Origin of the sequence: Lacinutrix himadriensis, from assembly GCF_001418105.1 — a bacterium.
GTDB classification, from domain to species: Bacteria; Bacteroidota; Bacteroidia; order Flavobacteriales; family Flavobacteriaceae; genus Oceanihabitans; species Oceanihabitans himadriense.
In genome coordinates this window covers 115,344-278,520 of record NZ_LIQI01000012.1, presented here as the reverse complement: position 1 = coordinate 278,520, position 163,177 = coordinate 115,344, and the positions used below count along the sequence as shown (strand labels likewise).

At 32.6% G+C, this 163,177-nt stretch carries 163 protein-coding genes and 2 tRNA genes (1 of these 165 running past the window's edge); 98 read left to right on the top strand and 67 right to left on the bottom strand.

The window, feature by feature from the left end; translation table 11 throughout:
* Positions 1-640 (top strand): PorP/SprF family type IX secretion system membrane protein (locus tag AMD28_RS03495; protein WP_055442770.1); only part of this gene is annotated, 640 nt, incomplete at its 5' end.
* 19 nt (positions 641-659) lie between these two features.
* Positions 660-2,573: an OmpA family protein gene (locus AMD28_RS03490; RefSeq protein WP_055442769.1), complete on the top strand. Its 1,914-nt coding sequence runs from the start codon at positions 660-662 to the stop codon at positions 2,571-2,573.
* A 152-nt stretch (positions 2,574-2,725) separates the two neighbouring features.
* Here AMD28_RS03490 and AMD28_RS03485 read toward each other — a convergent pair whose 3' ends face one another.
* Positions 2,726-4,270, bottom strand: coding sequence for an Rne/Rng family ribonuclease (locus AMD28_RS03485; protein WP_055442768.1), 1,545 nt, complete (start codon positions 4,268-4,270; stop codon positions 2,726-2,728).
* Between the two features lie 443 nt (positions 4,271-4,713).
* Entirely contained in the window at positions 4,714-5,004 is a 291-nt protein-coding gene (locus AMD28_RS03480; RefSeq protein ID WP_055442767.1) for an HU family DNA-binding protein, read from the bottom strand.
* A 135-nt stretch (positions 5,005-5,139) separates the two neighbouring features.
* Here AMD28_RS03480 and mutY point away from each other — a divergent pair, with 135 nt between their 5' ends.
* From mutY to gldD, 4 genes are all read left to right on the top strand, one after another.
* Complete coding sequence (gene mutY / locus AMD28_RS03475; protein WP_055442766.1) at positions 5,140-6,180, top strand: A/G-specific adenine glycosylase; 1,041 nt, start codon at positions 5,140-5,142, stop codon at positions 6,178-6,180.
* 225 nt (positions 6,181-6,405) lie between these two features.
* Entirely contained in the window at positions 6,406-6,870 is a 465-nt protein-coding gene (locus AMD28_RS03470; RefSeq protein WP_055442765.1) for a single-stranded DNA-binding protein, read from the top strand.
* Between the two features lie 22 nt (positions 6,871-6,892).
* Entirely contained in the window at positions 6,893-8,197 is a 1,305-nt protein-coding gene (locus AMD28_RS03465; protein WP_055442764.1) for a gliding motility-associated protein GldE, read from the top strand.
* 153 nt (positions 8,198-8,350) lie between these two features.
* Positions 8,351-8,926 carry a gliding motility lipoprotein GldD gene (gldD, locus tag AMD28_RS03460; protein WP_055442763.1) on the top strand — a complete coding sequence of 192 codons (576 nt, stop codon included), beginning with the start codon at positions 8,351-8,353 and terminating at the stop codon, positions 8,924-8,926.
* Between the two features lie 46 nt (positions 8,927-8,972).
* Here the strand turns inward: gldD and AMD28_RS03455 are convergent, their stop codons facing one another.
* Positions 8,973-9,503 (bottom strand): cation transporter, encoded by a 531-nt coding sequence (locus AMD28_RS03455; protein ID WP_055442762.1) that lies wholly within the window; start codon positions 9,501-9,503, stop codon positions 8,973-8,975.
* A gap of 98 nt (positions 9,504-9,601) precedes the next feature.
* Between AMD28_RS03455 and AMD28_RS03450 the strand changes: the two genes are divergently transcribed.
* Entirely contained in the window at positions 9,602-10,498 is an 897-nt protein-coding gene (locus AMD28_RS03450) for a DMT family transporter (RefSeq protein ID WP_055442761.1), read from the top strand.
* A gap of 136 nt (positions 10,499-10,634) precedes the next feature.
* Here the strand turns inward: AMD28_RS03450 and AMD28_RS03445 are convergent, their stop codons facing one another.
* Positions 10,635-12,698, bottom strand: a complete 2,064-nt coding sequence (locus AMD28_RS03445; RefSeq protein WP_055442760.1) for a M16 family metallopeptidase — start codon at positions 12,696-12,698, stop codon at positions 10,635-10,637.
* A 19-nt stretch (positions 12,699-12,717) separates the two neighbouring features.
* Positions 12,718-14,037 (bottom strand): M16 family metallopeptidase, encoded by a 1,320-nt coding sequence (locus tag AMD28_RS03440; RefSeq protein ID WP_055442759.1) that lies wholly within the window; start codon positions 14,035-14,037, stop codon positions 12,718-12,720.
* 184 nt (positions 14,038-14,221) lie between these two features.
* On the opposite strand from AMD28_RS03440, the gene AMD28_RS03435 reads away from it, so the two are divergent.
* The 10 genes from AMD28_RS03435 to AMD28_RS03390 all read left to right on the top strand — a co-directional run bounded on the left by AMD28_RS03435 (position 14,222) and on the right by AMD28_RS03390 (position 25,600).
* Positions 14,222-14,677: a DUF4199 domain-containing protein gene (locus AMD28_RS03435; RefSeq protein WP_055442758.1), complete on the top strand. Its 456-nt coding sequence runs from the start codon at positions 14,222-14,224 to the stop codon at positions 14,675-14,677.
* Positions 14,678-14,774: 97 nt separating this feature from the next.
* Complete coding sequence (gene rplU / locus AMD28_RS03430) at positions 14,775-15,413, top strand: 50S ribosomal protein L21 (RefSeq protein ID WP_055442757.1); 639 nt, start codon at positions 14,775-14,777, stop codon at positions 15,411-15,413.
* Positions 15,414-15,454: 41 nt separating this feature from the next.
* On the top strand, positions 15,455-15,715 hold the full coding sequence (gene rpmA, locus AMD28_RS03425; protein ID WP_055442756.1) for a 50S ribosomal protein L27: 261 nt from the start codon (positions 15,455-15,457) through the stop codon (positions 15,713-15,715).
* 281 nt (positions 15,716-15,996) lie between these two features.
* Positions 15,997-17,508 carry a sodium/pantothenate symporter gene (locus tag AMD28_RS03420; protein ID WP_055442755.1) on the top strand — a complete coding sequence of 504 codons (1,512 nt, stop codon included), beginning with the start codon at positions 15,997-15,999 and terminating at the stop codon, positions 17,506-17,508.
* Entirely contained in the window at positions 17,483-18,988 is a 1,506-nt protein-coding gene (locus AMD28_RS03415; protein ID WP_083478226.1) for a class I adenylate-forming enzyme family protein, read from the top strand. The genes AMD28_RS03420 and AMD28_RS03415 overlap by 26 nt, the downstream gene beginning before the upstream one ends.
* Before the next feature lie 71 nt (positions 18,989-19,059).
* Positions 19,060-19,929, top strand: coding sequence for an alpha/beta fold hydrolase (locus AMD28_RS03410; RefSeq protein ID WP_161804614.1), 870 nt, complete (start codon positions 19,060-19,062; stop codon positions 19,927-19,929).
* A gap of 43 nt (positions 19,930-19,972) precedes the next feature.
* Complete coding sequence (locus AMD28_RS03405; RefSeq protein ID WP_055442752.1) at positions 19,973-21,388, top strand: hypothetical protein; 1,416 nt, start codon at positions 19,973-19,975, stop codon at positions 21,386-21,388.
* Positions 21,389-21,547: 159 nt separating this feature from the next.
* Positions 21,548-24,043, top strand: a complete 2,496-nt coding sequence (locus AMD28_RS03400; protein ID WP_055442751.1) for a TonB-dependent receptor — start codon at positions 21,548-21,550, stop codon at positions 24,041-24,043.
* An 11-nt stretch (positions 24,044-24,054) separates the two neighbouring features.
* Positions 24,055-24,837 (top strand): alpha/beta fold hydrolase, encoded by a 783-nt coding sequence (locus AMD28_RS03395; RefSeq protein WP_055442750.1) that lies wholly within the window; start codon positions 24,055-24,057, stop codon positions 24,835-24,837.
* The gene (locus AMD28_RS03390) at positions 24,830-25,600 is read left to right on the top strand and encodes a 3-hydroxybutyrate dehydrogenase (RefSeq protein WP_055442749.1); all 771 of its coding nucleotides are present in this window, start codon (positions 24,830-24,832) and stop codon (positions 25,598-25,600) included. The genes AMD28_RS03395 and AMD28_RS03390 overlap by 8 nt, the downstream gene beginning before the upstream one ends.
* 177 nt (positions 25,601-25,777) lie before the next feature.
* Here AMD28_RS03390 and AMD28_RS03385 read toward each other — a convergent pair whose 3' ends face one another.
* Positions 25,778-26,242 (bottom strand): DUF1569 domain-containing protein, encoded by a 465-nt coding sequence (locus AMD28_RS03385; protein WP_055442748.1) that lies wholly within the window; start codon positions 26,240-26,242, stop codon positions 25,778-25,780.
* A gap of 485 nt (positions 26,243-26,727) precedes the next feature.
* Complete coding sequence (gene ahcY / locus AMD28_RS03380) at positions 26,728-28,044, bottom strand: adenosylhomocysteinase (RefSeq protein ID WP_055442747.1); 1,317 nt, start codon at positions 28,042-28,044, stop codon at positions 26,728-26,730.
* Between the two features lie 133 nt (positions 28,045-28,177).
* On the opposite strand from ahcY, the gene AMD28_RS03375 reads away from it, so the two are divergent.
* The 10 genes from AMD28_RS03375 (at position 28,178) to AMD28_RS03330 (ending at position 36,905) form a co-directional block, all read left to right on the top strand.
* Positions 28,178-28,807 (top strand): 4'-phosphopantetheinyl transferase family protein, encoded by a 630-nt coding sequence (locus AMD28_RS03375; RefSeq protein ID WP_055442746.1) that lies wholly within the window; start codon positions 28,178-28,180, stop codon positions 28,805-28,807.
* 86 nt (positions 28,808-28,893) lie between these two features.
* Entirely contained in the window at positions 28,894-29,619 is a 726-nt protein-coding gene (locus AMD28_RS03370) for a phosphoglycerol geranylgeranyltransferase (RefSeq protein ID WP_055442745.1), read from the top strand.
* Positions 29,620-29,703: 84 nt separating this feature from the next.
* The gene (locus AMD28_RS03365) at positions 29,704-29,964 is read left to right on the top strand and encodes a hypothetical protein (protein ID WP_055442744.1); all 261 of its coding nucleotides are present in this window, start codon (positions 29,704-29,706) and stop codon (positions 29,962-29,964) included.
* Positions 29,948-30,580, top strand: coding sequence for a nicotinamide riboside transporter PnuC (pnuC, locus tag AMD28_RS03360; protein ID WP_055442743.1), 633 nt, complete (start codon positions 29,948-29,950; stop codon positions 30,578-30,580). Before AMD28_RS03365 ends, pnuC begins: the two co-directional genes overlap by 17 nt.
* The gene (locus AMD28_RS03355) at positions 30,541-31,131 is read left to right on the top strand and encodes an AAA family ATPase (RefSeq protein WP_055442742.1); all 591 of its coding nucleotides are present in this window, start codon (positions 30,541-30,543) and stop codon (positions 31,129-31,131) included. The genes pnuC and AMD28_RS03355 overlap by 40 nt, the downstream gene beginning before the upstream one ends.
* Complete coding sequence (locus AMD28_RS03350) at positions 31,107-32,663, top strand: DUF4301 family protein (protein WP_055442741.1); 1,557 nt, start codon at positions 31,107-31,109, stop codon at positions 32,661-32,663. Before AMD28_RS03355 ends, AMD28_RS03350 begins: the two co-directional genes overlap by 25 nt.
* Positions 32,663-33,070, top strand: coding sequence for an alternative ribosome rescue aminoacyl-tRNA hydrolase ArfB (arfB, locus tag AMD28_RS03345; RefSeq protein WP_055442740.1), 408 nt, complete (start codon positions 32,663-32,665; stop codon positions 33,068-33,070). Before AMD28_RS03350 ends, arfB begins: the two co-directional genes overlap by 1 nt.
* A gap of 282 nt (positions 33,071-33,352) precedes the next feature.
* The gene (locus AMD28_RS03340) at positions 33,353-35,536 is read left to right on the top strand and encodes a TonB-dependent receptor (RefSeq protein ID WP_055442739.1); all 2,184 of its coding nucleotides are present in this window, start codon (positions 33,353-33,355) and stop codon (positions 35,534-35,536) included.
* Between the two features lie 533 nt (positions 35,537-36,069).
* Complete coding sequence (locus tag AMD28_RS03335) at positions 36,070-36,492, top strand: hypothetical protein (RefSeq protein ID WP_055442738.1); 423 nt, start codon at positions 36,070-36,072, stop codon at positions 36,490-36,492.
* Positions 36,493-36,500: 8 nt separating this feature from the next.
* The gene (locus AMD28_RS03330) at positions 36,501-36,905 is read left to right on the top strand and encodes an RDD family protein (protein ID WP_055442737.1); all 405 of its coding nucleotides are present in this window, start codon (positions 36,501-36,503) and stop codon (positions 36,903-36,905) included.
* Between the two features lie 146 nt (positions 36,906-37,051).
* On the opposite strand, the gene AMD28_RS03325 is transcribed toward AMD28_RS03330, so the two are convergent.
* A complete protein-coding gene (locus AMD28_RS03325; RefSeq protein ID WP_055442736.1) occupies positions 37,052-37,486 on the bottom strand; it encodes a Rieske (2Fe-2S) protein in 435 nt (144 codons plus the stop codon).
* Positions 37,487-37,744: 258 nt separating this feature from the next.
* Between AMD28_RS03325 and greA the strand changes: the two genes are divergently transcribed.
* Both greA and AMD28_RS03315 read left to right on the top strand, forming a co-directional pair.
* Positions 37,745-38,218, top strand: coding sequence for a transcription elongation factor GreA (gene greA / locus AMD28_RS03320; RefSeq protein WP_055442735.1), 474 nt, complete (start codon positions 37,745-37,747; stop codon positions 38,216-38,218).
* 198 nt (positions 38,219-38,416) lie between these two features.
* Positions 38,417-38,806 (top strand): HIT family protein, encoded by a 390-nt coding sequence (locus AMD28_RS03315; protein ID WP_055442734.1) that lies wholly within the window; start codon positions 38,417-38,419, stop codon positions 38,804-38,806.
* Positions 38,807-38,866: 60 nt separating this feature from the next.
* Here the strand turns inward: AMD28_RS03315 and AMD28_RS03310 are convergent, their stop codons facing one another.
* Positions 38,867-39,229, bottom strand: coding sequence for a hypothetical protein (locus tag AMD28_RS03310; RefSeq protein WP_055442733.1), 363 nt, complete (start codon positions 39,227-39,229; stop codon positions 38,867-38,869).
* A gap of 2 nt (positions 39,230-39,231) precedes the next feature.
* Entirely contained in the window at positions 39,232-40,407 is a 1,176-nt protein-coding gene (locus AMD28_RS03305) for a sensor histidine kinase (protein WP_055442732.1), read from the bottom strand.
* Between the two features lie 159 nt (positions 40,408-40,566).
* Here AMD28_RS03305 and AMD28_RS03300 point away from each other — a divergent pair, with 159 nt between their 5' ends.
* From AMD28_RS03300 to ppk2 (AMD28_RS03280), 5 genes are all read left to right on the top strand, one after another.
* The gene (locus AMD28_RS03300) at positions 40,567-41,421 is read left to right on the top strand and encodes a flavin reductase family protein (protein WP_055442731.1); all 855 of its coding nucleotides are present in this window, start codon (positions 40,567-40,569) and stop codon (positions 41,419-41,421) included.
* A 45-nt stretch (positions 41,422-41,466) separates the two neighbouring features.
* Positions 41,467-41,844 (top strand): DUF3127 domain-containing protein, encoded by a 378-nt coding sequence (locus AMD28_RS03295; RefSeq protein WP_055442730.1) that lies wholly within the window; start codon positions 41,467-41,469, stop codon positions 41,842-41,844.
* A 99-nt stretch (positions 41,845-41,943) separates the two neighbouring features.
* Positions 41,944-42,570: a leucyl/phenylalanyl-tRNA--protein transferase gene (gene aat, locus AMD28_RS03290; protein ID WP_055442729.1), complete on the top strand. Its 627-nt coding sequence runs from the start codon at positions 41,944-41,946 to the stop codon at positions 42,568-42,570.
* A gap of 56 nt (positions 42,571-42,626) precedes the next feature.
* Positions 42,627-43,475, top strand: coding sequence for a polyphosphate kinase 2 (ppk2, locus tag AMD28_RS03285; protein ID WP_055442728.1), 849 nt, complete (start codon positions 42,627-42,629; stop codon positions 43,473-43,475).
* A gap of 1 nt (position 43,476) precedes the next feature.
* The gene (ppk2, locus tag AMD28_RS03280) at positions 43,477-44,259 is read left to right on the top strand and encodes a polyphosphate kinase 2 (RefSeq protein WP_055442727.1); all 783 of its coding nucleotides are present in this window, start codon (positions 43,477-43,479) and stop codon (positions 44,257-44,259) included.
* An 88-nt stretch (positions 44,260-44,347) separates the two neighbouring features.
* Here ppk2 (AMD28_RS03280) and AMD28_RS03275 read toward each other — a convergent pair whose 3' ends face one another.
* The gene (locus tag AMD28_RS03275; RefSeq protein ID WP_055442726.1) at positions 44,348-44,911 is read right to left on the bottom strand and encodes a DNA-3-methyladenine glycosylase I; all 564 of its coding nucleotides are present in this window, start codon (positions 44,909-44,911) and stop codon (positions 44,348-44,350) included.
* Between the two features lie 184 nt (positions 44,912-45,095).
* On the opposite strand from AMD28_RS03275, the gene AMD28_RS03270 reads away from it, so the two are divergent.
* On the top strand, positions 45,096-45,692 hold the full coding sequence (locus tag AMD28_RS03270) for a thioredoxin family protein (RefSeq protein WP_055442725.1): 597 nt from the start codon (positions 45,096-45,098) through the stop codon (positions 45,690-45,692).
* A 132-nt stretch (positions 45,693-45,824) separates the two neighbouring features.
* Here AMD28_RS03270 and AMD28_RS03265 read toward each other — a convergent pair whose 3' ends face one another.
* The 6 genes from AMD28_RS03265 to AMD28_RS03240 form a co-directional block, all read right to left on the bottom strand.
* The gene (locus AMD28_RS03265) at positions 45,825-46,523 is read right to left on the bottom strand and encodes a hypothetical protein (protein WP_241492429.1); all 699 of its coding nucleotides are present in this window, start codon (positions 46,521-46,523) and stop codon (positions 45,825-45,827) included.
* Positions 46,524-46,592: 69 nt separating this feature from the next.
* Positions 46,593-47,285 carry a tRNA pseudouridine(55) synthase TruB gene (truB, locus tag AMD28_RS03260; protein WP_055442723.1) on the bottom strand — a complete coding sequence of 231 codons (693 nt, stop codon included), beginning with the start codon at positions 47,283-47,285 and terminating at the stop codon, positions 46,593-46,595.
* A gap of 1 nt (position 47,286) precedes the next feature.
* Positions 47,287-48,081: an undecaprenyl-diphosphate phosphatase gene (locus tag AMD28_RS03255; RefSeq protein ID WP_055442722.1), complete on the bottom strand. Its 795-nt coding sequence runs from the start codon at positions 48,079-48,081 to the stop codon at positions 47,287-47,289.
* A 59-nt stretch (positions 48,082-48,140) separates the two neighbouring features.
* The gene (locus tag AMD28_RS03250; protein WP_055442721.1) at positions 48,141-48,410 is read right to left on the bottom strand and encodes a DUF3098 domain-containing protein; all 270 of its coding nucleotides are present in this window, start codon (positions 48,408-48,410) and stop codon (positions 48,141-48,143) included.
* Between the two features lies 1 nt (position 48,411).
* A complete protein-coding gene (locus AMD28_RS03245; RefSeq protein ID WP_152975532.1) occupies positions 48,412-48,744 on the bottom strand; it encodes a hypothetical protein in 333 nt (110 codons plus the stop codon).
* Between the two features lie 57 nt (positions 48,745-48,801).
* The gene (locus tag AMD28_RS03240) at positions 48,802-49,677 is read right to left on the bottom strand and encodes a cell division protein FtsX (RefSeq protein WP_055442719.1); all 876 of its coding nucleotides are present in this window, start codon (positions 49,675-49,677) and stop codon (positions 48,802-48,804) included.
* Between the two features lie 240 nt (positions 49,678-49,917).
* Here AMD28_RS03240 and leuS point away from each other — a divergent pair, with 240 nt between their 5' ends.
* The 4 genes from leuS (at position 49,918) to AMD28_RS03220 (ending at position 55,103) form a co-directional block, all read left to right on the top strand.
* Entirely contained in the window at positions 49,918-52,770 is a 2,853-nt protein-coding gene (gene leuS, locus AMD28_RS03235; protein WP_055442718.1) for a leucine--tRNA ligase, read from the top strand.
* Between the two features lie 304 nt (positions 52,771-53,074).
* Positions 53,075-53,434 (top strand): hypothetical protein, encoded by a 360-nt coding sequence (locus tag AMD28_RS03230; RefSeq protein WP_152975531.1) that lies wholly within the window; start codon positions 53,075-53,077, stop codon positions 53,432-53,434.
* A 161-nt stretch (positions 53,435-53,595) separates the two neighbouring features.
* A complete protein-coding gene (locus AMD28_RS03225) occupies positions 53,596-54,291 on the top strand; it encodes a zinc metallopeptidase (RefSeq protein ID WP_055442716.1) in 696 nt (231 codons plus the stop codon).
* A gap of 86 nt (positions 54,292-54,377) precedes the next feature.
* Positions 54,378-55,103: a Bax inhibitor-1/YccA family protein gene (locus tag AMD28_RS03220; protein WP_055442715.1), complete on the top strand. Its 726-nt coding sequence runs from the start codon at positions 54,378-54,380 to the stop codon at positions 55,101-55,103.
* Positions 55,104-55,152: 49 nt separating this feature from the next.
* Here the strand turns inward: AMD28_RS03220 and AMD28_RS03215 are convergent, their stop codons facing one another.
* Genes AMD28_RS03215 through AMD28_RS03200 form a run of 4 tightly spaced genes read right to left on the bottom strand, consistent with a single transcriptional unit; the run spans position 55,153 to position 57,716 of the window.
* Entirely contained in the window at positions 55,153-55,830 is a 678-nt protein-coding gene (locus AMD28_RS03215; protein WP_055442714.1) for a response regulator transcription factor, read from the bottom strand.
* On the bottom strand, positions 55,823-56,611 hold the full coding sequence (locus AMD28_RS03210; protein ID WP_055442789.1) for a sensor histidine kinase: 789 nt from the start codon (positions 56,609-56,611) through the stop codon (positions 55,823-55,825). Before AMD28_RS03210 ends, AMD28_RS03215 begins: the two co-directional genes overlap by 8 nt.
* A complete protein-coding gene (locus AMD28_RS03205) occupies positions 56,593-57,249 on the bottom strand; it encodes a hypothetical protein (protein ID WP_055442713.1) in 657 nt (218 codons plus the stop codon). The genes AMD28_RS03210 and AMD28_RS03205 overlap by 19 nt, the downstream gene beginning before the upstream one ends.
* Before the next feature lie 8 nt (positions 57,250-57,257).
* Positions 57,258-57,716, bottom strand: a complete 459-nt coding sequence (locus AMD28_RS03200) for a hypothetical protein (RefSeq protein WP_055442712.1) — start codon at positions 57,714-57,716, stop codon at positions 57,258-57,260.
* A gap of 176 nt (positions 57,717-57,892) precedes the next feature.
* Between AMD28_RS03200 and AMD28_RS03195 the strand changes: the two genes are divergently transcribed.
* Both AMD28_RS03195 and AMD28_RS03190 read left to right on the top strand, forming a co-directional pair.
* The gene (locus AMD28_RS03195) at positions 57,893-58,420 is read left to right on the top strand and encodes a phage tail protein (protein ID WP_055442711.1); all 528 of its coding nucleotides are present in this window, start codon (positions 57,893-57,895) and stop codon (positions 58,418-58,420) included.
* An 83-nt stretch (positions 58,421-58,503) separates the two neighbouring features.
* Positions 58,504-62,355: a T9SS type A sorting domain-containing protein gene (locus AMD28_RS03190; RefSeq protein WP_055442710.1), complete on the top strand. Its 3,852-nt coding sequence runs from the start codon at positions 58,504-58,506 to the stop codon at positions 62,353-62,355.
* A gap of 55 nt (positions 62,356-62,410) precedes the next feature.
* Here AMD28_RS03190 and AMD28_RS03185 read toward each other — a convergent pair whose 3' ends face one another.
* Both AMD28_RS03185 and AMD28_RS03180 read right to left on the bottom strand, forming a co-directional pair.
* Complete coding sequence (locus AMD28_RS03185; RefSeq protein ID WP_055442709.1) at positions 62,411-62,881, bottom strand: Lrp/AsnC ligand binding domain-containing protein; 471 nt, start codon at positions 62,879-62,881, stop codon at positions 62,411-62,413.
* 181 nt (positions 62,882-63,062) lie between these two features.
* Positions 63,063-64,427: a saccharopine dehydrogenase family protein gene (locus AMD28_RS03180; protein ID WP_055442708.1), complete on the bottom strand. Its 1,365-nt coding sequence runs from the start codon at positions 64,425-64,427 to the stop codon at positions 63,063-63,065.
* A gap of 77 nt (positions 64,428-64,504) precedes the next feature.
* On the opposite strand from AMD28_RS03180, the gene AMD28_RS03175 reads away from it, so the two are divergent.
* The 3 genes from AMD28_RS03175 to AMD28_RS03165 all read left to right on the top strand — a co-directional run bounded on the left by AMD28_RS03175 (position 64,505) and on the right by AMD28_RS03165 (position 67,559).
* On the top strand, positions 64,505-64,897 hold the full coding sequence (locus tag AMD28_RS03175; protein ID WP_055442788.1) for a DUF423 domain-containing protein: 393 nt from the start codon (positions 64,505-64,507) through the stop codon (positions 64,895-64,897).
* Positions 64,898-64,960: 63 nt separating this feature from the next.
* Positions 64,961-66,574 carry a phosphoenolpyruvate carboxykinase (ATP) gene (pckA, locus tag AMD28_RS03170; protein WP_055442707.1) on the top strand — a complete coding sequence of 538 codons (1,614 nt, stop codon included), beginning with the start codon at positions 64,961-64,963 and terminating at the stop codon, positions 66,572-66,574.
* Positions 66,575-66,665: 91 nt separating this feature from the next.
* Positions 66,666-67,559, top strand: coding sequence for a T9SS type A sorting domain-containing protein (locus tag AMD28_RS03165; RefSeq protein ID WP_055442706.1), 894 nt, complete (start codon positions 66,666-66,668; stop codon positions 67,557-67,559).
* 72 nt (positions 67,560-67,631) lie between these two features.
* Here AMD28_RS03165 and AMD28_RS03160 read toward each other — a convergent pair whose 3' ends face one another.
* Entirely contained in the window at positions 67,632-68,381 is a 750-nt protein-coding gene (locus AMD28_RS03160) for a uroporphyrinogen-III synthase (protein WP_055442705.1), read from the bottom strand.
* Between the two features lie 21 nt (positions 68,382-68,402).
* Positions 68,403-69,053 carry a DUF4271 domain-containing protein gene (locus AMD28_RS18305; RefSeq protein WP_083478225.1) on the bottom strand — a complete coding sequence of 217 codons (651 nt, stop codon included), beginning with the start codon at positions 69,051-69,053 and terminating at the stop codon, positions 68,403-68,405.
* A gap of 107 nt (positions 69,054-69,160) precedes the next feature.
* On the opposite strand from AMD28_RS18305, the gene AMD28_RS03150 reads away from it, so the two are divergent.
* From AMD28_RS03150 to AMD28_RS03140, 3 genes are read left to right on the top strand one after another with little or no spacing between them, the layout of a single operon-like run.
* Positions 69,161-69,889: a polyprenol monophosphomannose synthase gene (locus tag AMD28_RS03150; protein WP_055442787.1), complete on the top strand. Its 729-nt coding sequence runs from the start codon at positions 69,161-69,163 to the stop codon at positions 69,887-69,889.
* Positions 69,890-69,893: 4 nt separating this feature from the next.
* Positions 69,894-71,240 (top strand): dihydroorotase, encoded by a 1,347-nt coding sequence (locus AMD28_RS03145; protein ID WP_055442703.1) that lies wholly within the window; start codon positions 69,894-69,896, stop codon positions 71,238-71,240.
* On the top strand, positions 71,240-71,710 hold the full coding sequence (locus AMD28_RS03140; RefSeq protein ID WP_055442702.1) for a DUF4296 domain-containing protein: 471 nt from the start codon (positions 71,240-71,242) through the stop codon (positions 71,708-71,710). Before AMD28_RS03145 ends, AMD28_RS03140 begins: the two co-directional genes overlap by 1 nt.
* 11 nt (positions 71,711-71,721) lie before the next feature.
* Here AMD28_RS03140 and AMD28_RS03135 read toward each other — a convergent pair whose 3' ends face one another.
* Positions 71,722-72,729, bottom strand: coding sequence for an NAD-dependent epimerase/dehydratase family protein (locus AMD28_RS03135; RefSeq protein WP_055442701.1), 1,008 nt, complete (start codon positions 72,727-72,729; stop codon positions 71,722-71,724).
* Positions 72,730-72,815: 86 nt separating this feature from the next.
* Between AMD28_RS03135 and tyrS the strand changes: the two genes are divergently transcribed.
* A complete protein-coding gene (gene tyrS / locus AMD28_RS03130) occupies positions 72,816-74,123 on the top strand; it encodes a tyrosine--tRNA ligase (RefSeq protein WP_055442700.1) in 1,308 nt (435 codons plus the stop codon).
* 209 nt (positions 74,124-74,332) lie between these two features.
* Here the strand turns inward: tyrS and AMD28_RS03125 are convergent, their stop codons facing one another.
* The 5 genes from AMD28_RS03125 to AMD28_RS03105 all read right to left on the bottom strand — a co-directional run bounded on the left by AMD28_RS03125 (position 74,333) and on the right by AMD28_RS03105 (position 80,666).
* On the bottom strand, positions 74,333-74,773 hold the full coding sequence (locus AMD28_RS03125; protein WP_055442699.1) for a YHS domain-containing (seleno)protein: 441 nt from the start codon (positions 74,771-74,773) through the stop codon (positions 74,333-74,335).
* 51 nt (positions 74,774-74,824) lie between these two features.
* Complete coding sequence (locus tag AMD28_RS03120; protein WP_055442698.1) at positions 74,825-75,805, bottom strand: LuxE/PaaK family acyltransferase; 981 nt, start codon at positions 75,803-75,805, stop codon at positions 74,825-74,827.
* Positions 75,806-75,889: 84 nt separating this feature from the next.
* Positions 75,890-76,786, bottom strand: coding sequence for a T9SS type A sorting domain-containing protein (locus AMD28_RS03115; RefSeq protein WP_055442697.1), 897 nt, complete (start codon positions 76,784-76,786; stop codon positions 75,890-75,892).
* Positions 76,787-76,942: 156 nt separating this feature from the next.
* Positions 76,943-78,736, bottom strand: a complete 1,794-nt coding sequence (locus tag AMD28_RS03110; RefSeq protein ID WP_055442696.1) for a T9SS type A sorting domain-containing protein — start codon at positions 78,734-78,736, stop codon at positions 76,943-76,945.
* 145 nt (positions 78,737-78,881) lie between these two features.
* Positions 78,882-80,666 carry a T9SS type A sorting domain-containing protein gene (locus AMD28_RS03105; RefSeq protein ID WP_055442695.1) on the bottom strand — a complete coding sequence of 595 codons (1,785 nt, stop codon included), beginning with the start codon at positions 80,664-80,666 and terminating at the stop codon, positions 78,882-78,884.
* 251 nt (positions 80,667-80,917) lie between these two features.
* Between AMD28_RS03105 and AMD28_RS03100 the strand changes: the two genes are divergently transcribed.
* Positions 80,918-81,601 (top strand): response regulator transcription factor, encoded by a 684-nt coding sequence (locus tag AMD28_RS03100; RefSeq protein ID WP_055442694.1) that lies wholly within the window; start codon positions 80,918-80,920, stop codon positions 81,599-81,601.
* 67 nt (positions 81,602-81,668) lie between these two features.
* A complete protein-coding gene (locus AMD28_RS03095; RefSeq protein ID WP_055442693.1) occupies positions 81,669-82,712 on the top strand; it encodes a sensor histidine kinase in 1,044 nt (347 codons plus the stop codon).
* Here the strand turns inward: AMD28_RS03095 and AMD28_RS03090 are convergent.
* The gene (locus AMD28_RS03090) at positions 82,695-83,747 is read right to left on the bottom strand and encodes a glycosyltransferase (RefSeq protein WP_055442692.1); all 1,053 of its coding nucleotides are present in this window, start codon (positions 83,745-83,747) and stop codon (positions 82,695-82,697) included. The genes AMD28_RS03095 and AMD28_RS03090 overlap by 18 nt on opposite strands.
* Before the next feature lie 68 nt (positions 83,748-83,815).
* On the opposite strand from AMD28_RS03090, the gene trmB reads away from it, so the two are divergent.
* The 7 genes from trmB to AMD28_RS03055 all read left to right on the top strand — a co-directional run bounded on the left by trmB (position 83,816) and on the right by AMD28_RS03055 (position 88,850).
* On the top strand, positions 83,816-84,490 hold the full coding sequence (trmB, locus tag AMD28_RS03085; RefSeq protein ID WP_055442691.1) for a tRNA (guanosine(46)-N7)-methyltransferase TrmB: 675 nt from the start codon (positions 83,816-83,818) through the stop codon (positions 84,488-84,490).
* 1 nt (position 84,491) lies between these two features.
* Positions 84,492-85,121 (top strand): LysE family transporter, encoded by a 630-nt coding sequence (locus AMD28_RS03080; RefSeq protein WP_055442690.1) that lies wholly within the window; start codon positions 84,492-84,494, stop codon positions 85,119-85,121.
* Entirely contained in the window at positions 85,121-85,456 is a 336-nt protein-coding gene (locus AMD28_RS03075) for an MGMT family protein (protein WP_055442689.1), read from the top strand. The genes AMD28_RS03080 and AMD28_RS03075 overlap by 1 nt, the downstream gene beginning before the upstream one ends.
* 236 nt (positions 85,457-85,692) lie before the next feature.
* The gene (locus AMD28_RS03070; protein ID WP_055442688.1) at positions 85,693-86,829 is read left to right on the top strand and encodes an Mrp/NBP35 family ATP-binding protein; all 1,137 of its coding nucleotides are present in this window, start codon (positions 85,693-85,695) and stop codon (positions 86,827-86,829) included.
* 3 nt (positions 86,830-86,832) lie between these two features.
* Positions 86,833-87,075, top strand: coding sequence for a NifU family protein (locus tag AMD28_RS03065; RefSeq protein WP_055442687.1), 243 nt, complete (start codon positions 86,833-86,835; stop codon positions 87,073-87,075).
* Between the two features lie 263 nt (positions 87,076-87,338).
* Positions 87,339-88,400 (top strand): NAD(P)/FAD-dependent oxidoreductase, encoded by a 1,062-nt coding sequence (locus tag AMD28_RS03060; RefSeq protein WP_055442686.1) that lies wholly within the window; start codon positions 87,339-87,341, stop codon positions 88,398-88,400.
* Between the two features lie 117 nt (positions 88,401-88,517).
* Positions 88,518-88,850 carry a 2Fe-2S iron-sulfur cluster-binding family protein gene (locus AMD28_RS03055; RefSeq protein ID WP_055442685.1) on the top strand — a complete coding sequence of 111 codons (333 nt, stop codon included), beginning with the start codon at positions 88,518-88,520 and terminating at the stop codon, positions 88,848-88,850.
* A 140-nt stretch (positions 88,851-88,990) separates the two neighbouring features.
* Here the strand turns inward: AMD28_RS03055 and AMD28_RS03050 are convergent, their stop codons facing one another.
* The 5 genes from AMD28_RS03050 to AMD28_RS03030 form a co-directional block, all read right to left on the bottom strand.
* Positions 88,991-89,890, bottom strand: a complete 900-nt coding sequence (locus AMD28_RS03050; RefSeq protein WP_055442684.1) for a metallophosphoesterase family protein — start codon at positions 89,888-89,890, stop codon at positions 88,991-88,993.
* Positions 89,891-90,140: 250 nt separating this feature from the next.
* Positions 90,141-91,319: an acyl-CoA dehydrogenase family protein gene (locus tag AMD28_RS03045; RefSeq protein WP_055442683.1), complete on the bottom strand. Its 1,179-nt coding sequence runs from the start codon at positions 91,317-91,319 to the stop codon at positions 90,141-90,143.
* Positions 91,320-91,431: 112 nt separating this feature from the next.
* Positions 91,432-92,145, bottom strand: coding sequence for a tRNA1(Val) (adenine(37)-N6)-methyltransferase (locus AMD28_RS03040; RefSeq protein WP_055442682.1), 714 nt, complete (start codon positions 92,143-92,145; stop codon positions 91,432-91,434).
* A gap of 79 nt (positions 92,146-92,224) precedes the next feature.
* Complete coding sequence (gene rimM, locus AMD28_RS03035) at positions 92,225-92,755, bottom strand: ribosome maturation factor RimM (RefSeq protein WP_055442681.1); 531 nt, start codon at positions 92,753-92,755, stop codon at positions 92,225-92,227.
* Positions 92,756-92,908: 153 nt separating this feature from the next.
* Complete coding sequence (locus tag AMD28_RS03030; RefSeq protein WP_055442680.1) at positions 92,909-93,406, bottom strand: 30S ribosomal protein S16; 498 nt, start codon at positions 93,404-93,406, stop codon at positions 92,909-92,911.
* 135 nt (positions 93,407-93,541) lie between these two features.
* Between AMD28_RS03030 and AMD28_RS03025 the strand changes: the two genes are divergently transcribed.
* The 5 genes from AMD28_RS03025 to AMD28_RS03005 all read left to right on the top strand — a co-directional run bounded on the left by AMD28_RS03025 (position 93,542) and on the right by AMD28_RS03005 (position 100,987).
* On the top strand, positions 93,542-94,597 hold the full coding sequence (locus tag AMD28_RS03025) for a DUF6252 domain-containing protein (protein WP_152975530.1): 1,056 nt from the start codon (positions 93,542-93,544) through the stop codon (positions 94,595-94,597).
* 138 nt (positions 94,598-94,735) lie between these two features.
* Positions 94,736-99,121 (top strand): DNA polymerase III subunit alpha, encoded by a 4,386-nt coding sequence (dnaE, locus tag AMD28_RS03020; protein ID WP_055442678.1) that lies wholly within the window; start codon positions 94,736-94,738, stop codon positions 99,119-99,121.
* A 217-nt stretch (positions 99,122-99,338) separates the two neighbouring features.
* Complete coding sequence (gene trxA, locus AMD28_RS03015; protein ID WP_055442677.1) at positions 99,339-99,656, top strand: thioredoxin; 318 nt, start codon at positions 99,339-99,341, stop codon at positions 99,654-99,656.
* Positions 99,657-99,902: 246 nt separating this feature from the next.
* Positions 99,903-100,832 carry a DUF58 domain-containing protein gene (locus tag AMD28_RS03010; RefSeq protein ID WP_055442676.1) on the top strand — a complete coding sequence of 310 codons (930 nt, stop codon included), beginning with the start codon at positions 99,903-99,905 and terminating at the stop codon, positions 100,830-100,832.
* A gap of 81 nt (positions 100,833-100,913) precedes the next feature.
* Positions 100,914-100,987, top strand: a tRNA-Asp gene (locus tag AMD28_RS03005).
* Between the two features lie 167 nt (positions 100,988-101,154).
* On the opposite strand, the gene AMD28_RS03000 is transcribed toward AMD28_RS03005, so the two are convergent.
* Both AMD28_RS03000 and AMD28_RS18570 read right to left on the bottom strand, forming a co-directional pair.
* On the bottom strand, positions 101,155-101,442 hold the full coding sequence (locus AMD28_RS03000; RefSeq protein ID WP_055442675.1) for a T9SS type A sorting domain-containing protein: 288 nt from the start codon (positions 101,440-101,442) through the stop codon (positions 101,155-101,157).
* 252 nt (positions 101,443-101,694) lie between these two features.
* Positions 101,695-101,865 (bottom strand): hypothetical protein, encoded by a 171-nt coding sequence (locus tag AMD28_RS18570; RefSeq protein ID WP_161804613.1) that lies wholly within the window; start codon positions 101,863-101,865, stop codon positions 101,695-101,697.
* Positions 101,866-102,420: 555 nt separating this feature from the next.
* On the opposite strand from AMD28_RS18570, the gene AMD28_RS18565 reads away from it, so the two are divergent.
* The 3 genes from AMD28_RS18565 to AMD28_RS02985 all read left to right on the top strand — a co-directional run bounded on the left by AMD28_RS18565 (position 102,421) and on the right by AMD28_RS02985 (position 105,421).
* Entirely contained in the window at positions 102,421-102,588 is a 168-nt protein-coding gene (locus tag AMD28_RS18565; RefSeq protein ID WP_161804612.1) for a hypothetical protein, read from the top strand.
* A gap of 130 nt (positions 102,589-102,718) precedes the next feature.
* Positions 102,719-104,728: an ATP-binding protein gene (locus AMD28_RS02990; protein ID WP_241492428.1), complete on the top strand. Its 2,010-nt coding sequence runs from the start codon at positions 102,719-102,721 to the stop codon at positions 104,726-104,728.
* An 18-nt stretch (positions 104,729-104,746) separates the two neighbouring features.
* Positions 104,747-105,421 carry a helix-turn-helix domain-containing protein gene (locus AMD28_RS02985; protein ID WP_055442673.1) on the top strand — a complete coding sequence of 225 codons (675 nt, stop codon included), beginning with the start codon at positions 104,747-104,749 and terminating at the stop codon, positions 105,419-105,421.
* Between the two features lie 286 nt (positions 105,422-105,707).
* On the opposite strand, the gene AMD28_RS02980 is transcribed toward AMD28_RS02985, so the two are convergent.
* Complete coding sequence (locus AMD28_RS02980) at positions 105,708-106,217, bottom strand: DUF456 domain-containing protein (protein ID WP_055442672.1); 510 nt, start codon at positions 106,215-106,217, stop codon at positions 105,708-105,710.
* Between the two features lie 121 nt (positions 106,218-106,338).
* Here AMD28_RS02980 and AMD28_RS02975 point away from each other — a divergent pair, with 121 nt between their 5' ends.
* The 3 genes from AMD28_RS02975 to AMD28_RS02965 all read left to right on the top strand — a co-directional run bounded on the left by AMD28_RS02975 (position 106,339) and on the right by AMD28_RS02965 (position 108,776).
* Positions 106,339-106,698, top strand: a complete 360-nt coding sequence (locus AMD28_RS02975; RefSeq protein ID WP_055442671.1) for a BlaI/MecI/CopY family transcriptional regulator — start codon at positions 106,339-106,341, stop codon at positions 106,696-106,698.
* A gap of 2 nt (positions 106,699-106,700) precedes the next feature.
* Entirely contained in the window at positions 106,701-108,140 is a 1,440-nt protein-coding gene (locus tag AMD28_RS02970; RefSeq protein WP_055442670.1) for a M56 family metallopeptidase, read from the top strand.
* 219 nt (positions 108,141-108,359) lie between these two features.
* Positions 108,360-108,776 carry an energy transducer TonB gene (locus tag AMD28_RS02965; protein WP_241492426.1) on the top strand — a complete coding sequence of 139 codons (417 nt, stop codon included), beginning with the start codon at positions 108,360-108,362 and terminating at the stop codon, positions 108,774-108,776.
* Here the strand turns inward: AMD28_RS02965 and AMD28_RS02960 are convergent.
* Genes AMD28_RS02960 through AMD28_RS02950 form a run of 3 tightly spaced genes read right to left on the bottom strand, consistent with a single transcriptional unit; the run spans position 108,773 to position 111,672 of the window.
* Positions 108,773-109,504: a Bax inhibitor-1/YccA family protein gene (locus AMD28_RS02960; protein ID WP_055442669.1), complete on the bottom strand. Its 732-nt coding sequence runs from the start codon at positions 109,502-109,504 to the stop codon at positions 108,773-108,775. The two genes, AMD28_RS02965 and AMD28_RS02960, sit on opposite strands and share 4 nt — an antisense overlap.
* A gap of 51 nt (positions 109,505-109,555) precedes the next feature.
* Positions 109,556-110,704: a glycosyltransferase family 2 protein gene (locus AMD28_RS02955; RefSeq protein WP_055442668.1), complete on the bottom strand. Its 1,149-nt coding sequence runs from the start codon at positions 110,702-110,704 to the stop codon at positions 109,556-109,558.
* Positions 110,701-111,672 carry a lysylphosphatidylglycerol synthase domain-containing protein gene (locus tag AMD28_RS02950; protein WP_055442667.1) on the bottom strand — a complete coding sequence of 324 codons (972 nt, stop codon included), beginning with the start codon at positions 111,670-111,672 and terminating at the stop codon, positions 110,701-110,703. The genes AMD28_RS02955 and AMD28_RS02950 overlap by 4 nt, the downstream gene beginning before the upstream one ends.
* A gap of 38 nt (positions 111,673-111,710) precedes the next feature.
* Between AMD28_RS02950 and AMD28_RS02945 the strand changes: the two genes are divergently transcribed.
* From AMD28_RS02945 to AMD28_RS02890, 12 genes are all read left to right on the top strand, one after another.
* A complete protein-coding gene (locus tag AMD28_RS02945; RefSeq protein ID WP_055442784.1) occupies positions 111,711-112,346 on the top strand; it encodes an outer membrane beta-barrel protein in 636 nt (211 codons plus the stop codon).
* Positions 112,346-112,900 (top strand): crossover junction endodeoxyribonuclease RuvC, encoded by a 555-nt coding sequence (gene ruvC, locus AMD28_RS02940; RefSeq protein WP_055442666.1) that lies wholly within the window; start codon positions 112,346-112,348, stop codon positions 112,898-112,900. Before AMD28_RS02945 ends, ruvC begins: the two co-directional genes overlap by 1 nt.
* A 193-nt stretch (positions 112,901-113,093) precedes the next feature.
* Complete coding sequence (hemW, locus tag AMD28_RS02935; RefSeq protein WP_083478223.1) at positions 113,094-114,242, top strand: radical SAM family heme chaperone HemW; 1,149 nt, start codon at positions 113,094-113,096, stop codon at positions 114,240-114,242.
* Positions 114,243-114,253: 11 nt separating this feature from the next.
* Positions 114,254-115,006, top strand: a complete 753-nt coding sequence (locus AMD28_RS02930; protein WP_055442664.1) for a cyclase family protein — start codon at positions 114,254-114,256, stop codon at positions 115,004-115,006.
* Positions 115,007-115,053: 47 nt separating this feature from the next.
* Positions 115,054-115,665, top strand: a complete 612-nt coding sequence (locus AMD28_RS02925) for a DUF4230 domain-containing protein (protein WP_055442663.1) — start codon at positions 115,054-115,056, stop codon at positions 115,663-115,665.
* An 8-nt stretch (positions 115,666-115,673) separates the two neighbouring features.
* On the top strand, positions 115,674-116,036 hold the full coding sequence (locus AMD28_RS02920; RefSeq protein ID WP_055442662.1) for an MmcQ/YjbR family DNA-binding protein: 363 nt from the start codon (positions 115,674-115,676) through the stop codon (positions 116,034-116,036).
* A gap of 140 nt (positions 116,037-116,176) precedes the next feature.
* Complete coding sequence (locus AMD28_RS02915) at positions 116,177-116,455, top strand: STAS domain-containing protein (protein ID WP_055442661.1); 279 nt, start codon at positions 116,177-116,179, stop codon at positions 116,453-116,455.
* Positions 116,456-116,511: 56 nt separating this feature from the next.
* Positions 116,512-116,790, top strand: coding sequence for an STAS domain-containing protein (locus AMD28_RS02910; RefSeq protein ID WP_055442660.1), 279 nt, complete (start codon positions 116,512-116,514; stop codon positions 116,788-116,790).
* 63 nt (positions 116,791-116,853) lie between these two features.
* Positions 116,854-117,432, top strand: coding sequence for a PhnA domain-containing protein (locus AMD28_RS02905; protein WP_055442659.1), 579 nt, complete (start codon positions 116,854-116,856; stop codon positions 117,430-117,432).
* Between the two features lie 210 nt (positions 117,433-117,642).
* Positions 117,643-117,906, top strand: a complete 264-nt coding sequence (locus AMD28_RS02900; RefSeq protein ID WP_055442658.1) for a DUF1272 domain-containing protein — start codon at positions 117,643-117,645, stop codon at positions 117,904-117,906.
* 100 nt (positions 117,907-118,006) lie between these two features.
* Positions 118,007-119,305, top strand: coding sequence for an aminopeptidase P family protein (locus AMD28_RS02895; RefSeq protein WP_055442657.1), 1,299 nt, complete (start codon positions 118,007-118,009; stop codon positions 119,303-119,305).
* Between the two features lies 1 nt (position 119,306).
* Positions 119,307-120,515 carry a M24 family metallopeptidase gene (locus tag AMD28_RS02890; RefSeq protein ID WP_055442783.1) on the top strand — a complete coding sequence of 403 codons (1,209 nt, stop codon included), beginning with the start codon at positions 119,307-119,309 and terminating at the stop codon, positions 120,513-120,515.
* A 39-nt stretch (positions 120,516-120,554) separates the two neighbouring features.
* Here the strand turns inward: AMD28_RS02890 and AMD28_RS02885 are convergent, their stop codons facing one another.
* From AMD28_RS02885 to AMD28_RS02860, 6 genes are all read right to left on the bottom strand, one after another.
* Positions 120,555-121,880 (bottom strand): S28 family serine protease, encoded by a 1,326-nt coding sequence (locus AMD28_RS02885; protein ID WP_055442656.1) that lies wholly within the window; start codon positions 121,878-121,880, stop codon positions 120,555-120,557.
* A 29-nt stretch (positions 121,881-121,909) separates the two neighbouring features.
* Positions 121,910-122,341 (bottom strand): YybH family protein, encoded by a 432-nt coding sequence (locus tag AMD28_RS02880; protein ID WP_055442655.1) that lies wholly within the window; start codon positions 122,339-122,341, stop codon positions 121,910-121,912.
* Positions 122,342-122,380: 39 nt separating this feature from the next.
* A complete protein-coding gene (gene lhpI, locus AMD28_RS02875) occupies positions 122,381-123,337 on the bottom strand; it encodes a bifunctional Delta(1)-pyrroline-2-carboxylate/Delta(1)-piperideine-2-carboxylate reductase (RefSeq protein ID WP_055442654.1) in 957 nt (318 codons plus the stop codon).
* 97 nt (positions 123,338-123,434) lie between these two features.
* Entirely contained in the window at positions 123,435-124,535 is a 1,101-nt protein-coding gene (locus AMD28_RS02870) for a DUF4407 domain-containing protein (RefSeq protein WP_055442653.1), read from the bottom strand.
* Between the two features lie 296 nt (positions 124,536-124,831).
* Complete coding sequence (locus AMD28_RS02865; protein WP_083478222.1) at positions 124,832-127,195, bottom strand: M56 family metallopeptidase; 2,364 nt, start codon at positions 127,193-127,195, stop codon at positions 124,832-124,834.
* Positions 127,196-127,197: 2 nt separating this feature from the next.
* A complete protein-coding gene (locus AMD28_RS02860) occupies positions 127,198-127,563 on the bottom strand; it encodes a BlaI/MecI/CopY family transcriptional regulator (protein ID WP_055442651.1) in 366 nt (121 codons plus the stop codon).
* Between the two features lie 120 nt (positions 127,564-127,683).
* Here AMD28_RS02860 and AMD28_RS02855 point away from each other — a divergent pair, with 120 nt between their 5' ends.
* Positions 127,684-129,057 (top strand): M28 family peptidase, encoded by a 1,374-nt coding sequence (locus AMD28_RS02855; protein ID WP_055442650.1) that lies wholly within the window; start codon positions 127,684-127,686, stop codon positions 129,055-129,057.
* Here AMD28_RS02855 and AMD28_RS02850 read toward each other — a convergent pair.
* The gene (locus AMD28_RS02850; protein ID WP_055442649.1) at positions 129,054-129,923 is read right to left on the bottom strand and encodes a DMT family transporter; all 870 of its coding nucleotides are present in this window, start codon (positions 129,921-129,923) and stop codon (positions 129,054-129,056) included. The genes AMD28_RS02855 and AMD28_RS02850 overlap by 4 nt on opposite strands.
* 207 nt (positions 129,924-130,130) lie before the next feature.
* Positions 130,131-131,519 (bottom strand): dipeptidase, encoded by a 1,389-nt coding sequence (locus AMD28_RS02845; protein WP_055442648.1) that lies wholly within the window; start codon positions 131,517-131,519, stop codon positions 130,131-130,133.
* Between the two features lie 115 nt (positions 131,520-131,634).
* Here AMD28_RS02845 and AMD28_RS02840 point away from each other — a divergent pair.
* Together AMD28_RS02840 and AMD28_RS02835 are read left to right on the top strand one after the other, a co-directional pair.
* Positions 131,635-131,716: transfer RNA gene (locus AMD28_RS02840), tRNA-Leu, on the top strand.
* A 176-nt stretch (positions 131,717-131,892) separates the two neighbouring features.
* Positions 131,893-132,885 (top strand): LacI family DNA-binding transcriptional regulator, encoded by a 993-nt coding sequence (locus AMD28_RS02835; RefSeq protein ID WP_055442647.1) that lies wholly within the window; start codon positions 131,893-131,895, stop codon positions 132,883-132,885.
* 15 nt (positions 132,886-132,900) lie between these two features.
* Here AMD28_RS02835 and AMD28_RS02830 read toward each other — a convergent pair whose 3' ends face one another.
* Positions 132,901-134,493 (bottom strand): T9SS type A sorting domain-containing protein, encoded by a 1,593-nt coding sequence (locus AMD28_RS02830; RefSeq protein ID WP_055442646.1) that lies wholly within the window; start codon positions 134,491-134,493, stop codon positions 132,901-132,903.
* Positions 134,494-134,691: 198 nt separating this feature from the next.
* On the opposite strand from AMD28_RS02830, the gene AMD28_RS02825 reads away from it, so the two are divergent.
* Entirely contained in the window at positions 134,692-137,064 is a 2,373-nt protein-coding gene (locus AMD28_RS02825; protein WP_055442645.1) for a hypothetical protein, read from the top strand.
* A gap of 2 nt (positions 137,065-137,066) precedes the next feature.
* Here the strand turns inward: AMD28_RS02825 and AMD28_RS02820 are convergent, their stop codons facing one another.
* Entirely contained in the window at positions 137,067-138,263 is a 1,197-nt protein-coding gene (locus AMD28_RS02820; protein ID WP_055442644.1) for a Pycsar system effector family protein, read from the bottom strand.
* A 92-nt stretch (positions 138,264-138,355) separates the two neighbouring features.
* Positions 138,356-139,198: a hypothetical protein gene (locus AMD28_RS02815; protein ID WP_241492425.1), complete on the bottom strand. Its 843-nt coding sequence runs from the start codon at positions 139,196-139,198 to the stop codon at positions 138,356-138,358.
* 139 nt (positions 139,199-139,337) lie between these two features.
* Between AMD28_RS02815 and AMD28_RS02810 the strand changes: the two genes are divergently transcribed.
* Positions 139,338-140,549 carry a BaiN/RdsA family NAD(P)/FAD-dependent oxidoreductase gene (locus AMD28_RS02810; RefSeq protein ID WP_055442781.1) on the top strand — a complete coding sequence of 404 codons (1,212 nt, stop codon included), beginning with the start codon at positions 139,338-139,340 and terminating at the stop codon, positions 140,547-140,549.
* A 2-nt stretch (positions 140,550-140,551) separates the two neighbouring features.
* The gene (locus AMD28_RS02805; RefSeq protein ID WP_055442643.1) at positions 140,552-141,082 is read left to right on the top strand and encodes a DUF1697 domain-containing protein; all 531 of its coding nucleotides are present in this window, start codon (positions 140,552-140,554) and stop codon (positions 141,080-141,082) included.
* Here AMD28_RS02805 and AMD28_RS02800 read toward each other — a convergent pair.
* Positions 141,071-141,649, bottom strand: coding sequence for a TetR/AcrR family transcriptional regulator (locus AMD28_RS02800; protein WP_055442642.1), 579 nt, complete (start codon positions 141,647-141,649; stop codon positions 141,071-141,073). The two genes, AMD28_RS02805 and AMD28_RS02800, sit on opposite strands and share 12 nt — an antisense overlap.
* A 3-nt stretch (positions 141,650-141,652) precedes the next feature.
* Positions 141,653-142,186 (bottom strand): TetR/AcrR family transcriptional regulator, encoded by a 534-nt coding sequence (locus tag AMD28_RS02795; RefSeq protein WP_055442641.1) that lies wholly within the window; start codon positions 142,184-142,186, stop codon positions 141,653-141,655.
* Positions 142,187-142,386: 200 nt separating this feature from the next.
* Between AMD28_RS02795 and mvaD the strand changes: the two genes are divergently transcribed.
* The 5 genes from mvaD (at position 142,387) to AMD28_RS02770 (ending at position 146,897) form a co-directional block, all read left to right on the top strand.
* A complete protein-coding gene (gene mvaD / locus AMD28_RS02790) occupies positions 142,387-143,472 on the top strand; it encodes a diphosphomevalonate decarboxylase (protein WP_055442640.1) in 1,086 nt (361 codons plus the stop codon).
* Between the two features lie 49 nt (positions 143,473-143,521).
* Entirely contained in the window at positions 143,522-143,869 is a 348-nt protein-coding gene (locus AMD28_RS02785; protein ID WP_055442639.1) for a four helix bundle protein, read from the top strand.
* A gap of 37 nt (positions 143,870-143,906) precedes the next feature.
* Positions 143,907-144,836: a mevalonate kinase family protein gene (locus AMD28_RS02780; protein ID WP_055442638.1), complete on the top strand. Its 930-nt coding sequence runs from the start codon at positions 143,907-143,909 to the stop codon at positions 144,834-144,836.
* Positions 144,837-144,910: 74 nt separating this feature from the next.
* The gene (locus AMD28_RS02775; protein ID WP_055442637.1) at positions 144,911-145,822 is read left to right on the top strand and encodes a geranylgeranylglycerol-phosphate geranylgeranyltransferase; all 912 of its coding nucleotides are present in this window, start codon (positions 144,911-144,913) and stop codon (positions 145,820-145,822) included.
* A gap of 199 nt (positions 145,823-146,021) precedes the next feature.
* A complete protein-coding gene (locus AMD28_RS02770) occupies positions 146,022-146,897 on the top strand; it encodes a pseudouridine synthase (RefSeq protein ID WP_055442636.1) in 876 nt (291 codons plus the stop codon).
* Between the two features lie 91 nt (positions 146,898-146,988).
* On the opposite strand, the gene AMD28_RS02765 is transcribed toward AMD28_RS02770, so the two are convergent.
* From AMD28_RS02765 to AMD28_RS02755, 3 genes are read right to left on the bottom strand one after another with little or no spacing between them, the layout of a single operon-like run.
* Positions 146,989-148,755 (bottom strand): autotransporter outer membrane beta-barrel domain-containing protein, encoded by a 1,767-nt coding sequence (locus AMD28_RS02765; protein WP_152975529.1) that lies wholly within the window; start codon positions 148,753-148,755, stop codon positions 146,989-146,991.
* A gap of 11 nt (positions 148,756-148,766) precedes the next feature.
* Positions 148,767-150,563: a hypothetical protein gene (locus tag AMD28_RS02760; protein WP_055442634.1), complete on the bottom strand. Its 1,797-nt coding sequence runs from the start codon at positions 150,561-150,563 to the stop codon at positions 148,767-148,769.
* Between the two features lie 13 nt (positions 150,564-150,576).
* Positions 150,577-151,059 (bottom strand): T9SS type A sorting domain-containing protein, encoded by a 483-nt coding sequence (locus tag AMD28_RS02755; protein ID WP_055442633.1) that lies wholly within the window; start codon positions 151,057-151,059, stop codon positions 150,577-150,579.
* A 561-nt stretch (positions 151,060-151,620) separates the two neighbouring features.
* Here AMD28_RS02755 and AMD28_RS02750 point away from each other — a divergent pair.
* The 7 genes from AMD28_RS02750 (at position 151,621) to AMD28_RS02720 (ending at position 158,084) form a co-directional block, all read left to right on the top strand.
* Positions 151,621-153,018, top strand: coding sequence for an arginine decarboxylase (locus tag AMD28_RS02750; protein ID WP_055442632.1), 1,398 nt, complete (start codon positions 151,621-151,623; stop codon positions 153,016-153,018).
* Positions 153,008-153,949 (top strand): agmatinase, encoded by a 942-nt coding sequence (gene speB, locus AMD28_RS02745; RefSeq protein ID WP_055442631.1) that lies wholly within the window; start codon positions 153,008-153,010, stop codon positions 153,947-153,949. The genes AMD28_RS02750 and speB overlap by 11 nt, the downstream gene beginning before the upstream one ends.
* A complete protein-coding gene (locus AMD28_RS02740) occupies positions 153,939-154,913 on the top strand; it encodes a deoxyhypusine synthase family protein (protein ID WP_055442780.1) in 975 nt (324 codons plus the stop codon). The genes speB and AMD28_RS02740 overlap by 11 nt, the downstream gene beginning before the upstream one ends.
* The gene (locus AMD28_RS02735) at positions 154,913-156,448 is read left to right on the top strand and encodes a bifunctional GNAT family N-acetyltransferase/carbon-nitrogen hydrolase family protein (RefSeq protein ID WP_055442630.1); all 1,536 of its coding nucleotides are present in this window, start codon (positions 154,913-154,915) and stop codon (positions 156,446-156,448) included. The genes AMD28_RS02740 and AMD28_RS02735 overlap by 1 nt, the downstream gene beginning before the upstream one ends.
* A 71-nt stretch (positions 156,449-156,519) precedes the next feature.
* The gene (locus AMD28_RS02730) at positions 156,520-156,834 is read left to right on the top strand and encodes a hypothetical protein (protein WP_055442629.1); all 315 of its coding nucleotides are present in this window, start codon (positions 156,520-156,522) and stop codon (positions 156,832-156,834) included.
* 57 nt (positions 156,835-156,891) lie between these two features.
* On the top strand, positions 156,892-157,305 hold the full coding sequence (locus tag AMD28_RS02725) for a VOC family protein (RefSeq protein WP_055442628.1): 414 nt from the start codon (positions 156,892-156,894) through the stop codon (positions 157,303-157,305).
* Positions 157,305-158,084: an RMD1 family protein gene (locus tag AMD28_RS02720; protein ID WP_055442627.1), complete on the top strand. Its 780-nt coding sequence runs from the start codon at positions 157,305-157,307 to the stop codon at positions 158,082-158,084. Before AMD28_RS02725 ends, AMD28_RS02720 begins: the two co-directional genes overlap by 1 nt.
* A gap of 117 nt (positions 158,085-158,201) precedes the next feature.
* Here the strand turns inward: AMD28_RS02720 and AMD28_RS02715 are convergent, their stop codons facing one another.
* The 8 genes from AMD28_RS02715 to AMD28_RS18665 form a co-directional block, all read right to left on the bottom strand.
* Positions 158,202-158,534 carry a hypothetical protein gene (locus AMD28_RS02715; RefSeq protein ID WP_055442626.1) on the bottom strand — a complete coding sequence of 111 codons (333 nt, stop codon included), beginning with the start codon at positions 158,532-158,534 and terminating at the stop codon, positions 158,202-158,204.
* 137 nt (positions 158,535-158,671) lie between these two features.
* Complete coding sequence (locus tag AMD28_RS02710) at positions 158,672-158,998, bottom strand: DMT family transporter (RefSeq protein WP_055442625.1); 327 nt, start codon at positions 158,996-158,998, stop codon at positions 158,672-158,674.
* Positions 158,999-159,013: 15 nt separating this feature from the next.
* The gene (locus AMD28_RS02705) at positions 159,014-159,406 is read right to left on the bottom strand and encodes an ACT domain-containing protein (protein WP_055442624.1); all 393 of its coding nucleotides are present in this window, start codon (positions 159,404-159,406) and stop codon (positions 159,014-159,016) included.
* Positions 159,407-160,240: a type 1 glutamine amidotransferase domain-containing protein gene (locus tag AMD28_RS02700; protein WP_241492424.1), complete on the bottom strand. Its 834-nt coding sequence runs from the start codon at positions 160,238-160,240 to the stop codon at positions 159,407-159,409.
* A 148-nt stretch (positions 160,241-160,388) separates the two neighbouring features.
* Positions 160,389-160,952 (bottom strand): Crp/Fnr family transcriptional regulator, encoded by a 564-nt coding sequence (locus tag AMD28_RS02695; protein WP_055442623.1) that lies wholly within the window; start codon positions 160,950-160,952, stop codon positions 160,389-160,391.
* Positions 160,953-161,157: 205 nt separating this feature from the next.
* A complete protein-coding gene (locus tag AMD28_RS02690) occupies positions 161,158-161,820 on the bottom strand; it encodes a CPBP family intramembrane glutamic endopeptidase (protein ID WP_055442622.1) in 663 nt (220 codons plus the stop codon).
* Between the two features lie 125 nt (positions 161,821-161,945).
* Entirely contained in the window at positions 161,946-162,782 is an 837-nt protein-coding gene (locus tag AMD28_RS02685; RefSeq protein WP_055442621.1) for a LytR/AlgR family response regulator transcription factor, read from the bottom strand.
* A 196-nt stretch (positions 162,783-162,978) separates the two neighbouring features.
* A protein-coding gene (locus AMD28_RS18665) for a DUF6090 family protein (protein WP_055442620.1) crosses the window boundary here: on the bottom strand, positions 162,979-163,177 show its 3' end. The gene runs 566 nt beyond the window's last position; only the last 199 of its 765 coding nucleotides appear in the window; its start codon lies beyond the right edge, outside the window; the stop codon is at positions 162,979-162,981.

Genomic DNA, 163,177 nt, shown 5'->3' with positions numbered 1-163,177 from the left:
GACAGTAAGAGAAACAAATGCTTATGCAGATTTCTCATATACTTTACCAATGGGAGCTGATAATAAATTAGCCTTTGGTTTAAAAGCAGGAGCTACATTTCATGATATTGGATTAAGTGAGTTAGTGTTAACAGATGCTGATGATGATCTTTTTCAAGATATCAATGAAGTAACACCTAATATTGGAGCGGGAGTTTATTTTTATAAACCAAACAAATATTATATCTCTGCTTCTATGCCAAATATTTTAAATGCAACACATTTAGATGCTAATGGTTTAAATATAGGGTCAGAAACACAACACTTATTTGCTGCTGCCGGTTATGTATTTAATTTATCTGAAAACTTTAAATTAAAACCACACGCTTTACTAAAAACAGCATTTGATGCTCCTTCAAGTTTCGATGTAAATGCAAATGTATTTATGTATGATATCGTTGAAGTAGGAGTAGGATATCGTTTAGAAGATTCTTTTAGTGGTATGATCAACTTTATGGTAACACCTCGTTTAAGAATTGGATATGCTTATGATGCTATTCAATCCGACTTGAACTACACAACTAGTTCATCACATGAGGTATTTATTAATTTCGACATTGCGTTTCCAAAACGTGTATCTCGTTCACCTCGTTACTTCTAATCCCTTAAGCTAAAGAATTATGAAAAACTTTAAAATATATATTACATTACTATTATTGAGTAGCTTAAGTTTAACTGCTCAAAATAAATCTACTAGTACTGCAGACAAGCACTTTTCTAGATTCGATTTCAATAAAGCTATTGAGTCTTATCAAAAATTAGTGGAAAAAGGAAATGCAGACGAGTATGTTTACAAGCGATTGGCAGAATCAAACTTCAATATTTTTAATACGGTTGAAGCTGAAAAATGGTACGCAAAAGCATTGGAGACTTCTCAAGATCCAGAAACAATGATTAACTACGTACAAATGCTTAAGGCAAATGGTAAGTATGATAAATCAAACCAATGGATGACTAAATTTGCTAGTATGAGACCAGCAGATGTTAGAGCTATCGCTTTTAACGAGAACCCAGATTATCTTCCTAAAATATTAGAAAAAGGAAAGAAATTCAATGTACAGAATTTAGAAATTAATTCAAAAGTTTCTGATTTTGGAGGAACGCTTAAAAACGGAAAACTGTATATTACTTCAGCAAGAAATAATGCAAGAAGAGAATATGGTTGGAACGAACAACCTTTTTTAGATCTATATGAATTTACTGTGGAAGATGACGGTACCTACCAAAACGAAAGTTTATTAGGTAATGATATAAACACAAAATATCATGAAGGCGTTGTTGCTTTTAGCCCTGATGGAAATACCATGTATTTTTCTAGAGAGAGTTTTTATGAAAAACAATATCAAAAAGATTCTTTATCTAACACAAGATTTAGTGTATTAAATTTATTTAAAGCTACTAAATCTGGAAGCGATTGGTCAAACGTGCAACCATTACCTTTTAATAGTAATAACTACAATACAGATCATCCTTCTGTAAGTGCAGATGGTAAAACACTTTACTTTACTTCAGATATGCCTGGAGGATTTGGTCAAGGAGATATTTATAAAACAACTATTAATAGTGATGGTAGTTTTGGTGAAGCAAAAAACCTTGGACAAAAAATCAATACAGAAGGTCGTGAAATGTTTCCATTTATAAGTGATAATGGAACCTTGTACTTATCTTCAGATGGACATTTAGGTCTTGGTGGTTTAGATGTTTTCTATACCAAAGAAATAGATGGTAAAATGTCTAAAATACGTAACGTAGGGCTTCCAGTAAATAGTAATGCAGACGATTTTGCTTTTAGTATTAACGAAGAGTCTGGCGACGGATTTATTTCTTCTAACAGAGAAGGAGGAAAAGGAAGTGATGATATTTACGGAATTAAAAAATTACAACCTTTATGTGATGTTGAAATTACTGCTGCGGTAACAGATAATAAAACAGGCGAAATTTTAGTTGGCGCGATGGCAACTTTATATGATGCTAAAGGAAATAAAATAGCTTCTAAGCCTACAAACGCTGAAGGTATTGCAGAATTCATTATAGAGTGTGATACAGAGACAGAGTTAGAAGTAACTATGGATGAATACGAAAGTAATAGATTAAGCATTAAAGGTACCGATGAAGAAGAATTAGCAGTTGCTATAGCTTTAGATCCTATTGAAAAACTAATTGTTGCAGATCGTGTAGAGTTAGATCCTATTTATTTTGACTTTGACAAATCTAACATTACAGCAAGAGCTGCTTTTGAGTTGGATAAACTAGTACAAATAATGAACAAATACCCAGACATGGTTATTAATGCTAAATCGCATACAGATAGTAGAGGTCCTAGTTCTTATAACGAAAGATTATCTAACAGAAGAGCACAAACTACAGTGCAATATGTAATATCTAAAGGTATTGATGCTGCACGAATTTCTGGAGCAGGTAAAGGAGAAAGCGAACCAGCAGTTAATTGTGGTACAGGTTGTACAGAAGAAGATCACCAATTAAATAGACGTAGTGAGTTTATTATTGTAAGTGGTGGACCAAACAACCAATAGTATAAAATAAGTAATAAAATAAGCTTAAAAACCACCTCTATTGAGGTGGTTTTTTTATGGTCTAATTTTAAATATTGTAGCCCTTTTTATTATTTAATAAAAAGGTATAAAAACAAAAAAGCCTTACTTTTTATAAAGTAAGGCTTTTTTAATTATTTAATTTGTTTATCATCTTTATCAAAAAAATGATATTCTAAATACGTGTAAGCATCTCTTGGTAAAATTTTCACCCATTTTTTATGTTCAAAAAACCATTTTGAACGTATAGATGGAAAACCTTTTGTTAAAAAGGCTGCTATAAAAGGATGTGTGTTTAAGGTCACCTTGGTATAGTCTTTTTTAAATAGTTGTTCCATATCATGTTTGATCTTTGGAACAATATTTATTGGAGCTTCAACTTCAACGCCATTTATACCATCAGGATTATCCTCTCTGGTTTTAATGTTCATTTCTGGTCTTACTCTTTGTCTGGTTATTTGTATCAATCCAAATTTGCTTGGAGGTAATATTTTATGTTTAGCTCTATCATCTTTCATTTCATCACGTAGATGATTGAAAAGCTTTTTTCTGTGTTCAGCAGTATTTAGGTCAATAAAATCAACAACAATAATTCCGCCCATATCACGTAAACGCAATTGTCTGGCCATTTCTGTTGCTGCAATTAAATTAACTTCAAGTGCTGTGTCCTCTTGGGAATTTGCTTTATTAGAGCGATTTCCACTATTTACATCTACAACATGAAGCGCTTCGGTATGTTCTATTACCAAATATGCTCCTTTTGCCATGGAAACAGTTTTTCCAAAAGAGGTTTTAATTTGTCTTTCTACTCCAAATTTTTCAAATATTGGAACGTTTGACTGATACAATTTAACTATCGATTCTTTTTTTGGTGCAATTAGTTGCACATAATCTTTAATCTGCATATAAAGCGCTTCATCATCCACATGAATGCCCGTAAAGGAGTCATTAAATATGTCTCGTAAAATAGAGGAAGCTTTATTCATCTCTCCTAATACTTTACTTGGATGTTGTGCTTTATGTAGCTTTTTACACATTGCGGTCCAACGACCAATCAAATTTTGTAAATCTTTGTCTAGTTCAGCTACTTTTTTGCCTTCTGCTACTGTACGTATTATTACACCAAAACCTTTTGGAGTAATACTTTTAACCAGGCGTTTTAGTCTTTCCTTCTCTTCTTTACTTTCTATTTTTTGAGAAATAGAAATACGATCAGAAAAAGGTACTAAAACAATATATCTACCAGCAATAGAAAGCTCAGAGCTTATTCTAGGGCCTTTTGTAGATATTGGTTCTTTTACAATTTGTACGAGTAACGATTGATTTGACTTTATAACGTTAGCAATGCTTCCGTTTTTGTCAATATCTTTTTCAAATGGGAAATTCTTTAATGAAAAATCATTTAGTTTACCTGTGCTTACACTTTTTGTGAATTTTAAAAGGGAAGGTAGTTTTGGTCCTAAATCATGATAATGCAGAAATGCATCTTTCTCATAACCTACATTAACAAATGCAGCATTTAAACCAGGAACGGCTTTTCTTGTTTTGGCAATAAACACATCACCAACAGAAAAATCGTTACTATCTTCATCTTTTTGTAATTCAATAAGTTTTCCATCTTTTAATAAGGCAAAATCAACGTGGTTGGAACTAGATCTAATGATCAATTCTTTATCCATTTTGTTAATTTTTATCCATACGCTTTAGTTAATAGTTAAGATTTTTAAGTTAGAAGTTGAAAATCTTTTCAGAATAACAACCAGCAACAAAAAACCAATAACTAACAACCAAATTATACAGATGGATTATACATTATTTATTCTAATCATAGTTAAAATTAACTATGCTAAATCTAACTATGATTAGAAATCACAGGATTTTTTTAAATCCGTGGAGTCCAAACTACGCAAGGTAATACGTGTTTTTATAGAACTCATTTCAAAGAACGTTTGCTATAAACTAAAAAAGTAGCTATTAACTACTTTTTTAATCTATTTCTTCTTTTTGTGTCGATTAGCGCGTCTTCTTTTTTTACGCTTATGCGTAGCAACCTTGTGTCTTTTGCGTTTTTTACCACTTGGCATAAGTTTGATTTTTTTTAAATTAGTATTATTTTAGCGTCTTACTTAACGTCTACATTTGTTTTCACTCCTTCTACAAATACTTTAGCAGGTTTAAATGCTGGAATATTATGAGCAGGTATTTTTATAGTTGTATTCTTAGAAATATTTCTACCAGTTTTTTCAGCTCTTGTCTTAATGATGAAGCTTCCAAATCCTCTTAGGTATACATTATCTCCACCTTCTAAAGAAGTTTTTACTTCTTCCATAAAAGTTTCAACTGTTGCTTGAACATCTCCTTTTTCAATTCCTAATTTCTCAGAAATTTTTGCTACTAAATCAGCCTTAGTCATTCTCTATTATTTTTAATTATTGTAATCAGTTATTAAGGGATGCAAATATAGGAATTAAAATTTCAATATTTCAAACCTAATTGACTTAAATTTAACCTAATAAACGTTTATTTTTGCAGATACTATATATAATAAATGACTATAAATAAAACTTTAACACATTGGTACTCAGTAAATAAGAGGGATTTACCATGGCGAAGAACTACCAATCCGTACTTTATATGGTTGTCTGAAATCATTTTACAACAAACAAAAGTAGAGCAAGGATTACCTTATTATGAAGCTTTTGTTACTAATTTTCCAACAATTTTTGATCTTGCAAGTGCAAATGAGAGCGATGTTTTGAAATTATGGCAAGGTTTGGGCTATTATTCTAGAGCTAGAAACTTGCATGCAACGGCAAAACATATTGTAGAAGAACTGGATGGTGCGTTCCCTAATAATTATAAAGATTTATTAAAACTGAAAGGAGTTGGCGATTATACCGCTAGTGCCATTGCTTCTATTTGCTTTAATGAGGTTTGTGCTGTTGTAGATGGTAATGTATATAGATCCTTTTCTAGATATTTTGGAATTGCTACTCCTATTAATAGTTCTCAAGGTCAAAAGGAGTTTAAAGCTTTAGCGCAAAAATTAATTGACAAAGATGATCCTGCCGAGTTTAACCAGGCTATTATGGAATTTGGAGCAAGACAATGCAAACCAAAAAATCCGGATTGTACTATTTGTCCGTTACAAAATAGTTGTGTTGCTTTACAAAAGAACCTAATTACCGAGTTGCCTGTTAAGAAAAAGAGCTTAAAACCTAAAAAGAAGCATTTTAATTTTTTAGTGCTCGTTTCAGCAGATGGAAAAACCATTTTAGAAAAAAGAGAAGGAAAAGGTATTTGGCAAAACCTATATCAGTTTCCTTTAATAGAGAGTAATGAGGTAATGGATTTTAATGCGATGTCTTTGCAGTTAAAAAAGCACGATATAATAAATGGTGCTTCCTATAAGTTGTCCTTATATAATGAAGAGGCAATTATTCATAAATTATCCCATCAGCATTTGCATACTAAGTTTTGGGTTATAGAAATGGATACGCTTGCTATTAATGGGGTTTTAGTTAGTAAATTAAAAGATTATCCTGTTCCTGTATTACTTTCCAACTTTATGGAAAATTTTAATTTTTAAAGGTTTAGACTATAACCTGTGTCTTTATTGTTTGTTTTTTATTGGTCACATGGTGCTTCCATATTAATCATTCCTTTAGGTATTTTAAGCATGTTATGGAAGTTTCATATTTTTTTATTAATTTTAAGTTTATCAATTGCAAAAGCGTAATTTTGTAGATTAAATTCCTCTAGATTTTGTTTTAAAAAACGAATAGGAATTTCTTAATTATAAAAATTAGATATTATGTCAGGTACATTAAATAAAGTAATGCTAATTGGGCATTTAGGAGATGAAGTAAAAATGCATTATTTTGAAGGTGGAGGTTGCGTTGGTCGTTTTCCTATTGCTACAAATGAAACCTATACTAATAAGCAAACCAATGAACGTGTTACTAATACCGAATGGCATAATGTTGTGGTACGTAATAAAGGTGCCGAAATTTGCGAAAAATATCTAAGCAAAGGAGATAAAGTATATATAGAAGGTAGAATTAAAACTAGAAAATGGCAAGACGAAAGTGGTAACGATCGTTTTTCTACTGAAATACAATGTAACGACTTTACTTTTTTAACTACAAAAAATGATAGTGGTGCTGCAAATAGTGGTCAGCCACAACAACAACAACAACAACAACAAAAGCCGCAAGTAGCACAACCGAGTGCTAACCAGCCAAAGGTAGAAGAAGGTAATGATGATCTACCCTTTTAACGTTTAACTAAAATTATAATCCTTGGACCTTGAACCCACGAGTTTTTTATTAATAAATTTAGCCATTGATTTTTCAATTGTAAGTGGTTTTGTGCTCTTATTTGTACTCTTGCTTTGTTCTGCATTAATCTCTGGAGCAGAAGTTGCTTTTTTTTCCTTAACAGATTCGGATATAGAAGAAGGTTTAGAGCAAAACCTGAAACCAATCAAGATCATTTCCTATTTATTAGAAAAACCAAAAAAATTATTAGCAACCATACTTGTCGCTAATAATTTTATAAATATTGCAATCGTAATTTTGTTTGCTTATTTGGGGAACTTTATGTTTGAAAGTATAGAGTCTTCGGCTTTAAAATTTATTTTAGAAGTTGTTTTAGTTACCTTTTTAATATTGCTATTTGGTGAAATCTTACCTAAGGTATATGCGATTAGGAACAAATTGAAGTTTGCTACACTTATGGCATATCCGTTACGTTTTTTAGATGTTGTTTTTTCGCCAATAAGTTTGCCTATGCGAAGTGTTACGTTAGCAATAAACAATAAGTTTGCTAAACAAAAATCGAATCTAAGTGTAGATCAACTTTCACAAGCTTTAGAGCTAGCAAGCGATGAAGATACCACCAAAGATGAACAAAAAATACTACAAGGTATTGTCTCTTTTGGAAATACAGATACCAAGCAGGTAATGCGACCAAGAATAGATATTTTCGCATTAAATGTAGAGCAAAAATATGCAGACATCATTCCGGAGATCATTAAAAATGGCTATTCTAGAATTCCTGTATATCAAGATAATATTGATACTGTTGTTGGCGTTTTATACGTTAAGGACTTGTTGCCTTTTATAGATAGAAAGCAATTAGATTGGAAAACCTTATTACGCGAACCATTCTTTGTGCCAGAAAATAAAAAGCTGGATGATTTAATGGCAGAATTTCAAGAAAAGAAAGTACATTTAGCGGTGGTTGTAGATGAATATGGCGGAACTTCTGGGCTTATTTCTTTAGAAGATATTATTGAAGAAATTGTTGGAGATATTAGTGATGAGTTTGATGATGAAGGATTGGTTTACTCAAAATTGGATGATAAAAACTATGTTTTTGAAGGCAAAACAGCATTAAAAGATTTTTATAAAGTTATTCGGTTGGATGAATATGTTTTTTTTGAAAATAATAAAGGTGAAGCGGAAACTGTTGCTGGCTTTGTTTTAGAAATATCTAGAAGTTTCCCAAAAGTAAATAGTAAAATACTTTTTGAAGATTACATTTTTACAATTGAAGCATTAGATAAAAAAAGAATTACAAGAGTTAAAGTAACCCTTCCTTAATAATTAAAAAGCGTCCATTTGCAAGTCTCTTTTTTAAATGAGAATATTAGGCAAAACGAGATTAATAATATATATAACTCATTCTTGATACGGAAGAGGAAGGATTGAATGGGTGTACAATGTCATCAATAAAGAACAATAGATAATAAACACATGAAACAGTTTTTAGTTTTACTTATCGTACTTATATGTTTTTCCTGCGGAAAGGATGCAACTCCAAAACCAGAAGCAAAACTGCGTTTAGAATATCCAGCAGCTAGTTATACCGAAACTAATTTCAAGATGCCTTTTACTTTCGAAAAAAACGCATTAGCAACCAATGTGAAAACAAGAAAATTAAGTGGTAGCGATAGTTATGGTATAGATTTAGAGTATCCAGCTTTAAAAGGAACCATTTACTTAACGTATAAGTCTATAAATAAAAGTGAAGAGAAATTAATTTCTTATTTGCGTGATGCACAGAATTTCACACAAGAACACACACAAAAAGCAGATGAAATTTTTAGTGATTTGTTTGAGAATCCTAAAAACAAAGTGTACGGAATGTTTTACGAAGTAGGAGGTAACGCAGCATCACAATCGCAATTTTATGTGACAGATAGCACCGATCATTTTTTAACAGGCTCTTTGTATTTTTATACAAAACCTAATTTCGATTCTATTCTTCCTGCGGCAAGCTATTTAAAAAAGGATATTAAACATATCATGGAAACGATTACTTGGAAATAAAAAAAGCTTCTCTATGAGAAGCTTTTTTTATTTTAATTGGGTATGATTACGCTTTAGCCTTATCAGCACAACACGCTTTCTTGCAATCTTTAGAGCAAGCTGCCTTTTCTGCATCTGTTTTGTTTGCGCAACATGCTTTCTTGCAATCTGCTGCACAAGCTGTTTTCTTATCTGTAGATACTTCTGCTTTTTTTCCTGTAAAAGACTCTACCGTTTTCATTTCTTTAACCGTATAAGTTTCACCAACTTTAGTTACTGTTTCTTCTAAAGAAGTAGTAGTAACTTTAGCGTTGTCGTATTCTACCATTGCTAATTTTTTGTCGTAATCTACTTTTGCAGATTTTACACCTTCCATTTTAGCTAATTTCTTTTCAATCGTTCTTGCACAACCAATAGCGCAAGTCATACCTTCTATAGTAAACTCTGCTTTTGCATACGTTGCATTTGGATCTAATTCTGCTTTTGCGGTTTCTACAGCAGTCTCTACAGTAACTACTTCTGCTTTTGTTTCGTTTTTACAACTAAATGCTGCTAAGGCAATTACAGCTATTGCTGCTATTTTTTTTATTTGTTTCATCGTATAAGTTTTTATTATTCAACTGTTTGCAAATCTAATAATTATTTGCTGTTAATTGTGTTAAAAAGTAGCACTTTTGTAGTACTAAAAAAGGAAGTATGTTTCAGGAAAATAAAAAATGGATCTATCTTATTGTTTTATCGCTAATTTGGGGAACTTCATTTATACTTATTAAAAAGGCGCTTATAGGTTTAGATCCTTATCAATTAGGTGCTTTAAGAACAATAATTACTGGCTTATTTTTATTTGCTGCAGGTTATAAAACTATAAAAACAATTAAAAAAGAGGATTGGAAATGGATTGCTATTTCAGGTTTTTTCGGATCGTTTATTCCAGCTTTTTTCTTCGCTATAGCAGAAACAGAAATTGATAGTGCCGTGGTGTCTGTGTTAAATTCTTTAGTGCCTTTAAACACTATATTACTAGGTTTTGCTGTTTTTAAAATAGCTTCTACAAAAAGACAGGTTTTAGGAGTTATTGTTGGTTTTATAGGTACTGCCATATTGATTTTAAAAGGAGCTGCTTTAAATCCGGAACAAAACTATATGTATGCTGGTTTTATAGTTTTTTCTACTTTTATGTATGCGGTAAATGTGAATATTATAAAAAGGTATTTACAAGATGTTAAACCTTTGGCAATTGCAACAGGGAACTATGTTGTTATTTTTATTCCAGCCATTATTGTTTTATTGTTTACTGGTTTTTTTAGCGAAGCGACGTTTAGTAAGCCTGAGTTAGGAATGTCTGTGTTTTATGTTACGCTATTGTCCTTTTTTGGTACTGCTTTGGCTAAAGTGCTTTTTAATACATTGGTTCAAATTTCCACTCCCGTTTTTGCTTCTTCTGTTACCTATGTTATGCCAATTGTAGCTTTAGTTTGGGGTGTTTTGGATGGCGAAGGTTTTAGTTTACTACAAGCTTTTGCTTCTGGTATAATACTAATAGGTGTTTATTTATCACAAAAAAAAGCTGGTGGTAAATCCGTTTCAAAATAATGCGCATAAAAAAACCGAAGCAGTTAAGCTTCGGTTTTAATTTTTTATAGGATGTCATTTTGAATGTAGTAGAAAAATCTAATTGGTAAATGATGAATAGATTTCTCCACTTTGGTTGCAATGACAATTGTTTTAATTAGTTAAAATCGGCATCGGTAACCCCTTCGTTTACTTTGATTTCTTTTACAATGAAATCAAATTTACGTGGTCCATTTGTTTGTCCGATTTTAAACGGGAATTTTATACCAGATATTTCTTGGTATTCTGTTAAGTAGGTTGAAGCAGAACCCATTGGAGATGTTTTTTCAACTTTTATTTTTAATCCAGTTTCTACACTGTAAAAGTTTGTTTGCGTATCAGAAATTTTAATTCTGTAAGCTTTTTCTCCGTCAATATCTTCAATTTTTTCTAAAGTAACTCCGCTCTTTAAGTAGTTTACTTCTGGAAATGGAGAACCTTCTTCTTGTGTGGTCTTCACTTCTTCCGGGCTCATTTCAGAACGTTGTCCTTGTTGTACTTTGTAACCAGCTTCACCGTCAACAACTGTTTTCATCATAGATTGTCCCATAGCAAAAATTTCTGTTGCAAATTGGTCTTTAGATGTTTTCTTCATTTCTAGAAGCATCATCATACCTGGTTGTAATTCCGCTTCAGCAGTCATAAAAACAGAGTTTACTTTGTCTAAATTAGTTTTTCCACCAATAGCATCAATATACTTGTTAAGCACCGAGTTTGCATCTACATCACTTGGCATCTCTATATTGTAGTTCGGTTTTTCAACTTGATTCGCATATGCATCATAATATTTGATTGGCACATTGCTTCCGTTAAAGGTTACTTTTTCTAAATTTTCTAGCACTTCGCTACCTTTTCCAATGACAACAATTCTAGCGCTTTCTGTACCAAAGTATTTGTTTGCTACTCTTTGTACATCTTCTATAGTAACTGCTTTTATCTTTTCTAAATAGGTAGTATAAAAGTCTTTTGGTAAATCGTTTAGTTTTATGTTTAACGCATAACGAGCAATATTTTGAGGATTCTCTAAAGCTAATACAAAGTCACCAAGATATTTTGCTTTTGCATTTTCTAAAGCTTGTGTAGAAACAGGTTCTTCTTTTATACGTTTAATTTCTTTTAAAGTTTCAACAACAGCACTGTCTGTTACTGCATTACGAACTGCTGCTCCAGCTTTAAAACGAGATACGTATTTATCTGAACCTACACTAGAACGCGCACCATAAGTATACCCATGAGCTTCACGAAGATTCATATTTAAGTAACTGTTAAAACCACCACCTAATATTTTATTAGCGATTAAAACAGCATGGTAATCTGGATCGTTCATTTTTAAATCTACATTACTCGTTAAAGAAATGTTAGACTGTACCGCATTTGGCATATCCACAAAATTGATTTGTGTGTATTTTACATTTGGCATTGCTTCTGGCACTGTAGAAACCACTTTTAGATTGCTTTCCCAAGTAGAAAAGTAGTTTCTAATTTGTCTTTCAATAGTGGTGTAATCTACATCACCAACTACTACTAAATATGCATTGGAAGGTGCGTAGTATCTTTCGTAAAAAGTTTTAACATCTTTTAAAGTTATTTTACCAATAGTTTCTTCGGTTACAAACTCTCCGTAAGGATGATGTGTACCATAAGCTAAAGCGCTACCAACACGGCTAGCAACAGCATCTACACTTTTTTTGTTTGATTTTAAACCTTCAATAGCTTTCTCTTTTTCTTTTTGAAATTCTTCTTCTGTTAATAAAGGATTTTTAACAGCATCTGACATTAGATTTAGAATTCTATCTGAATATTTAGATAGTGAACTTGCGTAACCACCATTAGATCTAAAGCTCATTCTAGCTCCTAAAAAGTCTATTTCTTCATTGAAGGCATCTTTAGTAATGGTTGTTGTTCCGTTTCCTAACATACTTCCTAATATTCCAGATACACCAGCGATGTCTCCTTCTTTAATGGGTTTATTGTCTATGGATAAGCTGTAAGAAACACGAGGTAATTTATGGTTTTCTACAACAAGTACTTTTAAACCGTTTGGTAATTCAAATTCTCCAGGTACTTCTAATGCGATTTTTGGAGCTGGTCCTGCTTTTGGTTGTTTTGATCTATCTATTTGCGCTTGTAGGCCAATTGACATTAAAAACAATGATAATATGGTAAATATTTTTGTTTTCATTTTATATGAATTTAATTTTTTATTGCTCTTTTTCTTCTGGTAAATATTCCATTTCTAATCGTTGATTAGCGTTTAGGTATTTTTTTGCTACCGCTTGAATATCTTCTCTAGTAATAGATCTATAGATTTCAATTTCTTTATTAATTAAAGCGGTGTCACCATATAACATGTAATATGTTGCTAGGGATCCTGCAATACCTTCTACGCCAGAATTGGAGTTTACAAACTGGTTTTCCGATTTGTTTTGAAGTTTTTGGTAGTCTCTTTCTGAAATCAATTCATTTTGAACTTTCACAATTTCTTCATCTATTTCTTTAAGTAAATCTTCAAGTTTAACATCACCTAAAGGCATTCCGTATAAAATATAAGTTCCATAATCTTCTTGACTGTTATTAAATGCTCCAACTTGTAGTGCCATTTTTTTCTCGTCCACTAATTTTTTATATAATATAGAACTCTTTCCACTACTTAAATAAGTAGACAACATATCTAACGCATAAGCGTCTTTATCTTTCATTGAAGGTGTTCTGTACGCAGCTACAATTGCAGGTATTTGAATGTTGCTATCGTAAGCAGTTGCTTTAATAGGAGTTGTAATTGGGTCTTCTTTAGGGAAGTTTCTAGTGATTTCTTCTCCTCTAGGAATTGGTCCAAAATAATCTTGAATCATTTTTTTCACAGCAGGAACATCTATATCTCCAGCAACCACTAAAACAGCGTTGTTTGGTACATAGAATTTCTTATTGAATGCTTGAAACTCTTCTAAAGTAGCAGCGTCTAAATGTGACATTTCTCCAATAGTTGTCCATCTGTAAGGGTGTTTTTTAAACATGTTTTTCTTTACATTTTCAAAAAACTTACCATATGGAGAGTTGTCTACACGTAAACGTTTTTCTTCTTTAACAACTTCGTTTTGTGTGTCGACACCAACTTGATTAATAATAGGATGCATTAATCTTTCCGATTCCATCCATAAACCAAGTTCTACACTGTTAGAAGGAAATACTTCGTAGTAATACGTTCTGTCGTCTGTGGTGTTGGCATTGTTGCTTCCTCCATTAGAGGTAACTATGTTAAACCAATCTCCTCTTTTAATGTTTTCTGTACCTTCGAATAAAAGGTGTTCAAAAAAGTGAGCAAAACCAGTACGTTCTGGGTTTTCATCTTTTGCACCTACATGATACATTACAGAGGTTGTTACTACAGGAGCAGAGTTGTCTTTATGTAAGATAACGTGCATGCCGTTATCTAAATCGTACTCTTCATACTTAACTTCTTGAGCAGTTGCTGTTAAGCCAGCGAAACATAAAGAAGCTAAAGCTAAAATGTGTTTTTTCATTGTGTCTTTGGTTTATATAATTTTAATGATTTGTCCTTAACTATTAGGAATAGTTACAGAATTTCAAAAGTAATATTTATAAATATTTTTAACGTTAACAATATCAAAAAGTTAGTATTAAATTATATTAATTGAAAATTTTTCACGAAATTTAAAAGAGTATAACCCTTAAAGCTTTATTGATATGAATTCTTCTTCATCTGTAGCTGTTAAATATGGCGTTTTTACAACTATAGCGCTTATAGCATATTTTTTAATTATTAAATTGTTAGGACTGCATACCAATCCCTGGTTTAGAATGGTAAACGGATTATTTATGGCCTACGGAATTTATGTTGCTATTAAAAGGTATAAATCCATATCTGGGGGAGATTTTAATTATACAAACGGTTTTAAAGTTGGATTAATTACTGGTTTTATTGCAACCTTCCTTTTTGCCTTATTTATGGGGGTTTACATGTTTCATATAGATGTAGATTTTATGAATACCTTATTAAAAGATTGGTTTCATAATAGTGATTATGGCGGCGGAATTTTAATCTTTGTAATTCTGGTAGAGGGTTTAGCATCTTCAACAATTTTAACACTGACTTTCATGCAGGTTTTAAAAAACAGCACAAAAGTTGTTCAAAAGCAATAAAACGTTTGTAGTTTAATTAATTAGCAGTATATTTGCATCCGTTTTCTAAGGAAAATGAGATTATTTTATATAAATTAATTAATAAAAACGTTACGCTATGTACGCAATTGTAGAGATAGCAGGGCATCAATTCAAAGTTGAAAAAGACCAAAAAGTTTTTGTTAACCGTTTAGCATCAGAAGAAGGAAAGACAATGTCTTTCGATAATGTTCTTTTAATTGCAGATGGTAGCAATGTAACTGTAGGCGCCCCAGCTATAGATGGAGCACAAGTAAGTGTGAAAATCTTAAAGCACCTTCAAGGTGATAAAGTTATTGTTTTCAAAAAGAAAAGAAGAAAAGGTTACCGTGTAAAGAATGGACACAGACAAGCCTTAACTGAAATCGTGATTGAGAGCATTGTAGCTTCAGGAGCTAAAAAAGCTGCTCCAGCTAAAAAAGCTGCCGCTCCAAAGGCAGAAGCAAAACCAGCTGCTAAAAAAGCAACAGGTAAAGCAGATGATTTAAAGAAAGTTGAAGGTATTGGACCTAAAATTGCTGAAACATTAGTAGAAGCTGGAATCGCGACTTTCGCAGATTTAGCTAAAACAGATGCAGCAAAAATTTCTGAAATCATTGCAGGTGTTCGTGGTAGTCACGTAACAGATACTTGGCCAGCACAAGCTAAATTAGCTGCTGATGGTAAGTGGGACGAGCTTAAAAAATGGCAAGACGAATTAGATGGTGGTAAAGCTTAATTGCGAAACTACTGAAGTATAACAAATAAAACCTTAAGACAATGGCTCATAAAAAAGGAGTTGGTAGTTCGAAGAATGGTAGAGAATCAGAATCAAAACGTTTAGGCGTGAAGATATTTGGTGGACAAGCTGCTATTGCTGGAAATATCATATTAAGACAAAGAGGTAATACGCATCACCCAGCGGAGAACGTATACCAAGGAAAAGATCATACTTTACACGCTAGAGTAGATGGTCTTGTAAAATTCACTAAAAAAAGAAACAATAGATCTTATGTATCTATTGAGCCTTTCGAAGTTTAAGAATTTTATAAATCCTTAAAAATTTAAAACACCTTTACTTATCTAATAAGTAAAGGTGTTTTTTTATGCGCTATATTTAAAAAAGATAAAATGGAATACTAATAATATTCCTGTAATAATAGTTGTTGTTATAAAAGTCACATAATCTATTTTTGTATATAATACAATGTGTTTGGTTATTTCTGTGTTTTAATTTATAAAAGTCATACCTTTATTAAGATGAATATTTGAAATCAAAATAATATAAAGTTTGTTATTTGTTTTTAAAGACAAAAATAGAAATGATAGCATCAGACAAGTTAGTGACTTATATGTGGATTTTATTAGCAGTGTATGCTGCAGTAATATTATTTTTCGTCATACGTGGCGCTCGAAAAAACACAAGCATAAAAGATTATGCCGTTGGTAATATAGGTTTCCCTTCTTGGGTAGTTGGTTTGTCTTTGGCAGCTTCCATGACAAGTGCTGCAACCTTTATTATTAATCCCGGATTTATAGCGCTATACGGAATTTCTGGAGTAATCTCTTTCGCAGTTGTATTACCTATTGCTGCATTTCTATCGCTAATTGTTTTTACCAAAGGTTTTGTAAAGCAAGGGAATTCTGTGAAAGCCACAACCATGGCGCAATGGATAGGGAAACGGTATAAAAGTAAAAGCTATGCGTTTTTCTTCGGTATTATAGCGCTCTTACTCATTACTTTTATCGTACTAATTAATGTAGGATTAACACAGGTTATTTCTAAATCCCTAAATGCAGATCCTTTTTATGTACTTATGGGAATTACCGTATTTGTATTTGGTTATATGATGTTTGGTGGCGCAAACTCTATGGTGTATACCAATACTATTCAGGCGATTATTATGTTTGTTGTAGCTATTATTTTAATTAGTTCTGGATCTGAATATTTTACAGATGGTATTTCTGGTTTCTTCGATAAATTAAATGCCATAGACCCTAATCTTACCAAACCTACAAACCCATCAAGCTTTCTTTTTCGTGATTATTTTGAAATTATTTTCACCCAAATAGTAATTGGTGTTGCCATTGTTTGTCAGCCACACATTATTACAAAATCCTTATTATTAAAAGATTCTTCAAAAATAAACACCTATTTGTTTAGCGGGATTGCTTTTATGATTGTTTTCTTTTTAGTCGTGATTGTTGGTTTGTATGCTCGAATTAGTTTTCCTGACTTTATGGTCAATGGTGAAAAATTACGAATGGATGAAATTATACCAACCTACGTAGTTACTAAGTTTTCTGTTGGTATTGGATTAGTAATTGTTGTGGGTTTAATTTCTGCAGGATTATCCACTTTAGAAAGCTTAATACAATCGTTGTCTATTACCATTACTTCAGATATCATCAATCCTTTGTTTAAGGATAGGTTTACCGAAAAAACAATTTCAATCAATAAAGCAGTTATTGTTGTCCTTGGCGTTGTGAGCTTTTTATTAAGTTGGCAACAAATTAAAAACCCAGACGTTAGTGTGGCTATTTTTGCTCAAAACGGAGTCTATGCTTACTTTGCGGCTGCTTTTGTTCCTGTTTTGTTTGGAACATTTTTAGATAATGTTTCTTTAAGGGCTGTTTTTATAGCAAGTATTACGGCAATAGTAGTACATTTTGGTATTTACTACGGAAGAATAACACCGTACATGCAAGAACCGGTTAATAATCCAGGGGTTTCTGCGGCAATAGGAATAATAACATCCCTAGTAATTGGTTACATTATATATAAAATAGATTTTAATAAAGAAGCAAGTGGACGCACTAGATTGGACAGCTAAATGGGCAGATTATACGCCCGATAAAATTGCATTAACATCGTATGACACTAATATCAGTTATACGTATAACGACTTGCATGTCTATGCCAATCGGTTAATCCATAAATTCACCGAGCTTCATTTGGAAGAAGGCGATAGAATCGCTGTTTTGGCAGAGCATAGCCTAGAATATATGGTGCTCTTTGTGGCTTGCCAGCGTATGGGTTTGGTAATGGTTCCTTTAAATTATCGCTTGCCGGTAAATGAAATAGCAAAACTTCTTGTAGACTGTACGCCTTGTTTATTTATATATAATAAAAACCATCAGGATAAATTAGGGCAATTACCACTAGAAAAGATACAGACAATCTCTGTGGACAAACTAGAACACTTTTTTCAAAATGAAGAAAATCATGCAGTAAAAACCTATTCTATTAAAGAGGATAATGCCTTATTTATATTTTATACTTCGGGAACTACAGGTGCGCCAAAAGGTGTTATTTATACCAATAAAATGTTATTTTGGAATAGCTTAAATACATCGATGCAGTTGGGGATTACCTTTCGAGATTCCACAATAAATACCTTGCCGCCGTATCATACATCTGGATGGAATGTTTTTATAACGCCACTTTTGCATAAAGGAGCACATATTGGTATGTTAGAAAAGTTTGATGCCGAAAACATATTATGCCTTTTAGAACGCAACAAAACGACTTTGTTTATGGCTTTGCCAACCATGCTATTAATGATGCAAAAAACGGATGTTTTTAAAAATGTCAACCTAGAAAAAATGCGTTACATTATTTCTGGTGGAGAAAAAGTGCCATCCGAACTTGTTTCTTTCTGGAAAACTGAAAAAAATATTTACATAAGACCAGGCTATGGTTTAACCGAAGCTGGACCAAGTATTACTTCTTTACATCATAAAATGGCAGTGCTTAAACCAAATTCTATAGGAAAGCCTAATTTTTATTTAGATCTAAAAATTGTGAATGCAAAAGGAGAGGCCGTTAAAACAAATGAAGTTGGCGAACTCTGTATTAAAGGAAATATTGTAACTCCAGGTTATTGGAATAATTCCGTTAAAACCAGCAGCAAAATAAAAAAAGGATGGCTGTTTACTGGCGACTTTGCATATAGTGATGAAGAAGGGTTTTTGTATATGAAAGGCCGTAAAAACGACATGTATATTTCTGGTGGAGAAAATATTTATCCGCAAGAAATTGAGGTGCAGTTGGAATTAATAAATGGAATAAAAAAAGCAGTAGTTTTAAGTGTGAAGGATGAAAAATGGGGAGAATGCGGCATAGCGTTTGTAACCACAGAAAACGAAGATCTTTCCGTAATTGCAATTCGGGAAGTTTTAAAAAAGAATCTGGTAGCTTTTAAGCATCCAAAACATCTGTTTGTTTTAGATGAAATTCCGCTAACCAGTTTGGGTAAAGTTTCTAGAAAGAAATTATATAATTATTTTAATACTATTAAATCAGAACAATGAAAAGACTTACGCTATTATTTATTTTCACTTTAATTAGCACCATTATGTTTTCGCAAAAACCGGATAGACTTATGAAAGAAATAATTTCTCAATATGATTTTAAATCGCATGCTGTACTGATTGACAGTTCAGAAATAAGCTATATTAAAGAAGGGATTGGTGAAAAAACGTTGTTGTTTGTACATGGATTAAGTAGTAATTCGGATGCATGGTCTGAAAATATAAAGGATTTAAAAGAACACTACACCTGCGTTGCTTTGGATTTACCAGGATACGGAAGATCCTCTAAACCTGAAGTAGATTATACGCCAACGTACTTCGCTGAAATTTTACATAAATTCATTGCGGAATTAGAATTGAAAAACGTGGTTCTTGTTGGACATTCTATGGGCGGACAAGCAAGTATTAAACTAGCGACTTCTTATGCAACAGATATTGAAAAACTAATTTTGATTGCTCCAGCAGGTTTAGAACAGTTTTCTGAAGCTGGCGCTAATATGCTAAAAAGTTTTTTCACTGTCGATATGGTGAAAAACACAACAGACGAACAAATTGAAAAAAACTATGCCTTAAACTTTTACCAGTTGCCAGAAGAAACTTCAAGAATGATTGCGGATAGAAAACAAATTAAATTTGCTACAGATTTTGATGCACATTGTACCGCTATTGTCAATAGTATTTCAGGAATGCTAAACGATCCGGTGTATGCAGATTTAGAAAGTATTACAAAAAAGACATTAGTTGTTTTTGGTAATAAAGACATGCTTATTCCTAATCGTTATTTAAATCCCACCTTAACTATTGAAGATGTTGGTGAAATAGCTTCCCAAAAAATAAAGGAAGTAAAAGTCGCGTATGTAGAGGATGCTGGTCATTTTGTGCAATTTGAAAAACCGATAGAAGTTAATCAGCTTATTCAACAATTTGTGGATGCTAATTAATACAAAATAGATCTAATAATTATTTAATTTCATTTGGTGTTTAATGAAAACAAAGCTTAAAAAATTTACAGAATTTAGTAAAACCATACTGCCAAATGAAGCCAAATATCTGCAAACTAGATATCAGTTTACGGATGTAGAAAAACTTCAAATTATGGAGTTGATCATCTCTAATGCTTTATCTCAAAAGGCATTTGTAGATTTTGATACCACCATTAACAAACGTAAATATTCCTATATTAAAGATTGGATTGAAAAAAAATTAGCCAATATTGATGTAGATGCAACCATTGGTTGGTTAATGGCTTTAAAGCAAAAAATACTTACCGATGCCATTGCGTCTAGTGAAGAAAAAGAATTTCTACATTACATTGCAGGATACAAAAACATTGAATTTAATTTTCAGAATTTATACGACTTAGCTAAAGAATATAAGTCTTATTTGTTGGTTAGAATGCGCTATAAAGACCATCAAATAATAGCAGATTTCATTGAAACCTATAAAGAGAATTATGCAGAGGTTAAAGAAATTAACGAAAAACTCTACACAGCAACTACAGAAATCACCAATCAATATACGCTAAATAATAACGAGACAAAGCACTTGGAAACTTGGTTGCTCGCTGTTTTTAATGATAAAAATATAGATGGAAAAAACAGGTATCAAGCATTTGTTTTACTCGCTTTTATCTACACCAATTATAATGAAAATGATAAATTAAAAGTCATTTTCGACCAAATTGACTATTATTTTAGTCAAGGCGAAATGTATTCCAGACGTTTGCTTTCTAATTATTATGCAAGTCGTGTGTTGTTACATTCTAAACAAGACGAATTTGAAGAAGCAGAATTTTATGGGTATTTGTCTATCCGACAAAACAATAATGATACCCTGATGTATTTGAATAATTTGGTCGCTATTTTATTGCGAAATAACAGTCCGGAAAAAGCTTTTACATTATTAGATGCGTATCAAGAATGGTATAAAGAAACACATAATTATCATCAAAAAATAGGGTATTGTTCCTACCAAATTCGTGTATTATCCGAACTTCAAAAAAACGATCTTGCCGAAGCTACAGCGAAAACATTTTTAATAAAATATAAAAAAGAAGTGCTGAAACATCGTTGGCATCACTTTTTCACATCGTATATAAATGTTCTAGTAATACAAGAAAAGTACGAAGAAGTACTTAAGCTTGCTGCAAAATTCAATTTGATAGAAAAGGAAAGTGAACGACAAAAGCAAAGTAATTACGTGCCTAATATTTCTTGGAGTATATCGCTTTCAAGATATATGGAAGGAAAAATAAATTCTACGCGTTTGTTAGAGGAAATTAAAGCTCCAATTAAAGGGGTGCAGCCTACAAAAAATCAGAAACAATTGATGATAAAGGTGATAGATACGCTTTCAAATAATTTACCGGAAGCGTTTTTTAAACTAAAGTCATACATTTAAAATTTTGCTCTAAAACTCCCTTGTCTATGGGTTTTTTGGATGTATTTTTTTATTTTTTAATCCAAAGTCATACTTCTCATTGCTAATTTTTAGTACTGTTTATTTTCTTTTTCACAATAGATTGCCATCATAATCTAACTTAAAACATCATTTCTAATTATGAAAAAACTACTATTCTTATTAACCTTGATTAGCTCTCTGGTTATTAATGCGCAAGATTCAGGAAGCGTAAAAGGAACAATTACGGAAGCAAGTGGTATGCCGTTAGCTGGAGCAGCAGTATATATTAAAAGTTTGGACAAAGGAGGTGTTACCGATTTTGATGGTAATTTTACCATTGAAGATGTTGCAGAAGGTACACATACAGTATCTATATCTTATATTGGTTTTGAAACGCTAGAACAAAGTGTTTCGGTAACTGCTGGAAAAACAACACAATTAAACTCCCAATTAAAAGAATCTAATAGTGTTTTAGATGAAGTGGTTATAACCGCAGGAAAAAAACCGCAAAAAATTACAGATGTACCAGCTACAGTAAATGTAATTACCGCTAGAGATATTGAAGAGTTTCCTAGTTTTAATATTGGGGAATTAGCAGCAAGACAAAAAGGTGTTGATTTTGTTCGTAGTGGTGTTTTAGGAACTGGAATTAATATTAGAGGATTTAATTCTGCTTTTAATTCTAAAAATTTACAAGTAACAGATGATAGGCTATCTACATTAATTGCTACAGGATTACCAATGGGTTCTTTTTCTACGGTAACTAAAGATGATATCTCTAGAGTGGAAATATTATTAGGCCCAAACGGAACACTGTACGGACCAAATGCACACAACGGATTAGTAAGTACGATTACTAAAAACCCTAGACAGTCGGAAGGAACAACATTTGCAGTAGGAGCTGGAAACCAAAACGTGGTAACAGCAAGATTAAGACATGCACAAGTACTGAATGATAAATTTGCTTATAAATTTCATTTTGAAAGATCGCAAGGAACAGAATTTGATTACGCAGATAGTGTGTATGTTGGAACAACAGCATATAAAGAATTAGATCTTGATCGTGATTTTGACTCGCAAAAATATGGTGCTTCTTTATTTTATAAGCCAACAAAAAGTTCGGAAATATCTGGATATTACGGACATAGTAATAGCAATAATATAGGTATTACAAGTGCAGGGCGTAACCAAATAAAAGATTGGAGTATCGATGTTGCTCAAGTAAAGTTTGTTTCTAAAAACTTTTTCGCAAATACATATTATACCTGGAGTAAGACCGATAAAACCTACGCTATGAATCAGCGTACACAAAATTATGTGTCGTTTGTAGAAAATGGTTTTTCAGAAGAAGAAGCTCGTGAGCGTTCTTATGCTGAGCAATGGTTACAAACAGGTGCTAATTTTGGTGATGGTTTTGCTTTGCAACGTGGTGCGCTTTTTAAAGATGCTTCCAAACGTTTTAATGCCGAAGCACAATACAATAATAACTGGAATAAATTCTATTTAACTTTAGGTGCGCAATATCAATTAGATATGGCAGATTCTGAAGGTACGTATCTTTTAGATGAAGGCGGAATTGATTTAGATCAAACAGGAGTGTACACACAAATGGAATATAAATTACCAGATTCTGGTTGGGGATTTTTGTTAGGAGGAAGAATAGATAATCACGAATTATACGGTTCTAACTTTATTCCAAAAGCAGCTATTACTAAAAAAGTAAAAAGCGGAACTTTCAGAATAACGTATGGTAAAGGTATTGCTGTTCCTTCTATTTTAAATCTTAAAGGAAACCTATTTGGTGGACTAGTTTTAGGAAATGGAGAAGGGTTTACGTTAACCGATGGTACAAAAATCGAAAAGTTAGATGTAGAGACTATTAATTCTTATGAAATAGGGTACAAAGGAAAACTTACCGAAAAATTATTTATAGATACTAATGCGTATTACAACCAATCGGATAACTTTATTAGTCCGTTGCGTAATATTGCAGATGCAGCAAATGGTAATAATGTAACTCATGTTGGTGACCAACCAATTGGTGATGTTGTAGATGGTTCTACAGGAGCTTTTGTATTGACGTACTTAAATTTTGGTCATGTAGATACCTACGGACTAGATGTAGGGTTAAACTATTACTTTAATGATAATTTTAGAACCTCTGTAAACTATTCTTATTTTGATAGAGATCTAGATAAAAATGATTTGGATAATGATGGGAATTTAGACGGACAAGTTTTAGAAAGTGAATTGCCAATTAATACACCTAACCACAAGTTTAGTGTTGGTCTTCATTACGGAAAAGGTAAATTCTATGGTGCGCTCTTCGGGAGATATGTGCAGAAATATGATTTCTTCTCCGGTATTAATGTAGCAGCAGAAACACAAGATCAAGATGGAGATGGTATCAATGAAATTGTTGAAAACGCTCAGGTAGGAAGAACTTGGAACTACGGACAATTAGGTGGTTTCTCAGTAGATGCAAATGCAGGATATAACTTTAATGATAACCTATCACTTGGTTTAAGTATTACCAACTTATTTAATGCTAAAAATAGAGAGTTTGTAGCTTCTCCAATTATTGAAACATTAGTTTCTTTCGAGTTGAAGTACAAGGTGAACTTCTTTAAAAAGAAACCAGCAACTATTAACTAAGCTTCCAAATCATGCCAAAAATACAAGTTAATGATATAGAACTTGATTATGAAGATTATGGAAAAGGAGATGTACTTCTGTTACTTCATGGTTTAGGATCCACAAAAAAAGATTGGGACGGTCAAGTCCCTTTCTTTTCTAAAAAATATCGAGTTATTGCCTTAGATTTTAGAGGTCACGGAGATTCTACAAAACCATTAGATGCTTATGGTGTAGAATTAATGACCGAAGATGTAAAGCAGTTATTAGATAAACTAGCGATTAAAAAAGCAACTTTTGTTGGTTTTTCTATGGGTGGCGCTGTAGCTTTTGAAATGGCTGCAAGACATCCAGAATACTTAGATAATCTAGTGATTGTAAATAGTGGTCCCGATTTTAACGATATGGGAAAAACGGGTGAAGACTTATTAAAGAGTCGAACAGCATTTTTAAAAACAAAAGGTGTAGAACCATTAGCCAAAGAAATTTCATTTAATATGTTTCCAGAAGCACATCAAATAGATATGCGAAACCAATTTGAAGCACGTTGCAAAAAGAATGATTACAATGCGTACTTCAAATCATTTGTAACCTTAATGGATTGGGGATTAGGAGATAGAATAAAAGACATAAATACAAGAACTTTAGTGGTAGCATCCGATATGGATTATACGCCAGTTGCCTTTAAGCAAGCTTATGTAGATACATTACAAAACGCTTCCTTGGTGGTTATTGAAAATTCTAGACATGGTGTTGTTATCGATCAGCCAGAAGCTTTTAATGTCGCACTTGAAAAATTTTTAGAAGATGAATAAAATCGTTCTTATTACAGGGAGTACCAGTGGAATTGGTTTAGGAATAGCAAATCAATTTGCGAAAGAAGGATATGCTATTATGTTTCATGGTTTAGAAAAAAATGGCGCAGAAATCGCAAAGGAAGTTGGTGAGAAATATAAGGTGAAAGTGGCTTTTTCTAATGCAAATTTATTGCAAGCGGAAGCTATTGAAGGTTTAGTAGAGGAAACTATAAAGACCTTTGGAGCGTTGCATGTATTAGTCAATAATGCCGGAATTCAATTTGTTTCGCCTATAGAAGATTTTCCAAATAGTACATACGAAAATATTATAGCCATAAATATGAATGCTGTTTTTTACGCTTCTAAAGCGGTTTGGAAACAGATGAAAAAACAAAAGTTTGGTAGAATAATAAATGTCTCTTCGGTGCATGGCATTCGAGCATCTGAGTTTAAATCGGCTTATGTCACCGCAAAACATGGTGTTATTGGTATGACCAAAGTCTTGGCTTTAGAAGGCGCACCTTTTAATATTACCTGTAACGCTATTTGTCCGGGTTATGTAAAAACACCTTTGGTGATCGGACAAATAAAAGATCAAGCCAAAGCACATAATATGACCGAAGAGGAGGTTGTAGAAAAAGTGATGCTTAAAAAGCAAGCGGTAAAACAATTTGTACCTCTAGAAGCAATTGCGAATATGGCAATATTGCTGGCAAAAGATAGCTCCACAACCATAACAGGTTCCTCCTTTGTTTTAGATGGAGGTTGGAGTGCACAATAATTTTTGATTAGTTGGTGAAAATGCTTTTCTGGAAACAGAAAGGCATTTTTTTTTGTTTCTGAAAAGCTTATCGTAAAGAGCTCCTTCCTTTAGCTAAAGGAAGGTGGGTTTTTGTGAAATAAAAACTCGGAAGGTTTGTCATAAAATAGCGAAGCGCATTTTAGGATACATTAGCTTCTATTTCTTCATAATATCCTCCATAATTTTCAAGTGATGTGTCGTGTGAAGCACCAAAAAGGTATAGATTCTTTTTTTGTTTACATGTCCGAATAAAGGATGTTTAAAATAAGCGTTCTTGTCTAAGGCAGCTATACTATTGATATTTGTTTTTGCCTCTTGTAATTGGCTTATAAGGTCTTCTTTTAAAACCACTTCAGGTGGCGTAACATACTTTGGTGCTTTTGCTTTTCCTCTAGGAAAAAAACCAAGTGTGAAGAATAGTTTTCCTAAAAAACTAAAATTGTTTTTAAAAGTATTTGGATCTGATTTTTGAGTAGAAATAACAACGGCATTAATTATTTTGAGACTGTGATCTATATGCCAAGCGATATCACCTTTGGATATTTTAGGATTAGAAATACTATGGTTTTCTATATGCGATTCTAATCTGTTAAGTGCTAGGCTTGCCTTTTCTAAACTCATGGTTTTTATATTTAAAAAGGAAAGGTACTTATTTAAAAACGAAAAGAGTAAAACTATTTGTTTGCGTATTTTGTTTTTTTGGTAACCGGTTAGTGTTTAACTAGCTCCTTCCTTTAGCTAAAGGAAGGTGGGGTTTTAGGAATTAAAAACTCGGAAGGTTTGTCTAAAAATAAACGAAGTGCATTTTGCTTTCATTTACCAAAGGAGCGATTGCTTCGTTTCTAGCAATGACCGTAAATGGCTAGCCCGCAATAGCAATTGATGCGGCATCCTTTTTTTGAGGCACGAAAAAAAAGATATAGCGGAAAGTGCGGTTGGTTTTGGTTTTTTCTACCAAAAACAAATTGCCCAACTTCTCGATACATCCCGATAAAAATCGGGACACTCGAAGTGACAATAAAAAAAAATCCCAAACACGAATGCTTGGGATTTTAGTATAATTTAGTTTCAATTAATGAGATTCCCACTTTCGTGGGAATGACAGATTAATATCTGTAGTGTTCTGGCTTGTATGGACCTTCTACCGTTACACCAATGTATTCTGCTTGGTAAGGTTTAAGTTCTGTAAGCTCTACACCAATTTTAGCTAAGTGTAATTTTGCTACTTTTTCGTCTAAAACTTTTGGTAACATGTATACATCGTTTCCGTATGCTTCTTTGTTTGTCCAAAGTTCAATTTGTGCTAAAGTTTGGTTTGTAAAGGAGTTACTCATTACAAAACTTGGGTGACCTGTTGCACAACCTAAGTTTACTAAACGACCTTCGGCAAGTAAAATAATGTCTTTTCCGTCAATAACGTATTTGTCTACTTGAGGTTTGATTGTATCTTTAGTATGACCATGCTTTTCGTTTAACCATCCTACTTGGATTTCGTTATCAAAGTGACCAATATTTGCAACAATAACTTTGTCTTTCATTGCTTCAAAATGCTCCGCACGTACAATATCTTTATTTCCTGTAGTGGTGATAATAATATCTGAATTACCAACAACCGTTTCTAATTTCTTTACTTCAAAACCATCCATTGCAGCTTGTAAAGCACAAATTGGATCGATTTCAGTAACGGTTACAATACTTCCTGCACCTTTAAAAGAAGCAGCAGTACCTTTACCAACATCACCATAACCACAAACAGTTACACGTTTTCCAGCTAGCATGATATCTGTTGCACGACGAATTGCATCTACTGCAGATTCTTTACAACCGTATTTATTATCAAATTTAGATTTAGTAACAGAATCGTTAACGTTAATTGCCGGCATTGGTAATGTACCGTTTTTAACACGCTCGTATAATCTGTGAACTCCAGTTGTAGTCTCTTCAGATAAACCGTTAATTCCTGCAGCTAATTCTGGGTATTTGTCTAAAACCATGTTGGTTAAATCACCACCATCATCTAAAATCATGTTTAATGGCTTTCTGTCTTCACCAAAAAATAAGGTTTGTTCAATACACCAATCAAATTCTTCTTCTGTCATATCTTTCCAAGCGTACACAGCAGTTCCAGCTTCTGCAACAGCAGCGGCAGCTTGATCTTGTGTAGAGAAAATGTTACAAGAACTCCAAGTAACTTCTGCTCCAAGAGCTTGTAAAGTTTCAATTAAAACAGCAGTTTGAATAGTCATGTGTAAACATCCTGCAATACGTGCTCCTTTTAATGGTTGCGTGTTTTTGTACTCTTCACGTAAACTCATTAGTCCAGGCATTTCTGCTTCAGCTAAATCCATTTCTTTTCTTCCCCAAGCCGCAAGCGACATATCTTTTACCTTATTAGGTACGTAAGCAACAGTTTTTGTACTCATATTATTTTTTATCTTGTTTTAAAATTGCACTTGCCTTTGGCTTTATGGCTTAAATAACTAAATTCGCTATATAAAAATTTGCCGAATCCGCCTTAGACGATGCAAAGATAATCAATAACTTTTAGAATATTAAATGCCTATTTATAAAACTCTTACACCAAACTCACAAACTACTGTTAAAATCTGGAAGATTACAGAGTCTTATGAAGATTTACTAGCGCCAATTACCTTGAATCCAGAAAGCATGAAACGTGTTTTAGGGATGAAAAGTGAATTGCACAGACGTGGCTTTTTAAGTGTGCGTCATTTACTTGCGGCTTTTGGTTATACCGATGCCGATTTAGTTTATGACCAGAACGGAAAACCACATTTAAAAGATGGTAAACATATTTCTATTACGCATTCGTTTACGTTCTCGGCAGTGGTAGTTAGTGATACGGTTGTTGGTATTGATGTAGAAAAACAACGCGAAAAGATTGGTGTGATTGCGCATAAATTTTTAGATTATGAAAATGTGTATTTAGATAAGGAGGCAACAGATTATATCCAGAAACTAACCGTTATTTGGTGTATTAAGGAATCTTTATATAAATTGTTTGCTACTCCAGGATTGAGTTTTTTACAGCATACATTGGTCATTCCGTTTAGCATTGAAGAAGGTGCTACTATAGCTTGGATTGATTACGAAGAAAAAAAACATAGATACCAAACTACATTTTTTGAGTTTGAAGGATTTACTTGTGCTTATGCTTTACCAGCTTAATATTTTTTAGAGCAAAGAAAATAGACTAAAGATAAGATGACCTATTAAGAGAAATAAAAAGAAAAACATTTGTGTATTCCTAGGTGATGAAAAGTATTTATAAAAACATATTACAGTCTATTGAAAAAGGGGAAAAGCTTTTAGCAGTTTTAATAGATCCGGATAAAACAAAACCAGAAGGTTTAGACGGTTTTATGCAAAAATTAAACAGCTCGGTTGCTACACATATTTTTGTTGGTGGAAGTACTGTAGAAGCATTTGCAACAGAAAACCTTGTTTTAGCATTAAAAAAACATACCAACTTACCAATCATATTATTTCCAGGAGATGTATCGCAAATTACCAATCATGCAAACGCTATATTGTATTTGTCTTTGTTGTCCGGTAGAAATCCGGAATATTTAATAGGAAAACACGTAGCCTCGGTTTCTAAATTAAGAAATAGTAGTTTAGAAGTGATTCCAACGGGTTATTTGCTAATCGAAAACGGAAAAGAAACAGCGGTACAACGCGTAACGCAAACAATGCCAATGCCAATTAATAAGGTACAAGCTATTGTAGATACCGCAAAAGCAGGAGAGTTACTTGGTATGCAACTTATCTATTTAGAAGCGGGAAGTGGCGCAGAAAAAGCAATTCCTTCGTCTATTATTTGTGCCGTAAAAGAGGAGTTAAAAATCCCTGTTATTGTTGGTGGCGGCATACGAAGTAAAGAACAATTAGATACAGCGTACCAAGCTGGAGCAGATTTGGTAGTTATTGGTACTGCTTTTGAAGAGGATGAAACATTCTTTAAAGAGTTGAAAAAATAAAAAATAGTTCCCGACAGCGTGAAATAGAAGTCGGTATAAAATTAATGTTTAATAAAAAAACGCCCATTATTATGGGAAATAAATATGGAAATATCTGTAGACTTAACGCTTTCTCCTTTACAGGATGATTATGAAAAACATGTTATTAATTTTATAAAAGCATTACGAAACTCCCCATTTAAGGTTTTAGAGAATCCGTTAAGCACCCAAATATTTGGAGATTATGATACGTTGATGCCTTTTTTAAATAAAGAAATAAAACGTTCTTTTGAAGAGGTAGGTATTTCTGTACTAACAATGAAAGTGGTTAAAACAAATAGAAGCGACTATGAACCTCATTTTTGATTTTTTATTCGGTCAATATTCAGACTACCAAACACTAGATGTTGTATTAGAGATTGTTGCCGTTATTTTTGGGTTTCTTTCGGTATGGTTTTCTAGAAAAAACAATATTTTAGTTTTTCCAACAGGAATGATAAGTACCTGCATTTTTGTGTATTTATTGTTAAAATGGGGACTTTTAGGAGATATGATGATTAACGCTTATTACTTTATTATGAGTGTTTATGGTTGGTATATTTGGACACGTAAAGTGGACGCGAGTCATGTAACACAAATTTCTAGAACGACCAAAAAGGAAAAAAAAATAAGCGTAGCCATCTTTTTAGCAACACTAGTTTTTGTTTTTAGTATTTATAAAACATTTGATAAATGGAACGGCTGGGTTGCTTATGTAGATACCATAACTACAGCGATATTTTTTGTTGGTATGTGGCTTATGGCTAAGCGTAAAATAGAAAACTGGATTTACTGGATTATTGGTGATATCATTTCTATTCCTTTGTATTTTTATAAAGGATTTACCTTTACCAGTTTTCAGTATTTAGGATTTACATTTATAGCAATTTTAGGATATTTAGCATGGAAGAAAAGCTTAGACAACAACCAAGTGACTGTGTAAAAGTAGTGCTTTTTGGTCCTGAATCTACAGGAAAAACAACCTTGTCAAAAGAATTGGCGCGTCATTATAATTCGGTTTGGACACCAGAATTCGCTAGAGAATACCTGCAAGATAAATGGAATGAAGAACGTAAGACTTGTGAGCCAAAAGACTTGTTGCCAATTGCTATAGGACAAATGAAATTAGAGAATGATTTGGCTAAAAAAACCAATTCTGTTTTAATTTGTGATACCGATTTATTAGAAACCAAAGTGTATTCAGAAACGTATTATTCAGGGGTTTGTGATCCTTATCTTGAAAAATATGCGTTAGAAAATAAATATGATGTATACTTTTTAACGTATATTGACACGCCTTGGGAAGCAGATGATTTACGAGATAAACCAGAAGAACGTTTAAGTATGTTTCAAGCTTTTCAAGAGACTTTAATAAAGTATAATAGACCTTATGTTTTGCTCAAAGGAGATAAGAAAACGCGTTTGGAGATAGCTGTAAAACATATAGATGAATTGTTAAAAAGAAAGAAGTGGAATTTACAGAAAAAGATATAAAACAAATAGCATCTAAAAACTTAACTGTTGATAAAGTTAATGCGCAAATACAACTTTTTAAAACAGGAGTTCCGTTTGTGAATTTAAAAGATGCTGCAAATATTGGCAATGGTATTTTAAAGTTTTCTGAAACAGAAAAAAACCAAGCCATTAAGTTTTTTGAAAATAAAAGAAACGAAAAAGCAATCCTAAAGTTTGTTCCAGCTTCTGGAGCAGCCACAAGAATGTTTAAATTTTTGTTTCAATTTATACAAGAATATGATGCCAATCACGAAAGTGTAAATTCATATATCAATAGAAATAAAGCTTCCGAGTTGTCTTTGTTTTTAGTAGGTGTTGAAAAACTTCCTTTTTATGATCAAGCGCTTTCTAAAGTAAATGAGTTAATTCCGAATTTTAATTCCCTTTCTCAGGATGAAAAAAAATTAGAATTTATTAAAATCATTTTAGAAACAGATAAGCTTAATTATGGTTTCTACCCAAAAGGACTGCTTCCTTTTCATCAATATAAAGATCATGTTTCCACAGCTTTTGAAGAGCATTTGTTTGAAGCAGCACTTTATGCATCTTCTAATAATGAAGCCGAATTACACTTTACTATTTCAGAAAAACACAAAAATATTTTTGATGCGGAATTTAAACGTATTGAAGAAATTGTGGAGGCAAAAACGAAGACTAAATTCAATATTTCATTTTCTTACCAATGCCAATCTACAGATACCATTGCAGTAACACCAAAAAATGAAGCTTTTAGAGAAGATAATGGTAAATTACTGTTTAGACCTTCTGGTCATGGCGCACTTTTAAATAATCTAAATCAATTAGATGCCGATGTTATTTTTATTAAAAACATAGATAATGTTGTAGTTTCTAAATACGAAAATGAAGTTGCAGAATCTAAGAAAATGTTGGGTGGTTTGTTAATTGAATTGCAAGAAAAAGCGTTTGCTTATTTACATAAACTGGAAGAAAATGACCTTTCGGAAAAAGAACTCATAACCATTGCCGAATTTTTAAAAACCAAGTTGCATGTTGTTATTAATATAGAATTTGAAAAATATTCAAAAACCTATCAAATAGAATATTTAAGAGAAAAATTAAATAGACCAATTCGCGTTTGCGGGATGGTGAAAAATGAAGGAGAACCAGGAGGAGGGCCATTTTGGATTAAAGGCGAAAGCGGAAACATTTCATTGCAAATTGTAGAGTCTGCTCAAATTGATAAAAAGAATAAATCACAAAAAAGAATATTAAAAAATGCAACACATTTTAATCCTGTAGATCTTGTTTGCGGTATTAAAAATTATAAAGGAGAAAAGTTTGATCTTAATAAATATGTTGATCCAAAAACAGCATTTATTACCATGAAAACAAAAACAGGAAAAGACTTAAAAGCTTTAGAGCTTCCTGGACTTTGGAATGGATCTATGGCGCATTGGAACACCATTTTTGTAGAAGTTCCATTAATTACTTTTAATCCTGTGAAAACGGTTACAGACTTATTAAAAGCGACACATCAAATTAACGAGTAATGTTTAGTGAAAAGCAGTTAATTAGCGAGTTAAATTATAAAGCAATACGAAGTTCTGGAGCAGGAGGGCAACATGTAAATAAAGTGTCTTCAAAAATAGAATTAACCTTTAATTTAGAAGCTTCTCAGGCTTTTAACGAAGAACAAAAAGAGCGTTTAAAAAGCAAATTGCATTCCAGGCTTACCAAAGAAAATGTTCTCCTTCTACAATGTGGCGAAAGTAGAAGTCAGCATAAGAATAAACAAATAGCTATAAAAAGATTTCTTCAAATGATCGCGGAAGGTTTGATCGTGCCTAAAAAGCGAAAACCAACTAAAATTCCTAGAGCAGTAAAAATAAAACGCTTAAAATCAAAACGTTCTAATTCGGAAAAGAAAGCCAATAGAAAAAAACCAAACATCGATTAAAAAATTATGGATTATTGCTTGTTAATTATTCATTCTTAATTACATTTGCAGCGTTCTCAAAAAAGGGGTGCTTTTTAGAGTTAGTAATCATTTCGATTTTTAACTTATAACGGCTGAGATCATACCCATTGAACCTAGAACAGGTAATGCTGTTTAGGAAAATCGTAACACAAATTTGTGTTACTGTGTCATGCTGAGCTTGTCGAAGCATCTCACAAAATAAATCAATTAATAACTAAAGAATAATTACCTCTTTTTATTCGATTATAAAACATAATCGTAATGAAAAACCTATTTCTTTTTTTAACACTTTTAGTGTTAACCGTCTGTGCAAACGCACAAGAAAAACCACAAGACTCTACAAAACTAGAACAACTAGATGAAGTCTTAATTAAAGCCGTTCGCGTAAACGCAACTTCACCAATTACCCACACCAACGTAAGTAAAGAAGATCTTGAAAAGCGAAATTTAGGACAAGACATTCCTGTTTTGTTAAACTTCTTACCGTCTGTAGTTACAACCACAGATGCTGGAGCAGGAGTTGGTTATACTTACATTCGTGTTCGTGGAATTAATGCACAATCTACCAATATTACGCTAAATGGTATTCCGTATAACGATTCCGAATCGTTGGGAACTTTTTGGGTAAACCTTGGTGATTTCGCTTCCTCTGTAGAAAGTCTGCAGTTGCAACGTGGTGTTGGTACATCTACCAATGGTTCTGGTGCTTTTGGAGCAAGTATTAATGTGCTTACAGATGCAGTTTCAGAAGTTGCAAATGGCGAAATTTCTAATTCCTTCGGAAGCTATAATACTAGAAAGCACAACGTGAAGTTTAGTACAGGAAAACTAAATAATCATTTTGAAATCGCTGGGCGTTTATCGCAAATAAAATCCGATGGTTATATCGATAGAGCAAGCTCTGATTTAAAATCGTATTTCTTACAAGGTGCTTATGTAGATGATAATCGTTTAATAAAAGCAATCACGTTTAGTGGTCACGAAGTTACCTATCAATCTTGGAATGGTTTGGAAGATTTAGATCTTTTAAAAGACGATAGAACGTTTAACACTGCAGGAATGTATACTGACGAAGCTGGTAATACGCGTTTTCATAAAAATGAAGAAGACAACTACCAACAAGATCATTACCAATTGCATTATACAGAAAGAATAAACAATAATTGGTCTACTAATTTAAGTTTAAACTATACGCATGGTAATGGTTATTTTGAGCAATACAAAGAAGATCAAGATTTTGAAGATTATGATTTAGAGGAAATAACTGTTGGTAGTGAAACTATTAATTCTACAGATTTAATAAGAAGACGTTGGTTAGACAATGATTTCTATGTGGTAAATGCGAATGCTAATTTTAAGAAAAATAAACTAGATATGATCTTTGGAGGATCGTATAGTAGTTATGATGGAGATCATTTTGGTGAAATCATTTGGGCAAGAAATGCAAGTTCTAGCGAAATAAATGATACGTATTATGATGGAAACGGAAAGAAAGAAGACCTAAGTTTCTTTACAAAAGCAACCGTTAAATTAAATGATAAGCTTAGTCTTTTTGGAGATTTACAAATGCGCTTAGTGGATTACAAAACTACAGGATTAACATCAGATAGAGTTGCTTTAAGAGTAGATGAGAGTTATAGTTTTTTCAATCCGAAAGCAGGAATTACTTATGAGTTAAATACCAATAACAACATTTATTTTTCTTATGCTAGAGCAAATAGAGAACCAAACAGAGATGATTTTGAAAACAACGAAACCGTTAAGCCAGAACAGTTAAATGATTTTGAATTGGGTTTCAGACACCAATCAGAAGTGTTTAGTATCAACACCAACTTGTATTATATGCTGTACAATGAACAGTTAATTTTAACAGGAGATAGAGATAATGTTGGTAACCCAATACGTACCAATAGTGGGGAAAGTTATCGATTAGGTTTAGAAATTGAAGCTGCAGTAAAGCCTTTAGAATGGTTAACTATTCAGCCTGCAATAACAGTGAGTTCTAATAAAAATAAAAGCACGGTGGTTTCAAGAGATGGTGGTTTAACCGATTTAGGAAAAACAAACATTTCCTTTTCTCCAGAAGTAGTGCTGTCTAATGCATTAATGTTTAACCCAGTAAACAATCTTAATTTTTCTTTGTTAACGAAGTATGTTGGTGAGCAATTTATGGGAAACACAGATAGTGCGGCATCTAAATTAGATAGTTATTTTGTAAATGATTTTAATGTGTCTTATAAAATAGATACCAAAGCATTTGTGAAATCCATTACTTTTTCTGCTTTAGTGAATAATATTTTTAATGAAAAATATATATCTAACGGTTATTATTATACCTATGATGATACTTGGTCTGCTCCGGATGTAACGACAACAATAGAAGGAACAGGATATTATCCGCAAGCAACTAGAAATTTTTTAGTAGGTGCTACGCTGAAATTTTAAAACCTAAGATTATAAATTGTTATTCTGAATTGTTTCAGAAACTATAAAAAAAAACTCTCCAACATACATGTTGGAGATTTTTTTAGTTATACCTATTCATTTAAAAGTTATGTAATAAAAAACGGATGGTTTATTCTAGGCAAAAAAAAGCCATTCTAATTAAAGAATGGCTTTCCAATTAATCAACACTTATAATCAATTAATTTATTCCCAAGTCTAAGATACAAAATATATAGAATATTTTCTATATAAAATTAGTTTTTTTATTTTTTTATTATTAGGTTTGATCAGTCAATGCTATAAAAGAGTTGTTTAGAAGTCACTCTTGAAAAATATTGACCTAAGTTCGAACAATAATGACTTGCGCAAGTTTTATTATTATCTAAGAATTAATTATTCTAAAAAGACTTCTAATTAAAAGGCTTCTAAAATTTAAGACTTCTAAAAAAAAATGTTTAATCAACCAGTTATACTATAAAAAAACTGGTTTAAAATTTTAGAATTATGAAAAATATTAATAAACCATTTGTTCTTTGTATATTAACTTTATTTTTTTTAATATAAGTTATGGGCAAGAAGAATTAGATAATAAAAAAGCATTTAGCACAACAGATTTATCATTTCTTGCAGCTGATAAAAATCAAGATTCAAAAATTGCAATTTGGCCATGGAATGGATGCAAGGAGTTTAGTATCACATTAACAACTGGTGTTGGAATTGAAATTGAATTCTCTATAATTAATTGTTGTGTTCGAGGAGTGTGTATTTATGCAGGGAAACAAAATCCTTTGAAGAATGTACTTGGAAAAGAGCTGCCAAAGCAGATACAAATTAAGAATTCTTCAGAAGTGCTGCATGAAAACTATGTCATAAAAGTAAAAGATGGGTTATACAATATAGATGTGAAAACTGGAGAAATTCTAGATTTAGAGTATATTGTTTTACCTAAATTATAATCAGAACTATGAAGGATATTTATTTAAAGAGATTTTTGGCATTTTTGATTGATTTTGTTATTGTAAGTTTTATTTATAAAATACTTGATGATATGCTTTCGCTATCATTTGAAATAACGGAATTAACTTTATTTGAAACCAAAATAAAGCTGAGTTTTAGTTTTATGATTTTATCGTTTTATTTTTATATGATATTGTTTGATGTTTTTAATAAAGGGATAACGTTTGGGAAAATGATTTTTAATTTATCTATAGATAATACTACTGATACTAATCTTCAAGTAGTAGATTTATTAAAAAGATCATTGTTAAAAATAATCAGCATAATTATTTTGCCAATATCTATTCTTTTGTATCTATTTAAAAATAAGTATCTCTTACAAGATAAATACTCTCCTTTAAAAGTTGTTTAAATAGAAAAGTACTAAATGAATAATTTAGTACTTTTTGCTTAAAAAAGGATTATGCAATTGTTGAAGTTCTTTGTAATTTGTTGGTTGAAATAAATGAATGGACTAGTTTATATAAGAGAAGCTTTTTTCAAGCTTTAAAACTTTCCCTAATTATTATAGATTCTCAGGACGTCCCCATTTTTTTCAACAAAATATGGTTTTAAAGTACAGCCTAAATTTTCTGTTAAAGGTAATCCAGTATTAAGATCGTATTTGTTTTCATCTTCACAATTACAGGTCACAGTAGTTCCTTGTAATGTCATAATAGAACAGGATTGTAATTGGTGACTAGGATCTGCATTGTCCCAAGCAACATAGTTGTTTCCTATAGTTTTCATAACAACAACACCACCATTACCAACACCTTCTGCATCTATTAGAACTGGAAATTGTGTTTGGTTAAGATTCGGTTGAAAACTTAAATAGACAAGATAATTTACATTTACATCAATTAAAAAATTACAATTGGAATTATCGTTATCACTTTTACTACAAGCAAGTAGTAAAAAGCTTGTTGCTACTGTTAAAATCAGCTTTTTCATCAGGTGTTTTTTTTTGTTTAGCAAGGTACAAAAAATGTACTTTGAATTAAATATTTTGTATCTTTCCTCAAGGCATTTTAATTTTTAAAATACTTGTCAGAGGTAAAGTTCTTTTAAGTACAATTTTCAATATGTAATTAAAAATTTTGTACTTTTGTAGTACAATCTCGTGTATGCGAGATTTTTTTATGCTGAACTCTTAAACAGCGCATTGTCTAAGATTATTTCAGCATCTTTTATTTAATAAACGAAGAAGTTATGAGTAAAGTATCTTATTATACAGCAGAAGGATTAAAAAGATTAAGAGCAGAGCTTAAACAACTTAAAGATGTTGAGCGCGTAAAGGCTTCTAGAGCAATTGCTGAAGCTCGAGATAAAGGAGATTTAAGTGAGAATGCAGAATATGATGCAGCAAAAGAAGCACAGGGTATGCTAGAAATGCGTATTTCTAAATTAGAAGATCAGCTTGCTGGTGCTCGTGTTATTGATGAGTCTCAAATGGATAATTCTAAAATCTTGGTGCTTTCTAAAGTGAAAATAAAAAACCAAACCAATGGTATGGAAATGCTATATACTTTGGTTGCAGATGGTGAAGCAGATTTAGCTTCAGGTAAAATATCTGTGAACTCACCAATTGGTAAAGGCTTGTTAGGTAAAGCTGTTGGTGATGTTGCCGAAATACAAGTGCCTAGTGGTATTATGAAGTTTGATATTATTGAAATTTCTAGATAAATCATCGTGTGAAATTTGTCTAAGAAATAATGTCATTTCGACCAAAGTGGAGAAGTCTATATTCTTAATTTACTAGATTTTTTGACTACGCTCAAAATGACAGTAAGGCATAACAAAACATGAAGATTCCTATTTAAAACTGAAAAACGATTCGGTTTTAAATAGGAATTTTTATATTTACAGATATAACCTTTTTTTATGGCTTCTATATTTACAAAAATTGTTCAAGGCGAAATACCTTGTTATAAGGTTGCGGAAACCGAAGATTTTTTAGCGTTTTTAGATGTAAATCCCAATGCTAAAGGACATACACTTTGTATTCCTAAAAAGGAAGTCGACAAAATCTTTGATTTGGATGAAGAAACCTACACGGCTTTAATGCAATTTTCGCGTAAAGTAGCTATTGCTTTAGAGAAAGCGGTAGCTTGTAAACGCGTTGGTGTTTCTGTAATTGGTTTAGAAGTGCCTCATGTACATGTGCATTTAATTCCTTTAAATACTATGGAAGACGCACGATTTATGCAAAAAGAAAAATTATCTACCCAAGAGTTTCAGGATATAGCAAAAGCAATTCAGTCTTACTTGTAACACCAATTTAATTGGCATTATTTTTTTGTTCAGATAAAATAGAAAATCAAAGTATATGCGTTATTTTACAGGTAAATAGGTGTAGTATACTGCTAGTAAAATTCCCGAAATAACAAACACACTACAAAGTGCAATAAGTAACCAGGCTTTATTCTTTAGTTTGGTAGAAGCTTTTTTAGGTACAAATGCTTTTTGTTGATACGCAAAAACACGCTCAATATCTTCGGTCCACATCACAGGAAAAATATCGGTATCACAGGTTTTACAATATATTGCTTGTGCCGTTTGGTTGGTAATAGATTTATAAAGTGATGTTTCGGTAAATTTTTGCTTAAAGGTTAATTCTAAACCATTGGTATTGTAGCATTCCGGACAATTATTAATTAAGTCGACTTCTTTTATTGTAATCCATTTTTCGTCCATATTTAAATGCTCTTTAATGCAATTTGCATGGTTGTTCCTTTTCCTATTTCCGATTGTAGCACTTTAATTTTACCATCATGAAATTCTTCAATAATACGCTTTGCTAGAGAAAGACCTAAACCCCAACCTCTTTTTTTTGTAGTGTAACCAGGTTCAAAAACATCTTTAAATTGATTTTTTGCTAATCCTTTTCCAGAATCTGTAATATTTATACTGATGTTGTTTTCTAATTGTAAAATTTCAATTTTAAGTTTTCCTTTTCCTTTCATCGCATCAATACCATTTTTTACTAGGTTCTCAATAGTCCAACTATATAACTGTTTGTTTAAATTTACGAAAATTTTGTTTTCTGGCACAATTATCTCAAAATCAATTAGTTTAGAGAGTCTGGTTTTTAAATAATCTGTAGTTGCTAAGGTTTCGGCAACAATATCTGTTCTCTCTAATTTTGGTAAAGAACCTATTTTGCTAAAACGCTCTGTGATGGTTTGTAACCTGCTAATATCTTTTTCAATTTCTTTAATATATTCTGGATTAACCTTTTCTATTTTTAAAATTTCGGCCCAACCAATTAGCGAAGATAACGGTGTGCCAATTTGATGCGCTGTTTCTTTAGCCATTCCTGACCATAATTTATTTTCGATTGCTGTTTTATTACTTCGGTAAAAAAAGTAAACTACTGCAGCAAATAAAATAATTATTAATAATAAAGCTAAAGGGTAATATTTTAGTTTGTTTAATAATGGCGAGTTTCCGTAGTAAAGAATTTGACCTTCATAATTTACATCTACAGGTACATTTTCAGCACTAAATTGTGTGATTAAATTTTTTACATTTTTTATAACAAAAAGGGAATCCGATTTTTTCCCTTGTCCGATATTATTAAAAGTAACGATAGCAGAATCTTTATCCACAACAATCATTGGTGTTGTGTTATTGCTACTTAAAATTTTCAGTGTTAAGTCTAAATTAGAGGACGCATTTTCGTCTGTTGAAAGTTCGCTCACTACTTTTAAAAATTCATTTTGAGCAAAAGACCAGTTTTCCATTTTAACACGTTCTTCTGCTTTAAATTTCTGGAAGAAAACATACGTGTTCCATAAAATAAGGGAAATAATAGCAAAAGACGCAATTATAATAACCCATCGGATAAGATTTCTGTTTTTTGGAAAAACCATAGTGTAGTTTGAAAATATTTTAAATAGTCTACCCGAAGTTGTTTCAGGATCTAAATTTTAAATATAATGCAATTCTGTTAATATTATTGTGTAGTTGTTAGTAAATAGGTTTTTTGTTGCGCGTCAAAAGGCTTATTTTTGTATAAATTATACTATATCATGTTATCATTTAAACCAAAAGAGCTTACAACAGGAAAACTGCATGGGTATTTATTAAGTGCCGTTGCACCAAGACCTATTGCTTTTGCTAGTACTATAGATGCAGCTGGTAATCCTAATTTATCGCCTTTTAGTTTTTTTAATGTGTTTAGTGCAAATCCGCCAATATTAATATTTTCGCCAGCACGAAGAGTGCGAGACAATACTATAAAGCATACGCTTAAAAATGCCGAAGCTACAAAAGAAGTAGTCATTAATGTAGTGAATTATGATTTAGTTCAGCAAATGTCTTTAAGTAGTACAGATTATCCTGAAGGAGTAAATGAGTTTGAAAAATCAGGATTAACCATGTTGCCATCAGATATTGTAAAACCGTTTCGTGTAGCAGAATCTCCAATACAATTGGAATGTAAAGTAAATGAAATTGTAAAATTAGGAACCGAAGGTGGCGCTGGAAACTTAGTGATTTGCGAAGTAGTAAAACTACATATCTCTGAAGCTGTTTTAAACGAAGACCAATCTATTAATCAAGAACTTTTAGATTTGGTAGCAAGAGCAGGAGGAAGCTATTATAGTCGTGCAAAAACTGGTTTTTTCGAAATTCCTAAACCGCTTTCTACCTTAGGAATAGGTGTAGATAATTTACCGGATGCAATTAAAAATAGTACCATATTAACAGGGAACGATTTAGGTATGTTGGGAAATGTTGAAAACTTACCCGAAGAAAAAAGCGTTCAGGCTTTTAAAAGCGAACATAATTTAAGTTCTTTATCAACTGAAATAAAACACCAAAAAGCAAAAAACTTTTTAAGTTTTAATGATGTAGAAAGTGCATGGAAAATGTTATTATCGTAACTTAGCGATATCAAATTAGACGAATATTTAATAATTATATAGAAGATGGAAGTACAAGGAAAAGTAAAAATGATTGGAGAAACTCAAACTTTTGGAAGTAATGGGTTTAGAAAAAGAGAATTAGTAGTAACAACAGATGAGCAATATCCGCAACATATATTAGTTGAGTTTGTGCAAGATAAAACAGATCTTTTAAACAACTACCAAGCAGGTCAAGCTGTTAAAGTAAACATTAATTTAAGAGGAAGAGAATGGGTTAATCCACAAGGAGAAACTAAATATTTCAACTCTATTCAAGGTTGGAGAATTGAAGCAGCACAAGCAGCAAGTGCTTCTGGTGAAATGCCTCCAGTACCACCAGCAGATGCTTTTGAACCAGCAGCAAATGTAAACGAAGAAGATCACGACGATTTACCTTTTTAATCCGTGAAAAATTGTCACAATGAGCACTATTAAAGTGTTCTTGTTGAAATAAACAGAACCTCAATGGCAAATGTCATTGAGGTTTTTTATTTTTATCCCATGTACGTATTAGATCAAAATATAATATTTCCAAAGGTTGAGGAAGCAGATGATGAAGGCTTGCTAGCTATTGGTGGTGATTTAAGTGTAGAACGACTTTTATTAGCGTATAAAACTGGCATATTCCCTTGGTTTAATGAAGGTGATCCAGTTTTATGGTGGTCTCCAGATCCTAGATTTGTATTGTTTCCTAAAAAATTGAAAGTTTCTAAAAGCATGAAACAAGTGCTTAAAAAATCAGATTTTACGGTTACTGTAAATCAGGATTTTATGGGTGTTATTAAAGCTTGTTCTCTTGCAAAACGCGATGGGCAATCGGGAACATGGATAACAGATGCTATGGTGCAAGCCTATATTAAACTACACGAATTAGGATACGCGAAATCGGTGGAGGTTTGGCAAGAAGAAGAACTCGTTGCCGGATTGTATGGTTTAGATTTAAACAATGGTGTTTTTTGCGGAGAAAGCATGTTTACCAATGTTAGTAATGCAAGTAAAGTGGCTTTTATAACCTTCATACAAAACACCAATTATAAATTGATAGATTGCCAAGTATATACCAGTCACCTAGAAAGCCTTGGTGCAGAAGATATTTCTAGAGACGATTTCTTGTCGTTCTTAAAATGATAATAATCATTTTTTATTCAAACTAATTTTATGAACTTAGATGTTTAATTAATAATATGATAACACAAGAAGATTTTCAAAAAAGTAATAATAAAGAAGAATTTAAGGCATTGCTTCGTAATAAATTATCTGACGAAGCATATAAAAGTTTAATAGATTCTGTTGCTTACGAAAATCAATTACTTCAACTGCAAGCTGAGTTGGTAGATTTACAACAATGGGTTGCAAAATATAACAAACGTGTTTGTATTCTTTTTGAAGGTAGAGATGCCGCAGGAAAAGGTGGAACAATACGAAGGTTTACAGAACATCTAAATCCGCGTTCTATGCGCGTTGTAGCACTGGCTAAACCAACAGATGTAGAACGTGGTCAATGGTATTTTAGAAGGTATATTAAAGAGTTGCCTAATCCTGGTGAACTGGTTTTCTTTGATAGAAGTTGGTATAATCGTGCTGTTGTAGAACCCGTAATGGGATTTTGTTCTGAAGAAGAATACAACAAGTTTATGGTGCAAGTTACAGAGTTTGAACATATGCTTTATGAAGACGGAGTTGTGGTTATAAAATTTTGGTTTTCTCTCTCTAAAGATGAGCAAGAAAGAAGATTTGAATCTAGGTTGAAAAATCCTTTAAAACAATGGAAGTTTAGTGAAGTGGATAAAGAAGGACAAAAACTTTGGAATAAATATACGCACTACAAAGAGCAAATGTTTGGTAAAACACATACTTCCTTTAGTCCTTGGATAATATTAAAAACAAATAATAAAAAGGAAGCCCGATTAGAGAGTATTCGTTACGTGTTATCCAGATTTGACTATGATGGAAAAGGTAACTCTGGAACCACCACACTACCAGATCCAAACATTGTACAACGCTATCATAGAATGATTAAACAAATTGACTAATATGACAAAAATATCAGATAAAAGCTTAAAAGGATTAAATACCAAAAAAGGCTTGAAGTATTTTTTATTAGAGGAGAATATGACAGCTATAAAAGCAGTTAGATTATTGAACTATGAAAGTAGGCTTAAAAAGTTACAAGTAGAGCTCAGAAAACTTCAAGAATGGGTTGAAAATAGCGGGGAAAAAGTAGTTGTTATTTTTGAGGGACGAGATGCAGCAGGAAAAGGAGGAGCAATAAGACGTATTACAGAACATTTAAATCCTCGTGAATTTAAAGTGGTTGCATTGCCAAAGCCAACGGAAGAAGAACAAGGAGAATGGTATTTTCAACGGTATATAAACAAGCTTCCTAGAAAAGGGAAAATGGTGTTTTTTGATAGAAGTTGGTATAATCGTGCTGTTGTAGAACCGGTAAATGGCTTTTGTACTGAAAAAGAATATGATATTTTTATGAACCAGGTTAATGATTTTGAGCGTATGCTGATTGAGTCGGGAACTAGAGTTATAAAATTTTATTTTTCCATTTCAAAAAGTGAACAAGCAAAGCGTTTTGCAGATATAAAATCTAGTCCAATAAAAAAATGGAAATTTAGTAAGGTAGATCAAAAGGCATTAGAGCTTTGGGATTCTTATACAGATTATAAAAACATCATGTTTGAAAAAACAAATACAGAAATCTCCCCTTGGATTATTATAAAAGCGAATAGAAAAAGTCAGGCTAGAATTGAAGCGATGCAGAAAGTATTAGAATTAATTCCATACAAGGCTAAACAAAAAGCATAATAATAGGAGTAGTCTTTTAAATTCCCAAAGCTCAAATTTAGATGTCGGCTTTCGGAGTTATTTTATTTAAATTTTACCGGTTTCTGCGCTATACCTCATCATACCTAAAACAATTGGCTTCATGGTCATTAACCATACCTACAGCTTGCATAAAGGCATACATAATTGTAGAACCCACAAACTTAAAACCACGTTTCTTTAAATCTTTACTCAACGCATCGCTAATTGCCGTATTTGCAGGCGCATCTTTGTACTTTTTAACTTTGTTTTTTATAGGTTTTCCATCCACAAAAGCCCAAACATAGGTGCTGAAACTTCCAAACTCTTTTTGGATGTCCATAAACAATTTAGCATTTGTTATTGCACTTCTTACTTTTAATTTATTTCTAATTATTCCAGCATTTTCAAGTAGTTCCTGTACTTTGTCTTCTTTGTAATTCGCTATTTTTTTGTAATCAAATTGATCAAAAGCATCAAAAAAGTGGTTCCGTTTACGTAAAATAGTAATCCAACTTAAACCCGCTTGAAAGGTCTCTAAAATTAAAAATTCAAAAAGTGTTGCATCATCATAAACAGGGCTTCCCCATTCGTGATCGTGATATGCTTCGTATAAATCATCTCCAACACACCAACCACATCTATGTTTTTCCATTACATTTCCTTTTTAGAATTCGACTTAAGTAAGTAACATTATAACGTTAATAACAAAAAAAATCATTTGTTAAATGTCCATTACGGACTTGTAAGTTTTTGATATAAAGATAGACATAGATTATGATAAAAGTCATAATTTATAAATAGTTAAGTAACTATTTTTACTAGAAGAAATAAAGAAGATGAACACTATAATTAAAGACAGTTTACAAAAAAGTATTACATACACAGAATATGCCGACTTAATTAAAAATTTGGCTGAAAATGAAGATACTACTGGAAGTGAGAAGGCCGAAAACCTTATCGAGTATACAAAACTTAATGCTAGACGAATGAAACGTTGGGATAAAACGTTGAAGGTTAATCAAGCTGTTAAAGAAAGAGTTGAAAAAATAGATAAAAAAATAACTTGGTTAGTGCTTACCGAAAGCTGGTGTGGTGATGCTGCTCATGTAGTTCCTGTTATGCAAAAAGTGGCAGAATTAAATCCTAATATTAATGTGAAAGTGGTATTGCGTGATGAGAATGAAGCGTTAATGAATAACTTTCTAACAAATGGAGGGAAATCGATACCTAAATTAATTATGATTGATGATATTTCTGGTGAAGTGATAAATACTTTTGGACCAAGACCAAGTGGAGCAACACAATTAGTTAACGATTATAAAGCGAAACATGGGATGCTAACTCCAGAGTTTAAAGAAGATTTACAACGTTGGTACAATCAAGATAAAGGACAAAATGCGGCTAATGATTTGGTAGAATTATTAAGTGTTTAATTAAAAATCGCTTTGCTCTTTTACTTCAAACCTTCCGAATTTTGCTTGCACAAAATACACCTTCCTTTAGCTAAAGGAAGGAGTGCATACGAGAGGGTTTTTAATAAAACTACTCCTTAATTTATATAGGAATTACTCTTTACCTTCAAAATAAAAAGTAATTGTTCCAATTTGTGCACCTTCTGAAGAATTACGAGTAAATCTTGCTTTTTCAGCATATTCTAAAGCATGTTTAATAAGACAGTTGTTGGATGAGTTGGAAGCATTATTGTAAGAGGTTCCGGTAACTTTTCCGGAAGTATCTACGGTAATGTTTACTACTATTTTACCACTAGCTTCGCATAAATAAATAGGTGTTGGCAAATATCTGTGCTTTCGGTTTACTAAAGAATAACTAACAGAACTTTTTGCATTATTGTTTTCTTCTAGTTGCTTTTTAAGCACATCATTTACTTTGCTAAAAGAGTTTAATTCGTCTTTTTCTACACTGGATTCTTTTTTTGAGATATCCTTTTTCTTAGAAATTCCATAATCCGAATGACTTAAATCAGGTCTTACATAATCCTCTGGAGGCGCAATTCTTCTTTGAGAATATGCATGGCTTTTGCTTTTCTGGTTTTGATTGTAAGCTTGATTGGTTTCGGCCTTAGCCGTTTTTTCCTGTTCTTCTAATTCGGTTTCTGTGATTTCCTTTTCAGGCTCTATTTCGTAGAAGGTTTCTGCAACTTCTTCCGTATGTTTTAAAATATGAAAATTAAACATACCCAAAATTATCGTTCCTGAGATAAGAAACGTAATAGACATCGCTTTATGTTTATTGCTAAATTGCATGTAGGTTAATAACGTATTTTATTAAGTGGTGGCACTTAAAGATACGTTAAAAATGAAAAAATAGATTTTTTAAGAATCCAATTCTTCTATAAAAGCTTCGATGCTAACGGCGTTATCTACATTGTAATCGCCAATTTTGGTTCTTCTTAAAACCGAAAGATGTCCTCCAGAATGTAACGCTTTTCCAAAATCGTGTGCTAAAGATCGAATGTACGTTCCTTTACTACAAATCACTCTAAAATCGACTTCATTGTTTTCAAAACGTGTAATTTCAAAAGTCTCGATAGTAATTTTTCTAGATGGTATTTCTACTTCTTCACCAGCTCTTGCATATTCGTATAAACGTTTTCCGTCTTTTTTTAATGCGGAAAAAATTGGTGGAAATTGATCAATCTCCCCAGTAAATTGTTTTGTAGTTTCTTCTACTAAATCTTTTGTAATATGATCAATAGGAAAGGTTTCGTTTATTTCGGATTCTAAATCGTAAGAAGGCGTTGTGCTTCCTAAAACAATAGTTCCTGTATATTCTTTAATCTGACCTTGAAAAGTATCTATTTGCTTGGTCATTTTCCCTGTACAAATAATAAGTAAACCAGTAGCCAAAGGATCTAAAGTTCCTGCATGACCAACTTTAATTTTTTTGATATTATAGGTTTGTCTAATCTTCCAACGTAGCTTGTTTACCACTTGAAAAGAGGTCCAATTTAAAGGCTTATCGATTAATAAAACCTGTCCGGATTTGTAGTCTTCTTCAGTTAACATATTAGTTTAAAACGGAATAAATGATAGCAATAACACCAACAATTGCACAATAGTAAGCAAAATACGAAAGCTTACTTTTCTTTACCAATGAAATCATCCAAGTACAAGCAAATAATCCTGCAATAAATGCAGCAATAAATCCTGCGGAAAGTGATGTTAAGTTATGGGTTTCATTAATTAAATCACCACTTAAAAGGTCTTTAGCGATTTTTCCGAAAATTAAAGGAACAACCATTAAAAACGAAAAACGTGCTGCTTTCGTTTTATCGTTTCCTAAAAGAACAGAAGTAGAAATAGTTGCGCCAGAACGAGAAATTCCTGGTAACATGGCAATTGCTTGCGAAATACCAATCACAAATGCATTTTTAAAACTTACTTTTTTATCGGTGTCTTTTGCTTTGTCGGCTAAAAAGAGTAGCGCTGCTGTTACTATTAGCATACATCCTACAAGCATAATATTACCTCCAAATAGTGCTTCTAATTGTTTTTCAAAAAACAAGCCTACTACAACCGCGGGAATCATAGAAAGTGCAATTTTTGATACAAATTGTAAATCTTCGTTCCATTCGAATTTTAAAACACCTTTAAGTAAACTAAGGATGTCTTTTCTAAAAACAACAATGGTGCTTAAGGCAGTTGCAAAGTGCAATACTACGGTAAATAGTAGGCTTTCTTCTGGAACCGAATTATCGCCTAGTATGGCTTTACCAATTTCTAAATGGCCACTTGATGATACAGGAAGAAACTCTGTTAATCCTTGTATAATTCCTAAAATAATGGAGTCTATAACATTCATGTTGGCAAAAGTATTAAAATACTATTACCAATTGTTATTTTGTACTTGTAAATTAATAGTTAAGAATTAGAATCTTTACTTTTATTCGGATTTAACAAAATAGCGTAAACCTGAATTCCAAAACCAATAAGTACTAAAGTTGGTGCTAATCGTATACGTCTCCAGCTAAAGATATCTGGACTAAAAACATTTGGATCATCGCTACCACCACCAGACATTAAAATAAAACCTAGCGCAATACAAGCTAAACCAATAAACATGAATTTATAGTTTTTTCTACCAAAAATAAATTCGCTTTTCGTTTCTTCTTTACGTTTTTGTTCTCCCATTTTATTTAAATTCTGTGTAAATAATTTCGTCACCTAGCGTTAATTGGGCAATGTGCTCTGAAGTAGCGCCGCCAATTAATTTTGCTAGATGCAAAGTAACGGTTTTATTTAAAACTTTAGCGTTAAGAGAATCTAAATTTAATCCGTTTTCTAACCCACGATTTATATAGTAGAAGTCCGAACCGCTATCATGAAAAACAATGTCCTTAACACCTCCTTCTGTAATTTTAGTAACTATAATGTTTTGTTTTACAGTATTTTTTAATGAGTTATTCTTAACCATACAAGAGGTCAATAGAAAGAATAAAAAGAGAGTAGGAATTAGTTTACGCATAATTCTTAAAGGTTGGTTGTGATAAAACCAACGTGTAAATACATGATTTATTGCAAATTAATACAACTGATCGGTTTTTAAATTTAAGAAACGTTGTGTTGCGAAAAAAGTAGAAAACCAAGTGATTATTATACCTAAAAGAAAAACACCAGCAAATAGAGCGCCAATTAATATAGGGTTACGCATTAGGTCTAGTTCTGGGAAAGTCAGGTTTAAGTAATATAAAACCACTGCCATTCCTAACATGGCTATAATTGCTCCAATGATTCCTAATTGCACACTTTTCCAAACAAAAGGTCTGCGAATAAAACGTTTTGTAGCACCAACCATTTGCATGGTTTTGATGGTAAATCGTTTTGCATAAACCGCCAAACGAATAGAACTGTTAATTAATAGTACAGCAATTAAGGTGAAAATACCACTTAGGATTAAAACCCAAAAGCTTATTTTTTTAACGTTGTTATTCATTAAAGTGACTAAGTCATTATCATAACGGACTTCATCAACAAAGTTTTTATTTAATGCTTCTTTAGATATATCTTCTAAATGTTCTGAGGTTACATAATCTGCTTTTAAATGCACATCAATAGAATTTTGTAAAGGATTGTATCCCAAAAACTCCATGAAATCTTCGCCATTTTCGGCTTTCATAGATGCAGCAGCTTGTTCTTTGGTTACATAATCTGTCGATTTTACGTAATCTGCTAAAGCCAAACTCTTTTCCAATTGCTTTGTCTCTACCTCTTTTGCACTATCTTTTAAGTAAATAGTTACCACCACTTGCTCTTTAAAATGATCAGAAACCTTTTTAGCATTAAGAATTAGCATACCTAATAGTCCTAATAAAAATAAGACTAAAGCAATACTTAATACCACCGAAAAGTAAGATGAAATAAGTTTACGTTTCTGGTATTTTTCAAAAGATGCGCTCATAAAAAGGATTTGTTAATGATGTAAAAATAATAAAGAAAATGAAAAGAAACTTTAAAAGATGCAAGTCTTTTGAATTCAAATAAAATGTCTTTCCTGAGAAATCGGGAATCTTTTTATTAGAAACTTAATTTACGTAACTAATTAAGTAGTTTTAATTCGTTTATTATTATAACGTTTAAACTTTTAATAGTGTTGTAATAAGTTTAAATTTGTGCCTTCATTAAGCGATAAAACACAAAAATGCAATACCATTTTAATACTATTGAAGCCAAATGGCAAAAATATTGGGCAGAAAACCAAACGTTTAAAGCCTCAAATACTAGCGAGAAACCAAAATATTATGTTTTAGATATGTTTCCTTATCCGTCTGGAGCAGGATTGCATGTTGGTCACCCATTAGGGTATATCGCAAGTGATATTTATGCGCGTTACAAACGTCATAAAGGATTTAATGTATTGCATCCACAAGGTTATGATAGTTTTGGTTTGCCTGCAGAACAATATGCTATTCAAACCGGTCAGCATCCTGCAGTTACTACAGAAACGAATATAAAAACATACAGACGACAGTTAGATCAAATTGGTTTTTCTTTCGATTGGTCTCGTGAAGTGCGTACTTCTAGTCCGGAATATTACAAATGGACACAATGGATTTTTATTCAGCTTTTTGAGTCTTGGTATAATAATGAAAGTAATAAAGCGGAAGAGATTTCAAGTTTAATTGCTGTTTTTGCTTCCGAAGGAAACGCAAATGTGAACGCCGTTTGCGATGATAATATCGAAGTATTTACAGCGGAAGCATGGAATAATTTCAACCAAAAAGAACAAGAAGAAATTCTTCTTAAATATAGATTAACCTATTTAGCAGAAACCGAAGTAAACTGGTGTCCTGCTTTAGGAACCGTTTTAGCAAATGATGAAATAGTAAATGGTGTTTCCGAACGTGGAGGACATCCTGTACTACGTAAAAAAATGACGCAATGGTCGATGCGAATTTCGGCATATGCAGAACGTTTATTGCAAGGTTTAGATACTATTGATTGGACAGATTCATTGAAAGAAAGCCAACGTAACTGGATTGGTAAATCGGTTGGAGCATCTGTTACTTTCAACGTGAATAATCATGAGGAAGTTATTGAAGTTTTCACAACAAGACCAGATACTATTTTCGGAGTAAGTTTTATGACTTTAGCTCCAGAGCACGAATTAGTATCTCAAATCACAACTCCAGAGCAAAAAGCAGAAGTAGATGCGTATATTCTAGCAACTGCAAAACGTAGCGAACGCGATAGAATGGCAGATGTAAAAACCATTTCTGGTGCATTTACAGGAGCCTATGCAGAACATCCTTTTAGTAAAGAACCAATTCCAATTTGGATTGGAGATTACGTTTTAGCGGGTTACGGAACAGGAGCAGTAATGTCTGTACCTTGTGGTGATCAAAGGGATTACGACTTTGCAAAACATTTTAATATTGCGATACCTAATATTTTTGAAGGTGTAGATATTTCTGAAGAAGCGTATGCTGCTAAAGACAATGTGAAGATTGCAAATAGTGATTTCCTTAACGGAATGAACTACAAAAAAGCGTCTAAACGTGCTATTTACGATTTAGAGCAATTGGGTCAAGGAGAAGGAAAAACAAACTACAGATTACGTGATGCTGTATTTTCTAGACAACGTTATTGGGGAGAACCATTTCCAGTATACTATGTAAATGGAATGCCGCAAATGATTGATAAAGCACATTTGCCAATCACATTACCAGAAGTAGAAAAATATTTACCAACCGAAACAGGCGAGCCACCTTTAGGTCGTGCAGATGTTTGGGCTTGGGATACTGTAAATAATAAAGTGGTCTCTAATGATCTTGTCATGTCGAGCGAAGTCGAGACATCTCAACACAATGGCGTATTCCCATTAGAACTAAACACCATGCCAGGTTGGGCAGGAAGCTCTTGGTATTTCTTTAGTTATATGGAAGAAAAAGCCAAAAGAGGAGAAGACTTTGCTAGCGAAGACGCACTTAACTATTGGGAAAATGTAGATTTATATATTGGTGGAAGCGAACACGCAACCGGACATTTATTATACTCTCGTTTTTGGACGAAGTTTTTAAAAGATAGAGCATTTGTTGGTGTAGAGGAACCTTTTAAAAAGCTTATTAACCAAGGAATGATTCTTGGGACTAGTGCTTTTATTTATCGTGAAGATGGAACGAATACATACCTTTCTCAAGGTTTAATTAAAGATAAAAAAGTAGCTCCAATCCACGTAAAAGTACAATACGTGAATGCATCGGATGAATTAGATATTGAAAGTTTAAAAAATGATGCGGAGTTTGGCGCAGATTATAAAGACGCAGAATTCCTTTTAGAAAATGGTGTTTATAAAGTAGGTCGTGAAGTCGAAAAAATGTCGAAGTCCAAATACAACGTTGTTAGTCCAGATGCGATTTGCGAACAGTATGGTGCAGACAGTCTTCGTTTATACGAAATGTTTTTAGGTCCGTTAGAGCAAGCGAAACCTTGGAATACTGCCGGAATTACAGGTGTTCACGGTTTCCTTAAAAAACTATGGAAATTGTATGTTGGTGAAAACGGATTAAACGTTACGGATGTCGCTGCAACAAAAGACAACTTAAAAACATTACATAAAACCATAAAGAAAGTAGAAGAAGATATCGAGAATTTCTCTTTTAATACTTCGGTTTCTACCTTTATGATTGCGGTTAATGAACTTACTGCACAAAAATGTACCAGCAAAGAAGTGCTAGAACCTTTATTGGCTTTAGTTTCTCCGTATGCACCACATATTGCTGAAGAATTATATAGTCAGTTAGGTAATGAAGGATCGATAGCTACGGTAGCTTTTCCTAAATTTGATGCAAGTCATTTAGTAGAAAGTAGCAAGAATTACCCGATTTCGTTTAATGGTAAAATGCGTTTCACTATCGAATTACCAATGGATTTGAGTAAAGATGAAATTGAAAAAGCAGTAATGTCTAACGAAAAAACCATCGCGCAATTAGAAGGTAGAACACCTAAAAAAGTAATTGTAGTTCCTGGTAAAATTGTAAATATTGTAGGATAATAAATCTGAAGTATTATATCTTTAATGGATTCTTTCGAAAGAGGGAATCCATTTTTTTTTATTTTAGAGTAAAATACTAATTATGAAAGGACTTCCATTTCTCATCGTTTTACTTCTTTGTTTTTCCGCGAAAGCGCAAGATAAAATGATTTTTAGATAGTGTTTTTTGTAAAAATATTAAAGGAAAAGTGGAGGCGTGCGTGAAGAAATTCCTGAGGTTATTAATTATCCAGTAACTGTAACACAAAAGGCAACACGTATCAAGGAATAGATTGACACTAAACTAAATGTACAGAATAAAAATATGTGGTTAAAACTTAAGCGGAATGATAAAATCGGATTGTTTTTCTTTGTGGCTTTTGTGCTTAGCACCACATTAATAGGACTTTTTGAAGAACGGTTTAATGAACAGCAATGGAGAAGCGAACGTACTACACGATATAAGTTGGCAGAAGATATTCTGGAAAGTAAATTACTGATTGGGAAAACCAAAAAGGAGGTTATTGCATTATTAGGACCGGCATCCCCTTCTACACTTACTGGAAGCGATCACTTGCTGTATTATTTAGGAAAACCACCAAGTTTTTTTGAGTCCAAAAGAGAAAATCTTATTGTTATTTTTGAAAATAGTTATGTAATAGAGGTTATTCATTTGCAAGAATAATTTTTCTTTTTGTTTTAAGAGAGAAGAATTCCGTTTTCGGGAAAGAAATAAAAAACAAGTAGTTACATTTATTTTCCTTAAAAACTGACAAAATTTCTTAACGAATGTTTGGCTTATTTTTTGCTATACAAATAGTATATTTAAACACTAAAAAAAAATAAATGATTGGATATTATATATTAATAGGAGCAATAGCGCTTGTAAGTTGGTTGGTAAGTAACCAATTAAAGAAAAAATTTAAGAAATACTCACAAGTACATTTACGCAACGGATTAACCGGTAGAGAGATTGCCGAAAAAATGCTTGCAGATCATGGTATTACAGATGTGGAAGTTATTTCTACTCCGGGACAATTAACAGATCATTACAACCCAAAAAATAAAACAGTGAATTTAAGTGAAGTGGTTTACAATCACGCCAATGCAGCAGCAGCAGCAGTTGCAGCACATGAATGTGGTCATGCAGTACAACATGCACAGGCTTATAGTGCTTTAGGTATGCGATCTGCCTTAGTACCAATAGTTAGTGTAACTTCTGGTATGTCACAATGGTTGGTTATTGGTGGATTAATTCTTGGTGGAGCTGCAGGAATGGGTATGGGTTACTGGGTTGCCGTTGCTGGTCTAGTATTTATGGGCTTTGCTACTTTGTTTAGCTTTATTACTTTACCTGTGGAATATGATGCAAGTAACAGAGCTTTGGCTTGGTTGAAAAATAAGAATATGCTTTCACAAGAAGAGTATGCAGGATCTGAAGATGCGCTTAAATGGGCTGCTAGAACGTATTTAGTTGCTGCAATTGGTGCTTTAGCTTCTTTATTATATTGGGCACTTAAAGTATTTGGAGGAAGAGATTAATTAAAACATATCGTGTAATAAAAAAGAGACATTAATTTATTTTGATGTCTCTTTTTTTATTACTTTTCAAATTAAAATAAACATTTATGGAAAATCAAAATATAAACCCTTTTCAAGAGGAACAACCCAAAGTACGTGTTGCAGCATTAGAACAAGTAGATCGTGTTGCTTTTTATAAACAAACCTATGCGCATGTTGCTGGTGGTGTTTTAGTATTTATTCTTTTTGAATATTTATTATTGCAAAGCGAGACTATTGTAAATTTTGCATTATCCATGACCGATGGGTTTAAATGGCTAATTATGCTAGGAGGTTTTATGTTTATTACTAATTATGCGGAAAAAATGGCTTTAAAGACGCCAGATAAAAACAAGCAATATTTAGCCTATGCATTATACATTTTAGCCGAAGCATTTATCTTTGTGCCAATGATTTATATGGCAGCTTTTTATATGGATTCTGGTCCAGAAATATTACAGCAAGCAGCAATTGTAACCTTATCTTTATTTAGTGGTTTAACCGCTGTCGTTTTTGTAACTAAAAAAGATTTTTCGTTTTTAAAAACAGGTTTAACAATTGGCTTTTTTATTGCAATAGGTTTAATTATAGCAGGAACACTTTTTGGGTTTAACCTAGGATTATGGTTTTCTGTTGGAATGTGTTTGTTGGCTGGTGGTTCTATTTTATACCAAACATCTAACCTTATCAATAAATATACAGTAGATCAATATATTCCTGCTTCGTTAGGTCTATTTGCATCTTTAATGCTATTATTTTGGTATGTGTTACAGATTTTTATGTCTAGAGATTAAGACTTGAAAAATATTAATAAAAAGCTCCTCTTGTAGGAGCTTTTTATTTTTAAAAGCTATTGTTATCTAGGGAAACAAGCTTGTTTTTTAAGGCATAAATAACTAAGCCAGCTACATTTTTAGCTTCGGTTTTTAGTAATAAATTATTACGATGGCCTTCCACTGTTCTCGGACTAATAAAAAGTGTCTCGCCAATATCATTAGTGGTGTATTGTTTGCAAATAAGTTCTAGTACTTCAATTTCTCGTTTGGTGAAGTAATTAGTGTCAAATGTAGATTTTGTGTTTTTGTCTTTCGGATTGGTAATACTTTCATGAACGTATTGCATCACTTTTCCGTCGTAATAAAAACCTTTATCATAAACCTCTTCAATGGTTTTAATCATTAATGCTGGTGTGCTATTTTTTGCTAAATAGGCAACCGCTCCAATAGAAATCATGTTTAATATAAAAGGTTTGCTAAAATAACTAGTCAGCGCAATTACTTTTATGTCTGGAAATTCTTTGTGAATAATTTTAGTGACTTCCACGCCATTTAAATTAGGCATTTTAAGATCTGTTACAACAATTTCAGGTAGGGTTTTTGCTTCGCGTAACTGTTTAACCAAGTCCTCTCCGTCTTGAGCGGTAAAAAGAATATTAATGTTTTCTTCGTTACCTAAAATTGCTTTTAATCCTTGTAAGAATAAAAGCTCATCATCTGCTAATGCTATATTTATTTTATCCATGGTATGTACATTGTATTATAAAAAGGCTGCCATTGTTTTTGGTGCTTTCCATTTTAAGAAACCCGTTTAAAATTTTAACACGACTATTTATGTTTTGTAAACCAATGCCACTTTTTTTACTAATTTCTTTCACATTAAAACCAACACCATTATCTTGATAACGTATTTTAAAACCTGTTGGGTTTTGTTCCATATATATCGCTAATTCATTTGCTTTTCCATGTCTAATAGAATTATTCATTAGTTCTTGAATAATTCGAAATACATGCAATTGATTGTTTCTAGATAATTTACTTAAATTTTCAATATTATGCTCTATTTCTAATGTTGTATTTGCCGAAAAATCATCGAATAATTCTTCTAAAGCAACCTTAAGTCCGAACTCATCTAAAATTGGAGGCATTAAATCATGCGCAATCTTTCTAGAACTCTCTAAGGTAGTAGAGGTTATTTCAAGGATTTGATTTAATGAAGCTCTCTGTTTATCACTAATAGACTTGTCTGTTAGAAGCACATTGGTAGACAAGCTAATAATGTTGAGTTTAGAACTAATGGCATCGTGTAAATCTTGCGCAATACGTTTGCGTTCTATTTCTTGAATAGCAATAGACGTTTGTAATATTTTTTGTTGATTTTCAAGCTTTAATGCAGCTTTTTCAAGTTCCTTTTGCACTATTTTTTGTCTGGAATAATGAAAAAACAGAATTAACCCAGTAGTTATTAAAACCAAAAAGATGATTCCGTAAACCAATGCTTGAATAATTAATTTTTCATTTTCCATAAACTCTTTTTCCATTCTATTAAAATTAGTATTAAATAACCTACATAAAACACTCTATTTAAAAACCAAGCATCTGAAGCTATTTCTCTATCTATTACACTCAAGTAATCCCCCAAAATAAATATTAAAGTACTAGTTGCTATGTAAATTAATACACCAGCATTTATATACATAAATTTACCAGGTTTGCTTAGTGAATTATATAGGTGAAAAATGGAATATAAAACTAAGGGGAATGATGTAATTAATATTTCTAATAAATTAAACTTAGAAAATAAATTAGCCTTTACAGTGTATTGAATTATTAATACTAAAAAAACCAAAACACTAATAACATTTAGATATTTTTTCTGGTTTTTATTAAATAATTGGCGATAAAAGAGCGACAGAAAAATAAACTGAAAAATAAAATAAAAATGAGATAAGTATAAGTTATTTAATTCAAAATTATATTTTCGTTGAACCTGTATAAGTAAATTACTACCTATTAAAACACAAAAAATAAGTGTTAAATAGATAGTAAAATACTTGATTTCCTTGCTTTTTTTGCCTTTTAAATAACTATATGTATATAATGTTGCATTAATAAAAAGTAATATTTTCCCAAGCTGTTGAATGGCGTCATCAAATTCCTTCATTCCAATTTTTAAGGATTATATAATGGGCTTTTTGGATCACATGTATTTGGACAAGGATCTGTAAAATCAAAAATACCAGTACCAATTAATTTGTAAGGAGGCGGGTTTTTAATAGCATATCCTTCTATAATATCTCTGTGTATGGTTTTAGTACCATCTTCTTCTTTTGTTGTAGCAACAAGTACTAATTTTTCGGTTTTGGCACTTGGTATGGTGTCTGATAATGGTCTGTCAATTCCCATATACGCTCTAATACCTGCAGTATCTACCAGACTGGTGTTAACACAAGAAAGGTCTTTTAATATTTCCATTTCTATTAAGCAATCAATAAGATCTCTAGCAGGTATAAGAAAGGCTTTTGCGTGTTTTAATTCGCCATTTTTATTTAGACCACTGTTTTCTGATTGCCATTTTTCCACATAGTTTTTTGCTTCTAAAATTGGTATGGATTTCGTTTTATTGCTCATGATTTAACATTTATTGGTTAATAGACTTTAAAGCTACAAGATATTTTTATTAAAACATATAAAAATAAAAAATCAGGTATTTCTACTCGGTTTTTATATCAAGTAAATTTGCTCACGCCTAACACTCTAATAATCAGTATCTTTGGTTTGTTATTAACCAATTAAATAAATATATTATGGATCCATTTTTGGCACAAATTATTTTGTTCGGAGGGACTTTTGCTCCACGAGGTTGGGCATATTGCGACGGACAACTATTAGCTATTTCTTCTAACACAGCTTTGTTTTCTTTATTAGGAACGACTTATGGAGGAGATGGTAGAACAACTTTTGCTTTACCCGATTTAAGAGGTAGAGTACCTGTACACCAAGGGACAGGTCCTGGATTATCACCTATGCGATTAGGACAACAAGGAGGTGAGTCAGTTGTAACGCTTAAGGCTAATGAAATGCCTGCGCATAGTCATACTGCTGTTACTAACGCTGTAAGTCCAATTCCTAGAGGAGGTGCTGCAGTAAACAACCCAGCAAATGCTTACAATGCTGAAGGTGGGGTTTTTGCAACAGGAGCAAATGCACAAATGGCTGCAGATGCTACAGTTGTTGGGCAAACTGGAGGGAGTCAATCGCATAATAATATGCAACCTTTTACATGTCTAAGTTATATTATAGCTCTACAAGGAATTTTTCCATCTAGAAGCTAAAAATATAATTAAACTAAATTAAAAGGATACCGCCAATTTTTTTTTGACGGTATCCTTATGGTATTAACATAAATATATTAATTATGAAAACAAACTACAATTTTAAAAAAGCAATCCTCAAAAGCATTCGTGTTTTTTGTGTTTTATTGCTATTTAGTTATTCTGCCATTGCTCAGAATATAAATTTTACGATTAATACTGCTGTAGATAATGGTACTAGTATTACGGAGACCATTTCTGTAGGAGGTGTTAACTATATTCTAACCATTGATCACGCTATAAATGTGGAGAGTTTGGACGACCTTGGAGGTGGTGATTTAATTTTTTATTTAGGAGGTAGCCGAAGTCCACTACCTTTTGTACTGACCATTACTAGAGATGGTGTTCTTGCTAATTTTGATCTAATTGGTATTGATTATGATACGCTTGCATTGGGTAATGTAGGTTTAACAAATCAAGATGATGCTGTAATTACTTCGTTAGCTGCTTATACAGCGGGAAGTGGTGCGTTACCAATAACGAATACAGCTAATGCTTTGGACATTTCGCAACTAAAAATTATTACAGGAGATCCAGGTGATTTCAATAACTTTGGTTTCCATAATGTTAATGTGAATATGGTGGCAGCTTGTGTTCCTCCTGCAGGAACAGCAACTTTTGTAAGTCAAGATTGTGGAGCAGGAACATTTCTTGCGCAAGTAAATGTAACGGATTTAGGAGGTGGTACACCATCTATTTTTGACGGTACAACTACTACCGCAGTTACTGCAACTGGGGTTTATAATTTTGGGCCTTACCCAACAGGAACGCCAATAAATTTCACCTTACAGCATGGAACGGATACTACTTGTAATGTAAATTTAGGTGCGGTCGCAGATACTTGTCCGCCACCTTGTTTACCTCCAGTAGGTACAGCAATTTTGAATTCACAAGATTGTGTAGCAGGGACATTTTTGATAGATGTTAACGTTACGGATTTAGGAAGTGGAAGTCCAGCAATATACGATGGTACTGCATCTACCCCTATAACAGCAACAGGTATTACAACACTTGGGCCTTATACAGCAGGAACCATTATACCAATAACCTTACTACATGGTAGCGATGGTACATGTAATGTAGATTTAGGTATTGTAAAAGATACCTGTAATGAAATAATTTTTACTATTGATACCGCAGTGGATGATGGTACAAATATTACAGAAACTATTGTTGTTGGTGCAGATACGTTTGTGTTAACTGTAGATCATTCTGGTAGTGAGGCACTTCTTGGAGTAGTTGGTGATCCATCCGATTTATTCTTTTATCATAGTACCATAAATCCGCTTGATCCATTTGTTTTATCGGTAACTAGAAATGGCTTTCCAGCAAACTTTACTTTAAATGGCATAGATTATGACGCAGCGGGAACAGGAAGTATATACGTGCGAAACCAGGATGATCAAGATATTTCTGCATATACATCGTATGATGCTGGGTCGTCTGGAGCTTTAAATTTTACTAATGTTCTAAACGGTGTAAATATTTCAAGTTTTAAAATTGGTACAAATAATCCTGATGATTTAAATCTATTTGGATTCCATAATATTAGCATAGATATTGAAGAAGGTTGTGTGCCACCAGCAGGAACAGCAACTTTTGTGAGTCAAGATTGTGAAGCAGGAACCTTTCTTGCACAAGTAAATGTGACCGATTTAGGAGGTGGTACACCATCTATTTTTGATGGTGCAACTACTACGCCAGTTACTGCTATAGGGGTTTACGATTTTGGACCATATCCAACAGGAACACCAGTCAATTTTACTTTACAACATGGAGCGGATATTACCTGTAATGTCGATTTAGGAGCTGTGACAGATACTTGTCCGCCACCTTGTTCCCCGCCAGCGGGAACCGCGCAATTAGATACGCCATTTCAAGATTGTGATGCAGGTACTTTTTATGCGGTTATTAATATTACCGATTTAGGTAGTGGAGGAAGTCCTATTTTATTTGATGGAACAAATTCTATACCTGTAACCGCTACAGGGTCGTTTGGTATTGGAACCTATCCTATAGGAACACCAGTAACCTTTACTTTGCAACATGGGGTAGACCCTACCTGTGATGTGGTAATAGGAACTGTTTCCAATACCTGTGATGAGGTGATTTTTACTATAGATACAGCTGTCGATGACGATACATTAAATATTATTACAGAAACGATAGTTAAAGATGGAGATACCTACGTATTAACTGTTGCACATTCTGGGGATGAAGATCTAGAAGAATTACCTGGTCTACCAGGAGATTATGCTTTTTTCCATAGTTTTGGAGACCCGCTTAGTCCTCATGTTTTGTCCATAACTAGAAATGGGTTTCCAACCAACTTTACTTTAAAAGGTTTGGATTATGACACTTTAAATGCGGGTACTATATTAGTTACCAATCAGGATGACCTTGAAATATCTAGTCCTACATCTTATCCTGTAGGTGCTGGAGCTATACCTATTACTAGTGCGGTAAATGCAACTAATATTTCGAGTTTTAATATTTCAGCACCAGTTAGTGGTGAATTAAATAGCTTTGGATTTCATAATATTAAAGTAGATATTATTGATACCTGTGCAGCAGGAGCTGCAACAGCAACTCTAGGAACTCTAGATTGCGCAAATAGTGATTTTTATGTGGACGTAAATGTTACCGATTTAGGTAATGGAAGTCCAGTAATATTTGATGGTGTTACTTCTACAGTTGTTACTACAACTGGTAACTATGAACTTGGGCCTTATGCCTCAGGGACATCTATAAACTTTACATTGCAACAAGGAAGTGATGTTGCCTGCGATGTAGATTTAGGAGCTGTAACATATACATGTCCAGCACCTGCTAATGATTTGTGTGGAGGTGCTATTGCTATAGCATGTGGAGAGACTGTTATAGGTTCAACAACTAATGCAACAGATACGGGGAACAATCCTTCTAATGATGTGTATTACTCTTTCATGAGTGCTACTTTAACCGATGTAAACTTGTCATTGTGCGGTTCGGATTACGATACTGCTTTTCGAGTTTTTGATGATTGTTTGCAAAGTAATCTTATTGCATTTAACGATGATTCCGAAGCATGTTCTGGGAATCAATCTGTACTTACTTTTACTGCGCAACCAAACATAACGTACTTTATTATGATAGAAGGTTATGATGATGATTCTGGCGATTATGAAATGGTTGTGGATTGTATTACAAGTGTTCCATCACCAGGAAATGATTTATGTGCTAATCCAACATCTCTTAACTTAGGTGTTACGTTAACGGGTCAAACCACGGCAGGAGCAACAGATAGTACTGTTGGAGAAGATGATGATACAGAATGTGATTCGTATACATTCAAAGCAGATGTGTGGTATACCTTTCAAGGTCCAGCTTCTGGGCAAGCTACTATAGCAACAGTTATTACGGATACGTCTGATGAAGCCAATGTTGCTGTCTATTCGTCTTTAGATTGTTCACAATTAGATGTTGATATTATAGCATGTTCTGCATACAATGGAGGGGAAACAGTAGCTTTAACAGGACTAGTGCCTGCTGCTACCTATTATGTTAGAGTTTGGAGTGATGGTGTTGCTGGACCTCCTGTTCCTCCGATAACTTCAGGAAGATTTGAAGGAGGCTTTAGTATTACTGTTACCGATTCTACCTTATCCATTCCAGGAATTGAAGACGAACAATTGTTTAGCTATTACCCGAATCCAGTAAAAGGATTGTTAAACATAACAGCTAAAAAAGAAATGTCTAAGATTACCGTATTTAATATGCTTGGACAAACTGTTTTAACAGAAATACCAAATACAACAACAAGAAGTTTAGACATGTCTAACTTACAAATTGGTGCTTATTTTGTTAAAGTAACTATAGGTAATGTAACCAAAACCATACGTGTTATTAAAGAATAGTTAATTCATAATACCTTTAAAAGTAAAAGCTCCTAAAGAAATTTAGGAGCTTTTTTTATATCTTAATTTGTCGGTCAATCTGTTGATCTAAAGAAATGAAGGTTTCTGTTCTAGAGACACCAGAAATAGATTGAATGTCTTTATTTAAAACCTGCATAAGATGTTCATTGTCTTTACAAAGAATTTTAATAAAAATACTCCAATTTCCTGTGGTGTAATGGCATTCTAAAACCTCGGGGATTTTTTTAAGTTGTTTTACTGCTTCGGGATTACTCATTGCTTTGTCTAGATACACCCCAATATATGCCATGGTGGTATAGCCTAATACTTTTGGATTTATTACAAATTTGGATCCTGCAATTAAACCAGATTTTTCTAGTTTTCGTAGTCGTTGGTGTATGGCTGCACCAGAAATACCAACACCTCTTGCTATTTCAAGAATAGGTGTTCTTGCGTCTTCCATTAAAGCGCGTAGTATTTTCTTGTCTATACCATCTATTTGAATGTTGTTATTTGTTGTTTTCACAGGATATAGTTTCAGTTAAAAACATAAATGTACAGAATTGATTTGAAATTGAAAGTAGATTTCGCGTTAAGGATGGGAATGGCATCCTTTTTTTGCTGCCATATATGGCAAAAAAAGATATAATGTACAGCCTGACGCTACTTAGCTTAAGAAAGCTAAGTAGGGAAACGCTATAAAAATTTTAAACGTGTAATGGGTTGTAACCTAAGTAAGGCACTTCTTTTTCTTTAAATATAATTCCGTAATCTTCTAATTCTTTTAAAATAGGAGTGTACACTTCTTTGGTAATTGGTATTTGTACCCCTGGCGTTGTGATCTTTTCGTTAAGGATTGCGAGTGTTGCAATTGCTACTGGTAATCCAACGGTTTTTGCCATTGCGGTATAGGTTTGGTCTTCACCAAGTGTTACCATGGTTGCGTCTATTTGGTATGTTTTTCCGTTTAGTGCATAGCCAAATTTATGATACATAACAATCATGTCTTTGTCTTCTGGGTCTAGTGTCCAGCTATCCATTAAAATCTTTTGTAAAATTTGTGCTGGCGTTGCTTTTTTAAGTTCCACCATTTTTGTTCTACTAAAAAGATCTAACTCTAAGTATTTATCCCAAACTACATCATCTTGGTCTATTTTTAAGGCATGTCTAAATTTAAGCTCCACAGAATCTGTAGGGCTGTATGGTAAAAAGGCGTTTACAAAATCGCGATAGCTCATATTTTCGCTATCGTCTATCGTGTAACTATCGTCTGTCATACCAAGTTGTACAAAAACGTTCCAAGCACGAGAGAATCCAACGCGACGCATGGTACCTCTATATAATGTTTTAATGCTGTCTAGTCCGTAAACACTTTGGTATTTAAGGGAGTCTCTGTTTGCATAACCTTCAAATCGGCCATATCCTTCTATTTCTAAAAATTCGGTACGTCTAAAGAGTCTGTTGTATGGTATGTATTTATAGGTGCTTTCTTGTAAAAATTTTCCAGCGCCACCTTGTCCTGCTAGGACTACGTTTCTTGGGTTCCAAGTAAATTTGTAGTTCCACAGATTGTTGTCGCTTTCTGGAGCAACTAGTCCGCCGGTAAAAGATTCGAATAAAATCATTTCGCCACCTTTTTCTCTAATTTTATCAATGACTTGCATGGCGCTCATGTGATCTATTCCTGGATCGACGCCAATTTCATTCATAAAAACAAGCCCTTTGTCTTTTGCCGCTTTATCTAATGCTTGCATTTCTGGACTTATATAAGAAGCGGTTACCATATTCTTATTAAAAGTAATACAGTCTTTAGCAACTTCTATATGAAATCTAGCAGGTAGCATAGACACTACAATATCTGCGTTTTGTATGGCCTCTTGACGAGAATGTTTATCAAAAACATCTAATAAAATAGCTTGGGCATTTTCATGATCGCCAATTAATTTTTTAGCGTGAGTAAAGTTTATATCGCCAACTATAATTAGTAAATCTTCGGTAATTGATTTTTCTAATAAATATTTAATAAGGTAAGAGGATGATTTTCCAGAACCAATGACTAAAATCTTTCGCATAATGAGAATTGTTGAGTAATTTTGTGTTTACGAATGTAATAAATACTGTGGGTAAATTAAACGAAATACATAATTATATGAACAAAAAATTATTAATTTCCGGAGCTGTTTTGGGGATCTTAGGAATTATACTAGGTGCATTTGCTGCACATGGCTTAAAAGAATTAATTTCGGAAGCTTCTTTACAGTCTTTTGAAACTGGTGTGCGTTATCAAATGTATCATGCTTTTTTACTGTTAATTTTAGGAAGTATGCATAGCATCCCAAAGAAGTCTAAAAAAAGCATTTATATCTTGACTGTAGTTGGTGTTTTGTTTTTTTCGGGATCTATTTATGGTTTGTCCACAAATGCATTGACTCCTGTGAATTTTAATAAAATTGCATTAGTTACCCCTTTGGGAGGCCTTTTGTTAATTGGGTCTTGGGTGATATTGTTGATAAACTTTTTAAAACTAAAAGCGGATAATTAGGGTTTTAGATGGCTACTTTAAAATAAAGTTTTAATTTTGCATCTTAAACAACACAATTAAAATATGGTTAATCATAGTCAAGTAACGAAAACGATTTCGTTAGAACAATATGGAATCAAAAATGCAAAAGTTAATTATCAACTTTCACCAGGACAACTTCATGATATTACTGTTGAAAAAAAGCAAGGAGTTACGTCTTCGTCTGGAGCACTTGCTGTTAATACAGGAGAATTTACTGGTAGGTCGCCAAAGGATAGGTTTATAGTTAAAGATGATGTCACTAAAGACAGAGTTTGGTGGGGAAATATTAATATTCCTTTTGATTCTGATAAATTTGAAAAGCTATACAATAAAGTGGTAGACTATTTGTCTAACAAAGAAGTTTATGTAAGAGATAGTTACGCTTGCGCGGATAAAGATTACAAATTAAATATTAGAGTAATAACCGAGACTCCTTGGAGTAACATGTTTGCTTATAATATGTTTTTACGTCCAACGGAAGAAGAATTAAAAGACTTTTCTCCAGAATGGACTATTGTAAACGCACCAAGTTTTATGGCAGATCCAGAAGTAGATGGAACACGTCAACATAACTTTGCTATTTTAGATTTTACTAGAAAAATTGCTTTAATAGGAGGAACTGGTTATACTGGGGAAATTAAAAAAGGAATTTTTTCTGCATTAAACTTTATACTTCCAGTATTTAAAAACACACTACCAATGCACTGTAGTGCAAACGTAGGTAAAGATGGAGATACCTCTATTTTCTTTGGTCTTTCTGGTACCGGAAAAACAACATTGTCTACAGATCCAGATAGAAGTTTAATTGGAGATGATGAACATGGTTGGACTGCCGAAGATTCGGTATTCAATTTTGAAGGTGGTTGTTACGCGAAAGTAATTAACCTATCTCAAGAGCAAGAGCCTGAAATTTATGCTGCCATTAAAAAAGGAGCTATTTTAGAAAATGTTATAATGAATGATAAAGGAGAAGTAGATTTTTCAGATACTTCTATTACTCAAAATACTAGAGTGAGTTACCCTATTTATCATATTGAAAATATACAAAAACCTTCTATAGGTAAAAACCCTAAAAACATATTCTTTTTAACAGCGGATGCTTTTGGTGTTTTACCTCCAATCTCTAAGTTGACTCCAGGTCAAGCTGCATACCATTTTATTTCTGGTTACACGGCTAAAGTTGCTGGAACAGAAGCTGGAATAGATGAACCATTACCAAGTTTTTCTGCTTGTTTTGGAGCGCCATTTATGCCGTTACATCCAACAAAATATGCGGAGATGTTAAGTCAGAAAATGAAAGATGCTGGCGTAAATGTTTGGTTGGTGAATACCGGTTGGACTGGTGGACCTTACGGTGTTGGTTCTAGAATGAAATTAAAATATACTAGAGCAATGATTACTGCTGCGATGGACGGAAGTTTAGAAGCGGCTAATAAAGATAATTACCATATTCATTCTGTGTTTGGTTTAAACCAACCAAGAACGTGTCCTAATGTACCAACCGAAGTGTTAAGTCCGAGATCTACTTGGAATAATGATGAAGGGTATTACAAAACAGCATATAAATTGTCAGACTCTTTTAGAGCTAACTTTAAACAGTTTGAAGCGAATGCAAATCAAGAAATTCTTGATGGTGCACCAAATGTACAGGAATAAATAGGTGAACTACGGTAATATTTGTTGAAAGGGCTTGTAAGTTTTTTTTTATAACCTAACTTTATGACTATAAATTATAAAGCTATTAATTATGAAAAAAACACTACTTTTTGTGGCTATTGTTGTAGCCATGCAATTACAAATTCAGGCACAGTCCACTGCTGTGCCGAATGCCGATTTTGAACAATTTCTAATCACCTTTACTTCTATTAATGGACCATTAGATGGTTTTATACTAGACAGTGAAGCGGCTGCTGTGACAGGAACGTTGAATTTAAGTAACGTAGCACCTTATAATGCTATTGATGATTTTACAGGTATTGAAGCCTTAACAGGTATTACAGGTCTAGGTATTACGTATAATACCGCAGTAACTAGTTTAGATGTTTCTGCAAATACTAATTTAACCTTTATTGATACAGAGTTTAGTACATCGTTAACTAATTTGGTAATTGGAGCGAATACCAATTTAAGTGAATTGCGTATTCCTGCTTCTCCTGTTGGTGATTTAGATTTATCAGCAAATACAGGTTTAACTGTAGTAGATGTAAGAGGTTCTGGATCTGTTGTTATAGATATACGTAATGGGAATAATGTTAATATAACATCTTTTCAGTCAACTTCTAACCCTAGTCTTAGTTGTATTATTGTGGATGATAAAGACGCCGCATATTTAGGTGCTTGGTCAACAGGAACTGGTACTTTTGCTAATGATGAAACAGGTTGTCCTACCCTTTCTGTAGCTAATGAAACAGAATTGACTTTTGATGTCTATCCTAATCCTGCTAAAAACAGAATCTATGTTACTTCTAGTTTACAAGAATCACAGATTCAAGTATATGATATCACAGGGAAGTTAGTATTGGCAAAAGATATTCAATTTGGTAAAAACGCTTTAGACATTAGTGCAATGGCTTCAGGAGTTTATTTAGCTAGAATGTTATCAGGTGGTAAATCACAAACTAAAAAATTAATAATTCAGTAAATGAATTAAATTATTAACCAAAAAAAATCGCAACATATACATGTTGCGATTTTTTTTTGGAATAGTTTGAAACTATTTTCCTTTGTTTATTTTGTTGATGTACTTTTCTAAAGCCATCGTCATAGAAGGTGTTTCTGGCGTTGGAGCAGATATGTCTACACGTAATCCGTGTGCTTCTACCGCTTTAATAGTTGTATTGCCAAAAACAGCTATTCTTGTATCGTTTTGTTTGAAGTCTGGAAAATTCTTGAATAAAGAATCTATTCCAGAAGGGCTAAAAAATACTAAGATGTCATAAAATACATCTTCTAAATCGGATAAGTCACTGATAACCGTTTTGTAAAAAACAGCCTGTTTCCAATTTACAGCTAAACCGTCTAGTATTTCTGGAACTTCTGGTTTTAGTTTGTCTGTAGTTGGTAGTAAGAACTTTTCGTCTTTATATTTTTTGATAGTAGGTGACAACTCAGAAAAAGTTCGCTTACCAACATAAATTTTACGCTTTCTATATACAACATACTTTTGCAAGTAGTAAGCAACAGCTTCCGACTGGCAGAAATATTTCATACTGTCTGGCACTTTAAATCGCATTTCATCTGCAACTCTAAAAAAGTGGTCTACAGCATTTCTACTTGTTAAAATAATTGCAGTATAATTGCTTAAATCTATTTTTTGAAGTCTTATTTCCTTTGCTGGAACACCTTCTACGTGAATAAAAGGCCTGAAGTCTATCTTCACTTTTTGCTTTTCTTGCAAATCAAAATAAGGCGAATTTTCTATTTTAGGTTCTGGTTGAGATACTAAAATGGTTTTGACTTTCATATAATAGCTAGCTTTTAAACCTTAACTGTAATCTATAAATAACTTATATAATACCAGATAAGGCGAAATTTCAAGAGTGCAAAGATACAAAATAAAATAAAACAAATTCGATTTTATTAAACTTTGATACGTCTTATAAGATACTATGATGCTTATGCAATTTATTAAGATAAAAACAATTACAAGCATCTGCAATATAATAGGGGAAGGTGTCACACTAAATAGTAATATAAAATTGATAGGGATTAGTAATACACCAAAAAATATTTTATAACTCGTTTTTTGAAACACATAAAAATCCATAATACTTTCGATGTTGAATAGGCTTCCTAATAAACGCTCTATAGATGTTTTTGTTAAAATGAGTATTGTAATTCCTATAAAGACTTTAATTAAGAATGTAGCGATGTCTTCAATTTCAGAAACAAAATTTTTGTATAAAAAAACACTAAAAATGGAGGAGGAAATTAACAAGTTTATAAAAAGTATTGCATCAAAACCATCAATAATTTTGGAGTCTCTGGAGTATACTTTTAAATATCTGAAATTACCTAAAACATAGGTAAAATCATGAAAGCGTTTTGTATATAGTACTTTTGCAGTGGCAACTAAAACCAGACAAAGCACTAGTAATACAGTAAAAATTTCATTAGATATAATTTCGCGAAGCATAATGTAAAATTATTATAAATAATCGTATTCTTCTTCCATTTTTTAAGGAAAATTTAAAAAAAAGTAATTTTTAAATAGCGTACATTTGCTAAAATTAAATGCTTTTTATGCAAGACGCTATTGTCATCATACCAACATACAACGAAATAGAAAATATTGAGGCTATTATTAAGGCGGTATTTTCTCTTGAAAAAGCATTTGATGTTTTAGTAGTGGATGATAATTCTCCAGATTTAACAGCGCTAAAAGTGAAAGAACTGCAAGCGCAATTTCCGGGGCGTTTACATCTAGAGGTAAGAAAAGAAAAATCTGGATTAGGTACTGCATATATTCATGGTTTTAAATGGAGTTTGGCAAGAACGTATGATTATATTTTTGAAATGGATGCCGATTTTTCGCATAATCCAAAAGATTTAATTCGCTTATACCATACCTGTCAAATTGATGGAGCAGATTTAGCGATTGGTTCTCGCTATGTAAAAGGTGTAAATGTGGTAAACTGGCCAATGAGTAGGGTTTTACTATCTTATTTAGCTTCCAAATACGTGCGTTTTATTACACGAATGAAAATTCATGATACTACCGCAGGATTTATTTGCTACAAAAGAGAAGTGTTAGAAGCATTTGATTTAAATAAAATAAAATTTACAGGATATGCGTTTCAAATAGAAATGAAATTTAAAGCATATTGTAAAAAGTTTAAAATAAAAGAAATACCAGTTATTTTTACAGATAGAGCAAAAGGGGAATCTAAATTAAGTTCAGGTATTATTTCTGAAGCTATTTTTGGTGTCATCTCGATGAAGTTTAAAAGTCTATTTAAAAAGGAAAATTAAGTACATGCAACACAAACAAACACTTATTAAGAACGCGAAAATTGTAAATGAGGGTAGTATCTTTGAAGGAGATATTCTTATTGAAGGCGAATATATTAAAGAGATAAGTGAGTCTATAAGCGCAAAATCTTCAGATGTTCACATATTTGATGCCGAAGGTAATTACTTACTTCCAGGTGTTATAGATGATCAAGTACATTTTAGAGAACCAGGATTAACTCAAAAGGCAAATATAGAAACAGAGTCTAAAGCTGCCATTGCTGGCGGAATTACTTCTTTTATTGAAATGCCAAACACTAATCCGCAAACAACAACCATAGAAAAGCTTAACGAAAAATTTGAGATAGCTTCCAAAACATCGTCGGCTAATTATTCTTTTATGTTTGGTGGTACTAACGATAATTTAGACGAAATATTAAAAGTAGATCCGAAACAAGTTGCAGCATTAAAATTGTTTTTGGGTTCGTCTACAGGAAATATGTTGGTAGACAATCCGGAAGTTTTGGAAAAAATATTTTCTAGTACTAAACTTCTTATTGCCGTACACTGTGAAGATGAAGGAACTATTAAAAGCAATCTAGCAAAATATACAGAAGAGTTTGGTGATGATATACCAATTAAGCATCATCCAGACATTCGAAGTGAGGAGGCATGTTATATCTCTTCATCAAAAGCAATTGAACTTGCTAAAAAAACTGGTGCTAGACTACATGTTTTTCATCTTTCTACAGCGAAGGAAACGAGTTTATTTACCAATAAAATTCCGTTAAAAGATAAAAAAATAACGGCTGAGGTTTGTGTACATCACTTGTGGTTTACAGACGAAGATTATGATGCAAAAGGAACCTTTATAAAATGGAACCCTGCAGTAAAATCTCAAAAAGATAAAGATGGTTTATGGAAAGCCTTGTTAGATGACAGAATAGATGTTATTGCAACAGATCATGCGCCACATACTTTAGAAGAAAAAACAAATGTATATACCAAAGCGCCTTCTGGAGGGCCTCTAGTGCAACATGCGCTTCCTGCCATGTTAGAAATGCATCATAAAGGCAAAATTACGCTAGAGAAGTTGGTGGAAAAAATGTGTCATAATCCTGCTATATTATTTCAGGTAGAAAAACGTGGGTATATAAAAGAAGGCTATTTTGCAGATTTAGTATTAGTCGATTTAAATAATCCTTGGACCGTTAAAAAAGATAATATTTTATATAAATGTGGTTGGTCTCCTTTTGAAGGTACTACCTTTAAATCTAGAATTACACACACCTTTGTAAATGGAAGTTTAGCCTATAAAAATTTTAAGTTTTATGATGTTAAAGCAGCTAAACAATTAACTTTTAATAGATAATGAGAAATTTTTTATATACCATCTGTGTATTGTTATTAGTCTCTTGTTATAGCCAGCACAAACCAAAGAAACCGAAGAATCTTCTTTCTGAGGGCCAGATGGTTAGTATATTAATAGATATGTCTGTATATAACTCTGCAAAGGGAGTTAATAAAAAGGTGCTTGAGAAAAATGGTGTTAAACTACAGGAACATATTTACGCAAAGCATAAAATAGATAGTGCTCAGTTTGCAGATAGTAATTATTATTATACGTATCATCCAGAAGCATATGAAGATATTTATAAAAAAGTTAAGGATAGCCTGATAAAACTAAAGGAAAGCTATACCGCAATAGACAAAGAGGAAAGTAAAATAAAAAGAAAAGGTGATTCCGTTAAACGCGGTATGTTAAAGTCGATGCCTCGGGTGGAAATTTTAAAAGAACCATTAAAGAATTCTATACTTCAAACAAATAAAAAAGGTAAATAAACAAACTTAGTTTATTGCTCTTTTAAAAATAATGTAGCAACCGTTTCTATACTCTTTTCTATTGGTGTAAAATGAAAGTCTAAAGCTTCACTAATTTTTTGGTTGCTATAATCTGTAACAGACAAAGCGGTAATTGCATTTTGTTTTGTTAAGCTTCTAGGACTTCCCGTTAAAAAACTTTTTAACCAATCTGCTCGCCAAGCGATTTCAAGCATTAATGAAGAAGCTCTTTTTTGTGGCGCTTTTACTTTTAAATATTTAGCGGCTACTTCTGTAAAATGTTTAAAGCTTAAATTTTTAGCCACTATAATAAAACGTTGGTTTACAATATTGCTTTGCATGAGCTGTAACATAATGGTTACAACATCTTTAACGTCTACATACCCAGTAGTTCCAGTAACGTAATACCGGAGTTTGTTATGCACCTTTTTAAAGAGTAATCCGCTACCAGATTCCCAAAAACCAGCACCTATAATAATTCCAGGATTTACAATTACCGCATCTAATCCTTCTTGGGTACCGCGCCAAACTTCCATTTCTGCGCCATATTTTGTAATGCCATACACATTATTTTCCCCTTCCGGATTCCAAAACGTTTCTTCGTCAATTAGACTATTATCTTCATGGTTTCCTAGAGTAGCAATAGAGCTTACGTAGCAGAGTTTTTCAATAGTATTAGAAATACATAAGTTTACAATGTTTGCAGTGCCTTCAATATTTGTTTTTCTAAGTTTATGGTACTCTTTTGGGTCGAAAGAAATAAGCGCAGCACAATGGTAGACATGTGTAATGTCTTGAAAAGCTTCTGTTAAAATAGGAATATCTAATATGTCGGCTTTAATCCATTCTATCGTATTAAAAAGCGTAGTTGCTTCTTCCGTAAAATAAGAAAATACTTTTTTTACCGTCTGTAGTTTTTCTTCATTTCTATAAATAGCGCGAACCTTTTGGTTGTTTTTAACCAATTCATAAAGCAAATGTGCCCCTACCAAACCTGTTCCTCCTGTAACTAAAATCATAAAGCTAAAATACTAATTTTGTAATTAGCTTTCCTCTTTTCAAGGATAAACATATCTTTGCTAGACTTTAGAATAATATACAAGAAATGAACTATAATATAGTAGAAGAATTAACGTGGAGAGGAATGGTACATGATATCATGCCCGGAACAGAAGAGCAATTAAATAAAGAAATGACAACGGCTTATATTGGTTTTGATCCAACATCAGATTCGTTGCATATTGGTAGTTTGGTTCCTATTATTTTATTAATGCACTTAGAAAAAGCAGGGCATAAGCCAATTGCATTGGTTGGTGGAGCAACAGGAATGATTGGGGATCCTTCAGGTAAAAGCGATGAGCGTAATTTACTAGACGAAGCTACCTTAAACCATAATGTTGCAGGAATTAAAAGTGTACTATCTCGTTTTCTTAACTTTTCTTCGGAAGAAAAAAATGCACCAATTTTAGTGAATAACTACGATTGGATGAAAACCTTTAGCTTTATTGATTTTGCACGTGATGTTGGTAAACGAATTACCGTGAACTACATGATGGCAAAAGATTCTGTAAAGAAACGTTTGTCTGGTGAAGAAGGTAACGTTGGTATGTCTTTTACAGAGTTTACCTACCAATTAATTCAAGGATATGATTTTTACCATTTATACAAGCAACACAATTGTTTGTTACAAATGGGAGGAAGTGATCAATGGGGAAACATTACTACAGGTACAGAGTTAGTAAGACGTATGAATGTTGGCCAAGAAGCGAAAGCATACGCCATGACATGCCCTTTAATAACAAAAGCTGATGGTTCTAAATTTGGTAAAAGTGAAGGCGGAAACGTTTGGTTAGATACCGATAAAACTTCGGTATATAAGTTTTACCAATTTTGGTTAAACACAAGCGATGAAGATGCCGAAAAGTATATTAAAATCTTTACCTTTTTAGATAAAGATACTATCGATGCTTTAGTTGTAGAGCATAAAGAAATGCCTCATGTGCGTTTATTACAAAAACGATTAGCAGAAGAAGTAACTACATTAGTACATTCTAAATCTGATTTTGAAAATGCGGAAAAAGCTTCTAATATTTTATTTAGTAAGTCTTTTAAAGAAGATATAAATACCTTGGATGAAAATACTTTTTTAGATGTTTTTGAAGGTGTACCTCTAGCTGAAGTTTCTAAACAAGAAATTGAAGAAGGTTTAGATATGATTGCTGCACTAGCTGCACAAACAAACTTTTTAGCCTCGAATGGAGAAGCACGAAGAGCTTTAAAAGAAAACTCGGTTGCGGTTAACAAAGAAAAGGTTAAAGAAGATTATAAGATTACTAGTGACGACTTAATTAATGGTACGTATGTAGTTATTAATAAAGGAAAACGTAATACCTATATTATAAAAGCGGTTTAAGTTTTTATAACTATTATTTTAAATGCTTCTTCTTTTTTTACTAAAGGAAGAGGCATTTTTCTTTTAGATTAAAACTCGAAAGTTTGGAAAAAAAAGAAGCCTGACTATTTTCATAATCAGGCTTTAAAAACTAACCAATTTACTAAAAAACTAATTTTTCTTTTTCTTAGCACTTATATAGTCGGTATTCTTTTTAATTACTTACAGAATTACTGTTTTATTTTTTCCCAATTATTGTCGGCTTTTGTTTTTAATTCGTTTGGATGCTCTTCGTTCCATAGCTCTAAGGTGTTGGTTCCCCATGAATTATAGAAAAGGTATAATTTGCCATCTCGAATTTCAAAAGTTTCTGGATCTATAGATACTTTTTTTGATTTTACTGCTACCGCATAGGCGCAATAACCACCATATTGAGGGATATAATTTTTAGGATTTTCAAGAAAAATGTTTCGATTTTTTTCGGAAGAAAATAAATAGGTTACACCATCGTATTGTGTGGTGTGTTTTTTGTTTCCTTCTACTGCTTCGTTGTTAAAGTATGCAACTACATCATAACCTGCTACAGCAACGCCGTTTTTTGTGTTGTAATCTATTTGTTGTGCTTGGATTGTTCCTGTTGCGATAAAAAATAAAAAAATAAGTGTTCTCATAAGTTGTTTTTTTATGAGTCGTTTTAATCTAATACTAATTACATAAGAGAATTATAATACCATCAGGTTACAGCCTCTAATATCGCTATTATCGAATCTTCCTAGTATTTCAAAAGTACCATCTTTGCTTAGTTTTGCTAAATCTTGTGTTGCTATAAAAGAGCAGGAATTAATATTAGCTAAATCGATAACGTTTAGCCCACCAGTTTTCCCTGGTGTTTGTATAGATAAAGGATCTTCGGTGTCTCGAGTTAGAACGCGCATCCAGTTAGGGCATTTAAAAACGCCGTTTCCAACAGAATATGCTTGGCTTAATAATTCGGTCATACCATATTCGCTATGAATGTTTTGAACACCAAAACCTTGTTTTAAAATTTCGTGTAATTCTTCGCGTATTAATTCTTTTCGTCTTCCTTTCATACCACCAGTTTCCATGATGATGGTGTTTTTTAATTGAAATGTATGACTTTCCACTAGATCTAATAGTGCAAAAGAAACACCAATAAGTAATACTTTTTCGCCTTGGTTATCTAGGTTTTCTAATTTGCTTTTTAAAGCAGAAAGGTTATTTAAATAAAATCCACTTTCTGGTTTGTTAGATTTTTCAATTAAATCATTAACCATATAGACTAATGAAGAGCCTTCACGTTCTAGGTAATTAGGTAACAACGCAAGAATGGTATATTCCTCAATGTTTCCATAAAAGTGTTTAAAGCCTTTTAAAAAGCTTTCTTCATAAATAGAAACATTAGTAACTTGATGTTTACTGGTAATACTACCTGTGGTACCACTACTTGTAAATGTTTCCTGAATTTCTTCCGAGGTACTTAAAATAGTATGGGTTTTAAAAAAGGAAATTGGTAAGAATGGAATATCGGTGATACGTTTTACATCACTTGGATGTATGTATAATAAATCGCAAAAAGAACGATATACGGCATTGTTTTCAAACTGAAATTTAAAAATGTCTAATGCTACATTTTCAAATTCTGTTTGGTTTTGTATGCTAAATATATCTTCGGTGTTTATCATGAGTTTTGTATCGAGAACAAAAGTAGTTAAAATAAAAAAGCGTCACTCTATGAGCAACGCTTTTTATATAATGTAAAATAGAAATTAGTTAATCACTAATTTTTTAGTAGTGCTATTTCCGTTTTGAGATAATTTTAAAATGTAAACTCCAGCGTTTAAGTTAGAAACATTTAAAGTTTGGTTAGTAACGTTTTTTGCTAATACTTGTTTTCCTAAAACATCAAAAATAGAAACGTTTACCGCTTCGTTGTTGCTTGTTTTAATGTTAACCGTACCATTTGTCACAGGGTTTGGGTATACATAGAATGCTGCAACTTTATTTTGGTTTACAGAAAGAGTAGCTGTAAAGTTACAAGTAGGTAGCGTTAATCCGCTATTGTTATCTGTAGTCCAGTTACTAGTGTCATTTATTGCAGCTCTTAAAGTAGCTGTATTTCCAGTTGTTGTAGAACAATCATAAACAGCATTATCTACTTCAGGGCTTAAAGCAATTGAAAAACCTACTAAAGAAGCTGGTTGTGATGAAGTGTTCGAGCTTGAGGCGTCTGTATCCCAACTACTATTCATGTTTATTCCGGCATAGAAACCAGAATCATCACTAGCGTCAGGTATATTATTAGGGTCATAAGCTAAAACCTGATCTCCAGATCCAGAAAGATTAATACCAGAGTTGACAAATGTACCGAAGTTAGCTGTTCCTCCTATATCTGTTATTAAAATCTCTGTTCCTGCAACTATTGTAATGGCAGGTGAAGTCCATGTGGCAGTTCCTTCATTTGATCTAAAACCTCCAGCGGCTTTCCATCCATTATCCGTGAATATAATTACAGTATTGGCAGGGATTTCAACAAAAGTTACAAACGAAAAACTATCTGTACCATCTGAATTATAGCCAGTGAAAGCAATGTCACCACTTTGTAGTTGTGCATTAGTAGTAAGTATACATGATAATGTAAATAATAAAAAGTAGATTTTTTTCATAATAAATAATTGTTTTTTTTTTGTTTTGTTAAGGCAATTATATTGCCATTTAAAGATTAATATTAAGCAATTTTAAAAATTATTTTGACAAATATATTACAAAAAAAAAGACTGGTAAATGAATACCAGCCTTTTAACAATAACTTAATATTGGTGTTATTTAATTACTAATTTCTTAGTAGAAACGCTTCCATTTTGTGATGCTTTTAAAATGTAAACACCACTTGTTAAAGAAGCAACGTTTAAAACGTTGTTGTTTACTGTTTGGTTGATTACTTGTTTACCAAGAATATCAAAAACACTAACAGTAATAGCTTCGTCTGTTTTACTTATAATGTTTACTAAACCGTTTGTAACAGGGTTAGGATAAATAGCAAAACCAGTAGTTTCAAATTCATTATTAGATAATGTAGTTGGAGTAACATCACTCCATGATGTACCTATACGTAGTTCATCAAATGACATAAAAGGTGTTTCTCCAGTAGAATCTTGTCTTAAATAGAAATAGCTAATTGGGTCTGCTGTGTCTGTAGTAGCTTCTGTTATTGTAGGAGATCCAGGACTACTAGATTGAAGTTCTGCTTCGCTAGGGTTTACCCATGTTTTTACTACATTATTATCAATATCATAACTCACTACAATAAAAACATTATCTCCAACATTATACGTTGTACTTGTTACAGGAGGACTTGATGGAGAATGACCTGCGCCAATATCATAAGTAGTTCCAGAAGCATCTGGATTTGCTCTTACCCATAATCTTGCATCAAACTCACCTAAAATAGCAAAATAACCACCATCATTAAAATCGGTTAAAGCGGAAAGATCTGTTACGTTAATAATAAAAGAGGTGTATACTGTACCACTAGCTACAGGAGTAAATTCAATAATTGTTTCTTTACCATCTCCATCAAACATAATATGGTTACCAATAGAATTATCTAAACTTGGATACGATAGACTTCCTGTTCCAATTAAAATTTCATCATCATCATTTGCTACTTGATTTACCCAATTTGTTTGGTCTCCTAGGTTTTCATTTACTACGTAATCAAACGGCTCGTAAAAAGGAAGCGTTTGAACTATGTCATTATAAATAAAGTTTACCGTAGATTCGATACCTAATGTGTTTTCATTATTGTCTACTAACTGAGTAAATAAAGTATGAGGTCCTTGTGTTAAGTTAGTAAAGGTAATAGGCTCATTGTCAAATTTGTTAATTAAAGCACCAGAGTCTATGGAATACTGAATAATACCATCTTCTGTATTGTCACTATGACCAGATCCATCGTTACCAGAAATAGCGAAAAGATATAATTCTGTGGTAGCATCAAATCCGTCTAAACCAGCATTAACTGTTTCTCCTTCTGTAGGATATGTAATGGTAATGTTAGAATTGGTGTCTGCACCAGATTCTAATTTAATAGAATCAAAACCAGCATAGTCTGTAGCTCCATTTTGTGTTGCGATTAGATTAAACCTAACATTGTTAGTGCCATCCGGAATTACTTTAGAGTACCCTGTCCAAACATCGGTGTTTTTTTCTAAGGGTGTTATATCTTGGCCTACATCATCAAAAAAAAATTCAACACTAAGCTCGTCTGTTGAGTCAAATCCATCAGAGTAATATTTAAAAGATAGAACTATATTGTTTTCACCAGTTACAGGAATGTTAGAAAACTCAAGATAGTGTTTCATAGCACCTCCTCCATTATTATTTTCAATATCTCTAATTCCCCAAAAATTAGCTCCAGTATCTGCAGTTGTAATACTCCCAACGTTAGTTACTATTGCCCAAACATCATTACTAATATTATATGTTTCTGGAGTTGTGTTATAAGACCAAGTGTCGTCTGTGCTTTCTTCAAAGCCTTGAGAGGCTAATGTGGTTTGTGCGTTTGTTGAAATAGCAAGTAAAATAGCTAGAACAAATAAGTAATTTTTTTTCATAATATATTTAATTAGTTATAGGTTTAATAAATCAATTATTGTGTTATTTAGGAATAATTTTATATAACTGATTCGATAAATATATTACAAAAAAAAAGGACTGGTAAATCTTACCAGTCCTTTTAATAATAACGAATTTTAGGTGTTATCTAATTACTAATTTCTTAGTTATAGTGTTCTTATTTTGTGATATTTTTAAAATATAAACTCCACTTGTTAAAGTAGCAACGTTTAAAACGTTGTTGTTTACTGTTTGGTTGATTACTTGTTTACCAAGAATATCAAAAACAGTGACAGTAATTGCTTCGTTAGATGTACTAGAGATATTTACAAAACCATTTGTAGCAGGGTTAGGGTATACTGCAAATGTGTTTTTGTTAAAGTTTTGTGTAGATAACGTAGTTTCAGCAAAGTTTTGAGAAATCACTAAATTATCAACAAGAACAGTTTCATTTGTAGATGAATCTGATTGTCTAAGTGAAAATGCTTCCATTGAACTTCCTGGATCTGCATCATCTCCACCTAATATAGATGTGTCTCCAATAGCAGTAGCATCTATCCATAATTGCGCTAAATTAGCATCTTGATCATACATTACTATTGCACGATAAGTAGTTCCGAATGAAAGATCTGCAGTCCAAGTAGCTTCAGCAGTGCTTGTTCCTGTAGAAATACCAACAGTATAATCACCACCAGAAGTAGCTTCTACGATATCAAGACGAGCTTTAAAACCAAACCCAGAGTCTTTAAAATGTGCAAAGTATTCAAAATCACTACCAGTAATTGGTGCACCTGGATCAACTACAGAAAAGTCTAATCCATAATAAATTTTTCCAGAAACTGGTGTAAAAGGTATAATTACATCTTCACTAGGTGCTCCATGTTCAACCACAGCTTGTCCAGAAGCAACTAAGAAATCACCAGGAGTACCACCATTGGTTAACCAAAGCCCGTTTGGAATAAGACTACCATCTGCATAGGTAAAGTCATCTGTTATAGGTAGTGTATTTGAAGGTACACATGTTGCAGCAGTTATTGTACTCATTACATTACAAAGATTAGTGTCATTGGCAGTTATTATAACGTCAACTCCTTCGGTAAGTCCTGTAATAGTAATTGTACCTGTTGCATCTGTAGCAGGATCTCCACCACTTAAATCAACAGAACCAGCATCAGCAACTACTGTAAAAGCAGGGTTTCCTCCACCAGTAAAATCAATAGTAGCAGTATAAGTATCGACACCAGCAGTAATTGCGTCACATGTTGCAGAAGGATTAGTAAAACTAAAGCTACATGTTGGTGTTCCCCATGCACCTGGATCAAAATCACCAGGAGCTGTTCTTGGTGCATTTACATGAGATGTACAACCGGTTACATCCGAATCAGCCCAAACATTCCATTCTGCTTCATTAAATGTTGTTGCACCCATTGTTACAGAAGTAAGTCTTTCTGCTCTACCATCTTCATATTCTGAACAAGTACCAGTGTTATCTGTGTTTGTACCAGTCATACTATCATACACTCCCCAGAAATCAACTATAGTATCAGTTCCATCAATTAAAACTAAATCATCATCACCATTACTTCCAGCAACACCGTTACTTACAGCATCTAGTTGGTTAGCAGTCATTCCGTATACAGAAGCAAAAGTTCCAGAGGTGTTATCATATGCTATAATATAGAAACCACCAGGAGAAATAGATCCTGTTAAGTCTAAAGAAACGGAAACAGCATCACTTGCATTGGTGTATTTGTCAATTTGCCACCCGTTACCTTCAGTAAAGTCTACTGCAGTAGTACCTAAGTTATGTAATTCAATATAACGTGCATCCGCATTGTTATTCGGGTCAGCAATTTCCGTGATAATAACCTGTGCAAAAGAGACAGAAGTCATTAATACGGATAATAATAAAAAGTAAATTTTTTTCATAATTATGTTGTTTATAGTTAAGAATACAAATATAGGTAGAAATATGATTTTATCTATGATGAAAATTAAATATTCATGGTAATATAACATTCGCTATCTGCTTATGTGCTAGATTTATAAAATAATTTATCTATTTTAAAGGTTCTAAGTTGGTTATAGTGTTCCCTATGTTACTATATTGTTATTAGTATGTAAACTAGCATAGATTTTTACTATTAATTTTATCTTTACATTATCTTAACTTTAAATAAATGAAGAAGAAAGACATTAAAATATTACTAGTAGATGATGAACCAGACATTCTTGAAATTGTTGGTTATAATCTAACTACGGAAGGATATCAAGTTATTACAGCGGAAAACGGTTTACAAGCAGTAAAAAAAGCCAAAAAGGAAAAGCCACAACTTATTATTTTAGACGTAATGATGCCAGAAATGGATGGTATTGAAGCTTGCGAACAAATACGAAAAATAGATAGTCTAAATAATACGATTATTACTTTTTTAACGGCAAGAGGAGAAGATTACTCGCAAGTAGCCGGTTTTGATGCAGGAGCAGATGATTATATAACAAAACCTATAAAACCAAAAGTTTTGGTTAGTAAAGTAAAGGCATTGTTGCGCCGCTTTAAAGAAGTGGATGGAAATGAAAACATCCTAAAAATAGGAAGCCTTGTTATTAATAGGGAAGAATATAAAATAGAACTTAAAGGGAAGGAAATCATCTTACCAAGAAAAGAATTTGAATTATTATCTTTACTAGCGTCTAAACCTGGAAAAGTTTTTAAACGCGAAGATATTTTAGATAAGGTTTGGGGGAATGAAGTCGTTGTTGGTGGAAGAACCATAGATGTACACATTAGAAAACTTAGAGAAAAAATTGGCGATGACTATTTTAAAACCGTAAAAGGAGTTGGTTATAAATTTGTAGATTAATATCCGTTTACCCCATATTTATAAACAATTTAAGTTTTATGCATCCTTTTATAATGAAGTTGATATCATGCAAAGAAAATTAAAAAGAACGTACAAGTTTGCTTTTAAAACAGCCTCGTACATCACTATTTTTTTAACGCTCTTAATGAGTGTTTTTTTGTATATCTTTTATGTTCTAGATTGGATTCAAATTGTATTCATCGCTTTAACATGCTTTGTTTCTTCCTTTGTTATTATTCAGTATCGTGTAGAACAATTTATCTACAAACGCGTTAAAAAAGTATATGATGATCTTACTCTTTTAGAGTCTTCCACTTTAAAAAAAGAAAGAATTACCACAGATATGGCAACGCTTACTAAGGAAATAGATAAGTATGCCAAAGACCGTAAGCTAGAAATTGAAATGCTTAAAGTGCGTGAAGAATACCGAAAAGAATTTCTTGGTAATGTTTCCCACGAACTAAAAACGCCCTTATTTACTGTACAAGGTTATCTTTTAACCTTACTAGATGGTGCCGTAAAAGATGAAAACGTCCGCGATAAATATTTAAGTAATGCCAATAAAGGGGTAGACCGACTTATTTATATTGTAAAAGATTTAGATATGATTACTAAATTAGAAATAGGTGATCTAAGACTAAATATAGAGACTTTTGATATTGTAGAATTGATAGAAAGTGTTTTCGAACTCTTTGAAATGAAAGCCTCCAAAAAGAATATCACTTTAGCTTTTGATATCGATTATACAGAACCAATTCTAGTGAATGCCGATAAAGAACGAATAGAACAGGTGCTTACTAATCTTATTGTAAATTCTATAAAATACGGAAGCAAGCAAGGTACCACCGAAGTGAGTATTGAAAACCTTATTAAAAATAAAGTGATTGTTCGTATCACAGATAATGGAGAAGGTATTGAGAAAAAACACATCCCAAGATTATTTGAACGTTTCTACAGAGTAGATAAAAGTGGTTCGCGTAAAGAAGGCGGTTCCGGATTAGGTTTAGCGATAGTAAAACATATTATTGAAGCGCACGACGAAAAAATTTACATAGAAAGTGAATTTGAAGTCGGAAGTGAGTTCTCTTTCACGCTAGAAAAGGTCGAATAGCCTTTTGTAATTCACATCATAATCAAAATGCTTTAAACCAGAACTCGCAGCTACTGCTTCTAGTTTGCTAATGGTGAAATCTTCCTGTTTACAACTAGGCACCATTCCCAAAGCATCTAACCTTTTAGCTAAATATTCTTGTTCAAACTGTCCAGGAGTTGGTATAAAAAAAGCTTTCTTTTCTAATTTTGCTAAATCCATTATGGTCGTATATCCAGAACGAGATAACACCAATGCACTTTCATTTAATGTTTGCTCTAACAAATCACTAGTCATAAAGTTATAAATAGTCATATGGTCTTTTTGTGATTTGGTTTGGACTTCTTCAATAATACCTTTTACAAAAACAATACTTCCTTTAAACGCTTTTAATTCTTCTAATAACTTTACTTCTAGGAATGTTCGTTGTGGTTCTGGTCCAGAAAGTATCACTAATAAATCGGTAGTAATTTCTGTATCTTTTTTATGAAATCTACTTAAAGGTCCAAGATATTTTGTTGGTAATTCAGGCACGTCCACATGACCAAGCTTTCCGCTTAAATTAGGTTCGTCTAAATTATCAGGTACCCAACAAACATCAAACTGTTGCATTATTTTTTGATGCATTTTAGTACTCAACCAAGTGGTGCTTCCGCTTAAAACCTGCAGTTGGTGGCTTATAAAAACACAAGGTACTTTTTTAGTATGCAAACCAAGCCTATTGTCGCTAATGATTCCATCAATATGATGGGTTTCAATAATCACTTTAATTGCTTTTTTTTCCGCTTTTATCGCTTTTAAAACTTTTGGGGAATCTTTTAATAATTTCCACTTAAAGAGTTTCGCGTTTTTAGCATATGCAATATGGTAAGACGGCAGTTCTAGCGCTTCCAAATCTGGAAATTCCTTTTTTAGTAATTGCAAAGCAATGCCATCGCTAGCCAAAACAACTTCAAAATCATGTGCTAATAACGCGCGAATAATTGGTATGCAACGTGTAGCATGTCCAAGTCCCCAATTTAGAGGTGCAACTAGTATTCGTTTTTTACCTTTCATAAAAAACAAAGATAAGCATAAACAAGGCTCATAATATTTCCTTAATTTTGCCAAAACATTAAATAATTGTGGGAAGTAAAAATAAACTGAAACGTTTTAAAGAAAATGAAACTTTTAAAAACGTATTTGAGCCAACAAGAGAAGAGCTAGTAGATGCACAATACCAATTAAAAGGAAACTGGTGTGCTACCTTTTTTGAAAATGATAACCCTTTAGTTTTAGAACTTGGTTGTGGTAAAGGGGAATATAGCGTGGCTTTAGCTGAAAAATATCCAAATAAAAACTTTATTGGTATCGATATTAAAGGAGCGCGTTTTTGGAGAGGAGCTAAAACAGCAATCGAAGAAAATATACCAAACGTAGCTTTTATTCGTACGCAAATAGAATTAGTAGAACATGTTTTTGCTGAAAATGAAGTAGATGAAATCTGGATTACTTTTCCAGATCCACAAATAAAATACAAGCGTACCAAGCATAGAATGACGAATTCTGAATTTTTAAAAAGGTATAAAACCATTTTAAAACCAGACGGAATCATGAATCTTAAAACAGATAGTGAGTTTATGCATGGCTATACTTTAGGATTGTTACATGGTGGAGGTCACGAGGTGTTATACGCAAACCATAATGTGTATAAGCAAGAAGGAAGTCCAGAAGAGGTAACCAGTATTCAAACCTTTTATGAAAGCCAATATCTTAAAGAAGACAAAGCAATTACGTATATTCGTTTTAAAATAAAATAGTTTGACTATAACCATTACTTTTTTTTTAGGATTACTTGTAGCTTTAGTTGGTGTAACTCCTCCAGGATTACTCAACATGACGGCAGCAAAAATTAGCCTAAAAGATGGGTATTCTAGAGGGATTACTTTCTCTATTGGAGCCTGTGTTATCATTATAATTCAAACCTATATCGGGGTGCTTTTTGCGCGCTATTTGAGTAGTCATCAGGATGTTGTGGATGTTCTGCAACGCGTGGCATTTATTTTATTTGTACTGATAACAATCTATTTTTTATTAATCGCTAAAACCGAAGATAAGCCCAAAGCAGAACTCAAAGTAAAAAGTAAAAAAAGTAGATTTTTTCAAGGTATGCTGCTTTCTGCTTTAAATGTTTTTCCTATTCCGTATCAGGCATATATGAGTATAACACTAGCTTCCTTTGGCTGGATGAGTTTCGAAAAAACAAGTATCTTTTCTTACGTTGCTGGGGCTGCAACAGGTAGCTTTGTAATCTTTTATATCTATATTTTCTTTTTCGATAAAATAAAAAGCAAGACACTTACTACCCAAAAAAGCATGAACTATCTTATAGGTGCTGTTACAGGAATAATTTCTATTATTACCTTGTTTCATATTATTAAAGATCTGTAATGCAACAAAAGACATTAAATTTTTTCGAAAAAGTATATGAAGTTGCTCGCTTAATACCAGATGGTCGCGTTACCAGTTATGGTGCGATTGCCAAATATTTAGGAGCAGCAAAAAGTGCTAGAATGGTTGGTTATGCCATGAATGGATCGCATAATAAAGAAGATATTCCTGCACACCGAGTAGTAAACAGAAAAGGCTTACTTACTGGTAAGTTTCATTTTGACGGAACAAACCTCATGCAGCAACTTTTAGAGAACGAAGGTGTTGTGGTTGTTGAAAATCAAATTCAAAACTTTGAAGACTTATTTTGGGACCCCGCAAAGGAGTTGATCTAGTATTCAAAATACATCCTATTGATTTTTTTTAGCCATTATTTCCTATTTTGTATAGAATTCACAAAGAATAGCAAATCCTTGATTAATAGCTTCTTCTAATAATATCACAAAAAACTTACAGCTTCAATCTTCCGTCTTACGGCATTATTAATTATATTTGCTGTTTAGAATAAATCTTAATAGAATTTGAAAGTTTTGTCTATAATATTAGACTCAATTTTCAATAGATATAAAATATGAAAATCAACAAACAAGACATATTAAAAGCATTAGAAACCATTTCTGCTCCTGGTGAAGGACAAAACATGGTAGAAAGTGGTGCAGTTACTAACGTAATAACTTTTGGCGATGAGGTTGTTGTAGATATTACAATAGCAAACCCTAGCTTACAAGCAAAGAAGAAAACCGAAGTAGAAATTCTACAAACCATTCATAGATTAGTTTATGAAAAAGCAAAGATAAAAGTCAATATCAAAGTAGAAGCACCAACAAAATCAGCTCCTAATGTAATTAAGGGAAAATCGATTCCTGGAATTCAAAACATAGTAGCAGTAGCTTCCGGAAAAGGAGGTGTTGGTAAATCAACAGTTACCGCAAACCTTGCCGTTACTTTGGCTAAAATGGGATTTAAAGTAGGAATCTTAGATGCTGATATTTATGGGCCTTCTATTCCAATTATGTTTGATGTAGTTAACGAAAAACCATTAGCTGTAAACGTAGACGGTAAGTCTAAAATGAAACCTGTAGAAAATTACGGTGTTAAAATTCTATCTATCGGCTTTTTTACAAAACCAGATCAAGCAGTTGTTTGGCGTGGACCAATGGCAGCAAAAGCATTAAACCAAATGATTTTTGATGCCGCTTGGGGAGAATTAGATTTCTTACTTTTAGATTTACCTCCAGGAACAGGAGATATTCATTTAAGTATCATGCAATCGTTACCAATAACAGGAGCCGTTATAGTAAGTACACCACAAAACGTAGCTTTAGCAGATGCTAAAAAAGGAGTAGCAATGTTTCAACAAGAAAGTATTAACGTTCCCGTTTTAGGAATCATAGAAAATATGGCGTATTTTACTCCGGCAGAACTGCCAGAAAATAAATACCATATCTTTGGTAAAGAAGGTGCAAAAAACCTTGCCGAAGATTTACAAGTGCCATTTTTAGGAGAGTTACCTTTAGTACAAAGTATTCGCGAAGCAGGTGACATTGGTCATCCAGCAGCATTACAAACCGCAACAGCATTAGAGCAAGCATTCGAGAAAATAACACAAAATGTAGTGCAAGAAGTAGTGCGAAGAAATGATGATTTGCCACCAACCGAAGCGGTTAAAATAACAACAATGGCTGGCTGTTCAGCAGTAAAAAAATAATAAATGACTACAGAAGAACTAAGATTAAATATAGAAAAAGCCTTAGATGAAATTCGCCCTTTTTTACAAAGTGATGGTGGCGATATTTCATTGTTATCTATAGAAGATGATAAGCTAGTAAAAGTACAATTACAAGGTGCTTGCGTTGGTTGTAGCGTAAATCAAATGACACTAAAATCTGGTGTAGAAATGACCATTAAAAAATATGCGCCACAAATAGAACAAGTAATTAATATAGAAGCTTAGGGCGTGACCACAAGGGTCAGGCTTTCACTACTCGCTCTCAGCGAGGAGCTCAAACAAGCCGTTCAATCCTTCACGCAAACTGATAAATGTCATAAAAAAACAAAGTTAAAAATTAGAACTTTGTATGCATAAAGTAAAAACCTACAAGGTCTTTTTAGCCTTGTAGGTTTTATAATAAAAAAAAATGAAGGTAGCAATTATCAGATTCCTGCCTTAAAAAGATAAAGTTAAATTAAAAGATACCCACTTTCGTGGGCATTTATATGATTAAAACAGATATACTTATAATAGGAGCAGGACCAACAGGATTGTTCGCAGTTTTTGAAGCAGGATTATTAAAATTAAAATGCCATCTAATAGATGCATTACCGCAACAAGGCGGACAATGCTCAGAGCTATATCCAAAAAAACCTATTTATGATATTCCTGCATATCCAGAAATTCTTGCTGGAGATTTAACCCATAAATTAATGGAACAATGCAAGCAATTCGAACCAGGATTTACACTTGGTGAGCGTGCAGAAACCATAGAAAAACAAGAAGATGGTAGCTTTATTGTTACCACAAATAAAGGAACAAAACACCAAGCTCCAGTAGTAGCAATTGCTGGCGGATTAGGAAGTTTTGAACCTAGAAAACCTTTAATACATAACATTGCAGCCTTTGAAGATAAAGGTGTGGAGTATATGATTAAAGAACCAGAATTTTACAGAAATAAAAAAGTGATCATTGCTGGTGGAGGAGATTCTGCACTAGATTGGAGTATCTTTTTAAGTGATATTGCAAGTTCCGTAACTTTAATTCATAGAAGAAATGAGTTTCGCGGACATCTAGATTCTGTAGAGAAAGTACAGGAACTTAAAAATGAAGGAAAGATAAATTTAATTACTCCAGCAGAAGTCGTTGGTATTTTAGGAGATAAAAAACTAAAAGGAATAGTAGTTAAAAAAGCCGAACATATAGAAAAAGAGATAGAGTTAGAATGTGATCATTTTATTCCGCTTTTCGGACTTTCACCAAAATTAGGCCCCATTGCAAATTGGGGATTAGAGATTGAAAAAAATGCCATTAAAGTAAATAATGCATTAGATTACCAAACCAACATACCGGGAATCTACGCTATTGGTGATGTAAATACCTATCCAGGGAAATTGAAATTAATTCTTTGTGGTTTTCATGAAGCAACATTAATGTGTCAATCTGCATACCAGATAATCAATCCGGGAAAAAGATATGTGTTAAAATACACGACCGTTGCTGGAGTAGATGGGTTTGATGGAACGCGTAAAGAATCGCCAAAAGCAGTAGTGAAGAAAATAGAGTAAGTTAGTTTTATCCTGCAAGGTTTTAAAAACCTTGTAGGTATATTGCAGAAATAAAAATATGAAAACTAGAGACCTACAAGGTTCTTAAAACCTTGCAGGTATAAAAACAGCAAGCAATTGGAGCAAGACATAAACATAAAAATAACAGATAGAGATGGTGTAACACATGAAGTGCTAGCGCCAACAGACATGGCTATGAATCTTATGGAAGTAGTGCGTTCTTACGAGCTTGCTCCAGAAGGAACTATTGGTATTTGTGGTGGAATGGCTATGTGTGCTTCTTGCCAGTGTTATGTTTTAAGTGAAACCGAATTACCAGAAATGCAAGATGATGAAGAAGCTATGTTAAGCGAAGCGTTTAACGTGAAAGATAACTCTCGTTTAGGTTGTCAAATTCAAATGACACCAGCAATGGAAGGCTTAGAGGTAGAGCTTGCTCCGGAATCTTAAATAAATTCCTGCGTAGGCAGGAATCTCATAAACGAACTGCTTAGTTTTTATTGGACTTTTAAACTACTCTAAAGTTTTACCACTGTAGTTTTTTTATCTAACGATTTTCTCTTCCTAAGATTCCTGCCTTCGCAGGAACGCTATTCCGTTTTATAATCTGCCAATTTTCTAGGACCTTCTAATAGTACACGTACAATTTTTAAAGTACCATCATCACTTGTGGCAATCTGCCATTTAATCAGTGAAATTGCGCCTTTTTCTATTTCAATTCCTGTGATGCTTCTTGGATGCACACAACTACCATCATTAAAAAAAGCAATATCTCCAGGCTCTGGAAAGCGTGGTCTATGTGTATGACCAACCACAGTAATTAAATTGTTGTTTTCTGTGATCCATTTTTTAGTTCTTCGTTCTACTTTAATAAGCTCTTTGTAGTTTTTTGCTGGTGTTGTAGGATCTGCAATTCCCATGACGTTTAGAGGTTTCCATAAAACACGGACTAAAAATCGACTCCATTTCCAAAAGGTGTAATTCCACCAATCTGCTTGATGCCCATGTGTTAAAAAGATTTCTTGCTGTGTTTCGGTATGTTTTAATATAATACCTTCATGATATTTAATGCCGCAAAATAATGCCACATCTTCTCCAATTTTAGGATCGAAATAAGTTGATAGATTTTTTTCTACATACTTCGGATCGCGATATACCATATCATGATTTCCCCAAATCATATGCAAACGCTCTTGCTCATGAAATAATTTCATTAGCATATACACGTTTTTATGTGCTTCTAATATTGGTGTAAAAGATAAGTTTTCCCAAAGTTCATCACCATCTCCAATTTCAGCATAACTAAACCCTTCGGCATAATAATTCTTTAAAGCATGAAAGTAAATGTTTCTATTGTTAGCAAAATCGTCTGCAAAACTATTATCTCCACGATGGCAATCGCTAAAAAGAATAAATTTAGAATCATTATCAAAATCTAAAATTTTGGCTTCTTTATACGCTCTGTCTAATCGTTTTTTTGCTGAAAACATAGAAGTGATTTATGCATTTTGAATTAAAGTGAAAAATAGCAGTTTTCAGTAGATTGAAAACGTGTAAATGACATCATACAGTAAATGTAAACAAATTTTCAACAAAAAATGCTTCTCCATTTGGAGAAGCATTTTTATAATATATTCTTTGTCTTATAGGTAACAATTCCATCGAAGTCCAATAAAACGTTGTTTAATTATTCGTAATAACTATCCCGCAAGAGTGCAATAATTAGATGTGGCTCAGCCACTATTTGAAGGCGTTTAGACCAGTAACATCCATTCCTGTAATTAGTAAGTGAATATCGTGTGTCCCTTCATAAGTAACCACGCTTTCTAAGTTCATCATGTGTCTCATGATAGAGTATTCTCCACTAATTCCCATACCACCTAACATTTGTCTAGCGTCACGAGCAATAGTTAAAGCCATATCTACATTATTTCGTTTAGCCATAGAAATTTGTGCTGAGGTAGCCGTTCCATTCTCACGCATTACACCAAGTCGCCAAGCTAATAACTGTGCTTTTGTGATTTCGGTAACCATTTCTGCTAATTTCTTTTGTTGTAATTGAAACTGTCCAATTGGCTTACCAAACTGAATACGCTCTTTACTGTAACGTAAAGCAGTATCGTAACAATCCATGGCAGCACCAATTGCTCCCCAAGCAATACCAAAACGAGCAGAATCTAAACATCCTAATGGAGCGCCAAGACCAGATTTGTTTGGTAATAAGTTTTCTTTTGGCACTTTTACGTTGTCGAAAATTAATTCTCCAGTAGCAGATGCTCTAAGTGACCATTTATTATGTGTTTCCGGCGTAGTGAAGCCTTCCATACCACGTTCTACAACAAGACCATGAATACGACCTTCTTCATTTTTAGCCCAAACGACAGCGATATTACAAAATGGGGCATTAGATATCCACATTTTTGCACCATTTAAAAGATAATGATCTCCCATATCTTTAAAATTGGTAACCATTGCACCCGGATTACTACCATGATCTGGTTCTGTAAGTCCAAAAGAACCAATCCATTCTCCCGAAGCTAATTTTGGTAAGTATTTATTGCGTTGTTCTTCGTTTCCGTATTTCCAGATTGGGTACATTACTAAAGACGATTGTACAGAAGCTGTACTTCGAACTCCAGAATCACCGCGTTCTATTTCTTGCATGATTAAACCATAAGAAATTTGGTCTAATCCAGCACCTCCATATTCTTCCGGAATGTAAGGTCCAAAAGCCCCAATTTCGGCTAATCCTTTAACTATTTGTGTTGGAAATTCTGCTCTTTGTGCATAGTCTTCAATAATAGGAGAGACGTCACGTTTTACCCATTCTCTTGCGGCATCGCGAACTAATTTGTGTTCTTCCGTAAGTAATTCATCAAGGTTATAATAATCTGGTGCTTCGAATAAATCGGCTTTCATTCTAATTATGATATTTTAAGCTTCTAATCTTTGAGAATTACTCAAAATAGAAGGCGTTATTTTATAAGTTTAACAAAAGTAACGAAATCGTTTTCATTGCCAAATATAAATATCACATTTTAAGATAAAAATCTTTCGTCAAATGTATGTAGTCTTCTGTGTATTGGTGTCTTGTAGTTTCTATAGTGAGTTCTTGTATCTCTATATCGCTTTCGCGGAAAGAAAATTCTAAAAGACTTCGTTTTATTTCTGAAGTAGGCGAACCCTTGACATGCAAAATTCTATTCGGAAATAAATTCGATTTGGAAGCTAATTCTATAAAACCAGCTTCTTCCTTAAACGGAAGGATAACAGAAAAAATACCGTCTTCAATTAGCAAAGAAGCTACGCTTTCAATTAAATGATCAAAAGGCATGGCATCTGTAAAACGAGCAAGATCCCGTTGGTCGTTTTCGGTTTTAAAGTTTTCCGAATAAAAAGGAGGATTCGAAATAATCAAATCGTATTTATCTTCAATCTCTTCGGTGAACTCTTCTAAAGCAGCGTGATAACAAAAAAGTCGGTCTGCCCAAGGTGCATTTTCAAAATTATCGACACATTGCTCATACGCATGCTCATCAATTTCCATGGCATCAATCACTTCTGCCTGACTACGCTGTGCTAACATTAAAGACAAAACACCAGTTCCTGCGCCAATATCCAGAATAGCAAAAGGATTTTGTTTTACCGAAGTCCAAGCGCCAAGTAATACCCCATCTGTACCAATTTTCATGGCACAACGATCTTGGTTTACTTGAAATTCTTTGAATTGAAATGGTTTACTCATGGTTTTGTCATTCTGAACTTGTTTCAGAATCTATTTGGATTAATGAGATGCTAAAAATAAATGCAGTAGTTTAGATAAGCTATTCTTCTAAATACAAATCAATTAACCCTTCTGGAGTTTTCACAAGAATTACTTTATTTTCTTTATCTACTTTTTGGATGAAGTGATCGTTCATCGGAATCAGTATTTCAATCCCATCTCTGTCTATTTCAAAAAGTGCTTGTGCTGTGGTGTCGTTAATTCCTGTAATAATTCCAACATCACCAAAGTTGGTGTCTTTTACAGTAAATCCTATAATTTCATGAAAGTAGAATTTATCGCCTTCTAGTTTTGGTAGAAATTCTAGAGGTAAATATAGATTACTCTTTAGTATGGCGTCTGCATCTTCTTCGGTATTTACATCTTCAAAACGTATACGTAATAACTCCGATTTATGTAATTGTGCATGTTCAATAAAAAAAGGAATAAGATTTCCTCTTAAATCAATAAAGACAGATTCTAATCCATCATAAATATCTGGCTCGTCCGTATCCAATTTTACTAGTACTTCCCCTTTAAAACTGTATTTTTTTACAATTTTACCTAGAAAAAAACAATCTTCTTTTTTCATTGAAAAATATAATTTTATGTTCCCTTGAAAAAGGGAATCTTTTTAAATTTATGCCATTTTTAATTAAAACCACTTTTTATTTAGAGGTAATAAATAAAAAAAACTCCAATACAGAAATTGTATTGGAGTTTAAAAGTATAAAAAATATTTTTTTTATTCTTCTTCTTCGTTAGAAGCTTCTTCTGCAGGAGCTTCTTCTACAACTGGAGTTGCTGCTGCAATTCTAGCTTCGTTAGCTGCTTTTTCAGCTTCAAAAGCTTTCGCTTTTGCATCTGCTTCTGCTTTCGCTAAACCATCTGTTTTTGCACCAACTTTACCTTCTTTTTCTTCTAACCAAGCAGTAAACTTCGCTTCTGCTTGCTCTTCTGTTAAAGCACCTTTAGTTACTCCACCTTTTAAATGTTTTTTTAACAAAACACCTTTGTAAGATAAAATAGCTTTAGCTGTGTCAGTAGGTTGAGCACCATTTTCTAACCATGTTACAGCGCCGTCAACATTTAAATCAATAGTTGCTGGGTTAGTGTTTGGGTTGTAAGCACCTAATTTCTCTAGGTATTTACCATCTCTTTTCGCGCGAGCATCTGCTGCTACGATCCAGTAATAAGGTTTTCCTTTCTTACCGTGTCTTTGTAATCTAATTTTTACAGGCATAATAATTAATTCATTGAGGTTCTCGACCTCTGGTTATTAATAAGTGCGCAAAGATACTATAAATAATTTATATTCATCTTTTATTATTAGTCATTTTTTTATGCTATTTTTAGGCTCTCAAATTATATGAAATTTATGAAAAAAGTATTCCTATTTGTTGTTACTGCTTTATTAATGGTTAGTTGTGGTGAAGAACTTGAGTTTAATACACCTGCTTTGCAAGGTAAAAAAGACGGTACATTATGGAGGGCAGATTATTATAGTGCAGAAATTAATAGTAGCGGACAGCTAATAATTAGTGGAGGAAGAGGAAGTGAGATCGTTACATTAAGAATGGGTGCAGCAGTTGGTACTTATGTTCTTGGTGAAGGAAGTTCTAGCGAAGCTGGTTTTACTAGTGTGCAAGATATAGCATATTCTACAAATAATGCGCCAAGTGAAATTATACAAATTTATCCAGCCGATGGTGAAATTGTTATAGAAAATTATAGTGCTTCTGGAAGCAAAGTGTCTGGTACATTTTGGTTTAATGCATTTTCTGCATCTGGTTTAAATAAAGTGAATTATAGTCAAGGTGTTTTTTACGAAGTTCCAGTTTCTGGAGGAGGAACAGGAGGGGCTGTAGTAGTTTCTTGTGACGATGCGGCTGCGGCGACTGGCGCTGCTTTAGCAATTTATAATGCTACGGATAATACAAGTTCCGATTATCCTGCTGCGTGTAACGCATATAAATCGGCATTAATGCAACAAATTATTAGTTGTGGTGATGATACAAATACCTTACAAGATATAATAGATGGTTTAGATTGTACACTTCCTTGTGACGTGGCTACTGCTAATACAGCTGCAGCTTTAGCTGTCTATGAAGTTACAGATGCAACAAGTAGTGACTTTACTATGGTGTGTAACGAATATAAAAGAACATTAGAACAGCAGATTGAAAGTTGTGGTGATGATACAAATACCTTACAAGCTATAATAGATGGTTTAGATTGTGGTGCTGTTGTGATAACTCCTGGAGCATGTCAAACTTGTACAGGAGGAGGAATACCTGATGCTACTTATTGTGATAATGGGAACGGTACTATGGAGATAACTACTAATGGTACTACAACTACTGCTGACTTAAATGGTTTTGATTTCGATTTCTATATTCAAGCATTAGAGACTTCAGGATCTACGTGTAATTAAAAAATAATATGATTTTATAAAAAAGCGCAACCAATTTGGTTGCGCTTTTTGGTTTAAAACTGTTTATAACTTTTCCGTATATAAAGGTCAATTTTTCGTAATTTTATCGTTCTCTTTTATTTATAAGAAAACACCTCTATGTACTTAATTTTTGATACCGAAACTACTGGTTTACCGAAACGTTGGGATGCTCCAATTACCGATACAGATAATTGGCCTCGATGTATACAAATAGCTTGGCAACTGCACGATGCTATGGGAAACTGTATCGAAAGTCAGGATTATTTAGTACAGCCAGATGGGTTTAATATTCCTTATGATGCAGAGAAAATTCACGGGATTTCTACCGAATTAGCACAAGAACAAGGGGTGCCTTTAGCCGAAGTTTTAGAAAAATTTAATGAAGCTTTAGGGAAAACAAAGTTTGTGGTTGGTCAGAATGTGAAGTTTGACCTCAATATTATGGGAGCCGAATTTGTTCGTGGTGACGTAGCAAATCCATTACAAGAACTTCCTGTTTTAGATACCTGTACCGAACATACCGCTAGTTTATGTGAGCTTCCGGGTGGTAGATATGGTAAGTTTAAATTACCAACATTAACCGAGTTGCATCAGTTTCTATTTGATGCTCCTTTTGGGGAAGCGCATAATGCAACGGCAGATGTGGAAGCAACTACACGTTGTTTTTTCGAGTTAATCCGTAGAGAAGAATATACCCTAGAGCAGTTAGATGTTCCAGAGGATTATTTTCAGAAGTTTACCCAAGAGAATCCAAAAACGATTCAGTTAATTGGTTTAAAACATATTAATCTGAAGCGTGAAAGTGCTAAGATTAATGAACGATTACAAAAAGCACAAGCGACAGATCTTTCTTCGCAAGAAATAAAAGAAAATATAGCGAGTCTGCAAACCGTAGATTTTATGCATTTGCATAACCACTCGCAGTTTTCGGTATTACAGTCTACCATTAGTGTTCCAAATTTAGTGGCTTCGGCAGCAGAATATAATATGTCTGCAGTCGCACTTACAGATCATGCGAATATGATGGGAGCTTTCCATTTTGTGAAAGCGGTAAACAATCATAATAAAAGTGTAAAAGCTAAAAATGCAGAGGCTTTAGAAAGAGGTGATCCTGCAACATTAAACGAAATGAAACCTATTATTGGTGTCGAGTTTTTTGTTTGTGAAGATCATTTAGATAAAAGCCGAAAAGATAATGGGTATCAAATTGTACTTATTGCTAAAAATAAAAACGGGTATCACAATTTAGCGAAACTATCGTCACATGCCTTTGTAAACGGGTTTTACTATTTACCAAGAATTGATAAAAAACTAATAGAAGAATATAAAGAAGACCTTATTTGTTTAACAGGAAATCTTTATGGTGAAGTACCAAGTAAGGTTTTAAATGTTGGAGAAAATCAAGCGGAAGAATCCCTAATATGGTGGAAAGAACTGTTTGGAGATGATTTATATATAGAGTTAATGCGTCATAATCAAGATGACGAAAATAGGGTGAATCCTGTTTTAATTAACTTTTCAAAGAAGCACGATATTAAACTCGTAGCTACCAATAATACGTACTATTGTAAAAAAGGAGATGCGAATGCACACGATATTTTGTTGTGTGTAAAAGATGGTGAAAAGCAAGCGACTCCAATTGGTAGAGGACGTGGTTATCGATACGGAATGCCAAATCAGGAATACTATTTCAAGTCTCCTGATGCCATGAAAAAGTTGTTTAAGGATGTTCCTGAAGCGATTTCAAATATTCAAGAAGTTGTAGATAAAATAGAACCTTTTCAATTGGCTCGTGATGTATTATTACCTGCCTTCGATATTCCAGAAGAGTTTGTTTTTGAAGAAGACAAAGCAGATAACGGAAAGCGTGGAGAAAATAAATTCCTTAGACATTTAGTTTACGAAGGTGCCAAAAAGCGCTATGGCGAAGAACTTTCAGAAGAAGTTGTAGAGCGTTTAGATTTTGAGCTTAGCGTCATTGAAAAAACAGGATATCCTGGATATTTCCTTATTGTAGAAGATTTTATCCGTGAAGCCAGAAATATGGATGTTTCTGTAGGTCCCGGACGTGGATCGGCAGCAGGTTCTGTTGCAGCATACTGTTTAAAGATTACCAATATTGATCCTTTAAAGTATAATCTACTTTTTGAGCGTTTCTTGAATCCGGATCGTGTGAGTATGCCAGATATTGATATCGATTTTGATGATGAAGGTCGTGGTCGTGTTATGGATTACGTAATCGAGAAATACGGAAGCAATCAGGTAGCACAAATTATTACTTATGGTACGATGGCTGCTAAATCTTCTATTCGAGATACCGCTCGTGTTTTAGATTTGCCACTATTTGATGCCGATAGAATAGCCAAGCTAATTCCTAATATGTCTAAGTTAGGAAAGATTTTTGGTGCAGACGAAAAGAAGCTGAAAAGCATGTTTCGTGCGGAAGATTTAGAGAAAGTAAATGAACTTTTAAATATTTCGGATGGCGATGATTTACCAGCCGAAACCGTAAATCTTGCAAGAACACTAGAAGGATCGGTTCGTAATACAGGAATTCACGCCTGTGGTGTAATTATTACACCAGATGATATTACCAAGTTCGTTCCGGTTTCTGTTGCAAAAGATTCTGGTTTGTATGTTACGCAATTCGATAACTCGGTTGTAGAAGATGCTGGACTACTAAAAATGGATTTCTTAGGGTTAAAGACGTTAACCTTAATAAAAGATACCGTAAAAATTGTAAAGCAAAAACATGATATTCTATTAGATCCAGATAGTTTTCCTTTAGATGATGTAAAAACCTACGAGCTCTTCCAAAGAGGAGAAACGGTTGGTGTGTTTCAATATGAATCGCCAGGAATGCAGAAGCACCTTAAAGATTTAAAGCCTACGGTTTTTGAAGATTTAATTGCCATGAATGCCTTGTATCGTCCTGGTCCAATGGAATATATTCCTAGTTTCGTAAAACGTAAACATGGAGACGAAGAGATAGAATATGACCTTCCGGCGATGGAAGAATATCTTAAAGAAACGTACGGAATTACAGTATACCAAGAGCAAGTAATGCTACTTTCTCAAAAGCTAGCAGATTTCACCAAAGGTGAAGCCGATGTACTGCGTAAAGCGATGGGGAAAAAGCAAATTGCGGTTCTGGATAAAATGAAACCAAAATTTATTGAGCAAGCAAGTGCTAAAGGACATGATGCCAAAAAATTAGAAAAAATTTGGAAGGATTGGGAAGCATTCGCTAGTTACGCCTTTAATAAATCGCACTCCACATGTTATGCATGGATTGCCTACCAAACCGCATATTTAAAAGCACACTATCCTGCAGAATATATGGCAGCTGTACTTTCTAATAATATGAACGATATTAAATCGGTTACCTTCTTTATGGAAGAATGTAAGCGTATGAAATTAAACGTACTTGGTCCAGATGTTAATGAAAGTTTCTATAAGTTTTCGGTAAATCAAGATTATGCCGTTCGTTTTGGGATGGGAGCGATTAAAGGAGTTGGTCATGGTGCAGTAAAAACCATTGTAGAAAACAGAGAAAAAGAACCGTATAAGTCTATTTTCGATTTAGCAAAAAGAATCGATTTACGTGCAGCAAATAAAAGAGCTTTCGAAAACTTAGCGCTAGCTGGAGGATTTGATGGTTTTGGAGATACGCATAGAGCACAATACTTTCATGATGATGGTGATGGTATTACCTTTTTAGAAAAAGCAGTAAAGTATGGTGCAAAACACCAAGAAAATGAAAACTCTGCACAAGTAAGTTTATTTGGTGCAGCTAGTGATGTGCAAATTGCAGAACCCGAAGTGCCTCCTTGTGAAGAATGGGGAACCATGGAAAAACTCGCACAAGAAAGAGAGGTAGTAGGTGTTTATATTTCGGGACATCCTTTAGACGATTTTAAAACAGAAATGAAAACCTTCTGTAATGCGAATATTTCGTTGTTTAGCGACTTAGACACCTACGTCAATAGAGAGCTTACCTTTGGTGGTGTTGTTAGAGATATACAGCATAGAGTAAGTAAGCAGGGTAAAGGTTGGGCAATGTTTACTATTGAAGATTATACAGATAGTTTTGAGTTTCGAATGTTTGGGGAAGAATATCTAAAATTCAGACACTTTTTAATGCAAAACAACTTTGTCTATGTTAAGATTTTTATTCGTGAAGGTTGGGTAAATAAAGATACTGGGAAGAAAAGTGATCCTAGAATGCAATTTAATAGTTTTCAGTTGTTGCATGATGTTATGGAAACCTATGCTAAAAAGCTGTCTATTCAATTAAATATAAAAGAATTAGAAGAAGAAAAAATAAGAAAACTGAAGGAGTTATTACAAATGCATCCAGGAAATCAAGCTTTAAACTTTGTGATTTATGATAATGCAGATCAAATAAAATTGCCAATGATTAGCCGAAAACAAAAAGTAAAGGTGAGTCAGGAGTTATTGAGTGAATTAGATGATCAGCAAGTGTATTATAAGTTAAATTAGAACGCGCGCAAAGGATTGATGCGGCATCTTTTTTTTTGCTATTAGAGGTAAAAAAAGATACAGCAGAAAGCCTGGTTTATGCGCCAAAATAAAAAAAACAATAGACGAAAACAATACTTCAATAAACAGAACAAATTGGCAGTTTGTAAGCTTTGGTATTTTTTTTGACTAATATTGCATATAATCAAGAAGTAAAATTCAATTAAAACATAAAATTATGGCATTAGAAATCACAGATGCAAACTTTGAAGAAACAGTATTAAAAAGTACACAACCAGTAATGGTAGACTTTTGGGCAGCTTGGTGTGGACCATGTAGAATGGTTGGACCAATCATTGATGAAATTAGTACAGAATACGACGGTAAAGCGGTTGTAGGAAAACTAGACGTAGATGCAAACCAAGAATTTGCTGCTAAATATGGTGTACGTAATATACCAACGGTTTTAATTTTTCAAAACGGAGAAGTTGTAGGTCGTCAAGTAGGTGTTTCACCAAAAAAGACATATGCAGACGCAATAGACGCGCTTTTATAGTATTAAAAGTAAAAGAAAAGATAAAAGGTTTGCTGTTATGGCAAACCTTTTTTAGTTTAGAGCTATTATAATTTGGGCGTTTTTTATTTTGAAAAAAACAAAATAAAACCGGGCTTTACACTGTATCTTTTTTGCTTTAATGGCAAAAAAAGATGCCGTTTCAATCCATAACGCATCCATTTGGTTTTGTCCTTTTTAGAACAAAGCCACTTCTTGTTTTAAAAGAAGAAGCATTAATATATACTTATGAATTTAAGAGACGAACTAAATAAGACTGGCGGATTTAAAAACCTAGAACTCCTTGCCAAGCAAGTGGTAGAAGGGTTTATTTCTGGTATGCATAAAAGTCCGTTTCATGGATTTTCAGCAGAATTTGCCGAACATAAAATCTACAACCAAGGCGAAAGCACCAGACATATAGACTGGAAGCTTTTTGCTAAAACAGATAAGCTATACACCAAACGCTATGATGACGAAACCAATTTGCGTTGTCATATCATTCTAGATAATAGTAGCTCGATGCATTATCCCGAAATGCAAAATTTCTCTATAGATCATTTAAATAAAACGGCTTTTTCTGCATTAGCATCTGCATCCTTAATGCACATGTTAAAAAAACAACGCGATGCCGTAGGTTTAAGTATTTATAGTGATGCCTATGATTTTTATGCACCAGAAAAAGGAAGTGAGCGTCATCACCAAATGTTGCTAAAACAATTAAGTGACGCGGTAATTACCAAAGCGCTAAACAAGAAAACAGAAACCTACGACTATTTACACCTAATTGCAGAAAAGATCCATAGAAGGTCTTTAATATTCCTTTTTACAGATATGTTTCAAACGAGTGAAGATGAAGTACGGTTATTTGAAGCGTTACGCCATTTAAAGCACAATAAACACGAAGTGGTGCTATTTCATGTATTTGATAAAAGCAAGGAGCTACGCTTTGATTTTGATAATAAGCCAAAGCGTTTTATAGATGTAGAAACTGGAGAGTATATAAATTTATACGCAGATAGCGTAAAAGAGAATTATGAAAAGGCAGTTTCGCAATATTTTGATGCTCTAAGATTAAAATGTGGGCAATACAGAATAAAATATGTGGAAGCAGACATAAATAAAAATTTCGATAATATCCTGACTACCTACATGGTAGAGCGTAGGAATTTTGTTTGATGAAATTTTTTTAAAAAAAACTCAAAAAAATGTTTGTAAAACTAAATATGCTATGTATATTTGCACTCGCAATAACGCAACGGTCTGGTAGTTCAGTTGGTTAGAATACCTGCCTGTCACGCAGGGGGTCGCGGGTTCGAGTCCCGTCCAGACCGCGAAAATTGCTAAAGCTTCTCTTCGGAGAAGCTTTTTTTGGCAATAAGATTTAGTTGTGTTGTTTGATAGATGTAAAAGTCTATCAATGGTTTAAGTAGTTAAACCGATGGAAAGCTTTCCTTTTTCACTTGTGAGATTGGGATGCTTTTTTATTTTAAGTACTTTTTTATTTAATTAATAGTCTTTTATTAATGGAGTAATGTTCATTAGATAATTGTATTATATAAGCTCCACTTGCTAAATTTGATACATCTAATTTTTTTATTTTATTAGATTTTAAACTATAGATTTTACGTCCTTCCAAATTATAAATATTTGCATTTGTTATTTCTAAATTAGTTTTAAAGTAAATTGTCTTACTAGTTAGTATAGGATGCATTTTAAATTCTAATACAAGGTCTAATTCTTCGATATTTAATAATTCATTTTCAAATACACGAACTTGTCCAGTCATAAAATCTTGATATTCGTTTCCATTATTTACAGCACTACAAACAACCTTACTACCATCATTATTAATGCTTACATTAAAACCAAACTGGTTCCCTTCAAAACCTCCAATAATAGGATTTCCTATTGGATGCCATTGACCAGAAATAAATTTAAAAACTCTTGCTTGTCCCCTTGAATAAGTATTAACTTCAGAATAACTTTTTGAACCAATTGCTATAATAGATCCTTCATTGTTTATGCTGATTGAACTTCCTTATTTTGACGCATTATTGACTCCGTAAATATTTTGGCCTAATTGTTCCCAAACACCAGAAATATACTGATAAACAAAAGCCTGCCCTTCAGCATTATTGCCTCCTTCTAAAGCTCCAATTACTATTAATGCTTGTGCTATAACCCAAAAAATCTTGTCGAACTTCTCCATAAATGTTTTGTCCGATTTGTTCCCATTGCCCATAAGATAAAAATGGAACTAGTAATATTAGAAAGAGCTTACTGAATAAAAACCTTGAATAGTCATGTTGTATAATAAAATGTGCGATTAGAAGTAAATATAGCAATATTTAAAATCCATCAAGCATTTATTTAATTGGTTGTATATGAATGCTTTCCCTTTTATGATGAAGTTGTTGGATAGAAAATGAGATACTTTTTTGTTTTCTGCCCTTTTTTTTGCATTTTAAATATTAAAACAATACCTTTGAACGAAGAAATAAGTATTTCATCGTGTTTTTTATTTTCTTAATTTTGGATTACTATATATTAGCCCTCCTTAATTACGTTTTCTAAAGAATTGATTTCTACTTGTTAAGGTTTTTTAATCCATTTTATTTATTCCCTCAATAAATTCAAAATAGACTAGGTGTCTACTTTGTCTTTTACAGTAAGTTTTCTAATTCTCGTGTATAAAGATATTTGCTTAAGCAAGTGCTTTATATAATGTATATATAAAAGATTATTAACTATAAAATTAAATAAAATGAAATCCCTAAAAATTACAGTATTAGCAGTAGTAGTATGTGCAATCTTCGCATCTTTAACTCCACAAGACAAACCATCTCACGAAAAAGACAAAAACAGTGATACCATTGTAAAAGTTACTCTTAAAAAAGAAAAAAAAGGAATTAAAATTCCACAACAAAGTTAAAAGATACCACTTAAATAGAAAAAAGGTATTTCAAAAGATATAGAAGTACCTTTTTTATTTAGCTAATTATTTATTTTGAAGGTTGTTAAATTAAAAAAGTATAAATTTGATTTAATACATAAATAAATCATTGAATAAGTTTTTTCTTTTTGTCATTACGGTTCTATTTGCATCTAATTTATTTTCTCAAAATAAAAAATTAGATAGCATTGTTATACTTCGAAATCTTGCTAATAATAATGAGTTTGAAATAGCTATGCGTTTTGAATATGCTAGAAAAGCTATTGATAATTCCTTAGTTACAAAGCAAGATTCTACAGTATTAACAAGTAAAAGAGTACTCTCTTATCTCTTTCTAATTCATGGAGATTATGATTCGTTATTTAAAATTAATCATGAAAATCGAAAATTAGCAACAAGAATACAAGATTCTTCAGCGCTTGCAAATGCAAACAATATTCTTGGTTTGTATCATCATATCAATGAAAAACATGATAGTGCTTATTACTATTATTTTAAAGCGGTTAAGCTATTTGAATCCTTGCAGGATATAAGAAATCAAGGAGAAGTATTAGCCAACATGGCAGATATACAAGAAACTGAAAGAGATTATATAGGTTGTGAAAACAATGCTATTAAATCTATTGCTTTAATAGAACAGTTGCCAGAGTATGATTATAACTTGGAAACTTTATGGTATGCAAATAATTTAATAGCCATAGTTTCTGCCGAATTAGAACAATACGACAAAGCCTTAGAATATTATAATAAGACACTTGCTATTTGTGATAGGATGGAGGATTCTTATGAGAAAAGATTGTTTTCTAATATCAATATAGCTGCTTTATACAGACGAAAAAAAGATTATATAACCGCAGAAAGACTGTATCAAAAACTATATACAGATGAGTCTGTTTATGCGTATGATCCAACCTCTTATTCTATTATTTTATCTGGATTGGCTAATGCAAAATTCATTAATAAAACCGCCAGTAATAGTGAGGTTAAGAAGTTATTTAATGAAGCATACGCCATTAGTAAAAAAGAAGATGATGATTTTGGTCTTTTGTCTATTAGTATGGATGTATCCGAATTCTATCTAGAAACAAAAAATATAGATAGTGCTAGATATTATGCAGATAATGCATATCAAATTAGTAAAGAGTTAGTCGCAAATGAAACGATTTTAGAAGCGCTTCTACTAAAATCGAAACTCGAAACAGGTGAAAAAGCGAAAACAAGTCTGAATGCTTATATAACATTAAGCGATAGCTTGCAAAAAGCAGAGCGTTCTATTCGAAATAAATTTGCTAGAATCGATTATGAAACCGATCAAATAAAAGCGGAAAAAGAACAAGTGTCTAAGGAAAGATTTTTCTTCCTATGGATCTCTATTGGTTTATTAGTTACGCTTGCTTTGTTGTATATTATTTTTACACAGCGTTCTAAAAACAAAGAGTTAAGGTTTGTACAGGAACAACAAGAAACCAATGAAGAAATTTATAATCTCATGCTGTCGCAACAAGATAAAATTGATGAAGCAAGAAGTACCGAAAAAAGAAGGATTTCTGAAGAACTGCACGATGGTATTTTAGGACGACTTTTTGGGACTAGACTTAGTTTAGATAGCTTAAATATGAGTAATACACCAGAAGCTATTAGGTCTAGAGAAAATTACATCGATGAGTTACAAGCAATCGAACAAGAAATACGAAAAGTATCTCATGAATTAAATACCGATTTTGTTTCCGGATCCGGTTTTGCAGATATTATTAAAGCGCTATTAGAAACGCAAACAAAAGCGTATGGGTTGGACTATAAATTTATCCGCAGTGATTCTATACACTGGGATAATGTAAACAACAAAACTAAAATACACATCTATAGAATATTACAAGAATCGCTTCAAAACATCTATAAACACGCTAATGCTTCCATGGTGGAAATTAGCTTTAGTATAAAAAATAATGTAATTTGTATCGCAATTACAGACGATGGTTCTGGTTTTGAAGTAAACAAATCCAAAAAGGGAATTGGTATTAAAAACATAACCTCCAGAGTAAAAGAAATTAAAGGAGTATTAAAAATTAAATCACAAATAAACAAAGGCACAACCATTGCCATTACTATTCCAATCTAGCAAAAAAGACCTAACCGAATGCAAGAAATTATTAAAATATTAATGACAGATGACCATCCTATGATTATAGAAGGTTATCAAAATACGCTTTTAGCAACTAAAAAAGAAACACAAGAATTACAAATAGATATTGCGAATACATGTGATCAATCTATGGCATTCATGCAAAAATCAATAGAGAGCGAAAATCCGTATGATATTTTATTTATGGATATTAGTTTACCACCTTCATCAGACGGGAAAATTACTTCTGGAGAAGATCTTTCCAAATATGCTAGAACTATTTTGCCTGAAGCTAAAATTATTATTCTAACCATGTTTAATGAACCATATAGAATACATAATATCATCAAAGAAATTAAGCCAGAAGGCTTTGTTATAAAAAGTGATTTAACCTCTAGAGAATTAGCTAGTGCCTTTCAAGCGGTTATAAATAATCCTCCGTTTTATAGTACAACGGTTACAAAATACCTTAAAACGGCTTTAGATTCTGAAATTGAAATTGATGATATTGATAGAAAAATACTTTACTTATTATCTCAAGGAATTAGAACAAAGAGTTTAACGAAACATTTAGGAGTATCTACAAGCTCCATAGAAAAGAGGAAAAAGAATTTAAAAGAGCTTTTTTGTATAGCAGATAGTCAAGATGAAACATTACTAAATGAAGCAAGAAAAAAAGGATTTCTTTAAAGTTTGTAAGATTTATCTTTTTTCAAATGTTAATTTTTCATTTTCTTTTCTTTTTTTTACATCTTAAAACACGCTAAAATATTGAATAGTACGGTTTTGCCGTAACGCTGTTACGGTTTTCCCGTAAGTGAGTTCCGTAGATTATGTATACCTTTGTGTCATCAACAACACATAGTTAATTAGTCCCCCTCACATAAAATTATGTTGATTATAGCAATGAATTAAGCCTTATGATTTCACTTTCTTTGAATTTGAAATTTTAAGGCTTTTTCTATAGCATTACTTTTTAAAAAGAAAAAATAGCAGCTTTGTACTCCCAAAAAGTCATAATAAAAAAGCCAAAGTAAACTACCGCAACAATAAACTTTAAAAAAGTACCCGTTAAAAACCCTAAAAAGGAACCAAATGCAGCTTTTATTGCAGTTTTAGAATCTGCTTTATTAATTAACTCGCCTACTAATGCGCCAACAAAAGGCCATATAATAATACCAAAAAAACCAAATATTGGAAAAAATATAGAAATCAATAAACCCACTGTAGTTCCAATCATTCCTGTTTTGCTACCACCAAATTTTTTAGTACCAAGTGCAGGTATTATATAATCTAAAGCAAAAACAATAAGTGCTACTACTAAGGTAATTATCAAAAACCACATGTCATTAGGTACCGCTTTGGTAAGATATAAAAACAATAATCCTATCCAGCTCATTGGCGGACCAGGAAGCACAGGAAGAAAACTACCTATAAGTCCAATAACTATAAAAAGAAAACCCAAAAGGGTTAAAAATATATCCATACATTTTTTATTATAAGACGAAGGTATTTAAAGAATGTTACAATTTTTATAACTAAATAATTAGTTCAAACTAATTATTTAGTTATATTTGTCTCGTTAAACTAAAACTTTAGTTCTAAAAATGAAGCAACTTACCAAAGCAGAAGAGGATATTATGCAAGTACTTTGGCAACTAGAAAAAGCCAATGTAAAAGCTATTATTGAAGTATTTCCAGAACCTAAACCAGCGTACAATACGGTTTCTACTATTGTGCGAATTTTAGAAAGCAAAGGCTTTGTAGATTATGAGAAAATTGGCAAAGGACATGTTTATTTTCCCTTAGTACAACAACAGGAATATAGTAACCAATCTATTAATAAGCTAGTCGATAATTATTTTCAAGGATCCTTTAAAAGTATGGTTTCGTTTTTTATGAAAAAAAATGATATTAGTTTAAATGAACTAGAATCGGTTTTAAAAGAAATCAATAAAAAAGAGTAATTATGCTACACTATATTATACAAACCATAGCGTTTCAATGTTTCTTTTTACTTTTATATGATGTGTTTTTAAAAAGGGAAACCTTTTTTAATTGGAACAGATGCTACCTTCTTGGTACCGCTTTTTTATCCTTAATGATACCTTTTATTAAAATTGAAAGTCTAAAAACGGTGGTTCCAAAAAACTATATGATTTGGCTGCCTGAAGTGGTTTTAGGGAATCAAAATAATACGCCGTTACAACAAGAAATCCCAGTGGTAGTGTTGTCGAATATAGAAAATATATGGACTTGGAGTCATTTGATGTATTTAGGAATTACCATTGCAAGTCTGTTTTTTGTGTATAAGATTTTTAAAATTCTGTATTTAATTCATACAAATCCAAAGTGCAAGAAAGGAAACATTACACTAATTAGCTTATTAAATAAAGAAGATGCTTTTTCCTTTTTCCGTTATGTATTTATAGGTGATAGTATTCCGCAAAAAGAAAGAGAAACCATTTTAATTCATGAGATGGTGCATGTACAACAAAAACACACTTTAGATTTATTGTTTTTTGAAGTATTGCGTATCCTATTTTGGTTTAATCCTTTAGTATATATGTATCAAAATAGGGTAGCAAGTTTGCATGAATTTATTGCCGACGAAAAATCTATAAAACAGCAAAGTAAGAAAGCATATTATGAAAACTTGTTAGGGCAAGTGTTTCAAGTAAAACAAATTTCATTCATCAATCCATTTTTTAAACAATCATTAATCAAAAAACGAATCGTTATGTTAAACAAATCAAAATCAAAAAAATCGAACCTAGTTAAGTATGTGTTTTTATTACCAATAATTGCAGGTATGTTAGTATATACTTCCTGTTCACAAGAAGAAAGCGCTGTTCAGGGAGACCAAGACTTTGACCAAGTTGTCGAAAAATTTAGAAACCAATTACAAACAGAAAATAGCACACTAAGTAAAGAAGAACGTATAGAGTTGGCAGAATACATTATTGACGAACTTAAAGCGAATGTAGAAGACAATGGTAAAACAAGCTCGGGAAGCATTACTGCATCTAGTTTTAATAGTAGTGATGAAGTGTCTTTTTCTGAAATTGAAAATGTTCCTGTTTTTCCAGGATGTGAAGGAGAGATAGATAACAAAGAAAGAAGGAAATGTATGGCTTTGGAAATAAGCAAATTTGTAAATCAAAATTTCAATGTGAATTTAGCAAATGATTTAGGTTTAGAAGCTGGTAAACATAGAATTAGCGTTCAGTTTAAAGTAGGTAAAAACGGCGATGTAATAGATGTGAAAGCAAGAGCGCCACATGCAAAATTAGAGCAAGAAGCGATACGAATTGTAAGCTTATTGCCTAAAATGAAACCGGGAATGCATCTTGGAAAAGCGGTAACCGTACCTTACGGATTTCCAATTCAGTTTCAAATAAAAGAGTAGCCTATTAAGATTATGGCGTATAAAAAACCGAAAGTTAGCTTTCGGTTTTTTGCTATTTATAGAATTAAACTTGAAGATAAGTTAGTTATATCCTCTTTGCTTCATAGAAACAATACCATTTCATATAAAAATTGTACATTTCGGTTTCGTAAAAATGATATGCAAAGAATAGTTATTTTTTTTATTCTTATAAGTTTCACATCGTGTAACTATTTTAATGTGAAGAAAACATCTTCCGAAGCGATTCTTCAAGAAGAATTGCAAACATTTAATTGGAATGAAGTCGATGTGTATCCTAGTTTTGAAACTTGTAATACTTCCGTAGAAAAAGAGGATAAGAAAAAGTGTTTTCAAAATACCTTAACCGAAGCTATTTATAAAAGCTTAGCAGCAGAAAAAATAGTAGTCACTCAAGATATTCACGATACTATTTTAGTGCATTTTCAAATATCGGAAACAGGAGAGTTACATCTTATGGATGCTAAAATAGATTCTTTAACTATTGTAGAAATTCCGAATATGGAAATTTTATTACACCAAAGCTTAGATTTTCTTCCAGAAATATATCCAGCAATTAAAAGAGGACAACAAGTAAAAACGCAGTTTACATTGCCTATTAGTATTCAAGTAGATTAATAGCGAATTGCCAATTTCTTCATCAGTCTTAAAATCTCTACATACAACCAAACCAAAGAAACCAAAAGTCCCCAAGTAGCCAACCATTCTTTGCTTTTAGGCGCTTTCCCTTTTTGTCTTTCTATATATTGAAAATCTAAAAGTAAGGTTAAAGACGCTACTACTGCTGCAATCACGTTAAATGCAATCGCTACTAAAGAGGTTCCCCAAATGAAGGATTTAATTCCGAAGAAGCCTAAAATCCACGAAATAATATACACTAAAAAGATGCTGGAAGCAGCAGTAATAATGATGCTCTTTAGTTTTTGAGTAACCACAATAATTCTAGTTTGATACAGAAAAAGTATGGTAAAAAAAGTAATGATAGTAACACCAATAGCTTGGTAAGGCATGTTGGGGAATTTAGCATGTGCGAAACTACTTATTCCTCCTAAAAAACATCCTTTAGCAATAGCATATAAAGGGACTAAAAAGGATGCCCAATTGTGTTTGTAGGATATAATAACGCTGATTATAATAGACGAAATGATTCCGCCATAAAGAAACCATTCAATATCAAACCCAGAACTGTAAAGGCTCCATACATAAACCGTTATTGCAGCAATAATAGCAATACACAAAAGCGATTTTATAATAATACCCGAAACCGTCATTTTTGCAGAAGAAGACTTTTTATCATCCCAAAAATAATTTGAAAAAGCAGGATTCGATGTTTTATCTAAACGCATAGTAAATAAATTTTATTCTTGTAAAACTACAAAATATATAATGCAAAACCATTATTTGCTAAATGCTCTTCCTTTCCATTTATAATTAGAAAAAACGGAAACAAAAACAACGTAAATACTAAAAAAAGGGTAGAGTAAACAACTAAAAATAAAGGATGCTAAATACGATTCCTGCTGGTAAAAACGAACGGTTTTAAACAACAATAAAAAGTCAATACTGCACTTTATTAAAAACAGATATACAAGCATATTAAAGTTGAAAACACCAACAATACTAAGTGCTAAACCGCAAATAAGAGAAGCATTCATTAATAAAACGATAAGACCAACTACCTTGGCAAAGTTATTTTTATAATTAGCAGATTTGGAAGCCCAACGTACCCGTTGCGAAATTAAATCGGTTGTTGTTTTTTCTGCCTCTGTAGTAACCATAGCATGTTTGCTTTTTAAATAGTGTACTTGCTTAGCATCTTGTTTTAAAGCCTTTTCTAATAGAAAAATATCATCTCCACTTGCAATATTATTGTTTCCTTGAAATCCGTGAGCCGCTTTGAAAAAACTTTTTTTATACGTTAGATTTGCGCCATTACATAAAAAGGGTTTTTGCATACCAAATCCGCCAATAGTAGCACCTTGCAGACTTAAAAAATCTAATAGTTGAAAACGATCTAAAAACGAATGCACATTACTATAGGTAACTGGAGCAACAATAAAGTTGGCATCATTTTTTTGAATAAAAGCATCAAAAGTATCTAGCCAAAACTTAGGTAAAACGCAATCGGCATCTGTAGTAACAATCCAATCGTGCTTAGCCATTTGTATTGCCGAAGTAATGGCATCTTTTTTTGGCGAATTACTTTCCCTAACATTATCTATAACTCGTAGGTCCGTTCGAGTGAATTTATCCCTAGATAAATTGATGTCGAGAACCTTTTTAATAACCGAAACCGAAGCATCTTCAGAAGCATCATCGACCAAAATAATTTCAAACAAATGTTTTGGGTATTGTAACCTTTCAATAGATTTTAAAAGTTCGGGTAAATTTTTCGCTTCATTCCTAAACGGAATAATCACAGAAAACGTTGTCTTTGCTTCTACCTCTTCTAAAGGAAAAGGCTTCACTTTATCAAAACCAAAGGCCAAACTTCCTATTAAAAATAAGTACGCAAGCGTGATGCCAACAAAAATTAAAATCATCATGCTGTTTTGTTTTTTGGAAGGGTAAAGGTAAGCACATAGAAGCTTCCAAGTATGCTTGGTAAAACAAAATTTAAAATCCACATAAGTAGTACAATACTTAAAATGGTAAATTCATTTACGCCTACAATGGTGAAAATATACATAGCTACGCTACCTTTAATTAATACATCAAAAATGAATATGGAAGGGATTACAGATGCTAGTAAATACATACTTGTTATGGCAACCATGGCATGAAAATAAGAAACTTCAATACCGAAAATGCCAAGCAAAAAGTAAAACTGAAACGAGAAAGTCAAGTATCTTAAAAGCGATAAAACAAAAGTCGAAACCTTAATTCTTATAGCAAGGTTTTTAATGAAGTCGATTACTTTTTCGATAGAAAAACCTTTTATTTTAAATCGTTTTTGTTTTAACCCAAAAATTGATAATATAGAAACAATCGCAATGATTATTAAGAATCTAGATACCCGTAAAAAACTAAAATCTACCTGATATTCGGTGATAAAAAAATACAAACCAAAAACGCCAAAAAGTACCGTAATTGCCATTTGCATCATATTGCCAATGAAGTTTAAAAGCACAATGCGTTTTCTATAACTAGCGGAGAAATACAAAGCTTTAGCTCCATAATCTCCTATTCGGTTTGGTGTTAAAAGCGAAGCGGTCAAAGCGCTTAAACTTTGTTTTTGGGCTTCAAAAAAAGATATTATTTTAATAGAAGATACTAATTCTTGCCATTTTAATATTTCTAAAAACCAATTGAAAAAGCTTAAAAAAAGAAGAAAAAGAATGTTTTTTAATGAAAAAACGTTGTTTTCGTTTAAAAATGTAATAAACGCGCTAAAATCTAAATCGTTGTTTGTGGTCAGTTTATTATAAATAAAATAAAAAGCACCAATTACAATACTTAATTTAATAAGTACAAAAAAGAATTGTTTAGTTTTGTAAGGTAGTGCTCTATACATTGTGTACTAAAATGCGCAAATTAAAACAATATTGCCTTATGACGATACCATTTAAAACATTTAAGTCCTCCATATTTTTTTTTCTATTAAGTTTCATTGCTGTTTCCGGATTTTCGCAAAGCGAAACAAGTACCTGGAAAGCGCAATTTGCTGTAGGAATTAATAGTCCGAGTCAAACTGCATTTGTTTCTACTTTTGAAGCAAAACCTATAAATTTTCCAACCGTTCATATTGGTTTACAACGTATGTTTAGTAGAGATTTGGGCGCAAAAATAGATTTTGGTTATAACCGACTTTCCAACGCAAGTAACTCACCAGAATTTAAAGTCAATTATTCTAGAGTAAATCTACAAGCCGTTTATGATCTTGGTGGTTTAATACGATTGCCACAAAACTACGCTATTATGGCGCATGCTGGACCCGGATTTACCTTTGTAAAACCATTAGGTGATTATACAGATAATAAGGAATCCTTTTTAAATGCGATGGCTGGTTTGGAATTTCATTACGGAATTTCACAAAGCCTTTCCCTATTTTTAGATACTTCTTATATTTATGCATTTAGTGGCGATTACGATAATCTTAGTGACGGATTTGGAACCTTTAACGGAAACCTTTTAACTGCAACCATTGGTATTTCTATTTCATTAAGCGGTTGTTACTATTGCGAATAATGAGCGAAGAAAGAATTATTTTAGGAATAGATCCAGGAACAACCATCATGGGTTTCGGACTTATTAGAGTGAAGAATAAGAAGATGGAATTCTTGCAATTAAACGAACTAGATTTAAAAAAATACAAGGACCATTATCTAAAACTGAAGCTTATTTTTGAGCGCACTATCGAATTGATAGATACCCATCATCCAGACGAAATAGCAATTGAAGCACCTTTTTTTGGTAAGAATGTACAAAGTATGCTTAAGCTTGGTCGTGCACAAGGTGTTGCAATGGCTGCAGGGCTTTCTCGTGAAATACCAATTACAGAATATCTACCAAAAAAGATAAAAATGGCAGTTACCGGAAATGGTAATGCTAGTAAAGAACAGGTTGCTAAAATGCTGCAAAGTTTGTTAGGTTTAAAAAGTCTCCCAAAAAATTTGGATTCTACAGATGGTTTGGCTGCCGCAGTTTGTCATTTTTATAATTCTGGGAAAATTACGGTTGGTAAAAGCTATTCTGGTTGGGATGCTTTTGTGAAACAGAATGAGGATCGGGTTAAGAAATAGTTAGTCTTCAGTCACAGTCACAGTCACAGTCACAGTCACAGTCACAGTCACAGTCACAGTCACAGTCACAGTGTTGAAAATGACAAAATTTATAATTAGCCAATAACTTTTTAAGCGCGTGCGAATTATTTGTTTTAAACCAAGAATATAAATTAAATTACAGCAAACTGCGACTGCAAACGGAACACTAATTATGAGCGGCATCTATATACACATACCATTTTGCAAGCAAGCATGTCATTACTGCGACTTCCATTTTTCGACTTCCATGAAGAAGAAAGACGAACTTATAGAAGCATTGATTATAGAGTTACAGCTTCGTAAAGACGAATTGCAAGACCAAGAAGTAGAAACCATTTATTTTGGTGGAGGAACGCCGTCGTTACTTACCAATGAGGAATTGGTTTTGTTGATAGAATCGGTGTATAAAAACTATCAGGTTTCTGAAAACCCAGAAATAACGCTAGAGGCTAATCCAGACGATTTAACCGAACAACGAATCATCGCATTATCAAAAACGCCAATTAATAGATTAAGTATTGGAATTCAATCTTTTTTTGAAGACGATTTGAAAAGCATGAACCGAGCGCATAATGCTGAAGAAGCCGAAAAGTGCTTAGAATTTGCAACGCAATATTACGATAATATCACGATTGACTTGATTTATGGGATTCCTAATATGAGCCTTGAGAAATGGCAAGCAAATCTAGATAAAGCATTTCGTTTTGGGATAAACCATATTTCAAGCTATGCCCTAACTGTAGAACCTAAAACAGCCTTGGCTACTTTTATTAAAAAAGGAAATTATCCGCCAATAGATGAAGAGCTCGCATTAGAACATTTTAATCATCTGGTTGCTGAAACCGAAAAGCAAGATTTTGTGCATTATGAAATTTCAAATTTTGGGAAGCCAAACTATTTTTCGAAACATAATACAAGTTACTGGCAAGGGAAAACTTATTTAGGTATTGGTCCTTCTGCACATTCTTTTCATCAAACACAACGTAGTTGGAATGTTTCCAATAATACCAAATATATTCAAGAAATACAAAGTAGTACGCTTCCAAATACCGTAGAAACCTTAAGTATTGCAGATCAATATAACGAATATGTAATGACAGGATTACGAACCATTTGGGGCGTTTCCTTGCAAAAAGTAGAAAGCGATTTTGGAACAGATTATAAAAAGCATCTGTTGCAAGCTTCACAAAAATACATAGACGAAGGATTAGTAAATATTACTAGTTGTCATTCTGAGCTTGTCGAAGAATCTTTCTTGAAAACAACACAGAAAGGTAAATTTTTAGTCGACGGAATTGCGTCTCAACTCTTCGTGATTTAGTATATTTGGGTATGATAGCAACTATAGAAACCAATTCAAAAAAATATAAGATAGATTTTTCTAAACCATTAGATATTTCTATTCCGCTAATCGCTTCAAAAAACAATGTAAACGCATGGTATTTAGCCGAACCAACGATAAAACCGGTTCAGGATGAAGGCTGGACAGCAAGTGTAAAAGAAGGCGCGAGTATCAATTTTAATAATATTTCTTTCAATCCGCATGCGCATGGTACACATACCGAATGCGTTGGTCATATTGTAGAAAAAGTACACTCTGTAAATAAGAGTTTAAAGAAATTTTTCTTTTTAGCGGAAGTCATTACGGTCGCTCCAGAAAAACTAGGGGACGACTTTGTAATATCTAAAAAACAGATTCAATTTGCTTTAGGAAACAAAAAACGAAAAGCAGTAGTGATACGTACGTTGCCAAATACTAGTGAAAAATTATCTGCGCAATATTCGCATAGTAATCCGCCGTATTTATTAGAAGATGCTGCAATATATTTAAGAGAAAAGGGCGTGGAGCACTTACTAATAGATTTACCAAGTGTAGATAAAGAAAAAGACGAAGGCAAGCTTTTAGCACATAATGCATTTTGGAATACCAAAGGAAAAGTACGATTGGGTGCAACCATAACCGAATTTATTTTTGTGCCAAATAATGTAAATGATGGTACGTATTTTCTTAATTTACAGATCGCTCCTTTTGAAAACGATGCTTCACCAAGCAAGCCAATTTTATATGCACTTTTAAACGAGTAATTTTTGGTATATAAATTGCTTATAAAAGAATAAAACCAATTAAATAAATGGAAGCCTTTTTAGGAATTATTATAGGAATATTAGCAAGTTTAGGTGTTTTTACTTATTTTAAATCGTTTAAAAATAAACAACTTGTAAACTCGCAATCGCTACTACTATTAGATAAAGTAAAAACCGTTTGTAAATTTATAACGGTAGAAGGTGATTTCGCCGAAATTTACCATTACGAAGATGTGAAAGAACGTTTTTTGAAAATGGTAAATAGTAAGAAGAAAGCTCTGGTTATAATAAACGCTAAAGCATATGTTGGCTATGATTTAAGTAAAATACAATTAGAAGCAGATAATAAAAACAAACGCATTATTCTAGCGCATTTTCCACAGCCAGAAGTATTATCTGTAGAAACAGATTTAAATTATTACGATAAAAAAGACGGTTACTTTAATAAGTTTGAAGCTTCCGATTTAACCGGATTAAACCAAGAAGCGAAACAACATATTTTAGACAAAGTTCCAGAAAGTGGCTTAATACAAGCCGCACAAAAAGAAGCTTTACAAACCATTTCTTTAATGGAAAGTATTGTAGAAACTATTGGTTGGAAACTGGATTATTCCGCTTTAAAATTAGAGGAAGCTCCGGTAAAGAAAATCGAAGAATAAATTGAATCATGAACATAGAACAACTTCGGGACTATTGTTTAAGTAAAAAAGGAGTTACAGAACATTTTCCTTTTGATGAAACGACACTTGTTTTTAAAGTGCAAGGGAAAATGTTTGCCTTAACCTCCTTAAAAGCTTGGGAAGCTGGTACACCATCTTTAAACTTAAAATGTGATCCAGAGTATGCACAAGAACTTCGTGGAACATACCAAAGTATTGAACCAGGGTATCACATGAGTAAAAAACACTGGAATACCATTCAATTACATCAAACCGAACTAGACTCTTCGTTTGTAATACAATTAATTAATCATTCTTATGATTTGGTAGTTAAAGGATTATCTAAAAAACTTCGAGATTCTTTAAACTAATGCATGAATAGTATTACGATTTTTCACATTCAACAATTTATACCGTATTTCATCGAACATATTAGGTGTAACTAATAATAAATCACATATTTACATTGATTAATAGCGCTTAACATTTTATAATTTAAAACATTTAAAAGATGGCACTAGATATCACAAATTCACTAAATACGTTTAAAGTAACAGGAGTTCTTAACAAAACAAACGTAAAAAAATTTCAAATTTATTTCCAAGATATTTTTAGCACAACGAATGAGTTGGTTATTAATATTGACGAGCTTAAAAGTATAGATCGAGAAGGTGTCTCCGCTTTCGAAAACATCTACAAGCAATCCTTAAAAGCACATAAACCTTTTTTTATTACCGGTATAGGAAGCAAAGAAATATTCGATGATATAACAACTATCGATGCAGCCTAATTATTAGTAAATAGTAGATTGTAGCACCAAATCCTATTACCAAATAAAAGAAAACCATGAAACTTATAATTACAAATAGTAACAATATATATAAGGTAAAAGGAAACCTTATAAAGATGAATATACCCATTTTTAAAAACGAGTTAAAAGACGTTTTTAATCAGGCAGATACTATTGTATTAAACCTACAAGAGTTAACTAATATAGATAATCAAGGGGTTGTTGCCATAGCGCAATTGCATAACGAAGCACTTTCTAAAAACAAAAAACTTTCTATAGTTGGCTTAAATAATGGCCAATTATCTACCCCTTTTAAATCGAGTAAAGTAGCTTAACTCCATTTCTACTTGCGCTACTCTTAGAATAAATGTACTTTTGTTTTTCAAAAATGTATTTAAATGAGTTTAGAAAGAGAATTAAATAAACGCGCAGATGGTAAGTGTGAATTATGCCAAAATGAAGAAAATTTACAACTACATACTTTAGCGCCTAGAAAAGATCAAAGCCTTATAGAAACCCTTACCGCTTGCAAGACCTGTGTAGATCAAATAGAAGATCCAGAAAGCACAGACCCTAATCACTGGCGTTGCTTAAATGATAGCATGTGGAGTGAGCACCAAGCAGTGCAAGTTGCAGCATGGAGAATGTTATCCCGTTTAAGGAAAGAAGGTTGGCCACAAGATTTATTAGACATGATGTATCTGGAAGAAGATGTTTTAGAGTTTGCAAAATCTACAGGTGAAGGAGAAGACGAAGAAGGAAAACTAATTCACAGAGATGTAAATGGTGTTGTTTTAGAAACAGGAGATTCTGTAGTACTTATAAAAGATCTAAAAATAAAAGGATCTAGCCAAGTTGCTAAACAAGGAACAGCGGTTAGAAATATACGTTTAGATCGTGATAACGAAACCTATATTGAAGGTAAAGTTGGACCAACACTAACCGTTATTATTACAGAGTACGTAAAGAAATTGTAATAGTAGGGCGTTGCCTTTTGTGGATTTTACAAGGTGGAAAAAAGCTTTAAAAATCACAAAACGTCAGGCTATCCACTATACCTGCCTGCCGGCAGGCAGGTCTTTTTATGAAAAATAAAAAGGTTGCCGTTTCAAATGCGAAGCACTCACGATTTCTTTACAAATAAAATGTATGAGTAATCCTTAACGCAAACCATCTTAACAAACTATATGTTAGAAATAAGACCAACTTGCGAACATTGTAACAAATCATTGCCTTTTTATTCTAAAGAGGCAATGATTTGTACTTTTGAGTGTACCTATTGTGCCACTTGCGCAAAAGAAGTCTTTAAAAATATATGTCCAAATTGCGGAGGTGATTTTACGCCAAGACCAATACGTCCAGAATATTTATTACCTAAATATCCAGTTTCAACAACAGTAGTTCATAAACCTAAAGACATAGAAGCGCATTATAAAAAACACCATTTATAAAACTTTTTGTTTTATTTATTATGTATTTCTTTCCGAAGTATTGTAAATACTAAAAGCGTATTTACATATAATACTATCTATATCTACAACAGCATTTAATATGAGATACCAACCAATTCCGAATACCTTATTCCAAAAAAACAGAAAGCATTTCATTTCTAAAATGGAACCAAATACTATTGCTATTCTTACTTCTAATGATGTCAAGCATAATAATGCCGATGATATCATGGGCTTTACACAAAACAACGATTTGTTTTATCTCTCTGGAATAGACCAAGAAGAAACCATTCTAGTTTTATATCCAGATGCACATAAAAAAGAGAACAAGGCCATTTTGTTTGTCAAAGAAACCAATGAACAAATTAAAATTTGGGATGGTGAAAAACTAACCAAAGAACAAGCAACAGAGGTTTCCGGAATTTCTAGAGTAGAATGGGTGCAAGACTTCGAAATGCTTTTACAATACATGGCTTTTGAAGCAGATGGTTTTTATCTAGGACATAATGAATATTTAAAACGCGCAACAAAAGATCAGGAAACGCAGCAAGATAGAATGATACAATGGTGTAAAAAGAAATATCCTTTACATAATTATCATAGAGCTGCAAAGATCACTAGAGATCTACGTCCGGTAAAATCGGAAGTAGAAATTGCACAAATGCAAAAAGCGGCAGATATTAGTGTGGTTAGTTTTAAACGCGTTTTAAAATCATGTACACCTAATATAAACGAATACGAGTTAGAAGCAGAATTAATCTATAATTTAGTAAAGTCTGGAGCGGTAAGACATGCATTCAAACCTATTGTAGCTTCTGGTAAAAATGCTTGTGCATTGCATTATAATGCCAACGATGCCGTTTGTAAAGATGGTGAAATGATACTCATGGATTTTGGTGTTTGTTATGCCAATTATAATAGTGATACTACCAGATGTTTTCCGGTAAATGGAAAATTCAGTAAAAGACAAAAAGAAGTATATAGTGCCGTTTTACATTGTTTAAAAGAAGGGTCTAAGCTTTTAAAACCAGGAGTGCTTCCCTTAGATTATGAAAAAAGCATGGCAATCTTGGTAGAAGCCCAATTGATAAAACTAGGATTGTTAGATGCAGATGCGGTTGCTAATCAAGATCCCGAAAAACCTTTATATAAAAAATATTTCATGCATGGAACAGCACATCATATCGGATTAGATGTACATGATGTTGGCTTATATTCTCGTGCTTTAGAAGTAGGAATGGTGCTTACTTGCGAGCCTGGAATTTATATTCCTGAAGAAGGTATTGGTTGCCGATTAGAAAACGATTATGTAATTACAGAAAACGGAAATAGAAATTTAACAGCAGCAATGCCCATTGAAATAGAGGAGATTGAGGCTATAATGAATAATGAAAAATAATATGATAGGAATAGGAGGATCCACAATAGAAGCAGAATTAAAGGCTATAAAACCAACAGCACATTTAGTACAGCCCATTCAAAAAGAAGAGTTTCAACAACGAATGGATAAAGCTTGTATACTTATGCAAGAGCAAAATGTTCCAGCGTTGTATTTACATGCAGGCACCAATTTATTCTATTTTACAGGAATGAAATGGAGTGCAAGTGAGCGTATGGTTGGTGCTTTATTATTTCCAAATGGGAAGCTTATTTATATTGCTCCCGAATTTGAAAAAGGAACGATTTTCGATTTCATGCTAATAGAAGGAGATGTTAAAGGTTGGGAAGAACACGAATCTCCTTACCAATTATTTACAACACTTTTAAAAGAAAACGGTGTAGATTCTGGAGCTATTGCTATGGATGAGGCAACACCATTTTTTGTTTTTGATGGCATTAGAAGCTGTCAGGATTCTTATACCTTAGTAAGTGCGAAAGCTATTACTGCAGGTTGTAGAATGATTAAATCGGAAGCAGAGATTGCTATTATGCAACATGCTATGAATATCACTTTAGAAGTGCATAAAGCAGTAGCTAGAATTTTATACGTAGGAATTTCAGCCAAAGAAGTCACCGATTTCATTAACGAAGCACATATAAAATACGGAGCGACTTCAGGATCTTATTTCTGTATTGTGCTGTTTGGTGTAGATTCTTCTTTTCCGCATGGTGTAAAAACACCAAAAGACCTAGAAGAAAACGAGGTGGTTTTAGTGGATACAGGTTGTATGCTACATGATTATATTTCAGATATTACAAGAACCTATGTTTTTGGGAAAGCAAATGAGGAGCAAACGCGTATCTGGAACATTGAAAAAGAAACACAACAAGCTGCTTTTGATGCTGCGCAATTAGGAAATACGTGTGCTGATGTGGATAACGCATCTAGAGTGGTTCTAGAATCTCACGGATTAGGACCAGATTATAAATTACCAGGATTGCCACATCGAACAGGACATGGTATCGGATTAGGGATTCACGAATGGCCATATATTGTTAGAAACGACAAAACGGTTTTAAGAGCAGGAATGACCTTTAGTAATGAACCAATGATTTGTGTTCCAGATAAATTCGGAATCCGATTAGAAGACCATATTTACATGACAAATGATGGTCCGAAATGGTTTACAAAGCCAATGCATAGTATTGATAATCCGTTTGGTATTTAAAGAAAACGGTAGAAGATTATTCGATAATAATTTGCTGCCTTATTCTTTTAGCCAACCATCAATAATAGTATAAATTCTGTTTTTGGTTTCCGGGTTAAAACTTTTGATTCTTGTAGTGTGACTTCCTTTTGGGTTTACAAATTTATACACTTCTCTTTGTGAAGCATCTTCCGTAAGTTCCACAGCAGTTGCACTCCAAGCATCATATTCTCCATAAATAAATAACATGTCTTCTGCAGAAGTATCTATAAAAGATTTAATTTCTTGCATCGGTTTCAGATTGTAGTTTTTAGAAATGCCTTCCGGAAAAGCCCAATCAAATTTATAAATTTCTTCGGTGTTTAAATAGGCTTTAAAAGGAGCCGTTTCATATCCGTAAATTCCTTGTTCTGTTAAAGCAGCCCAAAAATAAGGTTGTAAATCTGCAACAGCTTCTTCATCAAAAAAGCCATAACCAACAACGTCTATTAAGTGCTTGTAAATGTCTTCGGTTTTTATATTTCCAGTAGGAATACTAGCTATAGGAGTTCCCCATTGCCAAAAAGCAAACGAGTATTCTAGAATCGTATAATCTATAGCCTTCTCCACACCAAACTCCCAAGTCATGCCTTTTTCTTCTCCAACATTTTTCATCATTTCTAAAAGGGCACTTCTATTTTCAAAGCATAATTTTTGAAAGGCTGTAATCTTTTCGCGTTCTTCTTTAGTACCTACATTCTTTAAAAATGAATACACTCTAGGATCTTCTCTTTGGTAATTTAACGGACCAACATAACAGACACTTGCGTCTACATTTTTTGGAAAATATCTGCGGTGAGCCATCGTAGTTTGACAGCCTTTAGAAATTCCTGTAGAGACAAATTTTGCGTCAGGATATATCGCATTTTTTATTGCCGTAATTATATTTTCTTGGTCTTTTGCCGCGTTTTCAATGGTTAACGTGTTCCAATCTATATTTTCAGGACGCGAATTATTAAAGTAACGATGTTCAATAGCTAATTGATTCGCTTGGTAATGATCAGCTAATTCTCCAGCTCTTTCAGGACCTATTCCATAACCACGAAGTTCTACAATAACGGGTTTGTTTTTATCTTCAAAACCTAAAAAGACACGTTGTTTAAATGTACCTTTAGATAGATCATTATGGTCTATCGGTTGCTGAAACCAGATTTCGTAATTTTCATCAAAGTGACTTACTGGATTGTGTTTTTCAATACTTACCACATTTTTTATGGAAGCTAGTTTCTCGAAATTAGAAATTTCAATAGCAATTTCAGAGGGAACTTTATCAGCTACTTGAGAAGTTTTACAACTAATAAATAATAGGACTAGAGATATTATAAAGTAAGATCTAATATTTTTCATGTTAGTTATTTTTTTAGTTTTTCAGAAAATTAGCAAGAAGTATCTGCGATAATTTTCCATTCCCCATTTATTTTTTTAAATATAATCATAAAAACACCATTTGCATCACCTACTTTTCTTTTTAAATAGTATGTTCCCATAACCCAATAATTCCCATCACTAATTTTTGAAATATCCTTTATTGTAAAGGTTAAATTACCAGCATGTTCTTTTGTGGGATATCCTTTTTTGTAGTTATCTAGTGTTTGTTGCCATCCTTTTGTTAGTCCGTTGCTACCATAAAATTTTAAAGAATCACTTTTCCAATAGCCTTGCATAAAACCTTCCAAGTCGTTATTAAACCAAGCTTTTTCTTGTAGTTTCATAACTGCTATAATGGCTTCCTGATCTTCTTTTACGATGGTTTGAGAAGTGCAAATGCTAACATTAATGAAACAAAGTAATAGGATGATTTTTTTCATAATTTCTAGTCCGTTTTAGAACGTGTATTTTGTTCGGCTTTATTCCTTTGTGAATTTATTATAATAATAATTAGCGGCAGCTAAATCTTCTATACCGTGGCCAACAGATTTAAAAACAGTTATTTCATTATCGTTCTGTCTGCCTTTTGTTGAATTAGAAGTTAAACTGAATAAATCCCCTTTTATATCTTCCTCTTTAAGGATTCCATTTTTAAGGGGAGTAACCATGTCACCGCTTTCTTTTAATCCGCCATAAGTATCTACGTAAACGGAAGCCTTTCGTATGGTTTCGTCATCGGCTTCCCGCATGTCCACTTTATAAGCGCCAACTAAATCGATATGTTGGCCTTTTTTTAAAAATTTCCCTAAAATCAATGGTGTTGTAGAAAGTGTAGCAGAGGAAATAATATCTACATCCGCTATTTTTTCTTCGATAGTTTGGATTGCCTGAACGGTAAAATTTTCATTTTTTAAATTGGAAGCAATCGCTTTCGCTTTTTCAAAATTTCTTCCCCAAATATACACTGTTTTTATAGGTCTCACCGAAGCGTGTGCTTGAATTAGATTTGCCGACAAAGCGCCTGTTCCAATCATGAGCATACTGCTAGAATTTTGTTTAGATAAGTAAACGGATGCCAAAGCGGAAGCTGCAGCTGTGCGTTTAGCAGTTAAGCTTTTAGCTTCTAATATAGCCTTAATGTTTCCTTTAATAGCATCTAAATAAATATAGATTCCTTGAATAGCAGGTAAATTGAACTGTCCGTTTTCAGGATGCACTGTAACTATTTTAACTCCTGCATTTTTATCCGGATGCCATGCAGGCATTAATAAAAGCGTAGCGTCTTTTTTAACTGTAGGATTTGGGAAATCATGGTGGTGACGCATGGGTACCATAATACTTTTATCAGAAAAGGATTGTTTTATTTCTTGAATCAATTCTGTAAAAACAGTGTTTTGTTCTATAAAATCTCCATCGATTTGTAGTATGTTTTTCATAACTATAAAAGTAATGAAATCTTAAGTTTTAACCACTATGTAATTAACCATCCAATAAAATTATATACCATATAATACCAGTTGATATTTGAAGTTTTTATAATATTTTAGTCTGTTTTGCGTAAAAAACTTCCTGTTGTTTTTTCATTAGTTCACGAGCTATTTTCTTTTTGTAAGTGTAGATTTCTTCTTCCTCAGCAATGTCTTTATACACTTTATCGTTTATGGCATTATCTGCCTCCAGCATCCTTTTTTCTTGATGCACTTGTTGTGTGGTCCAGGTTCTAATTTTATGTTCTTCGTTTTCAAACTTAAAGTCGTATTCTCCTTTTGTTGCTAGTAATTTTGCGATAATAGGAGAAGTTTCAATTGCTAAAAACAATAAGAATATGAATAGACTTGGTAGCCAAGGCAATTGATTTAATGCATTTACTCTAGCCATTAAACCATCAAAGCCATCAATAATAGGTTGTGTAGTTGCCACTTGTGTTTCGTAATCTGTTTTAAGCTGTGCTATTTGTGCTTCGTTAGTTGCAATTTTTTCTTTGTTTGTGGTTTTTAATTCTTGTAATTCGGCTAAAGCAGCATCATGCTTTTCTCGTTTTTCTTTGTACACCGGACCTTTGCCTAAAAGTTTGGTTCCTGCAGTTCCTTCGGCTTCGTTAATAAAGATGGCGTACAATTCGTTAACTTCGGTTTCTTTGGAGTCTATTTGGGTTTGTAAAGTAGTAATGTTGTTTTCTAAATCTTGGACTTCTGGAGTAAATTGTAAGGCTATTTGATCTTTGTTAGCAAGTGTTAATTCGTTTTTTTGCTCTAAAAGGACTTGATTGATTTCCTTTTCAAAAATCTTTAATTCTAAGGGTTTAGAGATAACTATTGCTATAATAATAGCCAATATTATTCTTGGAGAAGCTTGGATAAATTCATCTATAAAACGATCTCTTTTTTTTATGGTAGAGACAATAAAACGGTCTAAATTAAAAATGAGTAATCCCCAAATAAGTCCGAAAAATATAGCCGTATATAGATTATCGAAAACCGTAAAAAGCGCATAACTAGAAGCTATAAATGCCATGATTGCAGTAAAGAATACAGTAGCTCCAATTCCTGCGTATTTGTTTTGCTCTCCATTAGAGCAATCTTTGAGAATGTTGAGGTCTGCACCAGAGCAGATAATAAAAAATTGTTTTAACATGAGGATTGATTTTGATTGATGATTAGGCTTTTATACCAGTAAGACTCTGGATTCACAATTATAAAATGCGCTTTTTCCCTTTCTACTTCAATTAAAAAATAAACTATAGCAATGGCTATGCTTTATTTTTAAGTTTTGTATAAAGAAAAATATCATCATTTTCTTTAATAGCAAATTCAAATTCTTAATGATATTAGAACGCGAAAAGGGGCTTTTTGTTACACTTTTTAACCAAAAAAAGACCTTTCTAGCTTTTTACACTAGAAAGGTCTTTTGAGATTATATCTATTTAAAGTCTAATTTAGTAGCGCTCCTTTTTCATTAACTTTTTTTCCGTATCTATTGAAATACGTTATTTTTTTATTTTTAACAACATAGAAATAGGTAGTACCATTTATTTCTACATATCCATTTTTGTCTTTTTTGGTATTAGATTTTACATCTTGTACTGTTTCTACTTTAGTAATCACTTTTCCGTTATCATCGGTAATCACAGGATGTGTAGTGATGTTTACCATGGGTTTTTTAAAACCTTTTGTCTGCGTAGAAATGCTTAAATCGTTATCGTTTTTTATTATTTGAATCGCTTCATCGGATGTGGTTTTCTTCCCTTCAAAATAAAAATTAGCATCTTTTTTCGCCATTTCTATTACATGATCTAATGGTGATTTTGGCGGTGGAGGCGGCGGAATGTTAGAAACTTCCCCTTTTAATACTTTAGGTGCTGGAGGAGGAGGAGGTAATATATTTCCTTTATCATCCGTAATATATCCATCCTTGTTGTAATAGGTTTTTTTACCATCATTTACCGTAAAATAATGGGATTCACCATTGTCTAGCATTTCGTAACCAGATTCCACACTTTTTGGTGTTTTGTTAATGATTTCATTTAACGTTAATTTTTTTCCTTTTTCATGTTGTGGAACTTTTGTTGGAGGCGGTGGAGGAGGAATGTTACTTACTTCTCCTTTTTTAACAATTGGGGAATGCGAATAATTTTTGTCGTTTTTATCTACTAAAGTAATTAGTATTGGCGGAAATTTATCCGTTTCCGTTTTTATATTGAACAACTGAACGATGGTTCCATTTTCCAAATTATTTAATTGGTTTTTCGCTTCTTCATTTAAAATGTTTCCTGTTATTCTTGCTGTTGGTTTTCCGGCTATTTTAAAAAGGAAACTCTTGATATTTTGATTGGTAGTTGTGCCTAAAATTAGATTTTCAATTCCTTTTTTAGATAGGTTTACTTCACAGGCACCATTACATGTAATTCCGTTTATTGTTGGAAGTGTTTGTTGTAATTCATTTTCAATTTGATTTAAAGCTGAATTATTTATTTTATAATTGGTAAATGTGTTTTCAAAACCTTCTTTTGTATATAAATGATTTTGATATGGTTGCGGAAACTTGTCGTTTCTTGCATTATTGTGAACAAAACTTTCTGTAAAATGAGAAATATCTTCTACATTAATATGGTTTAATTCTTTGTTGTTAATATGCTTTCCATCTAACCAAAGTGCGTATTTTTTAGAGTTTTTAAATTTTTCAAATTGATACTTAGAAAGTTTTTTAGCTGTTGTTTTTGATAAATCTAAATTAGGAATTTCCGGATACTTTTTAATTTTAGATTTTTGTTCGATAGTCATTAAACTATATATAGAAACAATTCTATTATATTCTTTATAATCTATTCTTTTCGTTTTATTGTATTTGATAATAAAATTTTGATACTCTATCATCATGGCTTCAGTAACTCCATTCCCTTCGAGAGTAATCTGATTTTCTATAATAGTTTTTTTCTCTATCTGTTTTTTAGTGCTAAAGCTGAAAATTAAGAATGCTAATAATGGCAGTAGTAATAAACTACGAAGCCAAAAGGTTTGTTTGGATGTTTGTGTTTTCATAACTGTAAATCGTTTTTTGATGGATGAATAATTGATTGCGTGTTCTAAAGTTAATTCTTGCTGGTTTGATGAGAACGATAACAAGATTTTTTGATAATTAGTACTTTCTATTCCGTTGTTAATAACTGCTTGGTCCGCTAAAAATTCATGGTTTAATTTGATGTCTTTCTTTAAGATGTAGACCAAAGGATGAAACCAAAATATTATTTGTAAGACCTCTATAAAGAGTATGTCTATACTGTGTTTTTGTTTGGCGTGTGTTTGCTCATGAAGTAAAACTTCTTTTGGGATTTCGTCATTTTCAAATTTTGTTTTATTGAAGAAAATGTAGCTAAAAAAGGTGTGTGGTACTATGAAATCTTTTAATAAAACACTGATAAAGTCGTTTGTTTTTTGCTTCGGATTTCTCCTTATTTTTAAGGCTATTTGCGTTAGGTTGTACACAAATCGTATTAAAAATAATAAAACTCCTATTCCGTAAATACTCCATAAAACTATAGGTAAATAGTTTGTTGACTCTTTTAGAATTGGGTTTTGGTTTTCAGAAAAACCTGTTACTTCAGAAATATTTGTTAAAGCATTTTGAGGCTCTATATATTCTATAAAGGTTATAAAAGGAATGGTAATAGAAACCAATACAACACCTAATAAATACATGCGCTTAAATTGATGGTTACTTGTTCTTTCTAAAAATACTTTATAGAAAGTAATAAAAGCAAGCAAACATATACTGGATTTTAATAGTACGATTTCCATGACTATTTGTTTTTTATTTCTTGATCTATTATAGCTCTTAAATCTTCTAATTCTTTTTTAGAGAGATTGGTTTCTTTGGTGAAAAATGATGCAAATTGCGAACTGCTATCGTTAAAAAAGTTCTTTATTAATCCGTTTACATGCTTAGAGAAATAATCTTTTTTCTTTACTAAAGGATAATATTCCCGTGAATTACCAAAAAGAGTGTACGCAATAAATCCTTTGTCTGTCATGCGTTTTAAAAGCGTCGCAACCGTTGTATTGGCTGGTTTAGGTTCTGGATATGCTTCTAGTAAATCTTTCATAAAAGCCTTTTCTAATTTCCAGATATGATTCATTAAATCTTCTTCTGTTTTGGATAATTGCATCTCTACATGTTTAGATTGTTCTCTACAAATGTAGAGTATAAAATTCAATTCTACAAGTGTAGAGCAAAAATACTTTTAATTGCATTATCTTTACCCTGAAAAATTATTGCTATATATTTTATGAAAAAAAATCACCTTGTCCTTTTATGTGCACTACTTATTTCTTCTTTTGTAAAGGGGCAAACTATTGCAGAAGTAATACAGCAAATGGATTTAGATTCTTTACAACTTACCTTAAGAGAGTTTACAGGAGAACAGCCTACTATCATTAACGGAAACGAGGTTACCATAGCCAATAGGATACATTCTAATAATGAATTGGCTGCAGATTATTTATACCAGAAATTAGATCGATTAGATAATATTACGGTAAGCAATCAATTGATTAACGGAGAAGCTGGAAGACGAAATGTGATTGCTACACAACTTGGTAAAACCAATCCGGATAATATTTATATTATTTGTGCACATTACGATTCGGTAGCAGATTATTGTGCCGACGACAATGCATCTGGAACAGCTACTGTTTTAGAGATAGCAAGAATTTTATCTACACAATGTTTAGATAACACCATTGTTTATGCGCTTTGGGATGAAGAGGAAATAGGTCTGCAAGGAGCTGCATATTATGCCAATCAAGCTGCTGCAAATAATGACAATATTTTAGGTGTTTTAAATATTGATATGATGGGTTATGATGGGGATAATGATAATGTATTTGATATTGATGTTAGAGATGTTGCTAACTCATTAGCCATGAAAGATGATATTATTTCTGTTTTAAATAATCCAGCATATGGATTTACACTACAAGAAACTGTGGTAAATCCGGGAACTTCTGCTAGTGATCATGCTAGATTTTGGAATCAAGATTATTCTGCGGTTTTGGTAGGAGAGTCTTGGGAAACGAATGACGAAACGCCTTTTTACCATAGTTCTAATGATAGGTATAGCACTTTAAATTTTCCATATTACCATGAGCTTTCTAAATTGATTATGGGGTATATGGTAACCAAAGCTGGACTTATAAATATAGATAATACCGTTAGTCAGAATGCAAATACGTTAACCGCTAATCAAAACGGCACGTCTTATCAATGGGTGAATTATGATACCAATACGAATATTGCAGGAGCAACAAACCAAAGTTATACACCAATAATTAATGGTAATTACATTGTAGAAATTAGTTCTGGTGCTTGTGTTGAAAAGAGTGCGCCTATTACGGTTACTTCTTTGGGAATAGAAACATTTATGGATAGTGATATTTTGTTATATCCTAATCCGGTGAAAACGAATTTGATGGTAGAAATACCTGCTATTTCGGATGCAGTAGTTTTAGAATTATATGATATCACAGGAAAAAAGATACTAGATAAAACATCTTCCGGAACGAAGACTGTATTAGATGTAAGTGCATTAAGTAGTGGTGTTTATTTCTTAAAAATACGTACAAATAATAAATACAAGATTTCTAAAATTGTAAAAGACTAATCCGTTTTTTTCTTTTTAGAGCGTACACTTTCTATAATAACCGTAGCAATTATTAAAGAACCACCAATGTAGGTGTTAAACGTTGGTATTTCGTTTAGAAAAATATATGCTAAAATTATTCCGAAAACCGGTTGTGTACTACTAATAATACTTGCGGTACTCACGCTAAAATACTGTAGTTTTTTTATGAATAATGTATGTCCGATTGCTGTAGTTAATAAAGCTAATATAAGTACATAAGGATATTCTGTTTTTATGGAGCTAGTATCTTTGAAAAATAAGAATGGTGCCAATAGTAAAGTTAGTATTAATAACTGATACACCATTAATGTGGTACCATTGTATTTAGCTACATGTTGTTTTAGTATCAGAATTCGTAAGGCATAAAAAACAGCAGAAAGAAGCCCTAAAAACACTCCTTTTACATTTGAGTTTTCTAGATTAAAATCTGGAGCAAGAATATAAATGCCTAAAAGCACTAGTATTCCTAATACGATATGTATTGGATCGAATTTTATTTTAATAAATAAAGGTTCTAAAAGTGCAATGATAACCGGAAAGGTATACAAGGAAAGCATGCCTAAGGCTACATTAGATAGTTTGAGTGCATAGAAATAGGAAACCCAATGTGCTCCCATAAAAATGGCGCTTAGAATAAAAGGAAGCCTGTCTTTTTTAGAATGAAGCTTTAGGTCTATTTTTTTATACCTGCAATACGCAAAAAGGATTATAAAAGCTAATGCACTTCGCCACCAAACAAGTACTTCGGTAGGCATGTCTATATATTTACCTAAAACACCAGAAGTACTTATAAAGCAAGTTGCTAATGTAAGTTCTAATAGATGTTTAAAGTGGCTATTCTTCATTTAATAGTTATGTCTGCTTTGTGTTAGCAATTGCAATGGCATCCTTTTTTGTGAAGCTCTTATTCCTATAATTTAAACATTTTAGTATTAATAAATTTATGAGTAAGATCTCAAAATAAGTTTGGGACTGCTTCGCAGAAAAGATATAATGAAAAGTGCGACCTCCTTTTGCTTATTAAAAAAGCAGAAGGAGGTAACACCCAAATACTATTTAGTTAATTCTGTAAAATAGTGGTAGAAATAAGGAATAGTTTCAATACCTTTTAGGTAATTCCATACGCCGAAATGCTCATTTGGTGAGTGAATAGCATCGCTATCTAAACCAAATCCCATTAAAATAGTTTTACTTTTTAATTCTTTTTCAAACAAAGAAACAATAGGAATACTTCCTCCGCTACGTTGCGGAATTGGCGTTTTTCCAAAGGTATCGGTATATGCTTTACTTGCTGCTTTGTAACCAATACTATCGATAGGTGTTACATAACCTTGTCCGCCATGATGCGGAGTAACTTTTACGGTCACGCCTTTAGGAGCAATGCTTTCAAAGTGTTTTTTAAAGAGTTGTGTGATTTCTTTCCAATCTTGATTTGGTACTAAACGCATCGAAATTTTTGCAAATGCTTGGCTTGCAATTACGGTTTTTGCGCCTTCACCAGTGTAACCTCCCCAAATTCCGTTAACATCTAAAGTTGGTCTTATCGAATTTCTTTCGTTGGTAGAATATCCTGCTTCCCCATAAACAGCGTCAATATCTAAAGCTTTTTTATAGTTTTCTAAAGAGAAAGGTGCTTTTGCCATTTCGGCTCTTTCTTCTGTACTAAGTTCTTCTACATTATCGTAAAAACCAGGAATGGTAATATGATTGTTTTCATCATGTAAAGAAGCAATCATTTTGGTTAATACGTTGATTGGGTTTGCAACTGCACCACCATAAAGTCCAGAGTGTAAATCTCTATTGGGACCAGTAACTTCTACTTCTACATAGCTTAAGCCACGTAATCCAGTAGTTATAGAAGGAGTGTCTTTGGCAATCATTCCAGTATCTGAAATTAAAATAACATCGTTACTTAGTTTTTCATGGTTTTCTTTTACAAAATCGGCAAGACTTGCACTACCAACTTCTTCTTCCCCTTCAATCATGAATTTCACGTTACACGGCAATTGGTTGGTTTGCGTCATAAGCTCCATGGCTTTCACGTGCATATACATTTGTCCTTTATCATCACAAGCACCACGAGCAAAAATTGCGCCTTCTGGATGTAGTTCTGTTTTTTTAATAACAGGTTCAAAAGGAGGAGAATCCCATAAGTTAATTGGATCTGGTGGTTGCACGTCATAATGACCATAAACGAGCACTGTTGGCAAGTTTTTATCAATGATTTTATCGCCATATACGATAGGATACCCCTTAGTTTGACAAATTTCTACGTTTTCACAGCCTGCTTTTTCAAGACTGGACTTAATTTCGTCTGCTGTTTTTAAAACGTCCTTCTTGTATGCGGAATCTGCGCTAATCGACGGAATCTTAAGTAGTTCTATTAATTCGTTTAAGAATCTATCCTTGTGTAGATCGATATATTTTTTAATGTCTTTCATAATAAAATTGCGGTTTTTGTAAAAGTACAAAAAAGAGGTATAATTTTCTTTATTTAGATGTTATGAATATTAAAAGTATTGTTTATATTTGCAATCCGAAATTATCGGATAAGTTGCAGGCGTGGTGGAATTGGTAGACACGCTAGACTTAGGATCTAGTGCCGCGAGGTGTGAGAGTTCGAGTCTCTCCGCCTGTACAATTAAAGAAGCTTCTCTATTTAGGGAAGCTTTTTTTATGTGTAATTTGTGCTCTTTTTTGCTTTTGAAATGACGTCTAATGTTATAAAAAGGAATAAAAGGAGTATTTTTACTAAATACAATAGTACGTTTTCCGGATAGTGTAGACGATTAAATAAATTAAAACGCCATATAAATGCCATCAAACAGGACAACTTTAGCTTCTATAGCGCAGGCTTTAGAGATTTCTATTTCAACAGTGTCAAAGGCGCTTTCTAATAGTTCAGAAATTGGTGCTGCAACAAAGAAAAGAGTTTTAGAATATGCAAAAGCTAATAATTATACGCCAAATAGCTTTGCATCTAGTTTTAGAAAAGGAACTACAAGCACTATCGGATTAATAATTCCTAATATATTAAATCCGTTTTACGCTAAAGTATTAGTCGGAGTAGAAAGTTATTTAGACGACAATGGTTATAAGTTGATTACTTCTATTTCTAATGATCTTATTGAAAAGGAAACAAAGAACATTTCTGTAATGTCTAGTGGTTTTGTGGATGGATTAATTTTGTGTGTTTCTAAAGAAGCAGAACAAAAGAACGAATACCAACACATTAAAACATTAATAGATAACGGAACACCAATTGTAATGTTTGATAGAATTTGTGATGAGTTGGAATGTGATAAAGTGATTACAGATGATTATCAAGCCGCTTTTGATGCAACGGAATTTCTAATAAATAATAAAGGTTGTAAGCATATAGTAATAACTTCAAAAACAAATAACCTACACCATTTAAACCTTAGGCTAAAAGGATTTGAAGCAGCTATAGAAAAACATAAAGCTACTGTAAAATCTACTGTGATTACAGATGAGAGATCTAAAGGTTTAAAACAAAAGCTGAAAGAATTATTAAAAACGGATGCTAGTATTGATGGTATTTTTGGTTTAAATGAAAAAAGTGTTTTACATGCAATTTTACTTACTAATAAAATACAGAAAGCAAATAGTAAAATAACGATAACTGGTTTTTGTAATGATATGCAGTTAAAGTATGATTCTTCCCTTATTGTAATCAATCAAAATGCGAAAGAAATTGGTAAGGAATCTGCGAAGCTTTTATTAGAGAGAATAAGAAGTAAAGATAAATCTAGTTTCAAAACGAAGACAATAGCTGTAGATCTTTAATCCCTATTGATAAGCTTAAACTTTTATGATTTTTTTTGTTTCGCTAAATTTGGAAGCATTTTCTACTTTTAAAAAATAAACTCCTTGAGGAAGTTCTGAAATATTAAAAACATGGTTGTTTTTAAAACTACCATGAAATGTTTTTACTAATTTTCCAGAGATATCAAAAACACGCAATTTTGAAATGTTTTTATTTATCTGAAAAGTCGATTTTGTAGGATTAGGATACACCTTAAGTGTTTTTAAATCGTTTGGATTAGCAATAGATAAAGTTGGGTTTAGCGTACCTTCTAAAGCTATATTTAGTGTCGTATTGTTATTGTACGTTACTTGTACATTTCCATTACTTTGGTTTTGCGAGGTATCGTTTAAGACCGCTTGAATCATTAAATCTTGATTTGCACCTAAAAGTAAGTTACTATACGTTGCATTTAAAGTATAGTTTACTCCCGAAATGGTAATGTTATCAATATAAGTTCCTGTGGTTCCTGCACTATTAGATAGCGTGATAGGAATAGTTACAGATCCATAATTTGTTCCATATTCAAAAGTCTTTGTGGTTTCATCTGCAGCAAAAGTACTATTCACATTAGGACTTCCTGTTGGGTTGTTCAAACCAAAATATTCCATTTTTTTTATAGAAGTTCCTCCGCTAGAACCAGCAATAACATGTATGCCACCTCCAGAAACTATTCCTTGAATACCATGTCTGTCGCGATTTAGATTGTCTTTAGTGGTCCACGTTCCAGTTACAGGATTAAAAGCTTCTACAATATCGCGTTGTCCGTTGTTTCCTGTTGCACTTCCAAATGTAGTTTCGCCACCAATAACATAAATTTCATTTTGAAATAAAACAGTTGCTGCTCCAGCTCTTGGAGTAGGGATATTACTGCTACTCGCTAAAGTAGACCAAATATTGGTATTTAAGTCGTAAACATCTACTTCGGGAACTTGAGGTGCAAATAATCCTCCTGTACCACCAGTAAGTCTGCCTCCTAAAGCATAAAGTTTGTCATTATGAACCACAGCATGAAAGTGATCTCTTGCGTGTGGGGCATCTGTTAAAGCTGTAAACGTTCCAGTGGCAGGATCAAATACATCCATATATGCTACATATCCTCCACCATGACCATATACATTTCCTCCAACCAAATAAAATTTATTGTTATGCATAGCCAAACCCGCTGCACCACGTTTTCTTGCAGCAGGTAATTCCATACCTTGAATCCATTGTTGGCTTGCAGGATTATACATATAAATATAATCTGCATTCAATTCTGGGTTGGGTTCATTTGTTTTAAAAGCGCCTATTACCCAGATTAAACCCTCATAAGTAATTGCTTGAAAATGATTAAAATCTACAGGAGCCATGCCTCCATTAGACCATGTATTCGAAGTGTAATCATATACATCTAATACCCGAGGGGATTCTCTTCCTCCAAAACTAAAAAATTTATCTCCTGCTTGCGTGAATCCAAATTCATGCCTTGCAACATAACTTTGATCTTCATTTGCATTTGTCCAAACTTGGGCAGAAACGTTGTTGGTAATGCTTATAAATCCGAAAATTAAAAGGTAATAGTATGCGTTTTTAGTAAGGTTTTTCATGTTGTTTGTTTGATGTAATAGCTTAATACACAGTAAATTTATTAAAATTAAGAGTTAAAAAAGGAAAAACAGCATTTAATTATATTTTAGTTCGAAAAAATAAAATGTAATTCGATAATAATTAAAGCCTTGTTAAGGTTGCTTACTTAATACGACTAAGCAATAAAGTTGTATTTTTACACTATAAAGTAATTTTAAATGGAAGCAATTAACAAATCAGAATCACCAATGCATTTAAAGATTAGCTTTAATAAGCTATTGGATCATTATGAAGATTTGGCAACAAGTGCTGATGCATTTATTGCAAAACAAGCAAAGCGTGTTTTAAAAGTAGCTGCTCCTTATCCTGTACTTCGTGAGGGGTTTACGGATTATGAATTACTGAATAAGTATAAAAACGAAATACAAATTATACTTCAAGATTCGTTTAGTCCTGTTTTAACCAAAAATGAAATTAAAACGGCTTCTATACCATTTGAAAATATTATTTTTAATTCTTCGGAACGTTTCAAATCGATAGTTAAAACCGCAGGTGAAGATTTTGAATTGAAAATAAAAAATATGCCTGAAGACGATAGGTACATTCTTTATTGTACGATTATTTTAAATTTCTATTATGGTTATTCCTTAGATTTTAAAAGACCTTTTTATTACGAAATACCAGATGCTAAAGGTATTATGCGTTATTATAAAATATTATATAATGCAGATTTTACAGAAATCATTCCTAATGAAGACGCACCTAAAATAACACAAGAAGATTATGATGAGTTATTAGATAACTTTGAAAACATAGATAAGTGGAAAGCAAAATTCCCTCCAAATAGTTATACGTTTAAAGGGTTTGTAATTTCGAATATGTTTGATGTTACCGATGACCAATCTATTTCGAATATAAAATCTTCTTTAATTGGTGAAAATAAGCGTAAAGACGAAAGCTTTATGGAAGGTTTTCATGATATTTTTCGATCCTTATTGGGTTTAAAAGATATTCGCGTTGGATTTTCTGTTTATAATAAAGAAGATAAAACCTTTGAACGAGTTTATGGAGCAGGAATGCATAGTTTTTTATTAAACAATATTGCGGCTTCTAATTGTTCTGATACCTTATGTAAATGGTCTTATAATAGACTTTTAGTAGAAAAGAAATATTTTTCGGTTTCTAATGTGCCGCTTATGTTTGAAAAAACAAAAGGGGAAATTCCACATATAAAAGTACTTCATGAACAAGGAATACAGAGTGCTATTTTTGCACCTATTGCTAATAAGGAAGGTGTTATGGGGATTTTCGAGATAGTTTCAGAAAAACCAAAAATATTAAATAGTATTAATGCCAATAAGCTTGCCGATATTATGCCTTTTATCGTTTCGGCTGTAGAGCGTTCTAAAAACGAAGAAGAAAATCTAATAGAAGCAATTATTCAACAAGAATGTACTTCTATTCATTCTAGTGTCAATTGGCGTTTTGTAAAAGAAGCTAAAAATTTTATAAAAGCAAAGTTAGAAGGAGAAGAGCCAAGTTTTAATAAAATTGCATTCGATAATATATATCCCTTATATGGTCAAATAGATATTAAAGGATCTTCGGAAGCTAGAAATTGGGCAACACAACAAGATTTAATATTGCAATTAAACGCTATAAAATCTATTATTCAAAGTGCTTCGAAAATCGTTAGACTTCCTATTTATGACCAGTTTGTATTTCAAATAAATGAATATTTAAAAGGACTTGAAGATCATTTTCAGGTAGATAGTGAACAACAAATTACTGCATTTATTAATAATGATATTGAACCTGCTTTGGCACATCTTATTTTGGTGAAAGAATTAAAGCCAGGTATAGAAGCATATTATGAAAATATAGATGAAACGGTAAAAGTGGTGTATAAGCATCGTAAACAATATGATGATACTGTTTCTATGATTAATAAAGAAATGGCCTCTTTATTAGACAAAAAGCAGGTAAAGGCACAAAAAATGTATCCGCATTATTATGAGCGTTTTAAAACAGATGGCGTAGAGCATAATATGTATATTGGAGAGTCTATTACTAAAGAGGATAGCTTTAACCCAATTTACTTATATAACTTACGTTTGTGGCAACTACAAGTGATGTGTGAAATGGAAAATGGCTATTATCAAATGCGTAAAAATTTCCCTGTGGCTTTAGATGTTGCTTCTATGATTTTAGTTTTTAATCAGCCATTATCTATAAGTTTTAGAATGGACGAAAAACAATTTGATGTTGACGGAACCTATAATGCTAGATACGAAATTGTAAAAAAACGTGTAGATAAAGCATATATAAAAGGCACAACCGAGCGCATTACACAAAAAGGTAAAATAACTATTGTATACTCTCAAAAACAAGACGAAGTAGAGTATTTACGTTATATTAATTTTTTACAATCTAAGCAGTATTTAGATACAGATATAGAAATTTTAGAACTACAAGATTTGCAGGCTGTAACCGGTTTAAAGGCGATTCGGGTAAGTGTACTGTATCATAAAAATAAAGAAGATAAAGCGTTTTATACCTATGATGATTTAATGAAAGAAATTAAGGCCTAAGATTAAATTCCTGCATACTGAAAAGCAATAGCAAAAGCAATAACACTAGAAATAATTCCAATCATAAAGACGGTATACGTAACACGTAATATTTTGTATTTTCTATTTAAAACTAAACCTAAAAAGTAAAGGTCTTTTTTCATGGCAGAATATAGATAGTCTTTGTCTTTCATCATTTCTCCCATTGCCCATTCAAACTCATCTAATTTCATTTTATGAAAATTACCAAAGAACAATAGGTTTACTTTTTTGTTTGCAACATCCTCTTTGGTGAATTCTCCTCTAGTTACATTTGGTCTTGTAGCTAAAACAGACAAAATCATAGAAGTAACTGTAAATAATACAAAAATTACGGTTGGGTAAATAAGATAGCCGTTTGAAGGATTGTCTAGTTTAGGTAAAAGATTAGCCAATACTAGAGAAACTATAATGGCATTTACAGATAGTAAAATATTCGCTTTGGTATCTGCAATATCACTTAAAGTAATATGGTTTTTAAGCGTTACTCGAAACATGGTTTCTATACCGCGTTCTGGCGTTTCAATTTTATCTTTTTTAAATTGAAGCTCTTCTTTTTTCTGCTTTAATTTAGCAGTGTCTGTTTTTAATTTACTTTGTTCTTTAAGTAGTTTAGCAAGATTTTTACTCTTGCCTTTTTCCCAAAGGGAAACTGCTAAGTCACTATTAAAAGTGTGTTTTTTGGTTAAAAAATTAATATTTTCATTTAACCATTCTGCATTTGTTAGATTTTTATTAGATGTTAATTCCATCTCCTTTTTTAAAAGTAGCGTGACATCACTATATTTTTTACTGCTCACATGCGCACAATCTGCATCACGAATAAATGCTTCTAGCTGCGTTTTTGGAGAATAATCCATCTTGGTTGCTAGAATTAAATCGTTTACAACTTTAATGTCTTCAGGAGTGCAATGCTGTTCTTTTAAAAATGTGGTAGCTATAGCAGCACTATGTGTTTCGTGATCTTCGATGCTTTTTGTAAAACCAACATCATGAAACCAAGCGCTAATTATTAGTAGTTTTTTTTGGTTAGGATCTAAGTTGGCTAAGTCCGCTAATTCTGTTACCTTTTTGACAACGTTTTGTGTATGTGTTACATTGTGATAAACAAAAGCATGGTCTAAATCTGTGTTTAAAAGATTAACAACGTGTTTTTCTACTTCAGCAATAAGATGGTCCATAAAAAGAGGTGATTTTGAGTAAAAATACTAAACTTTAATTAATGTTTAGTAAACGGTTATTTTAGTCGGAAATTATACAAATGCTTACCGTATTAATTTAAAGAAAATTCATATAGATTTCCTCCAGCGCCATGTGCTTTTTCGTCGGTAATATAAACGGTGTTATTGTCTTTAAAAGAAATGCCTTCTTTTTGTGATTCATAACTAAAAGGAAATTCTTTTATCGTGCCATTAAAGAAATCATTCCCTTTAAAGTTTGTGAAAAGTAAAACCGATTTCTGATTTAATAAAACCATTTTTGTGCCATCCGGACTAATGTCTGCAGCGGTTATCCAACAACGTAAATCGGAGCAATTAGAATATGTTCCTAAAAGTTGGGCTTCATGCATTCCTGGGTTTGCAGGGATTTTATAGACACTCGTTTTTCCAAAATCGTCTTTTACGCGACTTTTAGTAAATAAATAAAAGCTGTTATTGTGATAGAAAAATGCTTCACAATCAAAATACCTTTTTTTCTTTTTTGGTGGAAATTTTTCTTGATCTGGATATTTAAAAGAAATACGCTCGATTTCTACCGAAGCATCGCTTTGTAAATTAGAAGCACTCACTTTTAAAATGGCTAAGTTTTTGCGTTTGCTTTCGTTGTTTCCAAAATCACCAATATAAATATTACCTTCAGGATCACTTGCTAGATCTTCCCAGTCATGGTTTTTAGCCTCGATTTCTAATTCTTTTTTTATTTCTCCTTTTGTGTTAAGTCCAAAGAGAATGGGTTTGTTACCACTATCGTTTACCATCCAAATGAAATCCGAATTCACAACGACTTCTGTACCAGAAACTTCGTTTAAATCGGAAGGCAGATCTATTGCACTTTTAAATTCTTTGGAACTACAGCTAGCATATAAAAAGATTATTAGGATAAGGAATTTATTCAAAGCAGTTTTTCATTTATTAATGTTAAATTTACGTGGTTTTTAAAAGATTATGAAACATCCATAACTAAAACCAGATAATCAAAGATAAGGATTAAATGGATGCTACATGTGACCTATGAAAAACAATAGAAATAAACACATGAAACAAAAAGATGTAATTATTATTGGAGGAGGAGCAGCAGGTTTTTTTGCAGCAATTAATATAGCCGTTCAAAATCCAGAATTAACAATAGCCATACTAGAAAAAGGAAAAGAAGGCTTGCAAAAAGTGAAAATTTCTGGTGGCGGACGCTGTAATGTCACGCATGCCGAATTTATTCCTCAAGAATTGGTTTTAAATTACCCTAGAGGTGAAAAAGAATTATTAGGTCCTTTTCATAAATTTATGACTGGTGATACTATTGCTTGGTTTGAAGAACGCGGTGTAGCATTAAAGATTGAAGAAGATGGGAGAATGTTTCCAGAGTCTAATACCTCACAAACCATTATAGATTGTTTTTTAAACGAAACGAAGAAACATCAGGTGGAAGTTTTATATAGTCAAACCGTAAAATCGATTCTAAAAGATGGTGATGCTTGGAGTATTATAACGCAAGCGGAAGAATTTTCAGCAAAAAAAATACTGGTTGCCACAGGGAGTAGCCCTAAAATGTGGAAGCTTTTAGAAACGCTAGATCATAAAATTATTCAACCAGTTCCTTCGTTATTTACCTTTAATATTAACGATAAACGCATCAAAGATATTCCTGGAGTAGTTGCTCAAAATGTAGAAATACAGGTGGTTGGTACCTCGTTGTTTTCCGAAGGACCATTACTCATTACACATGTTGGTATGAGTGCACCTTCTATTTTAAAACTCTCTGCTTTTGGTGCTTTAGAGCTTGCAGCATTAGATTATAAGTTTACCATTGAAATCAATTTTATTAAAATGGCTTTGGAAGATTGCTTAGAGGCTTTAAAAGGTTTAAAATTAGATCTAGCTAAAAAATCAGTTTTAAAAGCACCACAATTTGATTTACCAAAGCGTTTATGGCAGCAATTGGTTTTGGCTTCCAAAATAACGGAAGAAACCCGTTGGGCAGATTTAAATAAAAATCAATTAGAAGCACTTGCCGCACAATTAACCAAAGCGCATTTTAACGTAGATGGGAAAAGTACCTTTAAAGATGAATTTGTTACCGCTGGAGGAATAGATTTAAAAGAAGTAAACTTTAAAACCTTTGAAAGTAAACTGCATAAAAATCTATATTTTGCAGGGGAAATCATAAATATAGACGCGATAACTGGAGGTTTTAATTTTCAAAATGCATGGACAGGAGCGTATATTGCTTCCCAGCACATTTCTAAATAAGAATGAAAACGTATGTCGCTTTATTGAGAGGAATTAATGTTGGAGGACACAAAAAAGTGCCCATGGCAATATTGCGCGAACTGTTAACCGAAATAGGTTTTCAAAATGTGCAAACCTATATACAAAGCGGGAATGTTGTTTTACAGTCTTCCGAAGAAAACACAAAAGCTATTGAAGCTAAAATACATAAAGTAATTGAATCTCATTTTCAATTTGAAGTTCCTGTTTTAGTAAAAACAAAAGAAGAGTTAGAATTCATTTTTAAGAATTCCCCTTTTGAAGAAGACAAGAAAGTAAAAAGCTATTTTATCTTATTGCAAGATACACCAAGTAAAGAGCTGATAGAAGAAGCTTCCAAAAAAGAATATAAAACCGAAGAATTTAAAATTACAAATGCCTGTATTTATTTGTATAACGAAGCAGGTTACGGAAAATCAAAATTCAATGCCAATTATTTTGAGCGTATGCTAGAAACAGCTGCAACAGCAAGAAACTATAATACCATGGTGAAGCTGTTATCTTTAAGTAAATAATTTATTATCAGAATATTTTATAGTATCCCAACACGCTTCAATAGATTGGTCTATTTGTCTTTGATGCATTGGTAACTCTTCTTTAATTTTTAGTTTTACAACAGATGCTATAAGTCCGTAACATAATTTCATAAGTAGAATTTCGTCCATATTTTTTACTTTTTTTTCTGTAATTCCTTTAGAGAAAAAGTCCGTTATTTTTGTGTAAAAAGGGACTGTCTGTTTTACAGTTTCAGGAGGTATAATTGGAGGAACACCAACGTATTCAATAAAATAAAAAGCTAAAGGGTTGCTTGTGAAATAATTGAACATGTTATACAACATGGTGGTAAATTGTTTTTTATAGGTAGCACGTGGGTTGCCATTTGTTAATAGAACGATGCTTAAATCTTTATAAATCATCAAAAAGATAGCTTCAATAACCTTCTCTTTAGTTTCAAAATAATGATAAATGGTACCTACAGCAACATTGGCTTCTTTAGCAACCTGAGACATAGGTGTAGCATGGTAGCCTTGTTTAACAACAAGCTCTAACATGGTTAGTATAATACGTTGTTTTTTACTCATTAGTTACTCTTTAATTTGTCTTACTGCATCCCAAGAAGCGTTTGAAGCTTGTTCAATTTGGATATCTGTCATAGGTAAAACACCATTTAATTTTAAATGCACAGCAGCAACAACATTACTGTAAGCTATTTGCACTAGTAACGTAATATGCATATCTTTTAGGAAACCTTCTTTTATACCTTTCCAGAAAAAAGCTGCATGCGGTCTATAATGTATTTTTGTTTCTTCAATTAATTTTAAAGGTATGATAGGAGCTTTAGCTATGTGTTCATAAAAATGAAATGCATAGGGGTTACTAACATAATAATGGAATAAATCGACCCAGTATTTTTTAAATACTTCTTCCGGATTTTGGTTTTCTTCTTTTAGAATAAGAATAGTGCCAAAATCTTCTCTAATCATTTTATAGATTTGGCAAAGTATATCTTCTTTGTCTTTAAAGTAATTATAAATGGTACCTATTGCTACATTAGATTCTTTAGCTACTTGATACATAGGCGTGGCATTTACGCCTTGTTTTACTACAAGTTCTAACATTGTAATAAGGATTCGTTGTTTTTTATACACAGATTATTGATTGAATAGTCATTCGGTTTTTCAATCTACAAAAAATATGTATTCTGCTTCTTTTTTTAAAAGTATTTACGATGAAATACATAATTTTTTACGTTTTTTAGAATAAATTCTATACTTACATGCTGTCTAATAAACTATATTTGCACACTAATTAGCACATCATGGAAGCCTCTTCGTTTATATTTTCTAAAAATAATAAAACACCCAATACAGGGCAATTTACCTGGTCTTCACCTAGTAACATTGCTTTAGTTAAATATTGGGGAAAAAAAGAAAACCAAATACCAGAAAACCCATCTATTAGTTTTACATTAGACGCTTGTAAAACAACAACTACTTTACGTTTTACGGAAAAAGAACATGATGATTCTTTCTCTTTTGATATGATTTTTGAAGGAAAAAAGAACCAAGATTTTAAACCAAAAATCGAAACCTTTTTTAAACGTATTGAAGCATATCTACCTTTTTTAAGAAATTATCATTTTACAATTGAAACCGAAAATACTTTTCCGCATAGCTCAGGAATTGCATCTTCTGCTTCCGGAATGAGCGCTTTGGCACTTTGTTTAATGTCTATAGAAAAAGAAATCAATCCAGCGATTACGCCAGAATACTTCAATCAAAAAGCTTCTTTTTTAGCAAGATTAGGGTCGGGAAGTGCTTGTAGAAGCATAGAAGGGGATCTTATTGTTTGGGGAAAGCATGCAAACATAGAAGGAAGCTCGAATCTTTATGCTGTAAAATACCCATACCAAGTACATGATAATTTTAAAAAATATCACGATACTATTCTTTTAGTAGATAAAGGCGAAAAGCAAGTAAGCAGTACTGTCGGTCATAATTTAATGCATAATCATCCTTTTGCGCAACAACGTTTTACGCAAGCGGAAGAAAATATGACGAAGCTTATAGACGTTTTAAAAACAGGAGACTTAAAAACGTTTATAGAAATCATTGAAAGTGAAGCCTTAACACTTCACGCTATGATGATGACAAGCATGCCTTATTTTATTTTAATGAAGCCAAATACTCTTGAAATAATTAATGCTATTTGGGCGTTTAGAAAGAAAACAGGATTGCATATTAGTTTTACTTTAGATGCCGGAGCAAACGTGCATGTGTTGTATCCAGAAAAGGAAGCTGCAGATTGTATCGAATTTATTAAAAATGAATTAGTTGCGTATTGCCAAAATGGTCACTATATTTGTGATAGGATTGGTTTTGGAGCAAAATTAAGGAATAACTAATAATGAAAAATTAATAATTAAATTTATAAAATTTTAAAATTTAGTTATTATGAAAGAAAATGTTATTAAAACCAAAAGCTTTAATTTTGCCGTTGATATTGTGATGATTTATAAGGAGTTGGCTTATAAGCAAAAAGAATATGTGATGTCAAGGCAATTATTGAAATCTGGCACATCTATTGGAGCTAATGTTAGAGAAGCAGAATTTGCACAAAGCAAACCAGATTTTACAAATAAGATGTCAATAAGTTTAAAGGAAGCAAACGAAACTGTTTATTGGATAGATTTGTTACATGCTACCGGATTTATTGATAATAATACGTTTAATAAATATAAAATAAAAGCGGAAGAAATATTAAAATTGTTGGTTAGCATCGTAAAAACATCAAAACAATAATTTTTCATTATTAATTTTACTTTTTTCATTAAAAAATATGAAAGGACCTCTTTTTTACTCGAAAATTTTACTCTTTGGTGAATACGGAATCATTAAAGACTCTAAAGGATTATCTATTCCTTATAGTTTTTATAATGGCGCCTTAAAAACAGATGAAAATCCATCTACCGATGCTGTGAAATCTAACGCTAGTTTAAAAAACTTCGTTTCGCATTTAAAACAAATAGAGGAAGAGATTGTTGTTTTTAATTTAGAACAATTACAAAAAGATGTAAATGCTGGTATGTACTTTGATTCTTCCATCCCACAAGGATATGGTGTTGGTAGCTCAGGCGCATTAGTAGCTGCTATTTATGATAAATATGCACAAGATAAAATTACAGTACTAGAAAATTTAACACGTGAAAAGCTATTAAAGTTAAAAGCTATTTTTTCTGAAATGGAATCGTTTTTTCATGGTAAATCTTCGGGATTAGATCCCTTAAATAGCTATTTAAGCATTCCAATTTTAATACATTCTAAAGATAATATTGAAGCAACAGGAATTCCTTCCCAAACCAATAATGGAAAAGGAGCAGTGTTTTTATTAGATAGCGGAATTATTGGTGAAACAGCACCAATGGTTAGTATTTTTATGGAAAACATGAAGCAAGAAGGTTTCCGTAGTATGCTAAAAGACCAATTTATAAAACATACAGATGCTTGTGTAGACGATTTTTTAAAAGGAGATATAAAATCACTCTTTAAAAATACCAAGCAACTATCTAAAGTGGTCTTAAATAACTTTAAACCAATGATACCAAATCAGTTTCATGAACTTTGGAAAAAAGGAATTGAAACTAACGAGTACTACTTAAAACTTTGTGGTTCTGGTGGTGGTGGTTATATTTTAGGATTTACAGAGAATTTAGAAAAAGCAAAACAATCGCTTAAAGAGTATAAGTTAGAAGTGGTGTATAACTTCTAAAATTTCCTATACTTCTTGAATTGTTCTACCAAACTTGTTAAAGTGTAGTTAGTAGGGTTTCATTAAATAAAGTTATGCTTTCTAGAAAACAAAAACACATACTTTTAAAATTCTTTAGCATGTTTTCTGTGGTTAGAGGCTACAACATTCTAATTATTGTACTCGCCCAATACTTAGCATCTATCTACATTTTAGCACATGATAAACCCTTAAGAGAGGTAGTTTTCGATGTAAACTTACTCATGCTCGTTCTTGCTTCTGCAGCAACCATTGCAGGAGGTTATATTATTAATAATTTTTACGATTCAGAAAAGGACTTAATAAACAGACCGCAAAAATCGATGTTAGATAAATTGGTGAGTCAAAACACCAAGTTGTCTTTGTATTTTGTGCTTAACTTTCTTGCGGTAATCATGGCAAGTGCCGTTTCGTTTAAAGCGGTTGTATTCTTTTCATTGTATATTTTCGCTATTTGGTTTTATTCCCATAAACTTAAAAAGCTACCTATTATTGGTAATCTTACTTCTGCAATACTGACTATCACACCGTTTTTTGCCATTTTTATGTACTATAAAAATTTTGAACACGTCATTTTTGTACATGCAGCATTTCTGTTTTTAATTGTTTCTATGCGAGAATTAGTAAAAGATTTAGAAAATATAAAAGGAGATTTAGCACTTAATTATAAAACCATACCAATTATTTACGGCGTAAAAGCATCCAAAGTAATGCTTACTATTTTAAGCGCATTAACACTTGTTCCTGCTTATTTATTAATAAACAAGTATCACATTGGTAAGATGGATTATTTCTTTTACCTAAGCATAGCGTTACTCATTGTGTTTTTAATGCTACTCTGGAAATCTACTTCTAAAACACAATTTTTAATACTTCATAATATTTTAAAATTTATCATAGTATCCGGTGTATTTAGCATTTTACTAATAGATGTAGATTTGCTTTTAAACAAACTCGTTTTACTATAAATTATGGCGTTTGTTACTTCGCTAAAGCTACGTAGCAATGCGCTTTTCACTATATCTTTTTCTCGTATCTCAAAAAAGGATGCCGTTGCAATCGCTAACGCAAGAAATCGGAAGCATCAAAAATCGTAAATCCGCAATCGTAAATCATAATATATACTATATCTTTGCAGCTTTAAAAGAAATAATACATTAAAGAGCAATGAGTAAGCCAAGAGATAGTAAAAGCAAAGGGAAGCTTTCCGGACGTGGGAATAGTAATACACGTAGCCAAAGCAATGAAAGAGGAAATGCTCCAGTAAAAAAGAAAGCGGCAGGAAATAAAACGCAAAAGCCACAAAAAGCACAGAAGCCACAAAAAGCATCAGATCCAGATCAAATGCGTTTAAATAAATACATCGCAAATTCTGGTATTTGTTCTCGTAGAGATGCAGATATGCATATTGCAACAGGTTTAGTTTCTGTAAACGGAAAGGTCGTTACAGAAATGGGCTATAAAGTAAAGTTAGAAGATGAGGTTCGTTTTGATGGATCTAGAATAAATCCAGAGAAAAAAGCATACGTTTTACTAAACAAACCAAAAGGTTTTGCAACCACTACAAGTGAAGGTAAAGGACGTACGGTTATGGATTTAGTTGCTAATGCAACCAATTCACGTATTAAGCCAATTGGTAGATTAGGTAGAAATAGTAAAGGTTTATTGTTGTTTACCAATGATGATTTGGTTGCTAAAAAATTCACCAATTCTAAAAATGGTGTACCTCGTTTATTTCAAATAGAATTAGATAAAAACCTGAAAATAGAAGATCTTAAAAAGATTAGAGAAGGTTTTAGAATAGAAGGGAAATTAATAACTGTCGAAGAAATTAGTTATATCGAAGGAGCTTCTAAAAAAGAAATTGGTCTTAAAATTAAGAACACTGGTAACACAGTACTTCGTGCTATTTTTGATAGCTTAAAATACGAGATTGTAGCTGTAGATTGTGTTGCTATTGGGCATCTTACCAAAAAAGATCTTCCTCGTGGTCACTGGAAACATTTAACAGAACAAGAATTGAATACTTTAAAGATGTTGTAAACAGAAATGGTTATGATTAAGATTTAAATAGTAAATAAAAAGACCGAGCATGCTCGGTCTTTTTATTTTATAAAGGGTAGTGTTTTTTTTACTAGTTTACGACATCCAATATGTTATAAATATTATTGGTGTTTTTAATAAGAGTTAACGATTCATTTTGTTCTAAAATAATATTTTGTCCTCCAGGAACGGAAAGGGTTCCTGAAAACAAGGTAATCGTATTTGAACTAGAATTGATAATTGTAACGGGTTGCCCTTCAGTGCCATTAATAAATATAGAAATATTAGATGTAGGACTCATGATAATAATACTTTTGTCAGTAAGATCTATTTGTGTGAAATTACCAGGAGTTTCTAATGTGATTGGTTTTGTTATACTTCCGTTTATGTGTAGACTACCAGAACTAATATTATCCACTAGTAAATTACCAGCAACATCTAATTTTGTAGAGGCTACTATATTACCTAGGGCTACATTTCCATTAGATGCTATAGTTAATTGATTTTGATTTTGGGTTTCAAAAAGAATGGCACCAATACCATCTTCATTATTGTCTGCAATAATTGTTGTGCTTCCTGTATTTGATGTGCTTGTTGTACCTCCTGAAATGTTAGTTAAAGAAGATGCGTCACCTATAAAACCAGATGCAGTAATACTGTTCGCTGTTTCCAGTTTTGTGGTAGGGTTTTCAACGCCAATACCAATATTACCACTCTCCGTAATATGTAAAGCATTCGTAGGAGCTCCTGCCATGATTTTAAAACTAGAATTATTTGTAGTTAAATCTGTGATAGCAAAATAATTTTCTCCTAGATCTACGGTGTCATTAATATCTATATTCCAATCTACAGACGGGAAACTTGCAGAGCCACTAGTATCATCAAAATGAATTTTAGGAGTGCTAGATGCAATAATAAAATTATTATTTGTAAAGTCATGTGAAGGTGTAATGCTTTCTCCAAGACCTAGATTAGCTATTATATTAACATCTGTAATAAAATTAATGTCATTAGTAGATACAGATGAAAATGGAACTAAGTCTCCTATGTTATTTTCGTAATAAAAGTCGTTAATTGTGTTGGTGTTACTATCAAAATATTTTAAACCACCTACTTCAAGTTCGTAATTTGTTGTAGCCTCATAACGTATACCTCCTTCAATAGAAAGTAATGCAGCAGAGTTTTCTAAATTAGTACTTGTTCCTAAACCAATATTTCCGCCTTCAAAAAAAACATCATTGCCTATTTTGGACCAAAATATTTCAACAGCAGTTCCAGTAGTTGTCCCAAAGCCTGGAAAAGATTTTGAGGTGTTTAAGTCTACAGTGGTTTTTATGTCGTTTAAATCTATAGGATTACTTAAAGTTAAATAGCCAAATAAATCTATTTGGTCTGATGTTATTATAGTACTAGGAAGGTTTGTTAATGAATTATAATCTGCCGTTAAAGCAGTAGCCGATTTTAAAGCATTTGCTGCTAAAGGAATGCTATTTAATTTACTAGTGTTTTCTAGTGTGTAATTAGTTCCTCCAAGAGGATCAATTGCAACTTTAATAAAGTAAGGGTTATCAAACCAATGGATAGTCTTTAAATCACCAAAAGCAATAAGTCCTCCTCCAATTTTAACCGTTACCTGACCCAGAGAATTGGTTGTTGCAGCATGAGTTTCTTCAAAAACAACGGTTCCAGTATTTGTAGCTTCTAATATTTGAAATTGAATACCAATAGAACTCTCCGATACTAACTCGCCAGAGGCATTTCTAACTAACATTTCAAAATTTATTTTATCGGAACCTTGCGCGTTAATGTTATTAATGGATAGCAAAAAACAACCCAATATGAATATTATTTTTTTCATAAAATTATTATTTAGTTATTAAGAGCTATACAATACCATACCGAACCATCAAATATAAAAGTTGCACTTTCATATTGTTCTAAGTCTATATTAGTAGTGTTTGGTAATAAAATAGATTGTGTACCAGAATTATGAACAATTGTTTTTAGACCAGTTCCATTATTAAAGATCGTTATTTGTTGTCCTGTTATTCCAGCGGTAAACCCTTGGATAGATTGTGCAATTGTATTATTGATATTAATAACTGTTTTATTAGAAGCATCTATTTCTATGATTGCAGAAAGGTTGTCTGTATTTTCAACTATGGTATAACTAGCGGTTTGAATACTAATATTGTTGGTTTGTACACCATCAAATTTAGCATTACCAATCACTTCTAATTTTTCAATTGGAGTGGCAGTACCAATACCAACATTACCATTATTGGTAATTGTCATTTGTGCTATATTTTGTGTTTGAAAAGAAATTTCACCAACATTATTAACATCTGTATCTGCAGCAATAACTGTGTCATCTATATTAGAAACGCCACCTGTACCACCGGTTATTCCTGTAAGCCCAGAACCATCTCCAATAAAACTTTGTGCTTTGATAGCACCAGTAACTTCAAGAGAAGAACCAGGTGTACCTGTGCCAATACCTATGTTTCCATTGCTTGTAATAATTAGTGCATTGTCAGGGGCATTAGCAGCAACTTTAAAAGGCTGTGTTGCATTGGTAATATCTTTAATTGCAAAATGAGATTCTCCTCCATTAGAAGATTCGTTAATTTCAATTTGCCAATCGTTAGCAGGCATTGTGCCAGAAGGATCATCACTATCGTCAAATAATATTCGAAGGTTGTTTTCTTTTAAAATAAAAGTATTAAATCCAAAATCTTCTCCGTTAACAGCGTCCACTCCTATACCTAAGCTTCCTTGAATAATAACATCGTTGCTAGTTGTATTATCTCCGTCAACAGTAGACCAAGTAGAAGCTCCTAAAGTTACATTACTCCCTTCGTTATTTACAAAATGAAATTTACCGTCACCATCCGTATTGTCATAATATAAAAGCCCAGGTTCTGTTAGTGTAGTAGGTATACCACTGTATTTTATACCACCACCTACAGATAAAGTAGCTCCTTCAAAAGGAGTAGTTTGATTAACTCCAATACCTACGTTTCCTTGCGTGTAAAATATATCGTTGTTCGATTTAGACCATATAAAGTTGTCTCCTTCTAATACTGTTCCTGGCGTAGTTCCAAAATCTGGAAAAGCTTGGCTTGCTGTGTTTGCATTTACATCTGAAATTAATTGATCCAAATCAACAGCAGAGGATAGAGTTATCAGATCCAGTTTGTCTATTTGGTTTTGTGATATGGTTGTTGGTAAATTGCTTAACGACAAATAATCTGCAGTATTAGCAAATTGTGCTACATTACTATAAAATGCTAGAGGAGCACTAGTGATTTCTTCTACAGTTTCTAAGGTGTAGTTGCTACCTCCGTTAGGATCTGTTTCTGTTTTAATATAATATGTAGCAGAAGCCCAGTTTATAGTAGTGAAATCTCCTGTGCTTAATGCGCCATTACCTACCTGAATAGTTGCAAGTCCGTTAGCATTAGTCATAGCTGTTTGTATTTCTATGTAAACCGGAGATCCAGTTGGAGAATTAGATAGTATGCTAATTTGCATGCCTACTGTTTGATTGGTTAATAATATATCGGAAGCACTTCTAATGACAACTTGGTAGGTTAAAGATTCATTAATTTGTGCAGATGTACTTATATATATTAAAATAAAAAATAAGGATAATAATTTTTTCATTTGTAGAAGGAGGTTAGTTTTTTATAATTTTAAATGTTTTTAAAAAAGCTTGATTCGAATTCAAAACTTTTAGAAGATACGTTCCAACAGGATAACTTTGCATATCTATTTCAGTCTTTAAAGTTGTTATTTTAAAGTCTTTTAATAATCTACCTTGAAGATCAAATAATTGATACGTGGTTGCAGATTTTTCAATGCTAGATAACGAAAGGTGTATAGAACCCTTTGTTGGATTTGGATATAATTGGATAGCAACGCGGTTATCTATATCATTAACCTCTAAAGTGCTTTCCTCAAAAATTTCAAAAGGCTGTTGCACACCTTGAAGTAATAATCCATTAGAATTAGATGTAGAAATTTGAGAAACTTGACCAATAGAATAACTGACCTCAAAGTTAGGGCTGGAGGTGTCTCCTCCAGACACTACTACAGCTTTTTGGGCATAAGCAGTTGTGTAACCTATAAATAAATATAGGATAACGTGAATTTTTTTCATGAAGTGTAAAATTTAATTAATAGCGTTTATGGTTGAAAACAAGGTGTTTTCAATGTCTAAAACTAGATTATTTATTTATATATAAGTGGCTATTTACTTGTTATTCGATGAAAGGTTATTTAGAATAACTAGTCGTTTTTGGTTTAACTATTTGGTCTTTAGTTTTTTAATTTGATTTTTGAAGCCGTTATTTTATTTTTAAAAAAAATGATAATATTTATTTGCAATTCAAAAAAAAGTATTTCATTTGTACTGCATTTAGCTGAACAAAGTGAACACTGTTTCTATGTTCGGGCTTTTGGAAATTAGGAAGTCATATTCAAAAGCAGCTTACAGATTAAGCGACCGAATTTTAAAGCTAACTTCCGAGTATTCTTCTATTGGTGCTAGCCAGCATCAGTACGGTTTTGTGCCTACTACAGAGCTAAAAATTCAAGTTTGATTATTTTTAATGTTAAAGTCTTTATACCTTTAAGTGCCTTTTAATGGTCATTTAATATTTAATTTTTGCTAGCTTAACGTCATGTTAACCTATAACTTTTACATTTATCTTTAAAAATAATGAATACAAAATATATTGATCTAATCGATCAAACTTTCGATTTTCCTCAAGAAGAATTTAAACTGGAAGAAAACAAATTACGCTTTCACGATATCGACCTAATGAAATTGGTGGAAGAACATGGGGCGCCTTTAAAATTCACCTATTTACCGCAAATATCTAACAATATTCAACGTGCAAAACAATGGTTTGCAGATGCTATTGAAAAACATGATTATAAAGGGAATTACAACTATTGCTATTGCACTAAAAGTTCTCATTTTAAACACGTGTTACACGAAGCGCTAAAGAATGATATTCATATTGAAACCTCTTCGGCTTTTGATATTGATATTGTGGAAAATCTTAAAAAAGAAGGAAAAATAACAAATGATACCTATGTAATTAGCAACGGTTTTAAACGCGCACAATACGTTACAAATATTGCTAGACTTATAAATAACGGACATAAAAACGCGATTCCTATTATCGATAACTATGAGGAAATTGATTTACTTTCTCAAGAAATAGACGGTAAATTTAATGTGGGAATTCGTATTGCTTCCGAAGAGGAGCCAAAGTTTGAATTCTATACCTCTCGTTTAGGTATTGGTTATAAAAATATTGTACCTTTTTATAAAAATCAAATAGCAGAGAACAAGAAAGTGAGCCTTAAAATGTTACACTTCTTCATTAATACAGGAATTAGAGATAATGCGTATTACTGGAATGAACTGCAAAAATGTTTAAAAGTATATACTAGCTTAAAAAAGATTTGTCCAACTTTAGATAGTTTAAATATAGGAGGCGGATTCCCTATTAAAAACTCCTTGGCTTATGATTTTGATTACGCCTATTTAGTAGACGAAATTATAAACCAAATTAAAACAACTTGCGAAGAAGAAGGTGTCGCTGTACCAAATATTTTTACAGAATTTGGAAGCTTTACCGTTGGGGAAAGTGGTGGTGCGATTTATGAAATACTGTATCAAAAACAGCAAAATGATCGTGAAAAATGGAACATGATTAACTCGTCTTTCATTACCACATTACCAGATACTTGGGCAATTAACAAACGCTTTGTGATGTTACCACTTAACCGTTGGGACCAAAGTTATGAGCGTGTTTTGCTTGGCGGACTAACTTGTGATAGTGATGATTATTACAACAGTGAGCAACATATGAACGCTATTTATTTACCAAAATATAATAAAGACAAACCATTATATATTGGCTTTTTTAATACAGGAGCATACCAAGAAACTATTGGAGGATTTGGTGGCTTACAACACTGTTTAATACCAACTCCAAAACATTTATTAATTAATAAAGATGCAGAAGGAAATCTTATTACCACTGTATTTAGCGAACAACAAAAAAGTGAAGACTTACTTAAAATTTTAGGTTATGGAAACTAAAACGTATGCTGGCATTCCAGAAGAATTAGCAAAATTAGACAAAGCAAAAATTGTACTAATTCCTGTGCCTTATGATGGTACAAGTACATGGCAAAAAGGAGCAGATAAAGGTCCGGAAGCATTTTTAGATGCTTCGGCAAATATGGAACTTTATGATATTGAAACAGGTACTGAAGTATACCATCAAGGGGTGCATTTAGTAGCTGCTGTTACAGAAAATAGTTCTCCAGAAGCTATGGTAGAAGCAGTACACCAAGTGACTAAAAAGTACATTAAAAGAAACAAGTTTGTAACCATCTTTGGTGGTGAGCACTCTGTATCTATTGGAACGGTTCGTGCTTTTAACGAAATGTTTCCAAGCCTAACCGTTTTACAATTAGATGCACATGCAGATTTGCGTAAATCGTATGAAGGTTCTACGTGTAACCATGCTTGTGCTATGTATGAAGCTAGTCAAAATACCAACCTAATTCAAGTAGGTATTCGTTCTATGGATGTGATGGAAAAAACAGTTATGGATGCAGATAAAACGTATTTTGCTCATGAAATGGCTGTAGATGATACTTGGGTAGATGCTGCTATTGATCAAATGACAGAAAACGTTTTTATCACTATCGATTTAGATGTTTTTGATCCTTCTATCATGCCAAGTACAGGAACACCAGAACCAGGAGGTTTGTTATGGTATGAAACTATGGAGTTTTTAAAACAAGTTTTTGAAGAGAAAAACGTTGTAGGTTTTGATATCGTAGAACTTTGCCCTAATAAAATAGATAAATCTTCCGATTTTCTTGCAGCAAAACTATACTATAAAATGCTAAGCTATAAGTTTCAAAATGAAGAAGCAGAAGAGGTGTATGACAACTCTTTTGACGATGAGAAAGTAAATAAAAATAACAATACTAAATTTCAAGATGAAGATGCGTACTAAAGGACCAATTTCACAGTTTATAGAAAAACACTATTTACACTTTAATGCGGCAGCTTTAGTAGATGCAGCAAAAGGGTATGAAGCACAACTAGACAGTGGTGCAAAAATGTTAGTATCTCTTGCAGGAGCAATGAGTACGGCAGAGCTTGGTAAAAGTTTTGCAGAAATGATTCGTCAAGATAAAGTACAAATCATTTCTTGTACAGGAGCAAATTTAGAAGAAGATATCATGAATCTAGTAGCGCATTCACATTATAAACGTGTGCCTAACTATCGTGATTTAACACCACAAGATGAGTGGGATTTATTAGAAAAAGGATTAAATAGAGTTACAGATACTTGTATTCCTGAAGAAGAAGCGTTTAGACGTTTACAAGAACATATTGTAAAGATTTGGAAAGATGCCGAAGCTAATGGCGAACGTTACTTGCCACATGAATACATGTATAAAATGTTACTATCAGGAGTATTAGAGCAATATTACGAGATTGATATAAAAGACTCTTGGATGTATGCTGCTGCCGAAAAAAACCTACCAATTGTTTGCCCGGGATGGGAAGACAGTACCATGGGAAATATTTTTGCTAGCTACGTGCTTAAAGGAGAATTAAAAGCAAGCACCATGAAATCTGGTATTGAGTATATGACGTTTTTAGCAGATTGGTACACAGATAATTCACAAAAAGGTATCGGTTTCTTCCAAATTGGAGGAGGTATTGCTGGTGATTTTCCTATTTGTGTAGTGCCAATGTTATACCAAGATATGGAAAGACCAGAAACACCATTTTGGAGTTATTTCTGTCAGATTAGTGATTCTACAACAAGTTATGGTTCGTACTCGGGAGCAGTTCCTAACGAGAAAATTACTTGGGGAAAACTAGACATAGACACACCAAAATTTATTATTGAAAGTGATGCAACTATCGTTGCTCCGTTAATTTTTGCTTATCTTTTAGATCAGTAATGGACACAAATAAAATTGATAATATAGAGCTTAAGTATCTAACGGTTAATGATTTTGAAGAGCTAAAAGAAGCTACTTTAGAATCGTATGGCGGTGTGCTTAATTCGTACTGGAAAAAACACCATATAGAAGAATTAACTTCTATGTTTCCAGAAGGTCAAGTGGTTATAAAAATCGATGGAGACATTGCAGGTTGTGCATTGTCTCTCATTGTAGATTATGATTCTATTGATGATGAACATACATACGAAGATATTATCGGTGGAAAATCTTTTAAAAATCACGATCCAAATGGCGATGTGCTTTATGGTATTGATGTGTTTATAAAACCACAATACAGAGGTTTACGTTTAGGTAGAAGATTGTACGATTATAGAAAAGAGGTTTGTGAAAACTTAAACCTTAAAGGAATTGTTTTTGGAGGAAGAATGCCAAACTTTCATAAGCATACCGATTTAACTCCGAAGCAATACATTGAAAAAGTAAAGCGTAAAGAAATTCATGATCCTGTTTTAAACTTTCAAATTTCTAACGACTTTCACCCAGTTCGTGTATTAAAAGGATATTTAGAAGGCGATACAGCTTCCAACGAATATGCCGTTTTAATGGAATGGGATAATATCTATTATACCAAACCAAACAAAAAAGCGAGTACGGTAAAAACAGTGGTTAGACTTGGTTTGATACAATGGCAAATGCGTCCGTATAAAGGGCTAGACGATTTGATGCAACAGGTAGAATATTTTATCGATAGTGTTGCTGCGTATCGTTCTGACTTTGCTGTGTTTCCAGAGTTTTTTAATGCGCCTTTAATGGCAGAATTCAACCACATGCACGAGCCAGATGCTATTAGAGAGTTGGCAAAATTTACAGAAGTGATTGTAAAGAAAATGCAACAGCTTTCTATTTCGTATAACATCAATATTATTACGGGTAGTATGCCAGAAGTAGTAGGTGATAAGTTGTATAATGTGGGTTATTTATGTCGAAGAGATGGAAGTGCAGAGCGTTATGAGAAAATTCATGTTACTCCAGACGAAGCGAAAGTTTGGGGAATGCAACGCGGAAACAAATTGCAAACCTTTGAAACAGATGCTGGTAAGATTGGGATTCTAATTTGTTATGATTCCGAGTTTCCAGAATTATCTCGCCTGTTAGCAGATGAAGGCATGGATATTTTATTCATTCCTTTTTTAACAGACACGCAAAATGGCTATTCTCGTGTACGATTATGCGCACAAGCTCGTGCTATAGAAAACGAATGTTATGTGGCTATTTCTGGTAGCGTTGGTAATTTACCAAATGTGAATAATATGGATATTCAATACGCGCAATCTGCTGTGTTTACACCTTGCGATTTTTCATTTCCAAGTAATGGTATCAAAGCAGAAGCGACTACCAATACCGAAATGATTCTAGTAGCAGATGTCGATTTAAGTTTATTAAAAGAACTGCATTCTTTTGGAGCAGTGAAAAATTTAAAAGATAGAAGAAAAGATTTTTACGATGTTATTAGAATTAATAACAATAAATAATATATTTAAACTTTCAAACATTAATTATAGGATTAGATTTGCGCTTTCGCGGAAATGAAAATAGATTTTAAATGGCAAATAAAAGAGACAACCTAAAAAGAGTAATTGTAGATTTTAAAAAGCTAACACCAGAAATTTTAGCTTTATTAGTAGAAAGATATCCTGATGGTTATGATGATGACCAAGTAGTGTCTTTTAGAAATGCTAAAAACGAACTAATTGAAGCAATTGAAGTGACTACAGAAGACACCAAGTATTTGGTTAAAGTCAGTACAAAACTGGAAGTTACTATGGAGAATTATGACGAAGATGATTATGAAGACTTTGATGAAAGTGATCCAGAAGCAGTTCAAGATCCAGAAATTTCGGATGAAGATTTAGATTAAAAATAGACATCGCATGATTTTATTTTGTAATTTAATATCACATTTAAAATCAAGTATATGGAAACGTCATTTCACATGTCATTGCCATGTTTAAGTGTAACAAAAACGAAAGATTTTTACACAAAAAGCATTGGTGCTTCCTTAGGAAGAACGACTAAAAACTGGGTAGATATTAATTTGTTTCATCATCAATTAACGTTTATTAAAGCCGAAAAATTTCACTTTAATAATCCTAATTATGTGTTTGAAGGTAAAATCTTGCCATCTTTTCACTTTGGTGTTATTGTAGATATAGAAACGTGGGAACGTATTTATGCGAAACTAAATGCACAAAATTTAGAAGTAGTTACACAAGCCACTTTCTTGAAAGATAAACCCGGAGAACACGTATCCTTTTTTGTGAAAGACCCCAACGATTATATGTTAGAATTTAAAAGTTTTAAAGACTCAAAACAAATGTTTATCTCATAATGTACAAAGTTGTTGCTTATCAAGTAGCACACACTATCCACATAAAAGCTAGTAAACAGCAATTGCAATGGCAGTTGCTGTTTCAAGATAGTGACGAGCTGTATTATAAAAGCTCCGAAAACAAATTTATCTATATTTTTCAATACGGAATGGTTAGTTTTTTTAACATGAATGCTATAGAAATAGCAGCAGCGTTAGAAGAAATAAAACCTTTTTGTACTACTTATATTTCTGAAAAACTTTCCGAAGACATTCAAATAGAAGTACAAGAAAACGCATTGAAAGTAGAGTTTAATAAAGTGATTCTGCCAGCATTAAATGATGAAATGATTCGTTTAGTAATGCTAAATGCTTCACAGTCTGTAGCCTTAGATCGTTATGCAGATATTACCGAAGAATTACTTATTGAAACCCATGAACATACCAAATATCTCGAAAATAAAGGGAAGTTAGATATTTCAGGAAATACCTTAAAACGCTTTATTGGAAGAGTGCTGAATATTAAAAATAGGATTTCAGAAAATCTGTACATTTTTGATTCGCCAGATAGTACTTGGGAAAACGAACAGCTCAATAAGCTAAATCAAGAATTGAAAATTTCTTTCGATTTAAAAGATAGATATCGTTTAATTCATGACCGCATTGAAATTATTAAAGAAAACTTAGAGCTCTTTAAAGATATCATGGATCATAAAGAAAGTAGCCGATTAGAATGGATTATTATCATTCTTATTGTTATCGAAGTTGTCGATATGTTTATTGCTAAAATTTTCTTTTAATAGCATTTTAAACCTTTCGGAACTATTTTAAAAAGGAAACAAAATCAAACCTAATCCATACTTTTTCTGTGCAAAATTTATGGATTGTGTTTGATGGTGTTTTTAATATCGTTATATTTAGAAAGAAGCTTCCTTTTTTATTATTTCATTTTCTTTTTTATCCTTTAAGGACTTTTCGAATTCATTAGAAGAAATTTTTTTTACTTCTTCAATATTCAGTTCTCCTCTTAAATTGAAAGGTAAAAAATGTTCTATCAAAGATATTAATGCTAGTATTAATAACGAAGATTGAAAGAGTAAACTATTACTGATGAATTCTAATAGATTATTATCGCCGTAATAATTAATGATTAAAAAAGCACCCAGAAAAAGAACTAGTATAAATAACGCCAGCTTCTGATTTCTTTTTTGTTTAACTTTTTTTCTGTTCTTGTAATGTTTTCTTTTCATAATTTAAATATTTATTGGTTTATGAATTAAAAACTATTTATTTCTAGTATTGTTATTTTTATGATTTTTGGTAGTTCTATAGAACAGTTTTCTAAATGTCTTTATAGGTAGTAGGTATCAATATGATTTTAGTCCGTTTAATGCGAAACTACTTTCAGTCCAATAATGGAACAAATTAAAGTGCTAATAAAAAATATGCGAAGAAAACTCACCGGTTCTTTAAATACCAGAATACCAAGTAAAACGGTTCCAACGGCTCCAATTCCTGTCCAAACGGCATAGGCTGTTCCAATAGGTAAACTTTGTGTAGCCTTCATTAAAAGTCCCATACTAATGAACAGCGAAATGAAAAATCCGGTGTACCACAAATACATTTCATTACCTGTGGCATCTTTTGTTTTTCCTAAACAGAAAGCAAATGCAACTTCAAAAAGTCCAGCAATAATTAAGAATATCCAGTTCATTTTTTTTTTTTTTTTTTATTTTGAAAAAGCATTTAAAACTTCCATTGCTTTTTCGGTGTCTTTTTTATCGACAAAAATATGGTCATGGTAATAGGCTGCAACCACATTACAACTAATATTGTTTTTGGTTAAAGCACTAGCAAAAGCAGCTGTTAAACCTACTGCTTCTAATGAAGAATGTACGGTAAGTGTAATCCAAGAAGCAACAAAAGAGTAATCTAGATTTAGCTGGTCAGCAACTTCCTTTTTAGCAATAATGGTAGTGCTTTCTTCCTCTTTAAAAGTCATTACAACTAGGCTCCAATTTATTTGCTCCAAATTATCTGTTTTGCAAAATACATATTCACCAATATTGTGTTTCGGTTTCATGGATTTTAAAAGCGTGTCTAAGTTTGTTTCTCCGTTCATCTATTTTGTGCTTTTAGTTAGTCTTTGTAGTTCTTTTAAGGTAGCCTCTCCAACGCTATGTGCAGATTGTGGGTTTTGACCTGTTATCAATCTTTGGTCGGTTACCACGTGTTTAGTAAAAGGCGCAGATTTTTCAAAAATAGCACCACGAGCAATTAACGTATCTTCTAGTAAAAAAGGAACTACATCTTCTAGTTTTACTTTAACCTCTTCCTCATTAGTAAAGGCATTTACTTTTTTACCATCTACCAGATAAGAACCATTACTTAATTTAATATTTACAAGTCCGGCAGGTCCGTGACAAACAGCACTAACCACACCATTGTTTTCATAAATCTGCTTTGCAATCTCGGCAAGTTCTGTGTTTTCTGCAAAATCCCACATCGCTCCGTGACCTCCTGCATAATGAATGGCTATATAATCTTCCGGATTTACCTCCTTCGGTTTTTTTGTATTTTCAATTTTATTGCGATACACATCGTTATCCCAAAATTTCTTATTAATGGAATCCGTCATATCAAATGCATCTACGGGAGCTTTTCCACCTTTCGGACTCACAAAATCTATTTCATAACCAGCAGTGTGTAATACATTCCAAGGATGCGAAACTTCTCCTAGATAATATCCCGTTTTCTTTCCTGTATTTCCTTTTTCATTATGACTGGTAACTACAAATAATATCTTTTTTAATGCTTTGGCTTCCGTTTGTTCTGCTACTTTTTCATCCGCTTTTACAATTGAATTTTCTGATTTGTTTTTCGTATTACAGCTCATAAGAAGTGCCATAAATAAGAATAAAAAAATAGGTGTTTTAATGGTTTTCGTTTTTGACATATCTAAATATATTTTAAAAATTAATTTTTAGATTATTCGTATTCTTTAAAAGGGAAAACAATTTTTCAGCTATAAAGATAGAATAATGCAACAAGGCAAAATTCTTAAACATTAGGGAGAAACCATTTAACAAATGATAAAAAAAATCTTATTTTATTTCCGCTCTAATTCTACTTAAACTAACTTGGGTAATACCTAAATAGGAAGCAATGTGCTTTAGTTGCACACGTTGAATAATGCTAGGATGATTTTTAAGAAGGGCTATATATCTATCGGTTGCAGTATTAAACTGTAAAGCGATAAGTCGTTCTTCGGATTTAATAAGTTCAAATTCTGCAAATTTACGTCCCCAATTGGCAATGTGAATATCTTCTAAAAAAAGTGATTGAAGTTTGTCCGTTTTTAATTCGTAGAGTTCGCAATCTTCCAATAATGCTACATCTTCATATCCTTTTTTAGTATTGACATAACTTTGCATCGAAACAATAGGATCTCCTTCTTTGCCAAACCAGAAAGTAATTTCATTATCCTCGGAATAGGCGTAAGCTCTTACTATTCCTTTTTTGATAAAATAAATACTGGATTCGGTTTTGTTTGCTTTAAATAAAACATGTCCTTTTGGAAACTTTACTTCACTAATGTGGCTTTTTAAAACCTGTTTGGAAGTCTCTGGAAGTATATAAATCTGATCAAGAATTTTGTCTATTAGCATTTTGGGGGTTTGTTTTGTTAGCTCGGTTCTTCTTAAGTTTACAATTCATTAAATTTAAGCATAAATCAGCAAAGCAATTTCGTTTAAATCTCAAAAACCTATCTAGCATAGCTATAGTTCTGTTTTATTATAATAACAAAAGATATTGCAAGAAGGTATATTTTATTAGGTAAATTTATGGTGTAAGGGTTATTGCTTGGAATCATTATGCCAAACCAAAGTAAATACAAATTAAAGCAATGGTGTCAAAAAAACCGTGTACAGCAACAATAAACCACAAATCGTATTTACGTAAGTAGAATATCAAGGCTAAGAGCGCTCCAACAAAACCTGCAACCAGTTGCCCTGTAATTCCTTGATAACTATGCATAAAACCAAAAAAACAAGCAAATAGGACAATATTAAGTACAATACTAACTTTACTTTCTCCAAAGAATTTTACAAATTGTCGCATAAAATAACCGCGAAAGATAATTTCTTCTCCAAATCCCGCAGTAGCCCACACTACTAATAAAGCAATTAAACAGGCTGGAAGATTTCCTTTTAATTGATCAAAACTTGAATAATCTATAGGAACTCCTGTGAGTTTTGTAATTCCAGGAACCACTGCAAAGACATAAAAACTAAAGAGCCCTAGTGCAACTAGTGGAGCAAGTACGAGGATGTTTTTGAATGTGAATTTTTCAGATTTAAATCCAAGTGCTGAAAATGGTTTTCCTTTGTATTCTATATAATTCGCTATAATGATTAATATAGAGATAATGATATTTTCTATATAATTTATACGGATTGGTCCGAACCATATAAAGCAGATGGTTGTAAAAGTAATTAATGGAATTAATGTTTGTTGTAAGGTGATTTTTTTCATTGTTTTTTGATTTTTATTTCTAAGCGAAATAATGAACAAAATTTCTGAAAACCCTTTTAAATACTTATGTTTTTACTGAATGGTTATAAATTTATGTCTGAATAGTCGGTAGTTTTTGACTTCTTTTATTGAATCCAACTCATAAATGCTTTTCGCTTGTAACGACTGATATTGATTTCAGCAATCGCATTGTTTTCAATGGAAGCTTTTAACCGAATAATTAACTTGCCATTTTCAATCTTTTCAATTTGGTCTACAGCATCTTTGTGAATGATAATTTGCCGATTCGCTCTAAAAAATAATTGATCGTTTATTTTTTCTTCGAGCTCATTCAGTGTAAAATCGGTGTTAATTGTTGTGCCATCATTTTGAAGAGTATACACAATTTTGTTTTCGCTGTAAAAGCACGTAATATTTTCATAGGTAAGCTTGGTTATTTTTGCACCGCTTTCAATAGTAATTTCAGCATCTTTTATAGATAATTTATATAAACTGTATATGTCTTGTGCATACAATATACTTATGAAAATAAAACTCAATAATAAGGTGATTAGCAAGCCAATTAGTAAATAATAGAACACTGTCTGTCCTCCTGCAACTATATTTAAAATAATATTTACAGGAATATACATGATTGTAATATACCCCAGAGTTGAAATCATAAACCATAATATAGTAGCAAGCTCTATCTTTTTGGAAAAATACTTTTTCTTGTAAAACTTAAAATTAAGATTCGTTATAACTCCAATGAGAATAAATAAAACAATAGTTGACAGAAAACCTTCTATAGGGAATCTATACGATTCACTATCTAGAAAATTATCGTGCGTGGCTAAATGATTTACGGCTAATGAAAAAATCGTCAATACAACTGCTTTCTGAAACCAACGCCATGCAGAGCTACTGATAAATGTATGCCATACTGTTTTTAATGTATTCTTGGTTGGTTGTGTAATACTCATGAATTAGAAGCTCTTTTTTTAGTCAACCTATTTCTGGGCGATGTTTTTTTTGGCCATTGCGATTAACGGTCTTGTATAAGATTAACGGCGTGTTTCAAGCAACTAATTTAGCAAATGATTACGGACAAAAAAAGTCTGCGAGGACTTTCGCAAGTAGGCTATAAGCTAGTCATTAATTATAAACGTCTTAAGTTATTTATTTTTTCAATTCAGAATTTATCAATTTTAAAATTGCATCAACTTCTATGCTTAAAGGCTCATAGATTTGTCTGGTCGTCATTTCTGATGCCGATTTAAATACGATTAGATAGTTTAATAGCTTTATCGAATTAAACAACGATTTATTATTTACTGAATCTAAAGATGTTTCCCAATTAAAATCCGGACTACCTAAC

Bases quoted from the DNA above. Each gene is read 5' to 3' on its own strand.
- AMD28_RS02750 (WP_055442632.1), top strand. From the start codon at position 151,621: ATGAATACAAAATATATTGATCTAATCGATCAAACTTTCGATTTTCCT.
- AMD28_RS03025 (WP_152975530.1), top strand. From the start codon at position 93,542: ATGAAAAAAGTATTCCTATTTGTTGTTACTGCTTTATTAATGGTTAGT.
- ppk2 (WP_055442728.1), top strand. From the start codon at position 42,627: ATGATAACACAAGAAGATTTTCAAAAAAGTAATAATAAAGAAGAATTT.
- AMD28_RS02945 (WP_055442784.1), top strand. From the start codon at position 111,711: ATGACGATACCATTTAAAACATTTAAGTCCTCCATATTTTTTTTTCTA.
- greA (WP_055442735.1), top strand. From the start codon at position 37,745: ATGAGTAAAGTATCTTATTATACAGCAGAAGGATTAAAAAGATTAAGA.
- AMD28_RS03330 (WP_055442737.1), top strand. From the start codon at position 36,501: ATGAAGGATATTTATTTAAAGAGATTTTTGGCATTTTTGATTGATTTT.
- AMD28_RS02810 (WP_055442781.1), top strand. From the start codon at position 139,338: ATGAAACAAAAAGATGTAATTATTATTGGAGGAGGAGCAGCAGGTTTT.
- AMD28_RS03180 (WP_055442708.1), bottom strand. From the start codon at position 64,427: ATGCGAAAGATTTTAGTCATTGGTTCTGGAAAATCATCCTCTTACCTT.
- AMD28_RS02850 (WP_055442649.1), bottom strand. From the start codon at position 129,923: ATGAAGAATAGCCACTTTAAACATCTATTAGAACTTACATTAGCAACT.
- AMD28_RS03250 (WP_055442721.1), bottom strand. From the start codon at position 48,410: ATGGGAGAACAAAAACGTAAAGAAGAAACGAAAAGCGAATTTATTTTT.
- AMD28_RS03150 (WP_055442787.1), top strand. From the start codon at position 69,161: ATGCAAGACGCTATTGTCATCATACCAACATACAACGAAATAGAAAAT.
- AMD28_RS03355 (WP_055442742.1), top strand. From the start codon at position 30,541: ATGGAAGAAAAGCTTAGACAACAACCAAGTGACTGTGTAAAAGTAGTG.
- AMD28_RS02865 (WP_083478222.1), bottom strand. From the start codon at position 127,195: ATGGAAATCGTACTATTAAAATCCAGTATATGTTTGCTTGCTTTTATT.
- AMD28_RS03135 (WP_055442701.1), bottom strand. From the start codon at position 72,729: ATGATTTTAGTTACAGGAGGAACAGGTTTGGTAGGGGCACATTTGCTT.
- AMD28_RS02690 (WP_055442622.1), bottom strand. From the start codon at position 161,820: ATGAAAAAAATCACCTTACAACAAACATTAATTCCATTAATTACTTTT.
- AMD28_RS02950 (WP_055442667.1), bottom strand. From the start codon at position 111,672: ATGTATAGAGCACTACCTTACAAAACTAAACAATTCTTTTTTGTACTT.
- aat (WP_055442729.1), top strand. From the start codon at position 41,944: ATGTACGTATTAGATCAAAATATAATATTTCCAAAGGTTGAGGAAGCA.
- AMD28_RS02845 (WP_055442648.1), bottom strand. From the start codon at position 131,519: ATGAAAGACATTAAAAAATATATCGATCTACACAAGGATAGATTCTTA.
- AMD28_RS03420 (WP_055442755.1), top strand. From the start codon at position 15,997: ATGATAGCATCAGACAAGTTAGTGACTTATATGTGGATTTTATTAGCA.
- dnaE (WP_055442678.1), top strand. From the start codon at position 94,736: ATGTACTTAATTTTTGATACCGAAACTACTGGTTTACCGAAACGTTGG.
- AMD28_RS02905 (WP_055442659.1), top strand. From the start codon at position 116,854: ATGAGTTTAGAAAGAGAATTAAATAAACGCGCAGATGGTAAGTGTGAA.
- AMD28_RS18565 (WP_161804612.1), top strand. From the start codon at position 102,421: ATGAAATCCCTAAAAATTACAGTATTAGCAGTAGTAGTATGTGCAATC.
- AMD28_RS03445 (WP_055442760.1), bottom strand. From the start codon at position 12,698: ATGAAAACAAAAATATTTACCATATTATCATTGTTTTTAATGTCAATT.
- AMD28_RS03090 (WP_055442692.1), bottom strand. From the start codon at position 83,747: ATGAAAGGTAAAAAACGAATACTAGTTGCACCTCTAAATTGGGGACTT.
- AMD28_RS03390 (WP_055442749.1), top strand. From the start codon at position 24,830: ATGAATAAAATCGTTCTTATTACAGGGAGTACCAGTGGAATTGGTTTA.
- AMD28_RS03230 (WP_152975531.1), top strand. From the start codon at position 53,075: ATGTGGTTAAAACTTAAGCGGAATGATAAAATCGGATTGTTTTTCTTT.
- AMD28_RS02730 (WP_055442629.1), top strand. From the start codon at position 156,520: ATGGCAAATAAAAGAGACAACCTAAAAAGAGTAATTGTAGATTTTAAA.
- AMD28_RS02765 (WP_152975529.1), bottom strand. From the start codon at position 148,755: ATGAAAAAAATAATATTCATATTGGGTTGTTTTTTGCTATCCATTAAT.
- AMD28_RS03165 (WP_055442706.1), top strand. From the start codon at position 66,666: ATGAAAAAAACACTACTTTTTGTGGCTATTGTTGTAGCCATGCAATTA.
- gldD (WP_055442763.1), top strand. From the start codon at position 8,351: ATGAAACAGTTTTTAGTTTTACTTATCGTACTTATATGTTTTTCCTGC.
- AMD28_RS03070 (WP_055442688.1), top strand. From the start codon at position 85,693: ATGAAAATCAACAAACAAGACATATTAAAAGCATTAGAAACCATTTCT.
- AMD28_RS03240 (WP_055442719.1), bottom strand. From the start codon at position 49,677: ATGAGCGCATCTTTTGAAAAATACCAGAAACGTAAACTTATTTCATCT.
- AMD28_RS02760 (WP_055442634.1), bottom strand. From the start codon at position 150,563: ATGAAAAAATTATTATCCTTATTTTTTATTTTAATATATATAAGTACA.
- pckA (WP_055442707.1), top strand. From the start codon at position 64,961: ATGGTTAATCATAGTCAAGTAACGAAAACGATTTCGTTAGAACAATAT.
- hemW (WP_083478223.1), top strand. From the start codon at position 113,094: ATGAGCGGCATCTATATACACATACCATTTTGCAAGCAAGCATGTCAT.
- AMD28_RS03060 (WP_055442686.1), top strand. From the start codon at position 87,339: ATGATTAAAACAGATATACTTATAATAGGAGCAGGACCAACAGGATTG.
- AMD28_RS02960 (WP_055442669.1), bottom strand. From the start codon at position 109,504: ATGCGTTTAGATAAAACATCGAATCCTGCTTTTTCAAATTATTTTTGG.
- AMD28_RS03000 (WP_055442675.1), bottom strand. From the start codon at position 101,442: ATGACTGGACAAGTTCGTGTATTTGAAAATGAATTATTAAATATCGAA.
- AMD28_RS03395 (WP_055442750.1), top strand. From the start codon at position 24,055: ATGCCAAAAATACAAGTTAATGATATAGAACTTGATTATGAAGATTAT.
- AMD28_RS03265 (WP_241492429.1), bottom strand. From the start codon at position 46,523: ATGCAATTTAGCAATAAACATAAAGCGATGTCTATTACGTTTCTTATC.
- AMD28_RS02700 (WP_241492424.1), bottom strand. From the start codon at position 160,240: ATGTCAAAAACGAAAACCATTAAAACACCTATTTTTTTATTCTTATTT.
- AMD28_RS03200 (WP_055442712.1), bottom strand. From the start codon at position 57,716: ATGAGCAATAAAACGAAATCCATACCAATTTTAGAAGCAAAAAACTAT.
- AMD28_RS02975 (WP_055442671.1), top strand. From the start codon at position 106,339: ATGAAGCAACTTACCAAAGCAGAAGAGGATATTATGCAAGTACTTTGG.
- AMD28_RS03125 (WP_055442699.1), bottom strand. From the start codon at position 74,773: ATGAGAACACTTATTTTTTTATTTTTTATCGCAACAGGAACAATCCAA.
- AMD28_RS02740 (WP_055442780.1), top strand. From the start codon at position 153,939: ATGCGTACTAAAGGACCAATTTCACAGTTTATAGAAAAACACTATTTA.
- AMD28_RS03270 (WP_055442725.1), top strand. From the start codon at position 45,096: ATGAACACTATAATTAAAGACAGTTTACAAAAAAGTATTACATACACA.
- rimM (WP_055442681.1), bottom strand. From the start codon at position 92,755: ATGAAAAAAGAAGATTGTTTTTTTCTAGGTAAAATTGTAAAAAAATAC.
- AMD28_RS03225 (WP_055442716.1), top strand. From the start codon at position 53,596: ATGATTGGATATTATATATTAATAGGAGCAATAGCGCTTGTAAGTTGG.
- AMD28_RS03100 (WP_055442694.1), top strand. From the start codon at position 80,918: ATGAAGAAGAAAGACATTAAAATATTACTAGTAGATGATGAACCAGAC.
- AMD28_RS03340 (WP_055442739.1), top strand. From the start codon at position 33,353: ATGAAAAACCTATTTCTTTTTTTAACACTTTTAGTGTTAACCGTCTGT.
- pnuC (WP_055442743.1), top strand. From the start codon at position 29,948: ATGAACCTCATTTTTGATTTTTTATTCGGTCAATATTCAGACTACCAA.
- AMD28_RS03095 (WP_055442693.1), top strand. From the start codon at position 81,669: ATGCAAAGAAAATTAAAAAGAACGTACAAGTTTGCTTTTAAAACAGCC.
- AMD28_RS02920 (WP_055442662.1), top strand. From the start codon at position 115,674: ATGAACATAGAACAACTTCGGGACTATTGTTTAAGTAAAAAAGGAGTT.
- lhpI (WP_055442654.1), bottom strand. From the start codon at position 123,337: ATGAAAAACATACTACAAATCGATGGAGATTTTATAGAACAAAACACT.
- AMD28_RS02775 (WP_055442637.1), top strand. From the start codon at position 144,911: ATGCTTTCTAGAAAACAAAAACACATACTTTTAAAATTCTTTAGCATG.
- AMD28_RS02885 (WP_055442656.1), bottom strand. From the start codon at position 121,880: ATGAAAAATATTAGATCTTACTTTATAATATCTCTAGTCCTATTATTT.
- AMD28_RS02805 (WP_055442643.1), top strand. From the start codon at position 140,552: ATGAAAACGTATGTCGCTTTATTGAGAGGAATTAATGTTGGAGGACAC.
- AMD28_RS02955 (WP_055442668.1), bottom strand. From the start codon at position 110,704: ATGATGATTTTAATTTTTGTTGGCATCACGCTTGCGTACTTATTTTTA.
- AMD28_RS02795 (WP_055442641.1), bottom strand. From the start codon at position 142,186: ATGTTAGAACTTGTAGTAAAACAAGGCGTAAATGCCACGCCTATGTAT.
- AMD28_RS02695 (WP_055442623.1), bottom strand. From the start codon at position 160,952: ATGCTAATAGACAAAATTCTTGATCAGATTTATATACTTCCAGAGACT.
- AMD28_RS03105 (WP_055442695.1), bottom strand. From the start codon at position 80,666: ATGAAAAAAATTTACTTTTTATTATTATCCGTATTAATGACTTCTGTC.
- mvaD (WP_055442640.1), top strand. From the start codon at position 142,387: ATGGAAGCCTCTTCGTTTATATTTTCTAAAAATAATAAAACACCCAAT.
- AMD28_RS03315 (WP_055442734.1), top strand. From the start codon at position 38,417: ATGGCTTCTATATTTACAAAAATTGTTCAAGGCGAAATACCTTGTTAT.
- AMD28_RS03435 (WP_055442758.1), top strand. From the start codon at position 14,222: ATGAATTCTTCTTCATCTGTAGCTGTTAAATATGGCGTTTTTACAACT.
- ruvC (WP_055442666.1), top strand. From the start codon at position 112,346: ATGAGCGAAGAAAGAATTATTTTAGGAATAGATCCAGGAACAACCATC.
- AMD28_RS03245 (WP_152975532.1), bottom strand. From the start codon at position 48,744: ATGCGTAAACTAATTCCTACTCTCTTTTTATTCTTTCTATTGACCTCT.
- AMD28_RS02705 (WP_055442624.1), bottom strand. From the start codon at position 159,406: ATGAACGGAGAAACAAACTTAGACACGCTTTTAAAATCCATGAAACCG.
- AMD28_RS18570 (WP_161804613.1), bottom strand. From the start codon at position 101,865: ATGGAGAAGTTCGACAAGATTTTTTGGGTTATAGCACAAGCATTAATA.
- AMD28_RS02715 (WP_055442626.1), bottom strand. From the start codon at position 158,534: ATGAAAAGAAAACATTACAAGAACAGAAAAAAAGTTAAACAAAAAAGA.
- AMD28_RS02800 (WP_055442642.1), bottom strand. From the start codon at position 141,649: ATGAGTAAAAAACAACGTATTATACTAACCATGTTAGAGCTTGTTGTT.
- AMD28_RS03410 (WP_161804614.1), top strand. From the start codon at position 19,060: ATGAAAGAAATAATTTCTCAATATGATTTTAAATCGCATGCTGTACTG.
- tyrS (WP_055442700.1), top strand. From the start codon at position 72,816: ATGAACTATAATATAGTAGAAGAATTAACGTGGAGAGGAATGGTACAT.
- AMD28_RS02925 (WP_055442663.1), top strand. From the start codon at position 115,054: ATGGAAGCCTTTTTAGGAATTATTATAGGAATATTAGCAAGTTTAGGT.
- AMD28_RS02855 (WP_055442650.1), top strand. From the start codon at position 127,684: ATGAAAAAAAATCACCTTGTCCTTTTATGTGCACTACTTATTTCTTCT.
- AMD28_RS02725 (WP_055442628.1), top strand. From the start codon at position 156,892: ATGGAAACGTCATTTCACATGTCATTGCCATGTTTAAGTGTAACAAAA.
- AMD28_RS02785 (WP_055442639.1), top strand. From the start codon at position 143,522: ATGAAAGAAAATGTTATTAAAACCAAAAGCTTTAATTTTGCCGTTGAT.
- AMD28_RS03065 (WP_055442687.1), top strand. From the start codon at position 86,833: ATGACTACAGAAGAACTAAGATTAAATATAGAAAAAGCCTTAGATGAA.
- rplU (WP_055442757.1), top strand. From the start codon at position 14,775: ATGTACGCAATTGTAGAGATAGCAGGGCATCAATTCAAAGTTGAAAAA.
- AMD28_RS03370 (WP_055442745.1), top strand. From the start codon at position 28,894: ATGAAAAGTATTTATAAAAACATATTACAGTCTATTGAAAAAGGGGAA.
- AMD28_RS03385 (WP_055442748.1), bottom strand. From the start codon at position 26,242: ATGAGTTTAGAAAAGGCAAGCCTAGCACTTAACAGATTAGAATCGCAT.
- AMD28_RS03145 (WP_055442703.1), top strand. From the start codon at position 69,894: ATGCAACACAAACAAACACTTATTAAGAACGCGAAAATTGTAAATGAG.
- AMD28_RS02895 (WP_055442657.1), top strand. From the start codon at position 118,007: ATGAGATACCAACCAATTCCGAATACCTTATTCCAAAAAAACAGAAAG.
- AMD28_RS03205 (WP_055442713.1), bottom strand. From the start codon at position 57,249: ATGAAGGAATTTGATGACGCCATTCAACAGCTTGGGAAAATATTACTT.
- AMD28_RS02880 (WP_055442655.1), bottom strand. From the start codon at position 122,341: ATGAAAAAAATCATCCTATTACTTTGTTTCATTAATGTTAGCATTTGC.
- AMD28_RS03045 (WP_055442683.1), bottom strand. From the start codon at position 91,319: ATGAAAGCCGATTTATTCGAAGCACCAGATTATTATAACCTTGATGAA.
- AMD28_RS03470 (WP_055442765.1), top strand. From the start codon at position 6,406: ATGTCAGGTACATTAAATAAAGTAATGCTAATTGGGCATTTAGGAGAT.
- AMD28_RS02755 (WP_055442633.1), bottom strand. From the start codon at position 151,059: ATGAAAAAAATTCACGTTATCCTATATTTATTTATAGGTTACACAACT.
- ahcY (WP_055442747.1), bottom strand. From the start codon at position 28,044: ATGAGTACAAAAACTGTTGCTTACGTACCTAATAAGGTAAAAGATATG.
- AMD28_RS03040 (WP_055442682.1), bottom strand. From the start codon at position 92,145: ATGAGTAAACCATTTCAATTCAAAGAATTTCAAGTAAACCAAGATCGT.
- AMD28_RS02830 (WP_055442646.1), bottom strand. From the start codon at position 134,493: ATGAAAAACCTTACTAAAAACGCATACTATTACCTTTTAATTTTCGGA.
- truB (WP_055442723.1), bottom strand. From the start codon at position 47,285: ATGTTAACTGAAGAAGACTACAAATCCGGACAGGTTTTATTAATCGAT.
- AMD28_RS02900 (WP_055442658.1), top strand. From the start codon at position 117,643: ATGTTAGAAATAAGACCAACTTGCGAACATTGTAACAAATCATTGCCT.
- AMD28_RS02915 (WP_055442661.1), top strand. From the start codon at position 116,177: ATGGCACTAGATATCACAAATTCACTAAATACGTTTAAAGTAACAGGA.
- AMD28_RS03400 (WP_055442751.1), top strand. From the start codon at position 21,548: ATGAAAAAACTACTATTCTTATTAACCTTGATTAGCTCTCTGGTTATT.
- AMD28_RS03440 (WP_055442759.1), bottom strand. From the start codon at position 14,037: ATGAAAAAACACATTTTAGCTTTAGCTTCTTTATGTTTCGCTGGCTTA.
- mutY (WP_055442766.1), top strand. From the start codon at position 5,140: ATGACTATAAATAAAACTTTAACACATTGGTACTCAGTAAATAAGAGG.
- AMD28_RS03110 (WP_055442696.1), bottom strand. From the start codon at position 78,736: ATGAAAAAAAATTACTTATTTGTTCTAGCTATTTTACTTGCTATTTCA.
- AMD28_RS03210 (WP_055442789.1), bottom strand. From the start codon at position 56,611: ATGGAAAATGAAAAATTAATTATTCAAGCATTGGTTTACGGAATCATC.
- AMD28_RS03190 (WP_055442710.1), top strand. From the start codon at position 58,504: ATGAAAACAAACTACAATTTTAAAAAAGCAATCCTCAAAAGCATTCGT.
- AMD28_RS03405 (WP_055442752.1), top strand. From the start codon at position 19,973: ATGAAAACAAAGCTTAAAAAATTTACAGAATTTAGTAAAACCATACTG.
- AMD28_RS02770 (WP_055442636.1), top strand. From the start codon at position 146,022: ATGAGTAAGCCAAGAGATAGTAAAAGCAAAGGGAAGCTTTCCGGACGT.
- AMD28_RS03075 (WP_055442689.1), top strand. From the start codon at position 85,121: ATGCAACAAAAGACATTAAATTTTTTCGAAAAAGTATATGAAGTTGCT.
- AMD28_RS03010 (WP_055442676.1), top strand. From the start codon at position 99,903: ATGAATTTAAGAGACGAACTAAATAAGACTGGCGGATTTAAAAACCTA.
- AMD28_RS02685 (WP_055442621.1), bottom strand. From the start codon at position 162,782: ATGAGTATTACACAACCAACCAAGAATACATTAAAAACAGTATGGCAT.
- AMD28_RS02735 (WP_055442630.1), top strand. From the start codon at position 154,913: ATGGACACAAATAAAATTGATAATATAGAGCTTAAGTATCTAACGGTT.
- trxA (WP_055442677.1), top strand. From the start codon at position 99,339: ATGGCATTAGAAATCACAGATGCAAACTTTGAAGAAACAGTATTAAAA.
- AMD28_RS02980 (WP_055442672.1), bottom strand. From the start codon at position 106,217: ATGGATATATTTTTAACCCTTTTGGGTTTTCTTTTTATAGTTATTGGA.
- AMD28_RS02890 (WP_055442783.1), top strand. From the start codon at position 119,307: ATGATAGGAATAGGAGGATCCACAATAGAAGCAGAATTAAAGGCTATA.
- AMD28_RS03490 (WP_055442769.1), top strand. From the start codon at position 660: ATGAAAAACTTTAAAATATATATTACATTACTATTATTGAGTAGCTTA.
- leuS (WP_055442718.1), top strand. From the start codon at position 49,918: ATGCAATACCATTTTAATACTATTGAAGCCAAATGGCAAAAATATTGG.
- AMD28_RS03195 (WP_055442711.1), top strand. From the start codon at position 57,893: ATGGATCCATTTTTGGCACAAATTATTTTGTTCGGAGGGACTTTTGCT.
- AMD28_RS03480 (WP_055442767.1), bottom strand. From the start codon at position 5,004: ATGACTAAGGCTGATTTAGTAGCAAAAATTTCTGAGAAATTAGGAATT.
- AMD28_RS03220 (WP_055442715.1), top strand. From the start codon at position 54,378: ATGGAAAATCAAAATATAAACCCTTTTCAAGAGGAACAACCCAAAGTA.
- AMD28_RS03450 (WP_055442761.1), top strand. From the start codon at position 9,602: ATGTTTCAGGAAAATAAAAAATGGATCTATCTTATTGTTTTATCGCTA.
- AMD28_RS02870 (WP_055442653.1), bottom strand. From the start codon at position 124,535: ATGTTAAAACAATTTTTTATTATCTGCTCTGGTGCAGACCTCAACATT.
- arfB (WP_055442740.1), top strand. From the start codon at position 32,663: ATGTTTAGTGAAAAGCAGTTAATTAGCGAGTTAAATTATAAAGCAATA.
- AMD28_RS02930 (WP_055442664.1), top strand. From the start codon at position 114,254: ATGATAGCAACTATAGAAACCAATTCAAAAAAATATAAGATAGATTTT.
- AMD28_RS03175 (WP_055442788.1), top strand. From the start codon at position 64,505: ATGAACAAAAAATTATTAATTTCCGGAGCTGTTTTGGGGATCTTAGGA.
- AMD28_RS02720 (WP_055442627.1), top strand. From the start codon at position 157,305: ATGTACAAAGTTGTTGCTTATCAAGTAGCACACACTATCCACATAAAA.
- AMD28_RS03030 (WP_055442680.1), bottom strand. From the start codon at position 93,406: ATGCCTGTAAAAATTAGATTACAAAGACACGGTAAGAAAGGAAAACCT.
- AMD28_RS02710 (WP_055442625.1), bottom strand. From the start codon at position 158,998: ATGAACTGGATATTCTTAATTATTGCTGGACTTTTTGAAGTTGCATTT.
- AMD28_RS03300 (WP_055442731.1), top strand. From the start codon at position 40,567: ATGTTATCATTTAAACCAAAAGAGCTTACAACAGGAAAACTGCATGGG.
- AMD28_RS03325 (WP_055442736.1), bottom strand. From the start codon at position 37,486: ATGAAAAAGCTGATTTTAACAGTAGCAACAAGCTTTTTACTACTTGCT.
- AMD28_RS02910 (WP_055442660.1), top strand. From the start codon at position 116,512: ATGAAACTTATAATTACAAATAGTAACAATATATATAAGGTAAAAGGA.
- AMD28_RS02825 (WP_055442645.1), top strand. From the start codon at position 134,692: ATGGAAGCAATTAACAAATCAGAATCACCAATGCATTTAAAGATTAGC.
- AMD28_RS03115 (WP_055442697.1), bottom strand. From the start codon at position 76,786: ATGAAAAAAATCTACTTTTTATTATTTACATTATCATGTATACTTACT.
- speB (WP_055442631.1), top strand. From the start codon at position 153,008: ATGGAAACTAAAACGTATGCTGGCATTCCAGAAGAATTAGCAAAATTA.
- AMD28_RS03295 (WP_055442730.1), top strand. From the start codon at position 41,467: ATGGAAGTACAAGGAAAAGTAAAAATGATTGGAGAAACTCAAACTTTT.
- AMD28_RS02860 (WP_055442651.1), bottom strand. From the start codon at position 127,563: ATGCAATTATCCAAAACAGAAGAAGATTTAATGAATCATATCTGGAAA.
- AMD28_RS03275 (WP_055442726.1), bottom strand. From the start codon at position 44,911: ATGGAAAAACATAGATGTGGTTGGTGTGTTGGAGATGATTTATACGAA.
- rpmA (WP_055442756.1), top strand. From the start codon at position 15,455: ATGGCTCATAAAAAAGGAGTTGGTAGTTCGAAGAATGGTAGAGAATCA.
- AMD28_RS02985 (WP_055442673.1), top strand. From the start codon at position 104,747: ATGCAAGAAATTATTAAAATATTAATGACAGATGACCATCCTATGATT.
- AMD28_RS03455 (WP_055442762.1), bottom strand. From the start codon at position 9,503: ATGAAACAAATAAAAAAAATAGCAGCAATAGCTGTAATTGCCTTAGCA.
- AMD28_RS02835 (WP_055442647.1), top strand. From the start codon at position 131,893: ATGCCATCAAACAGGACAACTTTAGCTTCTATAGCGCAGGCTTTAGAG.
- AMD28_RS02970 (WP_055442670.1), top strand. From the start codon at position 106,701: ATGCTACACTATATTATACAAACCATAGCGTTTCAATGTTTCTTTTTA.
- AMD28_RS03310 (WP_055442733.1), bottom strand. From the start codon at position 39,229: ATGGACGAAAAATGGATTACAATAAAAGAAGTCGACTTAATTAATAAT.
- AMD28_RS03485 (WP_055442768.1), bottom strand. From the start codon at position 4,270: ATGGATAAAGAATTGATCATTAGATCTAGTTCCAACCACGTTGATTTT.
- AMD28_RS03365 (WP_055442744.1), top strand. From the start codon at position 29,704: ATGGAAATATCTGTAGACTTAACGCTTTCTCCTTTACAGGATGATTAT.
- AMD28_RS03160 (WP_055442705.1), bottom strand. From the start codon at position 68,381: ATGAAAGTCAAAACCATTTTAGTATCTCAACCAGAACCTAAAATAGAA.
- AMD28_RS02820 (WP_055442644.1), bottom strand. From the start codon at position 138,263: ATGGACCATCTTATTGCTGAAGTAGAAAAACACGTTGTTAATCTTTTA.
- AMD28_RS03255 (WP_055442722.1), bottom strand. From the start codon at position 48,081: ATGAATGTTATAGACTCCATTATTTTAGGAATTATACAAGGATTAACA.
- AMD28_RS03305 (WP_055442732.1), bottom strand. From the start codon at position 40,407: ATGGTTTTTCCAAAAAACAGAAATCTTATCCGATGGGTTATTATAATT.
- AMD28_RS03215 (WP_055442714.1), bottom strand. From the start codon at position 55,830: ATGGATAAAATAAATATAGCATTAGCAGATGATGAGCTTTTATTCTTA.
- ppk2 (WP_055442727.1), top strand. From the start codon at position 43,477: ATGACAAAAATATCAGATAAAAGCTTAAAAGGATTAAATACCAAAAAA.
- AMD28_RS02780 (WP_055442638.1), top strand. From the start codon at position 143,907: ATGAAAGGACCTCTTTTTTACTCGAAAATTTTACTCTTTGGTGAATAC.
- AMD28_RS03050 (WP_055442684.1), bottom strand. From the start codon at position 89,890: ATGTTTTCAGCAAAAAAACGATTAGACAGAGCGTATAAAGAAGCCAAA.
- AMD28_RS03120 (WP_055442698.1), bottom strand. From the start codon at position 75,805: ATGATAAACACCGAAGATATATTTAGCATACAAAACCAAACAGAATTT.
- AMD28_RS18305 (WP_083478225.1), bottom strand. From the start codon at position 69,053: ATGCTTCGCGAAATTATATCTAATGAAATTTTTACTGTATTACTAGTG.
- AMD28_RS03375 (WP_055442746.1), top strand. From the start codon at position 28,178: ATGCCTATTTATAAAACTCTTACACCAAACTCACAAACTACTGTTAAA.
- AMD28_RS03140 (WP_055442702.1), top strand. From the start codon at position 71,240: ATGAGAAATTTTTTATATACCATCTGTGTATTGTTATTAGTCTCTTGT.